Raw genomic sequence first — 230,686 nt, 5'->3', positions numbered from 1 at the left:
TTCACAATCACCTTATTTCTGGAGATTTTTTCAATAGTTCCTACGCTGGTACTTCCGGTAATTCGGACGCGCTGCCCTATTTTCATCCAGACTGCACGGTCACTCTTACGTTTTTCCTCCAGCTTTTCATTCGTTTCAGCAATCTTTTCTATCACTTCTTCCTTTTTAAGCTGTTGCGTAATTTTTCTTTTCACTACCTGCAGACGCTTGGATTCATCTTTATCAGCACCTAGTTTTCTGAATTTTTCCTGTTCAAGCAACTTTACAAAATCTTTTACCACATCTTTTCTGGATTTTCCTTTCGTATAGCTATCAATGAAAGCTTCAATCTTGTTCCCGAACTGAAGTTTACGGTGTTCCTCCTCATATAGCTTCTGGAAATTGAAAAGTTTCTGCTGAAGCTGGTCATTCAGCTTCTGAAGGTTATCACGTTTATCTTCTACAGATTCTTTTCTTTCTGCAAGATCAGACTTCAGTTTTTCAACTTCAAACTTCTCCTGTTGCAGTTTTACGATCGTTTTATCAAGATTCACAATATCATGCTCTACCTTTTTCTTGGCAGAATGAATAATAAACCTTGGGATCTTATTCTTTTCAGCCACTTCAAAAGTAAAAGAGCTTCCAGCCTGTCCTACTTCCAGCTTATACATAGGTTCCAGTGTTTCCTCATTGAAAAGCATCGCTGCATTCTGAGCGTTCGGAAGTTGTTCTATAACCAGCTTGATATTGGTGTAATGCGTTGTAATAATCGCAAAACTCTTTTTATCATAGAAAAACTCCATGAAACTTTCAGCCAGAGCGCCTCCCAATTCCGGATCAGAGCCTGTTCCGAACTCATCAATCAGTAAAAGCGTGTCTGCGTCAGCCTCACGGATGATTCCGGACATTTTCTTTAATCTTGATGAATAAGTAGAAAGGTGGTTTTCTATAGATTGATTATCACCAATATCAGTCATGATTTTCTCAAAGAAAAACATTTCAGATTTTGGATGAACAGGAACCAGAATACCACTCTGTATCATCAGCTGTAATAATCCGACAGTTTTCAATGTGATTGATTTTCCACCGGCATTTGGCCCGGAAATACAGATAATTCTGTTATATTCTGTTAATGTCAGAGTCTGCGAGTAAATCGTTTTGTTCTCTACCTTATTTCTTAACCACAACAAAGGATGAAAGGCATCTTTTAACCTCAATGTCTTATGACGGTTGATCTTAGGAAGCACTCCATTGATAAGTTCTGCAAACTTAGCTTTGGCTCTCACCAGGTCAAGATCAAAAATATACATCTGATATCTCCAAAGCTGGGGCTGGAATTCTGCCAGTTCAGCAGTAAGCTTTCTTAAAACCTTATCAATCTCTTTTTTTTCTTCCTCTTCATTTTCACGAAGCTTAAAGTAATGCTTTACAACGCTATCCGGCTGGATATAGGTGATAGAACCGGTTTTTGAAATTCCAAGGGTTCTTCCCGGAACTCTTTTCTTAAATCCTGATTTTACCGCTAAAACCCGTTGGTCATCAATAATGGTTTCCCGTATATCATCCAAAAAGTCACTCTGCCCATACGTGGTAAGAGCACGGTTGAAGTTTTCCTGAATTGCTTTTTTAGCATGCTGGATCTCAGTTCTTATCCCTTTTAAGGCAGGAGAAGCTTCACTTTTTACTTCACCAAAACGGTTGAATACCTTATCAACCTTCTCGATGATCTCTTTTCTGAATTCCAGTACAGAAACTTCTTCCAGTAAAGTGGGAAATGTTTCCGGCATGGTAGGGAAGAACTTCTGTAATCTTCCAATCTGTTCCGTGATGGTTTTTATTTTGATGAAAGCACTGTTTTCCAGACGGTAATTCTCAATCAGCATCAGTTTCAGCTCACTTTCAATATCTTCATATTCATCAAACGGAATCGCATTTGAACTTTCAAAACTTGACAGGTATTCTGATGTTTTTTTTAATGAAAGTTCTGCCTCGTCAATTTCCATCGGACGAAGTTGAAGAATTTTTTCTCTTGTTTTCGGAGAATACGCAAATGGGGAGATTTCCGCGAGCAATTGCGGAAACTCTAATTCGTCTAAATCTTCTTTATCTATATACACACTGCAAATTTAGTGAGAATTTTGATTATTACGTATATTTGAGTGATTTACAAAAATAGATTGATGAAAGAATGATTCCTTATTCTGTATTTCTTTCACACGTTTAATGATAATTTTTGATGAAAATATGAAACTGGAAACTGAAAGACTGATCCTGAAAGAGATCAATGAGAGCCATGTAGAGGATATTCTTAAAATCAGAAGCAATGAAATAACGAATTTATATGTGAAAAGAAATTCTCCTAAGACCAATTATGATGCCCTGGAATTTATTCTGCATATTAAAAGAGAAACTCAGGATGGGAAAGTTGCTTTTTGGGGAATAGCATATAAAGATTCCGGGAATCTTATTGGGACCATTTGCCTCTGGAATTTTTCATCAGATAAAACAATGGCGGAAGTAGGGTATGAACTACTGCCTGATTATCATAGAAAAGGAATTATGTCTGAAGCTTTGTCTGTTGTTTTGGAGTATGGATTGAACACATTAGGGTTGCAGAAAATAATAGCCATCACAAGCAGATTCAATGAGAACTCTAAAAAGCTTCTTTTAAAGCATCATTTTATTCTTGAAGAAGGTGAAAGAGACAAACACAATCCAGATAATATTGTTTTCAGTTTTAAAAATATAAAACATTGAATCCATAGGTTTTTTTTCTATCTTTAGCCCCAATAGATGGATAGTATCACAATATGAAAAATGAAATCAAATCCTTAACCGGTTTAAGGGGCATTGTAGCATTATGGGTTGCTTTTTTTCATTTAAGTCATTTTGAAACTGATATTATTCAGACCGTTGTGGGAAAGGGGTATGTGGCAGTAGATATTTTTTTTGTATTAAGTGCGTTTTTATTGGCTGTTTCTTATGCTGGTAAGTTTAAAGCTTTAAATTTTAATGTCTTACAGCTGTTTTATAAGAAAAGAGTTAACAGGATTTATCCTGTCTATATAGCATCTGTTATTTTTATCGTCATATTCTTAATAAAAACTTCAAAAACTAAATTTTTAATTAATGCTGCTTTATTGCAGTGCTTTTTCAATCCTAATTATTCATTAGGCTCAGTATATTGGTCTTTGAGTACAGAGTGGATCTGTTATCTGATATTTCCTTTCCTGCTTTTCTTTACCGTTCGATACAAAATACGCAGTGAAATATTGATTATCACAGGTTTAATTTTAAGAGTAATTCTTCCATATCTTCCTGATAATTTATATTTAAATTCAGAAATGCCCATGCTAATGATTAAATCACCGGATTATCTTGATATTACTTATGGCTTAAATTCACTGATCCGAACGGTATCATCTTATCTGCTGGGAATTGGGCTTGCTTTTTTACCAGGGACCAGGTTCCGCAAAAATATAATCATTTATATTGCATTAATCCTGTCTTTGTTATTGCTGTATACAGAAAAAGGACTCTTTTTTATTCCGTTATTATCGGCTATTATGATTAAGCAGTTATATGATGGTGAAGATAGTATGTTCAAAAGGTTTTTGGGAAGTGATGCTGTTTATTTTCTGGGAAATATTTCATATTCATTATATATTATTCATTATATCGTGCTAAGAGAAAGATTAGTATTCCTGTCATCAAAGCTTATGAATAGCTTTGTTCTGTTGGCCTTATCTATTGTTCTGTCTTATTTCTCTTATATTTTAATTGAAAGAAAAGTGAAGATATTTAAGGTATAATTGGTGGTCTTATTTTAATATTAATTACTTTTGCAATATGACCTGGACAGAAATTTTAGCCCCGATAAAAAGTACAGAATACTTTAAAACACTTTGGGAGAAAGTAAAAAATGAATATGCAACCACTAAGGTATTTCCTCCAAAAAATCAAATCTTCAGAGCGTTGGAAATTACGCCGTTTGAAGATGTTGAGGTGGTGATTATTGGTCAGGATCCCTATCATAACGATTATCAGGCGAATGGTTTATGCTTTTCCGTATCTGAACAGGTTACCGCACCTCCATCCCTTAAAAATATTTTTATTGAATTAAAAGATGACCTTGGAGTGGTGAGAACTTCCAAAGAACTGGATGACTGGGGAAAACAGGGAGTGCTTCTGTTGAATGCTACTCTTACAGTTCGTGCCCATTCACCCAATTCCCATAAAGATCTCGGCTGGGAAACATTTACCAATTATATCATCAAAGAAATTTCAGATAAAAAAGAAAATGTAGTTTTTGTTTTATGGGGTGCTTTTGCACAAAAAAAAGCCGAACTTATTGATCCGGCTAAACATTTTATATTGAAATCAGCACACCCGTCACCGTTTTCTGTTCATAGAGGATTCTTCGGAAGCAAGCCTTTCTCAAAAATTAATGAATATCTTATTTCCAAAGGGAAGAAGCCGATTTCTTGGTAGTATTTGAAGTAGCCCTGTTGCTTTTGATACTTACCCCAATTTTATATTTTCCCTTTAGCTCTTCGGCTCCTCCTGCTTTAGGATATGGAGTGACTTCCTGTAGGGTAATGGTATAACCGTTGAATTCAGCAGATTGATGATAGTTTTTGCTTGGGAAATCCATGCTGGCAAGATTCAGGAGTACAGGCCGGGTAGAGGTTCCCATAACTTCAATTTGAGCAAGAGCAGCCCCGGCCCAAATACAGTTTACCCCTTCAGGGCAGCGGCTGTCTTCGGTAATTCCTTTGAACGTTATGTTCATTTTATAATCCAGAAGAAACTTATTTTCTCCTTCACTTAAATAGATGAGATCATTCTTTTGCTCATCAGATTTTGTATTGGTTGCCATTTCAGTGGTCTTTAGGTCTGCTTTGGCTTTCTTTTGGGCATCACATCCCGTTAATGCGAAAATTCCCAGGCTGAATAAGATGATTTTATGAAGCATGATTTTTCTTTTTGAATTAAATAATATCAAACATATTAAGAAGTACTACCAAAAACATTGCCACACCCACTACAAAGCTGAATCCCGTACCATAAATAAACCCGATTAAAGCTCCTTTAGTAGATTGTAAGGCTTTGTTCATATCCTTGCTGTCGTGAAGCATCTCGCCAATAAATACCCCAGCAAACATTCCGATAAGAAAGCCTAAAGGAATTGGAATGAAAATCCCGACAATGGTTCCTATTACAGAGCCGATACTTCCCCAGCGTGTTCCACCATATTTTCTGTTGGTTCTTGCAGGAATTACGTAGCTTAAAACAACAGAGGCTGCTGTGAGGATCCCAAAAGCCCATATATAAATCATAGGCAGATCCGCATCTGTTCCGAATTTATAGATCAGTAATCCGCAGATACTTAGCAGAAGCCCGGGTAAAACAGGAAGGAATGTACCTAGTATCCCTACAAACAATAAAATAAGACATAGAATATTAATAACAGTTGTATCCATTCTTTTAAATATAGACGAATATATGAAACCTTAGCGATTCAACAAACAGGGCTGATTGTGAAAATACAGTGGATTTTTAAATAATTTAAAGGAATTTTATGAACGGCTTTAAATTTTGGGATGAAAATTGATTGTGAATAGTAACATCATCATCCTTAATTTTATAAATTTGCTGTAATGAAAGATGACCTACAGGAAACCAAGAACTATTTGCAGGAAATAAGCGAACGGTTATACATTTACATTACCCAGATCTCACCCTCCGGGCTGGATTGGATTGTTCATATCATTGTAAAACTGGCCTTGCTCTGTGCTGTGTTCTTAATTGTAGACTTTGTCTTTAAATTCGTCATCAATGCTATTATTCGCTCGTTCCATAACGAAGAGAAATTTCCGGTACTCAAGTCTATTTATCAATCTAAAATTACCAATTCGGTAGCCCATTTTGCCGCCTTGACTGTTGTTGGGGGAATTCAAGAATCAATTTTTCCTGAAGGAGCATTACCCAAGACAACAATTTTCATTTTCCGGTCTGTGAATCTGGGATTGGTAATGATTTTGGCTGGAATGTTGTACAGGTCATTAACTGCATTCAGGAATTATTTCTCCATCAAACAGGATTTCTACAAGATTATGGCCCTGAACGCCATCTCAGAAACGGTGAAGATTTTAGGGATCTTTGTATTCTCAGTGGTGGGTTTATGCGTGATTTTCGGGATTAAGGGAACTACAATTGTGGGAAGCCTTGGGGCGATAACGGCAGTTTTGGTACTTGTTTTCAGGGATACTATTCTGGGATTTGTTACCGGGATTCATGTGGCTACTTCCAAGAATCTGAAAGTAGGAGACTGGATCAGCATTCCCAAATACAGTATTGAAGGAAATATTACTGAAATAAGCCTCCTGACTACAAAAATTACCAATTTTGATAAAACGGTTTCTACCATTCCTACTTATGATTTCCTGACTACGGAAATTAAAAATATGCAGGTAATGTCTGAATCTAATAACAGAAGAATCAAGAAGTCTATTTATTTTAATATCAATTCCTTTAAGTTTCTTACGGATGAGGACATTGAACGTTTAAAAGAAATTAATTTGATTGCAGATTATCTCGAACAGAAAAGAGTGGAAATCAGAAGTGAAAAAGAAAACCTGAGCAATAATGATAAAACCATTAACGGAAGGCAGCTTACGAATATCGGGGTTTTCAGGTATTATGCACAAAAATACATAGAAAACGATCCTGATATTGAAGTAAATGCAACAAGAATGGTCCGCCAGCTGGAAATTACCCCGCAAGGGCTTCCTCTTGAGATCTATTGTTTTGCCAATGATTCCAAATGGGAACATTTTGAACAGATCCAGGCTGATATTTTTGATCATTTGCTGGTAGCATCCAAAGAATTTGAGCTTCAGGTGATGCAGGTAAGTGTTAAAGTATAAAGAGATAATGCTCTAAAAAATAAACTTAAGTGATAATACAGTTAGAATACCTTAGTGAAGTCGTAAGCCCGGATAAACATCCAGCTTCTGCCTTCCATCTTCTAACTTCTGTTATCTAACATCTAAATATAAAAATGACAAAACTAAGCGTAAACATCAATAAGATTGCGACATTAAGAAATGCAAGAGGAGGTGAAACACCAAGTGTGACAGAAGCCGCTATAAAGATTCAGGAATTCGGGGGACAGGGAATTACGATTCACCCAAGGCCGGATGAAAGGCACATTACAAGAAAGGATGTCTATGATCTGAAACCATTGGTGACGACTGAGTTTAATATTGAAGGAAATCCGCATCAGTCTTTTATTGATATGGTATTGGATGTAAAGCCTGAGCAGGTAACGCTGGTTCCGGATGCAGATGATGCTATTACGTCCAATGCTGGTTGGGATACTAAAAAACACCAGGATTACCTTACGGAAATCATCGCAGAATTTAAAAATGCAGGTATTCGTACATCTATCTTTCTTGATCCCCTACCGGAACTGGTAGAATATGCCGCAAAAACCGGAGCAGATAGAATTGAGCTTTATACGGAAGCTTATGCAAAAAACTACTTATCCAATAAAGAGCAGGCTATCAAACCTTATTATGATACCGCTGTTGCTGCTAATGAATTTGGTTTAGGAATTAATGCAGGACATGATCTGAGCCTTGAAAACCTGAAGTATTTTGCAGATACTATTCCAAATCTGTTAGAAGTATCCATCGGACATGCCTTGATCTCTGAAGCGTTATACATGGGCTTAGAAAATACAGTTCAGTCTTATTTGAAGAGATTGGCGAAATGGTAAAATAGATGCCGGATGTAAGATTTAGATTTTATAGTAAAAGTCTTGTCCTGATCCTCCGGAATCTGTATTTCAAATCTGTTATTTAAAAAAATATGGAAATCTTAAATTCAAAAATATTTGGCGAAAGTTCTGCCGCTACGCCGCTTTTAGTATTCCACGGATTGTTTGGGATGCTTGATAACTGGGGAAGTTTCGGAAAAGATCTTGGAGAATATCTTCCGGTACACCTTATAGATCTTAGAAATCATGGAAGAAGTTTTCATTCCGATGATATGTCTCACGATGATCTTGCTGATGACATTGCCCGTTATATGGAACATTATGGTATTCAGAAAGCGCATGTTCTAGGACATTCTCTGGGAGGGAAAGCTGTGATGCAGTTTGCTATAAAATATCCTGAAAAAGTAGAAAAGCTGATTGTGGTTGATATTTCACCCAAAGCTTACCCACCACATCATCAGGGAATCATCAAGGCCCTTGAAACGGTGGATTTTAATACCGTAAGCTCAAGGAATGAGGTGGAAGCTATTTTGAGTCAGTATATCCCTGAAAAATCAACAATACAGTTTTTAACGAAGAACCTGTACTGGGATGATAATAAAAAGCTGAACTGGAGGTTTAACCTTAAAACGCTGTCTGAAAAGTATAATGAATTTGTTTCCAATGCTGTGAAATTTGGCGTTTTTGAAGGGGAAACCCTGTTTATTGCGGGGGAAAAATCTAATTACATCCTGCCGCAGGATGAATATGGAATCAAACAGCAGTTTCCAAAAGCTAAGATTGTAACCGTTAAAAATGCAGGCCATTGGGTTCAGGCTGAAAACCCTGTTGATTTTGCTATTGTTGTTAAGCAATTCCTTGGTTTGGATTAATAATATTCTTTCTATTTTGATTATATGTTAAAATTATCTTAAAATATTGAATTATTTCTCCATGAGTTGAAAAAGTTTGTATATTCGATTATCAAATAAATAAACATATTAACTTATGAAAGACAAAAACTCAAAAAAGAAACCGTTTTTCGCGTCATTTCTTGAAAAACAACTTAAAGATCCGGAAACAGTGAAAGGAGGAACTGATATTACAATTCCTGAGAGAGACGCTGTTACAAAGCCTACTTTGGATGGTGTAACATCTAAGTTAACCGATATGGATCATACCATGAAATATCCTTCTGATGGGGATGATGATACCGCTGAACTATAAAAATGATTATTTTACGGTAACATATAAAAAAATTGTAACAAAGGGGGAAACTTAACATGTTAAGTTTCCCTTTTTAATAAAATCGGCGAATGATTCTCTGTATTACCCACTCACAGGATTTTTATACTATTGATCGTTTTTTTCAGTATCTTTCTTCTAAAAATATTCCTTATTTCAGACTGAATTCTGATCAGTTGAATCATCTACAGAAAATCAGCATCAGTGAAGATTCATTCCAGATTACTGGTGAAGATGGGAAATCTGTCAGTTCCAATGATATTACAGGAGTATGGAATAGAAAAATATGGCGGATAAGCGTCCCTGAGGAATTGGATCAGGAATACGAAAAAATATTCCTGAATGAATATGCCCATCTCCGCTACAATCTGTTTACCCAACTGCAGCATCTTCCATGGATTAATCCTTACGAAAATGAAAAGAAAGTTGATGGAAATAAAATGTTTCAGCTGAAAGTAGCGAAACGAAATCATCTGACGATTCCCCCTACTGTTTTTACCAACGATGAAGAGAAAGTAAAAGCTTTTTTTGAAGAGCATTGCTCAGGAAAAGCTATTGCTAAACTTCACGGAGTAATCCGTAAAACAATGAGTGGTGAAAACCTGATTTCCACAATGGTAATAGAGCAGGAAACGCTGGAGAACCTTTCGGGTATGATCTATTGTCCTATGATTTTTCAACCTTATATAAATAAAGAATATGAACTGAGGATTATGTATGTAGACGGGGAATTTTATACGGGAAAGATCAACAACAGTGAAAATGCAGACTGGAGGGTGAGCCATAAAGACTATTTCTGGACAGCTTATGAACTGCCTGCCGATATCAGAACCAATCTGACGTCTATGATGAAGGAAATGGGATTGTATACGGGAGCTATTGATATGATCCGTGGTAAAGATGGGAAGTATTATTTTCTGGAAGTCAATCCGCAGGGAGAGTGGGGAATGCTGCAAAAAGAACTGGGATTTCCCATTGCAGAAAGAATTGCCGATAACCTTATTAAAAGAATCAATATCCATGAATAAAATTTTAATTATAACACATACTGCAGATAATTTTTCCATTGAAAAAGTAACGGAATATATTAAAGAGAATAATTGTGAGGTCATTCGTTTTGATGTTGACCTGTATCCTTTACAAAATAAACTGTCGACTGTTTTCCAGGATGGGAAATGGATCACATTGCTTGAAACATCAGAGAAAAAATACCGGTTGGAAGATATTTCAGCAGTCTGGTATCGACGGGCTTACAATATCGGGAAAGGGTTGAAGGATGAAATAGATGCCAAATTCCTGGGTGCCGCTATGGGGGAGATCCGTAATACTTTATTTGGTTTCTTTGAATCTGTTGATGTGTATTCATTAGGCAAACCAAGTGTGTACAGAAGACTCGACAGTAAGGAAGAACAGCTCAAAATAGCTCATAAAATAGGGCTTTTAATACCGGAAACCTGCCTCACCAATAGCCCTGCAGAAGCAAAACAGTTTATCCTTAAACACAAGAATGTGGTCGCTAAAATGCAAACCGGTTTTGCAATTTATGAAGATGGTGTAGAAAGCGTGGTCTTTACCAATGTGGTGAGTGAAGACAAACTTGAAGAGCTGGATTCACTGCTGTATTGCCCAATGCAGTTTCAGAAAATGATTCAAAAGAAAAAAGAACTGCGGGTGACGATTGTGGGAAGAGATGTGTATGCTTTTGAAGTAGATTCCCAACAGTTTGAAGACGCTAAAGTAGACTGGCGAAAAGATGGGGTTAATCTGTTAGATAAATGGACGCAGACACAATTACCGCCAGATGTTGAAGAAAAACTTCTGGAACTTCTGGATGTTTATCATGTAGACTATGGCGCGATAGATATTATTGTTTCTCCTGAAGATGAATATTATTTTATCGAAATCAATGCAGCCGGAGAGTTCTTCTGGCTGGATAAACTTACGGAAGGAAACCTTATCTCCAGAAGTATTGCAGATGTGCTTTGTGATAAAGCTCCTAGAAGAGATAATGTGGTAATGGTATAAATGATTAATTTTTATATAGTGGCTCTGGAAGTTGTAATGCTTTCAGGGCTTTTTTATTAAACCACTCCGTCAAAACCTCCTAAATTTTTGCCAGCGCTGCAGTAGATGAGAATTTTTTACGTTTTCAACGGAGGTATTTTTAAAAACTTATGTGCTCAAAGAAAAATGTTTTTTGACTTTATTAACGATTCGATTTGTGGTTGAAATAAAAGTACTCTGTATTTAAATTTCATATTTTCTGATTTTCAGAATGATAATATTGGTTAAATAAAGTTGAATTTTGTTTTAAAAATCGCAAATTTGCAAAAGCAGTTTTTCAGGTAACTTTTATAGGAACCTGAAGAATTGCCGGATAAAAAATATTGTCATATTTTAGTCAGCAATCAAGCAACATAATTTAATGGTTTTTGTAACGGGTGCAACCGGAATTCTGGGGAGAATAATCGTGCTGGAGCTTCTTAAAAGAGGTAAAAGCGTACGTGCTTCCAAAAGACCGGGCAGCAATTTAAACGAAGTAAGGCATTCATACAGCTTTTATACGGAGAATCCTGATGATTTTTTCAATAAGATAGAATGGGTTAATGTGGATTTTGATGATATTGATTCCTTAAAGGATGCTTTGAAAGGAGTAGATGAGGTCTACCACTGTGCCGCAAAAGTGAGCTTTCATCCCAAAGATGAGAAAGAAATGTACCATACGAATATTAAAGGTACTGAAAATCTGTTGTATGCCTGCGAAGATTCCAGTGTCAGAAAATTTCTGCATGTAAGCTCTGTAGCCGTTTTAGATAACTATAATGAGAAAGGAGAGCTTGATGAAGGTTCCGATTTCAATCCAAAATTAGAACATTCTGCCTATGCTATTTCCAAACACTTATCTGAAATGGAAGTCTGGAGAGCCTCAGCAGAAGGAATGAACGTAGTTATCATCAATCCTGGAATGATCGTAGGAAGTGGAAACTGGACACAAAGCAGCGGTGAGCTTTTCTCAACCTTTGAAGATAACAGCTTTACGTTTGCCGGCGGATCTGCTTATGTGGATGTGAGAGATGTTGCTAAAACTGCCATTGAACTGATGGAAAACAATATTTTTGGGGAACGTTTTATTATTGTTGCCGAAAATAACAGATATGCCGATCTGGCAAAACAGATCAGGACCCGATTGGGCCTTAAAGAAGCAAAAATTCTTGCAAGATGGCAATTAAACATAGGAAAATGGGCTAATACTCTTTTCGGATGGCTGATTCCTAAGCTTAGAATGATCACAGAATCCAATATTGAGGCTATCTCTTCATTCAACACCATTTCCAATCACAAAGTCAAGGAAAAACTGAATTATCAGTTTATTCCCATCCAAGAAAGCATAGACTTTCACCTGAACAATTATATTAACGACAAAAAGCTGAAGAAATGAATCTTGCAGAGGCAATAATCCTTAAAAATGTAGAAAAACATCCTATTAAAGCAGCCATTGGTTTTAAAAAGAAAGAAGAAGCCTGGAAAGAGCTGAGCTGGAAGAAATTCAGTGAAATTATTTTTAAAACCGCCAATGCACTAAAAGGAGCAGGTGTTCAGGAAAATGATAAAGTGGCTATTTATTCAGATAATTCATCTGAATGGATGATAATGGATTTGGCAGCAATGTCTATTGGAGCAGTTACTGTTCCAATTTATTCTACGAATAATGCTGAGCAGGCAGAATATATCATTAAAGATTCCGGAACGAAGGTGATCCTGGTAGGAAACCAAATGCAGTACGATGCCTGTCTGGAACTTTTACACAAAGAAGATAATTATCTTGAAACCATTATTGTTTCTAAAAAAGCAGTGTGGATCAAGAAAGAATTCAGCAGCTTTTATCTTGAAGATTTCATTGCCAAGGCTTCTCCAAAACTGGAGATCTGCAAAAGAGAATATGACGATACGGCTACGCTGATCTATACTTCGGGTACCACAGGAATACCTAAAGGGGTTATGCTTACCCATGGGAATTTCATCAAGGCATTCGATTCCCATTTTGAATTTTTTAAATTTAAAAACTTTGAAGAAGAGCTTTCATTGGCATTCTTACCATTAAGCCATGTTTTTGAAAGAAGCTGGAGTTTATTGTGCCTTTATGGTGGTGCAAGGGTTTATTTCCTTGAAGATCCGAAAAACGTAGCCAAAGCATTGGAGGAAGTAAAGCCTACTGCCATGTGTGCGGTACCGAGATTCTTCCAGAAAGTATATGCCGGAGTTCTTGAAAAAGCAGAAGAAGGTTCATCCTTAAAGAAAAAGATTTTTGATTGGGCTTTAAAAACCGGCTGGGAAACTGCAGAATTAAGAAGAAATGAAAGACCAATTCCTTTTGGGTTAAAATTAAAAGAATCTGTTGCAGATATGTTGGTCTTCAGTAAGATCAAGGAAAAAATGGGTGGAAGATTATGGTTTTTACCTTGTGGTGGAGCCTCACTATCTCCGGAAGTTACCAGATTCTTTGAATCTGTAGGGATCCATGTTACCGTTGGATATGGTTTAACAGAAACTACAGCTACCTTAACGCTTTTCCCTTTAACTCATTTTGAGCATGCAACAAGCGGTAAACCACTGCCAGGAGTAGAAATCCGTATTGGAGAAAGTGATGAGATCCAGGCCAGAGGAAACGGGATCATGAAAGGATATTATAACAGACCTGAAGAAACTCAGAAAGTATTTACAGAAGACGGCTGGTTTAAAACAGGTGATGCGGGTAAATTAGATGATAAAGGAAATCTGATTATTACAGACAGACTTAAGGATCTGATGAAAACTTCCAACGGAAAATATATCGCACCGCAACAGATTGAAAATCTTCTGACCAATAATAATTTCATTCAGCAGATTATGCTGGTAGCGGAAGGAAGACAGTTTGTATCTGCCTTAATTGTTCCGAATTTTGAGTTTTTACAGGACTATATTAAAAAGAACAATATACCATTCACCCATTGGGAAGATATGGTGAAAAACGAAAAGATAATCAACCTTTATAAAGATAAGATTAAAGAGCTGCAAAATCACCTTGCCGATTATGAGAAAGTGAAAAAATTCACGCTGATGCCGGCAGAATTTGACATCAATACAGGAGAAATCACCCCAACATTGAAAGTTAAAAGAAACGTGGTTCTTAAAAAATATGCAGATATTATAGAGAAGATGTATTAACAGGCTTATAAACCACAAAAGTCACAAAAGTTTTTAATACTTAAGTTTTTAAAATTGCCAGCTTTGTGTTTAACAAGTACACTTAAGTTTTGTAAAACCTTTCACGGATAGCTAATTGAAGACGTGAAATTCCCTTAGTTGGAGAAATGGCAAAAATTCAAAGAACTGTTGACGGAGTGGTTCAAAGTTTTTATCACTTAAATCAAACTATGACAACACAATTTATAGGAAAAGGAAATTTCATTATTCATACACAAACGGTTTCAGAGAGCTGTCCGTCTAATATTGCCTTGATTAAATATTGGGGGAAATATGACAATCAGATTCCGGCTAACCCAAGTATCAGTTATACTTTAAACCATTGTAAAACCAATACTACCATGGATTTTTTGGCTGACGAGCCTTTTTCCGTACAGACATTTTTGTCAAACAATGAAGAGGTGAAATTCGCTGAAAAAATTGAAAAATACTTCAAAAATATTGAACAGTACCTTCCATGGATCTTAAAGGGTAAATATATTATCAGAACAGAGAATACCTTCCCTCACAGTTCCGGAATTGCAAGCTCTGCTTCGGGATTCGGAGCTATTGCCAAATGCCTGATGGCTCTGGATGAGTCATTTACAGGAAAAACCTCTGAAGAGGAATCTTTGCAAAAAGCTTCTTTTTTAGCCAGATTAGGAAGTGGAAGTGCATGCAGAAGCCTTTACAACGGGCTGATTGTATGGGGAGAAACGGAAGAAGTGAAAGGAAGTTCTGATCTGTTTGCAGTAGCCTATCCTGAGAGTGAGATTCATGAAATATTCAAAAACTTTAACGATTGGGTTCTCTTGATTCATGAAGGACAGAAAAGCGTTTCTTCAACGGTAGGCCACGGCTTAATGAAGTCTAATCCGTATGCAGAAAGAAGATTTCAGGAGGCAAAGGAAAACTTTGTTCCGATGAAAGAAATCCTTAAAAATGGAGATATGGAACGTTTCATCAAGTTGGTAGAGCATGAAGCTCTTACACTTCATGCTATGATGATGATGAGCGATCCTGCATTTATCCTGATGAAAACAGGAACATTAGAAGTGATCAATAAAATCTGGGATTTCAGGAGAGAAACAGGACTTCCTCTATTCTTTACCCTGGATGCCGGTGCCAATGTACACCTTTTATTCCCAAGCGGCACTTCAGAAGAACAGATCAAAACATTTATAGAAGCAGAATTACTGCAACATACTCAGAAAAATGGAGTAGTGAAGGATGTGATGAGGTTTTAATACAATACTAAAAAGTGGATTTTAAAGTCCACTTTTTTTATTTAATCTTCAGTAACAACCGTTTCCCGGTTGCCGTCTTCCTGTTTACCTTCTTCTATCATGATTTCTGCTTCTGCCTTTTCTTCTGAAGTAGCTGTTTCTATAAGCTCTGCCTGCTCACCGTTGTGATGGTCTATGAAAAATTCACAGTATACCGGAAGATGATCTGAACCAAAATTTTCCAATGTCTTCAGTTGTTTGATAAAAATGTCTTCGCTGTGAAACATCAGATCAATCGGAAACCTCAAAAAGCGGTACCTGGCATGGAAAGTAGAAACAAAAGAATGCCCCACTCTCGGATCTATAAGATGACTCATCTTTCTGAAAAGTACAGAAGACCTTGACCAGGCTACATTATTGAAGTCTCCCACTACAATAACCGGTTCTTTGATATCTTTTACCCGCTTGGCAGTACTTAGAAGATCACCATCTCTTTCCTTGGAGGTTTCTTCCTCTGTAGGGCTTGGCGGTGGCGGATGAACACCAAAGAAAACAAAGGAAAAGCCATCTGTTGTTTCCATATGGATTTCAATGCTCGGAATATCGTCTGCTACAAAATAATGCGTTCTTGCCTCCTTAATCTCAATTTGGGAATAAAAGTGCATTCCGTAAGTGTTTTCAAGGGTTACTTTGTGCTGGTACGGATATTTCTTTTCCAGTTTTCTCATGGCTTTTTCCCAATCGCTGTTGCTTTCCATCGTCATGAAAAAATCAGGTTCATATTTTTCAATAAGCTTAGAAAACCTTCCATATTCCTTATTGAACTGGTAAACATTGGCCGACACAAAATGGAGTCTTCCAGAAGAGTTGTTGCGGTGTTTATGTTTTTTTACAGGATAAAGGCGCGTATATCTGATAAGGGTTTGGCTGTGATAAACAAATAAAGCCAGCAGAAATCCCTGATAATACCAGAAATATTCTGCAGGAGCAATTATAAATCCTAACAGAAAAGTGAAAAATATGAGATAAGTAACCTGTATTTTAGCAAATTCAGGAACCCGGAATATCCAGTGAGAATGCTGAATTTTAGGTAGTATAGTTAAGACCAGTAAAAGTATGGTCAGAATCATATAAACAATCAACATATAAAAATTCTTTGGCTGAAATAATTTTTATTACAATTTAAGGAAAATGAAATTTAAAATCTCATAATCAAATTAAAATTTATTTTACCTATTTTTAGTTAAATTTACTCCTTATGAATACCATAACAGCAATATTTGTCTTATGCAGTGGTTTCTGTTTCGCACAGCAGAGTCAGGAAATAGAAAAACCTATACACAGCCTGTTTCTTGGCATGAAAAATGCAGACCCTGAACTTGTAAAATCAGCCTTTGCTGAAAATGCGGTTTTGCAGACTATTACACAAGATGGTACCGTAAAAGGTGACAATATACAGGAATTTATAGATACTGTTTCAAAGTTTTCAAAAGGTGACCTGGATGAAAGGATCCTAATAGAAGCTGTTCATACAGATGGAAATCTGGCCACCGTATTTACACCTTACAGTTTTTACCTGAAAGGGAAATTATCCCATTGCGGAGCCAATAGCTTCCAACTGGTGAAACAGAATAATGAATGGAAAATTCACTATATTATTGATACCCGGAGAAAGGAAAACTGTAGAGAAATAAAATAATAAATCAATTAGTTAAAAGAAATGAAAATCCATCATATAGCCATTATCTGTTCAGATTATCAGATATCAAAGAAATTCTATACAGAAACTTTAGGTTTACAGATCGTTCGTGAAGTTTACCGTGAAGAAAGGAAATCTTATAAACTTGATCTGGCTATAGGAGATCATTATGTGATTGAATTATTTTCCTTTCCTGATCCGCCTGCGCGCCCATCGCGTCCCGAAGCCTGCGGATTAAGGCATCTTGCTTTTTCAGTAGAAAATGTAACGGAAAAACGAAACGAATTAATAAGGAAAGGTCTGGATTGTGAGGAGATCCGTATAGATGAATTCACAGGGAAAGAATTTTTCTTTACCCAAGATCCGGATTATTTGCCATTGGAGTTTTATGAAATGTAATCAGTGGGCATACCCTGCAAAGAAACTCACTGCCATAATTGCTAAAACAATGGAGGAAATAAATACATATATGTAGTCCTTTTCTTTTAAATAACCTATTAAAGCAAAGATAATTCTCATCAGAGGAGTTAGGATCAGTATCAGGATTCCCAGCTGAATAATGGCCATTCCTTCTCCCTTACAAAGGGAATTCCAGAAGTGGCTCCATATTTTTTCAGAAGAAGTTGCCACAACAAGGCTGGTATATTTGCTGGGCATCTCAAAACCTTCAGTAAACAGTTTGATGAATCCGATCAGGGAAGTAGCTACAGAGAGAATTACACCCAGTCTCAGGAGATTTCCTACAGAGCGGTTCAGATCTATATCTGTAAAATTCTTTTTCATTATCTGAAGCTTTTATTGATACCGTTATACATCATATATACAGACAGAATTGTAATCACAATGGCAAAAAATACCTTTAGCTTTTTGGTTTTGGATACCATCAGGGTTTTAGAACCAATAAAACTTCCAATTACCACTCCAATCAGTACAGGAGCTGCAATTACCGGAATAATTTCACCTCTCTGGAAATAGATCAGTGCACTGGCAACCGCTGTTACTCCAATCATAAAATTACTGGTAGTTGTAGAAACTTTGAATGGCAGTTTCATCATATTATCCATTGCCAGTACTTTCAGTGCTCCTGAACCAATTCCTAAAAGTCCGGACATTGCACCGGCGAACATCATCATTAAAAATCCCGGTACTGTATTTCTTGCAGAATAGCTTTTTAATATTCCTTTATCCGGGAAAGTGCCGTAAAGTTTAAGTTTTTCTTCCAGACTTCCTTGAATCAGAGGTTCCTGATGATCAGGTTTTCCTTTTAGGTTTAAAGCAACCGTCAAAAGAAGGATACTTGCGAAAATAATTCCAATGGTATTGGGGTTAAGCATACCTGAAACCAAAGCTCCTACAATGGCTCCTGCTGTGGTAGCTATTTCGAGAAACATTCCGACTCTCATATTGGTAAAACCTTCTTTTACGAAAGCTACCGCAGCGCCTGAAGAGGTACCGATTACGGAAATAAGAGAAGCGCCGATGGCATAGTGCATTGGAACACCGAATCCCAGCGTTAATAAAGGAATAATGATGACTCCTCCTCCCAGCCCTGTAAGTGAACCCAAAAGGCCCGCTGAAATGGCACCAAGGAAGAGTATGATGATTTCTGACATACTACAATTAATATTACAAATATAAAATTATTGTAGTAGTCTGCCAAACATTTGAAAAAGATAAATTTAACGTATTTTTGTAGGCATGAAAAGTGAAATGAAATTATTTTATGTGATTCTTGGGGCAACCCCTAAAGGAAGAAATATTGAACAGCACGATGTTTTTTTTGGGATTGCTGAAAACCTTAAGGAGCTTGTTCCTGATATGAAAGCCTTTTGGAAAGAAGCAGAAGGAAAGATTCATATTGACTGTTATCAGGAGGTTAAATTTGCTGATGGTTATGAAGTGAAGATTGTTGAAAAAGGTGAAGCTCCATCTGAAAATCAATTGTTCTTCCTTAATCTAGGAGGCTATAAGCCCGGATTTTTTGAAGAATTCCACGAGCAGCATCTGATGGTAGGACAGTCCATGGGCGAGATTGTAAAGAGAGCTAAAGCTACGGAGTTTTATAAGACCATGGGATTTGAAGGAGCCGTAAGCCATATTGATGATAAGCATGGAGTGGATATTGATGATATTTTCAATGTAAATGATATTCTTCCGGCATCTATGAAAGAAAAATATTCCATTGCTCTTACAAAATCTGAGGCTGAAAATCAGGAGAACCCAATGGGATTAGGGTATTTAAAAATTGATAAAATTCAATAAAGCATAAATCTAATAAAAATAAAAAATGAAAATAGGAATTCTGGGAGGCGGACAGCTGGGAAGAATGCTGATACAAAGTGCTTTGAAGTATGATGATGAGTTTTATACTCTGGATCCGGCTTCTGATGCGCCATGCCATAATATCTCGTATTTTACACAAGGAAATTTCAATGACTATGAAACCGTTCTGAACTTTGGAAAAGACAAAGATGTGGTAACCATTGAAATAGAGCACGTAAATGCCGATGCTTTGGCTGAACTTGAAAAACAGGGAATCAGAGTGGTTCCTAATGCAGGTATCATCAAAACCATCCAGCAAAAGATCCTTCAGAAGGAATTTTACAAAAAGCATAATATTCCAAGCCCTGAATTCCAGGTAGTTTGGAACAGTGATGAAAAGATTATGATGCCATTGCCGTTTGTTCAGAAGATGAATACCGGCGGATATGACGGAAAAGGAGTACAGGTTATTAAGACAGAAGAAGACTTACAGAATCTATGGAAGGAAGCTTCAGTTATTGAAAGTCTTGTAGATATTGATAAAGAGCTTTCCGTTATTGTAGCCAGAAATGAAAAAGGAGAAACCAATACCTTTCCGGTAACGGAAATGGTAGCTGATCCAAAGCTGAATCTTTTAGACTTCAATGTATGTCCGGTTCTTCTGACGGAAGATGTTCAGAACCAGATTGATTCTATTACGGAAAAGTTCCTGAATGCGGTGAATTCTCCGGGATTATTCGCCATCGAATTATTCCTGGATAAAGAAGGGAAAGTTTGGGTAAACGAAACCGCTCCAAGACTGCACAATTCAGGCCACCAGAGCCAGGAAGGAAATACCAATTCTCAGTTCGAGCAAATGTATCGTGTAGTAAAAAATCTTCCTTTGGCAGATACGGATGCTATCACTTACAGCGGAATGTTAAATCTGGTAGGTGCAGAAGGATATGCCGGAAAAGTAATCTATGAAGGAATGGAAGAAGTCCTCAAGCTGCCTGAAACTTACATCCACTTATACGGAAAAACAGAAACCAAACCTGGAAGAAAAATGGGACACATCAATGTTCTTGCAGACTCCAGAGAAGAGCTTATGGAAAAGCTTGTACAGGTGAAAGGAATGGTGAGAGTGATTTCTGAATAACAGAATTAAAATATATAAAAATAGCTGTAGTCTTTTCTACAGCTATTTTTGTTTATACCTAAGGTTTTTTAACTACTTCTATAGTGTCCTTTTTATAATTGTATTTCATATATGTTCCTAATGCAGGAGAATAAACGGAAAATTCTTCCAGTTTTGTAAGTGGAGCATAAAGCTTAAAAGTACATATATCTGTAGCAGTGATAAATGGATTGGTTTTTAAATGGCTATGGGTAACCATTGTTAATTCGCTTCCATCCTGCATTGTAGTCTGGGCAGGAATTAATCTTGAATGAAATTTTTTGTTGGAGATAATAGTTCCTTTTTTATCTGATACAAAAAGATAGTCATTCCCAAATGGAATGACTCCGGATTGAGAGGTTCCGGAGATCAGATATATTTTATAATTTTCATTAAATGGTATAAGAATGAGGTTAAGACTAAATCCATGTGGTAATGACACTTCATATTTTGGATCTGATAATTGTGGAATTACTACGGAATGAATATTTTTTAAAGTGCTTTCTGCATTGTTAAGCTCTCTTTGTGTAAAGCTTTCTTTTACAGGTGATTTTTGGTTGTTTTTGAAGTCATATTCAGCTATGATTTTACTTTGGTCCTTATTAAGAAAAACTGTTTTTATGATATCTTTTACCCCGTATGTCAGATAGCTTCCCATATTTTCACGGATTTTAGGGTTGCTGTTGGCCAAATCGCCGGCATGCCATGATGCATTTTCATAGGAGAAAAGTAAATTTGCTTCTGTTTTGATGGAATCTAGTTTCTGTTGAAGTTCTTTTTCAGAATATTTAAGATCCTGCGCGAAAGTAATAGCTGGTATAAAGATGAATAGAAATTTGATAATTTGTTTCATGGATTATTTTTGCGACAAAATACAAAATTGAAATTAAAGTCTAATGTCCATGCGAAAATAAATATCTCTTCTTAATCTGTAAAGCTATTTCCCAAAGAATAACAGAACTGATAGCATTTGTGCAGATTGCTGTCATCATTCCATAATCATCCCAGTCCGGATTCCATCTTAGTTCCATGAGAAGATGGGCTGCTGATAAAGCAATAAATGCAATTACAAATCCGGTGATGATGTTAAATATGCTTTTACATTTTAAAATAATAAAAGCAATGATCGAGTCCAAAACTCCAAATCCCAGACTTGTTACCAGGTAAAAGCTATTGGTATTTAATACATCATCTATAGCAGCAATGGGAAAAGCAAGCAGGCAATACAGTATAAACAAAACCAGACAGGTGATCAGTTTTCTCATAAGGATATTAAAAAGGAATTTCTAAAATCCTGTTTTTATATTCCCCTTTTTCAATGATAAAAAGTCCGGCATAGGCACCGGCACCCTCAGAATTCAGTATTGAAATGTATAAGATATCATTGATACGGTCATAATGACATGTGGTAGACTTATTATTGATATTGAACAGGTTTTCAATTTCTTTTTCAGGAATTTGAATGGTCTTATCTCCAATTTGGGCTGTAATGGAAAGGTAATGAGTCTTAGGAATGGTTCCGTCTATTCCCCAAACCTGCTGATTTTTGTAATAATCTCCGCTTAAAGTTGAGGTGAAATCTTTTTCATTTTCCTTAAAATTGAATTTTCCGGAGACAATACTTACTTTGATATTTCCGGATTTAAAAATAGCTTTGTTGGCGTCACGTAAAGTGGGTAGAATGGTTTGATAAGATTCAATATATTTTAGTCTCGAATTATGAACATATCCATTGCTTACATTGGCCCAGTTCTTATGAGCAGGATCAGATTCAAATATATAGACAATATCATCCGAGTTGATCTTTCCAACTACCAAACTGTTTGCATCTGCATTTTCCCTTATATTCACATAGCCGTCTTTATCTATAACTTTTGCAAACTGGGCAAATGATAGCTGTACACTTAAAGCTGCCGCTAAAAGAAATATCTTTTTTGTTTTCAATAAATTTAATTTTGAGCAAAAATAAGTAAAAAGGCTGGAAGTAGGAAGCTGGAAGAAGGAAACTGGAAGTTAGTTACAGGGGATCATTACGTCATGATTTCTTAAGAAAAGATAAACTAAATGTTAACCGATTATTATTTATCATATTCAATAACTTCCAGCCTCCAGCTTCAGGTTCCTTATTTAAAAATCTTCTGAATCACATTCCCGATTTCCATAAAATCTCCATGATTGCCTACAGAGCGTATTTCAGGGCTGTTTTTATCATATTCAGAGAAAGGGAAGATCAGGAGGTAATTATTATCATTCAGATATCTGTTCAATAATTCCGGGATTAGCCTCATACGTGGAATATAAGACTGCATTCCGCGTTTAGCCATGAAAATGATAAGTGCTTCATCATCTTTCAGCTGGGTGGCTGTTCTTTCACCGTCCTGCCATGTACTCATAATGATGAATTCGGCTTCTATATTGGCTTTTTTAATGATTTTCTGAAGAATATCAATAATATTCTCAGGCGCATAAAAAACAACAGTAGCCCCGGAATTCCTTGCAATATTCCAAACCCTTAAAAGAGCATGGAAGAATCCGGCTTCCTTATGAGCATTTTCAGGAATCATTACAGCGTATTTCTTAATGGTAGAAAGTGGCTGGGCTGCATGATAAACCAATACGTTCACATCATCATTCTGAAGGTAACCGTTATAGAGATTATAGACAAAGGATGGTGAAAAACCTTTTTCATCTTCCAGACCAATGATTAGATCCGTGATTTTCTGCTCCTTGATAACGTTATTTACCCCATTGATAACATCATTATCATATCTTTTAAGGGCCTGTAATTTGACATCAGCTGCAGCAGCCGTATCAGCCGCCTGGTGGAGAAGCTTTTCGGCATTCTTTACAGATGATTCGTTTTTATCTTCATTAATGACATTTAAGGCAAATAAATCTTCCGTATTGGAATGTGCTTTAATAAGAATTCCCAGGTTCACCATTCTCTCTACAGTTTCCTCGTGATTAATGGCCAACAGAATATTTTCTTCCTCATGGCTGGTTCCGGAAACAGTATCTTCATTATCGCTTTCCGCAATCTTCTGGGCACTTGCCATGGAAATAAAAGATGAAATAGTACAGGAGATAAGGATCAATAAGATACTTCCGTTAAGAACGTGTTCATTAAGGAGTCTTACAGGTTCTCCTGTTTCAGTCTCAGAAAGGATAATGTTGTACCCAACCATTACGGATGCAAGGGTGGCTGCAGCAGAAGCCGAACTTAATCCAAAGATCAGTTTTCCCTCTTCTTTTGTTAATCTGAATGTTTTCTGAGTAGCTACCGCAGAAAGATATTTTCCTCCAATGGATGCAGCCAGCATAATTCCCGCTACTTCAAGCGTTTCCCAGCTTTTGAAAAACACTTTAAAATCAATCAGCATTCCCACACTAATCAGGAAGAAAGGGATAAAAATGGCATTTCCTACAAATTCAACCCTGTTCATTAGGGAGGAAGTATGAGGAATAAGCCTGTTTAATGCCAATCCGGCAAAGAATGCTCCAATGATGGCTTCTACTCCGGCAAGTTCAGCAAGCATTGCCGCCAGATAGATCATCACTAAGACAAAAATATACTGTGAGATCTTATCATCCACTCTTTTGAAGAACCAACGCCCGATAATTGGAAAGACAATAAGTACAATTAATGCAAAAAGAATGAATGAAACGGATAATTTGACCCAGAACTCTGTTCCTACATCACCTTGTGACATTCCAACGATGATGGCAAGAACCAATAACGCCAGGATATCTGTAATCATTGTTCCTCCAACGGTAATGTTGACGGCCTTATTTTTAGCAATTCCCAGCTTACTTACCAATGGATAGGCGATAAGGGTGTGGGATGAAAAAAGACTTGCAAATAAAATGGAGGTAAGCATTGAGAAATGAAGAATATAATATCCTCCCAAATACCCCAACACAAAAGGAACAATAAATGTATAAAGCCCAAAGGTGAGACTTTTCCATTTGTTTTTCTTAAAATCTCCCATATCGATCTCAAGTCCTGCGAGGAACATGATGTAAAGAAGGCCTGTAGTTCCGGTTACAACGATGCTGCTGTCTCTGGATAATACATTAAATCCGTTGGGACCGATAATTGCGCCAGCGATGATAAGCCCCAGAAGATGGGGAACTTTAATTTTATTTAATAATAATGGAGCTGCGAGGATGATGACCAGTACCAACAGAAACTTCAGTACTGGATCCTCTATGGGAAGGCTCAGGTTGTGTATACTCAGTAAAATCATAGGTGTTTATTTGGTGGAACGTACTAACTCTACAGAGAACTTAGCTGTGCAGCCATCGGATGTAATGGTCCTGATTCCCTTGATCTTATTATCTGAAATGTCATTAAGCAGAACGCTCATTTCTACATTCTTTTTAGCGGTAGAATCTGTTTTGAAGGAAAGTCTGATCTCATTATTCTCAAATTTACCGGAATACAGTCTTACCAGGTTATTATTATTGATGATCTTGGTAATAGGTTGGGTAGAATCATTATCAAATTCCCAGATATCCGTACGTTGGTCACCTACAGCATAATCACTGCAATTGGATTCTGTACAGATCACTTTACCGTTCCATGGTCCGGAGATCTCTGCAGGCCATGTGGCAATAACCACGGAATCTTTTTTAGCAAAAATACTGTCTCTCATTTTTAAAAGAGACTGGTATTCAGATTCTTTTTTTGCGAATGTTTTTTCTTTTTCTAACAATTGTTTTTCTCTGTCTGTAAGGTTCTTCTCCTTTTCCTTGTAATCACAGCTTACCAGGATAAAAGAGGCCGCAAGAAGGGCGAAAAATGTGTTTTTAAGCATATTGTATAGGTTGAGTATACAATATAGGGAAAAAATGAAAGCGGGGCAAATTACAATTTGGTAACAATTTTGTCTGTTCTTTGATTGTATTCTGGTATCAGATACTTATGAATTGGATGTGAGTTCCTTATCCATTTTCTGCTTTTTGAACATTTCGCGATTATAATTGATGATAAAAACCCCACAAATGATTAGGACCGCCGCAATAATAAACTTAAAGGATATATATTCACCAAGGATCAGCCAGCTTAAGAATATGGAGATAATGGTATTAATGTAAGCCAAGATGGAAACCTGTACCGGGGAAACTTTAGTAAGCGCATAATGAAAAGCAAAAAATGCTGCTACTGAGCCGAAAACAGACAGATAAAGCATAGCTGTAACGCTGCGCAGCGTCCAGTTTCCGAAATTATAATTCTCCGAGAATAAAAAAGCGAATATGATCTGGGTAATACCTGCAAAAGCAAACTGATAAAATAAATTCAGTGAAATATTTCCGCTGTGAAGGTTGAGCTTTTTGGTAAAAATGGTTCCTGAGGCCCAGCCTGCAATGGCAATAAATAAAAACAGAATTCCAAGGGCATAATCCGGGTTTTTAAGATCATTGATCCCATCCCAGAATATAAAAACAATGCCGCTGAAACACATCATTACTCCTGTAAAAGCCCGCCAGCTGAATTTTTGTAATCCCAGTGCGAGGCTTCCCAGGAATACAAGGATAGGAGAGCAGGCACTTATCAGTGAGGTAAGGCTGCTGGTAACTTCCTCCTCAGCTACAGTAGTCATTCCATTAGCAATCACCAGCATGAGGATGGAAAAGATGATCTGGTATTTAAGGTTCTTCCAGCCGATCCATTTAAATTCTTTTCTGTAAACAAGAATCAGAAACATAATAACGGAAGCCAGAAGTTGGCGGATACCTGCAACAAACCAGGCAGGAATAGTTTCCACTGCAATGCGGATCGACAAAAATGTAGTTCCCCACACAATGGCAACAGTAAGTATGGCCAGAGTAAGCTTATAATCTTTCAAAATCTAATGTGGTGTAAAAACAAATATATCCACTTTCGAAAATATCAGATGGGTACAGATGTTATAATTTTTAAGAGTACAGATGAAAATTTTGAGCCAATGGAAGCCTTTTTTAATTGAAAAATAAAATAAGTAGTTGAAAAATAATGATATGAGGAGAGTCAGACTTTAAATAAATAATGGTAATTACCAGTTTTTCTTTCAGTTTCCCAACTTAATTTTAATTTTTATCTTTGAAGATCTAATAAAAATTGAAGATGGTAGGTATTATTATGGGCAGTCAGAGTGATCTGCCAATTATGGAACAGGCAGCAAATTTCCTTAAAAGTCTGGATATTCCTTATGAACTGACTGTAGTTTCAGCACACAGGACACCGGAAAGAATGTTTGATTATGCAAAAACAGCTCAGGAAAGAGGTCTTAAGGTGATTATTGCCGGAGCAGGAGGAGCAGCTCATCTTCCGGGAATGGTGGCAAGCTGTACAACACTTCCTGTAATAGGAGTTCCGATCTTGTCCAGTAATTCTATTGATGGATGGGATTCTGTGCTTTCAATCCTTCAGATGCCAGGGGGGATTCCGGTAGCCACAGTAGCATTGAACGGAGCATTAAATGCAGGAATCTTAGCAGCTAAAATCATTGGAAGCGGTAATGAAGAAGTTGCCGGAAAACTTCAGAAATATCAGGATTCTCTAAAAGATAAAGTATTGGGAACGGTAGAAGATATCAAAGCTCAGCATCCTAATCATTTTGATAAATAGTTTAGTTGTAAACTCAGTATATTAAAAGCCTCACTTTTCAGCGAGGCTTTTGCTTTTTTATGAATTTTAAATTTCCGCTACTTTTAAAGTATTACAAAGTGTAAAATTCATATAAGAATAAAAACTCTCCGGCATTGGGAGAGTTTATGTATTATTCCTGAAGCATATTGTCTCTGGTATTCTTCTGAACGGCAATAGCGCCAAAAAGTGCAAGAAGAAATGCAAATGCATAGAATCCTTTTTCACTGGGTAGTATAGTGGCATTCCAAAGCCCGATGGCCAGTAATACAATGGAAGACAGAGTTGCAAACCAACAGATTCCATAATAAATGTCCGTTACCTGAATATTTTCTAATTTATCACGAACTGCTTTTTAAGAAACAACAGCAAATAAACCATATAATAAGATGGTAAAATAATAACCTTTCTCATTTAGCTGCATTTCTGCTCTTGCAAGACCCACGATATACCCAACCATTCCAGCTCCCAATGCAACCCAAGATGCTGCTACAAATGCATTTGATACTCTTTGTTTTTTCATGAATTTAATGTTTTGTTTAAGGGGTCAAATATATTCAATTTTTGTTAACATTATCGCCATTATGAGAGAATATGGGGAAAATACGGAGGTATGGAATTATGATTTTTATCTTTCGTCTTATCATATGTAAGTTGGAAATCTGTTTTTTTAAAACAAAACATTCCTAACCTGGAAAGGCTGTATATTGTTTTTGTAAAGTAATATATTCGTAATTATACTCTATCAAGGTCTTACCATTAGCCTCTTTCCCTATAACCTTAGAAGGTAATTGAGAGCTATTGTATTGAATTTCATAGGTCACATTTTGAATCTCAATCCAATTTCCTTCACTATCCTTACGGCTTATTTTTTCTGACGTATAATTATTTTGACTTAAAAATTGTGTGCCAGCTAAATAAGTTCTAAAGTATGTATTGGTCAGAGAATAAGGATTGATCTTGTTGTCGTAGGAAAATTCTCTTTTAATAGTAGATGGACCACCTATATTATCACTGAATGAGGTTTCTGTTGAAATATTATCACCGCTGTAAGTATATGATGAAGTAGATGGAATGGTACAATTTAATGAAAAACAAAGGGAAGTACCAGTGATTTTATCGTTGTTATAGATGTAAACCTTTGTTGTGTTACCATTAGAATCTGGATAGATTGATTTAATTGTAGTTAGCTGATTTTCATTATAAGTACAGGTGGTATAATAAGCAACAGTTCCATCAGCTTTATAGTAAGTTGTTTTTGATAGCTTTCCAGTAGTATCATATTCGAAACTAGTCGATGTGTTTTGTGATAAAATTTTGATTAATTGTTTTTTGCTGTTATAATCAAATGTTACCACACTTGTATTAATGTTAGAAGGATTAGTATAATTAACAGTTGTGACTTTACTTAAAAATATTTTAGCTTCAGGATTATTGGGTGTATCATTATCATCATCACCTCTGCAGCTGCTAAAGAATAAGCTTAGAGCTCCCAGAAATAATATTTTTTTCATGTTATTTTTTTGTGGGTAAAAATAAGGAATACTGCATAATACTGTACAAAAAATCCCACTATTTCAAAATAGTGGGATCATATCATGTTTTATGACTCTTAATATCTGTAGTATTCAGGCTTGAATGGCCCTTTTACGTCTACTCCAATATAAGCAGCCTGCTCAGGAGAAAGCGTCTCAAGCTCTACGCTTAATTTTTTAAGGTGTAAAGCCGCTACTTTTTCATCCAAGTGTTTAGGAAGCATGTATACTTCATTTTTGTAAGCAGCAGAGTTGTTCCATAACTCAATCTGAGCCAAAGTCTGGTTAGAGAAAGAGTTAGACATTACGAAACTTGGGTGACCTGTAGCACATCCTAAGTTTACCAATCTACCTTCTGCAAGGATGATGATCTCTTTTCCTTCTACTGTATAGATATCAACCTGAGGTTTCACTTCAGATTTGGTAGAACCATAGTTTTCATTTAACCAAGCCATATCGATTTCGTTATCGAAATGACCGATGTTACAAACAATAGCCTTATCTTTCATTTTAAGGAAGTGCTCACCTCTTACAATGTTGAAGTTCCCTGTTGTAGTGATGATGATATCTGCGTTATCTACTACAGTATCCAATCTTTTCACTTCATAACCGTCCATTGCAGCCTGAAGCGCACAAATTGGGTCAATTTCAGTAACCGTAACAATAGAACCGGCTCCTCTGAAAGAAGCAGCAGTACCTTTACCAACGTCTCCGTATCCGCAAACTACCACTCTTTTTCCGGCCAACATTACGTCAGTAGCTCTTCTCACAGCATCTACTGCAGACTCTTTACATCCGTATTTGTTGTCGAATTTAGATTTAGTTACAGAATCATTTACGTTGATAGCCGGCATTACTAAAGTTCCGTTCTTCATTCTTTCGTACAATCTGTGTACTCCGGTAGTCGTTTCCTCAGAAAGTCCTTTGATATCTTTTGTAAATTCAGGGTATTTATCAAAAACCATGTTTGTTAAATCTCCGCCATCATCAAGGATCATGTTCAATGGTTTTCTGTCTTCACCAAAGAATAAAGTCTGTTCAATACACCAGTCGAATTCCTCAGCATTTAAACCTTTCCATGCATAAACCGGAATTCCGGCAGCAGCAATAGCAGCCGCAGCGTGATCCTGTGTAGAGAAAATATTACAAGATGACCAGGTAACTTCAGCTCCTAAAGCTACCAATGTCTCGATAAGCACAGCCGTTTGGATCGTCATGTGAAGACATCCTGCGATTCTTGCTCCTTTAAGCGGCTGAGACGGTCCGTACTCTTCACGGATAGCCATCAAACCCGGCATTTCTGCTTCTGCAAGGGTAATTTCTTTTCTTCCCCATTCTGCAAGGGAGATATCCTTAACTTTATAAGGAACGTATTGTGTTGTTGTACTCATATGTAATGAATAAATTTAAATTCAATTGATAACGAAAGGCAAAATTACAATTTATAATTAAGATAAAAAAACGACAGATCAATTTCAGTTTCCTGAGATTAGACATGATTTAAAACTATTTAGTCTTAATTACTTTTATCTGATTAATTAATATATATGAAGACTAAACCTGAAAAAAGCACACGGAAAAGTAGTAGATGTTATTTCTGACATGGGTGATTTCATTTTAATCGCTTTACAACCTGTAAAAGGCTCTTATGTGAATGGGTTCGGAAGTGCTTGTTTTGTGGATTCCAATCTGGAAATTATAGAGCATAGAAATGATGTGAATCATCAGGTGAAATCATAGGAAAGGAAGCTGAAAGAAAATGTTGGAGGATACAGTGTTTAAGCCAAATAAAAACATGTCTTTTAATGGATATTATAAGTAAGTTATTTTATTGTTCCAAATAACCTCTTTTTTCCGGCTCCCATCTTCCAACTTTTTCACTATTTTTACCCAATAAAAAAAGAATGCCCCTTTACAGAGATTTTTCAGATGATAATGCCACTATTTTGGTTTGGAAATATGATGAAAGTGAAACACTTGATATCAATGAATTACTGGAACCGGAAAATGCTGAAAAGGTAAAGGACTATCATCCTAAAAAATTATTGGAAGTGCTGATGGTTCGTAAACTGCTGAAAGGTTTGAAACCAGATTCCAAGATCTTATATAAAGAAAGAGAGCCTTTTCTTTCCCCCAATGATGCAGAAATTTCGATTACCCATTCTTTCCCTTTTGCAGCTATTGCTGTTTCTAAAAATAAAATAGGAATAGATATCGAGAAGTTCAATCCCAAGATTTTAAGAGTGATTGATAAATTCACCTATGAAAATGAAAGAGGATTTATCCCTGAAGATAAAGCAGACACTTTTTACACTATCATATGGAGTGTAAAAGAAAGCATGTACAAAATTCACCATTCCAAATACTGGTCTTTGAAGAAAAATTATGAAGTAAAACCTTTTGGGCTGAAACATCTCCATAAAATAAGCTGCCGGGTATATGACGAACAGTTTTCAGATGAATTTAAGGCCAGGGTTGAATTTTTTGATGATTACTGCTTTACGATTGTGGAGGAGTAGTATGCTTCTCACTTCTGTATTTTTCAATCACCTTTCGTTGTTCCTTAGCAACATCATAGATCAGTTCCAGAATATCATGAATGTTTTTAAGCTCCGTTAAATGGGAAATTTTATCAGGATCTCTCCGGTCTACAATTTCATTTTCCTCAATTTCGGTCTTTCTCTTCATAAGCATATCTTCAATAGAAGAATCTTCCGGCTCCAGGCGGCTTTCCATCCTAAGGTCTTCCGTGATATCCTCACCATTGAGTAACGTTGATGTTTGCTGCATTTCTGCTTCAATTTTTCTGCTCCAGCTTTCAGCATCTATTTCAGGATACTGTTCATTGCTTTTAGAATATTGAGAAAGTGATGCGGTATAGGCTGTAATAAGATGTGAAGTGGCTACAAACTGATGAACCACTTCCAGCTTTTTCTGCTGGTTTTTAGGATCCGAAATCATTCTCTGGAAATTATCCGAAAGATTGGCCAATGAGATGATAGCATTTTTCCGTTTTACCTTATAATCTTCAAGATCAAAAGTTCCCTGCAGAAATTTAGACATCACACTCTGGAAATAGATGAGGTTGTCTGCTGCAGATTTTTTCATCAGATCCAGGTTTTGTGTATGTTCCCAAACCGGCAGTACAATATAAGAAACGGCAAATGCTATAATGCCGGCGATAGCTGTATCCAGAACCCTGTCTTTGAAAATGATATTGACTTTTCCGGGATTTAAAAAATTAAAACTCAGGAAAATATAGATCGTCATAAAAAGGACTGCCCAAAAATACCGTCCTTTTAAAAAGCTGAAACACATTATCATGCTGATGAGCAGGATTGCAAACAAAACACTGTTAATATGTATGAAATGCAGGATGATATAAGCGATCGTAGCTCCGGTAACCGTTCCGTACAGACGCAGCAGGTTCCGTTGCTTGGTGATGGAATAGGCTGGCTTTAAAATCGCTGTAATGGTAATTAATATCCAATACGTATGTCCTAATCCCAGGAAATCAAACATGGAGAATAGATATCCCAGTAATAATGCTGTTGTAATTCTTATCGCATGGCGGAAATGAGAAGAAGACAATGAAATATTATTTCTTAAAACCTTAGAGTTCAGTTTGGGTTCATTTGGCATGAACTTTCTTAAGTCTAGCCCGGTGGATAAACTTTTTGCCAGTTTTATGTCCTGGGAAAATACTTTATAGATTTCGTTGATCTCCTTGGTAATTTCATTGATACGCATCAGGATCTGACGAAGAACCATAAAGTTTTCCAGGCTATCAGGAGACAGTTGTTTATTTCTAAGTTCGAAATAATGATAGTTAAGATTCTTTAATTCCAGCTCAAGATTAAACATTGGTTTGGCCCGCGTTCCACCCTGGAGAGCAATTCCGATATTGGTGATCTCTTCAGCCAGCAGGTTAAGATAATCATGAATATTGACCAGGATCATACTGTCCTCAAAGCTTTGCTGCAGCTTCTGATAATCACTTTCAGAAGTCATCAGCTTTTCATGAAGGTCCATAGAATTAAGGAACATCAGCATCAGCAAGCGGCTGGTTGTGGTAGATTCATTAACGATGGTCCTTGTTTTGAAAACTGTTTCCCTGGTATCTTCCTGAAGGTTTTTTATTTCAATCTGTTTGGCAATAACCTGAGTGGTAAGCTTGTCAAAATCAGGATTTTTCTGGTAATAATTGGCTTTGATTTTTAAAAACTCGGCTAATTGAAGATAGTTTTCACCAATCATCTGACCTGCTAATTTGTAGGGACGGATGGTGGTCACCACAAGGAATATCAGCAAAAACCAGATACATCCGCAGGTGAATATCAGTAAGCTTTTAAAGATATTGGCTCCTGTAAGATGGCCGTCAATAAAGATAGCAAGTACAACCAGTGATAATGAACCCACTGCTGCCAATCGCTGGCCATACACTCCAATTAAGGAGAAGAACATCCCGAAAACAATGATCTCAAGAAGTACCAATATCCTAAAATTCATTACCAGGCTGGCAATTAATGCCACAAAGACAAAACAGCAGATGGCAAAGGCCAGTGCATTTCTTCTTCTGATAAAAGGCCCGGGCTGATCGGTAAGCGCTACAAAGCTGGTTCCGAGAGGGAAGAGGAAATATTCTTTTAAAATACCGAAGTGGGCGAGAACTAAACATGGAAGAACAGTAGCTAATGTAATTCTGATTGCAGAATACAGATACTGACTGGTTACAAATTTTTTTAGCTCCGCCGAATAGTTCATACTACAAAAATAACTATTGAATTTAAAAGAAATACCATAAATAAGAGACTTTTGTAAACTTAAATATTATATTTTTTTAATAATTGGTTTTTAAGATCGCGAATGGTCAGTTTTTGCTGGTTACAAAACTAATGATGAATGATGATGAGTGAAAGCTATCAGTGAAGTTGATGATTGAATATTGATTTTTTTTAACAAAATCTTTAATTGGTTTTGCTTTGAGAATTATTAACTTAGTTTCCAAAGCCATAAGTATATGAAAGTTAATCTTAAAAGGATAGTTGTTGTTATGTTTTCTTTCGTCATTTTCAATTGCAGTGCACAGAATGAAAGTAATTTTAAGACGAAAGAGGTTTATAAATCCGACAATCTGGTCATCACGCAAATTTCGGAAAATACTTTTATCCATACTTCCTTTAAACAAACTAATGATTTTGGAAATGTTCCCTGCAACGGGTTGGTTGTAAGAAATAATAATGAAGCTATTGTTTTTGACACGCCTACTCATGATAAGGATGCAGAAGAACTTATCAAATGGATTAATGAAAAACTCCATTCAAAAATTAAAGCAGTGGTTCCAACACATTTTCATGATGATAGCCTGGGTGGCCTGATGGCGTTTCACAAAAAGAAGATTCCTTCTTATTCCTATTCAAAGACTATAGAATTAGCCAAAGAAAATCACTTTACTGTTCCTCAAAATAGCTTTAATGATTTTATTATTTTAAAAGTAGGCAATAAAAAAACGATTACAAAATTTTTCGGAGAAGGACATACAAAAGATAATACGGTTGCTTATTTCCCAAGCGAAAATATATTGTTTGGAGGATGTTTATTGAAAGAACTTGATGCCAGTAAAGGATATTTAGGTGATGCTAATGTTTCAGCATGGTCGGATACCGTTGAAAAAGTTAAGAAAGAATATCCGGACGTAAAGATTGTGATCCCGGGGCATGGTGAATATGGAAACGGAAAGCTATTGGATTATACGAGCCAGCTATTTAAAGATCAATAACCACTTTTACTTTGCAAAGCCAATGGTGATTTCCAAGCTTATAAAAATTCATCAGAGAAGCGGATTGACAATTCACTATTTACAAAAAAAGCCTCATGACGGATGTATGAGGCTTTTTTATATAGCAAATGTTTTTTAACGGTCGTTGTTGGATGTTTCTTCACCAATGTTCCAGGTAAGACCGAAACGAAGGGTATTATCCAATGCTGTATTCACTTTAGACATATTGATCAGGTAAGAAAGATCAAGTCCGAAAGAACGGTACTTTAATCCGATACCGGCAGTAGCGAATTGTCTTGCTCCCTGTTCTTCACTTTCATGGAAGTAACCTCCTCTTACTGAGAAAGCATTGTCATATGAATATTCTAAAGCACCACTATACATAATGCTGTTTGGATTTTTAAACGATTTTCCGATACCTGCTATAGGGCCTACGTTTGGAATTTCATATTTAGGTCTTCTGTAAGCATCTACCCCTACATATTCAGATCCCGGTACCAAAAGTTTTGAACCTTCTACAGAGATTCCGATTCTGTTCAGGTCATCCAGATACATATCATACCCAACCCCTAATCTTGCCATGGTAGGAAGATAGGATCTTGATTCTTCATTTCCGGTATAATCAAGCTTTGGACCCAGGTTTTGTATGGCAAGACCTGCATTTAATTTACCGTCATATCCTCCGAAACTTGAGAATCTTTCTGACGTATAATATGCTGAAACATCTACAGCAAAAGAGTTGGCTGCTTTAAGGGTGTTATCTGTATTGAATCCCCCAGCTAAGTCTGAACGGATAAATCTACCGGTTACAGCCATGGAGTAAGAGTCAGAAAGTTTCAGACCATACGCCACATCAATGGAAAACTCGTTAGGTTTTGATACCCCGTTTGAAGTAACGTCATTACCCACTAACTGAGTAAGGTCTACCTCACCCATATTAAAGTAATAGATACTTGCGGAAATGGTGGACCTTTCATCCTGGCCAAGGAATTTATGGAATGCTCCGTATAATAAGAATACATCGTTGGTAAGTTTTCCCATATAGGGTGTATAGGTAAGACCTATGGAAGAACTTGTTCTGCTGAAAGGATATTTAGCTGCATTCCAGAATTGTGAAAATGCATCAGGAGAGGTCACCACCCCCTGATCTCCCATACCTCCCGCTCTTGCATCTGGCGCAATTCTCAGGAAGGGAGCTCCGGTAAGTACTGGGTTTATTTGTGAATAGCCTAGAAAACCAGCACTTAACCCAAGTCCTAAAAGCAGTTTAGTAGTTAAATTCATATGTTGTCTTTTATATATTATCAGTTTTTTATAATTTTTATTGTCTATGTGTTACTCAATTATTTCAAAAGTACCATTTTTTCTACAGCTGTGGCACTTCCTTTGCATTTTTCTTGGTTTTGACTTTTTGCAAATATCTTAAAAATATATGTACCTTTTGCAACAGTAGCCCCAAAATCATCTCTTCCGTCCCATTCTATAGCCTGACGAGGGGTTCTATAGCCCTGAAGGAAGGGTTCTGCAACTACCGGTTGAGATAAAGTTCTTACCAATCTGCCGGTTATGGTATAAATCTGTACATTCACATCCAGGATATCATCACAATTATGTTCAAACTGAATATACGTTTTATTGGTGAATGGATTTGGCCAGTTCAACGGACGGTTGATCGTCAGATGTTGGTCTGCTTCATCTTTAACCTCAAAATTTAACGTTGTAGTTGTTGAATTATTGTTTATATCCCAAACTTTAAATGTTAATTGGTGCTGCCCAACCGGAAGATTTCTGAAAGGGTAGCTTACATTTCCTTTTTGATATTCGGCAAGACTTGGATTTAGACATCCGTTTCCTTCACCGGGAGAGTAGAAGTCATTCAGGATAACCGTATTGATAACCTGACCATCTAGATATACGGTAATATCATGGCCTACACCTGATCCGGTAGAGTTAATTCCTGTATCGTCAGTAAGACAAGCCAGAAGCATCGGGTTCTGATTGGTAATTCCACCATCCGCAAAGTTGGTGTTGTTCATGTACAGTTTTACTTTTGGCGGCTGGTTGTCATTAATTCCATTAGGGTTAATGTCTCCCACCTGAACAGACTGATTATTGAATACATCGGTTACCTTATTATCAGCATATCCTAATATTCTTCCTTCACCAACAGCATAATTGATATCCTTAGGAACATAGAATTCTGCAGTAAATACACCATTTACAGCCAGCCCGGAAGCTTTTACGATTGCACTTCCTTCTTCAGTGTAATTCAGAACAGGATGGCTCCAGTTATTGTTGTTCAGTGTTTTTTTATTCAGTCTTTTATCAAAAATATTAATGGCAACTCTTCCGTTGAAGGCAGTATTCAAACTTCCGTTAGGATTATTGATATGGCCTTTTACTTTAACGAAGTCAAGACCTCTTATCAATCCCGGAACCGGAGTTTCAATATTATCAATGACTAATAGCCTTTGAGGTCGGCTCAGTTTCATGGCAGGATCTCCCAATACATTTACCCTGAGGTGATTAGGATTGCCTCCAGTTTCTTTTTTTGCATTCAGGTGAGCGTAACCCAAAGTATTAAAATCATCACCTGTTAATTTAAAAATATGTTTGGTGAAAGTATCTGTGAAGCTTCGCCCATAATCAATGGCTATAGCACGGCTGGAAGTAATCATAGAAGCGGGGCCTCCTTGCTTTAATTTTATGAACTGCTCACCGGCAGAATTGGTAGAGGGTTCATCCCATAACGTAAATTCACAGGTTATGGTAGATACAAACGGAAATCTGCTATATACGTTGGAGAAATTATTGGAATTCTGGATTTCAGTACTGGTTAATACTCTTTCCTGAGCCCAACCGTTGATTCCTCCATGTCCAAAATAGAAAAGATATAAACTGTTTCCTATACTGTTAGAAATGGCTTGGTTTACCTGCGGATATCTAGGCCCTCCCGCAGTACTTTGCATCGTAAAAGCATCCTGATACAGCTTTTTTACATTGTATTCTTTCAGGGTCTGTACTCCTGGCTGTTCAAATACATTAACCAGTGCATTGTTCATCACATTATGGAAAGGGCTTCCGCCTTCTTCATTATCATCTACAACAAAATCAAGCTTCATTCTCCAATCTCCAAAAGGACTGGATTGGCCTGGAAGTGCATTGTAATAAGCCAGAGTCTTATCAATCATATTGGCCGCTTCTGTGTTATTGGAAGCAGGAATTCTTCCTACGGGAAGGTTGGGCAGATTGTACAGTATGCTGGTTCCGGTCTGAGGCTGTGTCATTACAATATAGTCGTCTGTAACGAAAGACTGTACATAATCTGAAGAATGTTCACTTTGATAGGCTGAAACAATATTGTTATTATTGGGAACTCTATTCTTATAATCATAAGATGCATCTCCAAGAATAAATACATATTTAAGCCTTCCTTCCGGAGTATTTAATTTTGTAACGAAATCTCTTACGGCAGTAAGATCTTTACTTCCGTTTCCAAATTCTTCATAGACCTTATTAACGTCTACAATTTCTACCTTATAATTATTTTTTGTCTGATGATAATTGGCCAGCCTTTGTGCCTGTCCCATCAGCTCCGGTACGGTAAGAATCAGATAATCTATATTGCTGATTGCTGATAGGTTCTGATTGGCAATTCTTCCTACAAACTGTGGGGTGAAAGCTGCATCTGCACGGAAGGCAACAAATTCATTGTTGAAATACTGGTCAGAAGCCTTATATGCAAAATTGAAAAAGCCGGCTCCCGCTTTATTCACTCTTCTGTTGGCGTTAGTAATATCTGTAACGTCCCATACCTGTTCCAGACTGGATGCATTGGAAATACTGAATCCATAATCGGTATTACTTCCGCTCACGATAGAATAATCCCTGAAATTCATCTGCGAACCATTGAATGAAAGATTCTCTTTGTACTGTACTTCAAGATAGTCAAAATAAAAAGCCCCATTAGGATTTGCAGAAATATCAGGAGTGTATTTCAATGTGATCTGATTTCCTGTCTGATTGGTAATGCTTCCGTTATACCTCATAGGGTAGAACATATACGAATAGGTAGGTTCATCAGTAGGAACCTTATCATGAAACGGATTCAGATCATTAATTTTAATATCAATAAAATTCTGTTGTGATCGGTATCCTACCACCTGTGACCTGTATTTTATAACATCCGTAGGCTGCATAGGAGAGTTAGTAGTAAGGGTGATTGTCTTTTCAGTGGTGAAAGGAGTTTCTTCTACCCATATTCTTCCTACTTTCAATAAATTAGTCTGATCATTGTTGATAACCTGGTAGCTGTCATACCGGGTTATCATTTGAGCAGGTAAGTTTCCGTCTACAGTAGCAACTCTTTTTCCGGCGCCTTTATCAAAATTGATATAGTAGTAGGAAAAGTCATCATATATATTTTTGAGATTATTACTGGCATCTGTTCTGGTCTCTTTTCTTTTAAAGCCATTTCCGTTGCTGGTATCATAAAGGTTATATCCATTAGGTCCCTGGGCATAGAACAAAGCATAGTCGTTATCATTCCATACTCCGTCATCTTCACCCACTACCTGAATGGCATTTTCCTGTAAAGAATTATAGCGGGGATCCTGATTGAATTCAGGAAGCATAATACCGCCATTTCCATAAATTCTCATATTCTTAGGATTTACAGAAGCGGGATTAATTCCGTTATCTCTTAAAAACTGTGCGGTAATTTTAAATATTCCGGATTTGTCTACCTTTATTTTGTAAAAGTTCCCGCTGGCAAGGGGGGTATCGGTAGTTCCTATCTTATTGACGCCTCCATAAGTATTAACTGGAGTGGAGGCTTCGGAAACATTAAAAGAAGACAGTCTCAGAACACCACTTTTTGTCTTTTTAAATAAACCTACACTAATGCTGGCATATCTTTCTCCATCTAATGTGTAATAGTTAACTTCAGCAATATCACGGTCAGGTAATCCACCTTTATCCAATTCAAATAAATCCTGGTTAGAAACACCATCCCAGGCAAGGTCAGAAATTTTTAGCTCCTTTTCTCCGATTTTTTGCTTTGTTACTATAAAAATGTTATTTTGGCTGAAAGAAAAACCTCCATTTTTAAAATTTGGAAGATTTAATTTTGAATCACCAAAGTCCTGAATTTTTGAACCATCCCATTCTATGGTGTTTTTTTGGGCGTAAAGTATTGATGTAAAAGCGATTAAAGATAAAAGCGTGATTTTTCGTCTCATGTTTATTATTGAAATTGCTAAATTACAAAATAAATGAAAATTTTAGAATTAAATTGTAATACAATAAAATTAATTTGTTATCGTTGTTCAAAAAAATCAAATCTTTATTTGATTTATTGAATAATTTATTTTTTCTTTGTACTCTTGAAAATATTTATATCGACTATGAAAAAACTAAAGTTGTTTTCATTAATAGCATTAAGTTCTACACTTGCATTAACCAGCTGTGGCGGATCAGGGACCAGCAAAGGTGGCGGTACCAAAAAATTTGTCAGTAAAACGGGTTGGAAACCAAACGAAAAACAGGGTTGGTTTTTTGCAGGAAAGCAACAGAAGCAGAAGGGTTGGCCGGGAATGGTATATGTAGAAGGTGGAACTTTTACAATGGGATTAGTGAAAGATGATGTTATGCATGATTGGAATAATACACCGCGCAGAATGCAGGTGAGTTCATTCTTCATCGGAGAAACAGAAATTACTAACTATGAATACCGCGAATACCTTACATGGTTGAAGTATGTATTCCCACCAAGTGACCCTAGTTTTAAGGAAATCTATAACGGGGCTTTGCCAGATACCTTATTATGGGATAACAAATTATCAAGAAACGATTATCAAGAAACTTATCTGCGTTCTCCGGAATTCGATTACTACCCTGTGGTAGGTGTTTCCTGGACACAGGCAAACAGATATTGCGAATGGCTTACAGACAGAGCAAACGAAAAAGCTTTGATGCAGGCAGGTGTGATTGCTAAAGATTTATATATCAACGAATCCAATAACCAGGGTGGTACAGCATTTAACATGGATAAATTCAAAGCGAATGATCCGGAAATGCAGGGATATATCAACGAAAAAAGAATGCAGCAGAAATCCGGTATGAAAACTACCAACCAGAGATTGCTGGCTGCCAACAGAGCTCCGAACGCTGCAATGGTTCAGAAATTCAGACTTCCTACTGAAGTTGAATGGGAATATGCAGCTTTAGGAATGGCGAAAAACAGAGAATACAACCAATACCTGGGTAAAAAGCCTGAAATCGAAAGGTTAAGAGGTACCAAAGGAAGAGATAGAGGAATGTTCCTTGAAAACTTTAAAATGGGTAAAGGAGACTATTCAGGTATTGCCGGGTGGAAAAACGATGGATCTGCGCAAACATCAGATGTAAGACAGTATCCTTCTAACGACCTTGGTATCTATGGTATGTACGGTAACGTTGCAGAATGGACTGCCGATGTTTACAGACCTATCATTGATGAAGATTACAATGATTTCAACTACTATAGAGGAAATATGCCTCAGGCTATCGTAAGAAACGGTGACGGAACCTATAAAATGATAGACGAAGGTACCATAAAGTATGATACCCTGGCTGATGGAAGATTAGTATACAAAGGACTTCCAGGGCAGTTTGAGAGAGAAACAATTGCTGATTACAGAAACTTTAGAGACGGAGACAGACAATCTTCTTTAGAATACAGAAGTGAATCAGATTCTGCTTCAGGATTTAATATGTACAATGCACCTCGTAAGAGATTTGTTGTAGACGGAAGCGGAAGAGTAAAAATGATGAAAGATACTAAAGACAGAACTTCAGCAATCTCTAACGATGTTAGAGTAGTAAAAGGAGGTTCTTGGCAAGATACTGCATACTGGCTTGATCCGGGACAAAGAAGATATAAAAATCAAGGTAAAGCTTATGGTTGGATTGGTTTCCGTGTTGCACAGGATGCCAGAACTAATGATAAGAGCAGAACAAGAAGATAATATTTATCAAAATACTTTTAAAAAACCTTCCGGATTTTCGGAAGGTTTTTTATTTTTGAGCAACGAAATTACTTAGCTGGAAAACTCAAGTATAAGAGTACAGATTGAGTAATTACTATCAGAAAAAATAGATATTTCCCAATGAATATAGAACAGTTTTATCCTTTATTTTTACAGGCCGACAAAGTAACGATCGATAGCCGAAAAATAGCCAGAAATGATATCTTTTTTGCCTTTTCCGGCGAGAATTTTAATGCAGCAACGCTGGCAGAGAAGGCGATAGAAGAAGGTGCTTTGGCTGTAATTGTTGAACAGCCAGAATTTGAAAATAAAGAGAAAAATATTTTCTATGTTCCGTCTACTCTTGCATTCCTGCAGCAATTGGCCATTTATCACAGAAGCAGACTTACTATTCCTTTTATTGGCCTTACGGGGAGTAACGGGAAAACAACAACAAAGGAACTTATTCATGCCGTGCTTTCCGAAAAGTTTAATGTTCAGTATACCTATGGAAACCTGAATAATCATATCGGAGTTCCGTTAACAATTCTTTCCATTAAGCCTGAACATGAGATGGCTGTAATTGAAATGGGAGCAAACCATCAGAAAGAAATAGAATTTCTTTGTACCATTTCACAACCGGACTTCGGGTATATTACCAATTTTGGAAAAGCACACCTGGAAGGTTTCGGTGGCTTTGAAGGAGTGATTAAAGGGAAATCTGAGCTTTATGATTATCTTAAAAAAAATCATCAGACTATTATTGTTAATGAAAATGATCCTATTCAGGTTGAAAAAACAGAAAGCTATTCACCTAAGATCACTTTTGGAAAAGCGGAATCCGAATACAATTTTGAACCTTTCTCAGAAGATCATTTTGTAGGATTAATCTATCAGGGAGAAAAGGCAGTATCTAAACTGACCGGAGACTATAACTTCACTAACCTTTGTGCAGCAGCAAGCCTTGGTCTTCATTTTGGAATCAGCTTTGATAAAATCAGACATGCCGTAGAACAGTATACCCCAACCAATATGCGCTCACAGGTAGTGAAAAAAGAAAACAGAACGCTGGTGCTGGATACTTATAATGCCAACCCAAGCTCAATGACTGCTTCATTGCATAACTTTATTACTTTTGAAGGCAGTAAAACCATTATTATCGGTGATATGCTGGAATTGGGTGATGAAAGCAAAAAAGAACATCAAAATATTTTAGAGTTAGCTAAAACACTCGGTTTTGATACCATCATCACAGTGGGAAAACACTTTAAAGGAGTGAATTCATCAGAGCTGGCCTTTGAAAATACTGCCGAGCTTTCTGAATATTTACAGCATCATAAAATTCAGTCAGAAAATATACTGTTGAAAGGATCAAGAGGAATAGCGCTGGAAAAGGTAATTGATTTTATTTAGCCTTTAAAGCCCAGAACTCTTTTACAATAAGTTTAATATTCTTGAATGTGCTTGGGAAAACTTCATCTTTAATCTGAGTGGTGTTTTTCCAGGCAACTTCAGTAATTCCTTCCTCAATCTGTGGTTTGGAAGTATCTTCACCATTGAAGTTCATTTCAAACCAATGCGTGCATTTCAGGATTTTTTCACCGTTTCTTTCAACATAGATATGATAGGTGGTGTTAATGAACTGTACAAGCTCTACATCCCTTAAGCCGGTTTCTTCTTCAATTTCCCTTACCGCAGACTCTTCCCTGGATTCTCCTTTTTCCATTTTGCCTTTTGGAAGATCCCATTTGCCCAATCTTCTGATGAAAAGCATTTCACCTTCAGGGTTAATAACAAGCCCTCCGGCAGCTTCTATAATTCTGAACAGCTTTTGGAACTCCTGCCAGATCTCATCAATATTTTCACCATAAACATTAAGTTCGTTTACAGAAGTATTTTCTAAGAGGTCCAATGCGATCTCTAAAGTAGTGAAACTTTCATACCCCAATTTTTTTTCAAGTTCTTCGGGATGTTTAGATATCAATAATTTTTTTTCGTTCACAAAAACTTTATACATCTCAGAAATTTATAGTTAGTATTGATCCTTAGAGGGTAATGGTTTTAAAAGACCGGGAAACAGATTGTTTTTATCAGGCTTTTCACCATAATTTATACGCAAATATATCAAATTATAGCAATAAAATAAGTCAATTTACAGGCTTTATTTTTCTTAAAGGGAGCAAATGTTTGGTTTACTTCAGGTAAGATTCTTTCCTTTAAAATAAGTGTAATAGCTGTATTGCTCTTATTTATGTTTCAAAACCTGACATACTGAATATCGTATTATAGAACCCAGCCACTGGAAATTCTGATTCGGCTGGAGCATCCAGCTTTCAAAAGTATGCTTTGGATAACGTCTTTGTTGATTTTTTTTATAATTTTGTTGTTATCGTAAATATAAAGAAGCTTATCTTTATAAGAATTTAAATACAGAATAAAAAAATGAATTTAGAAGGACGAAAAATTATTGTCAATAAATCATCTAAGGAGCTAACTGAATTACTGAAAACTCCTGAAAACTACAAAGATTTCATGCCGGATGGTCTTCAGAAATTTGAAACAAGAGATAACGGTTTCAAGTTCGGATTACAGGGAATGCCGGAAATTGCATTGAAAATTGATGAGGTAAATGATCAGAAAGCAGTACTGAAATCTGCAAGTTCAAGCTTGGATTTCTCTTTAACAGCTACTTTAAATCCGATCAGTGAGAACCAGACTGAAGTTCAGATGTTATTTGAAGGAAAATTCAATCCGTTCATCAAAATGATGGTAGAAAAGCCATTACAGAACTTTATCAATACATTGACAGATAAGATCGAAGCCTATAAATAATAAAAAAACCTTCACTTCTGAAGGTTTTTTTATTAACACTACTGTTGCTTTTAAAAAGCCCGGCATTTAAATCCAAACCTGCCGATCCTTCTGCTAATTGCTGATAATTATGTTCCTCATCCCGGTAGGGCGTGAATATTGTTGGAAGTATTGAAACCGGTACAGAAATAGTTCATCCGAGGAAAAAAGATGCAGAAAATCCTTTTCAAAGAATAGAGTATAGCCTTTCACCTTTTCCTGAATTTTCCAGCCACGTACTTGTCTGGGACTTGTGAAAATAATGGTTTATGGAGCTATCTTGATCTTATTTTCATCTAATGTGAAAATTCCTGTTCCTTCTTCAATGAAAATGATTTCGTAGAAACTTAGCTTATGCAGCGTATTATCTAATACATAACGATTCAGTGTTTCGATACGTCTGATATCCAACAGAAGCTCCAGTCCTATTTACATGGGAGAAAATGATGTGTTTTAACTTTTGGTACTGATGTCATTTTTTCTCATTCCAAAGATGAGCTAAAAATACAAAATTTCAGCTGGCTGTAATATTGGCAAAGTGAAGATCATTACAGTTAAAGACAAGAGTAATGATTGAATTTTATCTAAGCGATTAGTCCGGAACAGTGGTCAATAGTACTTCCTGTAGCGGAAGAAAGAACATTGATTTCATTATTTATTCTTAAAACCCCCATAAAAGCGAAAATTAAAGCTTCTTTATATTCAATGATTTCCTTTTCCGGGATAATGATCTCAGATTTTGTTTTTGATGTTATTTTTTCAATTAAAAAAGTATTATAAGCGCCGCCTCCGGTTATCAAAATATCCTTTATACTATTCTCATTGATTACTTTGGAGATCTGCTGGGCAATATGCTCTGTAAATGTAGCCAGAGCCTCCATCGGAGCTATATCTTCAAGATTGGGAAATATATGCTGATGACACCATTCTACTCCCAGCGATTTGGGATGCATCTGCTGATAAAAGTCTAAAGAATTAAGCTGCTTCAGCAATATTTTATTTATTTCTCCTTTTCTAGCCAGATCACCATTTCTGTCAAAGCTTTCATTTAGCTGTTGGGCCAGGTAATTTAGAACAATATTAACAGGAGCAATATCAAAAGCTATCCTTTTGCCTCCTGATATCATAGAAATATTCGAGAATCCGCCAAGATTAAGACAGGCATCATGCTGTGAAAAAAGCAGCTCATCGCCTATAGGAACCAGAGGAGCTCCATTTCCTTTCATCAGAACATCCTGACTTCTGAAATCATAAAGTACCGGTATGCCTGTTTCTATTTTAACAGCTCTGCCATCACCAATCTGAAGGGTGAATTTTCTTTGGGGCTGATGAAAAACCGTATGACCGTGAGATGCAATAAGGTCTATATTTTTAAGCTGATGTTTTTCTATAAATTCTTTAACTTTTTGCCCCAGATAAAAGCCGTAGTCAGAGTGCAGCTCTAAAAGATCTGTTACAGAAAAATGAATGGAATTTCTGAGTTTATTTTCCCAGTCAGTAGAATAGGGAAGGGTTTCCGCTTTCAGGATCTGAAAATGCCATTTGTCCTTTTTTTCAAATTCAGCAAGACAAATGTCTAAACCATCTAAACTTGTTCCGGACATGAGCCCAATGGCAAGCGTTTTCATGATAACAGAAGCTATTTTTTATTTTCAGAAAGCCTTTTAGAATTAAAGTCTCCCGAGTTGTTATAGAAAGTATATTCCGAAAAATCGTCTTTGGCAGTCATTCCATTAGCACCTACCAATGTAGAGCCGTCTTCCATCGTTACATATACGGTATCCTTGGTATAGATTCTTTTTTTTACCTGGTCCCAATATACACTCTGCATGGCAAATTTTTGTCCCTCGTTGGTAGTGATCCTTACATTACCTTTTGCTTCGTAAAATTTTTTGTAATCAAAAAACTTGGCATATTTAGCTTTAATGGTTCCCGGTACCTTTGGCTTTTTCTTATCAAAGAATTCAATGTCAATACCTTTTCTGGCTACGGTATAGGGGCTGTCAATAAGCTCATATTTTTCAATAATTGGAGCTTTGGCCTTAAGGATTACAAATCCGGAATCACGCTGTACTATATTCGCGTTATTAATGATCTGTGAAGGAAAGTTTTTGCTGTTATTCCCATTCTTTTTGGTAAGGTCTTCTTCACAGGATGTGAATATAAAAAATATAGCACAACTAAAAAGGTATGCTATATTTTTATATACTATTTTTTTTGAAAAATTCATTCTAGTTATAAAGAGCCTTTCTAAACCATTTATCAGCAAAATTGAAGCCGACTTTCAGGTTAATAAAGTTCTGGTTGATAAGATTGTTCTGAAGAGTACCTCTCTTACCTATTTCTACACCAATTTCTAAGCCGCTCATTCTTGTAATACTGCTGTTTTTGAACGGAAGCATTACCCCGGCAGAAATACCGAATTTGTTGATGCTGTTCCCTTCCAGTTTAAGGTTTCCTCTTTCATAGAAAGCACCATATCTGTAGATTACTCTTGAGAAGTAGCTTCTGAAGTTATTATAGTTAGGCAGATACCATCCACCGGCAGAAATTCTGTAAGTATCCTGTAAGCTGAAAGATTTTCCGAAATAGGAAATATCTTCTCCTTTTTTATAATCAATCTGCCCGGAAAGGAACCAGTGATTCTCGCTTCCATATCCAACCCCTACAGATGCCTGTAAAGGAAGAAGGTTTTTAGATTTTGTTTCCTGGTAATCAATAGGAGTGATATCTGTTTTGGTACCTGCAGCATCAGCATATCTGTAAGTACTGTTGGTATACTCAGTGGTCATATTACCGGTATTCCCAAAAGTTGCTGTTGCCCCTATCGTTAATTTCTTATCAGTACGGCTATTCAGTTTCTGGTAGCTGGTACCTAAAGTAAAGTTGAAGTTTCTGATTCTGTTTTTGGTTTCATAACCCGTAAGATATTCTGAATTTTTAGCACTGAACTCAGTAAGGTCATACAAGTCTCCAAAATATAGGTTCGCTCTAGCCCCTACGGAGAATTCCTGGTTAATTTTATAAGATACGGCAACCGCTGCAGTATTTAAAGTACCACTACCTTTAAATTGATTTTGGTAGAGGATATTTCCGTCGGCGTCTTTCTGCGGACTCAGAATATCATAGCTTTTTGAACTGTATGGCTGGTAGGTAAGTCCCATTTTAACCTTTGAGGAAATAGGAAATGCCAGTGAAATATTGGAAAGGTACGTAGAATGCTTTGTAGATTTCATATCGTTAAAGTTCGATTTGAAATAGTTGTTTTCGTTGGTAGCTTCCAGTTTGATACTTGTAAGTTCGAAATTCGCGTTGTTGGCAGGGTTAGCAAAATTGAAGTTGCTGGTGAAATCACTTATAAAAGCGGTAGAAATACCTCCCATGGAAGAAGTTTCGATCGTATTATCATATTTTACATCCCCAATTCCATATTTTGCATACGGAGAGTTACTTAGACTCTGTGCATTCAGAAAATATCCAACTGATATGAATGATACTACAAAGATTTTTTTCATTCTTTATTTTTAAAACAATGCGCAAATATCTTAAATATTAATGAATTGTAAAAATTATATGTGGTTAAAGTTTGTTAAGGGCTTTATTATGGGGAATTTTTAATCTTTATATATTATCGGTGTCAATTGTTAATCATCAGTTTACTTTATCTACCAATCTGTATATTTAAATATTATAATTCACCATTCACAAATTTAACTCTGAATTCTTCTCCAGTTTTTTTATCTTTGAAACATGAATTGGGAGAACATCGCCGGACAGGAAAATCTGAAAAAACTTCTTAGAGAAAGCATCGCCGAAAACAGAGTGAGCCATGCCCAGCTTTTCGTAGGAAAGGAAGGTTACGGAACATTACCGATGGTGTTGGCGTATGCAAAGGAGATTTTAAGTAAAGAAAATGAGCATGCTGCTTCAAAGGTTGAACATCTTAATCACCTGGATCTTCACTTCAGTTTTCCCGTGTTTACGGATAATAAAAATTCCTTAAGCAAAAATAAATTTGAAGAATTCCGGGAAATGATTCTCGCTTCTCCATATGCAAGTTATGATGACTGGACTGCCTTCCTGGAATCAGAAAACAAACAGCTTTTTATTTCCGCTGATGAAATTGATGACCAAAACCAGAAATTTTCATTAAAAAGTTTTGAAGGGGGAACCAAAATTCTGATTGTCTGGAGAGCTGATAAAATGAATATAGCCGCATCAAATAAATTTCTGAAATTTCTTGAAGAACCACCCGCGAAAACCATTATTCTTCTTACTGCAGAAAGTACCAATGATATTTTGCCCACTATACTTTCCCGTACTCAGGTAGTAGAAATTCCCAGAATCCTTGATGAAGATATTGAAGTCTATTTAAAAAAGAATTTCTCTGTAACTGAAGAAAAAATAAGAGAAATTGTTCATGAAGCACAGGGGAATCTTAATGAGGCTGTCAAACTTCTGAACTCAGGAGACAAAAGCAATGAATTTGAAAAACTCTTTGTACAATGGGTTCGTGACGCTTTTATGGTAAAGAAAAAACCAGAATATCTGAGAAGTATAATTGTCTGGGCAAGAGAAATCGCTGGCTGGAACAGAGAAAAGCAGAAAAACTTTTTAAATTACTGCTCTGAGATTTTCAGGCTGGCCCTTCTTCAGAATTATCAGTCGGAAAACCTCGTGTATAAAAAGATCGATGCCAATGGCTTCAATTGGAACGGTTTTTCAAAATTCATCAGTGGAGCCAATATTGAAAGTATTCTCGAAGAAATCAATGCCGCAGATCTGCATCTTACCAGAAACGGAAATCCTAAAATAGTATGGACAGACCTTGGAATAAAATTATCAAGATATATCCATAAGAGCACATAAATAAAAACTCCGGAAATTTTCCGGAGTTTTTATCTTCTTGATGTATTTCAAATTAAACTGTCTTCTTATCTTTTGCAGTTTTTTTGTTTTTTAAAGTATTCTCTGCAGTTTTTGCTTTTGCATCACATCCTTTATGATGAGCATCAGAACAAGCTTTTTTATCTTTTACAGAACATTCTTTTTTGTCTTTTCCAGCGCAGCAGCCACCTTCTTTAGGTTTTTCCTGTGCATAGCTGAAAGCAAATAAACTGATAGCAAGAATGGAAATGAATTTTTTCATGATCTTCAATTTTTAATTGGCTAAATGTAATACTTTTTTGCTTACGTAAATGAATTTTGAAGAAGATTACTGGTCAGAGATCTATGGATTCATTATTTCTAACGCCCTGTTTACAAAATAGTATTGATAATCAATGCACTTTACCTTCGGTCGTCAGGGCACTTTGTTCAGTAAAGAAATTTATTTATGGGCTTCTAATGAGGCCTGGAATTCCTGAAGTTCTTTTTCCATGAAATCAGGATTGTTGAGTTGCTTCCGTACCGATTTAATATTACCAATAGTACTTTCAAGGGCGGTTCTGAACCATGGAAATTCCTGACTTAAAGAAGTAAGTTTAGCCAGGGCTCTCAAAGGATTTTCGCTCTGAGCCAGTTGTACAGCATGTTCATATCTGAAAACAGGGCAGTAGTAATATTCTTCTGCTACATAATCCCATATATCATTATCAGCTTCTGTATTCATAAGATAAAGCATGGCGAAAATGGAAGAATCTGTGTAGCCTTCGGAGAATCTGAAACAGTCGAAAACAGATTCAGTATCATTCCGCTGGATCTTTTTATCCAGTACTTCATGAAATAACTGATGGGAAAATTCTTTTTCAGAATGATTTCCTATGATATGGAGCACTGTTGCATATTCTACTTTTACAGCATCATCTTCCTGATGATTGTGATATGCTGTTTCAATATATTCTTTGGCTGCAGGATTATCCAGCAATGCACGGTGAAGCTTTGAAAGTGCAACAAGTTCTTCTTTGGTGAAATGTCTTTTATCAGACATTTTTTTCTCAAAATATTCTAATGCCTTTTTAGGGTAACGGTCTTTTACGAATCTTTCAATCACCTGCCAGTCTTCAAGTTTGTCAAATTGAGAATGATCCCAGAAACGGTAAAACAAAGACATACGGTCCCATTTGGACTGAATACCTTGCCATTCATTGAAAAGTTCTTGGTAAGCGGGAAGTATATTGCCTTTTTCGTCTTCAGTTTCAACAGTAATATGAAGTCCCGGATCAGAATAAAACCGTTTGAAAGCCTCAATCATTTCAAGATTGAAATAATTGCCGTCCTCACTCATGGTAGGGGTGGTGGTTTCCTCTTCCTCTACCGTAATGTTTGTTTCTTCGGGAATTGGGGGCAACTTTTCTTCTGATGGAACAGGGATCTCTTTACTAATTTGAGCTGTGGTTTCTACAACCGGGGACTCATTTTTTAAAGTTACTTCATTTGTCTGATTTTTTTTCTTTTTCTTCCATTTAAAAAGGAAATCAAATAGGCCCATACATTTAGTTTTTTGTAAATATAGATTAAATCTTTATTAAAAAATCAATCAATCGTTTGATTTGAGCAAAAACTTATGTAAATTTGCCCCCTGAAAAATGGAAGTGATATGATTTCAAAAGAAGAAAATATATTATTTGCTGCTGAAAAGCTCTTTGCTGAAAAGGGTTTCGACGGAACTTCAACCCGTGAAATCTCCAAAGCAGCGAATGTAAATATCTCGATGATCTCTTACTATTTTGGATCAAAAGAAAAGCTTTATGAGAAATTGGTTGAGTACAGAATGAATGAAGGACAGTTTTTTTCAAGGGATATTGTAGAAAGAACAGATCTGAATGAATGGGAGAAAATTGAAAAAATAATAGATCAGTTTTCCAACAGAATAAGGAATCAGAAATGTTTTTACAGGATTATGCAGCGTGAACAGCTTCATACCAACAATCCACAGATCGTAGAGTTTTTGAAAGAAACCAAAATGTCATTCCTTTCTATGTATTCCCGAATACTGGAGAACGGACTGAAGAGTGGCGTTTTTACAAAGAATCCTCCTATTTATCTGCTTCATTCCACCATAAGCGGAACTTTATTCTATGCATTCAATGCCAAAGAAATGTATAAGGAATTCCTGAATGATACAGAAGATGAGGATGTTTTTGACGAAAAATTTTATACAGAACTTAACAAACATATAAAACATTTATTAAAAGACCTTTTAGGTTATGAAGAGAATAAATAACTCAGTGATTGCATTATCACTATTCGTAGGAATAGCAAATGCAAATGCTCAGGAGAAAAAGACCCTTTCTCTTGACGAAGCTGTGCAGCTGGGAATCCAGAACAGCAAGAATCTCAAGATCGATGCAGCCAAGATCGAGGAGGCTACCGCTGATCTTTTGGAAGCTAAAAACAGACAGCTTCCGGAATTGAAGGTTTCAGGAAGCTATATGTATCTTCCGATAAAACCCAATGTAGACATCAAACTTCCTGGGATGTCAGGAGCAGGAGGCCCGGAAATTCATCAGGTATTGTATGGTTCCGCGAATCTTAGTGTACCAATTTACAGTGGCGGAAGAATCAAATACGGGATCCAGTCTGCAAAATATCTGGTAGAAGCATCAAAACTAAGTACTGAAAATGACAAAACAGCCATTGCTTATAATGTTGCCCAGGCTTATAACAACTTGTTTAAAGCCAACCAGTCGATTAAGGTTTTTGAAGAAAACCTGGCCGCGTCCCAAAAAAGGGACGAAACTTTCCTTAAAATGGAAAATAACGGACTGATTGCTAGAAATGACAGGTTAAAAGCCAACCTTCAGACATCTAATATCGAACTGCAGCTGCTTGAAGCCAAAAACAATTACAATATTGCCAATATCAATATGGACTTGTTATTAGGGCTTCCTGAAACTACAGAGATTGAAGTAGATCAGAATTATATTGAAGAAGGTTCTGAGGTAAAGCCTGTTGATTTTTATATAAACGAAGCCAGAGAAAACCGTAAAGACCTTCAGGCTTTGGTTCAACAGAGAAAAGCCGCAGAATTGGGAACAAAGGCGGCCAAGGCTGAGAATCTTCCGTCAATAGCATTTACAGGCGGATATGTAGCAGCAGATATTCCTAAGTTTCTTACTGTATACAACGCCGTTAACGTAGGAATTGGTATCTCATATAATTTATCCAATATCTGGAAAGAAAATTCATCATTAAGACAGTCTCAGGCAAGAGAAAAGCAATTAGCTGCTACGGATGAATTGCTGAATGATAACATCAAGCTTGATGTGAACAGAGAATACCAGAATACAGACTACTCTAAAAAAAGAATTGCTGTTTTCGAAAAATCTGCTGAGCAGGCTAACGAAAACTACAGAATTACAAAAAATAAATATGACAACGGCCTTGCAACCATGACGGAATTATTGGATGCAGACGCTGCTCAGATTGCTGCCAATGTTGGCGTAATCAATGCAAAGGCAGATGCTGCTTTGGCATACAGAAAACTATTACAAACAACAGGAACTTTAACAATTAAATAATCAGATCGAAACCAAAATGGAAAATAATAATACACAGGCAGCTGAACCTAAAAAGAAAAAAAGTTTAGTTTTTCCTATCATTTTAGCAGCCGTAGTGATCGGAGGAGGTATCTACGGCTACAGAGCTTATAGCTACGGGCAGTACCATGAAGAGACTGATGATGCTCAGATTGCTTCCAATATGGCACCGGTAATTTCTAAAATCTCAGGATATGTAGCTGAGGTAAGGGTAAAAGATAACCAGTTCGTAAAGAAAGGGGATACTCTTGTTATTTTAGACAATAGAGATCAGAAAATGGCTTTGGATCAGTCACAGGCAGCATTATCTACAGCAAAAAGTAATATTTCTACAGCAGAAGCAACAACTACTGCTACTTCTAAGAATATCAACAGTTCTGAAGCAGCAGTTGCAACAGCCAATGCACAGATTGAAGCAGCAAAAGTAAATGTTTGGAAAACGTCTCAGGATTTGAAAAGATATGCAAATCTTGTAAAAGATCACTCCATTACAGAACAGCAATATGAGCAGGCTTTGGCAGCAAAACAATCTGCAGATAAGCAACTTCAGGTATTGGTAGAGCAAAGGAACCAAATTGCTCAGCAGACTACAATTGCTTCTTCTCAAACGGCTGCTAGTTCGCAGCAGATTAGTGTTGCCAGCTCAGTAGCGAAACAGAGAGAAGTAGATGTGGAAAATGCTAAATTGAATTTGTCTTACACTGTCATTCTGGCTCCGGAAGACGGATATGTTGGGAAAGTACCTACACAGCCAGGTCAGTACCTTCAGGCAGGCGCTCAGTTATTTGCTTTGGTTAAAAATGACCAGAAATGGGTAGTGGCGAACTTTAAAGAAACGCAGGTAGATAAAATGGTAGAAGGGCAGAAAGTGAAAATTGAGATTGATGCTTTCCCGGACAAAGAATTTGACGGAGTAGTAAGTTCATTCTCTCCGGCTACTGGGGCTACATTCTCTATTCTTCCTCCGGATAACGCAAGTGGAAACTTCGTAAAAGTAGTTCAGAGACTTCCTGTAAAGATTGATTTTGTAAATCTTGATAAGAATATTGCAAAAAGATTAAGAACAGGAATGAATGTGAAGGCTGAGGTTTCATTGAAATAGTATTTATGTACTTACGTAAAATGTATTTATGATGAATTGAAAATCATTAATACATCCTACATTTTACATTAATACAAATATTCAAATAAAATTATGCAAGATTCATTAGTAGAATATGGAGCCCGAAGAGTGATTATTACAATCACAGCTATTCTTTGTGCTTTGCTTGAGATTGTGGACTCCACGATTGTGAACGTTGCCCTTAATGAAATGAAAGGGAACCTGGGAGCTACACTTTCAGAAGTGGGCTGGGTAATTACTGCCTATGCCATCGGGAACGTAATTATCGTACCGATGACCAGCTGGCTTTCTCAGCAGTTCGGGCGTAGAAATTACTTTGCAGCTTCCATTATCATATTTACCCTGTTTTCATTCCTTTGCGGAAATGCAACAAACATCTGGGAACTGGTATTTTTCAGACTGATGCAGGGAATTGGTGGAGGGGCCCTTTTGGTGACTTCACAAACGATCATCACAGAGTCTTACCCGCTTGAAAAGAGAAGTATGGCACAAGCCATTTATGGTTTGGGAGTAATTATTGGGCCAACATTGGGTCCGCCGTTAGGAGGATATATAGTTGATAACTACAGCTGGCCATATATTTTCTATATCAATATTCCGATCGGGATAGCAGCAACACTGATGACGCTTCAGTTTGTGAGAAGCCCGAAATATGCTGAAAAACGAAAGGTTTCAGATGTTGACTGGCTGGGAATTGCTTTATTGGCCGTAACGGTAGGTTCACTGCAGTTTATTCTGGAAAGAGGTCATGAAGAAGACTGGTTTGAAAGCGGAATGATAGTAGCCTTTACCATAGCCGCCATTTTAGGATTTATATTATTCCTCTGGCGGGAGCTTACCTTCAAGTATCCGATTGTGGAACTCAGGGTATTGAAAAACGGAAACTTAAGGATCGGTACAGTCATGTCCTTTGTATTAGGATTCGGGTTGTATGGGTCTACTTTTATTGTTCCGCTATATACACAGAGTATTTTGGGATGGACGGCCCTTCAGTCGGGAGCTTTGATGATCCCGGCAGCTTTAACAACAGCCTTTATGATGCCAATCATCGGAAGGTTGCTTACAAGAGGAGCGAAACAACAGATATTGGTTTCTCTGGGGCTATTTATCTTCTTTATTTATAGTTTCTGGGGGTACAAAATTCTGACTCCTGATACAAGTAAAGACGCTTTCTTCTGGATGTTGATTGTGAGAGGAGCAGGATTAGGATTATTGTTTATCCCGATTACATCCTTGTCATTAAGTACCCTTAAAGGCCAGGAAATTGGCCAGGGTGCAGCCTTTACCGGAATGATGAGACAATTAGGAGGGTCTTTTGGAATTGCAGCTATTACCACTTTTATAGCCAATGCAGGTCAGAAATACAGAAATAATCTGATTTCCCACTTAGACGAAAACAGTTTTGATGTTCAGCAAAGACTGGCTGCTTTGAAGTCCAGCTTCATTGCTAAAGGAATGACTCCTGATGCTGCCATGAATGCCGCTTATAAAATGCTTGACCTATCTGTCACCAAACAGGCAACAGTATTGTCTTATATGGATGTATTTCTTTATCTCGGTGTAATATTTTTAATATGTATTCCGTTTATCTTATTTATAAAAGAAAGAAAGAGTAAAGAAAAAATAGATTTGAGTGAAGCCATGCACTAAATTTTAATCAAAACCTTCGGATTTCCGAAGGTTTTTTGTTTTAAACAGTAAAAGTTTAATATCCCAATGTTGAATGACTATGATTTACATAAAAGATTAAAATTTTCATCCTTCCATCAATTCCATCTTTCAGCCCCGGTTTCCTTTCCAAATTTTATTTATAAAAATAAAATCACTTATTGGAGAATTTATTTATTTTTTTTAGCTTTACAGTACCAAATGAAAAAATATGAATACATTCCCTCATCTCAAAAATACCTCTTCAGGAGGTAAGATCCGGAACCCGTTTTCCTGATGTATACTGATCTGTTTCATCACATCTTTCATGTCTTTTTTTATTAAAGACAGTTTTTTTGTTTTTTGAAAACAACTAAAAAGTAACGCTTTGATTAATGAAGCAGCGTTCATTGTAATGCACATTAAGATGATGGTTTAATCATTAAATCTTTTTAACCGGATATTCAGTATTTATCAAGCTTTAACAACTAATAACCTTAAACTTACCTTATATGAACCAGATTGAATTGCCAGACACCTTTATGGCATTATCAGATTTCAGGAAACATGATGTTTACAATTCTGAGATGGATCAGCACCAGATCATTTCAGACTTTTTTCCTGCAACATTTACAGAACTTACCCAACGCCTTTCAGACATAACAGGAGCCTTTTATGGTGGATTATTAAAACAGGCAGGTAAACTTTATGGAGAAGAAGCAGTGAATGAACTTTCCATTTCTTTCATGTATGATCTCGGATCACGGATGGCTTTAAGAAATCTGGAATCCAAACCTAATCTGCAGCCAGGAATTCCGGCTGTGGCCAAAATATTAATAGGAGCAGTTTTTACATCCAGTCCCGAATATAATTTTGATTTCAAAGAATTAAATGACCACAGAGTTGAACTACTGATTAAAGGAGTAGACCGGTACCACAAAATCACAAAAAGTCTCCATATCGCAGGACTGTTGAAGTGGCCGGTTATAGAACCTTTTATACAGGGGATATGCGATATTATGGGGCTGGATGTTTTATTTGAAATGAAAGTCCTGAAGCTTGATCCTGACAGCTCGTGTGTATACGAGGTAATCGTGGAAGAGAAATAGACTGTAAAAGATAAAAGATCTTGTTGTTAAATTTCTTTTATGCATCCGATATCAATATCAATAGGAGCGGGCTTTAGCCCGCTCTCATTATAAACATCTATTCAATTGGCTTTATCCAAAACCTAAAATATCCGGAATGATCCATTTATTATTCACAAATTGGGCACAATCAAAATTATAAATTCTGTAAATTGACCAATTTTCCAAGCGGTTTTAACCTATTTTATTTAATAGTTTCTGTCCATTCAATTCCACTGATATCAATCAGTTTCAAAGTGTGTACAGCCTCTTTTCGGAGGATATCATTAGTCCCGATATTGAGATCTGCCTTAGCTCCCAATGGAATAATAAGACTGTGCTTTCCAGGTGTCACCTTAGCTATATAATGGTTTTTGATATTTTCTTTTGAAAAACCGGCAAGTTCTTTATGGTCAATTTCCTTTAAAATATTCCCGTTTTTATCCAAAATGTGAATTCCGATGAGGAAAGAACCATATACATCGGCACCTTCCGTTCTGTAAACCTCGAACTTTAAACCTGAACTATTATGGGAAATATTAGAAATCTCAAGCTTGGGTTTTACAGATTTGTTATACAGGGTTCCCCAAACACCACCATGAAAATACTGATTGGTATACAGCGTAAGTCCGAAAATTAAAAGAGAACCTGTAAGTACAAAAACTTTGGGCTTATCAATAGGCAGAATTCCAGAGCCCAGCCATTGAAACCATCTTTTCTGAGTAAACTTTTTGTTTTTCTTTATAAAATAGTCATCCAGAGAGTAAGAACCGCTTCCCGTAAGGAACAGAACGAACCCGCCAGCAACTCCCAGGACACCTATTTGCCATTCATCCAGGCACGTTGTACCCAACCATCCCGAACCCAATAAAATTCCCAATGCAAGGCTAAAAATTCCTATGCTCATCAGTCGGGTAAAGAGACCGAGAATAATGAATAGTCCTACAATAGCTTCGATGATGGTAAAAGCCATCATAGACCTCTGTAAGGCATCCGGGTGGGTAACCAGATACTCTATAATAGGTTTAATTCCCAGGGCATTCGGCAGAAAATGATTGAATTTTTCCCCAATATATCCCTTTTCATCAGGAATAAGTTTGTTTTCAAGGATAAGTCTGCGCCAGAACGCTGAAAAGTAAGTCCATCCGATGACCATTCGTAGGGATAAAGTGTATAATCCGGCCATGTCATAAGACTGGCTGTTTGTAGTGTATTTCATTGAAGTTAATATTGTATTATAAAAAACTGAGTATGTAGGTTTAAAAAGGTTTTAAACCAGATTTAGTTTCAGTCTTTTAAATAAAATATACTTCGGTGGACTGTTTCCAGTAGTGCAGTCTGTGTATTTATTAAAATTAAGGTTTTCTCCCTCTATATTTTTTGCTGTAGCATTAAGATCTAAAAAGGATCCTCCGTATTTGTATTCTGCTTTAGCTTTTGAAACAGAGATTTTTGAGGAAGTAGTGGAAGTATCACAATGTAAAGAAAGCCCGGATGTTATTTTAACTTTGTTTAAACCGCTGATGTATTGAATGTCAAAAATATCAAGAACGTCTCTTTTAACAGAGCATGGGGATAATGAGAACACCAAAATAAGCAGCGTAATGACTGCTTTATACATCTTGATATGGATTCTGGTGTTTGACATTCCTACAAAACTACACTTTATTTTAATTTCAGGTCAATAAATTTTAAAAATTCATCTTGCTGATCTACAAATAAATAATGTGAGCAGTTATCAATAAGTTTGAAATTGCTGTTTCCAACAATATTTTTAAGACTGCTGAGTTGTCTGTTTGAGAATATTCCGTCATTTTTTCCATATACTGCAAAAAGGGGAATCCCTTTTCTTTTGATCTCTTTTAAAATGGCTGTATTATCAAGATTGTTCAAAGGTTCATTCTGATAGAATTTAATAGGAGAGTTGTGGTTTCTGATATTATTTTTATAGAATTCACCGGCTTCATACTCAGCTCTTAAACTCTTACTTTCCGAAGTAGGATTAGGCATGCTAAAGCAATTTAGCTTACTGGCAATTTCGTAGCATCTTTTGCGGTAAGCAGCGGAATTTTTATCCAGGCTTTCTATTTCAGAAATTTCCTGCAGCTGGGCAGCATCATTTTTAAAATACTCTTTGGCCTGTTTTAAAATATGATTATAGGTTTCCTGTTGGGTAAATAAAGCGCCTGCAAGGGTAAGAGACTGCACCTTTTCTGGAAATTGGTGAGTAAATAGAGTACCGATGATCCCTCCGAAACTATGGGCCAGAATATTTGCTTTTTTGATGTGGTAAGTGTTATAAAGCTGCTTTAGATCTTCAAAACTTTCTTTGAACGTCATGGTGGCATTTTCATCTTTGGATCGTCCTTCACCACGTCTGTCATATACAATTACGTAAAAGCCTTTATCTGCTAATTTCTGTGCTGTAGTACCTTCAAATAAAGTGGCATTACCACTTGGCCCGCCATGAATAAAAATAACAGCAGGATTCTTTTGGTTTCCATAAGCTTTTGAGTATATAGCCTGAGCATGTACAGAAATTAAGAATAATGAAAATAAAAGGGATAGGAGTAACTTCATGGCTGATATTTGAAGTTGCTAATCTAGTTAATATTTTTGAGGTATTGAAGAGAATGGTTTAGGCAGAAATGTCATCCCGTCAAAAAAAATAAATTTTCTTCACCACTTCAAAGAGGAAAATTTTACAGTTTGTAATTTTATAATTTGGAAAATAGTTTATTAAATAGATTTATTTCATATCTGTATAATTTCCGCCTTCCAACCTTAATCTTCTTTTTTCCAAAAAATAAACCTACTGACTAACAGTTGTCACAATCCTGTCTTATCTTTATCCCGTTAAACCAAAAGAGATACATCAATGAGTTATTGCTTAGCCATAGACAGGATGCAGCCTGAGAGCCGAAAACAATTACATAAGAACTACCATGATAACTATTACGGGTTTCCTATTCATGATGATAATGAATTGTTCGGAAGGCTTATTCTGGAGATTAACCAGGCAGGTTTAAGCTGGGAAACGGTTTTAAAAAAAGAAGAAAGCTTCAGAAAAGCTTATGATAATTTTGATATCAAAAAAATAGCAGCTTATACAGAAGAAGATCGGGAAAGGCTTTTGAATGACAGCGGAATTATCCGGAATAAACTTAAGGTAAATGCAGCTATTGAGAATGCAAAGACAATTATTGAGCTTCAAAAAGAATTTGGCTCCTTTGAAAAGTGGATAGAGCATCATCATCCTAAAACATTGCCGGAATGGATGAAGCTTTTTAAGAAAACATTCAAATTTACAGGAGGTGAGATTGTGAATGAATTTCTGATGAGTACAGGATATCTGGAAGGCGCCCATCATGAAACCTGCCCGATTCATGCAAAAGTGTTGGAACAAAAGCCCTTATGGAGGAATGCTGACAAAAATTAAAGTATATTCAATATTGAGTTATAATGCTAAGATGTAAATTTACAAAACAAATGAAGAGGCTAACCAATTGAATATTTGATAGAAACAAATCATGCCGACAAATTGATGTTGGCATGAATATTTATTTTAGACTTCTTACTGAAACATCAGGCTTTTCACCCTGAGGAACAATAAAAATGGCATTATCACTAATGGTATCTCCCGGATCAAAATAATAACTTCCGGTTACAGGTATAGTACTGGTGGTAAATTTTCCGGATTTATCATAAGCAGAATAGATTACATTAAGCATCTGCGGCTTCATTTTCAGTTCAATTTTTTTAGAGGTAAGCCTTGATCCGGTTGCATTAACACAATCCAATTCTACAAGGCCAATATTGCTTACAATCTGTGGAAAAGCAGACAGCCTGATATTGTAAGCTTTATTCGATTTATTTTTCACTGATGCCGAAACTTTATAACGGTCATACTGTTTCCCGCCAGATTCAATACTTTCTTTATTGAGAATATTGAAGGTAACATCCATACCATTAATATCTAAGGTTTGACCGTCAGAAATCTTTTGTGCATATACTGAGGCATAACAAATAACCGTTGCAGCGAAGGAGAGTAAAAATGTCAGATTTTTCATGATATTATTTTGTGTATGAAATGGTTATTAAATTTACATAAAATAATAAAATAAAGCATAATTTACTTTTTAATTGTTATTTGTATTGAATCTATTTCATTTGTTTTTCAGTGGATTTTTCAATTATTTGTTTGTGTTCTATTCCCCATTTTTCAAATTCCAGAATAATCGGTTTCAGCTTATACCCAATTTCTGTAAGCTCGTATTCTACCCTTGGCGGAACTTCAGCATATACAGTTCTGGTAATAATTTTATCTTCTTCCAATCTGCGAAGCTGAAGAGTAAGCATGCGCTCTGTAATGTTCTGAAGACGCTTTTTAAGCTCTCCAAATCTCATCTTTCCATTGATGAGATAGCAGCAGATAGCAAGTGCCCATTGCCCGCCGATAATATTGGAAGCATAAATCTCCGGACATTCATCTGCAAGTGCTTTTTTATTGGCAAAATTGGTTGAGGTTTCCTTTATTTTAGTCATTACTTACATTTTTTATAGTACCGTACAATGGGTAGCTAATGTACAAAATGTAAGTAATGTATTGTAATTTTGTGATAGAAATTTAAACATAATGAAGACCTTAATTATTGTTACACACCCTGAAATTGAAAAATCTGTCATCAATAAAAGATGGATTGAAGAATTGGAAAAATACCCCGAAAAATATACAGTACATCAATTATACAAAGCTTATCCTGAGGGAAAAATTGATGTAACCAAAGAACAGAAACTGATGGAGTCTTATGATAAGATTGTATTTCAGTTTCCTTTTTATTGGTTCAGCAGTCCGCCGCTTTTGAAACAATGGCTGGATGAAGTGGTTTTATATGGTTGGGCATACGGAAGTAACAGTGGTTATAAGCTGGCAGGAAAGAAAATGTCATTGGCCGTTACGGCCGGAATTGATGAAGAGGGTTACAGTGCCACTGGAGAATACAAATACACGATGAAGGAGCTGTTCCGTCCTTATGAGCTGACTTTTGATTATATCTGGGCACAATATGAAGAACCTTTTGTTTATTATGGTATAGAAAGAGATTCTTCAGATGAATGGATTGAGAGAAGTGTTCCGATGTATCTTGATTTCCTGGATAATTTATAAAAAAGTAAAAAGTGGGAATCTATTTGGAAGTCTTTTTCAGATAGATTCCTATTCTTAATATAGATAAAAATATCCCTATGCTTAAAATGGAAGACATAGAACAAATGATATTTCACTTAGTTTCATCATCATATTAATTCTCTTTTCTGATAAAAGTCCTTATCCCACCGTAGGCGTATCCTCTTCCTTCAGTATTTTTTTTTCTTTCATGGTAAGCATCATTCGTTCATACTTGTATTTCTCCCAGTCAAACTGGTTCAGAAAGTCAAGAGCTGCCTGAAAGCCTCTGTTGAAAAGATCCTCTTTTTCTTCTTTTTTCATAAAGAAATTCAGCCATCTGGTGGTTCCACAGTTAACGGTTTGGATACTGTACAGCCGATAGAAACTATGTTTGGTAAGAAAAACTTTATCATTAAATCCCTGTAAGGTACTGATGATATTTCCTGCATAGCTGAATGGCGTTTTAAGGATTTCTTCACTGGTTTTTCCCTTTTCAGAAAGCAAATCAGAATCACTCGTAAGCTGAACTCCAAAAAGAGGCATTCTCGGATAAAAAACTTCATCCGCATGAAACAGGTCAATAGGAAAATTGGAGATACTTCCGCCATCAATAAAAACACCTACGGGATAAATATCTTCCTGTTTGGTATTCATCCAGAATTTCCAGGCATATTTTACAGAATCTTCATTCTTATTAATCCTTTTCTGAAAAGGTTCAAAGAAAAAAGGAACAGACATGGATGCTCTGACAAACTCTGCCGGACTGATGTGCTTCAGTTCTTCTTCAGACCAGTATAAATTAGCCATAGTAGGCAGTTCTACCTTTATTTTGGCATTGATGTCTGTAGCAATTACAACATATTCTGACCGAAGAAGGTAAAATGGATTGTTTTTATAATAATCATTATTGAGTGCACTGTCATAGAATATTTTATATCTGGTCTGATCAATATGTTCCAGGTTTTTAGCCTTGATTTTTTCAATCCCTGCTAAAGTAAGGTTATAATATTCCTGTCCGTTTCCATAACGGTAATTGAGGTTGAGATCCCGTTCTTTTTGTATAAATTTCTCATTGAGGTTGGCTACAGTTTTAATTCCAAAACTATCCAGAGCCGTTTTCATGGTGTTCAGAAAAACATTCCCCGGATTAAGTCCACTGTTTTCTTTTCTGAAATTGTTGTATAATTTTTTGAGGCATAAAAAAAGGATAACTGCCGGGATCAAAGGAATTAAAAACATTAGTTTAGCATTCAGAATACTTCCTGAAGGCGCTGCAAATGGAATACTTACAAGGATTATGAACAGAATAGCTGCAATAACAGCATTGATCCTGAAGAAATTTTTATTGTTCAGCATCGCATGCAGAGTAGTTTTTACATACGTTTTTCCATCCATAAAATCAGCAAAATTCCAGCTGAACAGAATATCTTTGATGAGTTCACTTTTAGGCTCTTCCTTTGTTTTGCAGGCTGCAATAAGCATGGTATTGATCGCTCCGGCGCTGGTTCCTGCTACTTTCAAAAATCTGATTCCAAAGATTTCAAGTCCGTAAAGATAGCCTACCAGTGCACTTCCCCAGACACCGCCGCCTTCCTGTACAAATTCTATATACTGATTGCCTTCCGCATCTAAAAGATCTGAAAACTCTTTGGCAGAAATATTCTCGTGTAAAGCAGTAAGTTTGTCCTTAGAAGCCTGTGAAAGAATATGATCTTCCAGAATTGTAGTAAGGGTTTCAGTGTTCATAGTCTCGGTTTTTTGTGATTGTGAACCGCTGGTGAAGCAATCTCTAATAATCATCTGTATCATTTGTAAAACCTGTGGGAGAAATCTACCACTGCCTGCGTCTCACATAAATAAATGTGCTGATGACTACCAATGCCATACCGCCTAACGTAAAGTAATAGCCGTATTTGTGATGAAGTTCCGGCATATTATCAAAGTTCATCCCGTAAACTCCTGCAATAAAGGTAATTGGTAAAAAGTACACCGAATAAATAGCCAAAACCTTCATCACCTGGTTAGCCTTCTGGTCAGAGAGGGCCAGGAACATTGAGATAAGGTTCGTAATCTGGGCGTTTAAATGGTCAAAATCAGCCACAACGTCCTTATGTTTATCCTTTAAATCCACAATTTCAGAATCCTGGAGATTCAATAGTTTAAATTTATCGATGGCATCTGTTGAAATGACCAGAACCCTTGAGTTCAGTCCGGATTTTCTTTTCAGTTTATACAGCCTTCGGATCTGGCTGGTATGATTGGTATTTTTAAGGAAAATCTCATTTTCAATATTGTCCATGGTTTCCAGTAAGCTTATTGATTCATCATCAAAACTTTTCATAATTAATATAGCGACCATTAATGCTACTTTCTGAGGTGTTACTTCTTCCTGTGTAAGCGTTAGCTTTTTCTTGGTTTCAGAAATACTTCTGGTTTTCATTCTGTGGATGGTGATAATGGTTTTATCCAGAATAAAAATCGCAATTTTGGTACTGATATCACTTATGGTGTTCAGGTTTTTCCTTTCCAGTTCCGTACTTTCGCGGAGAAGGAAGAATTTTACATTTCCGTCTTCTTCATATTTTGGAAGATGATTAGGATCTATAGTATCTTCAAGAAGAAGATTGTTGATTTCGTAGCGTTCATGAAGAAATTTCAGGTCTTCTGCAGTAGGAGCCTCTACATCTACCCATTCGCAGTGGGTGCTTCTGTATATCGTATCAATTGGCATAAAGTAAAAATACTAATATTTTGAAAAACTATGTGTTAAATAAGTTTTATCTTTGCCAAAATTATAAAACTATATGATTAAAAGTACAATAAAAGGTGTGGGATTTTATGTTCCAGATAACATTGTTACAAATGATGATTTAGCCAAACTAATGACTACCAATGATGAGTGGATAACGGAAAGAACAGGCATCAAGGAAAGAAGACATAGAAAAAACAGAAATGATTCTCAGGAAACTGCTGCATATTTAGGATTCAAGGCATCAGAAAAAGCTATTGAAAATGCAGGGTTAACCGCTAAAGATATTGATTACATTGTGTTTGCAACCCTTTCTCCGGATTATTATTTTCCGGGATGTGGAGTTTTGCTTCAGGATATGCTTGGGTGTGATACTATTGGAGCATTGGACGTTAGAAACCAATGTTCAGGATTTGTATATTCTATGAGTGTAGCCAATGCTTTCATTAAATCAGGGACCTATAAGAATATCCTTGTTGTAGGAGCAGAAGTTCATTCTTTCGGGTTGGATTTTTCTGATGAAGGAAGAGGAGTTTCGGTGATTTTCGGAGATGGGGCAGGAGCGGTTGTGCTGTCTGCTGCGGAAGATGAAAATGCAGGAGATATTTTAGCAGTAAACATGCATTCTGAAGGGAAATATGCAGATGAATTGTGTACACAGTTTCCAGGTTCTAAGTTTGGATGGAGTGACAGAATGAGAAAAGAGCCTGAGAATGTAACGAATAAAGAAGTATATCCTATTATGAACGGAAACTTTGTATTCAAGCATGCGGTTACAAGATTTCCGGAAACTATGATGGAAGCTTTAAATAAAGCCGGAAAAACAATAGAAGATCTTGATATGTTTATCCCTCACCAGGCGAATCTTAGAATTGCTCAGTTTGTTCAGCAGAAGTTCGGATTGCCGGATGAGAAAATCTTTAACAACATTCAGAAATACGGAAATACAACGGCTGCTTCTATTCCCATTGCCTTAAGTGAAGCCATTGAACAGGGAAAAATCAAAAGAGGAGATTTAGTTCTTCTTTCAGCTTTCGGAAGTGGATTTACATGGGGAAGTGTTCTTTTTGAATATTAAATATTTTTTGGCCGGACATTTCAGTATGACTGGTCCTGAAAAAGGCTGACCAGTTTATAACTCGAATATACTTAAATCAGAGCAGGAGCTTTCCTGTTCTGATTTTTTGTTTTTTTATAGGTTTTTTAAAAAATAAAAAAATAAAAAATCATATTTATTTTTTTAAATTCATTATCTTTAAGGCTGTTAACGAATAAACAAAAGAAAATGAAAAAGAATTTATTACTTGGGATTTTTTTGTCCCCTTTATTCTGTTATGCCCAAATAGGAATAAATAATCCTGCACCTGCTTCAACATTAGATGTGACAGCCAAAAACGCTACAGGAACTACCTCTAATGTTGATGGGCTGCTTATTCCTAGAGTTGATCGTGAGAGAGCCCAAAGTATGACCTCGGTTCCGACTTCCACATTGATTTATGTAAACAGCATTGCTACGGGAACACAAACCGGAACTGCTGCCAGCATAGATGCCATTGGATATTATTACTTTGATGGTACTGCCTGGGCTAAACTCAATATGCCTGTTAATATCTATACTTCTAATGGTACCCTTGCAGGAAACAGAACAGTGACGACTGCCGGAAATTCACTTAATTTTTTAAATGGAGCAAATAGTGTGGGAATTGGCACCACGGGAACCCAGGGAATCGTTTCGGCAACAGGTTCTACAAGAGGAGCATTTCAGGCAACGGGAGGAACAGGCATTTTAAATATGTTTGTAGATAATGCCGCAACAGCTCAGGTTACTACATCAGGAAACACTACAGGTCTGAATTTGACTACAATTTCTGCAAATCCTATCAACCTGCTTACCAATGGTGCCAATAGAGTGACTGTAACCGGAACCGGTAGTGTAGGGATAGGGACTCAGACTCCGCAGAAACTTTTACATGTGAACGGCGCGCTACAGGTTACCAATGAGATCAATGTAGGAGGAAATGCCACTACAGCAGGAAGTGCTGGAACTGCAGGACAGATTCTTACATCCACCGGAGCAGGCGCTGCACCCATCTGGAAAACATTGAATACATCCAGCGGAACTATTTCTTCAGCCAACTATGTGCAGGGAACGACAGCATTGGCTATTAATCAGGGAACAGTTGCTGATGTACCGGGAGTAACCATAACCCTAACAGTTCCCACAGGAGCTACCCAGACATTCCTGTTTACCATCTTGGGCTATGCAACCAGTACTTCAGCAACAGATGCACAAGGAGCCTTTTATCTTTTACAGGATGGAACCAAAATATCGTCTGCCTATACCTCAATGGTAAGTGGAACAGATTTAGTAAGACTTCCGATCCCGGTAACTTTCCTGAAAGCGGTAACCCTTACTGCAGGAACTTATACTTTTAAAGTACAGTATTCCGCATGGGCTGGTAACCAGATTGTCAATTTCATACCTTCCGGCTATTCGGGATATAACGGCGACACAGAAGCTATGCTTACTAAAATGCAGGTTTTGGTATATAATAATTAAAAGATTTCCATAAAAAAACCGCAGAATTCCAATTCTGCGGTTTTTATTTTATTTATTAGTAGCTGTTAAAGGCTTTTCAATAATTTTTCCGTATCAGAAGCATCTTGTCCTGCGCTTTTGGCCAGTTCAATAGACTTTTCAGCCCATATTTTTGCATTTTTCTTATCTCCAACCTTATTGTAAAGATTAGCCAGCGTATCCGTATTGGCAAAACTTTCGTCCTTCTTTACAGATTCCTGCGCCCATGCTACAGCTTTTTCCAAAGATGCTTTATTGCTTACGTTCTCAAAAAAATTCCATGCTGCCGAGTTTAGTTCATTAGAGCCTGCTTTAGAATAGTCCTGGTATACTTCCAATGTCAGTTTCTCATAAAGGGCAATATCCTTATTTTTCAGAGCTCTGCCAGCCTTTAATTTTTTTAATAATTTCTCAGCATTTTCCTTGCTTACCAACTTTTGAGCTTCTGTAATGAAATATTGATCGTCCCAGGTTTTAGTATCAGGATTATACGCCTTTTTAGTGATCGTACTCATTTGGAAGTTCTGATTAAATCTTTCATACCTCTCATCAGGGAAAAGCTTCACTATATCTGCCTTTTTATCCTGAAAGATTTTATATAAAGGACTTTCTGTAGTTTGTATACCGGAAATAAGCAGTTGAGCATCGTCTGCATCCATAGTAGGTTTCACCTGAAAATAACGGTTCAATACTTTTTCAGCAAACTCTGCATCATTATAAATAGTAAGCTCCGCCAGGTTTTTTAAAAATGCAGGATCCTTTTCTCCTTTTTCAAATTGCTGCTTTAGAGAAGTAAGTCTTTTATTGGGATCGTTGGCATCCATTGCAAACTGAATGAAATCTTTTTCTTCAACATATCCCAGGGTTCTGTGGATAGCTTCACCGTTTCCGTCAATAAATAAATAGGTAGGGAAGGCTTTTACATTGTATTTTTTAGCAAGCTCAATGCCTTCTCCTTTTTCCATATCAATTTTAGCATTGATAAAATGAGAATTATAATAATCACCTACAGTTTTCAGAGGGAAAATATTTTTTACCATCAGTTTGCATGGTCCACACCATGATGCATAAGCATCTACAAAGATCAGTTTGTTTTCTTTTTTAGCTTTAGCAAGGATAGAGGCAAAGTTACCATCCTCAAATTTGATGCCTTGCGCCCATGCAAGTGCAGCTATAAATAGAGTAGAAAGTATCGCTATTTTTTTCATAAAAAACGTTTTGTTTCCTGCAAATGTAATAAATATGATAACATTTAAGTTATTCACATTGAAAATAATTAGTAAAGAACTTTATTTTTAATATAGATATAGGCCAATATGAAAGAAAACCATCTATTGTTTTAGACTTATTATTAAAATTAATGTAAATAGCTTTTTTAGTTAAATGATTAAATTTCAGCAGAATATTTTAATAAAAAGTAAAATATTACTAATTTTGTAAAAAACAAAAAGACACCCGTGAGAAAATGATGAGTTATTATAAGAATAATAATTTGTTTTTTTATGTCTAATAATCTATTGAAACTTTTGTTCTTGCTGGTAACAGCAATCTCCATATCTGCCCAGAAAAAAAATACCTTCGACCAGACATGCGAAAGAACTTCCTCCATTACAGTTTATAAAGATCTGCCCAAGGCTATCAGGACCGCTGATTCTCTTTATATGGCAGCTCATCAACCCTTAGAAAAAGTAAAAAGCCTTATGCTTTCTTCAGAGCTTTATCATCACGGGGGGGATCTTAAAAAAGCAATATATTATAGTGAAAATGCTCATTCATTAATTGAGAAGTCCAATAATACCGAATGGATGGCCCGCGTATGCCGATTACTTGCGAGGCAATATAGACAGGTAGGGTTATACGAAAGAGCTAAAAAATATATTCTTAAAGGATTGGCTGCTTCAAGGCAGGTTCCTGATTTTCAGAAAAGTAATGAAGCAGAAGGATTGCTGAATCAGGAAATGGCTTTTTACGAAATGGAAATTGGAAATTATGTAAATGCCATACAACGTATTGAGTTTTCCCTGAAGAATTTTGGAAAAATAAACAGCCAGAATGAAGAAAGAACCCAAGCTGCTTCTTATCAATTGTTGGGAGATGCTTATTTTAAGCTTAATGATTATGCTGTTTCCGAAAATTATTACAGGAGAGCAGAAAACCTGCTGAAAGCTGGAAGCTGTACGCTTGGCCTGGTCTATAATGGACTGGGAGGAATCCGTGTAAAACAGAAGAACTGGAAAGATGCAGAACTATACCTGAAAAAAGCTGAAAAAATTGCCGATACCTCCCGAAGTCTGAAACTTAAGAAAGCTGTTTATTCAAACATCAATGATTATTACGAAGGGATAGGTGACAATGTTAAAGCTTCTTTTTATGCAGTGAAATATGTAAGAGCTTATGACAGTATTGCAGCCCGGAATCATGAATTTTCCGGCAAAACTAAAGAAGCCGTATCTAAAATTAATAAAGGAAGCGGCCAGATGAACGTAGCTAAAAATGCAGTTATTGTCATATTATTTGTTTCATTGGTAGGCTTAATCACCTTTTTCAGAACAAGGCAGAAAAGACAGTTTTCGAAGCTGAGAAATATGATGAGAACCCAAATGAATATGGGGAATGGTAACAGGGGATCTTTGCTGAGACAGCCTGTACATTCTGAATTCTCAAATATATCGGTAGAAGAAATAGATGAGAAAGATTCTGAAGCAGACCGAAAGAGAAATGATTCTCTAATGACTTCCGAAACTGAGACCAAACTGCTTGAGCTTCTCGATGAGTTTGAAAAAGGTAACCTCTATAACAATAAAGGAATGTCACTTTCTTTTCTGGCGGGTGAGCTGAACACCAATACCAAATATCTTTCCTACGTTATCAATCAGCATAAGAGTGCAGATTTTAAAACGTACATCAACAGACTAAGAATTACTTATATTGTAGATAAACTTATTAACGACGAAAAGTACAGGCAGTACAAGATCAGTATCCTGGCTGATGAATGTGGCTTTTCTTCACACAGTAAATTTGCCGCAGTATTCAAGGCCGTTACAGATTTCTCGCCTTCAGCTTATATTAAATATCTTGATGCTGAAAACCAATCAGATAAAGATGTTCATTTTCGTGAAAATAATTAAAAGTTAGCTGTTTTGTATATTATGTCTTACCATTTTCATGAAAATGGATAACCAATTGCTTTTTGGAAAGCAGCAGCTGACATATATTTGCGGCACTGTTACGGGAATGACAACCATCATATTACATCTTATCTATTTTATTTTCGAAGGAATTTTATTTTTTCTGAAATAAGATAACAATTCCCACAGCAAACTAACCATGAAACTTAAGATATGGAACACAGGTATATTTTGTTTTCATGAATAGCCCTAGTTCCTATTTTCATCTATAAAAAGAATATTCAGATTAGAATATGATTTATACAGGATAATCGGGGTTGATTGCCCGGTTTTTTTTCAGTCAAGTTTTTTTAAGTGCAAATCCACAGATATTCTGTGGATTTGCGATTTTATTTAGTCTTGATACTGTCTGTTTTTACTTTTGAAGTATCCGGAGTTGCCGGAGCCGGCTCTGAATTGGCCACAGCAGAATCTCCCATCCTGTTTCTTAAGGAATCTTTGTTGTGTGCATCTTTAAATTCCTCTCTTTTTTCTTTGTTTTGAGCACAGCTTCCCAGAACAAGAAGTCCAAGAATAGCTCCTATCCATAACTTTTTCATAATATATTCTTTTTTGGTGTTCAATACAATCAAATATAGTGAAATAATAACACTTTTATTTATGATCTGTTAGATAATTGTGAAAAATATTTATTTTTTTTGTAATAAATGTAAGAATTATACTACTCATTATAAACTCACTCCATCATTTCAGAATGAGATAAACAGAATTCTGTTATTCTGTCGATATATTTCTCTATCTGCATAAAAAAATAAGAATATGAAAAAAGTAATTTACTTATTGAATTTATTAGCATTCAGTTTAATCTTTGGTCAGGAAACGAAAGAAAATTTAAAAGGGCTTGATGAAGAAATCAACAAAATTTTAAACGATTACAAGGCGGTGGGAATATCTGTAGTCATTGTAAAGAATGATAAGATTATCCATTCTAAAGGATATGGATACAGGGATTATGAAAATAAGCTCCCCGTAACTCCCAATACACTTTTCGGAATCGGAAGCAATACCAAGCCGTTTACATCAGCTCTGATAGGCATGGCTTCGGACGAGAAGAAAATATCTATTCAGGAAAAACCCTCCAAATACATTCCTTACCTGAAATTTTCAACAGACAGAATGAATAATCTGGTCACAGTTGAAGATCTGCTTGAGCATAGAAGTGGCCTGGGAAGTGTAGATGGTACCTATATTTTTTTTCCTGCGGCCAAACGGATTGATTTGATGCAAAGGCTTCCTTTCATTAAAGAGAATGCAGAACCTAAAAACAGCTGGAAATACAGCAATTTTGGATATCTTATGCTAGGAGCCATTGCTGAGCAGGTGAACAGCAAAAGCTGGGATGAACTTATCAGAGAAAAAATATTTATCCCTTTAAAAATGGATAATAGTAATACTTCTATAGATGAAATGGTAAAGCAAAAAGATTTTTCCTATCCTTACGGGCTTTATAAGCAGCACATTGAAAAACTACTATTTCAAAAACCTGATAATGATAAGCCCGGAGCTGCTATCAATAGTTCAGCAACAGATATGGGAAACTGGATCAGACTTTGGCTCAATTACGGGCAGTTTGAAAATAAACCTGTCCTTTCGAAAGAATTTGTATCCAATGCCATGAGTACTAAAACGATGATTGACGGAACGCCACCCGCAAAACCGGATCAAAAAAACTTTTTGTTTGGGCATGGGTATGGGTGGTTTACCCAAATTTTTAAAGGACATTACAAGGTATGGCATTCAGGAGGAGTATCGGGCTTTACTTCTGATGTCTTTCTGTTTCCTGCAGATAAATTTGGTCTTGCTGTATTAACCAATCAGCATAATTCAGATCTATCCAATACTATTGCCAATATGATTTCTATCCGGATGCTGGGGCTGGATCAGCATAAACCTTATCCGTATGAAAAAGAGCAGTATGATATTGTAAAACCGGATAAAAATACCAGGACAGCTATCAATGAAAAGAAAAAGCCGACTCATGATCTTGATTCCTATTGTGGGGAATATTCAAATAAAGGATATGGCACTTTTAATATTTCAAGAGAAGGAAATAATCTGTATATAACCTTTCCGACATTTAAATTTATATTGGTTCACCAGCAATATGATCTTTTTTCATCTAAGCTGGCAGAAGAAGTTCCACAACAGATGAATCCTGATTTTGATTTTAATTTTACACTTGATGATAAAGGAAATGTGGATGGAGTTGTTATGGGAATGCAGGGAGGCACAACATTTAAAAAATTAAAATAAGCAGGGCAAAAAGCTATGGTTTCCTACCTGCTGAATCAAAAAAATCTGCAGTGCTTTCAACTGCAGATTTTCCATTTTAAATTAAACGTATATAATACTATTTGGCAGGAGGTGTTGCCATAGAATCCTTTTTCATTTTAATGCTGTCCGGATTCGTCATTTTTGTCGTCATCGTATCTGTTGTTGTAGGAGGTACAGTTCGTGTATTATCTACATTAGCTGAATCACTTTTACTGGTAGACATTGATGACTCCTTGGTTCCACAGCTCACTGCAAATAATCCTATGCCGATGGCTGTTAGCAATAACTTTTTCATATAATTTTATTTTGGGGTGTAATAATGGAAAAACAACTATTATTCCTAACAGGCGTAGGGAAGTCGTAAAATATAGGTAAATTTTGTTAAAAGATGTTAGGTAAGTAGAGTTTTGAGTGTATTAGAGTAAACGAGAACTGAGATCCTTTGATAAGCAGGATTAATAGTAAACCTTAGACCTTGAATTTCTGCACCTCGTATATCACATAAAAAAGCCTCGAAACCGAAATTCCGAGGCTATATTGAAAGTACAGGTAACAGATTATTCATTACCTATTATTCATGATTTATTATCCTAGGTATGGATATTTGTAATCTTTCGGAGAAACGAAAGTTTCCTTAACACTTCTTACAGACGTCCATCTAAGAAGGTTCATTTTAGAACCCGCTTTATCGTTAGTTCCTGAAGCTCTGCCACCACCGAAAGGCTGCTGACCTACTACAGCACCAGTTGGTTTATCATTGATGTAGAAGTTACCGGATGCATTTTCTAGAGCTTTGTACGCTTCAGCAATGGCATAACGGTCTTGAGAGAATACAGAACCTGTTAATGAATAAGGAGAAGAAGAATCTACCAATTTAAGAGTTTCTTTCCACTCTGCATCTTCATAAACAAATACAGAAAGGATTGGGCCGAAGATCTCTTCTACCATACTTTCGTACTGAGGGTTTGTAGTTTCAATAACTGTTGGGTGTACAAACCATCCTTTAGAATCATCACAAGTACCGCCAATTACTACAGTAGCTTCAGAAGATTCGTTAGCTCTGGTGATGTATCCTTTACATTTTTCGAAAGAATTTTTATCAATTACAGCGTTTACAAAATTAGATGGGTCTTCAGGAGAACCTATTTTGATTGTAGCCATTTGAGCTTCCATTACTTTTTTCACATCAGCCCAAAGAGATTTAGGGATGTAAGCTCTTGATGCAGCAGAACATTTTTGCCCCTGGTATTCAAAAGCACCTCTTACTAAAGCAGTAGCTACAGCTTCTACGTTAGCAGACGGGTGAGCAATCACAAAGTCTTTACCACCAGTTTCTCCAACAATTCTTGGATATGTTCTGTAGTTGTGAATGTTATCACCGATCATTTTCCACATTCCCTGGAAAACTTTTGTAGAACCAGTAAAGTGAAGACCAGCGAAATCTTTGTGAGCCAATACTTTCTCAGCAGTTTCTTTACCATCTGTAAAAATCATGTTGATAACCCCTGCAGGAAGACCAGCCTCAGTTAATACATCCATGATTACTTTTGCAGAATAAACCTGCTTATCTGAAGGCTTCCATACCACAACGTTTCCTAACATGGCCATACAAGTAGGAAGGTTTCCTGAGATTGCTGTAAAGTTGAATGGAGTTACTGCAAAGCAGAATCCTTCCAGTGGTCTGTACTCTACGCGATTCCAGATTCCATTATCAGAAACCGGCTGCTCAGAATACATTTCTGTCATGAATTCCACGTTGAATCTTAAGAAATCAATGAACTCACAAGCAGAATCAATTTCAGCCTGGTGAACATTTTTAGACTGTCCGATCATTGTAGCCGCATTAATGACATCTCTGTAAGGACCTGCCAATAGATCAGCTGCCTTTAAGAAAATAGCTGCGCGCTGTTCCCAGCCTAGTGCATTCCATGCTTCTTTAGCTGCTAATGCCGCGTTGATGGCGTCATCCACATGCTGCATACCACCTTGGTAATAAAACCCGAAATCGTGAGCATGATCCTGAGGAGACTGAAGCTGTACTTTTTTATCAGTTTTTACTTCCTTCCCGTTGATAATCATTGGAATTTCTACCTTCTCAGCCCACATTTTTTTATAAGTGTCGATAAGGCTTTTAACTTCCGGAGATCCCGGTACATAAGAATTTACCGGCTCGTTTACCGCTAATGGTACTTGCGAAATTGCTTTTGACATATTACGTTTTATTATTTTTTATTAAATTAAATAAGTATGTGTATACAAATTTACGATAATTATAAGGAAAGAAAAAAATCTAACCTGTTTTTGTGAAATAGACCTTTTTGCCCTGTAATTGTTAGCAAATAATACATTTTTGGGGATGTATTTTAAAAATATTAAATGTATTTGTTTGATCTTTTGTATAGAAGTTAAAAATATATAGGAGGGCTATAATTACAGGAATGGGGACAATAAAATAATTGTCATAGTTCATGAACTGTTCTTAAGTGCTGTAAATAAAGGATTTATAAAGAAATGTTAAATTTAGATAAAATTGTGTTTGTTGCGATTTTGAACATTTTAAATAATTTTTTTGATAGCCTGTTTTTTAAGATTGCTCTAATTTTACATCATTATTAATCAGATATGAAAAAAAGAGTCATATTTTTCTCTTTTGTATTGTTTTTCTCAGCTTTATGTGCAGGTCTTTTAGCACATAAGGGGAAGACTGAATCATACTCTGATCTCTTATCAAAAATTCATCTTCTTCAGCAAAAATCGGATCAGCAGACACAACCTGAAATTTATAGTTTTTCAGATGCGCAGGATGTACAGGATTCAAATGACTGGGAGAAAGTAAAATTTGATTATTCAATACTTGCTCAGGAATGGCTTAACTACTTCTTTGTAAAATATACATTCAATACTCCGGTTGCGGCCGTTAAAAACCGTATTTATCTTACAGAACCAAGGTACATCCTGTATCATGCCCTGCAGATAGCAGGCTGCTAATCCTGTTTTTACAATTTTAATGATTTGTTATGGTCTGTATTCTGTAATACTGATCCACAGTCATCATTTCCCTCTTACATTTTTTAAACCTATCTATTTGCCTTTTCAGAAAGGCGAACAGGATATCGTTTGTCCAATTTTAAATAAAAAATATTATGCACTTAACACCGAGAGAAACGGAGAAGCTTATGCTATTTCTGGCAGGAGAGCTGGCTCTAAAAAGAAAGGCGAGAGGCCTCAAATTAAACTATCCAGAATCCATTGCATTAATCAGTCACTTTCTGCTTGAAGGAGCAAGAGATGGAAAAAAAGTGGCAGAACTGATGCAGGAAGGCGCTAATCTTCTCACCAAAGACGATGTAATGCCCGGCGTGGCAGAAATGATCCATGACGTTCAGATTGAAGCAACATTCCCTGATGGAACCAAGCTTGTAACCGTACACAACCCAATCCGTTAATCCTATTTTATCATGATACCAGGAGAAATTTTTGTAAAAGAAGGCACTATTATCTGCAATGAAGGCAGAGAAACGGTCAAAATAAAAGTAACCAATACAGGCGACCGTCCTATTCAGGTAGGCTCACATTTCCACTTTTTCGAAGTAAACAAAGCCATGAGCTTTGACCGTGAGAAAGCTTTTGGAAAGAGGCTGAATATTGTAGCAAGTACTGCCGTTCGTTTCGAACCGGGAGAAGAAAAAGAAGTAGAGTTGGTAGAAATAGGAGGAAGTAAAAAAGCAATGGGCTTCAATAACCTTGTTGATGGACAGGTAGATTCTGAAGAACAGAAAAAAGAAAGCCTTGCAAAAGTTGAAGAGTTAAACTTTAAAAATCACTAAGATGAGCTTACACGTAGACAGAAAACAATACGCCAATATATTAGGTCCAACAGCCGGGGACAAAATCAGACTGGGAGACACTGAGATCATTATTGAGATCGAAAAAGATTTTACCCATTACGGAGACGAAGCCGTTTTCGGAGGTGGAAAAACCGTACGTGACGGTATGGGACAAAATGTTACAGCCAAAAGAGACGAAGGAGTTCTTGACCTTTGTATCACTGGAGCGGTAATCATAGACCACTGGGGAATTGTGAAAGGTGATATAGGGATTAAAGACGGTAAGATCGTAGGAATCGGAAAAGCAGGAAATCCGGATACCATGGATGGTGTAACCCCGAATATGATTATTGGTGCCTCCACTGAAGTTCACGGTGGTAAAGGATATATTGTAACTGCCGGAGGAATTGATACTCATATTCACTACATCTGCCCACAACAGATTGAAACCTCTTTATACAGCGGAATTACTACCATGATTGGAGGAGGAACCGGCCCAAATGACGGAACAAATGCTACAACAGTAACTCCAGGAAAATTCAATATGCAGAAAATGCTTGAAGCAGCGGAAGAATATCCAATGAACCTTGGATTCTTCGGAAAAGGAAACTGTTCTGCAGAAGAACCTATCGAAGAACAGGTAGAAGCAGGAGCTTTAGGAGTGAAAATCCACGAAGACTGGGGAGCAACACCTGCCACCATTGATGCCGCTTTAAAAGTAGCAGATAAATATGACGTTCAGGTAGCCATTCACACGGATACCTTAAACGAAGGAGGATTCCTTGAAGATACAATGAAAGCGATCAACGGGAGAGTAATTCACACCTTTCACACAGAGGGAGCAGGTGGAGGTCACGCGCCGGATATCATCAAAGCTGCGATGTATCCCAATGTATTACCTGCTTCTACCAACCCTACACGTCCTTATACGATCAATACAATCGATGAGCATTTAGATATGCTGATGGTTTGCCACCACTTAAGCAAAAATATTCCTGAAGACGTAGCATTCGCAGATTCACGTATCCGTCCTGAAACCATTGCTGCAGAAGATATTCTTCATGATATGGGAGTTTTCAGCATCATGAGTTCAGACTCTCAGGCGATGGGAAGACCGGGGGAAGTGATTACCAGAACATGGCAGACTGCAAGCAAAATGAAAGAGCAGAGAGGTGATTTGGCTGAAGATAAAGACAGTGGAAATGACAATTACCGAGCAAAAAGATATGTGGCTAAATATACCATCAATCCGGCTATTGCACACGGTATTTCAGAATATGTAGGCTCTGTGGAAGAAGGGAAGCTGGCAGATTTGGTGATCTGGAAACCGGCATTATTCGGAGTAAAACCCGAAATGATTGTAAAAGGAGGATTTGTAATCGCTGCTAAAATGGGAGATCCTAATGCATCCATTCCAACACCTCAGCCGATTATTTACAGAAATATGTTTGGAGCTCACGGAAAAGCGAAGTTCGGGACTTGCGCCAACTTCGTTTCGCAGATCTCTATCGATAACGGAACTATTGCTTCTTACAAGCTGGAGAAAATGATCCTTCCTGTGAAAAACTGCAGAAATATTGGTAAAAAAGACCTTATCCATAATGATAAGACTCCTTTAATTGAAGTGAATCCTGAAAACTATAAAGTAACGGTAGATGGTGAATATATCACTTGCGAACCGGCAGAGAAACTCCCTTTAACACAGTTGTATTACTTGTTCTAGAAAAATCTTTAAAACCTGACAGGTTTCAGAGACCTGTTAGGTTTACTTACAACAAAAGGCTTATCAGTCAATATTTAAAACAATTATAGAACTACGTTTAGAATGAAATATTTAAATAAAACAGTTTTTTCTCTTGCTGTAACCGGAATGTTTTTGCTTTGCGGCAATGTAAACGCTCAGTTTTTAGGCGGACACAGGCTGAAGAATGATGAAGAAGGACCTAAAGGACAATTTATGATGTATGGTTCATTGGATTACTCCAAAGTGACTACTCCAACAAATAGCAGCAGTACTGTTTCCAGCGCACCGCTTGGAGTTGGGTATTTTATCAATAATAATGACCTTGTCGGTGTTAATTATGCTTACTCTCAAAATTCTGTTAATCATAATGTTATGTATAAACAAAATGAGGCCGGAGTTTGGTACAGTCCTTCTTTAATGCTGGGGAAATACTTTGTACTGATTGGGCAGATAGACGCCCATTACGTTTGGGGACAGCAGCAGGCAACAACCGCTGATGCGATGCAGAATTTTAACGGATTCCTTCTTCGTGCTTATCCTTTGATCGGAATACTATTAGGTGGAGGCTGGGCTCTGAAGTTCAAGTTTGCAGAACTTTCAATGCTTCAGACTAAGACTAAAGAAGAAGGTTGGACTAAGAGCTATGTAGCAGGAATCAGTGGTTCAACATTTGGGGTTGGTATTTCTAAAAACTTTGACTTCAGAAAAAAAACGGCTAAAAATGATTATTAATCAAACCATAGGCAATCTCACCGAAAATCCAACAGAGAAAACCATAGATTATCTGGATCTGGAATGGTTTGAGACCACCAAAAGAATCCAGCGTAAAAGAACCAGGAACGGAGCAGATGTTGCCATCAAATTTTTAAAAGAAGGGCAGCGTTTGCGTGAAGGTGATATTCTTTTTGAGGATGCAGAAAAAGTAATAGCAATTAATGTTCTGGAAACAGATGCCATTGTAATGGTTCCTGGCTCCCTATTGGAAATGGGAACAGTATGCTATGAAATCGGAAACAAGCATATTCCGCTCTTCATTCAGGATGATAAAGTACTGCTTCCGTTTGAAATGCCTATGTTCAGATGGCTGGAAGCAAGCGGTTTTAAACCGGAAAAACAATCCGTAAAACTGTTGAATCTCCTGAAATCCAATGTAGAACCTCATGGACATGGAAGTCTTGGCTCCTCAATTTTTACTAAAATCTTAAAAATGGCTTCTCCAAAAGATGAATAATACGATGAACATCAATTTTCTATCAGGGCTGCTTCATTTGGCAGATCCTACACTTCCCATCGGTGGTTATACCCATTCCAACGGACTTGAAACTTATGTGCAGGAAAGAATTGTTCATAATGTAGGAACCGCTAAGGAGTTTGTACAGAACATGCTTCAGTATAATCTTAAATTCAATGACGGAGCTTTTGTAAAACTGGCTTACGAAGCAGCAGAAAAAGGAGATTTACAGGTACTTTTAAACCTTGATAATGAGTGTAATGCTATAAAATGTCCGAAAGAAATCCGCCAGGCAAGCCAGAAATTAGGACTAAGGCTTATCAAAATATTCAAAAGAAGAGAAAGCTTCCCTTTGATGGAAGCCTTTGAAAAAGCTATTCAGAATAAAGAAGCCAATTCTCATTACTGTATTGTATTTGGAGCCTATGCTTATTTAATGAAAATCCCATTGTATGAAGCATTGCTAGGATTCTATTATACTTCAGTTGCCGGAATGATTACCAATGCAGTAAAGTTGGTACCTCTGGGACAGCTTGACGGGCAGGATATCTTATTTGCACTATATCCTGTCATGGAAAAAACAGCTCAGGAAACCATAGAGATGGACAGGGATCTGGTAGGACTTTGCAATACAGCCTTTGACATCCGATGTATGCAGCATGAAAGATTGTATTCAAGGCTTTATATGTCATAAAGAGACAAAAGGGCAAAATGTAAATAACCTTAGCTGAGTGAAACGCCCTTGCGAACGAAAAATCTTCACAATCAATCAAAAAATCTTAACGCTCTCAGCGTTAAAAAAATAAAACAAAGTAAAACTTAGAAAAAATGGAAAACAGAAAATATATAAAAGTAGGAGTTGCAGGCCCTGTAGGATCAGGAAAAACTGCATTATTGGAACGTTTAAGCAGAAAATTATTCGGGGCTTACGATCTTGGGGTAATCACCAATGATATCTATACTAAAGAAGATGCTGAATTTATGGCTAAAAACAGTCTTCTCCCTCACGACAGGATTATCGGGGTAGAAACAGGAGGCTGTCCCCACACTGCAATTCGGGAAGATGCCAGTATGAACCTTGAAGCAGTAGATGAGCTGGCAGCCCGTTTCCCTGAAATTGAATTAGTCCTTATTGAAAGTGGAGGAGATAACCTTTCAGCAACATTCAGCCCGGACCTTGCCGATGTTACCATCTTCATTATTGACGTTGCAGAAGGAGAAAAAATCCCAAGAAAAGGAGGTCCCGGTATTACAAGATCAGACTTATTGATTATCAACAAAATTGACCTTGCCCCATATGTAGGAGCCAGCCTTGAAGTAATGGAAAATGATGCCCGAAAAATGAGGAAAGGAAATCCTTTTGTTTTTACCAATCTTAAAACAGATGAAGGACTGGATAAAGTAATCGGGTGGATTAAAAAATACGCTCTTTTAGAAGAAATTGAAGAACCGAATCTGGTAAGATAAATGGACAGTCGTTTAAAAATTATTGCAGGATTTAAAGAAGGAGAATCCTATGTGAAGGACCTTTACGTTTCACTGCCCTTCAGAGTGGTTTCTGTTGGGCAGAGAAAAAGTGATAAGAAACTGTATCAGATGGTGATGAGCTCCTCTCCGGGAATCCTGGACGGAGATCATTATCACCTGGACGTTGCTCTTGAGAAAGGATCTTCACTCCAGTTGCAATCGCAGTCGTATCAGAGACTTTTCAATATGGAAGATAAGGCTGTTCAGGAGCTGAATGTAATCATGGAGGATGAAACCTCCTTTGCTTATGTTCCTCACCCCATTGTTCCGCATGAGGATTCCAATTTTAAAAGTAAAGCCAATATCCATATCGGTAAGAACAGCCAGATTATCATCAGTGAAATTATTACCTGCGGAAGAAAGCATTATGGGGAAGTTTTCAAGCTGAAACGTTTTCAGAACCTTATGGAAATCTATCATAACAATAAACTGGTACTAAAAGATAATGTGGTAATTCAGCCTGACCTGATCCCGATCAGCAGTATTGGTAACCTGGAACAGTATACGCACCAGGGAACTTTAATCTTTTACAGTACAAAAGAAAATGTAGACAAAAACGGGATCATTGAAGAGATTGTTGAAGCAGCAGCCCAACATATTGAAGACATGGAAGTTGGAGTTTCAGCGATGGATGATAACGGATTTGTAGTAAGGGCTTTAGGACATGGCGGAGAATTAATGTACAATTTCTTCCTTCATATTCAGGAAATTCTTTGGTTGCTGGAGTAAAAGAATATTGCTTTAATGAACTCTGTCACCCTGAACGGAGCCGAAGGGTGCTAATGAGGACGAAAGGTTTTATCGCTCGTTGATTGAGCAGATAAAGCAGATTTTCTTGCAGATAATCATCAGCGTAATCTCCAAAATCTGCGAGAGTATATTCAATAGAAGCGGGCTTTAGCCCGCATAAATAAAATAAATCCTCCACTGGCTTTAGCCAAAATTTAAAAAGAATCCGAAATGAGCCTTGTCAAAATTTTAAACCTTGACAAAGCTGGCAAAAATAAAATTAAGTAAAAAAAATGGACAGTACAGTTTGGGCACTGCTTTTAAGTGCCGTTTCAATAAGTTTTATACATACCGCTTCTGGGCCGGATCATTACCTGCCTTTCATTGTGATTTCAAAATCCAAAAAATGGAGTGGGATGAAGACGGCGATATTAACCGTAGTTTGCGGGCTTGGGCATGTTCTGAGTTCTCTCATCCTAGGTTTTATCGGAGTGTTTCTGGGCTGGCAGCTTAATAAAATCTCCTGGTTTCAGGATATCAGAGGAAATTTCTCAGGATGGGCATTGTTGATCTTTGGGGGAGTTTATTTGGTGTATGGCCTTATTCAGGCGGTCAGAAATAAGCCTCATAAACATTTTGATGTGATGGGTGATGATGTGTATGTATATGAACACAATCATAGCGAAGTGGTAATGCCACAAACAAGAATAAAAGTAACGCCGCTTGTCCTTTTTATGATTTTCGTAATGGGTCCCAGTGAACCCTTAATTCCTTTACTATTCTATTCTGGAGTAAAACATTCCATGCCTGAAATTGCTGTTCTGGTAACCTCATTCACCGTTACTACTGTTTTAACGATGCTTGGAATGGTTCTTCTGGGACGTTACGGCTATTCAACATTATTCAATACAGAAAAACTGGAAAGATATATGGGGGTGGTAAGCGGAGCTGTAGTAACTGTCTGCGGTGTCGGAATGGTCTTTCTTGGATGGTAAACGGGTTTGGGGATGCGGATACGAGGTGCGAGTGGTAGAGTTTGAGGGTAAGAGAGTTTGAGAGAAAAGTTTTATTTCCTGTTTCTAACCTCTACTACCTTATCCAGATCATCAATACATTTTACATCATACAAAATACATTATACAAAAAAACTATGAACGAATTTTTCAAGAAATTACCTTTTTTAGACCATATTTTAAAAGGAATAGGGCAAATCATGCTTCAGGAAAACAGATGGACCGGACTTCTGTTTCTGATAGGAATTTTTATGGGAAGCTGGCAGTGCGGAGTAGCGGTTCTGCTTTCAACAGCAGCCGGAACCTTTACTGCAATGAAGCTTAAATATGATCCATCTGAAATCAATGCCGGATTATATGGCTTCAGTGCCGCATTGGTAGGAGTGGCATTGGCTTTTCTGTTTGAAACAACAGCCTTAATCTGGATCCTTATCATATTCGGAGGAGCTTTGGCAGCTGTTATTCAGCATTTCTTTATCCAAAAGAAAATTCCGGTGTTCACTTTTCCTTTTATTATCATTACCTGGGTATTGGTGTTTATTTTACATCATTTTACCCATATTCCGCCGTCTGCAATGCTGAGTGCTGAGGTAGCCCCTTCAAAATATGATGATTTCCTTACCTGTACCAATGGTTTTGGTGAAGTGATATTCCAGGGTGGGGTTCTTTCAGGTATTATTTTTTTTATTGCTGTTTTTATCAGTTCACCGATAGCTGCTTTATATGGCTTGGCTGCCTCTATTCTTGGTGCGGGATTATCCCAATTCAATGGGGAACCTATTAAAGAAATTCACATGGGACTATTTGGATTTAATGCTGTTCTTTCAGCTATTGTATTCTCAGGAGTTAAAAAAACAGATGGATTATGGGTACTTATTGCGGTTCTTCTAACGATTGCCATTGATGATCTTTTAATTGATAATCATTGCCTGGATGCAGTAGGCGGAGTCTTTACTTTCCCATTTGTAGCCGGAACATGGATCACCCTTTTCATTCAGAAGATATTTCTTAAAACTAAAACGCAGATCTAGGTTGGAGAGTTATAGAGTTTGAGGGTTTTAGAGCGGGAGTAGGTTAGTTTAAAGTTTAATGTTCAAGGTTGTTGTCTTTTCACTGCTGGCTGACAATTCACCATTCACTTGTGAATCAAAACTGACCATTGACCTTACAATTAAAATATCTCTAGTCTCATCTCTTCGTCTATTATCTTTTCTCTCACCTGTAATTTCTAATTTAATTAAAACAAAAAATGAAAATCACTAAAATAGCAGCTGTTTTTCTTGTCATAGCATTCAGTGGAAAAATAATGGCGCAGGAAGCGGAAAAGCAGTTGTCAGTAAAAGATGCAGAAGACAAATTTCCAATTGCAGACGTATTGGTAAAATATAATCACGGAAACAGCCATACACATACTGGAACAGACGGTACTTTTGCCATCCCTGTTCAGTTACTTCCTGATACATTGGTCATCAGTCGTCAGGGATATGATGAGGTAAAATGGGTGGTTACCAATGAAGACGATAAAAATAAGGTTATTTTCTTACAGCATAAACCTTTTCAGATCTCGGAAGTGGCCATTAATCACAGTTCTTTTTTATCTGCCATTACTAAAGTGGATCTGAATAAATTCCCCGTTAATTCAGCACAGGATTTATTGAGAAAAGTTCCGGGACTTTTTATTGCACAGCATGCCGGAGGGGGAAAGGCAGAACAATTGTTTTTAAGAGGATTTGATGCCGATCATGGAACAGATGTAAGCGTAAATGTAGACGGAATGCCGGTGAATATCATGTCTCATGCCCATGGACAGGGATATTCTGATCTTCACTTCGTGATCCCTGAAACGGTGAACAATATTGATTTTGGAAAAGGAGCTTACTATATGGATCGTGGAGACTTTAATACCGCTGGTTATGTTGATTTTCAAACCTATAACGGATTGAAAAATAGCATGATAAAGCTTGAAGGTGGTTCGTTCAGCTCAAAAAGAGTATTGGGAATGTTCAATATTCTGCATGATGACCTGGGAAGGAGAAATGCTTATATCGCTGCCGAATACAATTATACAGACGGACCATTTGACGTAAAACAGAATTTCAACAGGGTTAATCTTTTTGGAAAGTATAACCAATGGCTTACTGATAACGATTATTTCAATATTCAGTTTTCAACATTCAATTCCTCATGGAATGCTTCCGGACAAATTCCGGAACGTGCGGTAGATGAAGGGATCATCAGCAGATGGGGAAGTATAGATCCTACTGAGGGCGGGAAAACTTCAAGAACCAATCTTCAGATGAATTTCAAGCATATCATTTCACCTTCTGAACAGATTGATGCCATGGCTTTTTATTCCAAATATAATTTCAATCTGTATTCCGATTTTACATTTTATTTAAAAGATAAAGACAAAGGAGACGAAATTCAGCAGGCGGACGGAAGAAATATCTATGGTGCAGAAGTAAAATATACCAAAAACTTTTCCTTTCCTAACAGCTCGCTAAACTGGACTTCCGGAATTGGCTTAAGAAACGATGATATCAATACGTTACAGCTTAATCACGTTTATCACAGAGATATGCTGCTTGACAGATTATCCGATGTAAACGGAACGGAAACCAATCTTCATGTGTATTCAGGTCTGGTTTGGAAAACCGGGAAATGGACAATTAATCCTGCATTGAGAGTAGATCATTTCATTTTTAATATGCATAATCTGCTGGATTCTGAACAATTACCTTCCGGGCAGTCAAAAGAAGCAACAAGAGTAAGTCCTAAACTGAATTTCTCCTATGCCCAGAGCGATAATGTAATGTGGTTCCTGAAAACCGGGATGGGATTCCATTCCAACGATATGAGAGTAGTGGTGACCAATAAAAATGAAAATACACTTCCATATTCTGTCGGGGCAGATTTTGGAGTAAGATTACATCCGTTCAAATCATTGATTATTACCCCAACCGTGTGGTATATGGATCTTCAGCAGGAGTTTGTATATGTAGGAGATGATGCCGTAGTAGAACCGTCAGGAAAATCAAGACGCTTCGGGGCAGATCTGGGAATCCGTTTCCAACCGTTGGAGAACTTTTACCTGAATGCAGATATCAATTACTCCCATGCAAGATTTATGGAAGAAGAAAAAGGTCAGGATTATATTCCATTAGCCCCGGTAGTGACCAGTACAGGATCTGTAAACTGGGACTTCCTGAACGGATTTTCTCTAGGTCTTCAATACCGCTACCTCGGAGAAAGACCGGCAGTGGAAGACAATAGCATCAAAACTAAGGCTTACTTTGTAAATGATCTGGTACTGTCTTATAATCGTCAGAAATGGGGAGCCAATATTCAGGTCAATAACCTGTTCAATGTAAAATGGAATGAAGCTCAGTTTGCTACGGAAACCCAGCTGAAGGGTGAAGCAGAACCTGTTACAGATCTTACCTATACGCCGGGAAGCCCATTGGGAGTAAGAGTGGGAGTGTACTATAAGTTCTAGGGTATAATGTATAATGTATAATGTATAATGTAGTGGCGTAAATTGTTTTTTTTACTAAAATAAAAAAAATGATGACTCATATCATACATTGTACATTTTACACCCGACATTGTACAAAAACCTCCAATAATATAATTTCAGCATTAAATTTGTAATAATCGATTCATTATGGAAGTATTATCCAATTTTCAATACAAAAAACTTTTCCTGCCCAATATCACGGAAAAAATATTAGCCAATAATGCGGATATACAGCTCTACCGGATAGAGAATTACCTCAAAGGTATTTTGATGCCGGTAATTCCGTACCGTACAACGTTTAATTTCATCATTTTCGTTACGAACGGGCATATCAAACAGTACCTTGAAAATAAGGAATACCATGCGGAAAAAAGGGGAGTGATCTTTATCAAACAGGGAACCATTACTGCTACCGTAGAGCTTTCTGATGATATTGAAGGCTTTTTTCTGGCCTATGAAAATAATATCCTTTCTGAACAGGAATTGCCAAAACATAAGAGCAGCATTTTCTTTATGACCCCTTTCCTGAACCTGGACAGCCTGACTTACGGAACCATTACCCAGCTTCTTCCTATTATGGAACAGGAATTATGGCTGAATAATCTGAACGTAAATGATGTGGTAGTCACAATGCTTCACCTTATTCTCATCAAAATGCTGAGTACAGATTCTGATGCCCATCATAAATCTGCCACAAGACCGATGGAATTGTCTCTTCAGTTCCGGGATCTTTTATTCAAATATCATGTAGGAGAAAAACGTGTGGCTTTCTATGCTGATAAATTATCCGTAACAGAAAGTTATCTGAACAAATGTGTGAAAAGCGTTACCCAAAAATCTCCCAAACAGTGGATCAACGAGATCGATATCAATTACAGTAAAGCATTACTGCATTCCAGTAAAGATATTGCGGAAATTGCTTATGAACTGAATTTTCACACGGCATCTCACTTTACCCAGCTTTTCAAAAAAATTGCAGGGATTACTCCAAAGGAATACAGAACTCAATTTTTGAGCAATAGAGTAAAGGGTTAGACTGAAAGCTGGAAGTTCTTGAAGCCTCAAAAACGGAAGTACTTCCAGCTTCCATTCCAATTCCCTACAACTTCTCGTTCTCTAAAATCTTAATCACCAGTTTCTCCTCTTTCGTCAGATCAGCTTTGCCGTCATTTTCTTCAATGACTTCCAGTTCGTCAAGATATTTTTTAATGGTGTTATTTTCGTAAAGATTGATCACTAGGGGATGAACATAGTACTTTTTACAGACCGCAGTAGTATTTCCAAGATTTTCGGCCACCATATCCAGGGCTTCTTTTACTTTCTTTTTGTATTCAGTGTTGCTTTCCGCGTATCCTATTTCCTTAAAAGCGATCAGAGCGCTTACTGTTCCGGACCATGTCCTGAAATCTTTGGCCGTAAAATCATCACCGCTTATTTCTTTTATGTATTCATTCACCATCCCGGAATCTATAGAATGCCGGTTTCCTTCATCATCCAGATACTGAAAAAGCTCTTTACCGGGAATATCCTTGCATTTCTGTACTAGTCTTGCCAATCTCTTGCTTCTGAGATCAACATGATGCATAATCCCTTTTTTCCCTTTAAATGAAAACGTGATCTTTTGTCCTTTAATTTCAACATGTTTATCCTTTAAGGTAGTGAGTCCGAAAGAACCATACAGCTTCTCATACACATTATTGCCGATTCGGATATTGGTTCTCTGCATAAGACTTACGATCAGAGCCAGTATTTTCCGTTTTTCAAAATTACGCAAAGCAAGATCCTGCTCAATATGAAGCCTGATGTTGGGTAAGGCATAGCCAAACTGAAGCATTCTGTAGAATTTTGTATGGTTTCTTAATGCACTCCATAAAGGATGATAGCGGTACTGCTTTCTTTTCTTAACATCAAAACCTGTAGCCTGAAGATGGCCATTTTCCAGGGCACAGATCCATACATTTTCCCACGCCGGAGGAATAACCAGCTTATTGATGCGGGTTATTTCATCCTTATCACGGATCTTTTCTCCATCCTTATAATAAGAATATTTCTTTCCTGTTTTTTTACGCGTGATTCCGGCTGTTTCTGCATCGGTGGTATAAATAAGATGTACCGCCTTTGCAGAAGCTTCCGGATCCTTCATGATTTTAACAATCTTTGATGGCTTAAGGTGAGAAATAATCTCTAAATCTGTATTCTTCTCCATAGGAAATGGTTAGGAGTTTTTACCCTTCGAAAAAATCAGGAAAAGAATCACTACTATTGCACATACTAAGAGGATTCCCCACCACATTCCGGCCTTAAAGATTGTTTCTACTGCGCTACAATTGGTTAGTGTCAATACACTTAATATCATTATACTGTAAAAGCTCAATTTTTTCATAAGTGTAGATTTTATGGGTGTCTATTAAATTCGGAGTTTGTCGGCCTTCCAGTTTTTGATGGATCTTTTAATCTCATCCCCTGAAATATTCTCATGAAGTGCCCTGTACAAAAGCTCCTTAAATTCATCGTCATACGTAAACCTCAGGGCTGCAATCTGGTCAAACCTTAATTTTTCAACTGTTTCATCAGATCTTCTGTTAAAAATCTCAAAATACCGTTGTTTAAATTCAAGAATCACCATACGGTTCTGAAGCCCTAATGCATAATGCTGTCTGGTCATCAATGCCAGATAAAAAAGCAGAAAAATTACAATTGAAAATAAGATCCAAACCAGCTGATTACCGGGATCATCCCAGATTTTATAGACTCCCAAAATCTCCAGTATAATTAATAAAGGGAGATAAACAAAATGATGTGGCGGATAAAATTTTCTGTGGTTATTATAGTTCTGCTGTTTCATAGGTGTAATGTAGCAATAATCTTTCCAAAAAATTATTATTTTAATATAAAAACATATTTTATGGTATGAATTTTATTTTTTTTTAGAAATAAGGAAAAGAAATTTTATCATCTAAAATAAACAGCTGCATACTATCAGCTATTCATCATAAAATCATTTGCACGTTTGTGCCTAATAAAATATGTTCTTTGTGCCCTCAGTCATAATTCATAAAAAAATAACATATCATAAGGAAAATAGGGACTTTATTTGATCCTCTGACTTTAAATTTTTCGTAACTTTCGGTGTTTAAAAATGAAAAGAATGACTTCAAAGGAAAAAGTTGCTGCGCTTCGTGAAGAAATGCAGAAAAATAATGTTGATGCATTTATCGTATATTCTGCAGATCCCCACATGAGTGAGTACCTTCCTGAAGAATGGCAGGAAAGAGCATGGCTGTCAGGATTCCTAGGTTCTGCCGGTTTTGTGGTAGTTACTAAAGATAAAGCTGGTCTTTGGACAGACGGAAGATATTTTACACAGGCAGCTATTGAACTGGACGGTTCAGGAATCGACCTTTTCAAAGACGGCATAGAAGGAACTCCCAATTATATTGATTGGATCATTTCTGAAATTCCGGCCGGAGGTAAAGTGGCCGTAAATGCTCTGGCCGCTTCCAATGCCAACTGGGAACTGCTTTCTCAAAAATTGAATTCAAAAAATATTACCCTTGCTGATATTCCTCTTTTAAAGGAAGTTTGGAAAGAAAGAGGAACACCTTCTGCTCATCCTATCTTCGTACAGCCCGTAGAAAGAGCCGGAAAATCTGTAACAGATAAACTTTCTGCCATCCGTCAGAAAATGGAAGAGCAGGAAGCCACTGTTCATATTATTTCAAGTCTTGATGATGTGGCATGGACATTAAACCTGAGAGGAAGCGATGTACAGAGCAATCCTGTATTTTTAGCATATATTGTCATCACCAAAAATGATGCAGTGCTATTCACAGGGCTGGAAAAACTTGAAGTGGAAGCAAGAAAACAGATGGATGATTCTTTCGTAAAAATGATGCCTTACGAAGAATTTTACAATTACCTGAAAACATTCAGAAATGAAAAAGTATTGGTTTCTCCCAACAGTAACCAGCAGATTTTTGAAACATTAAAGGCAGATAATCAATTTATCAAAGCTCCGGTACCTGGAAACCTGATGAAAGCACAGAAAAATGAAACAGAGCTTGAAGGTTTCAGAACCGTAATGGTAAGAGATGGGGTGGCTATGGTAAAATTCCTTTACTGGCTTACTCATAACGCAGGAAAAGAAGCGATGAATGAATATTCCATCGGTGAAAAACTGAGAGGTTTCCGTGCGGAAGGAGAGAACTTTGTAGGAGAAAGCTTCGGTTCTATTGTTGGATATAAAGACAATGGCGCCATCATGCATTATTCTGCCAAGAAAGAAGGAAGTAAGGAGGTTACGAATGAAGATACCATCCTGGTAGATTCAGGAGGTCAGTATCTTGAAGGAACTACTGATATTACAAGAACTTTTGCACTGGGAACTCCTTCAGAAGAGTTTAAAAGAAATTCTACCTTGGTATTACAGGGATTAATCCGCTTATCTATGGTGAAATTCCCTAAAGGGACAAAAGGAGTACAGCTTGATGCTATTGCAAGGCTTCCGCTATGGATGGAAGCTAAAGACTTCAACCACGGGACAGGACATGGAGTAGGTAGCTTCATGAACGTTCATGAAGGTCCGCAAAACATCAGAAAAGATTTAAATCCCCAGGAGCTACTTCCGGGAATGGTGTTATCCAACGAACCGGGATATTATCTTGAAGGGCATTACGGAATCCGTCATGAAAACCTTATTGCCGTAAAAGAAGCAGAGAAAACAATTCACGGAACCTTCTATGAATTTGAAACATTAACATTCTGTCCTTTCTTTAAAGATACTGTGGTAAAAGAAATTCTTTCAGAAAGTGAAATTGCATGGCTGAATGATTACCACAAAACATGTGAAGAAAAGCTGGCTCCTCATTTGGAAGGAGAAGTAAAAGAATGGTTCTTACAATTGGTAAGTCCCCTTTAATAAAAACTAAAGTCAGTGTTGAAGACAATTTACCATTGAACTTTAAACTTAAAAACATTAAACAAAATAATTGTTAGATCAGCAAAAGTCCTGTAAGTTTTCTTGCAGGGCTTTTTTGTTTGCGCAACCGTATTTTTACGGATAAAATTCTAGGGATTCTCCTGATGGTGAAGATTACAGCTCTTTTTATCTTTGTACCAATAAACATCATTCATATCTTCATATAATAACTTAGTAATTCAAAACGGTAGATCATCCCATCCTGGGATGGTTTTGTTTTTACTGAAAATCTGTTTAAACTTAACTGCAAGTTTTTATTTACATTTTAGTGTATTTTATATAACTTAAATTTTAAGTGCTTAAAAAAACTTTTGTGTCTTCAGGGTTGAATAAAAAACTTCCATCTTCCTGCTATTTACCCCAAACTTCTTTACCCCAGACTCAGTTTTTCAGTAAGTTTTATTTATTTTCGCTGTATTAAGAAAATCCAGATCAATGGTACATAATTTTTTCCGGAATTTTAAACTGTTTTCAGAAAACGAAATCGAAGAGTTTGTAAAGCTTTTTGAAATCAGGAAAGTCTGTAAGAATGCGTATTTCATACAGGAAGGTGAGAAATGCAGGGAGGTGGCATTCATCCAGTCCGGAATTTTCCGTTCCTTCTATCTTTCTGATGAAGGAAAAGATATGACCTATTGTTTCAGGTTCCCCAATACCATGATGGCTGCCTATTCATCATTTATTTCCGGATGTCTCAGTAAAGAAAGCATGCAGGCAATTACTGATGCAGAACTTCTGGTCCTGAAGAAGGAAAAAATGGACGCTCTCGTCCAGGATAATCTTAACTGGACAAAATTTTTAAAGATCATTGCTGAACAGGAATATCTTGAACTGGAAAACAGGTTTTTTCAGCTTCAGAGGGATAGTGCTGCGCAACGTTATAAGACACTTCTTAAAAACTATCCGGATTATATTCAGAAAATTCCTTTGCAATATCTGGCTTCTTACCTTGGCATTACCCAACGGCATTTGAGTCGCATTAGAAAAGAGATTTCTTTTTAGACATTTGTCCTGTTTATTGGTGTATGGCCTCTATAATTTTGTCAAAAAAAATAAATGGAGAACAATATTCTGATTATAGGAGGAAATGGATTGGTGGGAAAAACAATTGCCCGTATTTTACAGACAAGAAATCCTCATCTCAATGTTTTTATTGGCGGGCGCAAAGAGGGTGTTACGGATAGAAACCTGAAGATTGACGTTACTGATCCCAAGACTTTTCAGGTTATTACGGATAACAAAATCAGTCTTATCATTCTTTCTGTGAATGACAAGTCTGACCATGTGCTCAGATATGCCATTGCCAATAAGATTGATTATCTGGACATCACAAAACCAACTCCTGATCTGATAAAAGCCTATGATATTGCCAGAAAAACAGAGATCAGCAGCCGAATTGTTTTCAGTTCCGGATGGATGGGTGGGATAGTCCCAGGATTGGTTCATGTCCTTTCAAAAGATACTGATGGCATTCAGGCTGTAAAACTTTTTGTATATTATTCTGTTAAAGATTTGGCTGGAGAGAGCTCAGCTCATTTTATGGCGGAAAATGTAGCAGTTCCCTTTTATGATTACAAAGATGATCAACCTAATTCCATCAGGCATTTTTTAGATACTGAAATTTTTGATTTTTCTTTTGGAATAGGAAAAAGGAATGCCTACAATTTTGATGTTCCTGATCTGTACATCCTGAACAGGATTGAAAGAATTTCCAATGTGAGTGTAAAAATGACTTATAATTCTAAATTTATTACCTGGCTGTTAGGGAGTTTTCAATATCTCAGGATTTTTAATATTCTGTCTTTAAAAGAAAGAAAAATGATCTTCGGATCAAGCGGAAATGGAGATCAGGCGGTTTTTGAAGTTGTAATAAAGGCTAAAGATGGTGAGAAAAAACTGAGCCTGCAGAGTACAAAAGGCCAGGCAGAATTAACAGCTTTATCAGCAGTTATACATACAGAAGAGTTATTGAGGAATCCTCACGAAAACAATATTTATTTCAGTCATCAACTGCATGAACCTTTATCATTACTGGCTCAGATTAATGCCTATGAGTCTATTAATACCCATATAACATCATGAAAAAAATAGCTATTATCAATGGGCACCCGAATAAAGAATCCTTCAATTCCGGTGTTGCTGAAGCTTATAAAAATGGAGCTATAGAAGCAGGAGCAGAAATCAAAGAAATTAGGATTGCAGATTTAAACTTTAACCCCAATTTACAGTTTGGATACCAAAAACGAATGAATCTGGAGCCGGATCTATTAAATGCCTGGGAAACTATACAGTGGGCAGATCACCTGGTATGGATTCATCCGGTATGGTGGGGAGGTTTGCCTGCTTTGATGAAAGGTTTTATAGACCGGCTTTTTCTCCCTGGGTTAGCTTATAAATACAGAGAGAACTCTTTGTGGTGGGATAAACTTTTAAAAGGAAAAACAGCTCATATTATCACTACAATCGACCAACCGGGCTGGTACTATCGTCTTGTGTATGGAAGACCAAGCGTCAATCAGCTAAAAAAATCAATACTTGAGTTTTGCGGGATAAAGCCGGTAAAGGTTACATACCTCGGAATTGTGCGAACTTCTACTGAGGAGCAGCGGAAAATATGGCTGAAGAAAGTAAGAGTATTGGGACAAAAACTAAAATAATATTCAATAAAAAAACAGAAGTTGGAAATTCTTATAACTTATCAGTATCATTTCCAGCTTCCTGTCTTTTAAAGTCCTTTTTTCCCTTCAATCCAATAGGCCTGCGATCTGATGCATTTTGAAGAAACTCCTTTAGCCTTAAGATATTTTCTAATCAGTGACATCCGGTTTCCGTTTCCTGTAAGGTAAAAAACAGCATCATCATTGTAAATGGTTTGTTTTTCCTCTCTCAGAAAGTCAGTCAAGGCTTCTATGATTCTCATTGTACTGTTTTTGGGACTGTGATAACCATATAAATTGAGACTTTCAAGAGCCTGGGGCTCTTCCAGCTCATGAAGACAGATAAATGAAGAACCGGCTTCTTCCACAGCTTCTTTAATGGAAAGAGAGCTGCCCAGTGAGGTTTCATCCCCTATGGAGAAATGAATTTTTGCATTCGGCTCAAAAAATCGCTTTCCTCTGGGAATCAATATTTTTATAGAATCCCCAACAGATAAATGGGCTGCAAAACAACTTCCCACAGCAGAATCATTGTGGATATGAAATAAAACTTCAAAAGTTCCTGCTTCCCTGTTAAAATTGAAAGGGGAATAATTACGGAAATCCCTGTCGTTGATCCTTATCCCAATGGCATAACCAGGTTCATACTGAATGTCTTGTAAATCAGTTTCAAAACGTATAAGACGAAGGTTTCCCGAAACACTTTCTATATGAATAATTTTACAATCTTTGAATTTTGAGGACCATACATTTTCTACTGTATCGTTGATCCATTTTGGTAAACTTGGCATAAGAATTTTTATTGCAAAGGAAGCTTCAAAATATAAATATTACGATAGCTGTTTCATGGGAATAATTGGACAATTCGTGGTTAAGGATATGAAGAGAATAATATACCGGAGAATAGGACAGAAATTTTTGCGGTGTTTTCAGCTCCTGTTTGAATTCCTGAATTCAGAAGGGGATTCATCTTCCAGTTTTGAAAATAAGCGGCTGAAATACGTGTGGTCATCATATCCCAGCTCATAAGCAATTTGTTTTATGGTAAGATGGGTAAACGCCAATAACCGCTTGGCTTCAATCAGAATTTCCTGATGAATCCAGTGTTGGGCAGGTTTACCGGTCACCTCACGGACGGCTTCTGTGAGATACCCTCTGGAGATATTTAGCTTTTCAGCATATTCGGATGGACTTTTCAGGGTTTTATAGTTTTGCCTTACCATAATTTTAAACTCCCGTGTAAGTTGTAATGAACGATTTTCAGAGGCGGCCTGAGAATTGTTTTCTTTTGAGTAAATAAAGGCAAACATCCCTATAAAAGTATGAAGCAGAGACTGGATCATTGAGAAACCTTCTTTGGAAGCCAGCATCTCTTCCGTATAAAAGGAATGGAGTATAGCGGCCGTGTTATTGAATTTTTCTACCCATGCTGTCTCCACTTTCAAAGGACGTATTCCTTCCAGAAACTCTTCAAAAACAGAACGTACAGCATCCGGAACCATATCAGATTTTACAGCTACAAACCATCCGTTCACGTTATCCATTAAAAATCCCTGGTGTACCTGTCCGGGTAATACACAGAAGATAGTAGAATTTTCAGCTTCAATGATGTTGAAGTCTACCATCATTTTTACATGTCCGCTTTCCATGAAAGTAAATATATAATGGCTGTCCCGATGTATTCCTTTATCCAAAAGGATATTTTCCGCATAATACGTATGCTGATCCATTCTTTTTATATGGAAGCGATGCCTGGAAATGTCACTTAGATCGTAGGTAGGAATGGTATGCTTCATTTTTTTGAAACTGATTGTACAAAGCTACAACAATATAAAAGATCTGTTTTGATTCGGAATATAAAAAGTTACTGTGGCAGAAGATTCTAAATTGGTATTGATAACGCTTTTTAATCATGTTTAGAGATCTGTAATTTTTTTGTTGCAATACCGGGATAGGCAGCTTGTGATCCCAATATTGAAAAAAACGTAAATTAGCTAATGGAATTAAAGTAAATATTTCCCAATCATTCATGTCTAAACTAAGAGTAGCAAGAGAGCAGAAAAACCTTACCCAGGAAGAACTTTCAGAAAAATCGAAGATATCTGTAAGAACCATCCAACGAATTGAAGCAGGTACAGAACCGAAAGGGCATACCTTGAGAGCATTGGCCCAAGCCTTGGAAATAGAGGAGAAATCCTTACAGAATATTATCGCAATTCCTGTAACCAATGATGAAGTTACCCATGAGATAGCTCCTGAAGTGGAAGAAGAGCTGCAGCCTGAGATCAATTATGGTCTCATTAAAATTATCAACCTTTCTTCACTGCTGTTTACCCTGCTGCCGCCACTGAATATTCTTGTTCCGCTTCTCCTGATGTTTACCATGAAGCAGAGAAACAGCCTGGCCAGACAGATTATATCAGTTCAGATGATATGGACAGTTATAGCACCTGTTGTATTCATGTTGGGGATATTTTTAAAGCTCGGAAGACAGTTTACGCTGATTCTTATGATTGTCATTGTACTCTCTAATATTTTTATAATCCTTCGCAATGCTGCAGAGATTGACCGCAATAAGAAACTGTATTTTCGTTTGAATTTCAATATGATATGATTCCTGTCAGGGCTTTGTCGGGTTTTTGTCAGGTTCATTTTTAGGGATGAGACAGATGAAAATATAATCTTTGTCAAAAAATTTAATAATGACAAAAACAGCTTCATCTGTATTTCTTTTTTTCTTTCTGTTTTTTAATACTTATGCTCAACTGCCGAAAACAGATCCTCTTTACCAGACAATAATGGCAAGGGACAGCCTTCTTTTTTCTGTAGGATTTAATATGTGTAACAGTAAACAGATGGAGGAGCTGCTGAGTGAGCATCTCGAATTCTATCATGATAAAGACGGCTTTTCAGATAAACAGAAATTCTTGACCGACTTTAAAAATGGTCTTTGTAAATCTCCGGATGTTTATCGTTCCAAAAGAGTTCTGGCTGATAAAAGCACTCAAATCTATCCCATGTTTAAAGATGGAAAAGTGTATGCAGCTATACAGAACGGGGAACATCTGTTTTATGAAAAACAAGGCAGCCGGGCAGAAAAATTAGTAGGTGGGGCTAAGTTTATCAATTTCTGGCTTTTGGAGAATAATGATTGGAAATTAGCAAAGTCATTCAGTTTTGATCATCATGCCAAAGAAAAAACCGATCAGGAAACGGTCTTTAATAACGATCAGGAAATAGGAAATTGGTTGAAAGAAAATAAAATTCCGGCTCTTGGACTGGGAATTATTGAAGATGGGGCATTGAAACAGATCAAAATGTTTGGTGAAATTAAAAAAGAATATTCAGCTCCCTATAATGCCTATTTCAATGTGGCCTCTCTTACTAAGCCCGTTACAGCAATGGTAGCTTTACGTCTGATAAGCCTTGGAAGCTGGAAACTGGATGAACCTCTGGATACTTATTGGACAGATCCGGATATTGCCAGTGATCCGAGGCATGAAAAATTAACAACCCGGCTTATTCTTTCTCATCAGACTGGATTCCCCAACTGGAGATGGATGAATGCTGACCGAAAACTCAACTTTCAGTTTGAGCCGGGAACGAAATATCAATATTCAGGAGAAGGATTTGAATACCTGCGGAAAGCTCTGGAAAAGAAATTTAAAAAGCCGCTGGAGCAGCTTGCCCGGGAACTGATCTTTAATCCTCTTCAAATGAACGATACAGATTATATCTGGGATCAGAATACCGATGAATCCAGATTTACAGTAGGATATGATGAGGAAGGAAAGCATTATCCGGTAGAAAAAAATAAGACAGCCAATGCCGCTGATGATCTGCATACAACAATCGGGGATTACGGGAATTTTATGGTAAGTGTGATGAAAGGGAAAGGGCTGATGCCCAATATTTTTAAGGAAATGATAAAGAAGCAGGTAAAAATAAAAGAAGATACTTACTTTGGATTAGGGTGGTTAGTTTATGACCTGGGAAATGGAAACTATGCCTTGTCTCATAGCGGTGCAGATCATGGTACAAGATGTATTGCATTTCTATTGCCCCAGTCAGGTAAAGGGCTTCTGATTTTTACCAATTCAGATAATGGTTATAAAGTATACGAAAAGCTGGTTCTTCATTATCTGGGAGAAGAAGGAAAGAAAATTGCCGATATAGAGAATAAGTAAATTATTCACGCAGATTAAAAAAGGTTTTTAGTATATCCGCTTTTCAATCATCCGTGTAATCCGTGAAAAATAAAAATAACTAACTAATAACCCTGCAATAAGTAAAAAAGCCTGTCTTCAATAATGAGAGACAGGCTTTATAATTTATTTTACTTTTTCCAGAAGATATAATTTAGCACCGGAAAATGCCAGCTTAGGCATCAGGTTACCTTCCAGGACCATTGTTTTACTATTAACATCAATCACCGAAATATAATTATTGGAATTGTATTCAATATAATTTTCTTTTTCTTTGGTGATAGGGTTTTTCCCGAATTCTAAAGAGTATTTTACCCAATCTTCCTTATCAGAACTGCAATGTACAGGTTTAAACTTAGATTTATTAGCTTTAAAAATCATTTGGTCAAAACCTTCTGTACAATCCGAAGAAAATGTGCTTTCCGGATTCTGATCTTTGGTAAAATCTTCAAAAGAACCTTTATAAACCCCTACAACTTTCCAGGTTCCGTCCAAACGGTCTTCATCTATTTTCCCCTTTGCCTTGCTTACTGCCCAGCTGATACCATTAACAGTTCCCTTTACCGCCTTATAGCCTATATTTACAGCTCCAGATACTACTTTAGTGGCAGTTCTTACCACACATGAATTCAATACCAGAACAGCCGAAGCCAGAAATATTATTTTTTTCATACTGTCAAATTTTTTACGAAGATAATATTTTAACTTTTAATAAAAGCTGTGAATCTTGCGAAGGCATAAAGTGGAAAAGTGTTCTACTGGGAAAATACCGCTAAGTATTTTTCCGGCATCCACATAAAGCATAAAACTAATGTGCCAATCAGCAGTAATGATAAAATTAATGTAGCTACTTTGAAGCCATCAAGCTCAAACTCTTTTTTCTGCTCCATGCCGGAACTGTGGAAACCCGCAAGTCCACCAGCGTTAGCATATGGCTGATTTCCCATTGGCTGAAACTTTCCATTCTGGGAAGAGAGAGAAGAGAGGGATTCTATATTTTTCTTTTGGCGGATACTGTCTGCAAACGATCTTTTGTTTTCCATATACTTTTTTTTAGCAGCTTCTACCTTTCCGTCAGAAGTAAGAGATTTAATAATTTCCTCTATTTTTTCTGAATACTGATGATATTCTTTCTTAATAACCTCAATGCCGTTTTTGGATTCTTTTATTTTAGCTTCATTATCCTGATGCCGTTTTTCATTTAGCGAAATCTGTCTGTTGAGATCTTCAAGCAGTTTCGTTTTCTCATCATTTAAGCTCTCTTTTTCTTTTTCAAGCTCAGCAATCATGTTTTGAAGATTCCGGATTCTTTCCTCCTCAAGATGGTCAAGCTCCTTTGTAAATCCATTGGAATCTACAATTTTAAAAATTCCTTTTTGCTTTACAAATTCTCCAATTTCATGACTTTGGGTAAAATAAATAGTATCATAAACGTTCAAAAGATCAATAGCTTTGTTAAAAAAGTGCTGGAGCTGGCCGGCATTGGTTTCACAATATACCACAAGAAAATTATTGTTGGATTGGCTGAAGTTAAGCTCATCCACTTCCCGGATGTTAAATCCTATCTTATCAAAATCTTTTGGTTTTTGGATGGAAAAATGATCAGAATGATTGACGGTAATAGTTCCCTCTGAAAGGTTATGTTTCTCAAGATGCCTCTGAAATTCGTTCAGTGCATTGACGATAATTCCCTCAGAAGCAATTTTATTCACGAAGAGCAGGCTCGAACCGATAAATGTACCGCCTCTGTCCGAATTCTGTTCCTTGGCAAAGGTGTAAACAGAGTAGGAGATGAGGTGGCTTCCACCGGCATAATCTTTCCGGATAGCATAGATTTTGCTTTGCGGGAACAGCTTGATAGCATCAGTTTTTAGATCAAAGGTCCTGATTTCTTTGGCAATGTTCTTGTTGCCGCCCAGGAAAAAAGACTGCCTGAAACCATTCGGGTTCCCGAAAGTGCCGAATGCGGAGAAAAAATATGTACTGTCCATTAATTTGTAAAACTAAATTTTATACGTTCCCAGAATGTTCCTTCATAATCCAGATCATAGCCTGCAATGCTTCTGTAGAGCCATTTGGCAAGCACTTCAGCGGTTGAAAGATTCAACAGGTCAATTTTTTCGCTTCCTGTGGTATTCCGGATACTTCCGATAGTGTAATACGTTTTACTTAAGCCATAAGTATCAATTCGTTGTGAAGTCATAGGAAGGTGTTCCGAGATAAAGGCATCAAGGGCTTCTGCACTTTCCACATCCATTCTTCCGGATTTATCCCATTTGGAAATAACCAGAATAGCATTCACCGATTTTAAATTCTTCCCCTTCCTTTCCAGCTCATCCAGGAATTCATTGATTAAAGAATCATCTTTGTAGGCAGTTTCATAGCTGGTAACAATAATAAAAGTAAGCGGAATATTGGCATTCAGAAAGGTTTCTATACTGCTGTGGTAGCTTCCGCCTCTTCGGATATCATTATGGTTTTCTCCGGAGGTTTCAAGAAAAGTAAGATCTATAGGAACCACTCTTTTAGATCTGTTATTCGGTTCAAAAACAAGATCCAGACGGGTTACCTGATCTCTTGTTGTTCTGTTGGGAAGTACGCCCTGCCTGATGTTCTCAAAAAAATCAGAGAGAAGAACATTGGCTTCTTTAGAATTTGGAGTTCCCAGTTTGGGTCTTAAAACTCCCGCATATGACCTTAGATAATAAAGCATGGAAGAGAGGATCACAGATTTTCCCGATTCTGCAGTACCAAAGAAAAAGACAAAATTGCTGTCCTTATTTCTGATATCATTGGAAATGGTTTTGGCAATAGGGACAAAATCCTCTTTGATGTCATTTTGAAAATCAAAAGATAATGGTTTTAAGGCTTCCTCTGTTTCAAAAGACAGAGGTTTTAGCTGATCATTGTTTTCCATGGCTTAATTATTAGGAATGATGGTTTTTCCGCTTCTCTTATTGGTAAACACGCTTCTGCCATTGCTTCCGGTGTAGTTTCCGGAATCAGTAACCAATAAAATGATAATAACGATCACGAAATCAAGCAGGATACAGCCTGCCAGTACCACAAACTGGTACATTCCGAAATTTTTAATGGCATGTTCAAAGGCAAAACCTATTTTTCCAACCTGCTGGGTTTTGGAAACCAGGGGTTCAAAGTGTATTTTATCATTTCCAAGAACCGTTTGTGCCCTGCTTCCCAGTTTATTGTAATCCGAAAGGGATTCATCAATTAAACCCTGGGAAAGCCCGTCTTTATCCTTCTTAGACAAAAGAAGCAGATCCTGGATGTTTTTATTCCACTTAAAAGCTGCATTATTGATGTCGGTTTTCAAGGCTCTTTCTTCAGGAGAAAGATCTGAAATGATATTGTCAATCTGTTTTCCCATTCTTTCTGCAAGGTCTTCGTAATCCTCACCTACGGGAGTCAGCAGATCTACCTTTTGGCCTGTTAACCTTTCAATATCTTTAATTAACAGCTGGGCACGGGTTCCGATTCCTTTATTTCCGGGATCTTTAATCTGCTCCATCATTTGTTTTTTCTTGATCTCGATATTTTGAGTGGTTGCTTTATTGTATTTATAGCTCAGCTTAGATTCCACATCATTTTCAAGAGCGGTAAAATTTTTATTGATATCACGGAGTTCATCCGTATAAATATCCGTTTTCATAAACCTTGTATACAGGGCATTGAAATTGGCAATAAAGCAGAATGAGGCAATGAAAATGTAAATACCTACCAGGCTTCCGGTAGGCTTGCCTGCCAGTTTAGCATTTCTCAGCATCCAGCAAAGGAATAAAAGGAGGAGTGATAAAACCAGGGCAATTACAAAAGATGCCGGGCCAAAAATCTGTTGCAGCCCAAGCCATGTCTGGTAAAAACTTACGCTGATCAGTAATAATGCAAGGATTCCCAAAAAGAGATCTGCAGGAGTCATTTTTTTATTCATAATGTTATTCGTTGTTTTTTGAATGAGGTGGTAAAACACTTTGTTTTATAAAGCCCGAAACTACAAACAACACGATGAATAAAATTACGGGAAGCCGTAAAACCGAATCCTCCGGTTTTGATTGATACAATCAAAAAGTCAGTGAAAAAATTCACTGACCATTTGATATTCTGGATACAATTTATCTGTTACTCATCCTTTTCATTAGCGCCATGAAGGATCGCTCCGCCCTGTAAAGAGAGCTCTACTGCCTGATTGCTGTATATTCGCATTTTATCTTCGTAATCTGCAATGGCTGCAGAAATGCTGCTGTTATTTATGATGTTTTCTGTTAAAAGGGCTGCGTCTATAAAGGCAGTATTAGCCCCTACACCTCCTGCCGGGCTCATGGTATGTACAGCATCACCTAATGCGGTAATGTTTCCTGATGGCCAGGGCGCTTTAGGCAAAGAGGATCGTACAGGGGTAACGGAAAGTGATTTTTGATCGGAATACTCAAATAAAGCTTTAAGCTGAGGATGCCAATCGGCGGTAAGCTGGCGAATGATATGAAAAACTTCTTCTCCTGAATGATCATAAAAATCAGCCTGCGAAAGTCCAAAAGCCTCCGGATTTCCTATAAAAGCCCAATAGAAATAGTTAGAAACAGAACTTAAAATATCCCAGGAAGTATCTTTTTGAGAAAAACTGAAAACCATTGCATCTACGATCAGAGAATACTGGTTTTCTATAATAACGGATGTTCCTTTCTGTAGTTCCGGTGAAATTGCTTTTAAAGCCTCCGGGGAATAAAAAGTTCTTCCGTAAATCGTAATATTTCCGGTATTCACTTTCTGGTCTTTACAATATTCTTTTCCAATTCTGGAATGAACACCGTCAGCAGCAATAACCAGATCCGCAGTATAAGTTGTTCCATCCGCAAATGAAAGTTCAACTTCATCATTGTCGAGTTCTTTCCAATCCGTAAGCTCTTTTCCGAAATGGATATTTTTATTCAGTCCCTGTAATAAAATTTCACGAAGGGTGAGGCGGTTGGACTTCAGATCCGGGATCTCACTTACACCGTCACTCCATGATTCCACCAAATCATTTTGGGAAGACTGGAGATGGGTTGTTAATACATTCATTCCGCGGTAGCTTGCTGCACAGGTATTGATGAAAAGATTGTACAAATCATGGGTGAGGCATGCCTGCAATGCTTGTATTCCCGGTTCATTTACCCTGATCCTGTATCCCTGTGTGCGGATATTGGCGGCAGAGTCTTTTTCAAAGATGGTACAGTTTATTCCATTCTTTTTTAATCCCTGGGTCAGGCATAAACCCCCTAATCCGGCTCCTATAATGGCTATACGTTTGTTGGTGTGCTTTTGTATCATAATTTATAGCATCAGTCTGTTATGTTATGACTGATGGGGCAAAATTATAATGTACAGATCAGGGAGCTGATAGTTATTTAACGGTAATGATAGGATGAATCATGGTTTTTTTGCTCTGAACTCTAAAGCCGTTGTTCCAGTTCCCTTTTTAAAGAAACGTGAAAAATAAACATGATCTTCATATCCCAGTTCAAAAGCGATCTCTTTCACATTCATGGTTGTATAAAATAGTAAACGCCGTGCTTCCCAAAGAATTTTCTGCTGAATCCAGAAACTGGCAGGATAGCCTGTAACCTCTTTTACTGTTTCATTCAGATAAAGTGGAGTAATAGACAATAACTGAGCATATTGCTGTACCTGCTTGGTACTTTTAAAATAATCGGCAATAAGCTTTTTGAACTGCTTTGTAATGAGGTACTTCTGGCTATTGTTCTGAGGCGGCAATACCGGAGATTCTGAAATTCTCGAAACAATGATTCCAATAGTAGCATCGGCCAGGGAACGTTCTATGGAAAGGTGGTGTATCATTGTCTCTCTTTCCGTTTTTCCGAGCAGGATAAGGAGATCAAAAATCAGGTCATTTTCTTCAATACTGACAGCCTGATGGATCCATTGATGCATATCCAGAACTTCCCGGTACCATTCTGAAATACTTCCGGCTTCTGCAAATAAAAACCAGCCCTCATTATCTTTCTGGTGAATGGACTGATGTATCTGGCCGGGAGCTACAAAACATAGTGAGGCGCCTTTCATTTCAATAATTTTAAAGTCAACTTCCAGTGTGAAATCGCCTTTTTTCTGAAGAATAAACATATAATGGTCATCCCGGTGAATTTCGGCTTGTTTCTCATAGAAAACAGAGAGAGGCATCAGTCTTACTGTTGAATTTTCCAATTGATTGTGGTGGGAGGGGATCATCTTTTTCATCTGAAAGATCTTGAATAGGAATACGAAGATAGCCTTTCTGGAGAAAAGTGTATACAAAGAATAAAATATAATTATTTGACGCAAAGATATAGCGATTCAGGTGGTTTATTTTTAAGGAGGCTAAGATTGCGGTAAACTGCTGATGAAGCATGAGGATTATGCACATGCTTAGTAAGAATCAATTTCATTGAATCCTCTCTTTGCTCCCTTGAAATATTACGGGATAAATATGAAACCTTTGCGTTTATAAAATACCTTCAATTATTTCGAAGTTTTGTATTAAAATCTATGCAGATCTTAGTAATCTATGGTTAAAGAGATTACTTTTTTTCAGCCTTTAATTTATTTACTAAAGGATTGGCATACATCGCCAGGAAATATTCTTTAGAAACAGGATCAGACGGATCAATTCGCATTTCAAGTCTTCGGATAAACAATTGTTTTTCCTGTTCCGTATATTGAGAAGCATAGGTGTCTGTATTGTTGAGCAGATCGTAGGCTATATATTTTGTGGGCCAAAGCTTGTAATTCTTAATGATGGAATCATCAATCAACTGTACAATAGCCTGCAGCTGCTTGTTTTTATTCTCAATCGTAGCGGCAATATGATCCAATTCTGTATTAATAACATCACCGGCATGGATATGAATTCTTTTCTTTTGTCCTAAAATTCCGCTGAGAATTGTGGTGAAATCTTCATTTTTACCTTTAATATATTCCTCATCCCTGTGCTGTGCCAGCAGTTGAGGCATTTTTAGAGAATCTGTAGGATCATACTCATAGGAAATAGAAACAGGGACAATTTTTAAGTTTTTAAAATAATCCATCAGAGATTGTTCTCCGGCTGCCATGGCCAACATTTTTAAAACCCCTTGCTGGGTGGCATCATTCCCGTCTTTAGCACGGCCTTCACGCTGGGCAATCCATACCGAGCGGTTTTCATGAAGCAGTTGCTCCCTAATATACTCAGACATTGTCTGTGAGCTTGTAAGCTGCTCACGAAGCGGCAGGCCTCTTTGTACCAAAAAGTTCCGGTTCAGCTTAGCCAGAACGTTTAGGAAGTTTTTACGGACCAGATTATCCCCAATGGCAGAAGCGGTCATAATATACCCGCCTTCCAACAATACGAGATTAAGCAGTGAAGTATCCAGAACAATATCCCGGTGGTTTGAGATGAAAAGATAAGGGGTATTTTTATCCAGCTTTTCAAATCCGGAAGTAGTTAAGCCTTCAGAGCTTTTTGCAAGGATCTGACGAACGGCATATGCTACAAACTGATGCTGGAAATCACTTATGGAATGTACATTTTTAAACTGTTCAAGCCAAACCTGCTCATCCACACCGGGAAAAGTAAAGTTCATCAGTGCTTTCATCATCGGATCACGGGCTATGCTCTGTAATCTTTCATTCACTTCATGATCATGAAAATACCGGATTTCATCAAACTTCGACATGTTATGGTAAAAATTAAAACTTTTTTGCAAAAGAACGAAAATTTATCTGGGGATTGGTTATAAAGGTTGTTAAAGTATTATGAAGGGCGTAGGAGTTGGGGAATAATGAACGTTGAAGTATAAAAAGGCGAGATAAAAAAACGATCATCTTTATTAATGACCGTTTTCTCTTTTCATATTATGGGTAAATTTATTCCCAATTTGAACACTTTGTGATAAGCGCCAATACAATTCTGTTTATTCGCAAATTGCTTTTTAATATTTTCAAACGAAAATTCGTTCAGTAAAACAGATGAATTCGCTTCTTTTTTGCTTTCCTCATTTTCATCAAGATGTGGATATATAATCAGACAATCCATCATATTCTCTTCATCCCACAAAGGATTTTTACTTTTCACTGTATTAATAACTTTTTTGAGGCGTGCATATCCCGAAACCTGCCGGATATCTCTGTGAATATGATTTTTGATATACTTAAGTTTATATTTAGTATCAATCACCATTTCGAAACCTGGCTTAGTGATGAGAAAATCCAGATGATTTCCATAGGTTTTAAGCTGGTAATGAATATACTTTTCATCTTCAGGATTTGCTTTTACCAACTGATAATAAAAGTAGAGTTCAAACATCTTTGGCATATCAATCCAGAAAGGTGGAGTTTCTATCTTTTCCTGCATTGTTTTAGTAATATTATGAGAGAAACGCTTCAGTATAAGCTGGCCAATCCTGATTGCTTCTCCGTATTCATTGAAAAAGAGATTTTTCTTTATGTTTTTTAATTGATGTTCATTAATCTCAGTACCAATATGTTCAAAAGCCGGTCTGCAATAATTGAAAGTATTTTTAATTGATGTCAGATTTGAAGAAAATAATATTGGATTATTTCCAATATAACTGATTGCAAATTCCAGTACTTTCTTTAAAAAACGGTTTTCAAGATGGTCTTCTCCAAATACCTGAAATTCACAAAAAGTGGACGTTAATCTGTTTTTAAAAACATTTTTTTTTATATGCTGTCCAATTAATACTTTACCCTTTACTTTACTGTTTAGGTTTTCCTGAATTTTATAGTATGATTTCTTTAGGCCCTTTCTTACAATTGTTTTTAAATGCTGTAAAAACTGTATGATAAGAAATGGAGTTAAGCGGTCATTCTTCTGATCAATGGTAATAGGCTTAGCTTTCCAGTCGATCTGGATTATATCTCTTGAATATTGGGCTGTTTGCGGTAAGGCCATAATATCCAAAAGGATTTTAAGGTAATTGATCTCTTTGGGCTCTACCTTTTCCTTACTTTCAAACGCTTCCGGAGTTTTGGTAGAGTCTTCTTCCTCATTGAGACAGTTTCGGAAATACTGAGACAACCCCATATTAATTTTTGGCTCTACATAGATTGTTCTGCCGGTGTCACCTAGCCAGTCAATACCTACAAAGTAATCTGCCTTAATCTCACAATGATTTTCTTCTTTTATTACTGAAAAAGAAAAAGACTGATGGTTGAATTTTTTGCTCTCTAGCGTGTTAAATAAGGCAAAAGAGTCATCATCAACATGTAGCAGTTCATTCTGTATATTGGTGAAAGATTCTCCTGCTGCTATGCGTTTTATCAGAAAGCTTTTGTGTTCTGAAAGTAGAATTCCCATTAATTATTCATTTTCAGGGTATGAATATAGTCTTTGATATCCTTGCCGTCATAATTTCCGATAAGAACCCCGTCTTTAACATATTCCAGAAGAATAGGAACAACCTCATAATTCATCTTCATTCTGAAAATTTCATCCCGGTTCTGGTGATTGATTGGGTCTTGCTTTGGCGCAATGAAATAGCTATGGCCTAACTGAACATCTTTTGCTTCAAACTCACCACTTACATTTCCATTTTTGAATAACTGAGACACTTTTTCAAAGCCTTCGGAATTAAAATGAATAGTATTATCATGCTCTAGAGATTCAGGCAAGACATCAATAAAAGCAAAACGTCTTCGTATGGCATAATCAATATGGCCTACGCTGCGGTCTGCCGTATTCATAGTACCAATAATATAAAGATTGAGAGGGAGAATGAGATCTCTATTACCTTCTACTTCATATACACTTTCCACTGCTTTTCCTCTGTATTCAAGGGCATATATTAACTCACCCAGTACAGATGACAGATTGGCACGGTTGATTTCATCAATTACCAGAACGTAGTTTTGTGGCTGAGATAGTGGCTGATCAGGAGTATGAAAAGGTTTATCCTGTAGAAAAGTTTTGAATTTTTCCACTAACGGGAAATAATAAGCTGTTCTGTGATAAACAGTTTTTGCCAGATCATCGTATTTTTTTGTTTCCTCTCTTTTAGTGATATTATACTTATATAATTTTTTTATCTCACTGAACTTTAGGCGATCTCCTGTCCATCCTTCACTGGAAATATGAAAAGAGCTCTCCCCGATATGGGTTAGAAATAGCTTATTAGTAAGTCTTATTTTATGATCATTTGCAATTAGCTCTTCTTCTATAGAGGTTTTGAAATCTTCAAATACTTCATCAAGCCATGCCGTATGAGAAGAACCATTGCTATGTTGAGAATCTTCACATGCTTTTTTGATAAAATCACCCAGTACTTTATTTTCAGCTTCGTAGATAATTCCGTTTCCTTCTTCATCCGGCTTGGCTACTATTCCTCTTACAAAATCTTCATAAGTATAGCTAGGGTGGAACTGAATCAGTTTGAACTGCGGATGATCTTTTAATTCCTGGGTTGTATGTAATCCCAGTAATTGAACAGCCAGTTCTTTGGCCTGCCTTGTTTTTCCTGTGCCCGGAGGACCTTGCAGGATAATTTGTTTTTTGTATTCTAAAATCTGAATCTGGTGATCCAGTTTATTTTCACTCATATCATTTTGTTCTGTAGGTGATGCTGTATTTTGTTCCTGAAAATAATCGTAAACCTGCCACGGAAGGGTTACAATTTCAAAACCATCCTGGTTGAGTTTTTCCTTAAAGATCTGAAGAATGTTGTAGCTGTCCTGAAACCAATCATAGGTAAGTTCCAATTCGAAATCATCAACATGGGTATTCAGTAAATAAACCAATTGTCCTAATTTATCCTGATTTACTACAGTACATAACAGCTGAGGCTGTAAACTTGCAATAAGCCTGTTGGTAGCAGCTTTTTTATTATTGTCTGTACATTTTCGGATTAATTCTTTGATCTGATAATATGTATCAAATAAAGGCTGCTCCTGGTTTAATGCAATTTTCTGTAATAGTATAGAAAGTTCCGGCCAGTTTTGCTTAATGAGATTTCTTTCTGCATTGGTAAAATATCCTTGTTTCAAAGATGAAACACATTGATCTGCAGAACGCATAAAAAACTCATAAAAGAGCTCTTTATCCCAATCTTCCCAATTTTTTCCTGTACCGGCTTCCTGAATAAACTGTGGTACATAGTGGATGTAGCTTTTTTGCCATTCATCCCAAATCTCTAACTTGTTAATTAATTCTGTAAACGTCATATTGGTTTTTAGTTTCTGACAGCCATATCATAAATGATCTGTTAGCTAGTAACAGAGCCTTTATTGGCTTAAATTATTCTTAAGTAAATGCTGAATATCTTTTATACCATCATATAAAGAGATGAACTGGTATTTTCATGATTATTTTGTTTATAGAATACAATGATAGTAAAAATCTTTAGCTCCCGCTTACGGGAAAACGTAAATTTTCTTTAAAATCACTAAAAATATTGCTCAGAAATAATTTCAGCCCCTTTCAAAGCCCCTTCAGCCCCTTCAACAAGCCTCTGAAGGGACTTTATGAACGGTCTCCACCCCCTTTGAGAAGGGGCTTTACCCCCTTGGGTAAGGGGGTAGAGGGGGTTGGTTAAGGGGCTCCGGGTGCTTATATAAGGGGGTGGAGACCGTTATCAAAGGGGGGAGAGACCGTTGCTATACTACCTGGAGGGTTTAGTAAAGGAGGTAAGAGGATTAAAATACTATTATAAGAATCATGTGCACTATCCACCTGGCTTCATCAGTGGCGCAGCCACCATTCCTTTGCTCCCTAATCATAAATTCTGATCAATAAGGTCTTTTCGTTTTAAAAATATCCTACTTCTTCAGATACAATGGCTTATTATTTTGTTTTAAACGCAAAGTCGCAAAGTTTTAAATATTGATCTTTTTTTAAGTCGCAAGAAAATCAAAGATTTTCAGCAAGTGAGTGTATTAGGATATAAAAATTTTATCGGAGATAAAATCCTTGCGCCTTAAAAAACGTCATTATAATTAAGGACTTGCGCCTTTGCGATTTCCAACCAAAATATAGTAAACAGGTGAGAACAGAAAAAGCACGCTTTCAGGTGCTCTCAAAAAAAGTGTTTATTCTTACTGATTATTATTTGAAGTGGGTGGAGGGGTTTCAGTTTGTCCTGAAGTCTGTCCCGCTACAAAAAACTGTTTCATCCCTTCGTAAATCACATTGGTACCAGGTACATTTTCTTCAGAAAGGTATCTGACGCTTCGGTAGAAACTGATGGCATTGTGATAATTATCATGATCCAGCAATACTTTGGTGTCAGAAAGCTGTTCTACCAGTGAATCTAATAGCTGTAAGCGCTGTTCTATCTGTTCTCTTGCGATATAATCTCTGTCGAATTCTGCTTTATCAAGGAATCCCGGAACATACTGAGCATTTTGTTCCATATAGGTTTTGGCTTTATTCACGAAGAGTTTGTTTTGTTCTGCAATTCTTCCGTATTGCTGTCTCTGGTCCGGGGTGAGGTTGATGGTTTTGCCTGTAAGGACGGTCTGGATGTCCTGAATTGCTTTGTCAATGGTTTGTAAATCGCTTTCTGAAAAGCTTACACTAATTAAATTGTCTAGTGCCATAATATTGTGTTTTTTTGATTGTTTGTAGAATCAAAGATAGGGAGTGTAGGGGTTATAAAATCAACACTGTGTGAATTTTTTGGTGGGTGTTCATCAGATCATGAAAACAGGATAATGAGATTTGTTTTTTCTGCCTTTTTGAAGTAAAAAAGATGGTATAAAAAAGAAAATAGTGAAAGAGGAGAGGAGAGCGGTTTCAGGGCAGAAACCTGAAGAACAGATATTGTAATTTATACTGTTTTAGAAAGGTGTTTTTTCTAAATATTTTTCTATATTTAAACCTCATAAATGTTGATTTATCATGGAACACAAAATACATCAGGGCCGCAATGTAAAACGATTCAGGGAAATGCTGGGCATTAAGCAGGAAGCACTGGCTCTTGACCTTGGGGACGACTGGAACCAGAAGAAAGTCTCTCTGCTGGAACAGAAAGAAATTATTGAAGACCCTTTACTGAAAAGAATTTCTGAAGTATTGAAAATTCCGGTGGAAGCGTTTCAGAATTTTGATGAGGAGCAGGCGGTGAATATTATTTCTAATACTTTTACTGATTTCAAAGAAGGAGCTTCAGCAATTAACATACATCCTGTTTTTAATCCGGTAGAAGCTATTCTGAAAATGCATGAAGAAAAGATGGAACTTTATGAAAGAATGCTGAAGGAGAAGGATGAGATGATGGGGAGGCTGGAGAGGTTGATTGAAAAGAGATAATTTAAGATATAAAAAGGTTCAGCACACGCTGAACCTTTTTTGTAATACTTATAAAAATGTGATTAGTGAGCAGTAATATTCTCTAGAAAATTTATTATTGGGACTTGATTAATTTCTTTTGTTCCTAAGTTAGGCTGAAGTACTTCTTTCCAATATAAATTAGCATTGTATGGTTTACCATCTGTTTTTGGATATTCTTTATATCTCAGATTTTGAGGTATGTTTTCACATTGGTGAAAGGGTTCAAAAGTTGGAATATTTACTTGAAATAAGCCACATATATAATTTTGTTTTTCATAATCTGATTTAATTTGTTGGTAAATCGCCTTTTGAATTCCTGATTCAAATTGTATTAAATTATTTTCATCACATTCCTTCATTTCTGCTGAATCCGTATCACATATTACATGATACTTAATATTAAATTGTGAAAATATTTTCTGAAAAAAAGGAATATTATTAACAGTACCACAATTAACAACAAAAATGTCTTTATCAGTTTGTATCTCATTAAAGTAGCCTCTTAAAATAATTTCTTCTGTAAGCCCTTCTATTAAAATAACTTCATCCGCATAAAAAGATTCACAAATAAAAGGGTTAAATCTTAATACCTCATTCATTTCTTGTTTTAATTGCTCTTTTGTTTTTAAGTTTTTAGATTCCTTTAAAAACTCATCGTTAATCTGAAATAATTTAGTTCCTTCAGCGTCTTTAACCATTCTAACTAATGAGGATTTTTCTTTTGTAATATCAATCATTTGTGGTGAATGTGAAGCACAAAGTATTTGATATGGAGAGTCTGCCTCACTAACTTTATAGATTAATGTGCGGAGTTGCTTCATTAATTTTGGATGTAAAAATAATTCAGGTTCCTCAAACAAAACAATATAATCTTTTCTATTGTCTATTCTTTCAAATTCCTCAGCAACATCTTTCATTAACAATAAAGAGAAAATTGCGGATCGAACTGCTCCATGTCCTATTCGATCATGACTTGTAGGTATAGTTTCATCTTTTTCACCTCCAGAATCATTATGTTCAAAGTGAATTCCAAAACTTTTTCCTATAGAATTCTCTGTCCACTTAGTTTTATCTTTTTCACTTAGCTCAATTTTGGAGTTAGGAAAAAGCGATTGGAAATATTTATTAACTTCTTCTTTGTAAGCTTTAATCGAAGTCGGATTGTAGAGTTTATCCTGTAACTCTTGAATTTTTAATTGTGCCTCTTTAAGTTCTTGGTGGTCTTTATCTTCTAATTTTGTATTTGCTTTTTGTTTTAGAATCTCATTAATAATTGCTTCTCCTTCTGCTTCAGTTGGCATAGCTTTTATGAATATAGGTTTTGGCAATGCGGCTTGGAAAACACTATCAAGACCAATACCTCCATAGTTTTTAACTTCCCATTCTAAAGTATTATAGTTCCAAGTTAAATTCTCTGTTTTTTCAAAAGTTATTTTTGCACCATCTTTAGGTTTGAAAATTCTCTTTATTTTAAGATGATTTTTTTCATTCAACCATTTCTTTAATCCTTCTTTTTTATTTTTTATGGCTTCTTTTTTAAAATCATATTCATCAAGTTCGAATACCATTTCAAATTCAATTATGTTATTAGGATCCATCCTGTAAATATCTTCATATGTTGGGCTAGTATTATTATGAAAAAATTCATATGCTTTTAAAAAACTAGACTTTCCAACATTATTTTGTCCGAGAAGAAATATTGTATTTGAATTATTAAATTCAATTGTATTTCTTTCAATTCCACCTGAAATTCTTCTAAAATTATTTACTCCAAAAGAAATTATTTTCATAATGATTTTTTTTCAAATATATTTCAGACTATTTATTATACCTTACGGGATTCCATAATTACAATAACTATTATAATTTGATAAAATAGAACTATTTCCAGTGTTTTCATAAAATAAACCTTCTAATCTTTTTAGAAGGTTTTTAAAATATATATATAAAAGAAAACAATTACTACTTCAATACCTTTACAAAAATCCCTAGAGTTTTAAAATCAATCGTTTCCTCATCTCTAAGAATGATAGGCTCAAAATTAGAATCGTAGGATTGAGGTAGCAATACTATTTCTTCATGATGCCACCCTTCTTCATCAGTGATTTTTTTGCTGGAATACTCTTTAATAGTGTAATTACTTCCAAATTCTAAGTCAGTAATGTTTCTTCCTTCAACTAGAGTGATTAAGCCATTACGAGAACCTCCGCTATATTTTTTGAACAAACAAATACTCCCATTAGGAATGATTTTGTTCATAGATTCACCTATAACAGTGCATGCAAAATAATCATCTCTATTTTCTAGACTATCCAGTTCTATATATTTTACATTCTCTAATTCCTGCAATTCAGAAAAAGAGCCTGCCGCAATATTTAGATCGTAGAAAGGAATTGAGTTTTCCGTAGGAGTATTGGAAAATTTTATTAATTTCTCCTCAGTATAAGAAGGATTAAAAGTTGGAACAAACTGCTGGAGAAAGCGTCTCAAATTTTCATTACATACATAAATGTAAGTACCTTCTATACCTCTTAACAATATTGTTTTGTAAATATTAATGATGAAATCTAGTAATTCTTCTTCGTTTTGAATTGAGTTTTTACCATTTTTATCTCTGTACTTTTGTTTATCAACAGTTAGTTTTTTAGATGTAAAATCATAGTCCAATTCAGGGCCTATAATGACTCCTGTATAATTCAAATCATAACCTTGTGTGGTATGAATGCACCCTACCTCATTGATAGAATTAGGTGAATTTACCCAATCTACAGAAATACTGTTCCATTTTAACTGATTTTCACCAATAACAATATCATAAGCTTCAGTGTTTTTATTTGAAACCCATTCCCAGGCATATCCTGCTACCATTCTGGATAAACCATAAAGTTCGTTTTTCTCTTTTATTTTATTAATCATTTCAGATAAATCATCAAAAAGATAGAATTCGTAATCTTTTGTTTTATAGGGGTGTAAGGAAAGCGTAGAAGGTGCATCAAAAATTTTATGAATTAACTTTATATAATTATTTCCACCACGTACCCGAAGCTGAGTTTTTAATTTCTCAACACGCGTTGAAGGGGCCAATTCTAATTTTTTAAAACTTTCTTTAAGAGTATCTGAAGGTTTTATAGATTGATACTGATCATAGAAAATAATAGATTTAGTACTTTGCAGTATAACCCAATCCAATTCCGATGCGGTAAATTTATCTAAACCTAGCTTTTCACAGTTACGATCGAATGTTCCAAAGTATGAACCTAAATTTACTCTCCTTCTTAAGCGATGCCCTTCGTCAACGATGATAAGGTCATATTTATTTTGTGCTAAATCTGAAGGTCCTATTACCATCTTTTGTGATAATCCGTTTACATTCTTAAAAACATTAGAAATCGTTTTTCTGAATGATGCCATTGGAATAACCAATGCCATATTCAAATCTGTGTATTTCTCTTTTACTCTTTTTAATAAGAGGAAAAGGTCTTCATCATCTTCATCAAAATCAGCATAGTTGAAATCCTCTAAATTTGTTTTCAATAGTTTAAATAAAAAAATTGCTAAAATAGATTTACCAGTTCCGGCTCCTCCATGAATAAGACTAACTTTAGCATTTTCATCCAACAAACAGTTTAGAATCATTTTCAATCCCTTGATTTGTTCTTTGGAGAGAGATTTATAAGGAGAATATTTGAAAAGATCTGAGTTATTGATAAAATCCAGAGAGTGTCGGGATATACCTAGCTGTCTCAGTTCATCCCAGATATCCTTGAATAAATTCCAATATACTTTCTTTTCATGATATTGATGATTGGAAACACCAAGATTACCGTTTTGCAATGTGTACTGCCCGTCAGCAGAAATGTATTTTATAAGATTTGATTCTAAATCTAAAGTTGCGGATTTGTGAAATAAATTGCTTAATATAAGATTTACTGATGAAAGATGTTTCTTTTCATCTGACTTTAAATGGGTATTTATTCTCGTTAATACATCTGTAGTTTCTCCTATATAAGCTGCTTTAGTTTTTTTATTTTTCAAAAAATAAACTATTGGCCAGGATAAGTAGTCTTTGTGATTGTTATTTATTTTTGTTTCTATGAGGTGATCAAAATCGTATTCCTCTGTAATTGTAAAATTCTTCATTTCTTGTACTACAAATCATCGTACTTATTTGATTTTCCTTTTGCTTTTTCTACAGGATATTTTTCGTTATTTCTCTGTAATTTCTTTAAAATAATGCTATTGATATCTATATTATTTTTATTTGCAAGGAGTAAACCATACATAAATACATCTGCTAATTCTTCTTCTAATTTATCTTGATCAAAATCTTCGTTTTCCTTCCATAAGAATATTTCTAACAGCTCAGAAGCTTCAATAGATAAAGCGACTGCTAAATCTTTTGAATTATGAAACTGTTCCCAGTCTCTGTCATCACGAAATTTTATAAGCTTTTCTATTGTACTTTTATCTATCATGGTATTATTTACTAAAGCGAATTTAATTCAACTTTAAAAATAGTAAAAACTTTGGCATAATTATGTTGAAAATATCAGTTTATTATGGAAATTTTGAATATAAATGTTGAAAATATTTTTTAAAACATGTATATGAAAATAAACTATGAATTTAAATCCAAAGCAATAGTCTTGGGCTATCTCCTTAATCTTCATATCACAAAAATAAAAGGAATTACATCATCATTCTTTAAACCAATATTCTGTCAACCTCTGTTCTCCGGATTTTAATAAAATACCCTGTTCAACAGCCCATTTCAGGTCTCTGCTTGCGGTGGGAGCAGAAATGCTTCTGAAGTTCTGCATATAGTCTTTCCTGCTGAATTTTTTTTGTTTTACTTTCTCTTTAAATAAGAAAATTCTGTCTTCTGTATACAATGTTTTATTTTGAGATTGAAGAAGTTCCTGTAAAGATTCGAGAATAATACCGAGCATAAATTCTATAAAAGGAGTAGAATTGCCTGCGTTATCAGATTCTGATAATGTATGATAGTATTCGGCCTGTTTTTGTTTGATGAGAGCTTCTACGGGCAGATATTCAAATACAGGATATTGCTGCATCAGAATTAAAGTCTGCCACAGTCTGCCCATTCTTCCATTGCCATCTGTAAAAGGATGTATAAATTCAAACTCATAGTGGAAGACACAGCTTTTAATTAAAATCAGGTCTTTGTCTTTTTTCAGATAAGCAAAAAGGTCTTTCATCAATCCTTTTACCATGGAGCCTCCCGGTGCTATATGTTCTACTTTCGAACCCTTAATGATTCCTACATTAGTGGTTCTTAACTTACCGGGATAAGCAACCAGTCCTTTCATCAGAATAGAATGCGCTTTTTCTAAGTCTTTTAAGTGATAAGGATTCAGCTTATTGATTTCTTCATATACCTGTATCGCATTCTGAACTTCAAGAATATCTTTTTGGGGAGCTATAACTCTTTTATTTTCCAGTAATGCAGTTATCTGCTCTTCAGTAATAGTATTTCCTTCAATTTCCAGGGAAGACTGAATGGTTTTGATCCTGTTCTTTTTCCTTAATTCAGTGACAGGTTTATACAGATGTGAAGCATTGATTTCTCCTATTTTTTCAGAAATAGAAGCCACTAAAAATAAAATGGTGTCTGTAATGGTATAGGGAGGTTTCATATCCTTGATAATATCATATGATACTATCAAAGATAGAGATTTATATTAAAAATAGAGTGATTTACTAAAATAAACTATGTATTTAAGTCCACAGCCACAGTCTGCGTTCTCCTACACATCCACCTCTTCAATCTCCACACGGGCAAATACACAAACACCACAGACAACACTCCAGCCAATATGCCCACAACAACAGCCATTGCCGTAGCATCCAGTTTATAATCCTTAGAGAAATTATATTGCCCTAAAAAAAGCATCGCTAATACCAGAGAACAGGTGATTACGCCATATAGAATACTCAGCTTGGTCATTAACTTTTTAATATTCAACTGTTCATCTACGGTAAACTCAATGGCGCCTTGCCCGGCGGCATCGGTTACTCTTTTGATGATATCTATGGTGAGGACAACGGGGAGAAACAGGGCCATGGGTAGGGTAAGACGGGCCAGATTCTGTTCGCCGGAGAAAAAATGGGTGTAGCCTAATTCTTTGAAGCTGGCATAGGCAATGATGAAATTGAAAAATACATTCGGGAGGACATAGTAAATCGTCCGCTTGATGAGAAAGCGTTTAAGGGTAGTTTTCTTGAGCTTTTTAGGCGGCTTCGGCTTAAATTTAAATTTCATACGGAGGTGGTCATGAGCGCTATGGCTTTCTCTTTTATTTTGGCTGCTTCCGCTTTGGGCAGGAAGTCTTCGTTGGACAAAAATATAAAATCCATCTGATGGTTGTAGGTACTTGTTGTCAGCGTATTTGAGTTCAGCCACGGGAAAGCAACTGTAGGACTGAAAATGGTTTCAATGCTGAAGTTTTTGTACGTATTCGGGATATTGAGCCTTCCCATATTGGATAAAGTTACATCATGACCGCCATTGCTGGTTTTAAGCATGGAGATCATGCGGTCAACAACCGGGTGCATCTGTTCACCCATCCACAGGAGTTCGCGGGCTTCCATTTTACCAATTTTCTGAGTAAGGTCTTCCTTGATGTGTCTGGCATTGGTCAACAGGTCGGAGTTTCCTTTTTTAATAGCAAGGTCAACCGTTGGAGCAAAGGCAAATAAATGATCGTCTTTGATCTCCGGAATAAAATGACGCACATCTACCGGACTGATCACTTTCCCTTTGGCTTCTTTTCCTTTCACTTCCCGGAATGCCTGCATGAAGGCAGAACACAATAAAGCATGTACGGAAATGCCATTGGCTTTACATCTTTCAGTGATTTGGGAAGTTGTGGCCTTATCCAGCTTTTGGTGAAGAACATAGTCTTTTCCAAGGTTTCTCTTTTGGCTTTTCTGTTGCAGCATAAAGAAGAACCTGGCAAAGGCCAGATAAAGTCTGGCTTTGAATTTCTTAGTTTTTACATTAAAATGGGAAGGGAGAAATTCATCTACTGAAGAGAAAGGCTCATAAGGTTCTAATTCCAAAGAAGGATCATCTAAAAGCTGGAGAAGTTCCCGCATTAAGGTCACTCCGGTGGTTCCGTCTGAAATGCAGTGAGGCATTACCCAGAAGATTTCCGAAATATCTTTTCCTCTTACCCAGACTACACGGGCTAGGGGCAGTTTCTCTTCCTCAAACAGTACCTTCCATTCTTTTTGAGATTCTGTAAGCCAGTCTTCATCCGTTTTTCTTTCTACAATACGGAATGGGATAGGAGCAATATCCTTTTCTTCTTTAAAAAAAGGATATTTTTCACTTCTGGTATCTATTACCATCCTAAGCATAGGGTGTTTCTGCTGGATCTTTCCCAGAGCAATTCTGAAGTTCTGCTCCTGAAGTTCTCCTTTTATCTGGGCTGCAAATACACAGTTTACAGGGGTTTCCGGATCTACATACATGATCCTTTCCACCATCATTAGTTTTCTTTTGATCATGATACAGTAATATATTCCAGTTGTAACTTAATAATCTTCATGATCTCATCACGGATGGCCATGGCATCGGTATACGGCAAGTAACCTTCACTTCCCACAAAGGAGAAATCCATTTTCCCACGGTAGGTAGAAACCACTAATGTTGTGGTATTGCCCAATGGGCCAATCACAGACGGGCTGAAAATAGTATCTACCGTAAATTCTTTATATTTATGAGGGATCTGAATGCGTCCCAGATTGGAAAACATACAGTCATTGGAAGATTTTCCGTTCTTTAGAAGCTTTGTGAAATTATTCAGGGCATCATGTCCGGATTCCATTACCATCATTGTAATATAAGGATTCAGTTTGGAGGTCTTGCGTTCTACTGAGGCCTGCATAGAGCGTACATTTTCCAGGAAGCTCAGCTTTTCATTGGCAGAAACTACGATCATCAGCCCAAAGGCAAAAATATGATCTGCCTTGATCTGCGTAGCAAAACGCCTGATGTCTACCGGGCAGGATACTTTATTGAAAGCTCCGTTTCCTTTTACTTTTTTGAAGGCCTGAAGCAATGCCGCGCTTAAAAAGGTATTCACTGTAACTCCATTGGATTTGCAGTAAGAAATCAGTTGCTGGCTTATGTTTTCATCTATTTTCCAATGAAGCAGATAATCACTATGGCGCTCAACAGATTTTTTTCCTACAGGAATATATTTAATGGCTGTAGCGGCCAGTTTTCCGATGAATTTTGCTTTAAGTTTCTGCTTACGGCTGTTTAAAATATCTGCCGGAACTACATCCTCAATACCCAGAATAGGGTTTTCTATTCCGATATCTGCTGTCGGATTATCCAGCACCTTTAAAAATTCATAGAGAAAAGCCATTGCAGAACCACCATCGCATAAACAATGGTGGAACGCAAAAAGCATGTCAGAAACGTCTTCCCCCTTGATCCAGACAAACCGGATAAGAGGTAATTTTTTAGGATCGAATAAGGTATTCCACTCCCTTCTGGATTCTTCCTGCCACTGGTCTTCTCCTTTCCTGGCAATAATTCTTACCGGGATGGAGATCGGGTTTTCAGGAACATCAAACCATGGGATATTTTTATCATCATGCGCAATAAGCGCTCTTAACCACGGGTGTTTTTTTTGGATACGAGCCAGAGCGTGCTGGATATCCTTCAATGTAAAGGTACCTCTGAGCCTGAAAGGGATCACTGCATTGAACGGTTCTGTGCCGTCTCCCAGCAGCATTCGTTCACCAAATAACAATCTTCTTTTTATAGGTTGGTTCATAGGCTATACGGAGGCTAATGTGGAATGTTCTTTTACAAAGTTTTCTAACAGTTCTACTGCTTTATCATTACCTCCGGCAAGATGGAAAGTATTTTGAACTTCCTTCGCAGCCGCCCTGTATTTAGGATTTTCCAGTAATTCAAAAACAGTTTCCCGGAGGGCATCTACGCGTAATCTTTTGTACCGGATACTGATTCCGCAGCCTGCCTGTTCAATTAATTTCGCAATATGGAAATGATCGTAAGCAATAGGCGTGATCAACATCGGTAATCCGTTACGGAAAGTATCATTCACCGTATTGAAACCACCGTGGCAAATTACCATATCCATTCTCTGCATCACCGCAGATTGGGGCACGAAGCTGTTCACAATAAAGTTCTCCGGCCATTCTTCGAAAATTTCCGGTGGAGTAGCGGCAACAATGGTAACCGGCTGGTCTTTGAATGCAGCAATAATCTTTTCAAAGAAGGCTTTTCTGATGTCTACCAATAAAGTTCCCAGGGATACGAAGATCTTTGGAGTGGTAGAAGCATTCAGTTTATCCCAGTCAAAAGGAGCATCGTTGGGACGGCCTTTTACCGGGCCTACAAATTTCATATGAGGCGGTACGGTATCAAAACCTGCAAAAGCCTGTGAAGTAAAGACCATATTCAGTTTATGCGAATGGATGTAAATTCCCTCCTCATGAATTCCTACTTCTTTTTGCAGGTCTTTGATCAGGTTTTGCTGCCATTCCCAGATTTTAGGAGCACTTTTTTCAGTATCTCCCATCACATCCGGTGGAACGGGTGTTGTGGTTACACAAGGAATATTATGTTTATGAGCGAAAAGTGCCCCACCAAAAGTGATACAGTCGTTCACAATCACATCAGGCATCCAGCTTTCTGTTAACCTTGTTAATCCCGGCATCATCATTTTGGCGAAAGGAACATATGTTTCTTCCAATGCCAGTTTCATCACTTCAGGTCCTGAACAAGCCGGGCCGTCATCCTGTCTTTTTAAAATGCGGGCGATTTCGTCCTGATAAGGAATAAGGTCTTCTTCCGGATAGAAATAAGAACCACCTTCCGGAATATGTTTGCTGTCTAAAGGCGTAATACCGAACCATTTTACTTCATGGCCACGGGCAATAAGACTTGCTCCTACACTTAGCGTAGGACTCACATGTCCAAAAAATGGCGGAACAACGAATAAAAATTTAGACGGTTTTTCCGGTTTTGAAGCCTTTGTAATGGCTTCTTCCAATAAATTAGCTGCTGTAGATGCTCCTCCTGCTTCCATAAAAGATTGTCCTACTTTTTGAGCCGCCTCACGGTAGCCCGGGTTAGTTAAAATTTGCTGTACTGCCTCTCTCAGGTGATTGGCTTTAAATCTGTTGAAATTAAGCCTTTCGCCTGCTTCTGTACGCACTACACGTCCTGCAACGTGCGACTGGTCATATGCAATAGGAATCACTACCAAAGGAATTCCGTTGGATAAGGTTTCAGAAACGGTATTGTGACCGCCATGGCAAACCACACCATCAAGATGAGGTAAAAGATCCAGTTGAGGAACCTGCTGATAGACCATAAAATTATCCGGCCACTGCTCAAAAAGCTGCGGATCTGATACCACTACAACGGTTAAATCTTCCTCTTTAAAAGCATCTACTACTTTTTGGAAGAATGCTTTTTTATGATCGTGATCGAAAGTGGTTCCGATACTTACTAAAATCTTTTTATTGGTGGCATTTTTCAATCTGTCCCAATCGAATTCACATGAGATACGTCTTTCAGTAAGAACCGGACCTGTGAATTTGTACTGAGAAGGAAGATCTTCCATGTCACCAAAGAAATAGGTTGAAGTTAAAACAAGCGTCAACAAATCTGAAGTCGCCAGTGAACGCTCTTCATGGAAGCCTAGCTCTTTCTGTAAATCGATGATCTGATTCACTTCCCATTCGTGAACTTTAGGCAGCTCATTCATGATTTTAATGGCAGCCGGAGCGGTAACGGAAGTTGCACAAGGAATTCCTAATGCTTTGGCAGCTATCGGAGCCGCAAATAACTGGTGATCACCAATGATCAAATCAGGTTGATATGTCTTTAATAAAGCCACAATTCCATTATAGCAATGTCTGTTTAGTGGAATAAGAACTTCTTCGTAAAGGAACTTCACGCTGTCGATTCCGTAGACTACTTTTTTGGAAATAATATCGAGATATTGTTCGCTTTCTTTTTTTTCTTCGTCGGTCTGATCGTACTGGATCAGTAATAATTTTCCGCCCTCCGGAAGTTTAGCCTCTAAAGTAGGGTCAAGGCTGATCCATGCTACTTCATGCCCTCTTTCCAACAGCGTAGCACCGATGCTTAGGGTAGGATTCACATGTCCTGTCAAGGGGGGAACTATAAATGCAAATTTAGCCATGGTTCTTCGTTAAGATATTAGATAAAAACTGAGCGATCGTCTCTGCGATGAGCTGAGGTTCCTGGATGGGAATATTGTGATCGCCGGAAATCAATTCAAGTTCGGATGAACCGATTTGAGACTGCAGCCATTCTCCTGTAGGTCTGCAGTTGGAATCAGCACCGTAAAGCAATAAAGTGGAAGCTTTCAGTTGATTGAAATCCGCTTCCCCAAGGAAATGTTTTTCCTTAATCATATCTGCTTTGATGCTGGTTTGATTAAACAGAAACTCATACATACGATGATTCTTTTCCATTTGTCTTTTGCCCATCTGGACTTTGGTGGTATCTGTAAAATTGGCTACATAATGTTCAAGGAATTCCTTGCTGTATTCATCAATGATGTTACGGGCTCTTTCGTCCTGCGGATCCGGAGCTTCCATCACCACCAGTTGATTAATGCGTTCAGGATATGTTAATGCTGTTTTCAAAGCAATAAGACCGCCGAAGCTATAGCCTACAAGATGTACTTTTTCCAGTTGAAGGTGATCTATTAAACCCATCAGATCGGATGACATGTTATCAAGGTCGTATCCATCCAAAAAGCGTTCACTCATACCGTGACTTTTCAGATCGTACATCACCACATGGAAATGTTTTGCCAGAATGGGGGCAATATTAAAATAATAAATGGACAGGTTACTGAACATCCCGTGAATTAAGACCACGGTTTGTCCGGCACCTTTGTTGAGTTCCTGTATATGAACTTGTCTGTTATTGACAGTGATTATTGGCATTCGTAGATATAATTGATGATCATACTAAGGTCAAGATTAATAAGCTGGTCAAGATCCATAGAAGATAACCAACCTGTAAAGTCGATCTGATCGCCAAAATGCGCTTTGATCTTTTCAGAGAAAGAAACAATCTCAATGCTGTCCATTTCAAGATCTTTGGTGAATGAACTTTCCGGAGTAATGTCCATCTCCTCTACAAATTCAGCCCCTATCACTTCAGTAATAAAACCTTTTAATAAAGTAAAAAGTTCTTCGTGGTTCATTTTTAATGTTGCGTTTACAGTGTCCATCCGATAATATAATTTTTATGTTTAACAGTTTTGATTTCAGTATTGTTGATCCACAGGTGATCGTCTTTTATTTGTTCTACTTCGAAGGCTTTTGGATTCCCTTTCAGTCCGGTTCCTAAGAACTTTCCGTAAGCTTCCTTCGCTACCCAGAAACGGGTGGTCCATTCTGCCTGATCTCTGCCTTTTAATAAGGCTAATTCATGGTCTGTAAATACCAGGTCATAGAATCCTTCGCTGCGTTCTTCCATGAGTTCCATATCGATTCCTACAGATTTTCCGTATCTCGCAATACCCACTGCTTCTTTGCCTTTGTGAGCGAGTGAAATATGAATGTTTTCTGTAAAATCACTGATGAGGTAAGGTTTCCCCACTTCATCGGAACGGATCTCAAAGGTGATCGGGAAGCAGGCGTGATTTTTTTCCTTGCGGAGAAGATTTCTAACGGCATCCTTCACTGCCACACGGCTTACCATCCAGTTTTTCTTCTTGTTTGGTAATAATTGCTGGTGATGCTGTTTTTCCGTCTGGTTGAAATATCTTTTCAGGATAAAATCCCATGAAGCTACTCTGGTATACGCCTGGTGGAAGAAGAATACTTCCGGAGCAATCTCTTCAGAAAGGCGGTTATGCAGTGGCGACATGGAGACATTCCACAATGCGGCGTCAATTTCCAGTCTTCTGTTCTGCCAGCCGGTGATGGCGCACCATACTTTTCCGTCTCTTTTCAGGATGATGTCTGCGATGGCAAATTCATCATTCAATTCAGTAAGCATACAGGTGCATTCAAAAATGCCTTCCTGATCGTGCATATCACCAAAGAATTCAATGTCTCTGATCTTCACCGGGAAGGCGATACGGTCTTTCACCAACGTAAGCTGTAACCAAAGCCCGAATAACTGTCCGGCATTATCTAGTAGAGATCCTTTTCCTCCATTTCCTTTGATCTTTCCTATGATTCCTTTGGTTCCAACCGCTGAAACTTCAGTAATTCCCTGGTATTTTTCTCCATGGAACATATGCATGTCGTAGATTTCCTCAGGAGTTCTTTCAATCGGTAAAAGATCACCAATGGAAAGATTGAAGGTTGGAGTAGGAACAGGACCTGATTTTAAAGTGACTTCTGCATTAGCAAAGTTCTCAATATCCAGATACGCATGGTTTTCACCACGCCATTGTCCTTTCACAGTTTTCTCAAAAGGCTGCGCTACGTTCATCCATTGGAATACACTTACATTCATGATTTTATGAACCTGTGTTCCCGGGATCTCCGCTTCTGCAATTTCTGCCAGCTGCTCAAAGATCATGGTCATCGGGATTACCGGTTCCATATCTGCTACATGAGCCCATCCTTTAGGCTGTCTCAACAGGCTGTGGTCGATCAGGTAAGGATGACTTTCAAGTGTTACATACAGGTCTTTTGAGAAGGTTGTGCTTCTTGGTGCTTTTGGAGCTGCCTGTTGTACTACAGGAGCCGGACGTGGAATCGTGATTTCCGGACGGTTCTGGAATAAAGTAAGAACTTCTTCCTGCATACGGATCATATCAGCCACGTTGTCCTGGAATGCTTGTACCAACGGATGACCACTTTTGGCAGTCATGGCTGAAGCTGAAGCAGTATATTGTTTTGGTGTTTCAAAGGCTTGAGCTAAGGCTTTTACTTCTTTAAAATTTCTGATAATAGGTGAGCCTAATTCCAGTTTAATGCCTTTTCCTGATGTTTTTTTTGAGGGCTGCTGAACTTCTAAGAAATCAAGAGCAATGGTTTTCCCTTCTACAAATAATGAAGCGACAACACGCTGCAGCTGTGCCAATGCAGAACGGGTAGGAACACTGGAAGGAATGGTGCTGAATGCTTTTCCTTTCAACGTATCATCAATAAATCCGATCAGGCCGCCGGTACCCACCTGAATGAACACTCTGGCACCTTCTTCATATAATTTATCTGTCAATTCACGGAAACGGACAGGTTCAACCAAATGCTCAGCACTCAGTTTTCTGATCGCTGCCTGATCTGCGGGATATGGTTCTAAAGTCGTAGCAGACCATAACGGGATCTTCGTTTTCTGGAACTGTGCTTTTTCCATTCCGGCAAGGATCACATCCAGTTTATCAGCGATAAATGGAGAATGGAATCCGGACTGGAACGGCAGTACCTGATGGAAGATCTGTTTTGATTTTAATTGCGGAACCAATTCATCCAATGCAGCGTTGCTCCCGCAAAGAATGACCTGGTTAGGGCAATTGTCATTGGAAATATACAGGTCTGAAATTTCAGCAATAAAAGGCTGTACGACATCAATTCCGGCTCCGATGGCAATGAATTTAGAATCTTTTAATTCAAAAGTTTCAGGATTCAATACATCAATTAAGGCTTTTACAGAATTGGCTTCTGCCAGTTCAGAGGAATATCCTGCCAGCCATTCTCCTAAACTGTGTCCTGCATTCATGTCCGGGATGATGCCCAGTTTTTTCAATGAATTGTCAAGGATGCTGCAGTTATTGAAGATATTTAAAGCATCGGTTAAAAGTCCTTCGCCTTCAGTTTCTATAGGCGCTGTTAATCCGAAATAACGGCTGACGCTGTCTACTTCACCTTTTGCCAGGCCATCCAATCCTGGGAATACGAAGGCTACTTTACCACCATCTTTTAATAATGGGGTAGACGTATACCAGATATCCTGTTTGTTTTTCCAGATCAGGTTTTTAGAAACAATTTTAATCGCTTTTTCTATTCTTGCAGGCGTAGGATCAAATATGGCTACTCTGAAGTCTCCTTCTCCTAAAGTAGTATCATTATTTTCTAATGCAGACAATAATTCTGCATGTGTTGGCCTTGCCAGCAGTAAAACCTTGTCTTTTTTCGGCATATCATAGCCTTCAAGAACAACGTGTGCATTGATACCTCCAAACCCGAAAGCATTAACGGCTGCTACTTTTGGCAGTCCTGTTTTTGACCAGTTTTTGGCTTCCTGTACAGGCTCAAATCTTGTGTTAAGCATTTCTGCTGTTGGATTTTCACAATACAATGTTGGTGGTAAAGTGTCGTGGTGCAAAGCAAGACAGGTTTTAATCAATCCTGCGATTCCGGCAGCCGGCATGGCATGTCCGATATTGGATTTCACAGAACCGATTCCAGCAACTGGAGCAGCTTCTTCTTTCCCAAAGAACTGAGCTAAGGTCTGAAGTTCTGTTTTATCTCCAAGCGGAGTTCCGGTGCCGTGGGCTTCAAGATACCCCACTTTATTTTTATCTAGGTCAGCATTGATCCAGGCTTGTTCTAAAGCCTTCAGCTGGCCTTTTACGGATGGGCTCATCACGCTGGTTCCGTTACCGTCACTGCTTACACCTACCCCTTTAATCACAGCATAGATTTTATCCTGATCACGAACAGCATCTTCCAGTCGTTTTAACACAACGAAGCCACAGCCTTCCCCAATCAGCAATCCGTCAGCATCCTTACTGAACGGCTTGATCTGTTCCTGGCGTGACATGGCGCCTAACTGGGCAAAAATACTCCAGAAAGCAGCGTTTTGCCCTGTGTGAACACCTCCGGCGATCATCATATCGGAACGTCCTCTCTGAAGTTCCTGTACAGCATGATCTACAGCTATTAAAGCACTGGCACAAGCGGCATCAACGGTAAAAGCAACGCCTCCAAGATCAAAACGGTTGGCTACCAGTGAAGCTACCAGGTTAGGAATTAATCCCATGGCAGTATCGGCAGCAAAACGTCCTTTGCGTTCCTGGAAAGCATGTTTTACTTTTTCAATATCAGCAGAAGATACCTGAGGGAGAAGTTCCTGCAATAATGAGGAAATCTGTTCTCCGGTTCTTACAATTTCAATGGCACGGGTAGCTCCCGGCCCGGTATAGTTTCCTTTCCCGATGATGATTCCTGCTTTTTCAAGGGAAATATTCTTTTGAAATACTCCGGCATCCTCTAAAGCTTTCTGAACTAAATCAAGGGTCAGTAAATGATCAGGTTCTGTTCCTTCCACGGCAAGGGGTAAAATCCCAAAAGTGGTAGGGTTAAACTCATAATCAGGAATAAACCCGCCCCGTTTACAATAGAAACGGTCGACAGGGTTGGTGGCATCGCTAAAATGCACCGGATCTATCCTATCTGCCGGAGCGGATTGGGTAGAGTCTACTTTGTTGACAATATTCTGCCAAAAAGTATGGGCATCCTGCGCCCCGGGAAAGACGCAGGATAGACCAACTACAGCAACATCTGTTTTTTTCATGTTTAGTGTATACAGAGGGTTACCAATTATTTCCTGACATGATAAGCACCTGGCTTTCAGTTCCGTATTTTATTTCGTTAAGGAAGATTTCTTTTCCTTCATCCAATGGAATCATGGAAATTCCTCTGCGTTCGTATTCAGATTCAAGGGTGGAAGAAACCATTCCTGCTCCTTTCCAGGGTCCCCAGTTGATGGAGATCACTTTTCCTTTCAATCTTTTATTCAGAGCGTTAGCGTAATCATCCAGTACACTGTTGGCAGCAGCATAGTCTGTCTGTCCTTTATTACCGTAAACGGATGCGATACTTGAGAATAAAACAACGAACTGGCAGTCTGGACGAAGCTGTTCGGCCAATACACGAAGCGGTTTTACTTTGGTATTAAACACGCGCCCGAAAGAGGAGGTTGTCTTTTGTTTGAATAATTTATCTTCTAAAAGCCCTGCTCCGTGGATCACCCCGTCTAAACGACCGTACTTTTCATAAATACTGCTGATTAAACTGCTTAATCCTTCTTCGTTGCAAAGGTCTAAAGATTGGTAAATAATTGTATTTCCAAGCGCTTCCATATCACGGATCGTGCGTAGGATCTGATTATTTTTGAAAATCTTCGTTGTTTCTTTTTCAATCTCCGCAGGAGAAGTGAATTTTCCGGATTTAATAAGGAAAGCTCTGATTTCTTCCTTAGTCTTCATTCCTTCAAATTCTGTAGCAGAAGCCTCATTTCTTGGGTCTGCCGATCTTCCTACTAAAATATAAGTACATGGATAAGCCTGAGACATATGTTTCACCAGTTCTGCAGTGATTCCCTGTGCTCCACCCAATACCAGTACCACAGATTTCTGATCCAGCTGAATGTGAGCTTCATTTAAACTTGTGGACAATGGGGAAGGGATAATATCTACCTTATGTCTTCTTTCGTTTTTATAAATAACCTCAGCTGGTTTATCGTTGGTTAATATTTCCTTTAAAGTAATATCAGCGATCTGATCTACTTCCTGAGGAGTGCTCAGGCTGATTAATCTACAAGTGGTTTGGTCAAACTCTCTTGCTAAACTTTTGAAAAGTCCGGGATAACCTTGGTGATGACGCAATACACGGGCATCAGTTACTTCCTGGATATGAGCAGCAATATCCGAAATAAGATATACCCATTTCACCTTATCAAAATCGAGTTTTTTAATTAAATCAACATGATCGATGATACTTGGTTTATCAGTAGCGGAGAACAGGTCCAGCATGATTAATCCGTCAACATGAGAAAGATCTTTATCTGTATCTACCAATTCTACGATGGCTCCGTGTTTTTCCAGTTCAGTTTTGATGGCTGAGGTCTGTTGAGTGTCATCCTGAGTAATCGCAAAAAATTTCCCCTGAAGGATAGCTGTATTCTGTACTGAAGAGGCATCTGTAGGAGTGATGTCAAAACGAAGACGTGACAGTACATTATTGTTAGCCTCAGGGGTGTTAACTTCCTTTGCTTCGTTTTTTGTTTCATTGGTTTCACCACTCATTTCACTGATCCAGCTTGCTAATCCGCGTAGGGTTTTGATCGCTGCTAATTTTTCCATCACATCGTCAGCCTGCTCAAGGTTTTCACCAAAACCGATCTTGTTTTTAAGATCTGCAATGATCTCCATACGTTTAATAGAGTCGATGCTAAGGTCTGCTTCCAAATCTAGGTCAAGTCCTAACATCTCTTTAGGATATCCTGTTTTTTCGCTAACAATATTCAGGATAGCGTTTTGAAGGTCTTCTAATGTTAAAGCTGATTTAGCTTGTGGTTTTGAAGCTGCTTCAGCAGGTGTTCCGTTTTTTTCAGGAGCAGTTGTAGCATCAGCACCAGAGAATTCAGTTAGCCAGGAAACTAATCCGCTTAGGGTTTTGATGGCTGCAAGTTGTTCCATCACCATATCTTCATTAGTTCCATTAGCTAATGTTCCTAATTCGCTGCGAAGTGTTCCAATGATCTCCACTCTTTTGATAGAGTCGATACTTAAATCAGCTTCAAGGTCCATTTCCATGCCCAGCATTTCCTGAGGATACCCTGTTTTATCGCTTACCACCTGTAGCAGCAATGCTTTGATATCTCTTACAGGAGCTGCTTTTGCCGCCACAGCAGCAGAAGCCACGGCAACGGTTCTTTCCTGCTGAACCTGTTGTACTGGAATGGTGCGTTCAGGGGCAGGGACCGGCGCTGGTGTATTATAAACAGGCATTGGATTCACCTGAGGATTCTGTCCCATAAAGGAAAGCATCACATCGCGTTGTGCCTGTATCATTAGTTTCATGCTGTTCAAATATTCCTGCAGCATACGTTCAGCTGTAGATAAGCTTTCCGGAGCAGGAGTTTGTGTATTATGAGTAGTAAAATTGTTCATGGGAATAGGGTTTATGATAGGGAGTGCACCATTAGCAGGCAAAGAACCTGTTGCCGGATGTGCAGTTTGTCCGTTAACACGCCAGATGGCAGGGCTTTTTTTGTATAGCTCAGGCTGATTGATATCAATTAACTGAACGAAGCGGCCATCAAAAAGTTTCTCAATATTGAAGCTGCGGCCTGTTCCCAAATACTGCGCCAACATACAAAGCAGATGGGTGAATTTATTGCGGCTGCTGTCTTCAACATATAAGGTCAACTGGTCTTTTTCAAGACATGATTTTGCCAATCCTGTAAGAACTTTTCCTGGTCCTACCTCGATGAATATTCTGGCTCCGTCGTTATACATGGCCTGCATCTGCTCTACGAATCTTACAGGCTGTACCAAATGGTCGGTCAGTCTTTCTTTAATCTCTGAAGGACTCGAAGGATAAACATCTGCTGTTGTATTAGACCATACAGGAATCTGCATTTCCTGGAAAGGAACGTCTTTCAGTACACCAGCATACAGTTCTTTTGATTTTGCCAATAACGGGCTGTGGAATGCGCATGCCACTTCCAGCTTTTTAGCAGAAATACCTTCCTGTTTAAGCACTTCCAGCAGTTTATTGATGGCTTCCGTAGTTCCGGCGATAACACATTGAGTAGGAGCGTTGAAATTAACAGGATAGCATCCTTTCACTTTAGCAATGATAGGCTGTAAACGTTCGTGAGTAGCGCTTGCTGCCAACATTGAACCCGGGTCTCCGTCTTCTACAGAATTTAGGATAGACTGTGCTCTCTTAATACTTAAATCAACCAATTGATCTTCAGCAAATACTCCTGAAAAGCATAAAGCAGGTAATTCACCATAGCTGTGACCAGCCAGCATATCAGGAATGATTCCCAATGATTCTAAGAATTTGGCCAATGCAAGATCAACAATTCCTAAAAGCGGTTGTGCTAAACGGGTATCTTTAATGGTTTCTTTCTGCTGTTTTAAATCAGCTTCATTAAATGTTGTAGAAGGGAAAACTACTTTTTCAAGCTCAGGATAGTTGTCGATAATCTTACGCATAGCCGGGAACACTACGAACAGATCACGGGCCATATTGATTCTCTGGCTTCCCTGTCCAGGGAATGTGAAGGCTACTTTCCCTTCTTTTTTGCTGACAGTGAAAGTATCTTTGGTTTCTATTCCTACCAATACTAACTCAATTTTCATCATCAGGTCCACAGTAGTATCAGCTACAATACTGAACTGAATCGGCTTTTCTGAACTGATGCTTAAACTGTAAGCAATATCTTTTAATGGAATCTCATCATTGATTTCCAATAATGTTTTGATCTGGCTTGATTGCCCTTTTGCTTCTTCATAAGTATCCCCACGGAATACAAAAAGTTCTGAAGGCCAGGACTGCATCGCAATTGAGTCATCTCTTTTAGGATGGTTCGCAATGACTGTGTGGAAATTTGTTCCGCCAAATCCGAAAGCGCTGATTCCTGCATATCTGTTTTTCTCAGTCCATAACCCTGTTTCAGCATGGAAAGAGAATGGACTTGTTTGTGCATTATAATAAGCGTTAGGCTGTTTAAGGTGAAGGGTAGGAGGTTTCACCCCATGGTAAACGGCAAGAGAGGCTTTGATTAAACCTGCTAATCCGGCAGCACATTTGGTATGCCCGATCTGTGTTTTCACAGAACCTAAATGAGTCTGTCCCGGTAATGCGCCTGAACGGCTGAATAAGTTGGTTAAGGCGCTTAATTCTGTTTTATCTCCAACAACAGTTCCTGTACCGTGGGCTTCTACCAATCCTACGGATGCAGCACTGATTCCTGCCTGGGTATAAGCACGTTCCAATGCTCTTACCTGGCCTACTTTTCTAGGAGCGGTTAATCCAAGAGCTTTACCGTCACTGGATCCGCCAACTCCTTTGATTACCGAATAAATACGGTCTCCATCGTTGACAGCATCTTCATATCTTTTTAAAACAAGGATTGCGATTCCTTCTCCAAGGGCAATTCCGTCTGCTTCACTGTCAAATGTAGCACATCTTCCTTTTCTGGAAAGGGCATGGGTGCTGGAGAACATGAGGTAATCGTTGATTCCGTTATGTAAATCTGCCCCTCCGGCGAGAACCATATCGGATTTTCCTAATACAAGTTCCTGGCAAGCCAGATCCAGGGCTGCCAAAGAAGAGGCGCAGGCTGCGTCTACGGTAAAGTTTCTTCCACCCAAATCCAGACGGTTCGTAATCCTACCTGCGATCACATTGGCCAAAATACCTGGAAAGGAATCCTCTGTGGTATGTGGAAAGGCTTCTTTTACTTCTTCGTGAAGCTCTCCGAAGACCTGTTTATAATATCCTCTGAAGCTATAGCTGTTGGCAAGGTCATTACCTCCTTCAGCACCAATGATTACAGAGATGTTTTCTCTATTAATATGTTTTTCACCATATCCAGCATCTTCCATTGCACGTTTTGCTACCAATAAAGTCAGCAATTGGGTAGGTTCAATAGCTGCCAAAGATTGTGGCGGAATACCGAATGCCAGCGGATCAAAATCGATTTTCGGAATGAAACCGCCCCATTTTGAATGAGAAACATCCGCTTCATCTGAATCCGGTTTGTAATAAAGGTCTTTATTCCATCTTTCATCCGGAACTTCGGTAACGCTGTCTTTTCCTAAGATGATATTTCTCCAGAATTCATCCAGGTTTTTAGCACCCGGGAAGATACATTCCATTCCAACAATTGCGATATCCAACGGTTTTTCGCTGGAGGTTGGCTGTTCTGACAACTCAGCATTTTGGATATATTCGTAGTTGTTGATACTAACATTTTGGTGAAGTTCTTCAAGGGTAAGGACTTTATTGTGCATTGTTGCAATCTGCCCGATCATGTACATTCCAAGGTCCAGCTGATCTTCTTTAGGAATATTGATTAACTGGTCTCCCTGACGTTCGATTCCCTTGGCTGCAATTCTTAAACGGCCCACGTTGAGTTTCTCTAACTTTTCCCAAACTTCTTTTTTATCTGTTCCCGCTGCCAATAGTTTGGCTTTCTCGGTATTGAAGTGGTTGGCAAAGGCAGTATTTAAACAACGGGTTTCGTGACCAGGCGCTGTTTCTAATAATACAGTATCCTTAGCCTGCATCGCCTGTAACTGGAATTCTTCCTGAATAGCTCCGGTTTGCACTGCTTCCTGAGTGTAAAGGTAAGCTGTCCCCATCAAAACACCCACTTTCACACCTCTGGCAGCTAATGGAGCAGCCATAATGGAAACGAATGCTGTGGAAAAATCATTATGGATTCCCCCTGCGAAAAATACACTGATATTTTCAGGATGGTCTTCTTTTAATATACGTTCAATCTGTTTTTCCCAAAGGACCATACTGGACAGCGGGCCTACGTGTCCACCACATTCACGGCCTTCGAAAATAAAATTCCTGGCTCCTTCTTTAAGGAAAATATCCAATAGAGCGGGTGACGGAACGTGTAGGAATGTCTTTATTCCTGCTTTTTCAAATACTTTAGCCTGTGCGGGTCTTCCTCCTGCGATTAAGACTACAGGTGGCTGTGCTTCAAGGATATATGAGGTTTGTTCATCTCTTAATTCCTGAGGGGCAAATCCTAAGATTCCAATACCCCAGGTTTTGTTTCCTGCCAATTCTTTGGTTTCCATTACTAAAGACTTTGTAGAGTTTCCTTTCAGCAATGATAATGCAACGAATGGCAAAGCTCCGGCCTCTGCTACTGCATTGGCAAATCCGGGAACATCACTTACCCGCGTCATTGGCCCCTGTGCGATTGGATATTTTAATCCAAGTTCCTGTGCCAATGGATTGTTCTGATGGATCACCTGAAGTGCTTTTGCTTGTTTCAGGTGGCCATACATGGCTTCTTTCAATCCAAATGCAAGCTTTTTTAGTGTTCTGAACTCTTCATACAGATCAGTGGCCAGCGAAATATCCTGGCCCATTGGGATGTAGCTCTTACTGATGTCAAGATCTGTAAAATACTGTTTAAGATCTTCAGCAGTGATATCATCAGGTAATGAAGGTGAGTTGGGTCTTACCAATACTCTGTGACCGGCAATAATTTTAGTTTCAGTTCCGTTAAGTTTTGAACATAGATCTTTGATGTCCTTCGGAACAGAACTTTCAGGGAATAAAGCCAGCTGACTGTCCAGAACAACTCCTGCTGCTCCCAAAGCTTTCACGGCTGCGGCAGTATGGAGTCCTATTCCCCCCTGTACCCAAACCGGAATGCTTTTGATTTCATTGATGATGCGCTGGAATAATACAAAAGTTGATTCATAGCCGATGTGACCTCCCGCTTCATTTCCTTTGATGATGATTCCTTTGGCTCCTGATTTTTCAGCCTGCATTGCTTCTTCCAAACTGGTTACCTGATAAATGATATCCAGATTGGAATTTTGAAAAACGGTTATTCCGAATGGTAAGATCGCAAATCTTACATTTTCCGGAAGTTGAAGTGCTGAAAATTGTTCATTAGAAACATAAATACCATAAGCGGGTAAATTTGTTTCTTCAAGTTGACTAAGGGCTGCCTGGGCGGTCGTTAACTCTTGGCCTAAGCTGAGGACAGGAAATACACCCGCCTGATGCAATTTAGGCATAAGGTTGACATCCGGCTTTTCAAAAGGCGTTAGTCCAATAATGGTTAAGTTTTTCATGGCGTGATATGTTAGTAAAGATTTTGTAAAAAGAATATAAGTCTTTGAAATAAAGAAAAATAGCTTTTACAAAATTATAAAATTGGTTTTGTTATATTTTTAATAGTAGAGCCTTTTTGTTGAAAATTGTTCAACAGTGTGCACTGGGCCCTAAGGTAATTAGAGTTGAAATATGTGTCCGGCTTTTCAAAAGGCGTAAGCCTAATAATGGTCAAGTTTTTCATTGCATTTAGTATTAAAATAATAATATGCGATTTTGCATTGAAACATCAATCTATTTGATATAAAGATTGATTATTAAATATGCGTGAATAAAAATAATAAATTTATGATGTTTTAATAATCATAAATAAAATTCGATAATAATTTTTTAACAAACATTTGTTAATTATTCAAATGTTATTAAAGTATTCGGTTTATTTTCTTATTCGTTATAAACAAGCCGGCACAATCCAGGTAACTATAAATATAAATAATTATAGTTAAAGAAATGTTAAGCAAATATAGAAATAAAAAATAAAATATTTCAAAAAGAAGAGATTTGTTTTTGTTATATTACAAAAAGATAACATAAATATTTTCCGCATAAAATCGGCAAAATCATATGTTTTTTTGAATCGCAAAATTTGAGTTGATTTTGTATGAAATTGATTTATATCATATTATTGGCCTAAATGAAAATCACTTTTTGTGATTTATTTAAGATTTTTTTCTCATTAAGATTTTGAAAAGAAGTAAATTTTTTTTATGTAAAAAAGTGAAGGTGTTACGGAAATATGAAATATAAATGAAAAAAAGCAGCGAAAAGCTGCTTGTGATTAAAAATTAAATGGTGCTGGGATATTATGTAGAAACTTTATCTGTTGAGAATTTTCCTCCTCCCTGTACTATAAGAGTGAGGGATATACCTAATACCAGTAAATGATATTCAAATCCTTCTGCTCCGGGTGGTATTTTTCCGAACCAGTTCATAAAGAAACCGTGGGAGGCTGGAACAGCATTCTTTTTTGAAAGGAAACGAATGTATTCAGGAATATTTTACGGAAATACCTTTCCAGCTTTGGTATTTCTATGTACAGTCCTTCCAGTTCATTCTTTTCAAGCATAAAGACCTCCGAATTTTCCATGGCTTCAATATTGTAAACTGAAGGCTGTGTATGGAGCATACTGTACCAGTCTGAAATCCACCAGTTTTCAAAAGCAAATTGCACAGTGTTTTCCCTGCCGCTTGGGCTTACTTCATATTGTCTCAGACAGCCATTGATAACAAAATAATCATGACTGCAGATATCGCCATCCTGTAAGAGGTATTGTTTACGCCTGAATTTCTTGTAAATCAATTTGGAGCAGAAAGCTTTCTTTTCCTGCTCAGATAATGTAACCTGTTGTTCAATATGCTTTAATATGCTGTGATAGTGATCTGGCATAGATATAACTGTGTAGAGTTACCCCAATATAATTAATCTTCTGATATCAAAATCATTTTCCTTCCCCTAATGATGACAGGTTTTTGTAGTGTTAAAATATGCTCAGATTGTATTGCTTTGCCAGATCTAAAATAATATGGTAGCCTGCCAATGAATTCCCATGCTGATCCAGTGCCGGGCTGAATACACCAATTCCCATTTTTCCAGGAACGCTTACTGTAATTCCGCCACCTACTCCTGATTTGCTGGGTAATCCTACCATTCTGGAATATTCACCACTGAATTCATACATTCCTGCAGTCAGCATCTGAGATTCTATCAGTTTGGCAATATCTGCATTTTTATACTGAGAATCACCATCAAAACGTACGCACTGATTAGCGAAAAAGTATCCGATTTTTGCCAGATCTTCAGCGGTAAGTTCAATAGAGCATTGCTTGAAATAATTATCCAGTTGGTCTTCATTTCCTGAGATCAGTCCGCTGTTTTTCATAATATAGAACATTCCACGGTTACGGTGTCCGGTAGATTTTTCAGATTCGTATACGGATTTACTGTAATCAATACCGGAATTTTTGGTGATATAACGAACCATATCCAATACTTTAAGGAATGGCTTTTCTCCTTCACCGGAAATTAAAGAGGTAGTAAGGATTGCTCCCGCATTCATCATAGGATTAAGCGGTTTTCTCGTTGTTTCAAGGTTGGAAAAATGGTTGAAAGGCTTGTCTGATCCAAAATAGCCCATTTTATCAAACACATTAGCTTCGCCTCTTTCATTTACCGCAACCATCAGTGCAATGATCTTGGAAATGCTTTGCATGGTAAATTTCTTTTGAACATCACCGGTGCTGAATACTTTCCCGTTCTTGTCCACTACTGAAAAGGCAATAGCTTTTGCATCCATTTTACCCAGTTCCGGAATGTAGTCGGCCACTTTACCCTGGGCATAATAATTTCTGTTCTTTTCCAGAATACTGTTTAAGGTTTTCTCTGAAATGGTTGAAAGATCTGCCGTTTTCTGGGCGTACATTACTGTATTTAAGGACAAGAATCCTGCGATAAGAATTCCTTTGGCGGAAAATAAAAAGCTATTTTTTTTCATGTAGAATATTTTCGAATAAAAGTTTATCATAAGCCTCGAAAAAACAAAGATAAGGTATTTCGTTTTTTGTGCAAGACTGAGTAGGGGGCTGACGAGGTAAAGATGAAAAGATGAGTAAGAGAAGATGTTACCTTCCTCCGGGAAGAGAAATATTATTCTTTGTCTATATCATTTTCAACCTTGGAGAGTTCATATAATTTTAAGTTTGAAATTATCTTATGAGCTCAAAGTCTTTATAAAGAAATATTCCATACTGATCCAGCATATGGGTTTTACGGTTTTCTGTCTTCCCATTTTCAGTACAGGAATAGTAGAGTATATATTTTTTATTAATGATATCTTTCTGGTCTTGAGGGGTAAGGTATTTAACGATTTTTATAGGGCTGTTTTTATCAAAGTTTCCAATGAATGAAACTTGTTCCGAATAATTGCCTACATGGAAAATTGCAGGACGATTTCCCGAATGTTTTTTGATTTCGCGGATAAGATTATTGCAATATTTTAATTGCTGATTTTCATAATTTTCATTGATGAATATTCCTCCTGCAATCTGAATTTTTTTCGCATTGATATGAATTAAAAAAGGGGATAGGAGTAAGGCAAATAATACAGATTTCATAATGTTTTCATTCAAAACATAATATAGAAGAATAAGAACAAAAGGAACAGAGGGAGTTAAATAACCCGATTCTAAAGGGTATCTGACAAAGAATGCCAGATTGGAAACAACCATCAGAATGCAGAATATTGCAAAATGATTTTTGGATATGTTTTTAATTTCCCGGTAGCCTCCACTAAAGAACTGAATGATTACCCCTAAAATAATAGCCAGCATTCCTAAAGCACCATAGATATATAATGTAGCCAGGCTCAGCAGACTGCCGAGGCTCACTTCTGAATCTCCATAACTTTGCAGGAAGCCTGTACCATATTTTAAAATGACTGGCGAAAAGAAAATGCATATAGAAAGAAAAGCTAAAACTGAAAATTGTAGAACCTTTTTAATATCCTTTCCAGAGTAAGAGTACAGAAGAAAGGCGAAGGCCGGAAGAAAAATAATATTGTTGAATCTTGTACTTACCATAAGCCCACAAAGTAAAGCGGAAAGCCAGAGATTCTTATTAAGTAGGTGGTAAACACTTCCCAATAAAAAGAATAAAGACCAGTTGTACTCCATGGCTATTGTACTGTTGAGATAGATAACCGGAACGAATGGAAATACTAAAGCAATAAGAAAAGACAGTTTTATTGTAAAAAAATTTAAGATCTTAAAAAGATACAGGCAGCAGCCTGCTGTAAATAAGACCGATAACAAATTGATTGCCCAGTAGGGATAATGATATACTATTGAATACAAAAATTCTGGAAAAGGATATCCGGGAAAACGTGAAACGTTATACATATGATCTTCATTGAGTATTTTTCCTGTATATACTTCTCTCCATGCATCCAAATCAATACCCAGGCTATTAAAAATAAAAGGTAACCTTGATAATAGTACAGTGATTACTATTATTATTTCCCTGAAGTATCTTTTCATTTTATCTGTTAATTGTTGTAAGATGCAAAATAAGTTCTTTTTGCTAATAAACGGAAGGGTTGTTAAATATTTATATAATTTAAATTTTATCCTAAATATTAATGATTAATAAAGGGAGAAATTATTTGTTTTTTGGGTTAAAAATGAAAATAAATAGCTCTTTTGTTAATGATTATTATGTGTTTTAATTAAGGTATAATTAGTAATTGAAGTATATTGTTGATATTTATATTGATGAAAAGTAATATTTTTCACTAATAAATAGTTTTTGTGTTAAAATTTTCATTAATTTTCAAACGAAAATTAATACATTTTTATTAACCATGAAAAACACTACTTACTTTAGTAGGCAGCACATCTTCAGATGGCTCCTGCTATGTTGGCTCCTGGTACCTTGGGGGCTGCAAGCACAATCATCAACTCATATTACCTGGGATTCCCAGGTCGGATGCCAGATCTTCCGTGGCGAAAAAGGCTCAGGTAATGATCCTTTTGCTGCTTCGGATATTGATTCCGGAGCGTGTGTCCGGGTCTGTGAAGGCAGTAAAGTAAAATATACTGCTCATGGCTCGAATATCAGCTTTGTAGCATGGATACCTACAGGAGGAGTTGTACAGACTACTTCGGGGGGTGCCAATATTAATGCTGAAATTTTATGGGGAAGCGCAGGAGCAGGTTCTTTGCAGGCAGTTGTTACATTTGCCGATGGAACAGTTGAAACCAAAGATATCTGCATTGAGAAGATCAATAAACCTTCTGCACAGTTCAATCTCGTTAACCTGAAAGATATCGTATGTAAAAATACTGAGGTTCATTTTGATAATTTATCTCATGCAAATGGCGGTACTGATATTGTTAATTATTTCTGGGATTTTGGTGACGGAACAACATCTACAGCTTTTGAGCCTTCTCATACCTATACTCAGGCCGGAGGAGTTACTGTTACCTTAACTGTAACCAACAAATGCGGCTGCTCAGAAACAACTTATCAGAAATTAGAAATCACTGAAGCTCCGCCGGTACAGATTAGCTGTGCTTCGGTAGTATGTGAGGGAAGCTCTGAAAGATACAGTGTGAAGAATGGCTGTAAAGGAGAGTGGAAAGTGATCGGAGGATCGTGGCACAATATCTCTGAAAACGAAATTGAAGTAAAATGGGATAGTGTAGATCCTGAAGACGGTTTTGGCTATGTAATGTATAGATCTGAATGTGGCTGCCCGGTGTGGACTACTGTTAAGATTCCTGTAATTTTAAAAACAGCAAAAATTAAAGGAGAAGCAGTAGTGTGCTTAGGAAAACAATATACCTATTCACTTCCACAATGGCCAACTACACAGGTTGATTGGAATGTTACCGGGCCTGGAGTGGGTCTTTTGACTTATAACCAGCAAAGAAATGAAGTTCTTTTCACCGGGCAGACGCCAGGTACTTATACTCTTACCGCTTTATACAGAAATACTTTATTGTTGTGTGAAGGTGAGGCACAGAAAACAATTGTTGTGGAAGCACCTGTAACAATATCCGGAGGAAAAGAAGAAATTTGTGTGGGAACTCCACAGACGTTTACTGCTACACCTAATGTTCCTGTAATCTGGAATGTCACTTTAAATGGCGGGGTAGTATATACATCATCACAACCAACTACCGCTCCTCTTGATTATCCTTTCCTAACCCCAGGAAATTATGTAATCACAGCAATCAGAGGTGGGTGTGAAAGCAATGCAATATTGATTAAGGTGGTGAGTATTCCAAGAGCTCCGAAAGGATTTATTTCGGGGGATATTTTAGTCTGTCCGGGTAAACCTTATGTATATTCACTTGTAGCACTGCAACCAGCTGGAGTAATCCCGGTGTGGAGTGTTACAAACGGTACCATCCAGGGAAGTAATGCCGGTAATAGTGTTACCGTTATATTTAATCCTGGCGTATCTTCATACTCAGTATCGGTTGCTTACAGAACAGATAGCCCTGCAGCTTGTCTGTCTAAACCGATTTCACTGGCGGTAAAACCGATAGACATTAATACCATCTCTATTTATCAGAATTCAGGGCCGTTCTGCCCAAGCAGTATACAGACCTTCGAAGCTAATTTAGGTAATATTGTGCCGGATTCTATGGAATGGAGTTTTGATACTCCTAACTTCGGAAGTTTTGTATCCGGGCAGGGTACTCCTTTTGTTACAGTAAACATCAATGAGGTTTCTGGCGGTGTATATTCAGCTAAACTGAAACTGGAAGTTGTTGTATGTGGACAAAAAAAGATATTTTCAATTCCTGTAAGTAAATTAGCACTTCCGGTAGTGAATTTCACAAATGTTGGAAAGGTGTGTTTAGGTTCAGATCTTCATTTTACGGTTGATCAGGGAACGATTACTTCGGCAACGGATGTAACATTTACATTTGCCAATGGAAGCCATACAACAGCATTCAATTCATCCGGGGTTTATGATTTCCCAAATAACGGGTACATTCAGAATACAACAGGTGGAAATGTCACTCAATTAGTAACGGTAACTTATAACGGAACTAACGGATGCGCTTATCAACCAACAGCAAGTGCAAGCTTCATCATTCTTCCTGAAACAATCATTACCGTTTCACCGGTATATAATCTGGCAGTATGTGATGATTATCCTTTACAGCCTTATACCCTTACAGCCAACAGCTCTACAGGACTTACCAATATTGCAGAGTGGCAATGGTTTAAGGATGGTGTTCTATTATCAGGATTTAATACCAATTCATATACCTTATCAGGAACCGGCCTTGCGGGAATCTATAAGGTGAGAGCTAAAGACATTAATGGCTGTTATGTATATTCACAGGAAATCAAAGTATTTAATTCCTGTCCAACAGCTAATAACTGTACAACACCTCCTTTGGTGACGTTTAGCCCAAGATGGACAGGTTGCAATACCATTACAGTAAATAACTTAAATGTAAGTATTCCTCCGGATGAAATCCAATGGGTATCTAATGATGTGCTTACTTTGATAAGCCCTCAGGGACAGCCTACGGCTACGTTCCAGACTAATCTTGCCGGAGCGCACATTGTGAGTGTACGGTTGAGATATGGAACATGTTGGTATTCAGCAAGTTTTGAAGTTCGAAAACTGTATGAACCTAAATTCAATATTGGCCAGGTTTGTAACGGTAACGGATATAACGTTACCTTATACAATACCTCTACAATATTTGATATTAACCCCAGCTCTATAGAATATAGATTCAGTATGGCAGGACAACCGGATCAGGTGGGGCAGACGGCTACTTACAATAATATGGCACCAGGTACCTATACCTTTACCATGAAGATGTCTGTACCATCCCAACCATCATTGCCGGCATGTACAATCACGAAAACGATTACACTGGCTCCTGTTCCAAACACGAGTTTCATGCTGCCATTTAAAGCATGTAAAGGAGAGGTAATTACACTTTCGCCCGGTTCATATACTGCCGGAAATATTTATACATGGTCTTTTGACGGAACAGCTTTTGTAACTTCACAGCAGAATATGAATATTACATTCAATACTGCCGGTCCGAAAAGTGTAAGTCTGAAGGTGAAAACCCCGCAGGGATGTGAGTATATTTCAGCTGTACGTAATATTACTATTTACGAAGCCAACTTAAATGGAACCCTTACTCCGCCAAATGCAATTGCATGTGAAGGAACTTCTCCACTCATTTCATTTGTGCCTTCAGGTACGGTACCTTCAGGGTATATTTGGATGAATGGTAGTGTTCAGGTTCCTGGAGCACCTAATTCAATGAACTTTGCGCCAACAACGTCAGGAAATTACTGGCCGATATTGGTTTCAGCAGATGGATGTAAAACGAATATAATGAGTATTAAAGCGGTAGGTGTTGCATTTAAAAAACCACCGTATGTGAATATATCAGGGCAATCAAACATGTGTTCTGATAGCCAGGCAATACTTAAAGGTATTTTAACAGATAATACTTTAGAATACAGATGGAAAAGGAATGGAGTTCCATTGTCTACAGGATGGCTTACTGCTCAGCCGGTTGTTTACACCGTAAGCGGATTGCCGGCAGGTACTTATACCTTTACTTTAGAAGCGCGTGTGCCGGGAACTACAGACTGTTCAGGTTCAAAAGACTTTGTTGTTACAGTTAGCAATCCACCAGCAGCTCCTACAGTAACATATACTCAGATAGGATGCCAGCCTTATAAAATTCAGCTTACAGCATCAGGACCTGCCAATGGAGAATATAACTGGAGCAATGGAATGAGCGGACAAACCATTACAGTAGACGAAGGTGGAATGTACAAAGTGATTTACACTGCACCAAGTGGCTGTAAAGTATTTGGTCAGTTAGATGTACCATTGAGTATTGAAAGCCTGATGTGGGTATTCCCTACAGGTTGCTACAGCTATTGCAGAGATAAAGATCGTTATATCATTGGGCCAAAAGGTAATTTTGATTATCACCAATGGGAAAGATTTGGAGTTAGTTTGCAAAATGGAACCAATACTTTTATTGACTCCTTCCACTTTGTTGATGCAGCAGGAACTTACAAGCTTAGAATTGACCAAACTGCAGGCGGAATGTATTGTCAATATTATTCAGGAGCATTGAATTACTATCCTGGAAAAGATTGCGGTGTAGAAACACAATGTGATTTTAAGGTTGATATTAATGCATTCAAATGGGATGGCGATCATTATAACGTTCTTGGAACAATATTCAATGCGGGAAGTCAGCCGGTAATGCTTTCTATTTCAAGTGCTAACGGATATGGAACTTATTTCCCTTCAATGATTACTATTCCGGCAGGGGGAACATATGATATGAATACCAACCCATTGGCTTTCTATCCGAATGCAAGCTTCCCTGGAGGCAGTGATGTGATCCTATTCTTAGGACAGGATGATTGTAAGTTTGTTGGTGAGCCTAAAATTATAGGTAAACCGGTTTTTGCTGATGCAGGAAAAGGTCTAAGCCTTACTACAGTATCTTCTCTTAAGTTAATGCCAAATCCGGCAAAAGATGTAGTGAAGGTATCATATGATACTGGTAATGAGAGATTACCGGCAACACAGATCAAGGTTTTTGATACTATGGGTAATGTCAAATTCCATAAAGAACTGAAATCCTCTTCAGGAGAAGTGAATGTAGATGTTTCTAACTGGTTGCAGAGTACTTATATTGTTATTGTACAGGCAGGAGAAAAATCACTGCAGGGCAAACTGATTAAAAATTAATCCATATTTCATTTAATAAGCAGTGTTCTCTTCGGGGAACACTGTTTTTTTATGGAAAATAGTTGCCGGTAAAATATTTTCAGAGATTATGAGATCAGAAATTACAGTGAAGGATAAAGCTGTTTTTTATGAATATTAATACATTTCTTCACTGTAGACCTGTTTTCCAAGATAGAAAAGCTCATGTTTTCTGAGATTCACGTTATCTTCAAAAATATCATGAACAAACCGAACCAGCTCATTTACCTTTTCCTTTTGGGTAATTCTGATCCGGGACTCAAAATTAGAGGTGAAACCGCTTTTGGTATAGTTTAATGAGCCGAGATAGGCTACTTTTCTATCGATGATGTAAATCTTGGAATGCAAAAATTTATTGTCATAACGGCTATTCCTGATGAATTTGAAATTCAGGTTTTCAGAATAATGATAAGTATAAACCTCCATTTTTTCCACTTCTGCCTTCTTTTCCCAACATCTGAAGAATCCATACAGAGAGGCAATGGCAACTAAAAGGGCTACAAAGTTATTTGAATTTGTAAGATCATCTACAAGATGGATACCGAAGTAAATGAGTGAAAAAATTCCCAGACTGAACAATATAATAGAAGATAAAAAGAATAGGTTTTTCAGACTTTCTCTTTTCTCTTTTTTCTTTATATCTGTTACCCGGTTCTGATGGATGAGCTTTCGTAATATGCTTCCATACTGTTCGGGGCGGAGATCACTGAAGGCCAGTCTCACACTGATATTCCTGTTTTTCAGCATCAGAAGATCATCCAGCTTTATCTCATCAATATAAGGAGAGATGATGAGAACTTCAGCTTTTGCATTCAGAATATCATTATTTAATTGATTACCTGCATTTTGTCCTACAAATACTTCAACTCCTTCACTGTTTTCAGTATCAATTTTAAAATAATATTTTTTCCTTTCCTTATAATACACGTTTGATGTTCTTAAATAGTATTTAAAATATTTCCGGTATTCCTTTCTTTAAAAAAGAAGATCAGGTCCAAACCGGACTTACTTAATTCTGTAATTGAGAACCCAAATTTACGTTTCTTTTTTATTGCGTGCTTTACGGGAAACCATAAAAGTGATATCAATAACAATAATAGAATGGCAGATTTTATAATTGCTGGTGGTTAACTGTCAGATATTCTGTATTTTCGTGTATGCGAACAGTTTAATTCCAAACAGAATGGCAATGGAAAATACCAATAAAAGACCGGAGATCTATATCAATACAAGAGTAGAATGGCGGCAATGGCTGGGTGATTTTCATCAATCCAAACAATCGGTATGGGTTATTTGTAATACGAAAAAATCCGGCTTGCCCTTTGTAGATTGGAGTGAGCTGGTTGAAGAAACCCTTTGTTTCGGCTGGATAGACAGTACGAGAAAAACTATTGATGAAAAATCTTTCAGACAGCTATTCAGCAGACGTAAACCCAACAGTACATGGTCCAGGATTAATAAAGAAAAGGTACAGAAACTTATAGAGGGTAAACTGATGAAAGAAGCAGGCTATGAATGTATAAAAATTGCAAAGGAAAACGGTTCATGGGGAATTTTGGATGCTGTTGAAGATCTGGTAGTCCCGGAAGATCTGAGCGAAGCTTTTAAAAATAATCCGGGATCAGAAGAATATTTTCAAAGCTTAAGCAAATCAATGAAAAAAATGATGCTGCAGTGGATTGTTCTTGCCAAACGGCCGGAAACCCGGAAAAAGCGTATTGATGAAATAGCAGAAAACGCAGCAAAAGGGAAGAAGGCTAAACATTTTTTGTAAACTGTATAACAAACTATATCTTGTTTTTAAAGATTAATAAGTACTGAAGGAATAGTTGATTGGTTTGATAATCAGGGAGTTGTTTTTATGTTTTAAGCAGGCTTATATTTTCAGAATTTGATTTTTGGCAAATTAGTTGTTGCATACAATATTAAAGTTCTAATGAACTTGTTATTTGTCACCATTTAAATTTATTATTATGAAAAAAATTGTTGTAACACTTTTTGCAGCAACAGCCTTTGTAGCCTGCAAAAAAAATGAAGCACCGCAGACAGACACGTCTGCCGTAAGTACTGAAACAGCCGCACCTGTTGAATCAGGTACTGTCATTAACGACTCTGCTAATATACCTAATAAGCAGAGTGCAGATCATTTACTTTCAGATCAGGATAAAAAATTTGCAAACGCAGCTGCAACAGGCGGGCAGATGGAAGTTATGATGGGAAAGCTTGCTGAAACCAATGCCTCCAATCCGGCAGTAAAATCTCTGGGAGCGATGATGGTTACAGATCATTCCAAAGCTAACGATGAACTCAAGAAGATCGCCTCAGATTTAAATTATACTTTGCCATCGAGTCTGGATGCTGAAAAACAGAAAAAATATGATGAACTGAAGACCAAAAAAGGAGCAGATTTTGACAAGGCTTATGCCGATCTGATGGTTAAAGACCATAAGGAAGATATTGAAGAATTTAAAAAAGAAGCTTCAAAAGGTACAGAATCTTCTTTAAAATCCTTTGCTGCTAAGACTTTGCCAACTCTCGAACATCATTTAAAAGAATCGGAGAAAGCCAATAATACTGTAAAATAATCTAAAAACAGAATAGCCATGCAAAACGCATGGCTATTTTAATATGATCTTCCGGCTATTCCTTATTTTTGCGGAGAATAACAACTAAGCGGTTATTCTAAAATATGAACGATACATTTTCCGATAACGATCAGATAAGGATAGTTTCTACATTTTATGAACTTATCAATACCCATTTTCAAGGTAATATCAATGCCATGTGCTGGCATAGGAATTTAGATGGAGATTTCAAGGAAATTGTTTCCAAACTCCAGTTGAAAGAGAATATTACAGAAATTTCTGCTGAAGATCTTTTAGAATTGCAGCTATCGGAAAAAGGGAATATTGCAAGAGAAATAATCCTGAATGATTTACAGCTGTTAACGGATTTCGGAGCGTTACCTTCTCTCAATCTGCTGAAAAACTATGAGCGGGATGAAGAGTTCGATTTCATTTCAACGGACGTTTATTCCTATCATGTAGATCGTTCACCTATCGGAACAGATACTTTTTTATGTACCTATTATGGTGCCGCAAGTGATATATTACGCAATGATGAGGCTGTACAAAAAATACAGGTTCCGGAAATCCGGCAAAAACTTAAAGAATTACACGCTGGGCCTGAAGAGGAATTTGAAGATTTTCTGAAAGAATATTTCTTTGATCTGCATTATCAGGCTAAACCCCATGCAAAACCAGTCAATCTGGGATTAGGACACCTTTGGCGGCTCGCAGTAGATCATCCTTCACAAAAAGTATTACCTTGTGTGCATAGAGCTCCTGCTGAAAATGAAGGAGAATATCGCCTGCTTTTGATTTGCTAAACCTCTTGTGATGCTGCCTGCTGTTTATTGCAGTTGGGCTTTTCATTCAAAAACTGTATCTTTAAAATATATTATCCCTGGAGGTTTGTTGGCTTGTAAATTGATACAACAGACTGTATTGAATTCTGATGACTAATGATAAGATCTATTGTAACTTTAATTTTCTTTTTAAGTGGTTTTTTCTTTTTAAATGCGCAGGAAAAGAAAGATTCGCTTTATTACAAAATAGAAGAATTTTCAGATAAAAGAAAAGTCACTAAATTTCTTCACCGTTTTATATTCCGTAGGGAAGCAGATTCAGCTTCAGTTAAATCAAGAACTGAAAAACTGCCACAGGAAGCCTATAATAAAAGATATATCCGGAACATCAGGATCGAAGCCATTGACCCTTTTGGGTATGATTCCAAGGACCCGAAAGAACAGTTAAAATGGTATGACTGGTTTGCAGACCATCTTCATTCCACTACAAGAATTTCCACTGTCAATAACTATCTGCTTTTTAAAGAAGGAGAAGAATATAATGCCCAGAAACTCTATGAATCTGAACGTTTGCTGAGAACGATGCCATTTATAAACAGGGTAAATATCAGTGTTTCCGATGATAATTCCAGCAAAGATTCTATTGATGTAGTGGTAAAAGTTCTTGATTCCTGGAGCTTAAAGCCAAGAGTCAGTTATTCGGGAAGTAAGATAGGCCTTGGCGTTACAGAAGAAAACGTTTTAGGATTAGGTCATACATTGGATTTCCTTTACAGAAATGATTCCAAAGAAAAACAGGACTACGTTTTAGGAAGTTATACTACCTATAATCTTTTTGGATCTTATATCAGTGCCCAGATACTGGGAGAACGTGATTTTCAGAGAAACGAAAGAATCAATTTCAATTTCAGAAGAGATTTCTTTTCCCCTTTAACCAAATGGGCAGGTGGTTTTACTTTTGAGTATTTTATGCGGAATGTTTTACTTCCGGTAGAAACGGACAACACATTTCCGCAGGTTCAGATCAAAGTATACAGTCAGGATTTATGGGGTGGTTACCAGATTCCGGTTTCATCAGATCCCGGTGAAAAAGTAACCAGCAATATTGCTGTTATAGGAAGATTCCAAAATTACCAGTATAAAGACAGCCCTGGAATTGATAAGTATAAGTACTTTAGTTCTTACAACAGTTTTCTGATGTCTATAGGGCTTATCAACAGGCGGTTTTCTGTTCAGAAAAATATTTTCCAATACGATTTGCCGGAAGATATTGCTTATGGAAACTCTGTGAATCTTATTGCAGGTGGTTTATCACGAAATAAAGAAGTGAATCCTTATATGGGCGTTTCTGCATCTTATGGAAGCTTTACAAAATTAGGATACTTCACTTTAAAAGCACAATTTGGAAGGTTTTTTAATGAAGATACCCAGAACCGGGAATCTTTCCGTATAGACGGAACCTATTTTACCAATCTAATGGACTGGAAATTTGCAAAGGTAAGACACTTCTTTTCTCCCACTTTAGCTTTGGGAAATCCACAGCATAATTATTCTTATAAAGACAGGATTAACCTTTCATCGCCGGATGAGTTCCCTGTTTATAACGCAGATTATATTGGAACAAAAAAAATGGTGTTAAGATACCAGCTGCAGATGTTCATTAACAAGACATGGAAGAATTTCCACTTTAGTCCCTATTTAACAATGGCTGTAGGCTGGTTGGGTATGCCTAATGAAAAGCTGTTGGGTACCCGTGCAAATACTAAAATAGGAGTAGGGGTCTTAATTAATAATCCGTTTTTGGTATTCAACAGGATTCAGGTTTCCTTTACCTATTATCCCCGTGTTCCTTTTGATAATAATTCAGTTTTTGATTTTAACAGCAACAGGAATAACCTTCTTCCAATGAACAGCTTTGCAACAGAGGTACCTCACTTTGTAAATTTTGGCAATTAAAAGCGAAGACAGTTATTTTCAAACTGCTGCAAGTGGCATTCGTTGTCATTATATTACTGATTGTTTGCTGGGAATTATTTATACCTGGAGAGATTTTGGCTTTATTAACAGTGCTTTATGATGATGTTGCTGTGATTTGAATGGTCTGAATTTTGTATTCCAAAAAACACCAATTTTTACTAAGAATTTTCATTGTCAACCATATCAAAAATAATAAAGTATGATCATCGATGAGAATCTTTTACTCGAAAATGGAGCTGTTTATGAAGATTATCCGGCAAAAGAAATTATCTTTCAAACAGGTGATACTCCCCATTTTTACTTCCAGATTGTGAAGGGTACAGTTGAACTGAATAATTACCATGAGGATGGAAAGGAATTTACATTGAACATACTCAGGGAGGGGCAGAGCATTGGAGAATCGCTGCTATTCAGTGAAAAGAAATATCCCATGAACGCTGTCGCAAAAACAGATTGTACCGTACTGAAACTCTCAAAAGCGAACTTCCTTAGATTAGTCTGTGAAAATCGTGATGTTATGCTCCGGATACTTGAGAATCTTTCAGACAGGCTATTCTATAAGTATGTGATGCTTTTCAATAATTCAGCATCTGAACCCAGCACAAAAATAAGATCTTTAATGGACTATCTTAAAGAATGTGCGCATCAACAGGAACGTTACACTTATGAAGTTCCTTTAACAAGACAGCAGATTGCAAACTTAACCGGTTTGCGGGTTGAGACGGTTATTCGTGCTGTAAAAAAAATGGAACAGGATGATATCCTCAAACTTGAGGGTAGACAGATAATGTATTAGCTGTAAACAGATATTGTTAAAAATAAAGAAATAAGCCTTCCCACAGGAAGGCTTTACTATTGGCTTTGATGAGAAAATAAATGGATTGTTGCAGGCAAATTTAAATGATGGTAACTGCAAAGAATTATGATCCGGATCATAATTACAATAATAGTAAATATGATATTTTGACAGAGATACTGAAAATTTTTCATAGTATTTTGACTGGTATTTTTTTTGTTGCATTTTGTAATGCCAGTCAGCTCTTGACGCTTCAGTTTATAAAACGAGATATTCCTTTAAATTGTAAGATTTGTAATATATAAACCTAACAGTTACTTAGATATGCTTTGGACAGTATGTGTTTTGTGTATGACAATATTAGGACTGATGTTTTTGCTGAAAAAGCTTAATCAGCCTTATCTTATTGCCTATATTATTGCAGGTGTGTTACTGGGGCCCTATGCGCTCAAAGTATTCAACAAGTCTGAAGAAATAGAAGTGATAGGGGAGATAGGAATATTGCTGCTGATGTTTTTTATCGGAATGGAGATTAATATTCCCAATAAAAAAAGTCTTATCATAAAACCGATATTAGCTCAGTCTATGAAGATATTCTTAAGTTTTATGTTTGCCTTTTTGCTTGGTGAAATACTTAAGCTCGATTTTAAAAGCATTTTACTGATCGCCATCCTTTTTACATTTAACAGTACTGCAGTTGTTGTGGAATTTATGAAGAAGCACGGAACGCTCCATACAGCCTTCGGAACGATTATCCTCAATATTCTGCTGCTGCAGGATCTGCTTCTGGCACCGGTGCTAACAGTGCTGAAATTCTGGAACGGTGAAATGTTCAGTGTATCAAGCTTTGTACTTCCTTTAGCTGTATGTTTAGGTATTTTTTTGATATTCAGAAAAATCAGACATATTAGGGAAATCAGATTTTCAAACACCTTCCTCGAAAACGATCATGATCTTCAGGTTTTCTCTGGCCTTTTCATTTGTCTTGGCTTTGGCCTTTTTGCAGAATTTGTTGGTTTGAGTGCCGCACTGGGCAGTTTTATGGCCGGGGTATTGGTAGGTAAAATCAGGGCTTTTCATTGGCTGGAACATTCGCTGATGCCTTTCAAGGTTTTCTTTGTCTCGCTTTTTTTTGTATCCATCGGTTTACGATTAGATCTGGTTTATCTTTTATCTAATTTTAAGCTTATCATTACAGGTTCTTTAGTAGTACTGGTAAGCAACAGCATAATGTCGGCTGTTTTCTTCAGGATTCTGAATTTCAAATGGCAAGACAGCTTTTATGGCGGTGCTCTACTGTCTCAGACCGGTGAGTTCGGAATTCTGGCCCTTTCGATTGCTTACAAAACCGGTATGGTTGGATTCGATCTTTATAAAGCCGGACTGGGTATTACCTGTTTATCACTTCTTTTATCTACGGTCTGGATTGGATGTGGGAGCTTTCTGAAATTCCGTAAAAAAAACCTGCAATCAGAGAGGTTATAGGTTTAAATGGTTGTAATCCAGATTGTTAAATTGTATTTTTGTCAGTGGAAACTGAAAATTTGACAGCAATGCGGAAAAAATTTCACATTTTGGGAGGTGGTATTTTTTTTGATGAATTTTATATACAGCTGGCCAGCTGACGTGTTATTAAATGATTGTTAAACTTATTTAAAAGGAGATTACTATGAATAATCTAATAAGAAGAAACGGAAACAGCAACTTAGGCTTTTCAAACATCTTTGATGATTTTTTTGGACGTGAACTTTTTAACTGGGGCCATAACAATTACTCATCTACCAGTACAACAGTGCCGTCTGTTAACATAAAAGAGAATGGAGATGCATATGAGGTACAGGTTGCTGCACCGGGAATGGATAAAAATGATTTTCAGATACAACTGGATGGTAACCTGCTGACCATTTCATCTATGAAGCAGGACAGCAGTGAAACAAAAGAGGATAATTTTACACGAAGAGAATTCAGTTATCAGTCTTTCCAGCGAAGTTTCGAGCTTCCGAAAGATGTGGTAGACCAGGATAACATCAATGCAAAATATGAAAACGGGCTGCTCATGCTTACTATTCCCAAGAAAGAGGATGCAAAGCAGAAACCGCCCCGAATGATTGAAATATCTTAAAATAAAAAATGGCTACTCCGGTAGTCATTTTTTTGTTGAATCAATAATTTAAAAAATCTTTTCCTTTATTTTTTGCTAGGTGTCCTGATAATTCTAAAGTGCTATTCCTGGAATTTTAAATGATCAGAGGAAAATAATAATCCAATACCACTATAAAGGTCTGTTTTCAGATCAATGATTCGTTCAACTCCATTTAAATTCATAAAAAGTTCAGAAATTATGCTTGTTGGCTGAAATCCATCAATGGTATGTCTAATAATTGTATCAGACAAGCAAGTTAATGCTTTGCTCTTATTTGATACACCAATCTTTTTACCTGTTTCCCAGTCCCAAATGATCCAAGTCCAATTATATTGCTTACATAAACAGTCCAGCCATAGAAATGACAGACTTTCAATTTTTAATTTTCCTAAATCTTTTCCTTTCAAATGTTCAACACTATTCTTTATCTCACTAATTGTTTCCTGAACATCTGAAGTAAGTTGAAAGCCGGGATTAGTGATATTCAGTATTGAAATGGCATCTTTTATTTTCTTATCAATGGTCTTTAACTCTTTTTCGTCAGGATTTCTCAGAAAAGCAAATTCAACGTCAATTCTTTCAAACAAATTTCCGGTTGTTTTTTCCTGCATTATTTTAGGAATACAAGAAACATTAGTTTCAGATTTTAGAAATTCTTTTCTGGGGTCAAATGCGAAAAGTTCTTGTTCATAAAATCCCTCCGCAAATCTTTTTTCAATTTCTTTGATGAGAATATAGTCGTTATCAGCAATGTTCTCTGTATCTGCATTTCTGCTGTGACAATAAAAATCTGGTTGTAAATGCCAATAAAGACAAAGTGCAGTTCCTTTGTCACAAATTTTCTGTTTAATTAACCATTCAAAAGGTTCATTTCCGTTATCATAATTGTAATTTAAAACAAATTGATGCCATTCTTCAGAAGTTAGCTTTTTATATGACTTTGTACCTTCGATTGCATTATTAACGTTGTTTTTATTTTTCTTCGTAAATGTAATTTCCATTAATTTGTATGTCTTTTCAAAAGCAATATTTTTTTTATTTTTATTACTTCCCGATACAAAACTTGGAAAAAATATTTCCAAGTACTTCGTCATTCGTAACTTCTCCGGAAATTTCACCCAGGTGTTCCAGGGCGTTTCTCAACTCATAAGCCAGCAATTCTGTAGAGATCTGGAAAGAAATGGCTTCTTTAACTTTGTTTACAGCATCCAAAGATTTTTGTAAAGCTTCAAAATGGCGTTGGTTAGTAATAACCACATTATTTTCTTCTGATTTTAATTGCTCTACATAAGAAGATAATTCATTCTTAAGGTCCTGTATATTTTGATTTTCAACAGCAGAAATTTTAATAAAGTCAAATTCATGCGAAATGGCCTTTCTGAAAACATCCTCTACCGCTTCATATTTTGTTGGAATAACTTCATCTATTTTTGTAGCACAGATGATTAGTTTCAAATCCTCTCTTAATAAAGACTGGATCATTTCAATATCCTCAGAGAAATCTTCAGTAGCAGCATCAGCGAGGTAGACTAAAATATTGGCATTTTCTACTTTCTCTTTAGCTTTTTTTACTCCAATAGCTTCAATTTCATCTACTGTTTCACGCAGGCCGGCAGTATCAATTAAACGGAAAGCATGGCCTTTAATATGAAGAACCTCTTCAATAGTATCTCTCGTGGTTCCTGCAATATTACTTACAATGGCTCTTTCTTCTTTCAGTAAGGCATTCAGAAGGGTAGATTTTCCTGCGTTAGGTTTTCCAATGATAGCTACCGCAGTACCATTTTTAATGGCATTACCATATTGGAAACTCTCAATAAGAGATTTCAGTTTTACGTCAATTTTATCCAGCAATCCACTTAAAGCAGTTCTGTCAGCGAATTCTACATCTTCCTCTGCGAAATCCAGTTCCAATTCAATAAGAGAAACAAAATTCAGAAGATCGGTTCTTAATAATGATATTTCATTGGTAATCCCACCTTTTAATTGATTGATGGCTACTTTTCTCGAAGCTTCATTTTCAGATGCAATCACATCAGCAATGGCTTCTGCCTGGGAAAGGTCAATTCTTCCGTTGATGAAGGCACGAAGGGTAAATTCACCAGCTTTGGCCATTCTCGCTCCGTTTTTAATCAGGGTTTCAAGAATGCGTTTTCCGATATGTGGAGAACCGTGAAAAGCGATCTCCACAGAATTTTCTGTGGTGAAACTTTTGGGAGCCAGAAAAATGGAGAGCATTACTTCATCAATAGCTTCTTCTTCATCCATAAAATAACCGTAATGAATGGTATGGGATTTCTGTTTGGCCAGGTTTTTAGCCGGAAAACTTTTCTGAACTACAGATAAAGCTTCATCCCCTGAAACTCTGATGATGCCTAAAGCACCTATTCCATTGGCCGTAGCCAGTGCACATATCGTATCATTATTCATGCTGCAAATTTACGGTTTTTAATATAAATTCTCACTGAAGTATGTTATTCAGATTATCTATTGTTTTATTCAGATGAAAACCGGGAGACCAGTAAATTGCTGTCATTTTTTTGACTTAAACTATAGCCTTACAATTTGTGAAAAGCAAAATTTAAAAATCAAAAAGTACAGTTTTATGCCAGTCCCTTTAAATGACTGCAATCTGTTGCTGTATAGATTTTTCGGGTTGCTTTGAATCAAGCTGGAAATCCTGAATCTGATCAATGATCTTACGGTGTTTAAAAATTAAACACTTGTTTGGTATATTAATTGTTGCTTAGTGCGTCAATGATGTTGAAAATTTAAATATTTTTAATTTAAATAGCAATAATTCGTTAAAATATTATAAATATACATGGATAAATTATTTTTTTACCTTTTAATAAAAAATTGATTTTTTTATTAATGGTAGCCTTTTATGGGGTTGTTAACGGGCAGGCATGTACACCTTATACGGGTCAGCCAATGGTAAGTGGCACAACTTATTGTCTTAATGGGAATCTTACAGTAGGAACTAATATAAGCATTCCAAACGGTGCAGCACTTATTATTCAGTCTGGACAGTTACAGTCTGTCAGTATTCAGGTTAATGGTGTTCTGGAGATTGGTGACGGCGCAAGTGTAAAATCTACAGGTACTGTTACAGTAGGAGCATTTAATTCCCAAAAGGATTCAAAAATTAAATTGGGAACCAAATCATTTCTGTCTCTTGTAGGATCGGTCGTTCAGGAAGACCCCACATTTTTTGGGAATTTTCCCGGATCAACTTCTGTTATAGAGATGGGAACAAATAGTGTTGTAGAGATTTGTGGAACATTTACCCAGCAGTCTACAACGTATCCATCTGTTAAATATGTTGGGATTCCTGCCGGCAGAGCTTATTGTATTGCCAAAGCAGATGTAAGTGGTGGAGGTGGAGTCATCAGTAATGATAGCCAAATTGTGGCTATTGCTATGGGAAATGTGATAGGGCTTGGTATGGGGAATTCAAGTTTCTGTGGCCCAAATGCAACTTCTGCTACATGTCCGTCTCTTTGGCCAAATGGATTATCTGAAGATAGGAACAGTTGTGGTAACGCACCCACAATTATAGACAATATAGATTCATTCTGTACAAAGCCCGGTGCTACGGGTACTCCTGCTGGATATACAAAATTCGGCATCACCATTCAGAAGAAGAATACTGCCTGGCCAGAAAACGTTCCGAACGGTTTTGTTGCTATGGAGGCAAAAGATAAAGGTTTCGTAATTACAAGAGTTCAGCACGTAAGCCAGACTCCACAACCTGGTGATGCTATTGCAGATCCAAAAGAAGGAATGCTGTTGTATGACATTCAGGACAAATGTGTGAAGCTTTATAACGGAACCGAATGGAAGTGCATAGAAAGAAGCTGTAATGATTAATCTGAAAATTAGTAAAGAATGAATAATATTAAAAATATAGGTATAACAGTTGCTCTCGCGGTTTTTAACTTCTCTGCTGCCCAGGTAGCAATTGGTAAACAAACGGTAGATGGCAGCAGTACGGTTCTGGATTTTAATAACATATCCGGAAATACAAATGGATTAATCCTTCCTGCAACTTCTGGTCTTCCGACTGGATCTCTGGTGAACGGAACATTTGGTTTTGATGTAACAGACAGTAAAGTAAAAGTTTACGAAAATGATGTATGGAAGCCTTTATCTGATGCAGGTAGCTCAAGTGCTGTTATCATAAACAATTCTGCGGAACTTGGTAAAGGAGTGGTTATCGGAGCGTTATCCAGTACTGCAGATGGAGTACTGGTTCTGGAATCTCAGGATAAGGCAATGATCCTTCCTCAGATTGCAACACCTCATATTAATGTAAAGAATCCATATCCTGGAATGATGTGCTATGATACAGCCAGTAAAACATTGGCCGTATTTGACGGGGCAGTATGGAATTACTGGAAATAATATCAGGATGAAATAATTTCCGGGAAACCGGTATATATAAGTTTATAATGGTATTGAAGCAGTGGTATATGAATGTATACTGCTGTTTTTTTATCGTTATCTTATAAAAGAAGAAAAGCCTGAAAAGTTATAAGGATGTAAAAAAGCTGTAGAGGTCTGTTTCTGACGAAATATTAAGTTTTTTTCTGAGCCTGCCTTTTTTGGTCTGTACAGATCTGTGTTGTATAAAGGTAAAATCGGCAATATCTTTTGATGAAAATCCTAGCCATATCATTGCGCATAAAGACAGTTCTGATTTTGTAAGCTGCGGATTAATTTTTAGAATATTCTGAAATAACCCGGGATTGACTTCCTCAAACCTCTTGATAAACTTAAGGTCGTTACTTTTGGCAAGATCTAATAATTCTGTAAAATCTTCTTTGGAAATTCTCTCCTTTACGGGGTAAGTTGAAGAAGTGGATTTTTCTGAGTCTTTATTCTCTTTCTCATATTTTCTGTTTCTGACAACTAAAAACAAAATAGCTCCAACAGTCAGAATAAGTACTCCGATAGCAATGAAAATAAGGTTAACATTATCTTTATTTTTTTGTTCAATGATCTCACTCAGGGAAAGGTCAATGGCTTCATTTCCGGATGCTTTAAGCCTTTGGTCCAATTCTTCAGCTTTGAAATTGTAGACATCTTCCATTTTCTGATCGTTGAGGTTTTGGTAAGCAAAAGCAATATGCCGGTAAATATCTGGTAATTTATTGATTCTTTTAGTTTTAACTAAAATATCTGCTGCCTCTTTATAAAAATCTAATGCTTTTTTAAACTCCTTTTTTTCAGAAAGCAGATCAGCATAAAAATCATAAATGATACCCTGCCTTACCGTTCCAACTTCAGTATCTTTAAGAAGAGATAACGCTTTGTTATTATAAAAAGTAGCAGAATCAAGGCTTTTAGTTTGATGCAAATGATAATTGCCAATGAGGGAAGCATTAATAGCAGAAGGATCGAGGCTGAAGCCTCTGTGCCGGTAAATCAGTGCGGAATCTTTATAGGTTGAAGAAATAAAATCAGCTCTCTGTTCATACATATTACCGAGCAGCCAGCCCTTTTCATCCAATTTTTTGCCGTAATAAATAGCTTTTGCATTGTAGCTTAATGCTGTATTTACCAATCCGGTAACATAATTGATCTGGCCATATTCATGATAGAGTTTAGCGTAAAGGAAGTTGTCATGAAGGCGGGTAATAATTTTTTCTGCAAATTTCAGGTATTCATGGCTGGTCTTATATTTTCCCATCATGCCGTAAGTATTGGCAAGATTGATATATCCTAAGGCTTCTCCTTTTGGATATCCTCCTTCTTTTGACCGTCTGATCATTTCATTATTCAAAGTGATAAGCTCTGTGTCTTTTCCCTCTAGTCTCAGTTTTTCATTTTTTTTAAGCAGGGCATTATCAATTTCCCGGATATCAATTTTCTTACCACAACTACAGAAGGAAATGGCAATAAATAAATATAAAAATATTCTGTGAACTTTTAAATTGATATCATTGTTGCGGTTCATGAATTCTATGATTTTGTACTCATTTATACAATGGCGAAAATAACCCCTGTACTGCCCGAAAAACTGATTGACGATGCAAATAGAACAAAACATTACAGTTGTCTGAATCAATAAATTTAGCGTTCATATGTTTTTTGTTGATTAATAAAACCTGCTTATTCTGAGGATGGCTTCAACTACTAAATTAGTGAAAAATAAATTTCAGTCCAATACTAGCTTGGGCGTAATATACTTAATGATATTGTAATCCGATTAATTGGTTGATAGTTATTTGCTTTTTAAACGATTTGGGCGCTCTCTTTAATGCTGTTCATTACAAAAATACTCTTGGTCTGTCCAATTCCCTCAATTTCTGATAATTTATTAATAAAGAATTCATGGAATTCATCCATATTGGGAGCTAAGATTTTTAACATGAAATCAAAATCACCGCTGATATTGTAAAATTCAACCACTTCTTTCAGTTTACCAACCTCTTCAATGAACTTTCCTGCCGTTTTTTTATTGTGGACATTCAGTGCGATCATACAAATGACCATCATGCCTTTATTCACTTTTTTGCGGTCTACTACAGCGGTATATTCTCTGATGATTCCCAGTTTTTCCATACGTTTGATACGTTCATGGGTAGGGGTGGGGCTGAGATTGATTCTTGCCGAAATATCACGGACACTCATCTTCGCATCTTTCTGAAGAAGTCTCAGGATGGAAAGGTCTTTTTCGTCTGGAGTATAATTTTCTGCTGGCATTTGTTCTGTTTTTATAGGGTTAATTCTAATGTTTTAGTTGTTTTGTTCTTTTAATTATGGTTATTTAGTTTTATTGTTCCAAATTTACTGTAAAATTTTTACTTACGTTCTGTTAATTTTAATTTTGCAGGAAATTTGAATATATGGATACAAGGAAGAATTTAATATTAATTTTAGCATCGGTAGGAACATTTGTAGAGGCTTTGGATATTGCCATTATTAATTTAACCATTCCTTCTATTCAGGAACAGTTTCATATTGGAGCAGGAACGGTTCAATGGCTGCAGACGCTCTATGTATTGTTTTTTGGTGGCTTTCTGATAATTGGCGGAAAACTTTCTGACCAGATTGGAAGAAAGAAAATGTTCTTATTGGGAGCGCTTATTTTTATGTTAACTTCATTAGGGGCTGGTCTTTCTGAAAGTTTCAATATGTTAGCCATATTCCGTGCTTTGCAGGGATTAGGGGCGGCATTTGTAATGCCGGCAGCCTTGTCTATTGTAACCAATACCTTCAGGGAAGAGCAGGAAAGGAACCGTGCCATCGGAATTTTCAGTTCTTTTGCGGCTATCGGTTCGGGAAGTGGCCTTTCTGTAGGTGGGATTATCAGTACTTATCTAAGCTGGCACTGGGTTTTCCTCATTAATGTTCCGATTCTTTTAATTACTTTAATCCTGTCTTATTATTATTTACCAACAGATGAGAAAAATAAAACAGCACAAAAAACAGATGTTGTTTCCGGAGTGTTAATGGTATTTGGGCTTTTAAGCCTTACTTACGGAACCCATGAGTTAGTTCACATTAAAGAGCAGCCTTTTCTGGTGATCGGTTCATTGGTTGTTGCATTATTACTTTTGATAATGGTATTCTTCAGATTGAGAACTGTTGCGGAGCCGTTATTTGATTTGAAATTATTCAGGCATGGTTCATTGGTTGTTTCCAACGCTGCTTTTTTTACTCTGGGAGCCTTTTTTATCGGGTTTTTATTCCTGATTTCATTAATGCTACAGAAAGATATGGGGTATAGTGCTGCTGCTTCAGGATTAATGCTTGTTCCTTTCAGTGTATTGTCAGCTTTGACGGCTAAATTTATCTTACCTCATATTTCGAAAAGACTGCCTTCTTCTCAAATGGGAGTGTTAGGATGGTCTTTTATGCTGGCAGGAGGATTATTGTTGCTGGTCTCAGTATTTACGGGTCATCCGTTAGCAGTAGTTTTATCAGGAGCTGCCTGTATCTCAGGAATAGGAATGACTTTCTGCTTTACGGCACTTTCTGTGATGGGAATTCAGGATGTTGAACCTTCCAATTACGGATTGGCATCAAGTTTGAGTTCTACAAGTTACTTCCTGGGAGCTGGGATAGGGCTTTCATTCATGTCTTTAATGAGCCAGATTTTTCCTTCAGAACTTGCAGTTGGAAACCTGAATCTGATCATATTGATTAGCTATGCTCTTTTAGCCCTTGGAATGTTATTCTATTTTATATTGAAAAGCTTAAAAGGGAAACAGGCAAAAGTAGCTGTTCCATCATAAGCGGCCTTAAAATTACACAAACTATATGAGCAGGGAACCGGTGTTTAGGCATTGGTTCCTTTTTTTGTGCTCATATTCTCATTTCTCTTAATTATTTTTGTTCTATGAAAATACAAATCATCAGCGATCTTCATCAGGAATTCGGAAAGACGGAATTATATTTTGATAATGCAGATGTTATAGTTCTGGCTGGTGATGTTAATCTTGGAACTAAAGGAATTGAATGGATTAAAGAGGTAATTTCTGATAAGCCGGTTATTTATGTGCTGGGAAATCATGAATATTATAAAGGTTCCTATCCGAAGACACTCAATAAAATAAAAAGTACAGCAGAGGATTCCAATGTTTTTGTACTTGAAAATTCATATGTAGATATCGGTGATGTCCGTTTTCACGGAGCCACTTTATGGACTGATTTTTCAATTTTTGGAAATCCTGTAAAATATGGAATGATCTGTCAGCCCAAGATGAATGATTACAAAAAAATCACCCGTGATCCTTCTTATTCAAAATTAAGAACAATAGACACTTTTAAAATTCATCAGTTTTCAAAAGTATGGCTGCGAGAGAGTTTAAAAGGTTCAGAAGGATTGAAAAATATAGTCGTTACTCATCATGCTCCCAGTATACAGTCTGTACCGGAATGCTATAAAGAAGATCCTTTGACTTCTGCTTATGCTTCCAATCTGGAGGATATGATCCTTGAGTATCAGCCATTGTATTGGATCCATGGCCATATTCATACCCCTTGCAGGTATAGTATTGGAAAAACTGAAATCATTTGCAATCCCCACGGGTATATAGATGAAAAGTATAATGGCTATGAAAAGGAATTGATTATTGAAATATAGATATTCCGGGTGAGAAATATTGCTGAAGGATTGGTGATAAAATCCGGTAAAGCAGTAAAGGAAGCGGATCTTTTGTTCAATGTACCCGGCAAAGTATATAGAAATTATCATGGCACAAACCAATAAGCTTACTGCTGAATTGGGACCGGATTCTCTGAATGCTCAATGGTTGAATGCCATTACAGCACTGTATCGTTCTGTAGGGGGCAGATGGCAATAAAGTAAAATTAAGCCTGCTTCGTCTTTAGATGCAGCAGGTTTTTAATCCATGATCATTATGAAGGATACAGATATACAGGAAGGAATTATTTTAATTCCGGATTTCAGCGGATTTACTGAATTTGTGTTTAATACCAAACTTTATACAGGAGAATATATTGTAAGACAACTATTATCTACGCTGATTGACGTGAACGATCAGTATTTTGAAATTTCTGAAATTGAGGGCGATGCCATTTTATTTTATCGTTATGATGAAAATCCGTCTTATCAGAATATTTCAGGAATGCTTTGGAAAATGCGTAATGCATTCAACAGAAAAATAAAAGAACTGAGCAAAAGCTTAAGTACCACTATAGAGCTGTCTCTGAAATTTATTGTTCATTATGGAGCTTTTTCGCAATATAATATCGGAAGTTTCAGGAAACTTTACGGGAAAACAATCGTAGAAGCGCATCAGCTTTTGAAAAATGGCTGGGCAGAACAGCCTTCGTATGCTTTGTTCAGTAATTCTTTTTTAGAAAACACGGATAATCAGGAAGCTGATTTCAATATAGATCAGCATCATTTGCCTGAAGTGGGTATGATCCATTATTTTGAAAATATACACTAGCATATTCTTTATTTTTTAATCCTTGTAAATTTGCTGTTGCTAGCGGCCCGGGTGAGATCCGGGCTTTTTTATTGAAAAAAATATGTTAAAATTTAGTAAACAGTATTTTTTTTTTAAAACCCATTTATTATATATGATTTTAGAATACGAATGTTTAGTTATTTATTTTATCTTAATAAATGTTATTTTATTGAATAATTTATAAAGGTAAAATTTGTAAACTGTTAAAATATAGATGCTTATTTCTTTTTTTTCATTTCTTGATGTAACAAATGTTGAAGTGTAGCGGTCTTATAGATAAAACTAAGATTTCACATGAAAACAATATTATTTCCTATAGCATTATTAACAGGTTCACTGGCCATAGCCCAGCAGGCTGAAACTCCGGCTGCAAAAGATACTGTAAAAGGAAATGCAAAAGAAATAGAAGCTGTTACGCTGGTGGCCAGAAAGCCAACAGTAGAATCTAAGGTAGACAGAACTGTATTTAATGTAGCTAACAGTGCAATCCTGGCAGGAAATACAACATGGGATGTTCTGAGAATGACTCCTCTGGTAAGTATTGATAACAATGATGAGGTAAAAGCAGAAGGACAATTGGTTACGGTATACATCAATGACAGGAAATCTGTTTTTACAGGGAAGGAACTGAAGGAATATCTTAAAACAATTCCTGCAGACAACCTCATGAAAATTGAAGTGATTACCAGCCCATCTTCCCGCTATGAAACTTCAGGGTCCGTTATCAACATTGTCCTTAAGAAAAGGGATGATGAGGGCTTAAAAGGGAGTATCTCTCTTAATAACAGGCAGAGTACCAAAAACTCACAATACACCAATTTTAACCTGAATTACCATAAGAAAAATTTTACCCAGACTCTTATTGGAGGGTATAATAATGGAAACTATGTGCAGACGAACCAGACGTGGGATCACCGGTATGAAGGAAATAAGCTTACCCAGTTCAACCTGGAAAACCTAATGAGAAACGAAAGCCCTTCTCTTTCCTCTACGTCAGAATTTGAAATCAATGATAAAAATAATTTAGGTATTGTTCTGGAATATTCACAGAACAGAAGCTTACATTCAGCAGAATCTGATGGATTTACGTCAAAAGATGGAGATCCCGGAGAATCTTTCCGCCAGTATCAAACCGACTGGGGTTTCAGGCGTAATTTGGGTACTAATGCTTTCTATAAATATTATGATAAAGAAAAGAACAGGATTTTAGATATTAATCTGGGAACCAATTACTCCAGTAATAACAATGATAACTTAATTGATAAGCAGATTGATAAACAGGGAGTAAAAACAGATCAGCAGCTTGGAGTGCTCAGTTCAAACCAGATGCGTAATTATTACCTGAAAATAGATTATACACAACCTTTAGGTAAATCCGGGGGAACGATGGAAGTAGGAGGAAAATCGGAAATTAATAATCATGTTATTCCCAACAGTCTGTATGGATTCAGTATCAATGACCCCGCATCAGAATATTCTAATCTGTCTAAAAATGACAGATTCCATTATGAAGACAGGCTCAGCTCTTTATACGCTAACTATAGTAAAACCTTTTTTGGGAAACTGGAAACCAGAGTGGGACTCCGATATGAATATATTGATTATAAAGTAAGACAGGACGTAGCAGGTACAGAAAGGAAAGACTCATATGGAACTTTTCTTCCCAATCTGTTACTGAAATATAATTTTTCAGAGAAGTTTGATCTGAGCCTTACTTATAACCGAAGCATCTGGAGGCCGTGGTATTCTGAATTTAATCCTTTCCTGATGCCAGAAATTAACGGTACCTATTCCAGAGGGAACCTTTACCTGAATCCGAATCCTAATGACAGGCTTTATCTGAAATTCGGAATTCTGAAAAAGTATTTTATTTCTGCAAGATACATGTATACCAATCAGGATTATTGGACTACTTATGTAACAGAAAACGGAAGAACGGTTTCTTTACCCGGGAACTTTGATGGAAAGGTTGAAAAATATTATCTTTTTGCCAATACCAATCAGAATTTCCTGAAAAATAAACTGAATGTAAATGCCGGATTTGGCTGGTATTACATTAATAATAAAGATTTTAATGAAAAGAATAAGCTGGGCGGTAAAGATTATATCAGTTACTGGGGAGCCTCTGCTAATATATCTTACACGAATCTGTTTAATAAGAATATTAATATAAGTGCATGGATGGAACTTGCCAATCAGAATAACGGAAATTCATACGCTAACAATACCAATGTTTTCCATAATATTTCGGTTACCAAAATATTCCCGAAAACCCAGATGGAGCTGAGTATGCAGCTTATGAATATCTTTAAAAGACCTTATGGGGATAATACCACTTATAGCCCGGATGGAACCTTTAGAGAGTATTCAAAATGGGATTGGTATGGTGTTTCCCTTACTTTTGTAAAGCGTTTCGGAAACCAAAAGGTAAAAGAAGCTACCAAAAAAGATGTGGAGAAAAATTCAGGAGAAGCGAAATAGAAGTATTGTTAGATAAATTAAATAGTAAAAGTAGGTTTCAGCTGGAGATCTACTTTTTTATTTATTTGAATGCATAATTGATGAGCTTACCTTTTCTTAAAATCTTTATTTTTCTTAATGGTTCAATAATTTAAGTTCATGCAGATTTCGCAAATTGGGCAGATTCATTGTGAAAAATCTGCCTGATGAGCAAGAAAATAAAAAAGCAGGTTTCAATTTGAAACCTGCTTCATAATTCTACAAAATTAATAGATAGATAAGTTAATGATCAAATAGATACTTCCGTCCTCATGCTTCCATCCTCCATTTTTACTATTTCAACGTAAACTTTATTTTTGTTTTAATAGCATCTGAAGAGTTACCAATTAAAGCTTCAAAATCTCCAGGTTCAGCTACCCAGTCGTGCTTCTGAGCATCAAAGAAACTTAAAGCAGACTTATCAATAGTGAAAGACACTTCTTTTTGTTCCCCAGGATTTAAATATACCTTTTCAAAGCCTTTCAGTTCTTTGGCAGGACGTGGTACAGATGATTTTATATCACTGATGTACAGCTGGGCAACCTCTGCTCCTGCTTTTTTTCCTGTATTTTTAACGGTTACTGTAAAAGTAATGGTATCATTTTGTGACAGGGTGGTTTTATCTGCCTTGGCTTTTCCAAATTCGAAAGTGGTATAACTTAATCCGTGTCCGAAGCTGAAAAGGGGCTTGATATTTTTGGTGTCATGCCAACGATATCCTACAAAAATTCCTTCGTTATAGGTAATATTGATCGGGTTTTTCTGATCTTTTCCTTTTCCGGCAGCCAATTCATCTTTCTGGCCGGGATATTCTCCAAGCTGATGGGCTGAATTATCTTCAAGTTTTACAGGGAATGTAAAGGGAAGCTTCCCTGATGGGTTGGCATCACCAGCCAGAATAGAGGCGATAGAATTCCCTGCTTCAGAACCAAGATACCATGCCTGTAAAACAGTTGGAACTTCTTTGATCCATGGCATAGCTACAGCATTTCCGGAAACTAAAACTACAGCAAGGTTTTTATTTGCTTTGGCTAATGCCGTAATTACATGGTCCTGGTTGTATGGCAATCCATAGCTTTTTCTGTCGTTTCCTTCACTGTCCTGGAAGTCTGCTTTATTCAATCCACCAACGAAGATTACATAATCAGATTTTTTTGCCAATTCTACAGCTTCATTTAAAAGTTCAGCTTCAGAACGGGTGTCTTTTAAATCCTGTCCGGATTTTACCCCATTGTATTCACCTCCGATATCTCCTACATATCCTCTGGCATACTGTACATCAGATTGTTTTCCAAATCTTGATTTAATTCCGTCTAATGGAAGTGTTTCATATTTTACTTTTAATGATGAAGAACCACCGCCAACAGTCATAATTTTGATGGCATTTTCACCAATAACAGCAATTTTTTTAGCCTTATTAATATCAATAGGGAGAATATTTCCTTGGTTTTTTAGCAGAACAATTCCTTCTTCTCCAATTTCTTTAGCCACAGCTTTATGCTCTTCGGAGGCAATATTGCCGAAAGGTTTATTTCTGTTCATTGTGGTTTTATAAGCAAGGCGGAGAAGCCGGGTTACTTTGTCATCCAATTCTTTTGTTCCTACTTTTCCTGCTTTAATAAGATCAAGATAAGGCTTGGCCAGATAATAATTGTCATAGGCATTTTTAGTTCCTGCAGAAAGACCGTTGGTCCATGAGCCAAATTCAAGATCTAATCCGTTGTGAATAGCCTGTTCGGTATTGTTTACTGCGCCCCAGTCGGAAACCACAACACCCTTGTAATTCCATTCCTTTTTCAGGATATCATTCAAAAGATACTGATTCTGGCTGGCATACTGACCTTTATACATATCATAAGCTCCCATGATTGTCCAGGAGTCTCCTTCTGTAACGGCTGCCTTGAAAGCCGGAAGATAAATTTCATACAGCGCTCTGTCATCTACATTTACATTGCTGGTATGACGGAACATCTCCTGGTTGTTCAACGCAAAATGCTTAACAGAAGTGGCTACACCGTTAGATTGTACTCCTTTTATATAAGGCACTACCATTTTTGAAGTCAGATACGGATCTTCACCCATATATTCAAAATTTCTTCCATTCAATGGAGTTCTGTAGATATTTACTCCAGGTCCTAAAAGAATATCTTTTTTTCTGTAGCGGGCCTCTTCTCCCAATGCTTTACCGTAATTCCAGGACATTTTTTTATTCCATGTAGCCGATAGCGCGGTCAGGGCGGGGTATGCGATAATAGAATCATTAGTCCATCCCGCCTGGTCCCATTCATCCCACATTACTTCAGGGCGAACACCGTGAGGTCCGTCAGTTGTCCAGAATTCGGGAATTCCTAATCTTGGGACACCTGGAGAACTGAACTTCGACTGTGCATGAAGCATAGCCACTTTTTCTTCCAGAGTCATTTTGGAAAGAGCATCCTTGATGCGCTCTTCTACAGGTTTTGATTCATCTAAATAAACGGGAGTAGTGTTCTGAGCCATATAAGAAACAGAAATAAATGTGAATAAACTTACAATGGCGGTTTTCTTTAACATATTGCCTTTTTATTGGATTGAAGCAAAAATAAACAAAATTTTTATATTATCTCAAATTGAGAAAATAAATTTTGAAGCCTAAAAAAACTGCCTTTAAGATTGCAGGCAGTTTATTATTTATTCTTCGGTAGAAATGCAATGCGAGAGGTTGGGAGATAATAGACAAAGAGATTTTACATGGCAATAATCAATTTTGCTTCGCAAGTGAATCGTTAATTTGGAATGAATTGATTTTTAACCTGTATCTCGAAATCTGCACCCCGGAACTCTCATACTCTCCAACACTCAAACATGATTACCATCCTTTCACAGCTCCTCCTTTAAATACTTCCAGTGCTTTTTTTTCCACTTCATCAGATTGGTAAGCTTTTACGAATTTTTTAACCTTTTGGCTGTTCTTGTTATCCTGTCTTGCTACAACAAGATTAACATAAGGAGAATCTTTATCTTCTTTGAATATTCCCTGCTTTTCTGAATCCAGACCGGCCTGTGCTGCGAAATTGTTATTGATAATACCCACTACAACATCCCTGTCATCCAAAACCCTTGGGATTTGTGCGCCTTCAATTTCCATAATATTCAGTTGTCTGGGATTTTCTGTAATATCAGTCACTTTGGGAAGCAACCCAACCCCTGCTTTTAATTTCAGCAGGCCGTTTTTTTGTAATAGAAGTAGTGAGCGTCCGCCATTGGTAGGATCATTAGGAATAACGATGGTGCTTCCGTTTTGAAGTTCACTAAGGGTTTTAATTTTTTTAGAATAGGCTACAATAGGATAAACAAAAGTATTTCCTACGATCGCAAGATTATAGCCTCTCTGTTTTGATTGTTCGGTTAAATAAGGAGCATGCTGAAAGGCATTGGCATCAATATCACCGTTCATTAAGGCTTCATTGGGAACTACATAATCATTGAAAGGAATCAGCTCCACTTCAAGGTTATATTTTTCCTTCGCTACTTTTTTCGCTACTTCAGCTACTTCCTGCTCCGGCCCATACGTAATTCCCACACGGATAAAATTCGGATCATCCTTTCTTCCTGAGCAGGCACTGAAGAGGAATATTCCAGCAGCAATTAAACCTAAAATCTTTATTTTTTTCATTCTATTCTTTTTAATAATATGTATAAAGGGTACAGAACTCCTTCGTTCACATCTCATTTACTCTAAAACTCTAGATCCCTCAAACTTATCTATGGTCAAACTTCTTAGACAATCTATCTCCCATAAACTGGATGATAAATACCAAAAGAACAAGTAATATCAAAACGGTATTCATGATCACAACATCATAACCAATATATCCGTACTGGTACCCAACTTGCCCCAATCCGCCGGCACCTACAGCACCTCCCATTGCAGAATATCCTACCAGTGTAATTAAAGTAATGGTGGCATTATTAATTAATGAAGGAAGAGCTTCAGGAAGCAAAACCTTTCTGATGATCTGAAAAGGAGAAGCTCCCAATGCCCTTGCGGTTTCAATTAACCCGTGAGGAACTTCAATAAGGCTGTTTTCCACCAATCTGGCAATGAAAGGGGCAGCTCCCACACTTAAGGGAACCAATGCTGCATTAACACCAATGGATGTTCCTGCCAAAATCCTTGTAAATGGGATCATCCACACAATTAAAATAATGAAAGGGATGGCACGGAAAATATTTACAATAATGGATAATGCTCTGTGATAGCCTGCATTTTCCAGTAATTGTCCTTTTCTTGTTAAAAATAAAAAAATCCCAACCGGAAGCCCTAAAACAAATCCAAAAAATCCGGACACGAATGTCATATAAACTGTTTCCCAGGTTCCTTTTGCCAAAAGGGCAAGTACTGCATCACTAAGCATATCCTTTTACTGTATTTTGAATTTTATTCTGATTAAAATAATAAATGGCTTTCTGGTTTTCCTCAGCCGCTCCCTGAAGTTGCAAAAGTAGTTTACCAAAATTAGAATTCCCAAAATATTCTACATCTGCTTTCAAAAGCTTGTAAGGAATTTTATGTTCATTATATAATGCTGAAAGAATCTGTTCAACACTTATTTTTTCGTTAAGTTCTATTTCGACCAGCGGAAATAAACCATCCTGTGGTTCTTTCTGCAGTCTGTTATTGAGTTCCTGTGGCAGGGTCATGACATCTGAATTTATAAATTGTTGGATCACCGGATTTTCCCGGTTTGAAATGATCTCGCTTAAAGTTCCTTTGGCTAAAAGTTTTCCTTTATCAATTACAGCAACGTGGTTACAAACGGCTTTAATAACTTCCATTTCATGGGTAATCAGAAGGATGGTAATCCCCAATCTCTGGTTAATGTCCTTTAACAGCTGTAAAATAGACTGCGTGGTCACCGGATCCAGCGCACTGGTGGCTTCATCACAAAGCAACAGGTGAGGGTCATTGGCCAGAGCCCTTGCAATGGCAACTCTTTGTTTTTGTCCTCCTGAAAGACTCTTGGGGTAATCATTGGCTTTATCTTCAAGGCCAACAATTTTCAATAATTCATTAACCTTTTTATTAATCTGATCTTTGCCGCTGTGATCCAGCTCCAGTGGAAGTGCTACATTATCAAAAACGGTTCTCGAAGAAAGTAAATTAAAATGCTGGAAGATCATTCCTATCTTTTTGCGTTCTTCCGCAAGCTGCTTTGAACTCAATTGAGTAAAATCTTTTCCATTAATAATGATATGACCTTCATCCGGCCTTTCCAACAAATTAACGGTACGGATCAGGGTACTTTTTCCTGCTCCGGAGAATCCAATGATTCCTACAATATCTCCCTTATTTATATTGAGACTCACCTGATCCAGTGCCTTAAAGGCCTGTTTCTTCTGATGAAATGTTTTTGATATATTTCTGATTTCTATCATTCTGATGTTTTATACTATTAAATAGGCTGATATCTCTTGCCTGCCCTGTTAAAAAATCTCCTCACTCTTCTGATTTTGACCTTAGACCGCTTTGAAAGCTTGAAATACTTGGTGATATTAGTCAGCAGTACTCCCAGCAATATGATTGCCAAACCATATAACTGGCCTCCATTGATACTTTGATTAGCCACAATCCATCCGGCAATAACCGTAACAATAGGGTTAATGTAGGTGTGGGTGCTCACCAAAGCAGCGGGTTTCACGGACAACAGCCAAATGTACGACAAATAAGCGACTATCGATCCAAAGAAGATTAAAAACAGAACTCCTGCCCAGGCTGAGACCGGTACTGTAGAAACCGAAAAACCAGTCCATTCCCCTCGGAATATGGTAATAAGAAAAGCAGCAGCCCCGGCAACAATAAGTTGTTGGGCAATATTCATAAAAGTAGACTGAGAAGCCAGATTTTTCTTGGAATACAAAGATCCCAATACCCATGCAATAGAACTTAATCCTAATACAATGAAGGCCGTAATACGGAGGTGGTCGTCAACAGAAGTGTGTGCAGCATATGAATTAACACTTCCCTTTAAGAAAAATACCAATCCTATAAACCCGATCACCAGACCTATCGGAATAAATTTATCTGAAAAATAGTATTTCCAGTTTTTTCTGTCAATAGCAATGAACCAGAAAGGTCCGGTTGCTATAGAGATTGCCGCTTCAGAAGCGGTTACATACTGCTCTCCCCAGGCTACGAGGCCTGTTCCTCCGGTAAGGATCAGGATTCCGGTAATTGCATTTTTTTTCCAGTTGATAAGAGAGTTTGCTTTTTCTCCTTTAGACAGGAGATACCCGATCATCAGAATTCCTGCTACCAGAAATCTCAATCCGGAAAGAATAAACGGTGGAAAACCTTTCAGTCCAAATGAAATAGCTAAAAACGTAATTCCCCATATTACATAGATATTTGTAAATGCTAATGGTATCAGCCATTTGTTTTTAGAATTGCTCATTTTATTTTTTTAATGTTTTGGTTTTTAAATAAAAAGGCCCTACAACTTGGTAGGGCCTTCAAAAGTATGTCATATTAAAAGTAAGGTCACCCAAAGTATTCTTGATGCACAGGCATACAGATATGCTTCATCATATTTTTGATGATATATTTTATGGTTGCATTATTTTTTAATTCTGTGCTCATTTTATTTTATTTCCTGAATACGTTTGCAAATATATAATATAATTTTTATTAGTCTACTAAAAATATAGGGTTTTTAGATATTAAATTATTGTTAATAATTTAATTATTTGTAATTCAGTATATTATGGTTATTATTTTTTTGTTTGATAAGGAGGTTGAAATTATTTTTCTGTTTTTTAAATTCATTTTTAGTTGAAATAATAGATTATGAGTATTATAGAAAAGATAAAATAAATTAACATTCTTACGAATTATGTAAACTGAATTTGAAATTTTAAAGACCTTTTTCCTGATACATTTATTAAACTAGTTAAATGTGCAGGAATCTTTGTCGGCGTAATTTAGCATCAAAATTAAAAGACATGGACAATAGAATATTAGGACTGCATCATATCACTGCTATTGCAGACAATGCGAAAAGAAATTTAGATTTTTACACTCAGGTTTTAGGAGTACGACTGGTGAAAAAAACCGTTAATTTCGATGATCCTGGAACTTATCACTTTTACTTTGGTAATGAAAACGGAACACCGGGAACGATTCTTACTTTCTTTCCATGGGAAGGAATAGGGCAGGGTTCCAACGGAAGCGGGATGGCTACTCATATCGGATATTCTGTTCCTAAAGGAAGCCTGGAGTTCTGGAAAAACCGTTTAAAAAGCTTCAATGTGAATATAGAAGAAGGTGAAATCTTTGGTGAAAAGATGATCTCTTTTAAAGATCCGGACGGCCTTCAGTTACAGTTTATAGAACCAGCTGGAGATGATAACCGAAAAGTATGGACAACCGATGATATAAAAGATGAAAATGCTTTAAAAGGATTCCATAATGTAACTTTAACTCTAAAAAGAGCAGAGCCTACCCTAAAAGTTCTGACAGATCTTTTAGGATATGGCCTTCAGAAACAGGAAGGCGAAAGATACAGATTGGGGACAGATGCTATTGATACTGCCAATCTTATTGATATTATTGAAAATGATACCATTCCAACCGGAAGAAATGCTGCGGGAACCAATCATCACATTGCTTTCAGAGTAAAAGATGATAATGTTTTGATGGAATACCGTGAAAAAGCTTTATCTGCAGGGTTAAGCATTACCCCGAAAATCAACAGGGATTATTTCTATTCCTTGTATTTCCGCGAACCAGGAGGTGTTTTATTTGAAATTGCTACCGATAATCCAGGATTTACAGTAGACGAACCCCTGGATGAACTGGGAAAAAATCTAAAGCTTCCTGCTCAGTACGAAGGAATGCGCAGTAAAATAGAAGGGGTATTACCGAAGTTATCATAGATCATGTTCTGCTTTTTATAAAGAAATTAACTTTGAATAAAAAATAAAAGACATGGAAAGAACAGAAATAGTTTTGGAAGGAAGAAAAGGAGAAATCCAGCTTTTTTCAGACGATCAAAAAGCCGGTAAGATGGATATTTCAGTTATTGGAAAAAAACTGACTGTGTACCATACTGAAGTTAATCCTGAATTTGAAGGAAAAGGTTTTGCCAAAATTTTATTGGGAAGGCTGGTTTCCTATGCAAGAGAGAATGATCTGAAAATTGTACCGCTATGTCCGTTTGTGCATGCACAGTTCAAACGCCATCCGGAAGAATATAATGATGTGTGGTTAAGAGAAGGAATGTAAATATACAGAGAGGGAAAACAAATATCTGCATTCCTCTTTTACGCTTTCTTTCTGCTCAGCCAATTACAATAACCTATTAATAACAGCTAACATTATGAAACTTATCACAGGACTGCACCACGTTACAGCAATTACGGGTAATGCCCAGGAAAATATAGATTTTTATACAGGCGTTTTGGGACTTCGCCTGGTTAAGAAAACAGTAAATTTTGATTATTCGGATGTGTACCACTTTTATTTCGGAGACGAATACGGAACTCCGGGAACCATCATGACCACTTTTCCATATGGTAAAGACCTGATTAATGGAAGGCATGGAAAAGGAATGCTGAATACCACTGCTTTCTCAGTGTCTATAGATGCCCTGGATTACTGGATGAACCGTTTGGATCAGTTTAATATTGCTTATAAACAGCCGCAACAAAGACTATCAGGTGAAGTTTTTATTTATCTTGAAGACTTTGACGGATTGGGTCTTGAGTTGGTTTTTAACGATAAAGATAAAAGAAAAGGGTACTATAACGGATATATTCCTGAAGACTATGCTTTAAAAGGAATACACCACGTTGAAATCTGGCAGGATGCCTATGAAAGAATGGCCGCTCTGTTAACCACTCAGATGGATCATAAGATCATTAGTGAGAGCCCTGACCGGTTGCGATTAGGTACGGAAGATCTTCCCGGAAAATATGTAGACCTTCTTTCTACTCCTAATGCATTAAAAGGATTAGCCGGAAGAGGAACTGTTCATCATGTGGCTTTTGCAACTCCCGATGCCCAGACACAACTTGAAATGGTTGAAAGATTAAATGCTTTTGGATTGGAGCATACTGAAGTGAAAGACAGAAAATACTTTACATCGGTCTATTTCAAAGAACCCGGAGGTGTTCTGTTTGAAATAGCCACTTCAGGTCCGGGGTTTGATGTGGATGAAGAAGCCGCATTTTTAGGAGAAGATCTGCAGTTACCCCAACAGTTTGAGAAAAGGAGGGAGCGTTTAATGGATGTTCTTCCTAAAATCAATTATCCAACAGAAAAATACAGATAGAGAAATAATGAGTCATATTTTAAATATAAAAACAGCAGGTATACCGTTAAAACAAGCTGAAAAAGCTTTGATTATGGTGCATGGAAGAGGCGGAAGTGCTCAGGATATTATAAGCCTTTCACAACATTTGAATGTAAAAGAATATGCCATACTGGCTCCTCAGGCTTTGAACCATACCTGGTACCCATTGTCATTTATGGCGCCGGTAGATCAGAATGAACCGTGGCTGTCATCAGCTTTGGAAATGGTTGGAGAAACAGTGCGGGCTGTTACAGATGCAGGAATTGCCCCTGAGGATATTTACTTTTTCGGATTTTCCCAGGGTGCATGTCTCACACTGGAGTTTTTAGCCAGAAATGCCCAGAAGTTTGGAGGTGCGGTAGCTATTATTGGCGGAGTAATAGGTGATAAAATCAACCGTGAAAATTATAAAGGTGATTTCGCAGGAACTCCTGTTGTACTGGGAACCAGCAATCCTGATTTCCATGTTCCGGTAGAAAGGGTATACGCTACAGCCAATATTTTAAGAGAAATGAATGCTGAGGTAACCGAGAAAGTATATGCCAATTTCGGGCACTCCATTAATCAGGAAGAAATTGAACTGGCTAATTCTATTGTATTTAAATAGGAAATATTAATGATAATTTCTCGCAGATTTCACAGATGACGCAGATTTTTATGCATAATCCTCTGTGAAAATCTGTGCTATCTGTGGGAAAAAAACTGTGTGATTTGCTTAATCTGTGAGATGTAAGAAAAAAAGATGGTCTTAAATAGGTGAAAAGAATACTTAATTAAAGATGATATTCTTACAGAATGACAAAGTGTACGGATAGATAAAGCGTATTATTTGTCATTCTGAACGAAGCAAAGCGTAGTGAAGAATCTCAACGATAATCTCTCGCAGATTTCACAGATGACGCAGATCTTTATGCATAATCATCCGTGAAAACCTGTGCTATCTGTGGTAGAAAAAATCTGCTGGATCTGCTCAAACCGCGATATATAAGAAGAAAAAGATAGGAATCTAAATAAAGAGTTGAACATTAATCCTTAAAAATAAAACAATGAATATCACAAAAATCTTCAGTGATAAAAAAGGAGAAACTCATTTTGAAACCATTGAAATTCCTCTTGTCAATCAGGGAGATATCGGTTTCCTTTCTGAAACACGTGCGGTTAAAAAGTTACAGTTCAGAAAAGTTTCTGCAGACTATGATTACGATTTTCATTGTGCACCACAAAAACAATATATTGTACTTTTGGATGGCGGAGTGGAAATAGAAACTTCACTGGGTGAGAAAAGGAAATTCCAGACAGGGGAAATTCTTCTGGTAGAAGATACTACAGGAAAAGGACATAAAACAAAAAATCTGGAGCCTAAAGAGAGAAAATCTCTGTTTATTTATATTTAAAAAGGATGATCTTCAGCGCTCAACTGTTAACTTTAGACTTAGAGCCATAAACCTTAAATTTTATTATGAAAACACTGCATTTTTTAGTCATAGGAAAGAATCAGGAAATTCTGGATGTATTAAAAAGAATTATTGAAAACAATGAAGGCTGGACGGCCGAAATCCAGAGTGATGAGGACTTCTGTTATGAATATATCACAGAAAACCATGTAGATATTGTGCTTCTGAGTTCAGGATTGGAGGACCGGTTTGAAAAAGATGTGAAAGTATTTTGTGCCGGTTTAGATAAAGATGTTAAAGTAATTGACCATTACGGAGGCGGAAGTGGGCTTTTAAAGAACGAAGTTTACAGTCTTTTTCCTAATTTGCAGGAGTAAATTTTACTCCATGTTTAAAAACATTATCAAAAACATTACAAGATTCATCACTCTCACACCGGAAGAAGAGAAAATTTTTACAGATTTACTGGTGTGTGAGAAATTTCCCAAAAAGACAGTTTTATTAAGAGAGGGAGAGATCTGTCAGTTTGAAGGTTATATTCACAAAGGATGTTTGAGGATGTATTGTCTGGATGATAATGGAACAGAAGTCACATTACTGTTTGCCATTGAAGACTGGTGGATTAGTGATATAGCCTCATTTCAGGAACAGAAACCTTCCAAAGTCTATATTGAAACCCTTGAAGACTCAGAAATTTATATGCTGAATCCGACAACAAAAGAAAAACTCTTAAATGAGGTTCCTAAGTTTGAAAGAGTTTTCAGAATGCTGGTACAAAGAAATCTCACTACCCTTCAAAGCCGATTGGTAGACACCATCTCCAAATCTGCCTCCAACCGGTACCTTGAATTTATCAAAGTATACCCTTCCATTCCGCAAAGAGTCGCACAATATTATATTGCTTCTTATCTCGGTGTTTCAAAAGAATTTGTAAGTACCATCAGAAAACGTCTGGCTTCAAAAGAAAAGTAGAAATACCAACCCTTACCAAAGTTTTAAATCTTGACAAGGGTCAGACCTTATTTATTTTTATTCAGCCACTCCAGTCTTCTCTGATCAGGAAGGTGTTTGATCTGAAAATGTTCGAATTTTGCATTGAAACCATTTCCATCCGGACAGGCAGCCATCAAGCCTACCATAACGGGCGTATTGTCCTGCAGATGAGCATTTCTCATCATAATATAATTCTTGTCATCAAAAGAGTAGAAGATTTCAACAGCATCCAAACGTCTGATTGCCTTGATCCATACAGCCTGTGGTTTTTCTTTAAGTTCTATTACACTCCAGTCACTTGTGGTGTGGGTAACTACAGTACTTAAGTTATATTTTCCATCTACATATTCAATTCCAAATTTGATATAATTTTGATGATCTGTACGAAGCATCAGCCCCATCTGATCAAACCGGGCTTTGTAATCACCTGTAATTTTGACTTTAACTTCAAATTCCCCACCATAGGTAGAATAATAAAACGGAGCATCATCCACCGTAAATCCATAATGAGAAATCCGCCAATAGTCACTTTGCGGAGTAACGAACATCAATAATGAATTGTCTTTTATTTCCCATTTTTCAGGCTCATTGAACCAATTCATTTTCTCTAAACGCTGTGCTCTGACATCATGCAGAAACCCCGTCATGAAAGACAGAGAGGTCGCTAATAATAATTTTTTCATTAAAAAATATAAAGTTTAGTATAAAACAGAAGGTTATTGCTTGAAACTGATGTTCCGTTTCATTGAATGACCATTAAAAAATCTATATTTACAAAGGTAAATTCCCCAAAAACAGAATTCAATAGTTAGAAATAACCATACAATGAATATTAAAGCTAAGCTTGATAAAGCGTTATTAAACCAGTCTTTTGAAAATGAAGGCGTCTCCGGGATCTGGCTAAAATACCGGACGATTGCAAAAATGTATTCTGAAATTGAAAATGCGATCTGTGTTTTGACAGACCTTAAAACCAGAAAAAGTGTCATTCACTATGGCGGTATGAGCTCGCTGATCGGGGATGATCGTAGGGGGGAAGAAACAGAGATCTCTTCTATATGGGAAGATGATATCCTTAATAAAATGCACCCTGAAGATGTAAGAAAAAAGCAGATTCTGGAACATTATTTTTTTCATTTTTTGAAAGAGATTCCCATGGCTGAACGGATGGATTATTATATGGCTGTTAACCTTAGAATGCGCAGCCGTTCAGGGGAATATCTCACGGTATTGCACCGGATGTTCTATGCTGTAGAGGAAGAGAATGTGAGACTGGCACTTTGTATTTATAATGTATCCGGAAACAATGTGAATACCCTGCTTCACGAGAATGGGGTCATTATTAATTCTATGAATGGCACTACACTGTATTATAATGAATTTAAATATAGAGATCTGTTATCGGCAAGGGAGAAAGAGGTGCTGTTGATGATCGCTCATGGAAAAATGAGTAAAGAAATTGCAGAGTCACTTGAAATCAGCTTGAATACTGTCAACAGACATCGGCAAAATATTCTTCAGAAGCTGCAGGTAAAGAACTCAATTGAAGCTTACAGACTGGCCAAAGCAATGGAATTGGTTTAAATAAAAATAAAATTGCATCGGGAAAAAAATATTCTTCTTCAGGTCATTTATTAAACTAGTTAAATGTACAGCTCCTTTCATTGGTCTAAATTTGTCATATCAAAACAAACAAATACCAATTGAGATATGAACAGAAAAGATTTTTTAAAAAAAGGGTTACTCGGAACAGGAATGTTTGTAGCATCTGCTTCTCTGGGAAATACCATGCAAAATGAAATTGACGAAATAGAGCCGCTAGAGCCCATAGGATATAATCATTTGCCTAATACAGACTCGAAAATTAAAGAAAATTCTGTTATTCATAAAGCAGATTCAAGAGGAAAGGCAGATCATGGCTGGTTATTGAGCCAGCATACCTTCAGTTTTGCCAATTACTATAATCCCGAAAGAATGCACTTCGGAGTATTGAGGGTTTTGAACGATGACAGAGTAGAAGCAGGCCGGGGTTTCGGAACCCATCCCCATGATAATATGGAAATCATCAGTATTCCTTTAGAAGGTGATCTGGAGCATAAAGACAGCATGGGAAATACAGCTGTTATCAAAAGTGGAGATATCCAGGTGATGAGTGCCGGAACAGGAATCATGCACAGTGAGTTCAATAAAAACAGTGATCAGTTGGTGAAATTTCTTCAGATCTGGGTGTATCCTAAAAAAAGGAATGTAACGCCAAGATATGATCAGATTACTTTAGATAAAACAAAAAGCCATAACCAATTCCAGCAGATTCTTTCCCCAAATGCTGATGATGAAGGCGTTTGGATTCACCAGGATGCGTGGTTTCACCTGGGAACTTTTGACCAGGGAAAAGAGATTAACTATCAGATCCGAAAGAAAGGAAACGGAGTTTATGCCTTTATCATTAAAGGAAGCGCCAAAATCGAAGGTCAGCAAATAAGCGAAAGAGATGGTTTCGGAGTATGGGATATTAAAGATTTAAATATAAAAGCCACCAAAGAAAACACAGAAATTCTTCTTATGGAAGTTCCTATGACGATGTGAGAAAATTTCTGATAAAAAAGAATAATGAACTAGTTTCATTAATATTGTTGATCCGGCCCTCTTTTTTAAGGGGGCTTTTTTGCATAATGTAATTTCAAAAAAGATGAAAATAATGGTCATTTACAAACCAGGCAACTTTCTTCTTTCCTTTCCCGGCTTCAAACTAAAATTAGCAAAATCCAAAAAAAATCCCGATTTTTGCACTCCTTCATTAAACCCGAGTTCATGAAATTATGTATTGCCGAAAAACCAAGTGTTGCCAGAGATATCGCCAAAGTATTAGGTGCTACCACATCTAAACAAGGCTATATGGAAGGGAACGGCTATTGCGTAACATGGACGTTCGGACATCTTTGTACCTTAAAAGAACCTCACGATTACAGTCCGCAGTTCAAATCCTGGAACTTATTTTCATTACCTATTATTCCCAGCAGTTTTGGTATCAAGCTTATCCCGAATAAAGGCGTGGAAACCCAGTTTAAAGTTATCGAAAAATTAGTGGAGGAATGTGATGAGGTCATTAACTGCGGGGATGCCGGGCAGGAGGGAGAACTCATCCAGCGTTGGGTACTGCAGAAAGCAAAATGCAACAAGCCCGTTCAGCGTTTATGGATTTCTTCATTAACGGAAGATGCCATCAAAGAAGGTTTTGCAAGCCTGAAGCCTGCGGAAGATTATAAAAATCTCTATCTGGCCGGAAATGCCAGGGCTATTGGAGATTGGTTATTGGGAATTAATGCAACAAGGCTTTTCACCAAAAAATTTGGGGGGAATAAAGCGGTACTTTCCATCGGAAGGGTACAGACCCCTACGTTGGCTATGCTGGTGCAGCGCCAGAAAGAAATTGATGCCTTTACCACAGAAGAATATTGGGAACTGAAAACCAAATACCGTGATGTAATTTTCAATGCAGCAATTGATCGTCTGAAAACACTAGAAAGAGCAGAAAAAGGGCTGGAATACCTTAAAGTAAACCCTTTTGAGATCGTTTCTTTCGAAATTAAAGAAGGAAAAGAAAAGAATCCAAGACTTTTCGACTTAACCGGGTTACAGGTAGAAGCCAACAAAAAATATGGCTATTCTGCAGAAAATACACTGAATTATGTGCAGAGTCTTTATGAAAAGAAGCATGTAACCTATCCGCGTGTGGATACAACCTACTTATCAGATAGTTTATATCCGAAAATAGAAGGTATTCTTCGAAAAATGTATCCGTATCAGGAATTGATTGCTCCTTTGCTGGAAGCTCCGATTCCAAAATCGAAAGCAGTATTTGACGATACCAAAGTAACCGATCACCATGCGATCATTCCTACAGAAGTGCCGCCTTCTCAAAACCTGAGCAGGGAAGAAAAGCTTATCTATGACCTGATTGCGAAACGCTTTATTGCTGTTTTTTATCCGGAATGTAAAATTTCAAATACCCTTGTAGAAGGAAAAGTGGGAACCATCCCTTTCAAAACCAGTGGAAGACAAATCCTGGAGCCGGGATGGAGAACCGTTTATGCCAAAGAACCCAAAGAAGAATCTACCGATAAGGAAAAAGAAAAGGAGGAAGAACAGACCATTCCTGAATTTATTGTAGGAGAAACAGGGCCACACGATCCAATGATCCACCAGGGAAAAACCACCCCGCCAAAACCTTATACAGAAGCAACCTTGCTGAGAGCCATGGAAACTGCCGGAAAACAGGTTGAGGATGAAGAATTACGTGAAATGCTCAAGAACAACGGGATCGGAAGGCCATCTACCCGGGCGAACATCATTGAAACCCTTTTCAAAAGAAAATATATTGAAAAGAAAAGAAAAAATCTGATCGCCACCCAAACAGGAATTCAGCTTATCGATACCATTGAGGACGAACTTTTAAAGAGCCCGGAACTTACAGGTGAATGGGAATCTAAACTTCGTAAGATTGAAAAAGGTGAGTATGAAGCGAACCTTTTCAAAGAAGAACTGATCCAGATGGTAACAGAACTCACTGATAAAGTTGTTTATGGAAAAGGAAAAGTAATTACCCTGCAGGACGAAGAAAAAGAAGAGGTAAAGGAAAAGAAAAAAAGAGAACCTGCCCAGAAGAAAGAACTCCAGTCCTGGGAAGAAACAAAGTGTCCGAAGTGTAAGGAACATACCCTGATTAAAGGTAAAACCGCTGTTGGTTGTTCTGACTTCAAAAACTGCGGATTTAAGATTACTTTTGAAATCTTCGGGAAAAAATTATCTGATAAGCAGCTTTTAGACCTTGTTTTAAAAGGGAAAACCTCAAAATTGAAAGGATTTAGCGCTCATCCGGAAGGCCTTACAGAAGGTATTCTGACTTTGAGTGATGACTTTCAGGTACAGCTTGGCTGATCGTTTCGCTAATGAGACATTGTTCTATATAACTTGATAACCTGTTACTTTCTCTATTATCACAATTGAAGACATAATAATTTTCTGGAAAAGTCTCAATAAAAACGAACTCTATTAGATTGAATATCTGTAAACTTTATGATGGCAATACTTAAAAAAATGCTTTGGTAATGTCAGATAATGTTGTTAAATTTATAGTTAGTTTTTAATGACAATATTTTATTACAGCTCTTTAATTTATTAATCATGAAAAAACAAATCTTTATCGCTGCACTGTCTCTGGGGGCAAATGCCTTAGGAACCAACCAGCTTATGGCACAAAATTCAGAGCAGGTGAGTACATCAGTAAATATTATTTTATCGGATGTTATTGCAATGGACATTGGTACTGTTGCATCAAAAGGCGCTGTAGATTTTAGTTATGGGAGCACAAAAGACTATAATTCATCGAAAAATGTGACCATTCCCAACAGTTTAGTCATTATTTCCTCCAAAAACTTTGATGTAAAAGTAAAATCTGAAGGGACACACTTTGTAAGCGGAGCCAATGTAATTCCTGTAGATATTTTACAGATAAAAGCAATACCGGGCGGGAGTTTGACGGGAACCCTGAATGAGGTCACTTTATCTGCAACAGATCAGGTGTTGGTGAGCAATGCAAGTTTAGGTACTAAACAGTCTTTAAATATTGCCTACTTTATTTCGGCGGAAAAAGCATCCAAGATACTGTTGGGAAAACCACAGGGAACCTATACCCAAAAAATAACTTATACTGCCACAGCATTGTAAATAATACCAGTTTTTAAATAGAAAAGCCCTCAACACTTCAAAAGTGTTGAGGGCTTTTCTATTTAAGCATATGAATAAACCGTGTAGTTATTTTACTACATGAACTTCCGTTTTCCACTACAAAGAAGCTTTTATCCCCGCTGTAGATTTGTAGTGTTCAAAGAGAGCAATTAAACAAGAATAACAATTAAATATTACTATCATGACAAAGCAAATAGCAATCACAGCCTTAACTATTGGAGCAATCATATTAGGAACTAGCAATGTTCAAGCTCAAAATACAACTGCAACCACTACCGTAAACATTACCCTGAATGATGTAATCTCTATTGACGCAGGAAGTACTGCAATTGGTAATACAGTTGACTTTAACTATGTTACTGCAGCAGATTATAACTCTGATCAAACGATTACTAAAGCTAATTCTTTAAAAGTGACTTCCACAAAGAACTTTAATATTAAAGTAAAAGCAGGGGGTGCTAACTTTATGAATGGAACCAACTTAATCCCTGTAAATGTTTTGACGATCAAAGCAGCTACAGCTGCCGGAACCATGGGTGGAACAAAAAGCGCAGTAGTTTTATCTGCAACGGATCAGACTTTAGTAGCCAATGCCCCTCTTGGAAGTGCATTAACACTGAATCTGGACTACACCATTCCAGCAGCCAAATCATCATCTTCTGATATTTTAGGTAAACCAGCCGGAACTTATACGCAAACAGTAACTTATACAGCGACTGCTTTATAAGTTAATTTTTTTCATATTAATATTTTGTGATTTGGTGTTTCGAAGGCTTCCTCAGGAGGCCTTTGATTTTGTGTGTATTGATACCGTTATAGAGAAATTCAAAATCAGGGAATAAGTATCTGTCAGCTGTAAGGCAGAATCTATGGTATAACAGGAATTTATAAGCCCTCAGTACTTCCAAAGTATTGAGCGCTTTTCTTTTTAAATCAAATGAATAAACCGTGTAGTGATTTTACTACATGAACTTCCTTTTTCCACTACAAAGAAACTTTTATCGTCGCTGTAGATTTGTAGTGTTCAAAAGGAACAATTAAGTAAAAAATAACAATAAAATATTACCATCATGAAAAAACAAATCTTAATCACAGCCTTAACTATTGGAGCAATCATATTTGGAACTAACCATGTTCAAGCTCAAAATATAACTGCAACCACTACCGTAAACATTACCCTGAATGATGTAATCTCTATTGATGCAGGAAGTACTGCAATTGGTAATACGGTTGACTTTAATTATGTTACTGCAGCAGACTATAATTCTGATCAAACGATTACTAAAGCTAATTCTTTAAAAGTGACTTCCACAAAGAACTTTAATATTAAAGTAAAAGCAGGGGGTGCTAACTTTATGAATGGAACCAACTTAATTCCTGTAAATGTTTTGACGATCAAAGCAGCTACAGCTGCCGGAACCATGGGTGGAACAAAAAGCGCAGTAGTTTTATCTGCAACGGATCAGACTTTAGTAGCCAATGCTCCTCTTGGAAGTGCATTAACACTGAATCTGGACTACACCATTCCAGCAGCCAAATCATCATCTTCTGATATGTTAGGTAAACCAGCCGGAACTTATACGCAAACGGTAACTTATACCGCGACTGCTTTATAAAAAACACAGCAATTATAATAAGCCCTCAAACTTTTAAGTGTTGAGGGCTATTTAATCCATATGAATAAACGGTGTAGTTATTTTACTACATGAACTTCCGTTTTCCACTACAAAGAAGCTTTTATCCCTGCTGTAGATTTGTAGTGTTCAAAGAGAACAATTAAACAAGAATAACAATTAAATATTACTGCCATGACAAAACAAATCGCAATCATAACCTTAACTATTGGAGAGATCATACTAGGAACTAATCATGTTCAAGCTCAAAATACAACCGCAACCAATACCGTAAGCATTACCCTGAACGATGTAATCTCTATGGACGCAGGAAGTACTGCAAGTGGTGGTACAGTTGTCTTTAACTATGTTACTGCAGCAGACTATAATTCTGATCAAGCGATTACTAAAACCAACTCTTTAAAAGTTACTTCCACAAAGAACTTTAATGTAAAGGTAAAAGCAGGTGGCCCGACTTTCGTCAATGGTTCAAACTCAATTCCTGCAGATGTTTTGACAATCAAAGCTGCAGCAGCTCCTGGAAATATGGGCGGAACAAAAAACGATGTGGTTTTATCTCCAGGAGAAAGAACCTTAGTGGCCAATGCTCCTCTTGGAAGTGCATTAACACTGAATCTGGACTACATCATTCCAGCAGTCAAATCATCATCTTCTGATATGTTAGGTAAACCAGCCGGAACTTATACGCAAACGGTAACTTATACCGCGACTGCTTTATAATAAAATTTTAGTTTGAAGGTTCCTTTTGATACATTTTCAGTAGTTTTGAGAATCTGTTACTATTAAACTATTTACACCATGCACAAGTTTATTCACCTTTTCATTTTCTTTATCCTTACAGGGTCTTCCTCACTTCTGGCACAAAGTATTTCCATGTCGCCTACACGCTTGTTTTTCACAGGTAAACCAGGAGAAAAAGTGACACGGACAGTTACGCTTCAAAACAGTTCGGATAAAGATTATGTTTTTAATCTCAACTATAAAGATTGGTTTAGAGAAGAAGACGGAAATAAGGTTTATCTTGAAGCTGGCAGTTCAAAAACTTCCAATGCCTCATGGATGTCTACCTTAGAAAACACTGTAACAGTTCCTGCAAAAAGTACAAAGGAGATTGTTGTAACCATGCAGATTCCGGCAAACGCATCAACGTCTGCTGTTACGAACAGTATGTTATTTTTTACCCAACTTCCTCAGCAGGCAGATAAAGCGCGTATTCAGAATGGTATTGGTATTATCACCTTATTTGAGGTGGGACTTCACATCTTTTATACTCCACCTGGAAATCAGGTAAAAAGTTTGGATATTACCAATATTTCAGAGATGAATAATGCGAATGCAGCGAACAGAAAAGTCGCAGTAAGCATTCATAATGATGGAAACACCGTTAATGATGCCACCGTTACGTTTGAACTCACTGATACAGACAGTGGGAAGGAAATAAAATTACCCGCAATTTCTATCTCCATGCTTCCGGATACCAATCAGGTCGTTCAGTTTCCTTTACCGGAGAACATTTCAGGGAATTTCCTTGGTGTGGCTATTATCAAAATGGCAGAATCCAATGATTTACGCGTAGGAGAAAAAAACTTCAAATTTTAAAATTAAGCCTTGAAACCACAGAATGGAATATCAATATCAGTGCTAAGAAGAACAATCTTATTTTTTGTATTTGTTCTTCTGCACTTTTCGTTGGCCTTTGCGCAGGAAAGGAAGGATATCCAAATCCATTTTGAAAATGACAGTGTAGCTGTTCAGAAGGGCTCTACTTTTACCAATTTCCTGGTCATTGAAAATAAAAGTTCTGAGGAGATTATCATTCAGAATATCATACCTCAGGAAAAATATCCGGGATTGCTTTTCTATCCTAAGAATGATTTTACCTTAGGTGCGGGCCAGTCTAAAAATCTTCCTGTAAAACTGATCGCCAACGTGGATTTTATGAAACTGAGATCCAATAAGATCCAGTTTCAGGTTTCTTACGTTACCCCAACGGTCACCAGAACTGAAAGTGCCTCGTTCTTCGTTGCTAAAGAAGAAAACAAAAACATCGCAATTTATACATCCACATACGAAAATTTCATTAACCCTGCTTTACCCCAATCCTCAATTCAGCTGATTGTAGAAAACCAAGGTTATAGTAAAAGAACCGTTAAGATTGATTTGCAGTCTATTCCTGATGGTTTGGAGATAATGCCAAAACAGCAAACCGTATCTCTGGAAGGTTTAGAAAAACAAACGGTTGAGATCAAAATTGCGGTCAGAAAACAGAATACACTTTATCCGGAATTTAATATTAATGCAACCGTCACAGACCTGCTTGATAATAAAATAGCAGGAGGTAACACGCTCTACTTGGTTATTTTATCACACAACAGGCAAATTGCCCGTGGAAACGAAGCGGTGAGCGGAAGTAATTTCGCGGAAATTAGTTATAATGAAAACAGCTCAGGTTTCAATTATCTTCAATTGAGAGGAAATACAGCGTTCCGGGTGACTGAGAATCTGAAATCACGCTTCAATATTGGTGCAGATTACTATCTGGACGGCCGATATAATCTATATGATACCTGGCTGGAACTCGAGAGAAAAAATACGGCGTTACGGATTGGAAATGTTAATAGTAACGATTACGATTATCCGGTTTTCGGGAGAGGAGGGAAAGTTTCTGCCAAATTTGGTGAAAATAATCAGATGGAAATTCTTGCGCTGGAAAATAATTATAACCTGTACGGTACTTATTTCCAACAAACAAAAGGATCTACCGTGGTGGGGGCAAAATACAGTTTTGGAAATACTAAATCCTTTAATGGGAAAGTTTCCTATATATTCGATCATGATCCGCGCTTTAACGTAGAGACGCAGGTAGCGGACGCGGTAACATCATTTTTAATTAACGATAAACACACCATCCGTACGGAAGTAGGTCTGAGCCATGAAAAAGGTCTTGTGAACAAAGATGAGAACGCAGGAGCTTCAATGGGAGCTAATTATGAGGGGAAAATAGGGAAATGGGATATACAATCTGTCAATTCCTTTGCCACTAAAAGTTATGCAGGGATCAAACGGGGATCCTTTTTTTCAAATCAGAGGATCGGCCACCAATTTTCTGATTCTCAGCGAGCTTTTATACAGTATCAGAATTCGCAGGTAGAACCTGAGTTCCTGAGTTTCCAGAGTGAGCCAATCCAGCCTGGGAATACTGCTAATTTGCGTTATTATTTCAACAGTACAGAAGCTTTGGGATTAGGGTATCAGTTTTCTTTAAACAAGTGGAATTTTCTACTTTCTCCAAAGGTTGAAAGGCAAAAAACAGCTAATTTTTACACATCGAAGGAACTTTTTTCTTACCGGTTGGAAGCCAATATAAGCACTACATTAGGTGGCCACGGATTGAACCTGACGGCAGAATATTCTTATTCAAAAGATAACAATAAGCCGGAATGGTTCAACAGTCTGAAAGCAACTTTATCTTACAGGTATAAATCATTCTCACTCAACGGAACAGCCCAATGGAACGCAACCAGTGTCTTTGATTTAAATTCTTATTACGAGGTAAACCGTAATTTCGCCAACTACAATGTATATGCCTCATATAATTTCCAGATGTTTAATCATAATCTCACCGGATCTTTTTCAGCCGGAACCTTCTATTCGGAACTTTATAAAAACTTAAACAGCAATATCACCGGTAACCTGGAATATAAGATTTCACCTTCCTGGTCCACTACAGGTTATTTTAATCTTTCAGGTTATAAATCTACGGCTGAATATGCAGGCAGTGGAAGTTATTACCAGTTCAGAGTGGGGATTAAAAAATATTTTACTACAGCTACGGCTCTCGGAAATTATAAAGTGACATTCCAGTTCTTTGAAGATAAAAATTTCAATGGACTTCTGGAGTCCGGCGAATCAGTACTTGCTAATGAAATTGTAAAACTGGACAATTATGTAGCGATGACAGATAAGAATGGAAAAGTAGTTTTTCAGAATGTGCCCGAAGGTACTTACACCCTGAAAGTGAACGAAAGTGCGGGCGCCCGGTTAATGATGGACCCTGTCATTATGGTACATAACAATATTAACCGCAAAGTAAGCTTGGTAAAAAACATCAGGGTAAGCGGGAAATTAACAGAGATCAAACAAGCCTACGATACGGTGGAGACGGATGTAACAGGAATCGTGGTGTATGCAAAAAGTGAAGATGATACGATCTATACTGCCGTAGTTAACCAGAAAAATGAGTTTGAATTTTTCTTGAAAGATGGAAAATACGACCTCTATATTGAAAATGATAAATACAGCTATACACAACCTACCCAAACTATTCAGGTGACGAAGGAAGGTTACTCAAAAACCGTGGTTTTTGAATATAAGAAGAAAGACACCACCATTAAGGTGAAAAAGTTTTAAATTTAAAAGAATAAAAAAGATGAGGACTTTTCTAACAGGAATTTTTACTGTGTTCTGCGGGTATACAGCAACGAAAGCTCAGGATGTATACCTGTCAATTCCTGAAAATAATATTTTTAACAGGACTGAATTTACTTCAGTGCCTACAAGGGTAATGACAAATGCCAACAGAACAAACTGGGATTATACATTCTTTGGATTCGCGCCAATAGCTCCTACATTTACCTCTGTTTCCGGACCAACTTTTACTCACTCTTCTTCCTCATTTACTTTACCCGGCTCCACTCTTCTATGGCAGTTAGAAAGTATGGGCGGGCAGCTGCCATCTACTGGATTTTCAGGTTCTTTACCAGGTTTTCAGTCGTTCAGTACAAGCGCTGTAAAATGGTTTGAACCGCCAACAATCAGTCTCGGGGGAGGATTCAACCGGGGAAATATTAATTTTACATTTAAAATTCCTGCCTCACAATTTACTGCAAATGCCTTTCGGGCCGGGAATTACTCCATGGATATCACGCAGAATTATAATGACTTCACCCCCCGTAATTTTAAAACAATTTTAGTCATTCCTTCATCTATACGATGGATCACAAACTCTTTAACAAAATACATAGAAATATCTTCTTTGAATGATTATCGCAATACAAGCACACAGGTGTGGGATTTGGGAAATACGGAAATAGCGAATACGGTTGATTTTAATTTTTGGGCGAAAGCTGCTGCAACAACTGTTCAGTTCACATCCTCTAAAGGTGTTCCGGGAACCAGAAATATCGCAAGCATTAAATTGGGTAGTAATGGATCGGCACTCACCACCAAAGCCTTATCTTCCGACTTTCAGAATTTTTCCGCTGCTAATTTCAGTGTTGTAGCGGGAAACAGAAACAGCTTTATTCCACAGCTTTATGTATCTGCGGAAGAATTTAAAAACTTTTTTTTTGAAGCAGGAACGTATACGTTTGAATTGAACTTTAATGCCGGAAGTACAGATAACTCAATTAACAGTTTGCAAAATACGGCAGTTCAGGTAAAGGTGCTCCCTCTGTCGGAGATCACCATTCCCAGTTCAGGACGCAATGTAAACTTCAATTTTAATACAGCTGCCCAATACACCGATGGTCAGTCACAAATTATTCCAAACCAAATTATGCTGTCCAATAATGAAAATTTTGAACTCTACGTAAAATCGGACGAAAATTATTTTAAAAAAGGCGGCCTGCAGACCGACATCAATTCCAACATACTACAAATTGGCGTGGATGGAAGTTCTGTAAATGTACCCTTATCCAAAACTCCTCAAAAAATACTCTTTAACGGAACACCGGTTTTGGACCGGGCACTGAACATAAGATACACCATACCGCCTGCGGGTGCCCAAAGTTTGGTAGGGAAGGAAAATACCACTTACTCTGTCAATGTTTATTATAGCTTTACGGCAATTTAACAATGCTCTCTGAAATAGCTTGTTTATGGACTTCTTTGATAGCAATAATTAATTGCTGTATCAGTACGGTATTGATACATTAACGGCATTCAAAAAAAATATGCCGATGTTTTTGATTTCTTTGTGTTTGCAGCTGCTTAGATGACAATTTTGCTTTCATTTGCTGGCGAAAAGTTCTTCTATTGACATAAATAAGCGGTATATCCTCCAATAATTCGTTTTCTGAGCGTATTTTGTTCCAGCATTTTACGGCTGTGATTCCGCCGAAACCACAAAACTGTCCAAAAGATTTCCTGAAGTATCTCCATAGATCTTCCTTTGATGGGTTTTCTACATTAATTCCTATATTTTTCATTACTTCTGAATGTATTTTATTAGTCTTACTAGCAGTTATGCAGCTTTAGGATACCATTTTTATCTCGCATTACCCGGCTGCTTACAATCAGTAATCTGGTGATATTGTTCCATGTTCCATCTTTTACCTATTTGGTAATGCCGGTAAATAGTTGCCAGTGTGAAACCCTCACGGTATGTTACACCGGGCAAAGCCATCTTTAGTAAGATAAAATAAGACATTTATTATTTCAAGTAAGTTCCATTTGATTTTTTTTAAACTAATATGATATTTTTTATAACTTAACATCTTCTGGAAGAAAGGCCTGAACTATATGGTTTATTTACATTTAAACAATATACCTTTTTGCCTTTTTTTCAAAAAAAAATCAAACAGCTTCTAAAACCATGATACTGAATTTATGAATGATATCAACGAACTACAATTAAAAGTCGAAAGACTGGAAAACGAAATCAATTTCAAGAACGGACTGATCTCTATATTGTCTCATGACTCAAAAGAACTGTTTGGAATTGTTCTTTGGCTTATAGAATCGCTGGAGCAAAAGACCATAAGTGAGGAAGATTTTTTTAAATTGTTGCCGAAGGTAAAAAGCGATACACAGAAGAACCTTCAAACGGTCCAGAACAGCATTGCCTGGCTACACACGCAGTACGGGGAATATAAGATTAAACCCGTTAAAATCATGGTGATGGACCTCTTTCACTATTTAGAAGAAAAATATGATGCTAAATTAAAAGAAAAAGACATTAAATTTTATTTTAAAGGAGATCATAAGGCATTTCTTACAAGCGATCGCCTGCTGCTTGAATATGTTTTAGACAAAATTTTCAATAATGCGGTAAAGTACTCCTTTCCGGGACAAGATATATATTTACAGGTTGTTACGGAAGGTGATCAGGTTGTGCTTTCTGTGATTGATTTTGGAGCAGGAATGGTTGAAAAGTATTTATCTGCGATATACACCTATGATAATCCTATATTCCTGGGAACTGCAGGCGAGAAAGGAGTTGGCCTGAGTTTGAAAATTGTAAAAAATTTTATATCCTTGCTGGATGGAAACATCCAAATCATTTCCGCTGAAAACAAAGGTACTACGGTTTCCCTTTTTTTACGTAAATTTATAGAATGATGGGCTTAAAAGAAAATGTTCATATTGTTGTGGCAGATGATCATGGTATCGTCCGTATGGGTTTGATACAAACAATCAGACGATGGAGGCCCGATGTCATAATTTCAGAAGTAGAGGATTATAAATCCCTGTACAAATTAATTCAGAAAGAAAAATTGAATCTGGTCATTCTGGACGTTAATATGCCTAACGGTACTGTTCAGGAAGCAATAGATTACATAAAAATTCACCAACCTGAATTAAAAATTCTAATATTTTCTTCACAGGATGAAGAGTTGTATGGGATACGTTATCTAAAAATGGGTGCTGGCGGTTATCTAAGTAAGCTGAGTTCTACTGAAGTCATTGAGACTGCTTTAACGGCGATGCTCAGTAAGGGGCGATATGTAAGTGATAATATAAAAGAAGCTATTTTTTTAGAATCATTAAATGGTGCGGCAAAAAATTCTCCTTTTGAAGCGCTATCAGACCGCGAATTGCAAATTGCCAATAAGATTGCAGAAGGCCTTCCCCTCAAAGAAATTTCTAATCAACTGAATCTTCATTCTTCGACGATCAGTACCTACAAAAACAGGTTGTTTGAGAAACTGAAAATACGGTCAGTACCCGAATTGGTGGAGATTCTTAGGTTGTATAATCAGTAAATATTCTATCACAAAAATTGTGATTTGAAATTATGAAATACACTGCTTTTCTGTCTCTTTTCTGCTTCCTACAAGGCCGCAGTCAGATCTCTTTATACTGAGTGGCAGTTTCGGCGGAATATCTTGCGGTAGGAAAACCTGTACTGTACTACCAACTTCCAACATCCGGCTTATTTTGGAATCAATAATAAAAAATAGCTCAGTTCAGATTAAATTGAACCCATTTAGGGCTCTGTGGAGAATACGGGATTCGAACCCGTGGCCTTTTGACTGCCAGTCAAACGCGCTATTAAAAAAAAGAAATATTCAGATATCAGGATGTCCTAATTTACCATAAACTTCTTCGGAGATTTTCCGGTAATCTGGGTGAATTTTCTGTAAAAATATTCCAGCGTATTAAATCCGGATTCAAAACATATATTTTTAATTCCCATTTCCGGATTGTTGATCAATAATTGCTTAGCATGCTCTATCCTCAGCTGGATAATATATTCCACCGGAGTACAGTTGTAAGAATGTTTGAATTTCTTAAACAGATTAGCCTCACTCATTCCTGCTAAGGCTGACAGTTTTTTAATTGTAATAGGTTCTCTGTAATTGTGCCTGATAAAATGAACCACTTCCTGAAGCCCGTTTTGTACATTTCCTGTTTTGTCAGAGTGAAGCAGGATATGTTTTGCATTGGTCTTCATCAGTTCATAAATCAGCTCCTTAAGGCTTAAGCTTAAAAGAAAATCTGAGGTGTTATAAATACTTTCATCCACTCTTCTGTTGTAAAGATTCGTAAGACTTCTCCATAAAGATTCATCCGAGCTTACAAATTTTTTCACAGTATTTTCCTTCATCATAATTCCTGTTCTGTCCCAGTCAGGATGCCAGTTTTCTATAACCTCATGAAAAACACTGTCAATATATTCCTGTTCAATATTTAAAACAAGACACTTTGTAGGCTTTGCAGAAACAGGATGAATGTCTATACTAAGTTCCCTATTACAAGGCGGGATGAAGACGCTTCTTTCATTAAACTCAAATGTATCCTCTTCACTGCGGATGATTTTATTGCCACTAAGCATAAGCGTAATGACAGGCTTTTCAAAAAAGAAAGGAAAATTATGACACACTACATTCGTTTCAAATACATTCAATTCTCCAAAAGGAATGCTGAAAACGGTTCTTTCTTCGATCTTTTCCATAGGGTAGAGTTTAGGTTAAAAAAAATAGAGAATAAGTAAATAAATTATACCATGTTTTTGCCATTTTCGAATTGTTTAAAATACAAAATATTTAAAATAATGGAAAAAACATCGTTAGAAAAAGAAAATTCTCCTTCAAATACTGATTTTTTATCTCTTAATCCCTCTACTTTGGAGGTGATTGGTAAAGTTGAAAATACTTCCCCAGAAGAAATAGATGCTGTGATTGAAAAAGCAAAAAAAGCCCAAAAATTGTGGGCAGCAAAGCCAGATTCAGAAAGGAAGGAAGTTTTATTACAAGTAGCAGAAGCCTTACAGAGTAATTCAAAATACTTGGCAGAATGGATTACCAAAGAACAGGGTAAGCCACTCAATGGACCAGGGGCAAATTTTGAAATGCAGGCGTGTGTAGGCTGGACACAGGTGCCGGCGTCTCTGGATCTGCCTGAAGAAATTGTTTTTGAAGATGAAACCCGGAAAGATATCCTCTACAGAACTCCAATTGGAGTAGTTGCCGCCATTGCCCCCTGGAACTGGCCGTTAATGATCGCTATCTGGCAGATTATTCCTTCTTTAAGAATGGGAAATGCTGTAGTTATAAAACCTTCGGAATATACAACATATTGCAGCCTGGAAATGATTAAAGTAATTAACCGTGTACTTCCCGAAGGAATTTTACAGGTAGTAACAGGAAGAGGTGAGGTAGGTTCCTATCTTACAGGTCATCCGGAAATCGGGAAGATTATGTTTACGGGTTCTATTGCAACCGGGAAGAAGGTTATTGAAGCCTCTGCAGGTAACATGGCGCGTCTTACGTTGGAATGTGGCGGTAATGATGCCGGTATTATTTTACCCGGATTTGATGTAGCCAAACATATCGAAAATATTTTCTGGGGAGCTTTCCTGAATATGGGCCAAACCTGTGCCTGCTTAAAAAGATTATATGTACACGAAGATGATTATGAAAAGCTCATTGAGGTGTTGTCAGACTATTCTGCCAATATTCCAATGGGAAACGGAGCAGATGAAAATGTTGTCCTGGGGCCTGTACAAAATAAAATGCAGTACGATAAAATCCAGGATCTTATTCATGATGCAGAAAATACGGGGGCAGATTTTCTATTTAAAGGGCAAAAACCAGATCTGGAAGGCTATTTTATTCCTGTGACCCTTATTGGAAACGTTGATAATGGCGATAGAATTGTTGACGAAGAGCAGTTCGGGCCTGTTTTGCCTATCATTAAATATAAAACACTGGAAGAAGCCATCAGTAAAGCTAACGACTCAGAAAATGGGCTGGGAGCATCAGTCTGGAGTGATGATGTTGATCAGGCTCAGAAAGTAGCGGCCCAAATGGAAGCAGGAACAGTCTGGATCAATCAGCATGGAGCTATTCATCCGTTTGTCCCTTTCGGGGGAGCAAAACAGTCCGGTTATGGCCTAGAATTCGGAATAGAGGGGTTAAAAGCCGTAACTATTCCTAAAGTAATCAGCATTAAAAAGTAACATCTTAAATTAAAACTCATGACATACGATTTTATAGTTATTGGATCAGGTTCAGCAGGAGCTGTTATCGCTAACAGATTAAGTGAAAATGAAAATATAAATGTACTCCTGTTGGAGGCAGGTCCGGATGATAAAGTGAACGAAGTACAGGAACAGGCCGGCTGGCCTGCCATCTGGAATACGGAAAGAGACTGGGCCTACCACACCGTTGCCCAGGAAAATGCCGGCGGAAATACACGGTATTGGCCTCGCGGAAAAACATTAGGGGGTTCAAGCTCCATCAATGGAATGATCTATATCAGGGGGCACCAGCAGGATTATGACCATTGGGCTTACAACGGATGTGTAGGCTGGGACTGGGAAAGTGTGTTGCCTTACTTTAAAAAATCAGAAACTCATGAAGATGGGGAAGATAGTATTCATGGTGGTGAAGGTCCTCTTTTTGTAAGCCGTATCAAACGCCCGAATGCCATTTCAATAAGCGCTATTGAAGCCTGTAAAGAATTAGGCTATCCTACGACAGATGATTTTAATAAAGACATCTGGGGAGCAGGACTGAATCATCTCAGTGTAGGAAAAGACGGTAAAAGATGTTCTACTGCCAAGGCATTTTTAGACCCGGTTTCATCACGGGCCAATTTGCATATTGAAACTGATGCATTGGCTCAAAAACTTCTTTTGAAGGTGACCAATGTGTAGGTGTTCAGTATAGAAAGAATGGAAAATTACTGGAAGCCAGGGCAGAAAAAGAAGTGATAGTTTCCTGCGGTACTGTTGAATCTGCCAAGCTGCTGATGCTTTCAGGGATCGGAGATAAAGAAGAGCTGGAAGCAGTGGGAATTTCAGTAATAAAAGATCTGAAAGGAGTAGGGAAAAATCTTCAGGATCATCTTTTAACGAGTGTGATTTTTAAAGCGAAAAAAGAAATTCCTGCTCCCGAAGCCAATTTACTTGAAGCCCAGCTTTTCTGGAAAAGTAAAGAAGAAATGGTTTTTCCCGATCTTCAGCCGTTATTTATGGGGCTTCCTTATTACAGCCCGGGGTTTACCGGTCCTGAAAATGCATTTACATTCTGTGCCGGATTTATTCGGCCTGCCAGCAAAGGATATATTAAATTAACATCTTCAGATCCGTCTTCGCCACTGGAGATTAATCCGAGGTACCTATCCGAAGAATCTGATTTGGAAGCGCTGTACAGATGTGTCGAAATCTGTCGTGAAATGGGCCGTACAGAAGCCATGAAAGAATGGAATGATGGAGAAATTTATCCCGGCGAAGGCAAAACAAAAGAAGAAGTAATAGATTATATAAAAAAATCATGTTCCACTTATCATCATATGACCGGAACCTGTAAAATGGGTATAGACAGCCTTGCTGTGGTTGATCCCAGGTTAAAAGTGTATGGAATAAAAGGTCTGCGTGTGGCTGATGCTTCCATTATGCCGGATGTAGTTTCAGGGAATACGAATGCGCCTACCATTATGATAGGAGAAAAAGCCGCAGATATGATTAAAGAAGATTATCACCTGAAAGAATCGGGAGTAGAAGGGAAATTATTGTTAGTTTAAATAGGAATTCTAAATCCGAAACAGTCATTTCATCAATTTTGAGATGGCTGTTTTCTTTTTCTCTTACCTTTGTTTAAAATAAAATTTATGACCTCGGAAAAAAAGAAACTTATCACTGACAGCTTCAACCGTTCAGAAACTCTGAAATTCTATAAAGCAGAGCTTCTGGAAGTAGAATCCGGTTTTGTGTCCATTAAGATTCCCAAAATGGAAATGATGACCAGAAAAGCAGGTATGTTTAACGGAGCAATGATTGCTTCTTTGGTGGATGTTTCTTCAGGATATGCAGCAGTGAGCCATTATCCGGAAGACTGCTATGTGGTGACGGTTGAATTAAAGGTAAACTATCTTCGTCCGGCTATGGGAGATGCTTTGGTTTCAAAATCCTATGTCATTAAAGGTGGTGCCAAAATAAGTGTTATCAGAACAGAAATTTATGTTCAGAGTGAAGGTTCAGATTCAGAAAGTCATGTGGCCACTTCATTGGTAACCATGATGAAAATAAAATAGCTTAATTTTTAAAAGATTTGAGTAAAATATTCCCTAAATAAAGGGATTAAAGAAATTTTCTACATTAAAATGGAATGGCTTTTGCTCCATACACCCCATAACTATTAAAAAATAACGAAATGAACTTAATTATCCGTTTGTTTGTCACTGCCATAGTGGCCTATCTTTTAACCAAAATTCTGCCGGGAGTACATTTTGAAGGGTTTTCATCGGCAATTATCTTTGCCCTTGTACTTGGTGTTTTAAACATATTTGTAAAGCCGATTTTAAGCCTTTTTGGGCTTCCGCTTACTATCCTGACCTTAGGATTCTTTGCATTGGTTATTAATGCAGGAATTATCCTTATTGCCGATTATTTCATAGACAGCATGGTGGTAGATGGTTTCTGGTGGGCTTTTATCTTCAGTATATTATTATCAATTGTGACTTCTCTGGCGAACTCAATGTTTTCGGATGGAGATTAATAAATGTAAAATACAATTAAAAAGTCCGTTGGTTGATTGACCAACGGACTTTTTGTTAAAGGATTTTGAAAGTGGATTACACAGATAGGTACATTTTTCTATTTGTATTTTTTCCACTTTACAATGGCTGATATTGAACCTCCATTGGTGGTATTGGTTACCCTGTAGGTTAATGTATCATGATCAAGTAAATAAGACCTGATTTGTTGTGTCCCTTCCCAATTGGGATAAAAAGCATGTTTAATATTAAATGTAATTTTCTTTTTATCTTGATCAAGGATGTAGGTTCCAAAGTGAGAGTTATTTCCCTGAACCAATGCTTTATACTCTTCAGGAGTGGCTTTATCTTTATCATTTGCCACAATTTTAGGACGGTTGGCTTTTAATATTTGAATGGCATAGTTTGTATCTGTAAAAATAAGGTTTCCCACAGGGTGATCTCCATAAGGTTTGGTTTTGCTGCCTGCCTCATTGATATTTTCTACCAAAACGAGAGTCCAGACTCCAATAAGCTGATTCTGTATCTGTATTGTTGGTTTCTGTCCGTAAGTAACAGAAAAAAACAGGATAAATAGTATGTAAATAAGATTTTTCATTTTTATTTTACCATGTTAAATGAAACGAATTAAATAGTATAACCTACTCTTACTATTTCTCCATTAATTGAAGTTTCAATACATTTTCTATAGGCTTTTTCCAGATCTTCATCAGTAATATCTGAAACCTTGGACGGGCTTACTATATTAAGTCTTATACCTCTTGGTAATTCTTGTGCAGCAGCAGTCACAAAACTATGTAAAGCTCCATTTATAAGTGCTTTTCCTGAGGATCCTTTTGTTGGAACTTCACCCATTTTTCCAGATATAAGGGTAAATGAGCCGTTGTCATTCAAAAAATGCATGCCTGAAAGCACAAGGTTAATTTGTGGCAACAGCTTTTGTTCAATACCCGCCCAATATTTCTTTTCATTCATCTCTGGCAGAGGAGCTGTAATGCTGTCTCCGGCCAGACAAATAACCGCATCGATATTCGATATTTTTTTATATAAATTTTCAATGGAGGATGCTATTGAAATATCAGCAATTAGATCTCCTATATTCCGTCCAACAGTAATGATCTCATGTTCACGTAAAGAGTGAGTGACAATTTTTCCAAGTGTGCCTGTCGCACCGATGATGATGATTTTCATTTGTAATACTTTTTTTGTTTTAGCAAATTTATACAGGAATAGATTGTTTTATCTTGTATATTATCACACTTATTTTGTATTTTTATGACATGAAACGAGCAGTTTTACACCAGCAGTATGAAATCGAGTTGAAGGAATTGAAAGAGTATAGTACATCTTCAAAACAAAATAGTTTCTTCGAATTGATTTATATTATAGAGGGAACGGGACTTCAATTTGTTAACAAGAACCATTTTCATTATAGAAAAGGAAATTTATTTTTATTAACACCTCAAGATTCTTATTCTTTTACTGTTGAGCAGCAGACTACATTCTTTTTTCTGAGGTTTAATGAATCCTATATAAGAGAAAAATCTGATAAAGATCCGGAAACAGCCACCCAGATAAAATATATTTTACAAAATGCAAGTCACAGACCAGGATGTATTTTAAAAAATAGAACAGATAAACCTTTGATTTTTTCAATGGTAAAAGCTATTCTTGATGAGCATGCAAAACAGCAGATTTATTATACCCGTATTTCAGAACAGATCGTTAATACAATCATTACCATTGTAGCGAGAAATATTGCTTTGAAGCTGCCTAAGAATATAAAGGAAAATACAGGCGAACCTATTCTTGAAATATTAAACTATATACAGCAAAACATATTTGAGCCTGATCATCTTAAGACAGAGCATTTAAGTCGTTATTTTAATATTTCCCCTAATTATTTAGGACGATATTTTAAAAGACAGACAGGCGAAACGTTGCAAAGCTATATTACGCATTATAAACTTAGATTGGTGGAAGTAAGATTATTGCATAGTGATATGCGAATGAATGAAATTGCTTATGAATTGAACTTTACAGATGAGAGTCACCTGAATCGTATTTTTAAAAAGTACAAGGGAATGAATCCTACTGAGTTTAAAAAAAATAATGAAAACCTACTATAAGAACTTAATGTTGAGAAATGAAGTGAATATAAAGTTTAATGTTAATTCTTTCGTTAATTTTATTTTAAATACTAACTTTGGCAATCTTTGAATTTAATGAAAGGATTTGATGAAATCAGTATGGTTTTACAGATCAGCTAAAATGAATGAACATATGAAACTTAAGTACAGCCTGCTGGCTCTGGCAGCTCCGCTTTTAATGAATGCACAACAAGTAATGACGCCTGAAATTCTTTGGACTTTGAAAAAAGTGGGAGTACAGGCAGTTTCACCAGATCAGGCATCCCTTATTTATAAAGTGGGACAGGTAGACCTGAAAACAGAAAAAACGAAAAACGAGAACTATTTCCTTAATGTTCTTAATCACCAGGCTTCTAAAATCGATTTCGGTAAGAAAGCACTGATCCAATGGGATAAGAACGGGATCTATGCTCAGGAAGGAGATAAAATCTATCTTTCAAAAGATGCCGGGAAAACATGGGCAGAATTCTATACTATTGGGGAAGCTGACAATATCGTTGTTTCTCCGGATGGAAAAAGAATTGCTTTCAGTAAGCAGGTATTGGTAGAAAAATTAATGGGGAAAGACAAATACAGCGATACTCCTAAAACTACCGCTCAGGTATACACTGACCTTAACCACAGACACTGGGATTACTTCAATGAAGGAAAATACAACCATGTATTTGTAGTGAATATTTCAGATAAAGTAGAAGCTGCTAAAGATCTGTTGGAAGGAAAAACATGGGATTCTCCCCAAAGACCTTTCGGTGGTGCTGAAGATTTTGTCTGGAGCCCGGATTCTGCACAGCTTTTATATGTTACTAAAGCGAAAAGTGGTAAAGAATACGCAACCAGTACCAATACAGACATTTTTGCTTATGATTTAGCTACAGGAACTACAAAGAACCTTACAGAATCAAACAAAGGATATGATATCAATCCGAAATTCAGCCCGGATGGAAAATCTCTGATCTGGCAAAGCATGGCCAGAGATGGTTATGAAGCAGATAAGAATGATGTAAAGATCATGGATTGGAAGTCTGGAAAAACCACAAACCTTACTGCAGGATGGGATGACAGCGTTTCAGGAGATGTGCTTTGGGGTGCAGATTCAAAAACAATCTATTTCACAGCGGCTTACAGAGGAACAAAACAACTGTTTTCTTTAGATGCAAAATCTGCAAAAGTACAGCAGATCACCAAAGGAGATTTTGATGTGAATGAAATTTTCACAGATAACAAAACTTCAGTATTAGTAGGAAGAACAGACGTAAACCATGCTACAGAGCTATTCTCTGTAAACCTTAAAAACGGAGAAATGAAGCAGGTTACCGAAGCCAATAAAGATATTTACGCTAAGTTGGCACAGGGAAAATCTGAACTTAAAATGGTAAAAACTTCGGATGGTAAAGAAATGGGCGTATGGTTCCACTATCCACCGAACTTTGATCCTAATAAAAAATATCCGACACTGGTATATTGCCAGGGCGGGCCACAATCTGCTTTGACTCAATATTTCAGCACCAGATGGAATTTTGCCCTGATGACTGCAAACGATTATATCGTAGTTGCTCCAAACAGAAGAGGTATGCCGGGCTGGGGAACAAAATGGAATGAAGACATTTCAAGAGACTGGGGAGGACAGCCAATGAGAGACTATCTTGCCACAACAGACTATGCGAAAACATTACCATATGTAGACGGTGACAGGGTAGCCGCAGTGGGGGCAAGTTACGGAGGATACAGCGTATTTATGTTGGCAGGAATCCATGAAAACAGATTCAAAACATTTATTGCCCATGACGGATTATTTGATATGAAATCATGGTATCTTACCACTGAAGAACTCTGGTTTGCAAACTGGGATATCGGTTCTCCATGGGAAAAGCCACAGCCAAAAGCATATACAGAGTTCAACCCAAGCAACTTTGTAGAAAAATGGAACAAGCCTATCATGATCGTTCAGGGAGGAATTGACTTCCGCGTACCTTACGAGCAGGGGCAGGAAGCTTTCCAGGCAGCAAAATTAAGAGGATTAAAATCTAAACTGGTTTATTTCCCGAACGAAAACCACTGGGTACTTCATCCGCAAAACGGATTGGTATGGCAGAGAGAATTCTTCGACTGGTTAAAAGAAACATTGTAAGATATTATATATCAATGGAAGCGGGCTTTTAGCCCGCTTTTTTATATTGTAATGGCTAATCCTGTTTTTTATTTATTGATATCTTAATAGTACAATAACCTGTGAAAATCTGTTTCATCTATGATTATTTCATATTCTCTAAACCAATCTGTATTCTGAAGTTAATGTCAATAGGAGCGGACTTTAGTTCCGCTTTACTTATAAAAAATAAATACCAATGGTTTTAGCCCAAACTTAAATAAGAACCTATTTTAAATCTGCGTAATCTGAATAATCTGCGAGAAATAAAATCAATATATTTGAATATGCAAAACCGTATTTCTTCTTTTCCACCGCTTATTGATGGCCAGTCTGAAATTTTAATTCTGGGTTCCATTCCTGGAGTCAAATCATTGCAAATGCAGCAATATTATGCCCATCCGCAAAACAAATTCTGGAAAATAATATTTGAACTGCTGAATGAAGAATTTACAGAAGACTATTCCCAGAGAATTGAAACCCTGAAAAAACATCATATTGCCCTTTGGGATGTTATTGATTCCTGTGAAAGAAAAGGAAGCCTGGATTCTGAGATCAGAAATGAAGAAGCCAATCAGATTGCAGAACTGCTGGAAGAACATCCGAACGTCAAAGCTATTTTCTGCAATGGTGGGAAGTCTTACAAAAACTTACAAAAGCTGCTGGGAAAAAATTATAAATTACCCATCTTTCAATTGCCCTCCACAAGTCCGCTTCATACAGTTTCCTTTGAAAAGAAGATGGAGGAGTTGAAGAGAATATTGGAATTTGTGGCTTGAGCTTTTTAAGTTTGAGAGTGGGAGAGTTTAGAGTTAGTGCTGAATAAACGTATAGATTCCTACGGATGATCTGTGTTAAAAAGCAAATTATTTAACAAAAATCTTCTCTATATTTTTCTTTATTCTTTCCGATAGCAAATGCTTGTTTTAAGAGTTTATTGGCAAGAGCTATCTTTGCCACTCTTTCTGCTTTTCCTTTTGTGATAAGTCTTTCATACATTTCTTTACATTTTTTATTCCAGCGTTTGGCTGACCAGCTGCATAGATACAATAGCTTTCTGATCTGAGATTTACCCATCTTACAAATACTTGAGCGTCCTCTCACACTGCTTCCGCTTTCATAAATCCGAGGACTGAATCCTACAAAAGCAATGAGTTGCTTATGATGTTCGAACTTTTTAAAATTATCTGTAATCACAATGAGCATAATAGCTGTTTTTATTCCGATTCCGGGAATACTGGTAAGACATTCAATGGTTTGTTCAAATTCTTCCAAGGCCAGCCTTTCTATCTCCGATTCCAATATTTCTTTTCCTAGTCGAAGTTGTTCTATGGAATTGTTCATTTCTATTTCTAACTTTTCATCCAGAAAACCACTGCTTCTGAAAGCTTCTAACTGATTATAAGTCTGACTGGTTTGTTTCTGAATCATTTGGATTCTTGTATGCATTTGACGAATTCTGATGCACGTTTTACTCTCAGGATTCCACAAACTTAGCTCATCCAAATTCTTTTTGCCATATTCAGCAATAACCTTCGAATCTGCTTTATCCGTTTTGGCTCGTTTGAGTCTTGATTGAGCATAACGTTTGATGGAAAGAGGATTTTCTATCACTACATTAATCCCCTGTGAATAAAGATATTCTGCTAAAGGAAGATAATAAGTACCTGAAGCTTCCATCACTACTATATCTTCTTTTTCAATGAAGGTTATCAGTTTTTCAAAACCTAATAATTTATTGCTTAAGACCTTATGCTTCCAAAGATTCCCTTCCAAAAAGCTTACATCAAAAACTTGCTTACTAATGTCAATTCCTATAATTTTACCCATACCTATAATTTTACAGGAAAAGAGAATACTACTATTACCTATCTATCCTAAATACAGGCTTGTTACCTAATGATCTGTTCAGGTTTGGTAGTAAAAGAGTAAAGGGATTAGCATTCCGAACGGTCTGTGAGACTAATGACAATTGATAACCTTATTCTTTACTCTCTTTTCCTTTTTGTTTGTTAAATCTAATATTTTGCAAACATAGGATGACAAACAGAGCATGCGTACACATTGTCATTCCGCAGGAATCTAAATATAGTATGCAATCTTAATGAAAAAGATAGGGCTAAAAATCTTCACTCCCTAAATATTCCCTTAATCCTTTTAGTAATTCAAGCTGGTTTCTTGTCCTGTCCAGATTGTGTTCCGGATGCGTGATAGAGTAGTAGGTGCTTCCGTTAAGGTAATCGGTTAAAAAACGGATCTCCTGAATATAAATGGCGACTTGTGCCGCATAATCAAGACGGTCATATTCTTTTGGGGTTAATTTTTCTTTGAGATGAAACAGGAATCCTTTTTTTACAGCCTCATACATTTCAGCATTGAAATTGTTTTTGGCGCTACCGTCATCTTCATTGGTCGTATTGGTATAGGACTGAACCATTGTTCCGAAATCATATAAAATAGTGGAAACCATCATGGTATCCAGATCAATAACAGCTAATGAATTATGATGCTGATCGAACAGGATATTGCTTATCTTCACATCCGCATGGATGATTCTTTTCGGGATTTGCTCCTTTTTCTCCATTTCTATCCATTCATCAGGTAAAGAAAGAAACTGATTGGTAATCTCTATTTCGGCCTTAGCCTTTTCTCTTAAATGAGGAGCTGCATTTTTTAATGAATTCTTGTAATCTGTAATCCTTTTTTCAAAATTGAGAAAACCTGGAATGGGATCTTCAATAGCAGGCAGGATTTCAGTATTGACGGTTTTGAGAAAATAACCAAAGGTTTTGGCTGCTTCAAAAGCTGTCTGTAAAGAGGGAACAGTAACAAAAGTAATACTGTTTTCTATAAAATTGAGCATGCGCCATGGTTCTCCGTCCGCATCTTTTACCAAAAGCTCATGGGTGAGAGAAGGAACGGGGTCTACAATTTGAAACTGATAATTATTTGACCTGAGAAGTTTATTAATCATGACATGATTGTTGATGATAATCTCCGGCTGTCTGAAAACATTATGATTGATCTTTTGCAGAATGAACTTTTCTTTGTTGTCTTTATCTTCCAGAAGATAAGTGGTATTGATCAGTCCGTCTGTGATGGGAGAAAGACTGTAATTTTCAGTACTGATGAACTGAGCGACAATATCTTTTATTCTTTCCATAAATCTGCCGGATATCTTTTATTCTGAATTTCTGAGGTCAGAAAATCTTTAATATTCTTTTTGTCATCAGCATATGTTACTCCCATCCATTGTGAAGGAGAAGCCTTTACCGTAACTTTCACTTTCTTTTCATCTATCATTCTCTGAATGGCATTGGGAATATAGAATTCCTGTTTGGAAGTTGGGTCAGACTCTATGAAATCATAGAAATAAGCTTCCAGATAACAGAAAATATGAGGATGGAAAATGAAAAAATTCATAGATACCAATGCGTCGGGATTTAGTTTAATATACTCACCGTTTTCTGCATAAACAATGGAGCCATTCAGCTTTTGAATGGATGTTTGCTCTTCAACACGGGTCAGGTTATTCTCAGGATCCAGAGTACATATACCTCTTGCTACTGTCCCGTGGCCACTTAATGTTGTACTTACGGGATAAGCAATCATACCCAGTTGAGAGTCGGAAATATGGTGGTGATTAATTTCATCGGCAGCAAGCAGATAGGCTTCTTTTCCATAAAAATCGTCTGCATTGATCATAACGAAGGGTTCCTGTATCACATATTTGGCACATAAAACCGCATGCGCTGTTCCCCATGGTTTTTCCCGCTCAGGATAATCGAAACCCTGGAGAGGAATACTGTTCATTTCCTGATATATCCAGTGAAGCTCAAAGCCCTTTTCTTCGGAGATTAAATTCAGTCTTTCAATATAGCTCTGAGGAATCAGTTTATTGACGATAATAACCACTTTGGAAAAGCCGGCCTCTAAAGCATCATAGATAGAATACTCCAGAATAGGAGAACCATTATCAAGTATTCCATCCACTTGCTTAAGACCTTTGTACCGGCTGCCTAATCCACCTGCCAGTATGAGTAATGTTTTCTTAGAATTCATCAGTCATTCCAAATACAGGTTTGCGGGTTTTCCATTTACCGTTGGTGAAATCAGGAATTTCAACTACCTGACCTCCTTTGGCAATAGACTCTTCACTCAGTGGAGTAATTGAATACCATAAGGCCAGATCATAAACATCCATTGGGAATTCTATATTGCGTTTGATACATTCAATAAAGGTATTCATCACAAAAAAGTCCATTCCGCCATGTCCTGCCCCGGCAGCAGTGTTTTCAAACTTCTTCCACATCGGGTGGTCATGCTCTTTCATCCACTTTTCCGTATTGTCCCAGCGATGGGTGTGATTCATTGCTTTTTCAAAATAAATGTGGCCCTGGTTGAATTCTCCCCAGCCGAAGTCCTGCCATAATCCCTCTGTTCCCTGTACGCGGAACCCAAGATCATAAGGTCTCTGTAAGCTGGTGTCATGAGTTAAAAGGATGGTTTCTCCGTTTTCACAGGCAATCTGTGTGGTTACAATATCCCCCTGATTGAATTTTACTTTAGCATTCGGGTGGCTTTCTCCCCCTTTGGCATGCTCTGTAATGTATTTATGTAATCCTACTGATTTGGATGAGAATGATGAAAGCCTTGTTAAACGGTTTCCACGATTGATATCCATCATCATGGCAATGGGGCCTAATCCGTGGGTAGGATAAAGCTCTCCATTACGTTTTACATAATGTTCCGTTCTCCACTTAGCCTCACTGAACCCTTTTTCACCAAATTCAGCTCCTGAATTGTAGGGCGTAACTCCATCATTGAAAAGTACTCCTCTTAAATCGTGCTGATAACCGCCTCTTCCATGCACCAATTCTCCAAACATACCCTTACGGACCATGTTCAGAATAGCCATAACATCTCTTCGGTAGCATACATTTTCCATCATGAAAATTGGAACCTTCGTTTCTTCATATACTTTCACAAATTCCCAGCATTCCTGAAGCTTGATAGCTCCGGAAACTTCCATTCCCACAATTTTTTTAGCACGCATAGCTTCTACACCCTGGGTAAGATGCCATTCCCATGGAGTTGCAATCACCACAGCATCTATTGTTTTTAATTTTAAAAGATTCCGGTAATCATATTCACCGTTGGAGAACTCCTGAGCTGCTGATTTATTGTTGTCTTTGAGTATTTTTTGAGAAGCGGCAAGCATCCTTTTATCCGGATCAGCAAATGCTACAATCTCTACATCATTACGTTTAGCCAATAGCTTCACATGTTGCTGACCGCGAAGCCCTACACCAATAAAGCCCACACGGACTTTCTTATCTGTTTTAAAATCATTTGAATAAGCAAATAAGGAATTGGGTAAAACCAATGCACCAAAACTTGCCAGAGCCGCTGTTTTGATAAAATTCCTACGGGAAGTACTATTGTCCATTAATTTTTTTCCTAAATATATTAAAACTTTTGTAAACAGCGATGGGGCGGGAGTTGTGGAGTTGCTGGATGGTTCATGATCTAATGTTTAATATTAGAATGTTTATCCTTTGATAACGATTAAAAATCGCCAAGGAACATAAAACTGACTACTTTACTATCATTTATCAATCATTTCCATATCTAAGGACCGTGCTTCAATAAAAAAGCTGCTCCGGGATTCCAAAGCAGCATTTCCATATTACCTTTTTTAACTATTTCTCCATATAATAGACCTCTTCATATGGCTGGATAAGTACCCATCCGTGGCCTGAAAATTTCATCTGGAATTCTTCACCACTTCCTCTTCCGATAAGGCTTTTAAAAGACACATTTGTCTTCAGTTCAGGGCTTAGGTTTCCGGACCAGGCAACCGTAGCATTAGGGTCTGTAAAAACCGGAGTATCCGGAGTTACAAGCAAAGTTAAAGGATCACCATGGGTTGTAATCGCGATATGGCCGGTTCCGGAAAGTTTTACCTGGAAAAGACCTCCGGACATCATCCCTGCAATACTTTTCAGCATAGTAATATCACTTTTTACACTTTGTTCGTGAGCCAGCACATCATTTCCATTCACACATACCGATTCGTTATTCAGGTAAAGGATACGAACTTTTTTGCCAGAGTCTGCCACATACAGTTTTCCGGTTCCTTCAGCCTTCATAAGCTTGCTCCCCTCACCGCTGATGGCTTTTTTCAGAAGATTTCCAAGGCCGCCTGCCAGCATTCCCTGCCTTTCAAAATTGATATTTCCCACATAGCTTACCATGCTTCCTCTTTTTGTCCAAACTGCCTGATTGTTAAGATTAATTTCTAAAAGGTGCTTGGTTTCCAGCTCAAAATAATCCCTCTGTTGCGGATTCTCTTTGGTTTCGTTGATAAATGCTTCTATCGAATATTTACTCATAATGGTATTTTTTTAATTTGTTGTTTTTCTATCGTTAGTGTTTTAGTTTGTCGAGTTTATACTCCCTTTTGTTACTTTTAGGATTCAGTTCCACAAATTCATATTCTTCAAAGTGGGCAAGCTGAGCTTTAAATATTTCAGCTGCTTTTTCTACCGGCGAGTTCTTGGGATAATGAAAGCCTTCGAACTCAGCATTGAAGATGTGTGCTTTGAAATCATGGGAAAACTCATTATCACCGGAGTAGGTTAACGCTATTTTACCGGTCCATGTAATGTCATATTGATGATTGTCTTGTTTTGTAAAACGGATTTGATGGTCTGTACAGCTGTCGTGTCCCAGGAGATAAATACTGAAAGCAAGGTCGTCGTCATCAAAATGTTGATCGGAAGGAAGGTCATGGCTAAAAAGAATATTTTGAACAACAGCATCAAAATCCAGTTTTTCTCCTGGTTTGTTAATTCTGATTCCTCCCTGTTCTCCCCAATATTTGGATGATAGAATACAGGCATGATAGTTTCCCCACACTATTTTGGAGTCCCAATCAGACAGGCCTTCGGCTTCCTCTTCTTCGTTTTCATCATCATTGGCGTAATAATTTTCAGTTTTTAAATGAAAATCAAAATAAATAGATCCATACTCATCAATTCGCCCGCTCCAGCTGAATTCTTCAATGTTATGCCCGTTAGGATACGGATTATCAGTAAAGTATATTTTACTTATAGATTCCATGTTACAATTCAATTTTTCAAAAATACTCTTTTTTAAGCTTTAAAAATCCCCGTAAAATCCCGGTTTTATATCTGATTGAAAATAATACTTGACAAAGGGGTGTTCTATGTCGTATATTTGCACTCCGAAAATTACACCTTGTAATTTCGATAATTTTTAAACCGTAATTTAAAAAATGAAAACATCAGATTTTAATTTTGATCTTCCTGCGGAATTATTGGCAGAACACCCATCAGAGCACAGAGACGAAGCCAGATTAATGGTACTTGATAGAAAAACAGAAACTATCGAGCATAAATTATTCAAAGATGTAGTGGATTATTTTGATGAGGATGATTTGTTTATCTTCAACAACACTAAAGTTTTCCCTGCACGTCTTTATGGAAACAAAGAGAAAACAGGTGCTAAAATTGAAGTTTTCCTTTTAAGAGAGCTTGATAAGGAAACAAGAGTTTGGGACGTTTTGGTAGACCCTGCAAGAAAAATCAGAATTGGTAACAAATTATTTTTTACTGAAGATGAGTCTTTGGTAGCTGAGGTTATTGATAATACAACTTCAAGAGGAAGAACATTAAGATTCTTATTTGACGGTTCTTACGAAGAATTCAGAGCAAAACTTAAGGAATTAGGAGAGACTCCGCTTCCAAAATATATCAAAAGAGCAGTAGAGCCGGAAGATGCAGAAAGATACCAGACTATCTACGCTAAAGTAGAAGGAGCGGTAGCTGCACCTACAGCGGGACTTCACTTCTCTAAGCATTTGATGAAGAGATTAGAGATCAAAGGGATCAATTTTGCTGAGGTTACCCTTCACGTAGGATTAGGAACTTTTAACCCTATTGAGGTAGAAGATCTTTCTAAGCATAAAATGGAATCTGAAGAGATTATCATTGATGAGAAAAATGCTGCCATTATCAATAAAGCAGTAGAATCTCACAGAAGAGTTTGTGCCGTAGGAACTACAACAATGAGAGCATTGGAAACTTCTGTTTCTTCAAACAAAAAAATCTCTGCTTTTAACGGTTGGACAAATAAATTCATTTATCCTCCTCACGATTTCGGAGTTGCTAACTCTATGATTACAAACTTCCATACGCCAAAGTCTACTCTCATCATGATGATTGCTGCATTTGCAGGAAGAGACTTCGTAATGCATGCTTATGAAGAAGCCGTAAAAGAAAAGTATAAATTCTATTCTTACGGAGATGCAATGTTAATTCTATAAAAAAAGTAAAAAGAGCCAAGTTAAAAGTAATACAAATAGAGTGAGACAAAATAATTTACTTATCAGAACTTTACATTTGGAGTTAATTGTCTTAAGTTTTTAAGAACACTCCCCAATGATTCTGAAAGTAAATTAATAAGATTCCAGCTTGGAAAATCAGCTACTTCAATAGGCTGATTATGAAGAATCTCAAGCCGGATCTTCAAAAGCTGACTTTAAAAAAAAGTGAAAATTGCTTTAAGAGAAGCAAGAGAAAGTCATTTTTGGCTTCGGGTTTTAGAAGAACTGGATGGTTATGATTCTGAAGAATTTAAAGCTTTATGACTGAAAGTAACGAGTTGAAAAACATTTTGGCTGCAATAGTTAACAATACTAAACTTTAAACCTTTTACTTTTAACTTGGCTCTTTAATATTATGAAAGATATCCGTACATTATCATTAGACCAGCTTAAAGACTACTTCGTATCTTTAGGAGAAAAGCCGTTTCGTGCGAAACAGGTCTATGACTGGCTATGGAGTAAAAACCTCCATTCGATTGATGAAATGACGAATCTTTCGAAAACTCTTCGTGAAAAAATTTCCGAAGAATATACCATTAATCCCGTTTCTGTAGACCTGCTTCAGAAAAGTACTGATGGAACCATCAAAAACGGAGTGAAACTTCACGATGGATTATTGGTAGAGTCTGTTCTTATTCCAACAGAAACAAGAACAACAGCCTGTGTATCTTCACAGGTAGGCTGCTCATTGAACTGCGAATTCTGTGCTACCGCAAAACTGAAAAGGATGAGAAACCTTGAAGTGGCAGAAATTGTGGACCAGGTTGCTTTAATTGACAGCCAAAGCAGAATGTATTTTGACAGACCACTTTCCAATATTGTATTCATGGGAATGGGGGAGCCAATGATGAACTACAAAAATGTAGTGGAAGCTATCAGGAAAATTACTCAGCCGGAAGGATTGGGAATGTCTCCAAGAAGGATTACGGTGTCTACATCGGGAATTCCAAAAATGATCAAAATGCTTGCTGATGATGAATTACGTGTTAAACTAGCATTGTCTCTTCACTCAGCCATTGAAGTAAAACGTAATGAAATTATGCCTTTCTCAGATAAATTCCCGTTAACGGATATTATGGAGGCACTTCAGTACTGGTATCAGAAAACAGGTTCAGTAATCACTTTCGAATATTGTGTATGGAAAGGAATTAATGATGGTGATGAAGATATCAAAGCTTTAATCAAATACTGTAAGCAGGTTCCTTCAAAAGTGAACCTTATTCAATACAACCCGATCGGGGATGGAAAATATGACCAATGTAACAAACAGGCTGAAGAAAACTATATCCGTCAGCTTGAAAATGCAGGAATTACTGTAATGGTAAGAAGAAGTCGTGGAGGCGATATTGATGCAGCTTGCGGACAGTTAGCCAACAAAACAGCTGATTAAAATTTCCTTAAAAAAAACTTAAAATTCCCTTAAAGCATCGCTTAAAACCCTACCTTTGCACAAAATTATTTTGTGATGATGGATTTTCTTATGAGCGAGGACGGGCTTGAACATGTATATGCCTGGGCTGTTCCCTTGCATGCTACAGTTATTTTAGCTGAAATGATTTACAGCCACGTTTCAGAGGCGAAGTTATACAGTGGAAAAGATCTTGCTACAAATGTTTATCTTGCTTTGATGAACTTTGGTCTTGACCTGATCATGAAAGCATTTGCAATGGGGGTAATGTTTTTCTTTTACAACCATAGACTTTTTTCATGGGACCTTAGCATATGGTATTTAATTGCCTGCTTTATAATCACGGATTTTGCTTACTATGTTTTGCATTATGTGGATCACCGCTCCAGAGCATTCTGGGCTGTTCATATTACGCACCATAGCTCAGAATTCTTTAATCTTACAACAGGATTCAGGAGTCCGGTTTTACAGCCTCTTTACAGATATTTATACTTTTCACCATTAGCCTTTTTAGGATTTAATCCCTGGCATATTATGGTGGCATATGCTATTGGACAGGTATATGGAACTTGGGTGCACACCCAAACCGTAAAAAGTATGGGATTCTTGGAACATATTCTGGTAACTCCCTCTCACCACCGTGTTCACCATGCCTGCAACATTAAGTATCTGGATAAGAATATGGGAATGTGCCTTATTATCTGGGATAAAATATTTGGTACCTTTCAGAAAGAAGACCCGAATATTCCTGTAAAATATGGAATCTATCCTAAAATGCCCGACAACAGACCGGATACAGTACTTTTTTATGAATGGAGAAAAATTTGGAAAGATCTTAAGCAGCCAGGCCTAAAATTTACTGATAGAATCAACTATATTTTCAACTCACCAGGGTGGAGGCATGACGGAACTGGTAAGACGGTAAGACAATACCAAAAAGAATACTTTGCAAAACAGGCACAAAAAGAGCAGGCAAAGAATCAGGAGCGGCAAAAAACGGCTTAATTAACAAAAATAAAATCAATAAAAATCTCTATACAGAGAAGGGCGGGCTTTTAGCCCGTCTTTCTTGTTTTTGGCAGTTGATAAGGCATAACTATTTCTGTATATCGGTTCACAAAGGATTGTTTGTGGATTCCCAGCGTTATTTACTCATCAACCTCACCCTGGAACCGGTTATTTAAACTAAAAGTCCTATTTTTGCCTGATGAAAAGAATATTTCTGCTATTGGCTTTTCTTGCCTTTCAAACTGCATTTTCTCAACAGACAGATTTCCTGAAAATAAAAAAATACAGAGTGAGCCGTTTGGATGATAAAATCCAGGAAACCTCCGGACTGAATATTTTTAATGGAAAATTATATACTTTTAATGATAGCGGGAATGCTCCCGAATTATATGAGATCAATAAAACCTCAGGAGAAGTTTTGAAAACTTTAAAAGTAAATGCCAGAAATACAGATTGGGAAGCCTTAACGAATGACGGAAATAACTTTTACATCGGTGATTTCGGAAATAATGACGGAAGCAGAAGACACCTTACCATTTATAAAGTTCCTTTTCCGGGAGATAGTTTACAAAATAGTCTGATAAGAGAAATTAAATTTCATTATCCTGAGCAGACTGATTATAAATCCAGTTATTTTAATACGGATTATGATGCTGAGGCAATGGTATATGCCCATGGAAAATTACATCTTTTCACTAAAGAATGGGTGTCAAAATCAACAGTACATTATGTAATTGATCCTGAAAAGAATGAAAAGCAGGATGCTGTAAAAACAGAAACCTATAAAACCAGCTTCATGGTGACAGATGCAGCTTATTTTGATAAAAAGCTTTATCTGGTTGGCTATAGTAAGAAAACGGAAGTATTCATGGATGTTTTCACTGAGGCAGAGCCCGGAATCTTTTTTAATGAAAAACCTAAACATTATTACCTGGGAAGTTCTCTGTCAATAGGACAAATAGAAGGCATTGCAGTAGATGAAACAGGAATCTCTATTTCAGGTGAAAAGTTCAGATCTCCATTGGGAAGTACCAAACCTGCCCTTTATTTTATCCCTAAAGAGCAACTCAAAGATTAATTTTTCTCTTAAAATTGAGCGAAAAAAATTATCTTTGTGAGAATTAATAATTTTATTCACCCAGCATTCGCAGATTGTGGCAAATACAGTAGAAGAAATTAAACGACCGATCAATGATGAAATGAAGCTTTTTGAACAGAAGTTTTATGAATCAATGCAGAGTAAAGTCCCTTTATTAGATAAAGTAACCCGTTTTATTGTTACCACCAAAGGGAAACAGATGCGTCCTATGTTTGTATTTCTTTGTGCCAAACTGGTAGGAAATGTTACCGAAAAAACATATCGTGGAGCCTCCATGATTGAGCTGATTCACACTGCTACCTTAGTACATGATGATGTGGTGGATGAAAGTTTCAAACGCCGTAATTTTTTTTCCATTAATGCTCTGTGGAAGAATAAAATTGCTGTTTTGGTAGGAGATTACCTGTTATCAAAATCAGTATTGTTATCTACAGACCATAAAGATTACGATTTATTGGGAGTTATTTCAAGAACAATCCGTGAAATGTCTGAAGGTGAGCTTCTTCAGCTGGAGAAAGCCAGAAAACTGGATATTACAGAAGATGTTTATTATGAAATTATCCGTCAGAAAACAGCTACTCTGATTGCAGCCTGTTGTGAGATCGGGGTTCTTTCCAACAATGCAGATGAAGTTTTAGCCAAAAAAATGATGGATTTTGGGACCTTCACAGGAATGGCTTTTCAGATTAAGGATGACCTCTTTGATTATTTAAGCTCCAATGTGATCGGGAAACCTGTGGGAATTGATATTAAAGAACAGAAAATGACCCTGCCTTTGATCCATACCCTGAAAACGGCCAATGAAAAAGACAGAAAATACTATTTCGATACCATCAAACGTTACAATAACAATCCAAAACGCGTAAAAGAGCTCATAGAATTCGTTAAAAGTTCAGGTGGGCTGGAGTATGCTATTAAAGTAATGAAAGATTTCCAGCAAAAAGCAAAAGATATTCTGGATGAGTTCCCGGAGTCTGAAGCAAGAAAATCATTGCATATTATGCTGGATTATGTAATTGAAAGAAAATTCTGACATAAACACCCTTTTATCACTTCTGTTTTTTTTAGTTCTCTTATTTCCTCTAATCCCGCATGGATATTGGATCCTTATTATTGCAGCAAAAATAACCCTATCTTTCAATAATTCAATAAGTTGTGATTAGTATATTTTTTTACAGCAGTAAATTACTGTAAATTAATATTTTGCATCATTCAGATAAAACAATCGTTAATAATTCATTGATTTTCAATTTATTTTTTGTTTATTTGTTCTTACAAAAAAACAGAAAATAATGAAAAAATTCGAAACAATGCTGATAGCGTTCGCTATCAGTTCAAGCTTCCTTACGTACGCACAAGTGGGAATAGGTACTCAAAATCCCCAGACAACCTTTCATATTGATGGATCTAAAGACAATCCTGCTACGGGAACTCCTTCTACAGTCCAGCAGGATAATGATTTTAGTGTCACTTCCACTGCAAAGGTAGGGATAGGAACAATTTCGCCAACTGAAAAGCTGGATGTGGCATCTGGAAATGCCCGTATCCGTAATATTAATTCCAATATAGGTATTGGAGGAACGGACAGGGTGGTGGTAGCTGATGCTACTGGAGTACTTAAGACTATAGATTTTACTGCCTATTCGCTGTTTCACGCACGTTTAGCGGCTAACCAGAACATCAGTTCTTCTACAATTACCACTTTATTATTTGCTACGCCGTTAGCAACTTCTCCGTTTTACTCTTATAATACAGGAACTGGCGTGCTGACGTTTAATCAGGCGGGGAATTATCTGGTAACGTTACAGGCAAGTTTTACCAATATGCCTGCAGATACACAGCTGCTTATTGGCATTAGACCTGTACCGGATGCTAATTATCTGGGAAGGGGAAGCCATTATAATGCAGTTGCCTCTTCAGGAACAGTAGGGGAACTGATGAATTATACAACTGTAATTGTAGCTCCTACAGCAGGGTATCAGATCCGCTTTACAGCAGCTCCCAATCAGAATGCTACGATTATTGCAACAGAAACAGGATCTACAGGAAGTGGAAATGTTACCAATGTAACTGTTCAGAAGATATAATTCCATCTTTACAGTACAATTAAAAACAACAGAGTGTTTTGTATATGTTTTTCGGGAAACTGAAATTGTATACAGAACACTCTCTCTTTTTATTTAGAAATCTGATATTAGTTCAGTTAAAAAAGAAGAATTAAGATACTCTGAATTCCCGGATTTCGATGCCGGGACATCCTTATATATTATTCAGGATTATACAATTGAGCGAAAATTTTAAATTAAATTATTTTCAGAGTTACAATAATAACGGCCAGAACTATACAAAATAAAGCAATTAAAAATAAATAATCCGCAATGTTCTCATATGTGTATTCCCGCTTTTTATCTTCTGTTCTGATAGCCAGAAAGGAAAAGAAACAACTGCATGCAAAAAGGAGACAGGCAAGCCCTGCAAATTCATCCAAATACGTATTGTGACTGATCTTAGCGATTTTCAGAGAGGTGATAATAATCAATGAAAATCCCAAAAGATTGCTGGATGCATTCAGGATATGAGGTGACTTTTTTTCCATCTTTACAAATTTTTTCAAAATAAAGCACAATTTTTTTTATTATCAAATTTTTAAAAAAGATTATTAAAAATTAAAATTAATTTAAAAAGTGTATATTAGCAAAATACTTGAAGAACAAAAACTTTTTTACTTAGCTATGCAGACAACTTATATTGAAACACAGCAAATATCCTTTCAAGATTTTAAAAATCAGATACTTGAAGACTATAAATTAGGAAGGATTTCCCGTGAAATGTCTTATCTCGGAAGAAGAGAAGTACTTACCGGAAAAGCTAAATTCGGAATTTTTGGGGATGGTAAGGAACTTCCTCAGCTTGCAATGGCGAAGGTTTTCAGAAATGGAGACTTCCGTTCCGGATACTACAGAGATCAGACCTTTGCATTGGCAATTAATGCCTTAACGGTTGAAAGTTTTTTTGCTCAGATGTATGCTGATACAAGCGTGGAGAGAGAGCCGGCTTCAGCTGGAAGACAAATGAACGGGCACTTTGCAACAAGAAGTTTAAATGAAGACGGAAGCTGGAAAGATTTAACAGCACAGAAAAATATCTCTTCCGATATCTCTCCTACAGCAGGGCAGATGCCAAGATTATTAGGATTAGCTCAGGCTTCTACTATATATAAAAGTGTAAAGTTTGAAGGTTCTGAAAAGTTTTCAAGAGAAGGAAATGAAGTTGCTTTCGGAACTATTGGGGATGCCTCTACAGCAGAAGGTCATTTCTGGGAAACATTGAATGCTGCCTGTGCGCTTCAGGTTCCCATGATCGTTTCAATCTGGGATGACGGATACGGAATTTCTGTTCCTACTAAAAATCAGAGGGCAAAAGCGGACATCAGCGAAATGCTAAGCGGTTTCCAGAGAAAAGAAGGAGAGAAACAAGGCTGTGAGATCATTCAGGTAAGAGCTTGGGATTATCCTGCATTATTGGATGCTTACGCTAAAGCAGAACATTTTGCAAGAACAGAAAGCGTTCCTGTAGTAGTGCATGTAGTGGATGTTACTCAGCCTCAGGGGCATTCTACATCCGGATCGCACGAAAGATATAAAAACGAAACACGTTTAGCCTGGGAAGCTGAGTTTGACGGGTTAGTGAAATTCAAGGAATGGATCATCAATTATTCTATCGAAATTGACGGAAAAGAAGAAATAATTGCTACTGCTGAAGAATTGGATGCCATTGATGAAGAAGCTAAAAGAACAGCTAAAGCAGGGCAGAAAGCAGCATGGGATAATTACCAGACCGCTATTAAAGAACTGATACAGTCTATTGTTCCTTTAGTAGAAAACCTTAAAGGTCAGAATACTGAAGTAGAAGCAGCGCTTACCCATTTCAATAAGTTGGTTTCAAAAGCTAAGAAAGATGTATTCCACTTAGCAAGAAAAGCTTTATTGGCGACGAGAGGTACTAATTCTTCAGAAAGAAATCAGTTAATCCAGAAATACAATGAGGCAGCTGAAATTGAAAAAGACAACTATTCATCTCACTTATATTCCGAATCTGAATGGAAGGCTGAAAACATTAAAGAAATCAAGCCTATTTACTCAGACAGTTCTGAAGATGTAGACGGAAGAGTGGTGATCAGAAATAACTTTGATAAAATCTTTGAAAAATATCCTGAAACATTAATCTTTGGAGAAGATACCGGAAATATAGGTGACGTAAACCAGGGGTTAGAAGGAATGCAGGAGAAGTACGGAGCATTGCGTATTGCTGATACAGGAATTCGTGAAGCAACGATCCTTGGACAGGGAATTGGTATGGCGATGAGAGGTTTAAGACCAATTGCTGAAATTCAGTATTTAGATTATGTTCTTTATTGCTTACAGGGAATGAGCGATGATCTGGCAACTGTACATTACAGAACCAAAGGTGGTCAGAAAGCTCCATTAATCATCAGAACAAGAGGTCACAGATTAGAAGGGATCTGGCATTCAGGTTCTCCAATGGCAGGTATTCTTAACCTTTCAAAAGGAATCCTTGTATTGGTGCCAAGAAACCTTACGAAAGCTGCCGGTTTCTATAATACCATGCTTCAGGCTGATGAACCTGCCATTATTGTAGAATGCCTGAATGGATACAGATTAAAAGAGAAGCAGCCTGATAATTTAGGTGAATTTACTGTTCCTGTAGGTAAAATTGAAGTTACAAAAGAAGGAAAAGATGTTACTTTGGTAACTTATGGCTCTACATGGAGAATTGTAACAGAAGCTGCAAATGAGCTGGAAAAATTGGGTATTTCTGCAGAAGTTATTGATATCCAGTCATTAATTCCTTTCGATCTATCTCACGAAATTGCCGAAAGCGTTAAAAAAACAAACAGATTAGTAGTAATTGACGAAGATGTGGAAGGTGGAACAACAGGATTTATCCTACAGCAGATCCTGGAGAAGCAAAAAGCATTCAGATACCTGGATTCAGATCCATTAACGATCTCTGCTAACAATCACAGACCTGCGTATGCAAGTGATGGAGACTATTTCAGTAAACCGTCTGCAGACGATATGGTAGAAAAGATCTACGCTCTATTTAATGAAACCAATCCTCAGAAATATCCTGCGATATTCTAATTGGGATTAATAATAACAAAGCGGGCTTTCAGATTTCTGAAAGCCCGCTTTGTTTGTAGATAATTATTCAACTTTGTTTTTATAATTATAAAAATATGTGCATTTTTATACTGAAAATGCTATCCATGAATTACAACAAAAAACTACTTCAATTATCACTTTTATTTTTAAGTGTTTTATTTTATGCTCAATCAGATAAAAAAGAGATTTTATATGGGAACTTTACCTATCTTCTAAAAGCTAAACTAAATACACAGACCCCCGACTATATACACGAAGAACTTTTTTCATTGTACATAGGTGAAAACCGTGCATTTTTTGCAAGTACTCAATCCCTTAAAAAAGATACAGTGATGGCAAACTCTATTGTATCTACCAAGAATGCAGATGGAAGTATAGTTATGAGTTTTAAAAATGGGACATCATTGCCTAAAACAAAATTTCAATATACAATTATACAATCCAATGAAAATATACAATACTTTCAACCAGTTGGGATGTCGGTACTTACTTATAAAGAGCCGGTTATAGGAAGCTGGAAACTTATAGATGAAACAAAAGTAATCAATACGATGAACTGCAAAAAAGCGACAGTTACCTATAAAGGAAGAAACTGGACTGCTTGGTATTCCACCGAAATCCCATTGCCTTATGGTCCTTATAAATTCAGCGGGCTACCGGGATTAATTATCAAAATGATAGATCAAAAAAATGAGTATGATTTTGAACTGATAAAATCTGTCCCGACTTCACAATTGGAAGGGAAATCAATTAATATAAAGAAAAGCCGTTATACTGAAGCTATTGAAACTACCCAGCCAAAATTTCAGCAGGCACTAAAAGCCAGTTATGAAAATATAGCAGGTGTACTGGCAAATTCCGGAACGACCATATTAGGAGGTCAGGAAAAGATTAATCAAAGGCAGAGAGAATTGGATCTTATCAGGAAATATTTAAATCCGATAGAGCTGGAATAATTTATAGACATGATGAAAGGTTGCCCATAAGGCAACCTTTTACTGTTAATCTTGTTTAGCTAAAGTAATCCGTAGTTTATTCAAAGTACTCATCAAAGTAATACTTGAAGTTAATTCTACAATTTCTCTCTCTGTGAAATGCTGTTGTAATTTTTCTTTGATTTGTTGCCAGACATAATTATTATAAGTGATGGCTTCTGCCCATTCTAAAACAAGTTTCTGCCTTGTATCAAATGCCGTGGTATGTTGCCAGCCGGGTAATTGGTTAACAGTATCCTGTTCAAAGCCAAAATTAAGCAGTTCTTTAGCATGATAACTGCAGCAGTAAGCACAGCCATTAATTTGAGAAACCCGTAACTCTGCTAATGCAATCAGTTTTTCATCAATACCGGATTTTCGGATGCTGGTGTGTGCTTTATACAGATTACCAATAGTTTCCTTTGCAGTTTCTTTGTAATTCATAATGAAATTTTTTTGCAAATTTGAGTCAGAAATAATGAAGAAACTATAGGCTTACCTTTTCGTGAGTTACTTACTTTTTAGAAAGTGATTGGTGAAAATATCAGAACTGTAATTTGTATATTTGAAGCCATGCATACCAAAACTACCATGAAAACCATCTATTACTTATTTTTCCTTTTATTATTACTGGACTGTAAGGATAAGGCAAAACCAGCGGATGAGCAGCCGCCAGGCCCCGGGGAATTTCTGCGTAGCTATGTTAAAAATCCACGGAAGGATGATCGGATGTGTAAAGATGATATTCGGCAGGCAGAAAAAGATTTGGAGCAATATAAAAATATTTATGTATCCACTTCATGCTTTGGCTGCAGGGACTTTCCTTATCAAAAAGAAATATTGGAATATACGGACAAACAAAAGATTAAAGTCATAAATACTAATTATAGCTGTGTTGTGATTGAAGGACAGACTAAAGGATGTTATAAAGCCATGATTGATTTGAAAATGGAGCAAATTCACGGAAAAGATTTTCGTCGGAAAATTGAACATGAAGCTGAAGAATTGATGATTCAGAAGATTAAGACCGGAACAAAAATCTTAAGCGTTTATGATTTGGCAGAAGAAGATCAACCATATTTGATACAAGGAAACAAGTTTGTAAAAAAGGAGGATAATCTGAACATTTGGACAGGATTGCCATTAAAACATGAATTAGATATTTACCCTTTCATGGATATCAGTTTTATTGTTGAGAAAGATGGAACTATCAGTAATGTAAAGAATAAAAACTGGGTAAGTGGTTTTAAGGTGAATGAAAAATACAGGAATGAACTTGAGAATCTTGCAAAAAATAAAATCTTGACTGATTATTCTCAATGGAAGCCCGGAAAATATAAAAATACTCTAACAAGAGTTGAAAATAATTTTAGAGTCAGTTTTGAGTAAGAAATGAATAAACTAGACTTTCGCAGCTTTTTTCTTTTCTTTTTTCAATTCATTGCATTCCTCAGAATATTGTCCTTTCACCTGGTATTTGGCTTCCCATTCTTCCAGCAGATATAAAATAGGTAACAGAGCCAATCCTTTCTCTGTAAGCGAGTATTCCACTCTTGGAGGAAGTTCTTTAAACTCTTCACGGATCACTAAGCCATCGGTTTCCATTTCCCGTAACTGATCAGTTAATACCTTTCTGGAGATGACATTAATGCGTACGGCAAGCTCTCCAAAACGTAATTTTCGGTCTTTAATCACCAATACAATAATCGGTTTCCATTTGCTTCCCAGGGCAGCCATGGCTTTACCCAAAGGACAGCTGTATTGCATTAATTCGTTCTTTTTCATACGTTACTTTAATGTTACTAATGTAAGTTACTGCGAAGTTACCACTATTTTTTTAATAAAAGATACAAAAATGAACTATTATTAGTTACTTTGTGTAACAATTATAAAACAAGATTTTAAATATGAATACATCATCATTATTTAAACCGTTTCATTATAAAAATTTACAGCTAAAGAACAGGATTGTAATGGCTCCGATGACCAGAGCACAATCTGACAATGGAGTTCCAACTCAGAAAATAGCTGACTATTATGGAAGAAGAGCAGCTTCAGAAGTGGGACTGATCCTTTCAGAAGGTACCGTTATCAACAGACCAGGATCAAAGAATATGCAGAATATCCCGGATTTTTATGGAACAGAAGCTTTAAAAGGCTGGAAAAACGTAATAGATACCGTACATCAAAATGGCGGTAAAATGGGGCCTCAGATTTGGCATGTTGGAGATACCAGAATGTCTGAAGATTATCCGTTATTACCTATGGAGAAGGCCTCAACGATGACTATTGAAGATATTCAGGATACAATTGCACAATTTGCGGCTTCAGCAAAATCAGCAAAAGATCTTGGCTTCGACTGTCTTGAAATTCATGGAGCACATGGCTATCTTATTGATCAGTTTTTCTGGGAAGTAACCAATACAAGAACAGATGAATATGGCGGGAAAACTCTAAAGGAAAGGAGCCGTTTTGCAGTTGAGGTAGTGAAAACTATCAGAGCCGCTGTGGGAGAGGAATTTACCATTATCCTTCGCCTTTCTCAGTGGAAGCAGCAGGATTATAAAACCAGATTGGCTTTTACTCCAAACGAAATGGAAGATTGGTTACTGCCATTAAAAGAAGCAGGGGTTGATATTTTTCATTGCTCACAACGCCGTTTCTGGGAACCTGAATTTGAAGGTTCTGATTTGAACTTTGCAGGATGGGCCAAGAAAATTACCGGACAGCCAACCATTACTGTAGGTTCTGTAGGGTTGAACGGGGACTTCTTAAACGCTTTTGCAGGCCAGGGAACAGAGAAAACAGATCTTACAGAACTGATTAAAAGACTGGATAATGAAGAGTTTGACCTTGTAGCAGTGGGACGTGCCATATTGCAGGATTATCAGTGGGTAAAAAAGATCAAAGAAGGAGATACAGCTTCTCTTTTAGACTTTTCAGCAGAAAGTATGAGCGTATTATTTTAATATGAATACAGAATAAGAAATAGCTTTTACAGTTAATTTTTTACAGCATATTTTATTGACTTACGAAGCAAAATAGACTATTTTATTATTCATATTAATCATCATAATTCACTTTATTTTATATTTAATTTTCACCTATTTATTAAAAGCCGGCTTTCAGAATTTTCTGAAAGCCGGCTTTTTAGTATTTCTTAAATCAACATGGATATTCTTTTGCTACGCAGTTCCAGTATGCAGGCTGCCCGTTTTCTCCGCTATAACGGCAAGCTCTTGTTCCAGGTTCACAAACAGGTGCATTGAATTTGTAGATTGGTTAAAGGTAATATTCTCAAGTTTGATTGTAATATTTTGTGAAGATTAAGGACACTCTGAAGTTTCCGAAATACATCTCCATCTTTGAGAGCCATCTGTACCCGTATAATAGCATGCCTGGGTTCCTGCTGGACATTCAGGAGCATTTCCGCCATTAATTCCTTTCAGATCTGATTTTGCTAATTTTCTAAGGTTTTTCATATTGTAGTGATTTGTTTTAGGTTACAAATGTAGTATTTTTTATTAATCTCGCAATACTTTGTTAGAAATTATGAAATAAAGTTAAGTGGTTTTATATTGATAGGTTTTTCCTTTCTTTGTAAATCAATTCATTCTCAAAATAAACAGCCTGAAAAATAATAATGTCATATAAACATTCACTACTTGTAATGCCATTCTTCCTGCTGTCCTGTAAACAGGAAATAAAGAAAACAGAACCCGGTATTACAGATCAGATTATCTCGAAAAAGAAAAAGAGAGAAAAAGAAAATATATATATAAAAGAACCTTCAGAACAAGAAAGGGCTCCTTCACCGGATCTTAATGCCGAATGGGAAGGTGTATACAGCTATTGCGCAACGGATGTAAGAACTGATGACAGGGAGTCAGTGAGCTGTTATGATATTTCCATATTTAAAGATGAAGTAACTGTTGAAGGGAACACATCTTTCTGTACAGGAACTTATAAAATGACAGGAAACAAAGACGAAATCGAATTAAGATATGCCGGAAATGGATGTGAAGACCATTACTTCATACTGAAAAGAAATGGAGGAAAAGTACTGTTGTACGATTTCATGAATCCTGATCAGGTAAGAGAAGTAAGGAGAGAATGATGATGTTTACTTTTAAAGCTATAAAATACTTTGCAGTTTTGTTTCTCTCAATATTGGTTGGGCATATTTTCCTGTTTCAAAGCTGGAAATAAGCCTGCCATTCAAAAAGGAGAGAGGAAAATAAAAGTTGATACGGCCATCACAAAATCAACAATATTATTGTTAGGACCTGATAAGCAAGAGCTAGAAGAAATTAAAAAAAAGCAGGGAGAGGATAATTTTTATACTCTTGCTGATGATGCTAATTATTACTCTGCAGAAATATTTGAAGCTACTCCTGCAGCCATTTATACTGGTTATAAAATCATTGATTTTCCGAATGAAAGCTATGTGTTTGATAAAAATAAATCTGAGAATAAATGGCTTGTTATTGATTATAAAGAAGGTTCCAAACCTAAAATATATTCTTTGGTAGACTTCTATCTCTATGTGACTCAAAAACAATCTCCAGATAAATAAAAATAAACGCGCTCCCTGAATATTCGGAAGCGCGTTTTTTAACAGATTTAAATATCTAAAACTGCCACATCAAAATGACAGAAGTGATTTCTTATAAACCAATATTTTTTGTTGGTTTCAACTGTTTTAAGATACTTTTTGGGATCGCATTCTTGTGAACCAGAATAGCAGTAGACTTGTATTCAACATATGGTCTGGTTACATACAGATATCCTGCGAAATCATTCGTTACTCCCCAGGAGTTTTTCACCATATAATATTCTTTACCGGTTTGGTCTTTTGCCAATCCCACGATATGCATACCGTGATCATCCGTTGTAGAAAGGTTGTTAAGGCCTTTTTGACGCATGTCCTCTGTGATTGTTTTATCCTTTTTAGGCTCTGTAAATAAAGTCTGCTTATTCTCAGCGTTGATTTGATCTAAATCCATATCCGGAACATAGGCTACCCCGTTTTTATAAGAGAAGTAAGGCTCAGAAACGTCAGTTGCCCAACCTACAGAATATCCTTTAGTTACTGCATTGTCAATGATTGCAGTAAGGTCTTTCATAGGTACATTCCAGTCAGAATCATGGCTCCAGTTATCAGGAATCGGAACTACAAATTTCTGGTAGTAAGGATAATCTTTGTAAGAAGATAATTCTACATAATCCTCAGGGTTAATTCCTACAACTTCCTTTGCAAAAGTTTTTGGGGTGTAGTTCTTTCCTTCGTATGTGAAGTTAGCAGGGACTTTACCTAAGTATTCATCAAGAATACCATCTACAGAATCCATCCAGTTATCAGTAAGCTTTCCTTTAGAAGAAGCCTGAACAAGGCTGTCAAGAACCGGCTTTAATTTCCCTTGCATTTCCTTGAAGTTGTTGGTTGTCTGCCCAGGTTTCAACCCTGAATAAACATCTTGTGGAACTGCTCCGTACTTTTTGTACATATTGATTACATCGTGAAGTTCTCCGCCGTCACCCCAGCTGATAGCTCCGTTATTTAAAACATATAACTTAGCTTTATCATGGTAGGAGTTTCTTGCTGTAAAGATTTCAGCAAGATCTACAGGTTTTTTGCCCATTCTCTGCATTTCAGATTCCAGGAAAGAGTTTCCTGAGTAGCTCCAGCAAGTTCCTGATGAACCCTGGTTCTTTACAGAAGTAGCACCAACGTCTTTTAGCGTTGTAAACTGAAAATTAGCATTTTGTGATTGGTTGTTTTTTAATTTGTTGATTAAGTCATCTTGGGCAAACATCATACTTCCTGCAGACAAAACAAAAAGTAATGATGCAATTTTCGCATTTTTCATTACTATAAAAAGATTATTTGTATTAATAGTCGTTAATAATAGAGATTTGTTACAGGCAGAAAAGTTAAATTTGAAATTAAAATATTATAGAAGTAAAAGCAAATAAGATCATTTTTTCAGTCTTTTGTTTTAAAAAAGTTTATCATGTTTCCAACCCCAACCAAAGTTCCAGCATCTATATTAATATAACTCCTGATTATGGAACGAGAATTATTATTGGAATGTCAGTGTAACGATCGCAAAGCGCAGCGGAAAGTTTACGAGCAAATGGCGGGCAGGCTTTACTCAGTCTGTAAACGTTATCTGAAAAACGATGAAGATATAGAAGAAGTATTAGCTGATGCCTTTTATAAGATCTTTACAAAGATTGGCCAGCTTCAGAATCATGATACTTTTGAGGTGTGGGCAAAAAAAATCACGGTGAATGAATGTCTCCAGAAATTAAGAAAAGATAAAAACCTGTTTATTTCTCTGGAAGATCATCTAAACGAGCTTTCAGAAGCACCGTCAGAACACATTTCTTTTGAAAAAGATATTTTGGGCCTACTGAACTTTCTTCCCGAAGGCTGCAGAGCTATTTTTAATCTTTTTGCCATTGAAGGATATCCGCATAAAGAAATCGCTTCCATGCTTTCTATTAGTGAAGGAACTTCGAAATCCCAGCTCAATTTTGCGAGAAAGAAACTTCAGGAACTTTTGGTAAATCAAAACATTTAAACTTTTACAACAATGGAAAATAATCATATAGATCAACAATTCAATGAAGCCTCCAAGCGTTCAGAAGAACCAACTGTTTTTCCTGGTTTTGATAAAGTTTGGAAAAAAGTTGAAGAAAAACTGGATGAGAAAAAAGATAAAAAGAAAATCATTCCAGTCTGGCTTCCTTATGGGATTGCTGCAAGTCTTATAATGGGAATGGGAGCTTTATACTTCCTGAATAAAAAGGAAGTGACAGAATCTGTAAAATCTGCAATAGTAGAACATAAATCGGCACCAAAACCTTCCGTTAATAATCATATTGCTACAATTGATCACATAACGAAAGAAAATATTCAGAAAGAAAAAAATAAGAAACATATTGTAGAAGAAACGGTAATAGTTTATAATGATATTGTTCCGGAACCATTAAGAGAACCTAACCTTAGCCAGGTGGTTTCTTCATCACCACCTGCGATTGAACGCCATATGGAAACTTCTGACGGAGTTAAGAATATTGACGAGGTTGTTATGACTGGTTATGGTATTAAAAGAGAGCTTGCTACTACTGCATCAAGTGTAAGTACAGTGTCAGATATGATAAGTGGAACTGTTCCGGGATTAGAAATAACCAGGTCTGGAAAAGATGCGGATATACGAATAAGAGGAATGAGCAGTGTTAATGGAAGTGTTAAACAGCCATTGGTGGTTGTTAACGGAATCCTTACAACAATTGATGGTTTGAAGGAGATCAATCCTGAACGTATTAAACAGGTGACAGTTCTTAAACCTGAAGAATCATCAGCATTATATGGAAGCAGGGCTGCAAATGGAGTAATTGTTGTAAAAACAAAACATTTGCGACGAGCTGAAAAGGTAAAACTGGAAGAATTGTATTCAAAAAGTATAAAAGAAGTAGAGAAAAAAACTATAGAAAAAGAAAAGGATCTCCCTAAAGCAGGACAGCTCACTGCTGGAGAAATAAATGATTTTTCTAAATGGGAATATTGGAAAGATATAGCTGCACCAAGCCTTGAAGCGTATAAAAGGACCTGGAAATTTTACCCAGACAGAAGGATTTCCGTTCAATTGACTAATAGAAATAAAAAACCTGTAATCGGAGAAAGAATAAAGCTGTTAGATGATAAAAAGAACGTGGTTTGGGAAGCTGTTTCAGATAATTTAGGAAATGCTGAACTATGGATCCATCCAATGGAAGGAGAAATTTCAAACTCTGGAAAATACTATTTATCAGATACTTCAGGTCAGATCATCAGCAGTACGGTTAATGAATTTAAAAATGGTCAGAACCTTATTGTCCTAGACAGGCCATGTGTGAACAAAAGAAAGCTGGACCTTGCTTTTGTAGTAGATGCCACAGGATCTATGGGAGATGAAATCACTTATCTGCAGTCTGAACTGCTAGACGTTCTCAGAAAAGTAGAAATGAATCTAAATAACCCTGAAATAAGATATGGTTCCGTATTTTACAGGGATAAAGATGATGAATATATCACCAGAAAATTTGATTTTTCTAATAAAGCTGAAGATTTAATCCAGTTTATCAGACAGCAGAGGGCAGCCGGAGGAGGAGATACCCCTGAAGCAGTAGTAGAGGCATTACAGGTTTCCATTGATGAATTGAAATGGAGTCCGGGAAATTCCACTAAAATTATGTTTCTGATCCTGGATGCTCCTCCCCATCACTCTGAAGAAAATATCCGGAAACTATATGATAAAATAAAAGAGGCAGCTCAAAAAGGCATAACCATCATTCCATTGGCAGCTAGTGATACCAATAAGGAAACAGAATATCTCATGAGGACTTTTGCATTGCTTACCAACGGAACCTATACATTCCTTACCAATGATAGCGGAATAGGAAATAATCATATTAAACCTACTATAGATTCTTATGAAGTTGAGAAACTGAACAGTCTCCTGCTAAGGCTCATTCTCCAGAGAGCTACACTTCCTGAATGTACAAGTGGTATCTCCAACGAGAATATCAATAAAAAAATGGAAACCGAAATAACCCGGCAGGCTGATACAAAAACAGTGATCTTTCCCAATCCAACGAAAGGAATGATTAAAATAAGAACAACCTTTAAAATTGAAGAGTTGTACATCTATGATCTGGCCGGGAAAATAATTATGCGGAAAGAAAATTTGGAAGAAGGTAAAAACACAATTGATATGACTTCTTATCCTCAAGGTATCTACTGGGTTCGCGTGCGAGCCAATAATAACTGGGAGACATTTAAGGTCATTAAAAATTAATTTGGAAAAACCGTTTCATGATGATGGAACGGTTTCTTTATCTCTAATCCTAGTAAATCTTTTTAAAAACTTTCTCATGTGGTTTTATTGTCTTACCATGATACCTTTGTCTATCATATGGTTATTTAGAGCAAGCAGACCTATAATTGAATTATAAACGGGCAAAAAGATTAATTTAATTTTCAAAAATTACTGAAAATTCAAAAAATATAATTATATTTGTATCAGAAATTTAAAAGATATAAAATGCAACTTTCAGAAGCCAAAGAAAAATATATTCAGACCTGGGGAACCTTTGCGACCAATTGGGGAATTAACCGTACAATGGCACAGGTGCATGCTTTACTTTTGGCGAGTGGCAAGCCATTATCTACAGATGAGGTGATGGAGCAGCTGGAAATTTCCAGAGGGAATGCCAATATGAACCTCCGTGCCCTTATCGATTGGGGTATCGTAAGAAAAGAATTTATAAAAGGTGACCGTAAAGAGTATTTCGTAGCAGAAAAAGATGTATGGTATCTTTTCAAGCAAATTACCAAAGAACGTAGGAAAAGAGAGATTGAACCGGTAATTTCTTTTCTTGAAGAATTGAGGAATATTGATGATAATGATTCGGAAGAAGCAAAAGAATTTATCAAACTAATGGATGATTTCAGCTCTGTAACAGGAAAAATCAATAACATTATGGATCTGGCAATAAAGAGTGATGATCACTGGCTGGTAGGAAAGATCACCAACCTGCTGAAATAAAATAGAAAAGGACTACAATCCTTTTTTATTTCAATTTTATTTTCAAAAATTACTGAAAATACAATATTTTAAATATTTTTAGAAATGAAAACACTCATCTTTAAGATCTGGATGTACATTACGTTCCGATCAAAGAACAAGCGAACCCGGGGAGATTTTCTTAACCTTTAAAACAGAAACAACCCTGCCTGTCATTATTCTAACTACCATTTAAAACTATAAATCAATGTCTAGAATTTATTTAGAAACCCAGGTTAATGCTGATATCCACACCGTTTTTGATTTGGCAAGAAGTATAGATCTGCATCAGCAGTCAACCTCAAAAACTCATGAAAAAGCAATTGCAGGGCGTACATCCGGTTTAATTGAAGAAAACGAAACCGTAACCTGGAGAGCAAAACATTTGGGAGTGTATCAAACCCTCACCACAAAAATTATTAGCATGGATAAGCCCAATCAGTTTACTGATGAAATGCAGAAAGGAGCCTTCAAATCATTGCATCACCGGCATATTTTTAAAAGGACAGATGGAAAAACGCTGATGATTGACATCTTTGATTTTGAATCCCCATTAGGAATAATAGGAAAAATAGTTAACAGGATATTCCTTAAAAACTATCTCAGAAATTTCCTGTTAGAAAGAAATCAGCTCATAAAGGCAACTGCAGAATTAACAACAGATTCCATAACAACCCAGGTACGAAGAGCCAACTTAATCTGAGAATAGGATAAAATTCTATTTTTTTACACATTAAACATTCCAAATCATGAATTTTTTAAAAGCAGAATGGCGGAAATTAGCCATCATCAATTACGAAATCAATCCGGAGCTGTTATCACAATATCTTCCAAAAGGCACTGAGCTTGATTTTTATAAAGGTAAATGTTATGTCAGCCTGGTTGGGTTTATGTTTCTGAATACAAAATTATTGGGCTTACCTATTCCCTTCCATCGCAATTTTGAAGAAGTGAACCTCAGGTTTTATGTAAAGAAAAATGAAAACGGAATATGGAAGAGAGGAGTGGTTTTTATTAAAGAGATTGTTCCGAAGCAGGCTTTAAGCTTTGTTGCCAATTCTGTTTATAAAGAAAATTATCATACCATGCCGATGAAAAATATAATTCGCCATCAGGAAAAAGAATTATTGATTCAATATTCATGGAAGGACAAGAACTGGCATTCCATTCAGATCACTGCAGAAAATAAGAAACAGCCTATGGAAGCCGATTCAGAATTTGAATTCATTACAGAACATTACTATGGTTTCACTAAAAAAGAAAATAAAACCTCAGAATATGAAGTCTGTCACCCCAAA

At 37.0% G+C, this 230,686-nt stretch carries 202 protein-coding genes, 1 tRNA gene and 2 pseudogenes (2 of these 205 running past the window's edge); 113 read left to right on the top strand and 92 right to left on the bottom strand.

Annotated features, from left to right (window positions below):
- Nucleotides 1–2,096 carry the 5' portion of an endonuclease MutS2 gene (locus tag EG339_RS22670; RefSeq protein WP_123872282.1) on the bottom strand. The gene continues 52 nt to the left of window position 1, outside the view, so the window shows 2,096 of its 2,148 coding nt (coding positions 1–2,096); it begins with the start codon at nt 2,094–2,096; its stop codon lies beyond the left edge, outside the window.
- Between the two features lie 127 nt (nt 2,097–2,223).
- Here EG339_RS22670 and EG339_RS22665 point away from each other — a divergent pair, with 127 nt between their 5' ends.
- The 3 genes from EG339_RS22665 to EG339_RS22655 are packed head-to-tail and all read left to right on the top strand — an operon-like array spanning nt 2,224 to nt 4,470.
- Nucleotides 2,224–2,736, top strand: coding sequence for a GNAT family N-acetyltransferase (locus EG339_RS22665; RefSeq protein ID WP_123872281.1), 513 nt, complete (start codon nt 2,224–2,226; stop codon nt 2,734–2,736).
- 53 nt (nt 2,737–2,789) lie between these two features.
- A complete protein-coding gene (locus tag EG339_RS22660; RefSeq protein ID WP_123872280.1) occupies nt 2,790–3,791 on the top strand; it encodes an acyltransferase family protein in 1,002 nt (333 codons plus the stop codon).
- A gap of 37 nt (nt 3,792–3,828) precedes the next feature.
- The gene (locus EG339_RS22655; protein WP_123872279.1) at nt 3,829–4,470 is read left to right on the top strand and encodes a uracil-DNA glycosylase; all 642 of its coding nucleotides are present in this window, start codon (nt 3,829–3,831) and stop codon (nt 4,468–4,470) included.
- Here the strand turns inward: EG339_RS22655 and EG339_RS22650 are convergent.
- Nucleotides 4,436–4,954: a hypothetical protein gene (locus tag EG339_RS22650; RefSeq protein WP_123872278.1), complete on the bottom strand. Its 519-nt coding sequence runs from the start codon at nt 4,952–4,954 to the stop codon at nt 4,436–4,438. The two genes, EG339_RS22655 and EG339_RS22650, sit on opposite strands and share 35 nt — an antisense overlap.
- Nucleotides 4,955–4,970: 16 nt before the next feature.
- Nucleotides 4,971–5,462 carry a DUF456 domain-containing protein gene (locus EG339_RS22645; protein ID WP_123872277.1) on the bottom strand — a complete coding sequence of 164 codons (492 nt, stop codon included), beginning with the start codon at nt 5,460–5,462 and terminating at the stop codon, nt 4,971–4,973.
- 177 nt (nt 5,463–5,639) lie between these two features.
- On the opposite strand from EG339_RS22645, the gene EG339_RS22640 reads away from it, so the two are divergent.
- The 9 genes from EG339_RS22640 to EG339_RS22600 all read left to right on the top strand — a co-directional run bounded on the left by EG339_RS22640 (nt 5,640) and on the right by EG339_RS22600 (nt 15,456).
- Nucleotides 5,640–6,908: a mechanosensitive ion channel family protein gene (locus EG339_RS22640; protein WP_123872276.1), complete on the top strand. Its 1,269-nt coding sequence runs from the start codon at nt 5,640–5,642 to the stop codon at nt 6,906–6,908.
- 134 nt (nt 6,909–7,042) lie between these two features.
- On the top strand, nt 7,043–7,762 hold the full coding sequence (locus EG339_RS22635; RefSeq protein ID WP_123872275.1) for a pyridoxine 5'-phosphate synthase: 720 nt from the start codon (nt 7,043–7,045) through the stop codon (nt 7,760–7,762).
- Between the two features lie 92 nt (nt 7,763–7,854).
- Nucleotides 7,855–8,634: an alpha/beta fold hydrolase gene (locus EG339_RS22630; protein ID WP_123872274.1), complete on the top strand. Its 780-nt coding sequence runs from the start codon at nt 7,855–7,857 to the stop codon at nt 8,632–8,634.
- Between the two features lie 115 nt (nt 8,635–8,749).
- Nucleotides 8,750–8,968: a microviridin/marinostatin family tricyclic proteinase inhibitor gene (locus tag EG339_RS22625; protein WP_123872273.1), complete on the top strand. Its 219-nt coding sequence runs from the start codon at nt 8,750–8,752 to the stop codon at nt 8,966–8,968.
- A gap of 89 nt (nt 8,969–9,057) precedes the next feature.
- On the top strand, nt 9,058–10,014 hold the full coding sequence (locus EG339_RS22620; protein ID WP_123872272.1) for an MvdC/MvdD family ATP grasp protein: 957 nt from the start codon (nt 9,058–9,060) through the stop codon (nt 10,012–10,014).
- Entirely contained in the window at nt 10,007–11,011 is a 1,005-nt protein-coding gene (locus tag EG339_RS22615) for an MvdD family ATP-grasp ribosomal peptide maturase (protein WP_123872271.1), read from the top strand. The genes EG339_RS22620 and EG339_RS22615 overlap by 8 nt, the downstream gene beginning before the upstream one ends.
- 400 nt (nt 11,012–11,411) lie before the next feature.
- Entirely contained in the window at nt 11,412–12,425 is a 1,014-nt protein-coding gene (locus EG339_RS22610) for an NAD-dependent epimerase/dehydratase family protein (RefSeq protein ID WP_123872270.1), read from the top strand.
- Nucleotides 12,422–14,191 carry an AMP-dependent synthetase/ligase gene (locus tag EG339_RS22605; protein WP_123872269.1) on the top strand — a complete coding sequence of 590 codons (1,770 nt, stop codon included), beginning with the start codon at nt 12,422–12,424 and terminating at the stop codon, nt 14,189–14,191. Before EG339_RS22610 ends, EG339_RS22605 begins: the two co-directional genes overlap by 4 nt.
- A gap of 209 nt (nt 14,192–14,400) precedes the next feature.
- On the top strand, nt 14,401–15,456 hold the full coding sequence (locus EG339_RS22600) for a diphosphomevalonate decarboxylase (RefSeq protein WP_123872268.1): 1,056 nt from the start codon (nt 14,401–14,403) through the stop codon (nt 15,454–15,456).
- Nucleotides 15,457–15,497: 41 nt separating this feature from the next.
- Here the strand turns inward: EG339_RS22600 and EG339_RS22595 are convergent, their stop codons facing one another.
- A complete protein-coding gene (locus EG339_RS22595) occupies nt 15,498–16,580 on the bottom strand; it encodes an endonuclease/exonuclease/phosphatase family protein (RefSeq protein ID WP_123872267.1) in 1,083 nt (360 codons plus the stop codon).
- A gap of 113 nt (nt 16,581–16,693) precedes the next feature.
- Between EG339_RS22595 and EG339_RS22590 the strand changes: the two genes are divergently transcribed.
- Nucleotides 16,694–17,134: a nuclear transport factor 2 family protein gene (locus tag EG339_RS22590; RefSeq protein ID WP_123872266.1), complete on the top strand. Its 441-nt coding sequence runs from the start codon at nt 16,694–16,696 to the stop codon at nt 17,132–17,134.
- 21 nt (nt 17,135–17,155) lie between these two features.
- Nucleotides 17,156–17,533, top strand: a complete 378-nt coding sequence (gene gloA2 / locus EG339_RS22585; protein ID WP_123872265.1) for an SMU1112c/YaeR family gloxylase I-like metalloprotein — start codon at nt 17,156–17,158, stop codon at nt 17,531–17,533.
- On the opposite strand, the gene EG339_RS22580 is transcribed toward gloA2, so the two are convergent.
- Entirely contained in the window at nt 17,534–17,917 is a 384-nt protein-coding gene (locus EG339_RS22580; protein ID WP_123872264.1) for a DUF1634 domain-containing protein, read from the bottom strand.
- The gene (locus tag EG339_RS22575) at nt 17,917–18,747 is read right to left on the bottom strand and encodes a sulfite exporter TauE/SafE family protein (RefSeq protein ID WP_123872263.1); all 831 of its coding nucleotides are present in this window, start codon (nt 18,745–18,747) and stop codon (nt 17,917–17,919) included. Before EG339_RS22575 ends, EG339_RS22580 begins: the two co-directional genes overlap by 1 nt.
- Before the next feature lie 97 nt (nt 18,748–18,844).
- On the opposite strand from EG339_RS22575, the gene EG339_RS22570 reads away from it, so the two are divergent.
- Nucleotides 18,845–19,396, top strand: coding sequence for a DUF1543 domain-containing protein (locus EG339_RS22570; RefSeq protein ID WP_123872262.1), 552 nt, complete (start codon nt 18,845–18,847; stop codon nt 19,394–19,396).
- A 25-nt stretch (nt 19,397–19,421) separates the two neighbouring features.
- Nucleotides 19,422–20,534: a 5-(carboxyamino)imidazole ribonucleotide synthase gene (locus EG339_RS22565; RefSeq protein ID WP_123872261.1), complete on the top strand. Its 1,113-nt coding sequence runs from the start codon at nt 19,422–19,424 to the stop codon at nt 20,532–20,534.
- 58 nt (nt 20,535–20,592) lie between these two features.
- Here the strand turns inward: EG339_RS22565 and EG339_RS22560 are convergent, their stop codons facing one another.
- The 6 genes from EG339_RS22560 to EG339_RS22535 all read right to left on the bottom strand — a co-directional run bounded on the left by EG339_RS22560 (nt 20,593) and on the right by EG339_RS22535 (nt 26,401).
- Nucleotides 20,593–21,405, bottom strand: coding sequence for a hypothetical protein (locus EG339_RS22560; RefSeq protein ID WP_123872260.1), 813 nt, complete (start codon nt 21,403–21,405; stop codon nt 20,593–20,595).
- A 40-nt stretch (nt 21,406–21,445) separates the two neighbouring features.
- Entirely contained in the window at nt 21,446–21,817 is a 372-nt protein-coding gene (locus EG339_RS22555; RefSeq protein ID WP_123872259.1) for a hypothetical protein, read from the bottom strand.
- A gap of 7 nt (nt 21,818–21,824) precedes the next feature.
- Complete coding sequence (locus EG339_RS22550; RefSeq protein ID WP_123872258.1) at nt 21,825–22,496, bottom strand: SH3 domain-containing protein; 672 nt, start codon at nt 22,494–22,496, stop codon at nt 21,825–21,827.
- A 179-nt stretch (nt 22,497–22,675) separates the two neighbouring features.
- The gene (locus EG339_RS22545; protein ID WP_123872257.1) at nt 22,676–24,799 is read right to left on the bottom strand and encodes a cation:proton antiporter; all 2,124 of its coding nucleotides are present in this window, start codon (nt 24,797–24,799) and stop codon (nt 22,676–22,678) included.
- Nucleotides 24,800–24,805: 6 nt separating this feature from the next.
- On the bottom strand, nt 24,806–25,369 hold the full coding sequence (locus EG339_RS22540) for a hypothetical protein (RefSeq protein ID WP_123872256.1): 564 nt from the start codon (nt 25,367–25,369) through the stop codon (nt 24,806–24,808).
- A gap of 105 nt (nt 25,370–25,474) precedes the next feature.
- Nucleotides 25,475–26,401: a DMT family transporter gene (locus EG339_RS22535; RefSeq protein WP_123872255.1), complete on the bottom strand. Its 927-nt coding sequence runs from the start codon at nt 26,399–26,401 to the stop codon at nt 25,475–25,477.
- A gap of 257 nt (nt 26,402–26,658) precedes the next feature.
- Between EG339_RS22535 and purE the strand changes: the two genes are divergently transcribed.
- The gene (purE, locus tag EG339_RS22530; RefSeq protein WP_123872254.1) at nt 26,659–27,162 is read left to right on the top strand and encodes a 5-(carboxyamino)imidazole ribonucleotide mutase; all 504 of its coding nucleotides are present in this window, start codon (nt 26,659–26,661) and stop codon (nt 27,160–27,162) included.
- A gap of 151 nt (nt 27,163–27,313) precedes the next feature.
- On the opposite strand, the pseudogene yiaA reads toward purE, so the two are convergent.
- The 3 genes and pseudogenes from yiaA to ahcY form a co-directional block, all read right to left on the bottom strand.
- A pseudogene (yiaA, locus tag EG339_RS22525) lies at nt 27,314–27,703 on the bottom strand (inner membrane protein YiaA).
- A gap of 163 nt (nt 27,704–27,866) precedes the next feature.
- The gene (locus tag EG339_RS22520; RefSeq protein WP_123872253.1) at nt 27,867–28,694 is read right to left on the bottom strand and encodes a hypothetical protein; all 828 of its coding nucleotides are present in this window, start codon (nt 28,692–28,694) and stop codon (nt 27,867–27,869) included.
- Between the two features lie 98 nt (nt 28,695–28,792).
- Nucleotides 28,793–30,106 (bottom strand): adenosylhomocysteinase, encoded by a 1,314-nt coding sequence (gene ahcY, locus EG339_RS22515; RefSeq protein ID WP_066700438.1) that lies wholly within the window; start codon nt 30,104–30,106, stop codon nt 28,793–28,795.
- A 211-nt stretch (nt 30,107–30,317) separates the two neighbouring features.
- On the opposite strand from ahcY, the gene EG339_RS22510 reads away from it, so the two are divergent.
- Together EG339_RS22510 and EG339_RS22505 are read left to right on the top strand one after the other, a co-directional pair.
- On the top strand, nt 30,318–30,455 hold the full coding sequence (locus tag EG339_RS22510; protein WP_185147661.1) for a hypothetical protein: 138 nt from the start codon (nt 30,318–30,320) through the stop codon (nt 30,453–30,455).
- Between the two features lie 164 nt (nt 30,456–30,619).
- Nucleotides 30,620–31,234 carry a 4'-phosphopantetheinyl transferase family protein gene (locus EG339_RS22505; RefSeq protein ID WP_123872252.1) on the top strand — a complete coding sequence of 205 codons (615 nt, stop codon included), beginning with the start codon at nt 30,620–30,622 and terminating at the stop codon, nt 31,232–31,234.
- On the opposite strand, the gene EG339_RS22500 is transcribed toward EG339_RS22505, so the two are convergent.
- Nucleotides 31,215–33,479: an FUSC family protein gene (locus EG339_RS22500; protein WP_123872251.1), complete on the bottom strand. Its 2,265-nt coding sequence runs from the start codon at nt 33,477–33,479 to the stop codon at nt 31,215–31,217. The two genes, EG339_RS22505 and EG339_RS22500, sit on opposite strands and share 20 nt — an antisense overlap.
- A 256-nt stretch (nt 33,480–33,735) precedes the next feature.
- Here EG339_RS22500 and blaCHM point away from each other — a divergent pair, with 256 nt between their 5' ends.
- Nucleotides 33,736–34,494 (top strand): CHM family subclass B1 metallo-beta-lactamase, encoded by a 759-nt coding sequence (gene blaCHM / locus EG339_RS22495; protein ID WP_123872250.1) that lies wholly within the window; start codon nt 33,736–33,738, stop codon nt 34,492–34,494.
- Nucleotides 34,495–34,629: 135 nt separating this feature from the next.
- Here the strand turns inward: blaCHM and porV are convergent, their stop codons facing one another.
- Nucleotides 34,630–35,778 carry a type IX secretion system outer membrane channel protein PorV gene (porV, locus tag EG339_RS22490; protein WP_123872249.1) on the bottom strand — a complete coding sequence of 383 codons (1,149 nt, stop codon included), beginning with the start codon at nt 35,776–35,778 and terminating at the stop codon, nt 34,630–34,632.
- A 59-nt stretch (nt 35,779–35,837) separates the two neighbouring features.
- Entirely contained in the window at nt 35,838–39,734 is a 3,897-nt protein-coding gene (gene porU / locus EG339_RS22485) for a type IX secretion system sortase PorU (protein WP_123872248.1), read from the bottom strand.
- A gap of 165 nt (nt 39,735–39,899) precedes the next feature.
- Here porU and gldJ point away from each other — a divergent pair, with 165 nt between their 5' ends.
- Both gldJ and EG339_RS22475 read left to right on the top strand, forming a co-directional pair.
- Nucleotides 39,900–41,501: a gliding motility lipoprotein GldJ gene (gldJ, locus tag EG339_RS22480; RefSeq protein WP_123872247.1), complete on the top strand. Its 1,602-nt coding sequence runs from the start codon at nt 39,900–39,902 to the stop codon at nt 41,499–41,501.
- A gap of 141 nt (nt 41,502–41,642) precedes the next feature.
- Nucleotides 41,643–42,914, top strand: coding sequence for a UDP-N-acetylmuramoyl-tripeptide--D-alanyl-D-alanine ligase (locus tag EG339_RS22475; RefSeq protein ID WP_123872246.1), 1,272 nt, complete (start codon nt 41,643–41,645; stop codon nt 42,912–42,914).
- On the opposite strand, the gene EG339_RS22470 is transcribed toward EG339_RS22475, so the two are convergent.
- Nucleotides 42,907–43,518 (bottom strand): NUDIX hydrolase, encoded by a 612-nt coding sequence (locus EG339_RS22470; RefSeq protein WP_123872245.1) that lies wholly within the window; start codon nt 43,516–43,518, stop codon nt 42,907–42,909. The two genes, EG339_RS22475 and EG339_RS22470, sit on opposite strands and share 8 nt — an antisense overlap.
- Nucleotides 43,519–43,943: 425 nt before the next feature.
- Here EG339_RS22470 and EG339_RS22465 point away from each other — a divergent pair, with 425 nt between their 5' ends.
- Entirely contained in the window at nt 43,944–44,333 is a 390-nt protein-coding gene (locus tag EG339_RS22465; protein WP_123872244.1) for an SRPBCC family protein, read from the top strand.
- 602 nt (nt 44,334–44,935) lie between these two features.
- Here the strand turns inward: EG339_RS22465 and EG339_RS22455 are convergent.
- The 3 genes from EG339_RS22455 to EG339_RS22445 are packed head-to-tail and all read right to left on the bottom strand — an operon-like array spanning nt 44,936 to nt 47,866.
- Nucleotides 44,936–45,979 (bottom strand): anhydro-N-acetylmuramic acid kinase, encoded by a 1,044-nt coding sequence (locus EG339_RS22455; RefSeq protein ID WP_123872243.1) that lies wholly within the window; start codon nt 45,977–45,979, stop codon nt 44,936–44,938.
- A gap of 11 nt (nt 45,980–45,990) precedes the next feature.
- On the bottom strand, nt 45,991–46,581 hold the full coding sequence (gene lptC / locus EG339_RS22450) for an LPS export ABC transporter periplasmic protein LptC (protein ID WP_123872242.1): 591 nt from the start codon (nt 46,579–46,581) through the stop codon (nt 45,991–45,993).
- 1 nt (nt 46,582) lies between these two features.
- Entirely contained in the window at nt 46,583–47,866 is a 1,284-nt protein-coding gene (locus EG339_RS22445; protein WP_123872241.1) for a hypothetical protein, read from the bottom strand.
- 235 nt (nt 47,867–48,101) lie between these two features.
- Between EG339_RS22445 and EG339_RS22440 the strand changes: the two genes are divergently transcribed.
- A complete protein-coding gene (locus tag EG339_RS22440; RefSeq protein WP_123872240.1) occupies nt 48,102–49,220 on the top strand; it encodes a DNA polymerase III subunit in 1,119 nt (372 codons plus the stop codon).
- A 52-nt stretch (nt 49,221–49,272) separates the two neighbouring features.
- Here EG339_RS22440 and EG339_RS22435 read toward each other — a convergent pair whose 3' ends face one another.
- On the bottom strand, nt 49,273–49,500 hold the full coding sequence (locus EG339_RS22435; RefSeq protein WP_123872239.1) for a hypothetical protein: 228 nt from the start codon (nt 49,498–49,500) through the stop codon (nt 49,273–49,275).
- A 180-nt stretch (nt 49,501–49,680) separates the two neighbouring features.
- A complete protein-coding gene (locus tag EG339_RS22430; protein WP_123872238.1) occupies nt 49,681–50,781 on the bottom strand; it encodes a hypothetical protein in 1,101 nt (366 codons plus the stop codon).
- Nucleotides 50,782–50,889: 108 nt separating this feature from the next.
- On the opposite strand from EG339_RS22430, the gene EG339_RS22425 reads away from it, so the two are divergent.
- From EG339_RS22425 to EG339_RS22405, 5 genes are all read left to right on the top strand, one after another.
- Entirely contained in the window at nt 50,890–51,516 is a 627-nt protein-coding gene (locus EG339_RS22425) for a TetR/AcrR family transcriptional regulator (RefSeq protein WP_123872237.1), read from the top strand.
- Nucleotides 51,500–52,813 (top strand): TolC family protein, encoded by a 1,314-nt coding sequence (locus tag EG339_RS22420; protein ID WP_123872236.1) that lies wholly within the window; start codon nt 51,500–51,502, stop codon nt 52,811–52,813. Before EG339_RS22425 ends, EG339_RS22420 begins: the two co-directional genes overlap by 17 nt.
- A gap of 16 nt (nt 52,814–52,829) precedes the next feature.
- On the top strand, nt 52,830–53,933 hold the full coding sequence (locus EG339_RS22415) for an HlyD family secretion protein (RefSeq protein ID WP_123872235.1): 1,104 nt from the start codon (nt 52,830–52,832) through the stop codon (nt 53,931–53,933).
- A gap of 93 nt (nt 53,934–54,026) precedes the next feature.
- A complete protein-coding gene (locus EG339_RS22410; RefSeq protein WP_123872234.1) occupies nt 54,027–55,604 on the top strand; it encodes a DHA2 family efflux MFS transporter permease subunit in 1,578 nt (525 codons plus the stop codon).
- A 509-nt stretch (nt 55,605–56,113) separates the two neighbouring features.
- On the top strand, nt 56,114–56,710 hold the full coding sequence (locus EG339_RS22405) for a hypothetical protein (RefSeq protein ID WP_123872233.1): 597 nt from the start codon (nt 56,114–56,116) through the stop codon (nt 56,708–56,710).
- A gap of 223 nt (nt 56,711–56,933) precedes the next feature.
- On the opposite strand, the gene EG339_RS22400 is transcribed toward EG339_RS22405, so the two are convergent.
- From EG339_RS22400 to EG339_RS22390, 3 genes are read right to left on the bottom strand one after another with little or no spacing between them, the layout of a single operon-like run.
- Entirely contained in the window at nt 56,934–57,947 is a 1,014-nt protein-coding gene (locus tag EG339_RS22400) for a TQO small subunit DoxD (RefSeq protein ID WP_123872232.1), read from the bottom strand.
- A 51-nt stretch (nt 57,948–57,998) separates the two neighbouring features.
- Nucleotides 57,999–58,376 carry a hypothetical protein gene (locus tag EG339_RS22395; RefSeq protein WP_123872231.1) on the bottom strand — a complete coding sequence of 126 codons (378 nt, stop codon included), beginning with the start codon at nt 58,374–58,376 and terminating at the stop codon, nt 57,999–58,001.
- Between the two features lie 17 nt (nt 58,377–58,393).
- Nucleotides 58,394–59,308, bottom strand: coding sequence for an alpha/beta hydrolase (locus EG339_RS22390; protein ID WP_123872230.1), 915 nt, complete (start codon nt 59,306–59,308; stop codon nt 58,394–58,396).
- Nucleotides 59,309–59,606: 298 nt separating this feature from the next.
- On the opposite strand from EG339_RS22390, the gene EG339_RS22385 reads away from it, so the two are divergent.
- A complete protein-coding gene (locus EG339_RS22385; RefSeq protein WP_123872229.1) occupies nt 59,607–60,167 on the top strand; it encodes a DNA-3-methyladenine glycosylase I in 561 nt (186 codons plus the stop codon).
- Between the two features lie 121 nt (nt 60,168–60,288).
- On the opposite strand, the gene EG339_RS22380 is transcribed toward EG339_RS22385, so the two are convergent.
- Nucleotides 60,289–60,798, bottom strand: a complete 510-nt coding sequence (locus tag EG339_RS22380) for a hypothetical protein (RefSeq protein ID WP_123872228.1) — start codon at nt 60,796–60,798, stop codon at nt 60,289–60,291.
- Between the two features lie 91 nt (nt 60,799–60,889).
- A complete protein-coding gene (locus tag EG339_RS22375) occupies nt 60,890–61,273 on the bottom strand; it encodes a winged helix-turn-helix transcriptional regulator (RefSeq protein ID WP_123872227.1) in 384 nt (127 codons plus the stop codon).
- A 91-nt stretch (nt 61,274–61,364) separates the two neighbouring features.
- Between EG339_RS22375 and EG339_RS22370 the strand changes: the two genes are divergently transcribed.
- Nucleotides 61,365–61,895 (top strand): NAD(P)H-dependent oxidoreductase, encoded by a 531-nt coding sequence (locus EG339_RS22370; RefSeq protein ID WP_123872226.1) that lies wholly within the window; start codon nt 61,365–61,367, stop codon nt 61,893–61,895.
- A 159-nt stretch (nt 61,896–62,054) separates the two neighbouring features.
- On the opposite strand, the gene EG339_RS22365 is transcribed toward EG339_RS22370, so the two are convergent.
- Nucleotides 62,055–63,641, bottom strand: coding sequence for a patatin-like phospholipase family protein (locus tag EG339_RS22365; protein WP_123872225.1), 1,587 nt, complete (start codon nt 63,639–63,641; stop codon nt 62,055–62,057).
- 85 nt (nt 63,642–63,726) lie between these two features.
- Nucleotides 63,727–64,626 (bottom strand): magnesium transporter CorA family protein, encoded by a 900-nt coding sequence (locus tag EG339_RS22360; protein WP_123872224.1) that lies wholly within the window; start codon nt 64,624–64,626, stop codon nt 63,727–63,729.
- Nucleotides 64,627–64,699: 73 nt separating this feature from the next.
- On the opposite strand from EG339_RS22360, the gene EG339_RS22355 reads away from it, so the two are divergent.
- Complete coding sequence (locus tag EG339_RS22355; protein WP_123872223.1) at nt 64,700–65,722, top strand: 3-oxoacyl-ACP synthase III family protein; 1,023 nt, start codon at nt 64,700–64,702, stop codon at nt 65,720–65,722.
- A gap of 207 nt (nt 65,723–65,929) precedes the next feature.
- Complete coding sequence (locus EG339_RS22350) at nt 65,930–67,204, top strand: hypothetical protein (RefSeq protein WP_123872222.1); 1,275 nt, start codon at nt 65,930–65,932, stop codon at nt 67,202–67,204.
- A gap of 65 nt (nt 67,205–67,269) precedes the next feature.
- Here the strand turns inward: EG339_RS22350 and EG339_RS22345 are convergent, their stop codons facing one another.
- Nucleotides 67,270–68,430, bottom strand: a complete 1,161-nt coding sequence (locus EG339_RS22345; RefSeq protein WP_123872221.1) for a thioredoxin family protein — start codon at nt 68,428–68,430, stop codon at nt 67,270–67,272.
- A 294-nt stretch (nt 68,431–68,724) separates the two neighbouring features.
- Between EG339_RS22345 and EG339_RS22340 the strand changes: the two genes are divergently transcribed.
- Nucleotides 68,725–70,350, top strand: coding sequence for an AraC family transcriptional regulator (locus EG339_RS22340; protein WP_123872220.1), 1,626 nt, complete (start codon nt 68,725–68,727; stop codon nt 70,348–70,350).
- A gap of 389 nt (nt 70,351–70,739) precedes the next feature.
- On the opposite strand, the gene EG339_RS22335 is transcribed toward EG339_RS22340, so the two are convergent.
- Nucleotides 70,740–70,949, bottom strand: a complete 210-nt coding sequence (locus EG339_RS22335; RefSeq protein WP_123872219.1) for a hypothetical protein — start codon at nt 70,947–70,949, stop codon at nt 70,740–70,742.
- A 220-nt stretch (nt 70,950–71,169) separates the two neighbouring features.
- Here EG339_RS22335 and EG339_RS22330 point away from each other — a divergent pair, with 220 nt between their 5' ends.
- Nucleotides 71,170–72,663, top strand: a complete 1,494-nt coding sequence (locus tag EG339_RS22330; protein ID WP_123872218.1) for a serine hydrolase — start codon at nt 71,170–71,172, stop codon at nt 72,661–72,663.
- Between the two features lie 97 nt (nt 72,664–72,760).
- On the opposite strand, the gene EG339_RS22325 is transcribed toward EG339_RS22330, so the two are convergent.
- A complete protein-coding gene (locus EG339_RS22325; RefSeq protein WP_123872217.1) occupies nt 72,761–72,979 on the bottom strand; it encodes a cytochrome C551 in 219 nt (72 codons plus the stop codon).
- Nucleotides 72,980–73,269: 290 nt separating this feature from the next.
- A complete protein-coding gene (gene pruA, locus EG339_RS22320; protein ID WP_123872216.1) occupies nt 73,270–74,895 on the bottom strand; it encodes an L-glutamate gamma-semialdehyde dehydrogenase in 1,626 nt (541 codons plus the stop codon).
- Between the two features lie 411 nt (nt 74,896–75,306).
- On the opposite strand from pruA, the gene EG339_RS22315 reads away from it, so the two are divergent.
- From EG339_RS22315 to EG339_RS22255, 13 genes are all read left to right on the top strand, one after another.
- On the top strand, nt 75,307–75,672 hold the full coding sequence (locus EG339_RS22315) for a hypothetical protein (protein WP_123872215.1): 366 nt from the start codon (nt 75,307–75,309) through the stop codon (nt 75,670–75,672).
- 155 nt (nt 75,673–75,827) lie between these two features.
- Entirely contained in the window at nt 75,828–76,130 is a 303-nt protein-coding gene (gene ureA, locus EG339_RS22310) for an urease subunit gamma (RefSeq protein WP_045499458.1), read from the top strand.
- A gap of 12 nt (nt 76,131–76,142) precedes the next feature.
- On the top strand, nt 76,143–76,511 hold the full coding sequence (gene ureB / locus EG339_RS22305) for an urease subunit beta (RefSeq protein ID WP_123872214.1): 369 nt from the start codon (nt 76,143–76,145) through the stop codon (nt 76,509–76,511).
- A gap of 1 nt (nt 76,512) precedes the next feature.
- A complete protein-coding gene (gene ureC / locus EG339_RS22300; RefSeq protein WP_123872213.1) occupies nt 76,513–78,234 on the top strand; it encodes an urease subunit alpha in 1,722 nt (573 codons plus the stop codon).
- Between the two features lie 102 nt (nt 78,235–78,336).
- Complete coding sequence (locus EG339_RS22295) at nt 78,337–78,987, top strand: hypothetical protein (protein ID WP_123872212.1); 651 nt, start codon at nt 78,337–78,339, stop codon at nt 78,985–78,987.
- Nucleotides 78,977–79,486 (top strand): urease accessory protein UreE, encoded by a 510-nt coding sequence (ureE, locus tag EG339_RS22290; protein WP_123872211.1) that lies wholly within the window; start codon nt 78,977–78,979, stop codon nt 79,484–79,486. Before EG339_RS22295 ends, ureE begins: the two co-directional genes overlap by 11 nt.
- Before the next feature lie 4 nt (nt 79,487–79,490).
- Nucleotides 79,491–80,180, top strand: coding sequence for an urease accessory protein UreF (locus EG339_RS22285; RefSeq protein WP_123872753.1), 690 nt, complete (start codon nt 79,491–79,493; stop codon nt 80,178–80,180).
- 134 nt (nt 80,181–80,314) lie between these two features.
- Entirely contained in the window at nt 80,315–80,953 is a 639-nt protein-coding gene (gene ureG / locus EG339_RS22280; RefSeq protein ID WP_123872210.1) for an urease accessory protein UreG, read from the top strand.
- Entirely contained in the window at nt 80,954–81,742 is a 789-nt protein-coding gene (locus EG339_RS22275) for an urease accessory protein UreD (protein ID WP_123872209.1), read from the top strand.
- 293 nt (nt 81,743–82,035) lie between these two features.
- Entirely contained in the window at nt 82,036–82,737 is a 702-nt protein-coding gene (locus EG339_RS22270; protein ID WP_123872208.1) for a hypothetical protein, read from the top strand.
- 155 nt (nt 82,738–82,892) lie between these two features.
- Nucleotides 82,893–83,786, top strand: a complete 894-nt coding sequence (locus tag EG339_RS22265) for an urea transporter (RefSeq protein WP_123872207.1) — start codon at nt 82,893–82,895, stop codon at nt 83,784–83,786.
- Between the two features lie 218 nt (nt 83,787–84,004).
- Complete coding sequence (locus tag EG339_RS22260) at nt 84,005–86,251, top strand: TonB-dependent receptor (protein WP_123872206.1); 2,247 nt, start codon at nt 84,005–84,007, stop codon at nt 86,249–86,251.
- Between the two features lie 168 nt (nt 86,252–86,419).
- Nucleotides 86,420–87,307 carry a helix-turn-helix domain-containing protein gene (locus EG339_RS22255; protein ID WP_123872205.1) on the top strand — a complete coding sequence of 296 codons (888 nt, stop codon included), beginning with the start codon at nt 86,420–86,422 and terminating at the stop codon, nt 87,305–87,307.
- 64 nt (nt 87,308–87,371) lie between these two features.
- Here EG339_RS22255 and EG339_RS22250 read toward each other — a convergent pair whose 3' ends face one another.
- Both EG339_RS22250 and EG339_RS22240 read right to left on the bottom strand, forming a co-directional pair.
- Complete coding sequence (locus EG339_RS22250) at nt 87,372–88,478, bottom strand: DNA topoisomerase IB (RefSeq protein WP_123872204.1); 1,107 nt, start codon at nt 88,476–88,478, stop codon at nt 87,372–87,374.
- Nucleotides 88,479–88,679: 201 nt separating this feature from the next.
- Entirely contained in the window at nt 88,680–89,117 is a 438-nt protein-coding gene (locus EG339_RS22240; protein ID WP_123872202.1) for a DUF6526 family protein, read from the bottom strand.
- Nucleotides 89,118–89,420: 303 nt separating this feature from the next.
- Here EG339_RS22240 and EG339_RS22235 point away from each other — a divergent pair, with 303 nt between their 5' ends.
- The 4 genes from EG339_RS22235 (at nt 89,421) to EG339_RS22220 (ending at nt 93,907) form a co-directional block, all read left to right on the top strand.
- The gene (locus EG339_RS22235; RefSeq protein ID WP_123872201.1) at nt 89,421–91,190 is read left to right on the top strand and encodes an aminopeptidase P family protein; all 1,770 of its coding nucleotides are present in this window, start codon (nt 89,421–89,423) and stop codon (nt 91,188–91,190) included.
- A 495-nt stretch (nt 91,191–91,685) separates the two neighbouring features.
- Complete coding sequence (locus EG339_RS22230; protein ID WP_123872200.1) at nt 91,686–92,252, top strand: Crp/Fnr family transcriptional regulator; 567 nt, start codon at nt 91,686–91,688, stop codon at nt 92,250–92,252.
- A 54-nt stretch (nt 92,253–92,306) separates the two neighbouring features.
- A complete protein-coding gene (locus EG339_RS22225; protein WP_123872199.1) occupies nt 92,307–93,332 on the top strand; it encodes a saccharopine dehydrogenase family protein in 1,026 nt (341 codons plus the stop codon).
- Nucleotides 93,329–93,907: an NAD(P)H-dependent oxidoreductase gene (locus EG339_RS22220; protein WP_123872198.1), complete on the top strand. Its 579-nt coding sequence runs from the start codon at nt 93,329–93,331 to the stop codon at nt 93,905–93,907. The genes EG339_RS22225 and EG339_RS22220 overlap by 4 nt, the downstream gene beginning before the upstream one ends.
- A 68-nt stretch (nt 93,908–93,975) precedes the next feature.
- Here EG339_RS22220 and EG339_RS22215 read toward each other — a convergent pair whose 3' ends face one another.
- Together EG339_RS22215 and EG339_RS22210 are read right to left on the bottom strand one after the other, a co-directional pair.
- The gene (locus EG339_RS22215; protein ID WP_123872197.1) at nt 93,976–94,698 is read right to left on the bottom strand and encodes a siderophore-interacting protein; all 723 of its coding nucleotides are present in this window, start codon (nt 94,696–94,698) and stop codon (nt 93,976–93,978) included.
- Between the two features lie 138 nt (nt 94,699–94,836).
- Nucleotides 94,837–95,703, bottom strand: coding sequence for a helix-turn-helix domain-containing protein (locus EG339_RS22210; RefSeq protein ID WP_123872196.1), 867 nt, complete (start codon nt 95,701–95,703; stop codon nt 94,837–94,839).
- Nucleotides 95,704–95,936: 233 nt separating this feature from the next.
- Here EG339_RS22210 and EG339_RS22205 point away from each other — a divergent pair, with 233 nt between their 5' ends.
- A complete protein-coding gene (locus EG339_RS22205; protein ID WP_123872195.1) occupies nt 95,937–96,521 on the top strand; it encodes a helix-turn-helix domain-containing protein in 585 nt (194 codons plus the stop codon).
- Nucleotides 96,522–96,609: 88 nt separating this feature from the next.
- Complete coding sequence (locus EG339_RS22200) at nt 96,610–98,094, top strand: serine hydrolase domain-containing protein (protein ID WP_123872194.1); 1,485 nt, start codon at nt 96,610–96,612, stop codon at nt 98,092–98,094.
- Nucleotides 98,095–98,238: 144 nt separating this feature from the next.
- Here EG339_RS22200 and EG339_RS22195 read toward each other — a convergent pair whose 3' ends face one another.
- The 10 genes from EG339_RS22195 to EG339_RS22150 form a co-directional block, all read right to left on the bottom strand.
- Nucleotides 98,239–98,784, bottom strand: coding sequence for a hypothetical protein (locus EG339_RS22195; protein ID WP_123872193.1), 546 nt, complete (start codon nt 98,782–98,784; stop codon nt 98,239–98,241).
- Nucleotides 98,785–98,867: 83 nt separating this feature from the next.
- Complete coding sequence (locus EG339_RS22190) at nt 98,868–100,103, bottom strand: coiled-coil domain-containing protein (protein WP_123872192.1); 1,236 nt, start codon at nt 100,101–100,103, stop codon at nt 98,868–98,870.
- The gene (locus EG339_RS22185) at nt 100,103–101,029 is read right to left on the bottom strand and encodes a hypothetical protein (RefSeq protein WP_123872191.1); all 927 of its coding nucleotides are present in this window, start codon (nt 101,027–101,029) and stop codon (nt 100,103–100,105) included. Before EG339_RS22185 ends, EG339_RS22190 begins: the two co-directional genes overlap by 1 nt.
- A 3-nt stretch (nt 101,030–101,032) precedes the next feature.
- Complete coding sequence (locus tag EG339_RS22180; protein ID WP_123872190.1) at nt 101,033–102,061, bottom strand: hypothetical protein; 1,029 nt, start codon at nt 102,059–102,061, stop codon at nt 101,033–101,035.
- Between the two features lie 188 nt (nt 102,062–102,249).
- A complete protein-coding gene (locus EG339_RS22175; protein WP_123872189.1) occupies nt 102,250–103,437 on the bottom strand; it encodes an FAD-dependent oxidoreductase in 1,188 nt (395 codons plus the stop codon).
- A gap of 99 nt (nt 103,438–103,536) precedes the next feature.
- Complete coding sequence (locus tag EG339_RS22170) at nt 103,537–104,364, bottom strand: helix-turn-helix domain-containing protein (protein ID WP_123872188.1); 828 nt, start codon at nt 104,362–104,364, stop codon at nt 103,537–103,539.
- Nucleotides 104,365–104,684: 320 nt separating this feature from the next.
- Nucleotides 104,685–105,818: a 1-acyl-sn-glycerol-3-phosphate acyltransferase gene (locus EG339_RS22165; RefSeq protein ID WP_123872187.1), complete on the bottom strand. Its 1,134-nt coding sequence runs from the start codon at nt 105,816–105,818 to the stop codon at nt 104,685–104,687.
- 173 nt (nt 105,819–105,991) lie between these two features.
- A complete protein-coding gene (locus EG339_RS22160) occupies nt 105,992–107,461 on the bottom strand; it encodes a 5-methylcytosine restriction system specificity protein McrC (protein ID WP_123872186.1) in 1,470 nt (489 codons plus the stop codon).
- Complete coding sequence (locus EG339_RS22155) at nt 107,461–109,320, bottom strand: McrB family protein (protein WP_123872185.1); 1,860 nt, start codon at nt 109,318–109,320, stop codon at nt 107,461–107,463. Before EG339_RS22155 ends, EG339_RS22160 begins: the two co-directional genes overlap by 1 nt.
- 870 nt (nt 109,321–110,190) lie before the next feature.
- A complete protein-coding gene (locus EG339_RS22150; protein WP_123872184.1) occupies nt 110,191–110,694 on the bottom strand; it encodes a hypothetical protein in 504 nt (167 codons plus the stop codon).
- A 301-nt stretch (nt 110,695–110,995) separates the two neighbouring features.
- On the opposite strand from EG339_RS22150, the gene EG339_RS22145 reads away from it, so the two are divergent.
- Complete coding sequence (locus tag EG339_RS22145) at nt 110,996–111,406, top strand: helix-turn-helix domain-containing protein (protein ID WP_123872183.1); 411 nt, start codon at nt 110,996–110,998, stop codon at nt 111,404–111,406.
- Nucleotides 111,407–111,468: 62 nt separating this feature from the next.
- Here the strand turns inward: EG339_RS22145 and EG339_RS22140 are convergent, their stop codons facing one another.
- The 16 genes from EG339_RS22140 to EG339_RS22070 form a co-directional block, all read right to left on the bottom strand.
- Complete coding sequence (locus tag EG339_RS22140; RefSeq protein WP_123872182.1) at nt 111,469–113,217, bottom strand: ATP-dependent nuclease; 1,749 nt, start codon at nt 113,215–113,217, stop codon at nt 111,469–111,471.
- A gap of 172 nt (nt 113,218–113,389) precedes the next feature.
- Nucleotides 113,390–115,567, bottom strand: a complete 2,178-nt coding sequence (locus EG339_RS22135) for a DNA/RNA helicase domain-containing protein (protein WP_123872181.1) — start codon at nt 115,565–115,567, stop codon at nt 113,390–113,392.
- An 8-nt stretch (nt 115,568–115,575) separates the two neighbouring features.
- Nucleotides 115,576–115,902 carry a nucleotide pyrophosphohydrolase gene (locus tag EG339_RS22130; RefSeq protein WP_123872180.1) on the bottom strand — a complete coding sequence of 109 codons (327 nt, stop codon included), beginning with the start codon at nt 115,900–115,902 and terminating at the stop codon, nt 115,576–115,578.
- A 222-nt stretch (nt 115,903–116,124) separates the two neighbouring features.
- Nucleotides 116,125–117,084, bottom strand: a complete 960-nt coding sequence (locus tag EG339_RS22125) for a Fic family protein (RefSeq protein ID WP_185147685.1) — start codon at nt 117,082–117,084, stop codon at nt 116,125–116,127.
- 74 nt (nt 117,085–117,158) lie between these two features.
- On the bottom strand, nt 117,159–117,710 hold the full coding sequence (locus EG339_RS22120) for a hypothetical protein (RefSeq protein WP_123872178.1): 552 nt from the start codon (nt 117,708–117,710) through the stop codon (nt 117,159–117,161).
- Entirely contained in the window at nt 117,707–118,960 is a 1,254-nt protein-coding gene (locus EG339_RS22115) for a condensation domain-containing protein (RefSeq protein WP_123872177.1), read from the bottom strand. Before EG339_RS22115 ends, EG339_RS22120 begins: the two co-directional genes overlap by 4 nt.
- Entirely contained in the window at nt 118,957–120,240 is a 1,284-nt protein-coding gene (locus EG339_RS22110) for a condensation domain-containing protein (protein WP_123872176.1), read from the bottom strand. The genes EG339_RS22115 and EG339_RS22110 overlap by 4 nt, the downstream gene beginning before the upstream one ends.
- A gap of 3 nt (nt 120,241–120,243) precedes the next feature.
- Nucleotides 120,244–122,646 (bottom strand): glycosyltransferase, encoded by a 2,403-nt coding sequence (locus EG339_RS22105; RefSeq protein WP_123872175.1) that lies wholly within the window; start codon nt 122,644–122,646, stop codon nt 120,244–120,246.
- The gene (locus EG339_RS22100; protein WP_123872174.1) at nt 122,639–123,421 is read right to left on the bottom strand and encodes an alpha/beta fold hydrolase; all 783 of its coding nucleotides are present in this window, start codon (nt 123,419–123,421) and stop codon (nt 122,639–122,641) included. Before EG339_RS22100 ends, EG339_RS22105 begins: the two co-directional genes overlap by 8 nt.
- On the bottom strand, nt 123,412–123,711 hold the full coding sequence (locus tag EG339_RS22095; RefSeq protein ID WP_002977699.1) for an acyl carrier protein: 300 nt from the start codon (nt 123,709–123,711) through the stop codon (nt 123,412–123,414). Before EG339_RS22095 ends, EG339_RS22100 begins: the two co-directional genes overlap by 10 nt.
- Entirely contained in the window at nt 123,699–127,955 is a 4,257-nt protein-coding gene (locus EG339_RS22090) for a type I polyketide synthase (protein ID WP_123872173.1), read from the bottom strand. The genes EG339_RS22095 and EG339_RS22090 overlap by 13 nt, the downstream gene beginning before the upstream one ends.
- Nucleotides 127,956–127,974: 19 nt before the next feature.
- A complete protein-coding gene (locus EG339_RS22085) occupies nt 127,975–135,012 on the bottom strand; it encodes a type I polyketide synthase (protein WP_123872172.1) in 7,038 nt (2,345 codons plus the stop codon).
- 843 nt (nt 135,013–135,855) lie between these two features.
- Nucleotides 135,856–135,984 (bottom strand): hypothetical protein, encoded by a 129-nt coding sequence (locus EG339_RS24680; protein WP_262706881.1) that lies wholly within the window; start codon nt 135,982–135,984, stop codon nt 135,856–135,858.
- On the bottom strand, nt 135,981–136,439 hold the full coding sequence (locus EG339_RS22080) for a Crp/Fnr family transcriptional regulator (protein ID WP_123872171.1): 459 nt from the start codon (nt 136,437–136,439) through the stop codon (nt 135,981–135,983). The genes EG339_RS24680 and EG339_RS22080 overlap by 4 nt, the downstream gene beginning before the upstream one ends.
- A gap of 91 nt (nt 136,440–136,530) precedes the next feature.
- A complete protein-coding gene (gene glsA, locus EG339_RS22075; protein ID WP_123872170.1) occupies nt 136,531–137,544 on the bottom strand; it encodes a glutaminase A in 1,014 nt (337 codons plus the stop codon).
- 211 nt (nt 137,545–137,755) lie between these two features.
- Complete coding sequence (locus tag EG339_RS22070; protein ID WP_123872169.1) at nt 137,756–139,084, bottom strand: ArnT family glycosyltransferase; 1,329 nt, start codon at nt 139,082–139,084, stop codon at nt 137,756–137,758.
- Between the two features lie 323 nt (nt 139,085–139,407).
- Here EG339_RS22070 and EG339_RS22065 point away from each other — a divergent pair, with 323 nt between their 5' ends.
- Nucleotides 139,408–144,318 (top strand): PKD domain-containing protein, encoded by a 4,911-nt coding sequence (locus tag EG339_RS22065; RefSeq protein ID WP_123872168.1) that lies wholly within the window; start codon nt 139,408–139,410, stop codon nt 144,316–144,318.
- Between the two features lie 135 nt (nt 144,319–144,453).
- On the opposite strand, the gene EG339_RS22060 is transcribed toward EG339_RS22065, so the two are convergent.
- The gene (locus EG339_RS22060) at nt 144,454–145,263 is read right to left on the bottom strand and encodes a phospholipase D-like domain-containing protein (RefSeq protein WP_123872167.1); all 810 of its coding nucleotides are present in this window, start codon (nt 145,261–145,263) and stop codon (nt 144,454–144,456) included.
- Between the two features lie 262 nt (nt 145,264–145,525).
- On the opposite strand from EG339_RS22060, the gene EG339_RS22055 reads away from it, so the two are divergent.
- The 7 genes from EG339_RS22055 to EG339_RS22025 all read left to right on the top strand — a co-directional run bounded on the left by EG339_RS22055 (nt 145,526) and on the right by EG339_RS22025 (nt 152,598).
- Nucleotides 145,526–146,110 (top strand): YdeI/OmpD-associated family protein, encoded by a 585-nt coding sequence (locus EG339_RS22055; protein ID WP_123872166.1) that lies wholly within the window; start codon nt 145,526–145,528, stop codon nt 146,108–146,110.
- Between the two features lie 199 nt (nt 146,111–146,309).
- Nucleotides 146,310–146,921 carry a DUF4142 domain-containing protein gene (locus EG339_RS22050; protein ID WP_123872165.1) on the top strand — a complete coding sequence of 204 codons (612 nt, stop codon included), beginning with the start codon at nt 146,310–146,312 and terminating at the stop codon, nt 146,919–146,921.
- Nucleotides 146,922–147,025: 104 nt separating this feature from the next.
- On the top strand, nt 147,026–147,724 hold the full coding sequence (locus EG339_RS22045) for a DUF1826 domain-containing protein (RefSeq protein WP_123872164.1): 699 nt from the start codon (nt 147,026–147,028) through the stop codon (nt 147,722–147,724).
- Between the two features lie 135 nt (nt 147,725–147,859).
- Nucleotides 147,860–149,659: a BamA/TamA family outer membrane protein gene (locus EG339_RS22040; protein WP_123872163.1), complete on the top strand. Its 1,800-nt coding sequence runs from the start codon at nt 147,860–147,862 to the stop codon at nt 149,657–149,659.
- 220 nt (nt 149,660–149,879) lie between these two features.
- Nucleotides 149,880–150,476: a Crp/Fnr family transcriptional regulator gene (locus EG339_RS22035; protein ID WP_123872162.1), complete on the top strand. Its 597-nt coding sequence runs from the start codon at nt 149,880–149,882 to the stop codon at nt 150,474–150,476.
- A gap of 351 nt (nt 150,477–150,827) precedes the next feature.
- The gene (locus tag EG339_RS22030) at nt 150,828–151,961 is read left to right on the top strand and encodes a cation:proton antiporter (protein ID WP_123872161.1); all 1,134 of its coding nucleotides are present in this window, start codon (nt 150,828–150,830) and stop codon (nt 151,959–151,961) included.
- 184 nt (nt 151,962–152,145) lie between these two features.
- On the top strand, nt 152,146–152,598 hold the full coding sequence (locus EG339_RS22025; protein ID WP_123872160.1) for an Hsp20/alpha crystallin family protein: 453 nt from the start codon (nt 152,146–152,148) through the stop codon (nt 152,596–152,598).
- Between the two features lie 101 nt (nt 152,599–152,699).
- Here EG339_RS22025 and EG339_RS22020 read toward each other — a convergent pair whose 3' ends face one another.
- A complete protein-coding gene (locus tag EG339_RS22020) occupies nt 152,700–153,620 on the bottom strand; it encodes a DUF4274 domain-containing protein (protein ID WP_164466478.1) in 921 nt (306 codons plus the stop codon).
- 43 nt (nt 153,621–153,663) lie between these two features.
- The gene (mnmE, locus tag EG339_RS22015; RefSeq protein ID WP_123872158.1) at nt 153,664–155,049 is read right to left on the bottom strand and encodes a tRNA uridine-5-carboxymethylaminomethyl(34) synthesis GTPase MnmE; all 1,386 of its coding nucleotides are present in this window, start codon (nt 155,047–155,049) and stop codon (nt 153,664–153,666) included.
- Nucleotides 155,050–155,478: 429 nt separating this feature from the next.
- Between mnmE and EG339_RS22010 the strand changes: the two genes are divergently transcribed.
- Nucleotides 155,479–156,492, top strand: a complete 1,014-nt coding sequence (locus EG339_RS22010; protein WP_164466477.1) for a hypothetical protein — start codon at nt 155,479–155,481, stop codon at nt 156,490–156,492.
- A gap of 18 nt (nt 156,493–156,510) precedes the next feature.
- Nucleotides 156,511–157,026, top strand: coding sequence for a hypothetical protein (locus tag EG339_RS22005; protein ID WP_228459666.1), 516 nt, complete (start codon nt 156,511–156,513; stop codon nt 157,024–157,026).
- A gap of 127 nt (nt 157,027–157,153) precedes the next feature.
- Here EG339_RS22005 and EG339_RS22000 read toward each other — a convergent pair whose 3' ends face one another.
- Together EG339_RS22000 and EG339_RS21995 are read right to left on the bottom strand one after the other, a co-directional pair.
- Entirely contained in the window at nt 157,154–158,581 is a 1,428-nt protein-coding gene (locus EG339_RS22000; RefSeq protein ID WP_164466476.1) for a helix-turn-helix transcriptional regulator, read from the bottom strand.
- A 278-nt stretch (nt 158,582–158,859) separates the two neighbouring features.
- The gene (locus tag EG339_RS21995; RefSeq protein ID WP_123872155.1) at nt 158,860–159,330 is read right to left on the bottom strand and encodes an Lrp/AsnC family transcriptional regulator; all 471 of its coding nucleotides are present in this window, start codon (nt 159,328–159,330) and stop codon (nt 158,860–158,862) included.
- A gap of 143 nt (nt 159,331–159,473) precedes the next feature.
- Between EG339_RS21995 and EG339_RS21990 the strand changes: the two genes are divergently transcribed.
- The 4 genes from EG339_RS21990 (at nt 159,474) to EG339_RS21975 (ending at nt 165,050) form a co-directional block, all read left to right on the top strand.
- A complete protein-coding gene (locus tag EG339_RS21990; RefSeq protein ID WP_123872154.1) occupies nt 159,474–160,865 on the top strand; it encodes an MFS transporter in 1,392 nt (463 codons plus the stop codon).
- A gap of 104 nt (nt 160,866–160,969) precedes the next feature.
- Entirely contained in the window at nt 160,970–161,716 is a 747-nt protein-coding gene (locus EG339_RS21985; RefSeq protein WP_123872153.1) for a metallophosphoesterase, read from the top strand.
- Between the two features lie 277 nt (nt 161,717–161,993).
- The gene (locus EG339_RS21980; protein WP_123872152.1) at nt 161,994–162,548 is read left to right on the top strand and encodes a DUF2652 domain-containing protein; all 555 of its coding nucleotides are present in this window, start codon (nt 161,994–161,996) and stop codon (nt 162,546–162,548) included.
- 315 nt (nt 162,549–162,863) lie between these two features.
- A complete protein-coding gene (locus EG339_RS21975) occupies nt 162,864–165,050 on the top strand; it encodes a TonB-dependent receptor domain-containing protein (protein ID WP_123872151.1) in 2,187 nt (728 codons plus the stop codon).
- A 312-nt stretch (nt 165,051–165,362) separates the two neighbouring features.
- On the opposite strand, the gene EG339_RS21970 is transcribed toward EG339_RS21975, so the two are convergent.
- The 5 genes from EG339_RS21970 to EG339_RS21950 form a co-directional block, all read right to left on the bottom strand.
- Entirely contained in the window at nt 165,363–167,621 is a 2,259-nt protein-coding gene (locus tag EG339_RS21970; RefSeq protein ID WP_123872150.1) for a glycoside hydrolase family 3 C-terminal domain-containing protein, read from the bottom strand.
- 295 nt (nt 167,622–167,916) lie between these two features.
- Nucleotides 167,917–168,723, bottom strand: a complete 807-nt coding sequence (metQ, locus tag EG339_RS21965; RefSeq protein ID WP_123872149.1) for a methionine ABC transporter substrate-binding lipoprotein MetQ — start codon at nt 168,721–168,723, stop codon at nt 167,917–167,919.
- A gap of 85 nt (nt 168,724–168,808) precedes the next feature.
- Nucleotides 168,809–169,465 carry a methionine ABC transporter permease MetI gene (gene metI / locus EG339_RS21960; protein WP_123872148.1) on the bottom strand — a complete coding sequence of 219 codons (657 nt, stop codon included), beginning with the start codon at nt 169,463–169,465 and terminating at the stop codon, nt 168,809–168,811.
- Nucleotides 169,458–170,486 carry a methionine ABC transporter ATP-binding protein gene (locus EG339_RS21955; RefSeq protein ID WP_123872146.1) on the bottom strand — a complete coding sequence of 343 codons (1,029 nt, stop codon included), beginning with the start codon at nt 170,484–170,486 and terminating at the stop codon, nt 169,458–169,460. Before EG339_RS21955 ends, metI begins: the two co-directional genes overlap by 8 nt.
- Nucleotides 170,487–170,503: 17 nt before the next feature.
- Entirely contained in the window at nt 170,504–171,502 is a 999-nt protein-coding gene (locus EG339_RS21950; protein ID WP_123872144.1) for an EamA family transporter, read from the bottom strand.
- A 547-nt stretch (nt 171,503–172,049) separates the two neighbouring features.
- On the opposite strand from EG339_RS21950, the gene EG339_RS21945 reads away from it, so the two are divergent.
- The 7 genes from EG339_RS21945 (at nt 172,050) to EG339_RS21915 (ending at nt 176,766) form a co-directional block, all read left to right on the top strand.
- Nucleotides 172,050–172,982 (top strand): ring-cleaving dioxygenase, encoded by a 933-nt coding sequence (locus EG339_RS21945; RefSeq protein WP_123872142.1) that lies wholly within the window; start codon nt 172,050–172,052, stop codon nt 172,980–172,982.
- 52 nt (nt 172,983–173,034) lie between these two features.
- Nucleotides 173,035–173,331 (top strand): GNAT family N-acetyltransferase, encoded by a 297-nt coding sequence (locus EG339_RS21940; protein WP_123872141.1) that lies wholly within the window; start codon nt 173,035–173,037, stop codon nt 173,329–173,331.
- A gap of 94 nt (nt 173,332–173,425) precedes the next feature.
- Nucleotides 173,426–174,379, top strand: a complete 954-nt coding sequence (locus EG339_RS21935) for a ring-cleaving dioxygenase (RefSeq protein WP_123872139.1) — start codon at nt 173,426–173,428, stop codon at nt 174,377–174,379.
- A 7-nt stretch (nt 174,380–174,386) separates the two neighbouring features.
- Nucleotides 174,387–175,007 carry an alpha/beta hydrolase gene (locus EG339_RS21930; protein WP_123872137.1) on the top strand — a complete coding sequence of 207 codons (621 nt, stop codon included), beginning with the start codon at nt 174,387–174,389 and terminating at the stop codon, nt 175,005–175,007.
- A gap of 439 nt (nt 175,008–175,446) precedes the next feature.
- On the top strand, nt 175,447–175,794 hold the full coding sequence (locus EG339_RS21925) for a cupin domain-containing protein (RefSeq protein ID WP_123872135.1): 348 nt from the start codon (nt 175,447–175,449) through the stop codon (nt 175,792–175,794).
- Between the two features lie 65 nt (nt 175,795–175,859).
- Nucleotides 175,860–176,171, top strand: coding sequence for a hypothetical protein (locus EG339_RS21920; RefSeq protein WP_123872132.1), 312 nt, complete (start codon nt 175,860–175,862; stop codon nt 176,169–176,171).
- Nucleotides 176,172–176,181: 10 nt separating this feature from the next.
- Entirely contained in the window at nt 176,182–176,766 is a 585-nt protein-coding gene (locus EG339_RS21915) for a Crp/Fnr family transcriptional regulator (protein ID WP_123872130.1), read from the top strand.
- A 47-nt stretch (nt 176,767–176,813) separates the two neighbouring features.
- Here the strand turns inward: EG339_RS21915 and EG339_RS21910 are convergent, their stop codons facing one another.
- The gene (locus tag EG339_RS21910) at nt 176,814–177,470 is read right to left on the bottom strand and encodes a DUF1349 domain-containing protein (RefSeq protein WP_123872128.1); all 657 of its coding nucleotides are present in this window, start codon (nt 177,468–177,470) and stop codon (nt 176,814–176,816) included.
- A 142-nt stretch (nt 177,471–177,612) separates the two neighbouring features.
- Here EG339_RS21910 and EG339_RS21905 point away from each other — a divergent pair, with 142 nt between their 5' ends.
- The 10 genes from EG339_RS21905 to EG339_RS21860 all read left to right on the top strand — a co-directional run bounded on the left by EG339_RS21905 (nt 177,613) and on the right by EG339_RS21860 (nt 190,023).
- Nucleotides 177,613–178,371, top strand: coding sequence for a response regulator transcription factor (locus EG339_RS21905; RefSeq protein ID WP_123872126.1), 759 nt, complete (start codon nt 177,613–177,615; stop codon nt 178,369–178,371).
- A gap of 126 nt (nt 178,372–178,497) precedes the next feature.
- A complete protein-coding gene (locus tag EG339_RS21900) occupies nt 178,498–179,373 on the top strand; it encodes a pirin family protein (RefSeq protein ID WP_123872124.1) in 876 nt (291 codons plus the stop codon).
- A 225-nt stretch (nt 179,374–179,598) separates the two neighbouring features.
- Nucleotides 179,599–181,725: a type IA DNA topoisomerase gene (locus tag EG339_RS21895; RefSeq protein ID WP_123872122.1), complete on the top strand. Its 2,127-nt coding sequence runs from the start codon at nt 179,599–179,601 to the stop codon at nt 181,723–181,725.
- A gap of 246 nt (nt 181,726–181,971) precedes the next feature.
- A complete protein-coding gene (locus EG339_RS21890; RefSeq protein ID WP_123872120.1) occupies nt 181,972–182,514 on the top strand; it encodes a peptidoglycan-binding protein LysM in 543 nt (180 codons plus the stop codon).
- Between the two features lie 202 nt (nt 182,515–182,716).
- Nucleotides 182,717–183,262 carry a peptidoglycan-binding protein LysM gene (locus tag EG339_RS21885; protein ID WP_123872118.1) on the top strand — a complete coding sequence of 182 codons (546 nt, stop codon included), beginning with the start codon at nt 182,717–182,719 and terminating at the stop codon, nt 183,260–183,262.
- Between the two features lie 343 nt (nt 183,263–183,605).
- Nucleotides 183,606–184,151 (top strand): peptidoglycan-binding protein LysM, encoded by a 546-nt coding sequence (locus EG339_RS21880; protein ID WP_123872116.1) that lies wholly within the window; start codon nt 183,606–183,608, stop codon nt 184,149–184,151.
- A 192-nt stretch (nt 184,152–184,343) separates the two neighbouring features.
- Complete coding sequence (locus EG339_RS21875) at nt 184,344–184,889, top strand: peptidoglycan-binding protein LysM (RefSeq protein WP_123872114.1); 546 nt, start codon at nt 184,344–184,346, stop codon at nt 184,887–184,889.
- A gap of 78 nt (nt 184,890–184,967) precedes the next feature.
- The gene (locus tag EG339_RS21870; protein WP_225718614.1) at nt 184,968–185,768 is read left to right on the top strand and encodes a WxL protein peptidoglycan domain-containing protein; all 801 of its coding nucleotides are present in this window, start codon (nt 184,968–184,970) and stop codon (nt 185,766–185,768) included.
- Between the two features lie 9 nt (nt 185,769–185,777).
- Complete coding sequence (locus EG339_RS21865; protein WP_228459062.1) at nt 185,778–188,579, top strand: hypothetical protein; 2,802 nt, start codon at nt 185,778–185,780, stop codon at nt 188,577–188,579.
- A 19-nt stretch (nt 188,580–188,598) separates the two neighbouring features.
- Entirely contained in the window at nt 188,599–190,023 is a 1,425-nt protein-coding gene (locus EG339_RS21860; RefSeq protein WP_228459665.1) for a hypothetical protein, read from the top strand.
- A 79-nt stretch (nt 190,024–190,102) separates the two neighbouring features.
- On the opposite strand, the gene EG339_RS21855 is transcribed toward EG339_RS21860, so the two are convergent.
- Nucleotides 190,103–190,378 carry a hypothetical protein gene (locus tag EG339_RS21855; RefSeq protein WP_123872111.1) on the bottom strand — a complete coding sequence of 92 codons (276 nt, stop codon included), beginning with the start codon at nt 190,376–190,378 and terminating at the stop codon, nt 190,103–190,105.
- Nucleotides 190,379–190,778: 400 nt separating this feature from the next.
- Between EG339_RS21855 and EG339_RS21850 the strand changes: the two genes are divergently transcribed.
- Nucleotides 190,779–191,510 carry a sensor histidine kinase gene (locus EG339_RS21850; RefSeq protein ID WP_123872109.1) on the top strand — a complete coding sequence of 244 codons (732 nt, stop codon included), beginning with the start codon at nt 190,779–190,781 and terminating at the stop codon, nt 191,508–191,510.
- Nucleotides 191,507–192,154, top strand: coding sequence for a response regulator (locus EG339_RS21845; protein WP_225718611.1), 648 nt, complete (start codon nt 191,507–191,509; stop codon nt 192,152–192,154). The genes EG339_RS21850 and EG339_RS21845 overlap by 4 nt, the downstream gene beginning before the upstream one ends.
- Before the next feature lie 235 nt (nt 192,155–192,389).
- Here the strand turns inward: EG339_RS21845 and EG339_RS24400 are convergent.
- Both EG339_RS24400 and EG339_RS21840 read right to left on the bottom strand, forming a co-directional pair.
- Nucleotides 192,390–192,499 (bottom strand) — tRNA-Ser (locus EG339_RS24400).
- Nucleotides 192,478–193,347, bottom strand: coding sequence for a helix-turn-helix domain-containing protein (locus EG339_RS21840; protein ID WP_123872107.1), 870 nt, complete (start codon nt 193,345–193,347; stop codon nt 192,478–192,480). Before EG339_RS21840 ends, EG339_RS24400 begins: the two co-directional genes overlap by 22 nt.
- A gap of 99 nt (nt 193,348–193,446) precedes the next feature.
- Between EG339_RS21840 and EG339_RS21835 the strand changes: the two genes are divergently transcribed.
- The 5 genes and pseudogenes from EG339_RS21835 (at nt 193,447) to EG339_RS21820 (ending at nt 197,395) form a co-directional block, all read left to right on the top strand.
- Complete coding sequence (locus EG339_RS21835) at nt 193,447–194,853, top strand: aldehyde dehydrogenase family protein (RefSeq protein ID WP_123872105.1); 1,407 nt, start codon at nt 193,447–193,449, stop codon at nt 194,851–194,853.
- A gap of 18 nt (nt 194,854–194,871) precedes the next feature.
- A pseudogene (locus tag EG339_RS24595) lies at nt 194,872–195,686 on the top strand (GMC family oxidoreductase); the annotation flags it as partial.
- Between the two features lie 153 nt (nt 195,687–195,839).
- Nucleotides 195,840–196,421, top strand: a complete 582-nt coding sequence (locus tag EG339_RS24590; RefSeq protein ID WP_317126911.1) for a GMC family oxidoreductase — start codon at nt 195,840–195,842, stop codon at nt 196,419–196,421.
- 87 nt (nt 196,422–196,508) lie between these two features.
- Complete coding sequence (locus tag EG339_RS21825; protein ID WP_123872104.1) at nt 196,509–196,931, top strand: PaaI family thioesterase; 423 nt, start codon at nt 196,509–196,511, stop codon at nt 196,929–196,931.
- Between the two features lie 119 nt (nt 196,932–197,050).
- Complete coding sequence (locus EG339_RS21820) at nt 197,051–197,395, top strand: phage holin family protein (protein ID WP_123872102.1); 345 nt, start codon at nt 197,051–197,053, stop codon at nt 197,393–197,395.
- A 98-nt stretch (nt 197,396–197,493) separates the two neighbouring features.
- Here the strand turns inward: EG339_RS21820 and EG339_RS21815 are convergent, their stop codons facing one another.
- A complete protein-coding gene (locus tag EG339_RS21815) occupies nt 197,494–197,991 on the bottom strand; it encodes a lipocalin-like domain-containing protein (protein WP_123872100.1) in 498 nt (165 codons plus the stop codon).
- Nucleotides 197,992–198,020: 29 nt separating this feature from the next.
- A complete protein-coding gene (locus EG339_RS21810; RefSeq protein ID WP_123872098.1) occupies nt 198,021–198,584 on the bottom strand; it encodes a short chain dehydrogenase in 564 nt (187 codons plus the stop codon).
- 89 nt (nt 198,585–198,673) lie between these two features.
- Here EG339_RS21810 and EG339_RS21805 point away from each other — a divergent pair, with 89 nt between their 5' ends.
- From EG339_RS21805 to EG339_RS21795, 3 genes are all read left to right on the top strand, one after another.
- Nucleotides 198,674–199,522, top strand: coding sequence for an AraC family transcriptional regulator (locus EG339_RS21805; RefSeq protein ID WP_123872096.1), 849 nt, complete (start codon nt 198,674–198,676; stop codon nt 199,520–199,522).
- Nucleotides 199,523–199,676: 154 nt separating this feature from the next.
- On the top strand, nt 199,677–201,671 hold the full coding sequence (locus EG339_RS21800) for a S9 family peptidase (protein WP_123872094.1): 1,995 nt from the start codon (nt 199,677–199,679) through the stop codon (nt 201,669–201,671).
- A 305-nt stretch (nt 201,672–201,976) separates the two neighbouring features.
- Complete coding sequence (locus EG339_RS21795) at nt 201,977–202,468, top strand: DNA-deoxyinosine glycosylase (protein ID WP_123872092.1); 492 nt, start codon at nt 201,977–201,979, stop codon at nt 202,466–202,468.
- A 91-nt stretch (nt 202,469–202,559) separates the two neighbouring features.
- Here the strand turns inward: EG339_RS21795 and EG339_RS21790 are convergent, their stop codons facing one another.
- From EG339_RS21790 to EG339_RS21765, 6 genes are all read right to left on the bottom strand, one after another.
- Nucleotides 202,560–203,519: an IS110 family RNA-guided transposase gene (locus tag EG339_RS21790; RefSeq protein WP_123871652.1), complete on the bottom strand. Its 960-nt coding sequence runs from the start codon at nt 203,517–203,519 to the stop codon at nt 202,560–202,562.
- A gap of 289 nt (nt 203,520–203,808) precedes the next feature.
- A complete protein-coding gene (locus tag EG339_RS21785) occupies nt 203,809–204,852 on the bottom strand; it encodes a phosphotransferase enzyme family protein (RefSeq protein WP_123872090.1) in 1,044 nt (347 codons plus the stop codon).
- Nucleotides 204,840–205,751, bottom strand: a complete 912-nt coding sequence (locus tag EG339_RS21780; protein ID WP_123872088.1) for a sugar phosphate nucleotidyltransferase — start codon at nt 205,749–205,751, stop codon at nt 204,840–204,842. Before EG339_RS21780 ends, EG339_RS21785 begins: the two co-directional genes overlap by 13 nt.
- Entirely contained in the window at nt 205,741–207,138 is a 1,398-nt protein-coding gene (locus EG339_RS21775; protein WP_123872086.1) for a Gfo/Idh/MocA family protein, read from the bottom strand. The genes EG339_RS21780 and EG339_RS21775 overlap by 11 nt, the downstream gene beginning before the upstream one ends.
- 253 nt (nt 207,139–207,391) lie before the next feature.
- Nucleotides 207,392–208,084 carry an AIM24 family protein gene (locus tag EG339_RS21770; RefSeq protein WP_066696301.1) on the bottom strand — a complete coding sequence of 231 codons (693 nt, stop codon included), beginning with the start codon at nt 208,082–208,084 and terminating at the stop codon, nt 207,392–207,394.
- 34 nt (nt 208,085–208,118) lie between these two features.
- On the bottom strand, nt 208,119–208,814 hold the full coding sequence (locus tag EG339_RS21765; protein ID WP_123872084.1) for a hypothetical protein: 696 nt from the start codon (nt 208,812–208,814) through the stop codon (nt 208,119–208,121).
- A gap of 175 nt (nt 208,815–208,989) precedes the next feature.
- On the opposite strand from EG339_RS21765, the gene queA reads away from it, so the two are divergent.
- The 6 genes from queA (at nt 208,990) to EG339_RS21730 (ending at nt 215,701) form a co-directional block, all read left to right on the top strand.
- A complete protein-coding gene (gene queA, locus EG339_RS21760) occupies nt 208,990–210,039 on the top strand; it encodes a tRNA preQ1(34) S-adenosylmethionine ribosyltransferase-isomerase QueA (RefSeq protein WP_123872082.1) in 1,050 nt (349 codons plus the stop codon).
- 415 nt (nt 210,040–210,454) lie between these two features.
- Nucleotides 210,455–211,489 (top strand): dual-specificity RNA methyltransferase RlmN, encoded by a 1,035-nt coding sequence (gene rlmN, locus EG339_RS21750; protein ID WP_123872080.1) that lies wholly within the window; start codon nt 210,455–210,457, stop codon nt 211,487–211,489.
- A gap of 75 nt (nt 211,490–211,564) precedes the next feature.
- Nucleotides 211,565–212,512: a sterol desaturase family protein gene (locus EG339_RS21745; protein WP_123872078.1), complete on the top strand. Its 948-nt coding sequence runs from the start codon at nt 211,565–211,567 to the stop codon at nt 212,510–212,512.
- Between the two features lie 202 nt (nt 212,513–212,714).
- A complete protein-coding gene (locus EG339_RS21740) occupies nt 212,715–213,593 on the top strand; it encodes a hypothetical protein (RefSeq protein WP_123872077.1) in 879 nt (292 codons plus the stop codon).
- A gap of 76 nt (nt 213,594–213,669) precedes the next feature.
- Complete coding sequence (locus tag EG339_RS21735) at nt 213,670–214,647, top strand: polyprenyl synthetase family protein (protein ID WP_123872075.1); 978 nt, start codon at nt 213,670–213,672, stop codon at nt 214,645–214,647.
- Nucleotides 214,648–214,906: 259 nt separating this feature from the next.
- Nucleotides 214,907–215,701, top strand: coding sequence for a hypothetical protein (locus EG339_RS21730; RefSeq protein WP_123872073.1), 795 nt, complete (start codon nt 214,907–214,909; stop codon nt 215,699–215,701).
- A gap of 215 nt (nt 215,702–215,916) precedes the next feature.
- Here the strand turns inward: EG339_RS21730 and EG339_RS21725 are convergent, their stop codons facing one another.
- A complete protein-coding gene (locus tag EG339_RS21725) occupies nt 215,917–216,210 on the bottom strand; it encodes a hypothetical protein (protein ID WP_123872071.1) in 294 nt (97 codons plus the stop codon).
- Between the two features lie 136 nt (nt 216,211–216,346).
- Between EG339_RS21725 and EG339_RS21720 the strand changes: the two genes are divergently transcribed.
- Both EG339_RS21720 and EG339_RS21715 read left to right on the top strand, forming a co-directional pair.
- On the top strand, nt 216,347–218,779 hold the full coding sequence (locus tag EG339_RS21720) for an alpha-ketoacid dehydrogenase subunit alpha/beta (protein ID WP_123872069.1): 2,433 nt from the start codon (nt 216,347–216,349) through the stop codon (nt 218,777–218,779).
- Between the two features lie 125 nt (nt 218,780–218,904).
- The gene (locus tag EG339_RS21715; protein WP_123872066.1) at nt 218,905–219,756 is read left to right on the top strand and encodes a GLPGLI family protein; all 852 of its coding nucleotides are present in this window, start codon (nt 218,905–218,907) and stop codon (nt 219,754–219,756) included.
- 45 nt (nt 219,757–219,801) lie between these two features.
- Here EG339_RS21715 and EG339_RS21710 read toward each other — a convergent pair whose 3' ends face one another.
- Entirely contained in the window at nt 219,802–220,218 is a 417-nt protein-coding gene (locus EG339_RS21710; protein ID WP_123872064.1) for a carboxymuconolactone decarboxylase family protein, read from the bottom strand.
- 285 nt (nt 220,219–220,503) lie between these two features.
- On the opposite strand from EG339_RS21710, the gene EG339_RS21705 reads away from it, so the two are divergent.
- Nucleotides 220,504–221,163, top strand: a complete 660-nt coding sequence (locus EG339_RS21705; protein ID WP_123872062.1) for a hypothetical protein — start codon at nt 220,504–220,506, stop codon at nt 221,161–221,163.
- A gap of 12 nt (nt 221,164–221,175) precedes the next feature.
- On the opposite strand, the gene EG339_RS21700 is transcribed toward EG339_RS21705, so the two are convergent.
- A complete protein-coding gene (locus tag EG339_RS21700) occupies nt 221,176–221,559 on the bottom strand; it encodes a winged helix-turn-helix transcriptional regulator (RefSeq protein WP_123872060.1) in 384 nt (127 codons plus the stop codon).
- Nucleotides 221,560–221,681: 122 nt separating this feature from the next.
- Between EG339_RS21700 and EG339_RS21695 the strand changes: the two genes are divergently transcribed.
- The gene (locus tag EG339_RS21695; protein ID WP_123872058.1) at nt 221,682–222,743 is read left to right on the top strand and encodes an NADH:flavin oxidoreductase; all 1,062 of its coding nucleotides are present in this window, start codon (nt 221,682–221,684) and stop codon (nt 222,741–222,743) included.
- Between the two features lie 357 nt (nt 222,744–223,100).
- Here EG339_RS21695 and EG339_RS24395 read toward each other — a convergent pair whose 3' ends face one another.
- The gene (locus EG339_RS24395; protein WP_164465379.1) at nt 223,101–223,256 is read right to left on the bottom strand and encodes a bacteriocin-like protein; all 156 of its coding nucleotides are present in this window, start codon (nt 223,254–223,256) and stop codon (nt 223,101–223,103) included.
- Nucleotides 223,257–223,417: 161 nt separating this feature from the next.
- Here EG339_RS24395 and EG339_RS21690 point away from each other — a divergent pair, with 161 nt between their 5' ends.
- Both EG339_RS21690 and EG339_RS21685 read left to right on the top strand, forming a co-directional pair.
- Nucleotides 223,418–223,891: a hypothetical protein gene (locus EG339_RS21690; protein WP_123872055.1), complete on the top strand. Its 474-nt coding sequence runs from the start codon at nt 223,418–223,420 to the stop codon at nt 223,889–223,891.
- Nucleotides 223,892–223,921: 30 nt separating this feature from the next.
- Nucleotides 223,922–224,350, top strand: coding sequence for a hypothetical protein (locus EG339_RS21685; RefSeq protein ID WP_123872053.1), 429 nt, complete (start codon nt 223,922–223,924; stop codon nt 224,348–224,350).
- Between the two features lie 91 nt (nt 224,351–224,441).
- Here the strand turns inward: EG339_RS21685 and EG339_RS21680 are convergent, their stop codons facing one another.
- Nucleotides 224,442–225,644 carry a C1 family peptidase gene (locus tag EG339_RS21680; protein WP_123872051.1) on the bottom strand — a complete coding sequence of 401 codons (1,203 nt, stop codon included), beginning with the start codon at nt 225,642–225,644 and terminating at the stop codon, nt 224,442–224,444.
- A 198-nt stretch (nt 225,645–225,842) separates the two neighbouring features.
- Here EG339_RS21680 and EG339_RS21675 point away from each other — a divergent pair, with 198 nt between their 5' ends.
- The 5 genes from EG339_RS21675 to EG339_RS21655 form a co-directional block, all read left to right on the top strand.
- On the top strand, nt 225,843–226,361 hold the full coding sequence (locus EG339_RS21675; protein ID WP_123872049.1) for an RNA polymerase sigma factor: 519 nt from the start codon (nt 225,843–225,845) through the stop codon (nt 226,359–226,361).
- A gap of 12 nt (nt 226,362–226,373) precedes the next feature.
- Entirely contained in the window at nt 226,374–228,620 is a 2,247-nt protein-coding gene (locus EG339_RS21670) for a T9SS type A sorting domain-containing protein (RefSeq protein WP_123872047.1), read from the top strand.
- A gap of 246 nt (nt 228,621–228,866) precedes the next feature.
- Nucleotides 228,867–229,370, top strand: coding sequence for a GbsR/MarR family transcriptional regulator (locus tag EG339_RS21665; RefSeq protein ID WP_066692173.1), 504 nt, complete (start codon nt 228,867–228,869; stop codon nt 229,368–229,370).
- 226 nt (nt 229,371–229,596) lie between these two features.
- Nucleotides 229,597–230,091, top strand: a complete 495-nt coding sequence (locus tag EG339_RS21660; RefSeq protein ID WP_123872045.1) for an SRPBCC family protein — start codon at nt 229,597–229,599, stop codon at nt 230,089–230,091.
- Nucleotides 230,092–230,137: 46 nt separating this feature from the next.
- A protein-coding gene (locus EG339_RS21655) for a YqjF family protein (protein WP_123872044.1) crosses the window boundary here: on the top strand, nt 230,138–230,686 show its 5' portion. The gene runs 156 nt beyond the window's last position; 549 of the gene's 705 nt are visible here — the first part of the coding sequence; the start codon lies at nt 230,138–230,140; the stop codon falls past the right edge of the window.

The organism is Chryseobacterium bernardetii, from assembly GCF_003815975.1.
In the GTDB taxonomy this organism is placed as follows: Bacteria; Bacteroidota; Bacteroidia; order Flavobacteriales; family Weeksellaceae; genus Chryseobacterium; species Chryseobacterium bernardetii.
Note: the sequence above shows the minus strand (reverse complement) of the source record. Positions and strands in the feature narration are given on the sequence as shown.

Excerpts from the sequence above, each read along its gene's own strand:
- EG339_RS22665 (WP_123872281.1), top strand. The coding sequence starts at position 2,224 with ATGAAACTGGAAACTGAAAGACTGATCCTGAAAGAGATCAATGAGAGC.
- EG339_RS22660 (WP_123872280.1), top strand. The coding sequence starts at position 2,790 with ATGAAAAATGAAATCAAATCCTTAACCGGTTTAAGGGGCATTGTAGCA.
- EG339_RS22655 (WP_123872279.1), top strand. The coding sequence starts at position 3,829 with ATGACCTGGACAGAAATTTTAGCCCCGATAAAAAGTACAGAATACTTT.
- EG339_RS22650 (WP_123872278.1), bottom strand. The coding sequence starts at position 4,954 with ATGCTTCATAAAATCATCTTATTCAGCCTGGGAATTTTCGCATTAACG.
- EG339_RS22645 (WP_123872277.1), bottom strand. The coding sequence starts at position 5,462 with ATGGATACAACTGTTATTAATATTCTATGTCTTATTTTATTGTTTGTA.
- EG339_RS22640 (WP_123872276.1), top strand. The coding sequence starts at position 5,640 with ATGAAAGATGACCTACAGGAAACCAAGAACTATTTGCAGGAAATAAGC.
- EG339_RS22635 (WP_123872275.1), top strand. The coding sequence starts at position 7,043 with ATGACAAAACTAAGCGTAAACATCAATAAGATTGCGACATTAAGAAAT.
- EG339_RS22630 (WP_123872274.1), top strand. The coding sequence starts at position 7,855 with ATGGAAATCTTAAATTCAAAAATATTTGGCGAAAGTTCTGCCGCTACG.
- EG339_RS22625 (WP_123872273.1), top strand. The coding sequence starts at position 8,750 with ATGAAAGACAAAAACTCAAAAAAGAAACCGTTTTTCGCGTCATTTCTT.
- EG339_RS22620 (WP_123872272.1), top strand. The coding sequence starts at position 9,058 with ATGATTCTCTGTATTACCCACTCACAGGATTTTTATACTATTGATCGT.
- EG339_RS22615 (WP_123872271.1), top strand. The coding sequence starts at position 10,007 with ATGAATAAAATTTTAATTATAACACATACTGCAGATAATTTTTCCATT.
- EG339_RS22610 (WP_123872270.1), top strand. The coding sequence starts at position 11,412 with ATGGTTTTTGTAACGGGTGCAACCGGAATTCTGGGGAGAATAATCGTG.
- EG339_RS22605 (WP_123872269.1), top strand. The coding sequence starts at position 12,422 with ATGAATCTTGCAGAGGCAATAATCCTTAAAAATGTAGAAAAACATCCT.
- EG339_RS22600 (WP_123872268.1), top strand. The coding sequence starts at position 14,401 with ATGACAACACAATTTATAGGAAAAGGAAATTTCATTATTCATACACAA.
- EG339_RS22595 (WP_123872267.1), bottom strand. The coding sequence starts at position 16,580 with ATGTTGATTGTTTATATGATTCTGACCATACTTTTACTGGTCTTAACT.
- EG339_RS22590 (WP_123872266.1), top strand. The coding sequence starts at position 16,694 with ATGAATACCATAACAGCAATATTTGTCTTATGCAGTGGTTTCTGTTTC.
- gloA2 (WP_123872265.1), top strand. The coding sequence starts at position 17,156 with ATGAAAATCCATCATATAGCCATTATCTGTTCAGATTATCAGATATCA.
- EG339_RS22580 (WP_123872264.1), bottom strand. The coding sequence starts at position 17,917 with ATGAAAAAGAATTTTACAGATATAGATCTGAACCGCTCTGTAGGAAAT.
- EG339_RS22575 (WP_123872263.1), bottom strand. The coding sequence starts at position 18,747 with ATGTCAGAAATCATCATACTCTTCCTTGGTGCCATTTCAGCGGGCCTT.
- EG339_RS22570 (WP_123872262.1), top strand. The coding sequence starts at position 18,845 with ATGAAATTATTTTATGTGATTCTTGGGGCAACCCCTAAAGGAAGAAAT.
- EG339_RS22565 (WP_123872261.1), top strand. The coding sequence starts at position 19,422 with ATGAAAATAGGAATTCTGGGAGGCGGACAGCTGGGAAGAATGCTGATA.
- EG339_RS22560 (WP_123872260.1), bottom strand. The coding sequence starts at position 21,405 with ATGAAACAAATTATCAAATTTCTATTCATCTTTATACCAGCTATTACT.
- EG339_RS22555 (WP_123872259.1), bottom strand. The coding sequence starts at position 21,817 with ATGAGAAAACTGATCACCTGTCTGGTTTTGTTTATACTGTATTGCCTG.
- EG339_RS22545 (WP_123872257.1), bottom strand. The coding sequence starts at position 24,799 with ATGATTTTACTGAGTATACACAACCTGAGCCTTCCCATAGAGGATCCA.
- EG339_RS22540 (WP_123872256.1), bottom strand. The coding sequence starts at position 25,369 with ATGCTTAAAAACACATTTTTCGCCCTTCTTGCGGCCTCTTTTATCCTG.
- purE (WP_123872254.1), top strand. The coding sequence starts at position 26,659 with ATGGTAGGTATTATTATGGGCAGTCAGAGTGATCTGCCAATTATGGAA.
- EG339_RS22520 (WP_123872253.1), bottom strand. The coding sequence starts at position 28,694 with ATGAAAAAAATATTATTTCTGGGAGCTCTAAGCTTATTCTTTAGCAGC.
- ahcY (WP_066700438.1), bottom strand. The coding sequence starts at position 30,106 with ATGAGTACAACAACACAATACGTTCCTTATAAAGTTAAGGATATCTCC.
- EG339_RS22510 (WP_185147661.1), top strand. The coding sequence starts at position 30,318 with ATGGGTGATTTCATTTTAATCGCTTTACAACCTGTAAAAGGCTCTTAT.
- EG339_RS22505 (WP_123872252.1), top strand. The coding sequence starts at position 30,620 with ATGCCCCTTTACAGAGATTTTTCAGATGATAATGCCACTATTTTGGTT.
- EG339_RS22500 (WP_123872251.1), bottom strand. The coding sequence starts at position 33,479 with ATGAACTATTCGGCGGAGCTAAAAAAATTTGTAACCAGTCAGTATCTG.
- blaCHM (WP_123872250.1), top strand. The coding sequence starts at position 33,736 with ATGAAAGTTAATCTTAAAAGGATAGTTGTTGTTATGTTTTCTTTCGTC.
- porV (WP_123872249.1), bottom strand. The coding sequence starts at position 35,778 with ATGAATTTAACTACTAAACTGCTTTTAGGACTTGGGTTAAGTGCTGGT.
- porU (WP_123872248.1), bottom strand. The coding sequence starts at position 39,734 with ATGAGACGAAAAATCACGCTTTTATCTTTAATCGCTTTTACATCAATA.
- gldJ (WP_123872247.1), top strand. The coding sequence starts at position 39,900 with ATGAAAAAACTAAAGTTGTTTTCATTAATAGCATTAAGTTCTACACTT.
- EG339_RS22475 (WP_123872246.1), top strand. The coding sequence starts at position 41,643 with ATGAATATAGAACAGTTTTATCCTTTATTTTTACAGGCCGACAAAGTA.
- EG339_RS22470 (WP_123872245.1), bottom strand. The coding sequence starts at position 43,518 with ATGTATAAAGTTTTTGTGAACGAAAAAAAATTATTGATATCTAAACAT.
- EG339_RS22465 (WP_123872244.1), top strand. The coding sequence starts at position 43,944 with ATGAATTTAGAAGGACGAAAAATTATTGTCAATAAATCATCTAAGGAG.
- EG339_RS22455 (WP_123872243.1), bottom strand. The coding sequence starts at position 45,979 with ATGAAAACGCTTGCCATTGGGCTCATGTCCGGAACAAGTTTAGATGGT.
- lptC (WP_123872242.1), bottom strand. The coding sequence starts at position 46,581 with ATGAATTTTTCAAAAAAAATAGTATATAAAAATATAGCATACCTTTTT.
- EG339_RS22445 (WP_123872241.1), bottom strand. The coding sequence starts at position 47,866 with ATGAAAAAAATCTTTGTAGTATCATTCATATCAGTTGGATATTTTCTG.
- EG339_RS22440 (WP_123872240.1), top strand. The coding sequence starts at position 48,102 with ATGAATTGGGAGAACATCGCCGGACAGGAAAATCTGAAAAAACTTCTT.
- EG339_RS22435 (WP_123872239.1), bottom strand. The coding sequence starts at position 49,500 with ATGAAAAAATTCATTTCCATTCTTGCTATCAGTTTATTTGCTTTCAGC.
- EG339_RS22430 (WP_123872238.1), bottom strand. The coding sequence starts at position 50,781 with ATGGGCCTATTTGATTTCCTTTTTAAATGGAAGAAAAAGAAAAAAAAT.
- EG339_RS22425 (WP_123872237.1), top strand. The coding sequence starts at position 50,890 with ATGATTTCAAAAGAAGAAAATATATTATTTGCTGCTGAAAAGCTCTTT.
- EG339_RS22420 (WP_123872236.1), top strand. The coding sequence starts at position 51,500 with ATGAAGAGAATAAATAACTCAGTGATTGCATTATCACTATTCGTAGGA.
- EG339_RS22415 (WP_123872235.1), top strand. The coding sequence starts at position 52,830 with ATGGAAAATAATAATACACAGGCAGCTGAACCTAAAAAGAAAAAAAGT.
- EG339_RS22410 (WP_123872234.1), top strand. The coding sequence starts at position 54,027 with ATGCAAGATTCATTAGTAGAATATGGAGCCCGAAGAGTGATTATTACA.
- EG339_RS22405 (WP_123872233.1), top strand. The coding sequence starts at position 56,114 with ATGAACCAGATTGAATTGCCAGACACCTTTATGGCATTATCAGATTTC.
- EG339_RS22400 (WP_123872232.1), bottom strand. The coding sequence starts at position 57,947 with ATGAAATACACTACAAACAGCCAGTCTTATGACATGGCCGGATTATAC.
- EG339_RS22395 (WP_123872231.1), bottom strand. The coding sequence starts at position 58,376 with ATGTCAAACACCAGAATCCATATCAAGATGTATAAAGCAGTCATTACG.
- EG339_RS22390 (WP_123872230.1), bottom strand. The coding sequence starts at position 59,308 with ATGAAGTTACTCCTATCCCTTTTATTTTCATTATTCTTAATTTCTGTA.
- EG339_RS22385 (WP_123872229.1), top strand. The coding sequence starts at position 59,607 with ATGAGTTATTGCTTAGCCATAGACAGGATGCAGCCTGAGAGCCGAAAA.
- EG339_RS22380 (WP_123872228.1), bottom strand. The coding sequence starts at position 60,798 with ATGAAAAATCTGACATTTTTACTCTCCTTCGCTGCAACGGTTATTTGT.
- EG339_RS22375 (WP_123872227.1), bottom strand. The coding sequence starts at position 61,273 with ATGACTAAAATAAAGGAAACCTCAACCAATTTTGCCAATAAAAAAGCA.
- EG339_RS22370 (WP_123872226.1), top strand. The coding sequence starts at position 61,365 with ATGAAGACCTTAATTATTGTTACACACCCTGAAATTGAAAAATCTGTC.
- EG339_RS22365 (WP_123872225.1), bottom strand. The coding sequence starts at position 63,641 with ATGAACACTGAAACCCTTACTACAATTCTGGAAGATCATATTCTTTCA.
- EG339_RS22360 (WP_123872224.1), bottom strand. The coding sequence starts at position 64,626 with ATGCCAATTGATACGATATACAGAAGCACCCACTGCGAATGGGTAGAT.
- EG339_RS22355 (WP_123872223.1), top strand. The coding sequence starts at position 64,700 with ATGATTAAAAGTACAATAAAAGGTGTGGGATTTTATGTTCCAGATAAC.
- EG339_RS22350 (WP_123872222.1), top strand. The coding sequence starts at position 65,930 with ATGAAAAAGAATTTATTACTTGGGATTTTTTTGTCCCCTTTATTCTGT.
- EG339_RS22345 (WP_123872221.1), bottom strand. The coding sequence starts at position 68,430 with ATGAAAAAAATAGCGATACTTTCTACTCTATTTATAGCTGCACTTGCA.
- EG339_RS22340 (WP_123872220.1), top strand. The coding sequence starts at position 68,725 with ATGTCTAATAATCTATTGAAACTTTTGTTCTTGCTGGTAACAGCAATC.
- EG339_RS22335 (WP_123872219.1), bottom strand. The coding sequence starts at position 70,949 with ATGAAAAAGTTATGGATAGGAGCTATTCTTGGACTTCTTGTTCTGGGA.
- EG339_RS22330 (WP_123872218.1), top strand. The coding sequence starts at position 71,170 with ATGAAAAAAGTAATTTACTTATTGAATTTATTAGCATTCAGTTTAATC.
- EG339_RS22325 (WP_123872217.1), bottom strand. The coding sequence starts at position 72,979 with ATGAAAAAGTTATTGCTAACAGCCATCGGCATAGGATTATTTGCAGTG.
- pruA (WP_123872216.1), bottom strand. The coding sequence starts at position 74,895 with ATGTCAAAAGCAATTTCGCAAGTACCATTAGCGGTAAACGAGCCGGTA.
- EG339_RS22315 (WP_123872215.1), top strand. The coding sequence starts at position 75,307 with ATGAAAAAAAGAGTCATATTTTTCTCTTTTGTATTGTTTTTCTCAGCT.
- ureA (WP_045499458.1), top strand. The coding sequence starts at position 75,828 with ATGCACTTAACACCGAGAGAAACGGAGAAGCTTATGCTATTTCTGGCA.
- ureB (WP_123872214.1), top strand. The coding sequence starts at position 76,143 with ATGATACCAGGAGAAATTTTTGTAAAAGAAGGCACTATTATCTGCAAT.
- ureC (WP_123872213.1), top strand. The coding sequence starts at position 76,513 with ATGAGCTTACACGTAGACAGAAAACAATACGCCAATATATTAGGTCCA.
- EG339_RS22295 (WP_123872212.1), top strand. The coding sequence starts at position 78,337 with ATGAAATATTTAAATAAAACAGTTTTTTCTCTTGCTGTAACCGGAATG.
- ureE (WP_123872211.1), top strand. The coding sequence starts at position 78,977 with ATGATTATTAATCAAACCATAGGCAATCTCACCGAAAATCCAACAGAG.
- EG339_RS22285 (WP_123872753.1), top strand. The coding sequence starts at position 79,491 with ATGAACATCAATTTTCTATCAGGGCTGCTTCATTTGGCAGATCCTACA.
- ureG (WP_123872210.1), top strand. The coding sequence starts at position 80,315 with ATGGAAAACAGAAAATATATAAAAGTAGGAGTTGCAGGCCCTGTAGGA.
- EG339_RS22275 (WP_123872209.1), top strand. The coding sequence starts at position 80,954 with ATGGACAGTCGTTTAAAAATTATTGCAGGATTTAAAGAAGGAGAATCC.
- EG339_RS22270 (WP_123872208.1), top strand. The coding sequence starts at position 82,036 with ATGGACAGTACAGTTTGGGCACTGCTTTTAAGTGCCGTTTCAATAAGT.
- EG339_RS22265 (WP_123872207.1), top strand. The coding sequence starts at position 82,893 with ATGAACGAATTTTTCAAGAAATTACCTTTTTTAGACCATATTTTAAAA.
- EG339_RS22260 (WP_123872206.1), top strand. The coding sequence starts at position 84,005 with ATGAAAATCACTAAAATAGCAGCTGTTTTTCTTGTCATAGCATTCAGT.
- EG339_RS22255 (WP_123872205.1), top strand. The coding sequence starts at position 86,420 with ATGGAAGTATTATCCAATTTTCAATACAAAAAACTTTTCCTGCCCAAT.
- EG339_RS22250 (WP_123872204.1), bottom strand. The coding sequence starts at position 88,478 with ATGGAGAAGAATACAGATTTAGAGATTATTTCTCACCTTAAGCCATCA.
- EG339_RS22240 (WP_123872202.1), bottom strand. The coding sequence starts at position 89,117 with ATGAAACAGCAGAACTATAATAACCACAGAAAATTTTATCCGCCACAT.
- EG339_RS22235 (WP_123872201.1), top strand. The coding sequence starts at position 89,421 with ATGACTTCAAAGGAAAAAGTTGCTGCGCTTCGTGAAGAAATGCAGAAA.
- EG339_RS22230 (WP_123872200.1), top strand. The coding sequence starts at position 91,686 with ATGGTACATAATTTTTTCCGGAATTTTAAACTGTTTTCAGAAAACGAA.
- EG339_RS22225 (WP_123872199.1), top strand. The coding sequence starts at position 92,307 with ATGGAGAACAATATTCTGATTATAGGAGGAAATGGATTGGTGGGAAAA.
- EG339_RS22220 (WP_123872198.1), top strand. The coding sequence starts at position 93,329 with ATGAAAAAAATAGCTATTATCAATGGGCACCCGAATAAAGAATCCTTC.
- EG339_RS22215 (WP_123872197.1), bottom strand. The coding sequence starts at position 94,698 with ATGCCAAGTTTACCAAAATGGATCAACGATACAGTAGAAAATGTATGG.
- EG339_RS22210 (WP_123872196.1), bottom strand. The coding sequence starts at position 95,703 with ATGAAGCATACCATTCCTACCTACGATCTAAGTGACATTTCCAGGCAT.
- EG339_RS22205 (WP_123872195.1), top strand. The coding sequence starts at position 95,937 with ATGTCTAAACTAAGAGTAGCAAGAGAGCAGAAAAACCTTACCCAGGAA.
- EG339_RS22200 (WP_123872194.1), top strand. The coding sequence starts at position 96,610 with ATGACAAAAACAGCTTCATCTGTATTTCTTTTTTTCTTTCTGTTTTTT.
- EG339_RS22195 (WP_123872193.1), bottom strand. The coding sequence starts at position 98,784 with ATGAAAAAAATAATATTTCTGGCTTCGGCTGTTCTGGTATTGAATTCA.
- EG339_RS22190 (WP_123872192.1), bottom strand. The coding sequence starts at position 100,103 with ATGGACAGTACATATTTTTTCTCCGCATTCGGCACTTTCGGGAACCCG.
- EG339_RS22185 (WP_123872191.1), bottom strand. The coding sequence starts at position 101,029 with ATGGAAAACAATGATCAGCTAAAACCTCTGTCTTTTGAAACAGAGGAA.
- EG339_RS22180 (WP_123872190.1), bottom strand. The coding sequence starts at position 102,061 with ATGAATAAAAAAATGACTCCTGCAGATCTCTTTTTGGGAATCCTTGCA.
- EG339_RS22175 (WP_123872189.1), bottom strand. The coding sequence starts at position 103,437 with ATGATACAAAAGCACACCAACAAACGTATAGCCATTATAGGAGCCGGA.
- EG339_RS22170 (WP_123872188.1), bottom strand. The coding sequence starts at position 104,364 with ATGAAAAAGATGATCCCCTCCCACCACAATCAATTGGAAAATTCAACA.
- EG339_RS22165 (WP_123872187.1), bottom strand. The coding sequence starts at position 105,818 with ATGTCGAAGTTTGATGAAATCCGGTATTTTCATGATCATGAAGTGAAT.
- EG339_RS22160 (WP_123872186.1), bottom strand. The coding sequence starts at position 107,461 with ATGGGAATTCTACTTTCAGAACACAAAAGCTTTCTGATAAAACGCATA.
- EG339_RS22155 (WP_123872185.1), bottom strand. The coding sequence starts at position 109,320 with ATGACGTTTACAGAATTAATTAACAAGTTAGAGATTTGGGATGAATGG.
- EG339_RS22150 (WP_123872184.1), bottom strand. The coding sequence starts at position 110,694 with ATGGCACTAGACAATTTAATTAGTGTAAGCTTTTCAGAAAGCGATTTA.
- EG339_RS22145 (WP_123872183.1), top strand. The coding sequence starts at position 110,996 with ATGGAACACAAAATACATCAGGGCCGCAATGTAAAACGATTCAGGGAA.
- EG339_RS22140 (WP_123872182.1), bottom strand. The coding sequence starts at position 113,217 with ATGAAAATAATTTCTTTTGGAGTAAATAATTTTAGAAGAATTTCAGGT.
- EG339_RS22135 (WP_123872181.1), bottom strand. The coding sequence starts at position 115,567 with ATGAAGAATTTTACAATTACAGAGGAATACGATTTTGATCACCTCATA.
- EG339_RS22130 (WP_123872180.1), bottom strand. The coding sequence starts at position 115,902 with ATGATAGATAAAAGTACAATAGAAAAGCTTATAAAATTTCGTGATGAC.
- EG339_RS22125 (WP_185147685.1), bottom strand. The coding sequence starts at position 117,084 with ATGAAACCTCCCTATACCATTACAGACACCATTTTATTTTTAGTGGCT.
- EG339_RS22120 (WP_123872178.1), bottom strand. The coding sequence starts at position 117,710 with ATGAAATTTAAATTTAAGCCGAAGCCGCCTAAAAAGCTCAAGAAAACT.
- EG339_RS22115 (WP_123872177.1), bottom strand. The coding sequence starts at position 118,960 with ATGATCAAAAGAAAACTAATGATGGTGGAAAGGATCATGTATGTAGAT.
- EG339_RS22110 (WP_123872176.1), bottom strand. The coding sequence starts at position 120,240 with ATGAACCAACCTATAAAAAGAAGATTGTTATTTGGTGAACGAATGCTG.
- EG339_RS22105 (WP_123872175.1), bottom strand. The coding sequence starts at position 122,646 with ATGGCTAAATTTGCATTTATAGTTCCCCCCTTGACAGGACATGTGAAT.
- EG339_RS22100 (WP_123872174.1), bottom strand. The coding sequence starts at position 123,421 with ATGCCAATAATCACTGTCAATAACAGACAAGTTCATATACAGGAACTC.
- EG339_RS22095 (WP_002977699.1), bottom strand. The coding sequence starts at position 123,711 with ATGGACACTGTAAACGCAACATTAAAAATGAACCACGAAGAACTTTTT.
- EG339_RS22090 (WP_123872173.1), bottom strand. The coding sequence starts at position 127,955 with ATGAAAAAAACAGATGTTGCTGTAGTTGGTCTATCCTGCGTCTTTCCC.
- EG339_RS22085 (WP_123872172.1), bottom strand. The coding sequence starts at position 135,012 with ATGAAAAACTTAACCATTATTGGACTAACGCCTTTTGAAAAGCCGGAT.
- EG339_RS24680 (WP_262706881.1), bottom strand. The coding sequence starts at position 135,984 with ATGAACTGGTTCGGAAAAATACCACCCGGAGCAGAAGGATTTGAATAT.
- EG339_RS22080 (WP_123872171.1), bottom strand. The coding sequence starts at position 136,439 with ATGCCAGATCACTATCACAGCATATTAAAGCATATTGAACAACAGGTT.
- glsA (WP_123872170.1), bottom strand. The coding sequence starts at position 137,544 with ATGAAAAAAAATAGCTTTTTATTTTCCGCCAAAGGAATTCTTATCGCA.
- EG339_RS22070 (WP_123872169.1), bottom strand. The coding sequence starts at position 139,084 with ATGAAAAGATACTTCAGGGAAATAATAATAGTAATCACTGTACTATTA.
- EG339_RS22065 (WP_123872168.1), top strand. The coding sequence starts at position 139,408 with ATGAAAAACACTACTTACTTTAGTAGGCAGCACATCTTCAGATGGCTC.
- EG339_RS22055 (WP_123872166.1), top strand. The coding sequence starts at position 145,526 with ATGGAAAATACCAATAAAAGACCGGAGATCTATATCAATACAAGAGTA.
- EG339_RS22050 (WP_123872165.1), top strand. The coding sequence starts at position 146,310 with ATGAAAAAAATTGTTGTAACACTTTTTGCAGCAACAGCCTTTGTAGCC.
- EG339_RS22045 (WP_123872164.1), top strand. The coding sequence starts at position 147,026 with ATGAACGATACATTTTCCGATAACGATCAGATAAGGATAGTTTCTACA.
- EG339_RS22040 (WP_123872163.1), top strand. The coding sequence starts at position 147,860 with ATGATAAGATCTATTGTAACTTTAATTTTCTTTTTAAGTGGTTTTTTC.
- EG339_RS22035 (WP_123872162.1), top strand. The coding sequence starts at position 149,880 with ATGATCATCGATGAGAATCTTTTACTCGAAAATGGAGCTGTTTATGAA.
- EG339_RS22030 (WP_123872161.1), top strand. The coding sequence starts at position 150,828 with ATGACAATATTAGGACTGATGTTTTTGCTGAAAAAGCTTAATCAGCCT.
- EG339_RS22025 (WP_123872160.1), top strand. The coding sequence starts at position 152,146 with ATGAATAATCTAATAAGAAGAAACGGAAACAGCAACTTAGGCTTTTCA.
- EG339_RS22020 (WP_164466478.1), bottom strand. The coding sequence starts at position 153,620 with ATGGAAATTACATTTACGAAGAAAAATAAAAACAACGTTAATAATGCA.
- mnmE (WP_123872158.1), bottom strand. The coding sequence starts at position 155,049 with ATGAATAATGATACGATATGTGCACTGGCTACGGCCAATGGAATAGGT.
- EG339_RS22005 (WP_228459666.1), top strand. The coding sequence starts at position 156,511 with ATGAATAATATTAAAAATATAGGTATAACAGTTGCTCTCGCGGTTTTT.
- EG339_RS22000 (WP_164466476.1), bottom strand. The coding sequence starts at position 158,581 with ATGAACCGCAACAATGATATCAATTTAAAAGTTCACAGAATATTTTTA.
- EG339_RS21995 (WP_123872155.1), bottom strand. The coding sequence starts at position 159,330 with ATGCCAGCAGAAAATTATACTCCAGACGAAAAAGACCTTTCCATCCTG.
- EG339_RS21990 (WP_123872154.1), top strand. The coding sequence starts at position 159,474 with ATGGATACAAGGAAGAATTTAATATTAATTTTAGCATCGGTAGGAACA.
- EG339_RS21985 (WP_123872153.1), top strand. The coding sequence starts at position 160,970 with ATGAAAATACAAATCATCAGCGATCTTCATCAGGAATTCGGAAAGACG.
- EG339_RS21980 (WP_123872152.1), top strand. The coding sequence starts at position 161,994 with ATGAAGGATACAGATATACAGGAAGGAATTATTTTAATTCCGGATTTC.
- EG339_RS21975 (WP_123872151.1), top strand. The coding sequence starts at position 162,864 with ATGAAAACAATATTATTTCCTATAGCATTATTAACAGGTTCACTGGCC.
- EG339_RS21970 (WP_123872150.1), bottom strand. The coding sequence starts at position 167,621 with ATGTTAAAGAAAACCGCCATTGTAAGTTTATTCACATTTATTTCTGTT.
- metQ (WP_123872149.1), bottom strand. The coding sequence starts at position 168,723 with ATGAAAAAAATAAAGATTTTAGGTTTAATTGCTGCTGGAATATTCCTC.
- metI (WP_123872148.1), bottom strand. The coding sequence starts at position 169,465 with ATGCTTAGTGATGCAGTACTTGCCCTTTTGGCAAAAGGAACCTGGGAA.
- EG339_RS21955 (WP_123872146.1), bottom strand. The coding sequence starts at position 170,486 with ATGATAGAAATCAGAAATATATCAAAAACATTTCATCAGAAGAAACAG.
- EG339_RS21950 (WP_123872144.1), bottom strand. The coding sequence starts at position 171,502 with ATGAGCAATTCTAAAAACAAATGGCTGATACCATTAGCATTTACAAAT.
- EG339_RS21945 (WP_123872142.1), top strand. The coding sequence starts at position 172,050 with ATGGACAATAGAATATTAGGACTGCATCATATCACTGCTATTGCAGAC.
- EG339_RS21940 (WP_123872141.1), top strand. The coding sequence starts at position 173,035 with ATGGAAAGAACAGAAATAGTTTTGGAAGGAAGAAAAGGAGAAATCCAG.
- EG339_RS21935 (WP_123872139.1), top strand. The coding sequence starts at position 173,426 with ATGAAACTTATCACAGGACTGCACCACGTTACAGCAATTACGGGTAAT.
- EG339_RS21930 (WP_123872137.1), top strand. The coding sequence starts at position 174,387 with ATGAGTCATATTTTAAATATAAAAACAGCAGGTATACCGTTAAAACAA.
- EG339_RS21925 (WP_123872135.1), top strand. The coding sequence starts at position 175,447 with ATGAATATCACAAAAATCTTCAGTGATAAAAAAGGAGAAACTCATTTT.
- EG339_RS21920 (WP_123872132.1), top strand. The coding sequence starts at position 175,860 with ATGAAAACACTGCATTTTTTAGTCATAGGAAAGAATCAGGAAATTCTG.
- EG339_RS21915 (WP_123872130.1), top strand. The coding sequence starts at position 176,182 with ATGTTTAAAAACATTATCAAAAACATTACAAGATTCATCACTCTCACA.
- EG339_RS21910 (WP_123872128.1), bottom strand. The coding sequence starts at position 177,470 with ATGAAAAAATTATTATTAGCGACCTCTCTGTCTTTCATGACGGGGTTT.
- EG339_RS21905 (WP_123872126.1), top strand. The coding sequence starts at position 177,613 with ATGAATATTAAAGCTAAGCTTGATAAAGCGTTATTAAACCAGTCTTTT.
- EG339_RS21900 (WP_123872124.1), top strand. The coding sequence starts at position 178,498 with ATGAACAGAAAAGATTTTTTAAAAAAAGGGTTACTCGGAACAGGAATG.
- EG339_RS21895 (WP_123872122.1), top strand. The coding sequence starts at position 179,599 with ATGAAATTATGTATTGCCGAAAAACCAAGTGTTGCCAGAGATATCGCC.
- EG339_RS21890 (WP_123872120.1), top strand. The coding sequence starts at position 181,972 with ATGAAAAAACAAATCTTTATCGCTGCACTGTCTCTGGGGGCAAATGCC.
- EG339_RS21885 (WP_123872118.1), top strand. The coding sequence starts at position 182,717 with ATGACAAAGCAAATAGCAATCACAGCCTTAACTATTGGAGCAATCATA.
- EG339_RS21880 (WP_123872116.1), top strand. The coding sequence starts at position 183,606 with ATGAAAAAACAAATCTTAATCACAGCCTTAACTATTGGAGCAATCATA.
- EG339_RS21875 (WP_123872114.1), top strand. The coding sequence starts at position 184,344 with ATGACAAAACAAATCGCAATCATAACCTTAACTATTGGAGAGATCATA.
- EG339_RS21870 (WP_225718614.1), top strand. The coding sequence starts at position 184,968 with ATGCACAAGTTTATTCACCTTTTCATTTTCTTTATCCTTACAGGGTCT.
- EG339_RS21860 (WP_228459665.1), top strand. The coding sequence starts at position 188,599 with ATGAGGACTTTTCTAACAGGAATTTTTACTGTGTTCTGCGGGTATACA.
- EG339_RS21855 (WP_123872111.1), bottom strand. The coding sequence starts at position 190,378 with ATGAAAAATATAGGAATTAATGTAGAAAACCCATCAAAGGAAGATCTA.
- EG339_RS21850 (WP_123872109.1), top strand. The coding sequence starts at position 190,779 with ATGAATGATATCAACGAACTACAATTAAAAGTCGAAAGACTGGAAAAC.
- EG339_RS21845 (WP_225718611.1), top strand. The coding sequence starts at position 191,507 with ATGATGGGCTTAAAAGAAAATGTTCATATTGTTGTGGCAGATGATCAT.
- EG339_RS21840 (WP_123872107.1), bottom strand. The coding sequence starts at position 193,347 with ATGGAAAAGATCGAAGAAAGAACCGTTTTCAGCATTCCTTTTGGAGAA.
- EG339_RS21835 (WP_123872105.1), top strand. The coding sequence starts at position 193,447 with ATGGAAAAAACATCGTTAGAAAAAGAAAATTCTCCTTCAAATACTGAT.
- EG339_RS24590 (WP_317126911.1), top strand. The coding sequence starts at position 195,840 with ATGGTTTTTCCCGATCTTCAGCCGTTATTTATGGGGCTTCCTTATTAC.
- EG339_RS21825 (WP_123872104.1), top strand. The coding sequence starts at position 196,509 with ATGACCTCGGAAAAAAAGAAACTTATCACTGACAGCTTCAACCGTTCA.
- EG339_RS21820 (WP_123872102.1), top strand. The coding sequence starts at position 197,051 with ATGAACTTAATTATCCGTTTGTTTGTCACTGCCATAGTGGCCTATCTT.
- EG339_RS21815 (WP_123872100.1), bottom strand. The coding sequence starts at position 197,991 with ATGAAAAATCTTATTTACATACTATTTATCCTGTTTTTTTCTGTTACT.
- EG339_RS21810 (WP_123872098.1), bottom strand. The coding sequence starts at position 198,584 with ATGAAAATCATCATCATCGGTGCGACAGGCACACTTGGAAAAATTGTC.
- EG339_RS21805 (WP_123872096.1), top strand. The coding sequence starts at position 198,674 with ATGAAACGAGCAGTTTTACACCAGCAGTATGAAATCGAGTTGAAGGAA.
- EG339_RS21800 (WP_123872094.1), top strand. The coding sequence starts at position 199,677 with ATGAAACTTAAGTACAGCCTGCTGGCTCTGGCAGCTCCGCTTTTAATG.
- EG339_RS21795 (WP_123872092.1), top strand. The coding sequence starts at position 201,977 with ATGCAAAACCGTATTTCTTCTTTTCCACCGCTTATTGATGGCCAGTCT.
- EG339_RS21790 (WP_123871652.1), bottom strand. The coding sequence starts at position 203,519 with ATGGGTAAAATTATAGGAATTGACATTAGTAAGCAAGTTTTTGATGTA.
- EG339_RS21785 (WP_123872090.1), bottom strand. The coding sequence starts at position 204,852 with ATGGAAAGAATAAAAGATATTGTCGCTCAGTTCATCAGTACTGAAAAT.
- EG339_RS21780 (WP_123872088.1), bottom strand. The coding sequence starts at position 205,751 with ATGAATTCTAAGAAAACATTACTCATACTGGCAGGTGGATTAGGCAGC.
- EG339_RS21775 (WP_123872086.1), bottom strand. The coding sequence starts at position 207,138 with ATGGACAATAGTACTTCCCGTAGGAATTTTATCAAAACAGCGGCTCTG.
- EG339_RS21770 (WP_066696301.1), bottom strand. The coding sequence starts at position 208,084 with ATGAGTAAATATTCGATAGAAGCATTTATCAACGAAACCAAAGAGAAT.
- EG339_RS21765 (WP_123872084.1), bottom strand. The coding sequence starts at position 208,814 with ATGGAATCTATAAGTAAAATATACTTTACTGATAATCCGTATCCTAAC.
- queA (WP_123872082.1), top strand. The coding sequence starts at position 208,990 with ATGAAAACATCAGATTTTAATTTTGATCTTCCTGCGGAATTATTGGCA.
- rlmN (WP_123872080.1), top strand. The coding sequence starts at position 210,455 with ATGAAAGATATCCGTACATTATCATTAGACCAGCTTAAAGACTACTTC.
- EG339_RS21745 (WP_123872078.1), top strand. The coding sequence starts at position 211,565 with ATGATGGATTTTCTTATGAGCGAGGACGGGCTTGAACATGTATATGCC.
- EG339_RS21740 (WP_123872077.1), top strand. The coding sequence starts at position 212,715 with ATGAAAAGAATATTTCTGCTATTGGCTTTTCTTGCCTTTCAAACTGCA.
- EG339_RS21730 (WP_123872073.1), top strand. The coding sequence starts at position 214,907 with ATGAAAAAATTCGAAACAATGCTGATAGCGTTCGCTATCAGTTCAAGC.
- EG339_RS21725 (WP_123872071.1), bottom strand. The coding sequence starts at position 216,210 with ATGGAAAAAAAGTCACCTCATATCCTGAATGCATCCAGCAATCTTTTG.
- EG339_RS21720 (WP_123872069.1), top strand. The coding sequence starts at position 216,347 with ATGCAGACAACTTATATTGAAACACAGCAAATATCCTTTCAAGATTTT.
- EG339_RS21715 (WP_123872066.1), top strand. The coding sequence starts at position 218,905 with ATGAATTACAACAAAAAACTACTTCAATTATCACTTTTATTTTTAAGT.
- EG339_RS21710 (WP_123872064.1), bottom strand. The coding sequence starts at position 220,218 with ATGAATTACAAAGAAACTGCAAAGGAAACTATTGGTAATCTGTATAAA.
- EG339_RS21705 (WP_123872062.1), top strand. The coding sequence starts at position 220,504 with ATGTGTAAAGATGATATTCGGCAGGCAGAAAAAGATTTGGAGCAATAT.
- EG339_RS21700 (WP_123872060.1), bottom strand. The coding sequence starts at position 221,559 with ATGAAAAAGAACGAATTAATGCAATACAGCTGTCCTTTGGGTAAAGCC.
- EG339_RS21695 (WP_123872058.1), top strand. The coding sequence starts at position 221,682 with ATGAATACATCATCATTATTTAAACCGTTTCATTATAAAAATTTACAG.
- EG339_RS24395 (WP_164465379.1), bottom strand. The coding sequence starts at position 223,256 with ATGAAAAACCTTAGAAAATTAGCAAAATCAGATCTGAAAGGAATTAAT.
- EG339_RS21690 (WP_123872055.1), top strand. The coding sequence starts at position 223,418 with ATGTCATATAAACATTCACTACTTGTAATGCCATTCTTCCTGCTGTCC.
- EG339_RS21680 (WP_123872051.1), bottom strand. The coding sequence starts at position 225,644 with ATGAAAAATGCGAAAATTGCATCATTACTTTTTGTTTTGTCTGCAGGA.
- EG339_RS21675 (WP_123872049.1), top strand. The coding sequence starts at position 225,843 with ATGGAACGAGAATTATTATTGGAATGTCAGTGTAACGATCGCAAAGCG.
- EG339_RS21670 (WP_123872047.1), top strand. The coding sequence starts at position 226,374 with ATGGAAAATAATCATATAGATCAACAATTCAATGAAGCCTCCAAGCGT.
- EG339_RS21665 (WP_066692173.1), top strand. The coding sequence starts at position 228,867 with ATGCAACTTTCAGAAGCCAAAGAAAAATATATTCAGACCTGGGGAACC.
- EG339_RS21660 (WP_123872045.1), top strand. The coding sequence starts at position 229,597 with ATGTCTAGAATTTATTTAGAAACCCAGGTTAATGCTGATATCCACACC.